This is a genomic window from Marinobacter sp. B-12, assembly GCF_056857915.1.
This window is the reverse complement of record NZ_JBSXOB010000064.1, coordinates 230,687-407,096: the sequence shown is the minus strand read 5'-3', so window position 1 is coordinate 407,096 and position 176,410 is coordinate 230,687. Positions and strand designations below refer to the sequence as shown.

The 176,410-nt window shown below is 58.2% G+C and carries 168 protein-coding genes (1 of these 168 only partly in view); 79 read left to right on the top strand and 89 right to left on the bottom strand.

Annotation, left to right across the window (positions count from 1 at the left end; translation table 11 throughout):
• The 16 genes from AC13D2_RS20665 to AC13D2_RS20590 form a co-directional block, all read right to left on the bottom strand.
• A partial coding sequence (locus AC13D2_RS20665; protein WP_482939099.1) for a contractile injection system protein, VgrG/Pvc8 family occupies positions 1–259 on the bottom strand: 259 nt, incomplete at its 3' end.
• An 81-nt stretch (positions 260–340) separates the two neighbouring features.
• The gene (tssM, locus tag AC13D2_RS20660) at positions 341–3,925 is read right to left on the bottom strand and encodes a type VI secretion system membrane subunit TssM (RefSeq protein ID WP_292049995.1); all 3,585 of its coding nucleotides are present in this window, start codon (positions 3,923–3,925) and stop codon (positions 341–343) included.
• A gap of 34 nt (positions 3,926–3,959) precedes the next feature.
• Complete coding sequence (gene tssA, locus AC13D2_RS20655; protein WP_300493997.1) at positions 3,960–5,396, bottom strand: type VI secretion system protein TssA; 1,437 nt, start codon at positions 5,394–5,396, stop codon at positions 3,960–3,962.
• A 50-nt stretch (positions 5,397–5,446) separates the two neighbouring features.
• The gene (gene vasI, locus AC13D2_RS20650; RefSeq protein ID WP_300493994.1) at positions 5,447–6,100 is read right to left on the bottom strand and encodes a type VI secretion system-associated protein VasI; all 654 of its coding nucleotides are present in this window, start codon (positions 6,098–6,100) and stop codon (positions 5,447–5,449) included.
• Positions 6,097–7,662 (bottom strand): sigma-54-dependent Fis family transcriptional regulator, encoded by a 1,566-nt coding sequence (locus tag AC13D2_RS20645; protein ID WP_292049997.1) that lies wholly within the window; start codon positions 7,660–7,662, stop codon positions 6,097–6,099. The genes vasI and AC13D2_RS20645 overlap by 4 nt, the downstream gene beginning before the upstream one ends.
• Before the next feature lie 250 nt (positions 7,663–7,912).
• Positions 7,913–10,555: a type VI secretion system ATPase TssH gene (gene tssH, locus AC13D2_RS20640; RefSeq protein ID WP_300493991.1), complete on the bottom strand. Its 2,643-nt coding sequence runs from the start codon at positions 10,553–10,555 to the stop codon at positions 7,913–7,915.
• 10 nt (positions 10,556–10,565) lie between these two features.
• Entirely contained in the window at positions 10,566–11,393 is an 828-nt protein-coding gene (gene icmH / locus AC13D2_RS20635) for a type IVB secretion system protein IcmH/DotU (protein ID WP_292049992.1), read from the bottom strand.
• Positions 11,394–11,396: 3 nt separating this feature from the next.
• On the bottom strand, positions 11,397–12,731 hold the full coding sequence (gene tssK, locus AC13D2_RS20630) for a type VI secretion system baseplate subunit TssK (protein WP_300493987.1): 1,335 nt from the start codon (positions 12,729–12,731) through the stop codon (positions 11,397–11,399).
• A complete protein-coding gene (tssJ, locus tag AC13D2_RS20625; protein WP_300493984.1) occupies positions 12,731–13,264 on the bottom strand; it encodes a type VI secretion system lipoprotein TssJ in 534 nt (177 codons plus the stop codon). Before tssJ ends, tssK begins: the two co-directional genes overlap by 1 nt.
• Positions 13,261–14,595 carry a type VI secretion system-associated FHA domain protein TagH gene (gene tagH / locus AC13D2_RS20620; protein WP_292049990.1) on the bottom strand — a complete coding sequence of 445 codons (1,335 nt, stop codon included), beginning with the start codon at positions 14,593–14,595 and terminating at the stop codon, positions 13,261–13,263. Before tagH ends, tssJ begins: the two co-directional genes overlap by 4 nt.
• Before the next feature lie 40 nt (positions 14,596–14,635).
• Entirely contained in the window at positions 14,636–15,652 is a 1,017-nt protein-coding gene (tssG, locus tag AC13D2_RS20615) for a type VI secretion system baseplate subunit TssG (protein WP_292049989.1), read from the bottom strand.
• Positions 15,616–17,388, bottom strand: coding sequence for a type VI secretion system baseplate subunit TssF (tssF, locus tag AC13D2_RS20610; RefSeq protein ID WP_300493981.1), 1,773 nt, complete (start codon positions 17,386–17,388; stop codon positions 15,616–15,618). The genes tssG and tssF overlap by 37 nt, the downstream gene beginning before the upstream one ends.
• A gap of 268 nt (positions 17,389–17,656) precedes the next feature.
• Positions 17,657–18,097 (bottom strand): type VI secretion system baseplate subunit TssE, encoded by a 441-nt coding sequence (tssE, locus tag AC13D2_RS20605; protein WP_036211248.1) that lies wholly within the window; start codon positions 18,095–18,097, stop codon positions 17,657–17,659.
• A gap of 3 nt (positions 18,098–18,100) precedes the next feature.
• Positions 18,101–19,582: a type VI secretion system contractile sheath large subunit gene (gene tssC / locus AC13D2_RS20600; RefSeq protein WP_300493977.1), complete on the bottom strand. Its 1,482-nt coding sequence runs from the start codon at positions 19,580–19,582 to the stop codon at positions 18,101–18,103.
• 77 nt (positions 19,583–19,659) lie between these two features.
• A complete protein-coding gene (gene tssB / locus AC13D2_RS20595) occupies positions 19,660–20,160 on the bottom strand; it encodes a type VI secretion system contractile sheath small subunit (protein ID WP_300493974.1) in 501 nt (166 codons plus the stop codon).
• A gap of 212 nt (positions 20,161–20,372) precedes the next feature.
• Entirely contained in the window at positions 20,373–20,864 is a 492-nt protein-coding gene (locus AC13D2_RS20590; RefSeq protein WP_041333055.1) for a DUF4442 domain-containing protein, read from the bottom strand.
• 151 nt (positions 20,865–21,015) lie between these two features.
• Between AC13D2_RS20590 and AC13D2_RS20585 the strand changes: the two genes are divergently transcribed.
• Positions 21,016–21,276 carry an acyl-CoA-binding protein gene (locus AC13D2_RS20585; RefSeq protein ID WP_300493971.1) on the top strand — a complete coding sequence of 87 codons (261 nt, stop codon included), beginning with the start codon at positions 21,016–21,018 and terminating at the stop codon, positions 21,274–21,276.
• Between the two features lie 143 nt (positions 21,277–21,419).
• Positions 21,420–21,731 carry a site-specific integrase gene (locus AC13D2_RS20580; protein WP_300493968.1) on the top strand — a complete coding sequence of 104 codons (312 nt, stop codon included), beginning with the start codon at positions 21,420–21,422 and terminating at the stop codon, positions 21,729–21,731.
• 18 nt (positions 21,732–21,749) lie between these two features.
• On the opposite strand, the gene AC13D2_RS20575 is transcribed toward AC13D2_RS20580, so the two are convergent.
• Both AC13D2_RS20575 and greB read right to left on the bottom strand, forming a co-directional pair.
• Positions 21,750–22,166, bottom strand: coding sequence for a hypothetical protein (locus AC13D2_RS20575; RefSeq protein WP_300493965.1), 417 nt, complete (start codon positions 22,164–22,166; stop codon positions 21,750–21,752).
• A 160-nt stretch (positions 22,167–22,326) separates the two neighbouring features.
• Positions 22,327–22,818 (bottom strand): transcription elongation factor GreB, encoded by a 492-nt coding sequence (gene greB / locus AC13D2_RS20570; RefSeq protein ID WP_300493963.1) that lies wholly within the window; start codon positions 22,816–22,818, stop codon positions 22,327–22,329.
• A 256-nt stretch (positions 22,819–23,074) separates the two neighbouring features.
• Here greB and AC13D2_RS20565 point away from each other — a divergent pair, with 256 nt between their 5' ends.
• Positions 23,075–23,329 carry a hypothetical protein gene (locus AC13D2_RS20565; RefSeq protein WP_300493962.1) on the top strand — a complete coding sequence of 85 codons (255 nt, stop codon included), beginning with the start codon at positions 23,075–23,077 and terminating at the stop codon, positions 23,327–23,329.
• Here AC13D2_RS20565 and AC13D2_RS20560 read toward each other — a convergent pair whose 3' ends face one another.
• The 7 genes from AC13D2_RS20560 to ftsY form a co-directional block, all read right to left on the bottom strand.
• On the bottom strand, positions 23,330–24,805 hold the full coding sequence (locus AC13D2_RS20560) for a sensor histidine kinase (RefSeq protein ID WP_482939098.1): 1,476 nt from the start codon (positions 24,803–24,805) through the stop codon (positions 23,330–23,332).
• Positions 24,792–25,472 carry a winged helix-turn-helix domain-containing protein gene (locus tag AC13D2_RS20555; RefSeq protein ID WP_292049979.1) on the bottom strand — a complete coding sequence of 227 codons (681 nt, stop codon included), beginning with the start codon at positions 25,470–25,472 and terminating at the stop codon, positions 24,792–24,794. The genes AC13D2_RS20560 and AC13D2_RS20555 overlap by 14 nt, the downstream gene beginning before the upstream one ends.
• 290 nt (positions 25,473–25,762) lie before the next feature.
• Positions 25,763–26,677 (bottom strand): NAD(P)-dependent oxidoreductase, encoded by a 915-nt coding sequence (locus AC13D2_RS20550; RefSeq protein WP_482939097.1) that lies wholly within the window; start codon positions 26,675–26,677, stop codon positions 25,763–25,765.
• A 238-nt stretch (positions 26,678–26,915) separates the two neighbouring features.
• Positions 26,916–27,785: an RNA polymerase sigma factor RpoH gene (rpoH, locus tag AC13D2_RS20545; RefSeq protein WP_317307567.1), complete on the bottom strand. Its 870-nt coding sequence runs from the start codon at positions 27,783–27,785 to the stop codon at positions 26,916–26,918.
• Positions 27,786–27,981: 196 nt separating this feature from the next.
• Positions 27,982–28,980 (bottom strand): permease-like cell division protein FtsX, encoded by a 999-nt coding sequence (ftsX, locus tag AC13D2_RS20540; protein ID WP_482939096.1) that lies wholly within the window; start codon positions 28,978–28,980, stop codon positions 27,982–27,984.
• Positions 28,973–29,656, bottom strand: coding sequence for a cell division ATP-binding protein FtsE (ftsE, locus tag AC13D2_RS20535; protein WP_292049975.1), 684 nt, complete (start codon positions 29,654–29,656; stop codon positions 28,973–28,975). The genes ftsX and ftsE overlap by 8 nt, the downstream gene beginning before the upstream one ends.
• Positions 29,657–29,662: 6 nt before the next feature.
• On the bottom strand, positions 29,663–30,883 hold the full coding sequence (ftsY, locus tag AC13D2_RS20530; protein ID WP_292049996.1) for a signal recognition particle-docking protein FtsY: 1,221 nt from the start codon (positions 30,881–30,883) through the stop codon (positions 29,663–29,665).
• Positions 30,884–31,048: 165 nt separating this feature from the next.
• Between ftsY and rsmD the strand changes: the two genes are divergently transcribed.
• Positions 31,049–31,654, top strand: coding sequence for a 16S rRNA (guanine(966)-N(2))-methyltransferase RsmD (rsmD, locus tag AC13D2_RS20525; RefSeq protein WP_292049974.1), 606 nt, complete (start codon positions 31,049–31,051; stop codon positions 31,652–31,654).
• Between the two features lie 153 nt (positions 31,655–31,807).
• Here the strand turns inward: rsmD and AC13D2_RS20520 are convergent, their stop codons facing one another.
• Positions 31,808–32,986: a DesA family fatty acid desaturase gene (locus tag AC13D2_RS20520; RefSeq protein WP_041333040.1), complete on the bottom strand. Its 1,179-nt coding sequence runs from the start codon at positions 32,984–32,986 to the stop codon at positions 31,808–31,810.
• 157 nt (positions 32,987–33,143) lie between these two features.
• Between AC13D2_RS20520 and mutM the strand changes: the two genes are divergently transcribed.
• The 6 genes from mutM (at position 33,144) to AC13D2_RS20490 (ending at position 38,330) form a co-directional block, all read left to right on the top strand.
• Positions 33,144–33,968: a bifunctional DNA-formamidopyrimidine glycosylase/DNA-(apurinic or apyrimidinic site) lyase gene (gene mutM, locus AC13D2_RS20515; RefSeq protein WP_292049973.1), complete on the top strand. Its 825-nt coding sequence runs from the start codon at positions 33,144–33,146 to the stop codon at positions 33,966–33,968.
• Between the two features lie 189 nt (positions 33,969–34,157).
• Positions 34,158–34,490 carry a hypothetical protein gene (locus tag AC13D2_RS20510; RefSeq protein ID WP_286811038.1) on the top strand — a complete coding sequence of 111 codons (333 nt, stop codon included), beginning with the start codon at positions 34,158–34,160 and terminating at the stop codon, positions 34,488–34,490.
• A gap of 77 nt (positions 34,491–34,567) precedes the next feature.
• The gene (yrfG, locus tag AC13D2_RS20505; protein ID WP_036211304.1) at positions 34,568–35,257 is read left to right on the top strand and encodes a GMP/IMP nucleotidase; all 690 of its coding nucleotides are present in this window, start codon (positions 34,568–34,570) and stop codon (positions 35,255–35,257) included.
• 41 nt (positions 35,258–35,298) lie between these two features.
• A complete protein-coding gene (hslR, locus tag AC13D2_RS20500) occupies positions 35,299–35,706 on the top strand; it encodes a ribosome-associated heat shock protein Hsp15 (protein WP_007154261.1) in 408 nt (135 codons plus the stop codon).
• Between the two features lie 61 nt (positions 35,707–35,767).
• Complete coding sequence (gene hslO / locus AC13D2_RS20495; RefSeq protein ID WP_286811037.1) at positions 35,768–36,622, top strand: Hsp33 family molecular chaperone HslO; 855 nt, start codon at positions 35,768–35,770, stop codon at positions 36,620–36,622.
• Between the two features lie 175 nt (positions 36,623–36,797).
• Positions 36,798–38,330: a phosphoenolpyruvate carboxykinase gene (locus AC13D2_RS20490; protein WP_286811036.1), complete on the top strand. Its 1,533-nt coding sequence runs from the start codon at positions 36,798–36,800 to the stop codon at positions 38,328–38,330.
• Positions 38,331–38,479: 149 nt separating this feature from the next.
• Here the strand turns inward: AC13D2_RS20490 and AC13D2_RS20485 are convergent, their stop codons facing one another.
• A complete protein-coding gene (locus tag AC13D2_RS20485; protein ID WP_482939095.1) occupies positions 38,480–40,903 on the bottom strand; it encodes a response regulator in 2,424 nt (807 codons plus the stop codon).
• A 360-nt stretch (positions 40,904–41,263) separates the two neighbouring features.
• Between AC13D2_RS20485 and AC13D2_RS20480 the strand changes: the two genes are divergently transcribed.
• From AC13D2_RS20480 to AC13D2_RS20465, 4 genes are read left to right on the top strand one after another with little or no spacing between them, the layout of a single operon-like run.
• Positions 41,264–41,641 (top strand): nuclear transport factor 2 family protein, encoded by a 378-nt coding sequence (locus AC13D2_RS20480; RefSeq protein ID WP_286811034.1) that lies wholly within the window; start codon positions 41,264–41,266, stop codon positions 41,639–41,641.
• Positions 41,642–41,662: 21 nt separating this feature from the next.
• Positions 41,663–42,022, top strand: a complete 360-nt coding sequence (locus AC13D2_RS20475; protein WP_286811033.1) for a VOC family protein — start codon at positions 41,663–41,665, stop codon at positions 42,020–42,022.
• A 20-nt stretch (positions 42,023–42,042) separates the two neighbouring features.
• Positions 42,043–42,528: a hypothetical protein gene (locus AC13D2_RS20470; RefSeq protein ID WP_420389845.1), complete on the top strand. Its 486-nt coding sequence runs from the start codon at positions 42,043–42,045 to the stop codon at positions 42,526–42,528.
• A gap of 32 nt (positions 42,529–42,560) precedes the next feature.
• Positions 42,561–43,241, top strand: a complete 681-nt coding sequence (locus tag AC13D2_RS20465; RefSeq protein WP_420389846.1) for a lipase family protein — start codon at positions 42,561–42,563, stop codon at positions 43,239–43,241.
• On the opposite strand, the gene AC13D2_RS20460 is transcribed toward AC13D2_RS20465, so the two are convergent.
• A complete protein-coding gene (locus tag AC13D2_RS20460; RefSeq protein WP_482939094.1) occupies positions 43,205–44,485 on the bottom strand; it encodes an MHYT domain-containing protein in 1,281 nt (426 codons plus the stop codon). The two genes, AC13D2_RS20465 and AC13D2_RS20460, sit on opposite strands and share 37 nt — an antisense overlap.
• 160 nt (positions 44,486–44,645) lie before the next feature.
• A complete protein-coding gene (locus AC13D2_RS20455; RefSeq protein ID WP_286811029.1) occupies positions 44,646–44,825 on the bottom strand; it encodes a DUF2897 family protein in 180 nt (59 codons plus the stop codon).
• Between the two features lie 82 nt (positions 44,826–44,907).
• Here AC13D2_RS20455 and AC13D2_RS20450 point away from each other — a divergent pair, with 82 nt between their 5' ends.
• On the top strand, positions 44,908–45,576 hold the full coding sequence (locus AC13D2_RS20450) for a DNA-3-methyladenine glycosylase I (protein WP_286811028.1): 669 nt from the start codon (positions 44,908–44,910) through the stop codon (positions 45,574–45,576).
• Between the two features lie 96 nt (positions 45,577–45,672).
• Positions 45,673–46,410, top strand: coding sequence for an oxygen-insensitive NADPH nitroreductase (gene nfsA, locus AC13D2_RS20445; RefSeq protein WP_286811027.1), 738 nt, complete (start codon positions 45,673–45,675; stop codon positions 46,408–46,410).
• An 18-nt stretch (positions 46,411–46,428) separates the two neighbouring features.
• Here the strand turns inward: nfsA and AC13D2_RS20440 are convergent, their stop codons facing one another.
• The 3 genes from AC13D2_RS20440 to AC13D2_RS20430 are packed head-to-tail and all read right to left on the bottom strand — an operon-like array spanning position 46,429 to position 52,200.
• Positions 46,429–47,823 (bottom strand): efflux transporter outer membrane subunit, encoded by a 1,395-nt coding sequence (locus AC13D2_RS20440; protein WP_482939093.1) that lies wholly within the window; start codon positions 47,821–47,823, stop codon positions 46,429–46,431.
• Positions 47,816–51,013, bottom strand: coding sequence for an efflux RND transporter permease subunit (locus AC13D2_RS20435; RefSeq protein WP_286811025.1), 3,198 nt, complete (start codon positions 51,011–51,013; stop codon positions 47,816–47,818). Before AC13D2_RS20435 ends, AC13D2_RS20440 begins: the two co-directional genes overlap by 8 nt.
• Positions 51,010–52,200, bottom strand: coding sequence for an efflux RND transporter periplasmic adaptor subunit (locus tag AC13D2_RS20430; RefSeq protein ID WP_482939092.1), 1,191 nt, complete (start codon positions 52,198–52,200; stop codon positions 51,010–51,012). The genes AC13D2_RS20435 and AC13D2_RS20430 overlap by 4 nt, the downstream gene beginning before the upstream one ends.
• Positions 52,201–52,615: 415 nt before the next feature.
• Between AC13D2_RS20430 and AC13D2_RS20425 the strand changes: the two genes are divergently transcribed.
• Positions 52,616–53,575, top strand: coding sequence for an AraC family transcriptional regulator (locus tag AC13D2_RS20425; protein ID WP_482939091.1), 960 nt, complete (start codon positions 52,616–52,618; stop codon positions 53,573–53,575).
• Between the two features lie 10 nt (positions 53,576–53,585).
• Here AC13D2_RS20425 and AC13D2_RS20420 read toward each other — a convergent pair whose 3' ends face one another.
• Together AC13D2_RS20420 and AC13D2_RS20415 are read right to left on the bottom strand one after the other, a co-directional pair.
• Positions 53,586–55,646 carry a TRAP transporter large permease subunit gene (locus AC13D2_RS20420; protein ID WP_482939090.1) on the bottom strand — a complete coding sequence of 687 codons (2,061 nt, stop codon included), beginning with the start codon at positions 55,644–55,646 and terminating at the stop codon, positions 53,586–53,588.
• A 25-nt stretch (positions 55,647–55,671) separates the two neighbouring features.
• Positions 55,672–56,736 (bottom strand): hypothetical protein, encoded by a 1,065-nt coding sequence (locus tag AC13D2_RS20415; protein ID WP_482939089.1) that lies wholly within the window; start codon positions 56,734–56,736, stop codon positions 55,672–55,674.
• Positions 56,737–57,026: 290 nt separating this feature from the next.
• On the opposite strand from AC13D2_RS20415, the gene AC13D2_RS20410 reads away from it, so the two are divergent.
• Positions 57,027–57,299 (top strand): HU family DNA-binding protein, encoded by a 273-nt coding sequence (locus AC13D2_RS20410; RefSeq protein WP_286811019.1) that lies wholly within the window; start codon positions 57,027–57,029, stop codon positions 57,297–57,299.
• A 41-nt stretch (positions 57,300–57,340) separates the two neighbouring features.
• Here AC13D2_RS20410 and AC13D2_RS20405 read toward each other — a convergent pair whose 3' ends face one another.
• The 8 genes from AC13D2_RS20405 to gshB all read right to left on the bottom strand — a co-directional run bounded on the left by AC13D2_RS20405 (position 57,341) and on the right by gshB (position 64,290).
• Positions 57,341–58,264: a putative solute-binding protein gene (locus tag AC13D2_RS20405; protein WP_286811039.1), complete on the bottom strand. Its 924-nt coding sequence runs from the start codon at positions 58,262–58,264 to the stop codon at positions 57,341–57,343.
• A gap of 321 nt (positions 58,265–58,585) precedes the next feature.
• Positions 58,586–59,857 carry a dihydroorotase gene (locus AC13D2_RS20400; RefSeq protein ID WP_482939088.1) on the bottom strand — a complete coding sequence of 424 codons (1,272 nt, stop codon included), beginning with the start codon at positions 59,855–59,857 and terminating at the stop codon, positions 58,586–58,588.
• Positions 59,854–60,867 (bottom strand): aspartate carbamoyltransferase catalytic subunit, encoded by a 1,014-nt coding sequence (locus tag AC13D2_RS20395; RefSeq protein WP_482939087.1) that lies wholly within the window; start codon positions 60,865–60,867, stop codon positions 59,854–59,856. Before AC13D2_RS20395 ends, AC13D2_RS20400 begins: the two co-directional genes overlap by 4 nt.
• A 31-nt stretch (positions 60,868–60,898) precedes the next feature.
• Positions 60,899–61,408, bottom strand: coding sequence for a bifunctional pyr operon transcriptional regulator/uracil phosphoribosyltransferase PyrR (pyrR, locus tag AC13D2_RS20390; protein ID WP_036211374.1), 510 nt, complete (start codon positions 61,406–61,408; stop codon positions 60,899–60,901).
• Positions 61,409–61,440: 32 nt separating this feature from the next.
• Positions 61,441–61,881 (bottom strand): Holliday junction resolvase RuvX, encoded by a 441-nt coding sequence (gene ruvX / locus AC13D2_RS20385; RefSeq protein WP_317307547.1) that lies wholly within the window; start codon positions 61,879–61,881, stop codon positions 61,441–61,443.
• Positions 61,874–62,440 carry a YqgE/AlgH family protein gene (locus AC13D2_RS20380; protein WP_286811014.1) on the bottom strand — a complete coding sequence of 189 codons (567 nt, stop codon included), beginning with the start codon at positions 62,438–62,440 and terminating at the stop codon, positions 61,874–61,876. The genes ruvX and AC13D2_RS20380 overlap by 8 nt, the downstream gene beginning before the upstream one ends.
• Positions 62,437–63,303, bottom strand: a complete 867-nt coding sequence (locus AC13D2_RS20375; RefSeq protein WP_421911593.1) for an energy transducer TonB — start codon at positions 63,301–63,303, stop codon at positions 62,437–62,439. The genes AC13D2_RS20380 and AC13D2_RS20375 overlap by 4 nt, the downstream gene beginning before the upstream one ends.
• Before the next feature lie 39 nt (positions 63,304–63,342).
• On the bottom strand, positions 63,343–64,290 hold the full coding sequence (gene gshB / locus AC13D2_RS20370; protein ID WP_482939086.1) for a glutathione synthase: 948 nt from the start codon (positions 64,288–64,290) through the stop codon (positions 63,343–63,345).
• Positions 64,291–64,585: 295 nt separating this feature from the next.
• On the opposite strand from gshB, the gene pilG reads away from it, so the two are divergent.
• The 12 genes from pilG (at position 64,586) to AC13D2_RS20310 (ending at position 81,358) form a co-directional block, all read left to right on the top strand.
• Positions 64,586–64,978 (top strand): twitching motility response regulator PilG, encoded by a 393-nt coding sequence (gene pilG / locus AC13D2_RS20365; protein WP_007154228.1) that lies wholly within the window; start codon positions 64,586–64,588, stop codon positions 64,976–64,978.
• A 32-nt stretch (positions 64,979–65,010) separates the two neighbouring features.
• Positions 65,011–65,373 carry a twitching motility response regulator PilH gene (pilH, locus tag AC13D2_RS20360; protein ID WP_286811011.1) on the top strand — a complete coding sequence of 121 codons (363 nt, stop codon included), beginning with the start codon at positions 65,011–65,013 and terminating at the stop codon, positions 65,371–65,373.
• 20 nt (positions 65,374–65,393) lie between these two features.
• The gene (locus AC13D2_RS20355; protein WP_286811010.1) at positions 65,394–65,939 is read left to right on the top strand and encodes a chemotaxis protein CheW; all 546 of its coding nucleotides are present in this window, start codon (positions 65,394–65,396) and stop codon (positions 65,937–65,939) included.
• Positions 65,940–66,030: 91 nt separating this feature from the next.
• Positions 66,031–68,106, top strand: coding sequence for a methyl-accepting chemotaxis protein (locus AC13D2_RS20350; protein WP_300493910.1), 2,076 nt, complete (start codon positions 66,031–66,033; stop codon positions 68,104–68,106).
• Positions 68,107–68,133: 27 nt separating this feature from the next.
• Complete coding sequence (locus AC13D2_RS20345) at positions 68,134–69,033, top strand: CheR family methyltransferase (RefSeq protein ID WP_482939085.1); 900 nt, start codon at positions 68,134–68,136, stop codon at positions 69,031–69,033.
• An 11-nt stretch (positions 69,034–69,044) separates the two neighbouring features.
• Positions 69,045–76,550, top strand: a complete 7,506-nt coding sequence (locus tag AC13D2_RS20340; RefSeq protein ID WP_482939084.1) for an Hpt domain-containing protein — start codon at positions 69,045–69,047, stop codon at positions 76,548–76,550.
• Positions 76,550–77,602, top strand: coding sequence for a chemotaxis protein CheB (locus AC13D2_RS20335; RefSeq protein WP_421911596.1), 1,053 nt, complete (start codon positions 76,550–76,552; stop codon positions 77,600–77,602). The genes AC13D2_RS20340 and AC13D2_RS20335 overlap by 1 nt, the downstream gene beginning before the upstream one ends.
• A gap of 11 nt (positions 77,603–77,613) precedes the next feature.
• Positions 77,614–78,075 (top strand): chemotaxis protein CheW, encoded by a 462-nt coding sequence (locus tag AC13D2_RS20330; protein ID WP_482939083.1) that lies wholly within the window; start codon positions 77,614–77,616, stop codon positions 78,073–78,075.
• Between the two features lie 86 nt (positions 78,076–78,161).
• Positions 78,162–78,653 (top strand): Fur family transcriptional regulator, encoded by a 492-nt coding sequence (locus AC13D2_RS20325; protein ID WP_482939082.1) that lies wholly within the window; start codon positions 78,162–78,164, stop codon positions 78,651–78,653.
• A complete protein-coding gene (gene znuC, locus AC13D2_RS20320; protein ID WP_041332995.1) occupies positions 78,646–79,422 on the top strand; it encodes a zinc ABC transporter ATP-binding protein ZnuC in 777 nt (258 codons plus the stop codon). The genes AC13D2_RS20325 and znuC overlap by 8 nt, the downstream gene beginning before the upstream one ends.
• Entirely contained in the window at positions 79,409–80,221 is an 813-nt protein-coding gene (locus AC13D2_RS20315) for an iron chelate uptake ABC transporter family permease subunit (protein ID WP_482939081.1), read from the top strand. The genes znuC and AC13D2_RS20315 overlap by 14 nt, the downstream gene beginning before the upstream one ends.
• 102 nt (positions 80,222–80,323) lie before the next feature.
• Positions 80,324–81,358, top strand: coding sequence for a PAS domain-containing protein (locus AC13D2_RS20310; protein WP_292049520.1), 1,035 nt, complete (start codon positions 80,324–80,326; stop codon positions 81,356–81,358).
• Here AC13D2_RS20310 and AC13D2_RS20305 read toward each other — a convergent pair.
• Both AC13D2_RS20305 and AC13D2_RS20300 read right to left on the bottom strand, forming a co-directional pair.
• Positions 81,346–81,603 carry a CDGSH iron-sulfur domain-containing protein gene (locus tag AC13D2_RS20305; RefSeq protein ID WP_292049522.1) on the bottom strand — a complete coding sequence of 86 codons (258 nt, stop codon included), beginning with the start codon at positions 81,601–81,603 and terminating at the stop codon, positions 81,346–81,348. The two genes, AC13D2_RS20310 and AC13D2_RS20305, sit on opposite strands and share 13 nt — an antisense overlap.
• Positions 81,604–81,672: 69 nt before the next feature.
• A complete protein-coding gene (locus AC13D2_RS20300) occupies positions 81,673–82,767 on the bottom strand; it encodes a patatin-like phospholipase family protein (protein ID WP_482939080.1) in 1,095 nt (364 codons plus the stop codon).
• A 175-nt stretch (positions 82,768–82,942) separates the two neighbouring features.
• On the opposite strand from AC13D2_RS20300, the gene AC13D2_RS20295 reads away from it, so the two are divergent.
• On the top strand, positions 82,943–84,013 hold the full coding sequence (locus tag AC13D2_RS20295; protein ID WP_482939079.1) for a GGDEF domain-containing protein: 1,071 nt from the start codon (positions 82,943–82,945) through the stop codon (positions 84,011–84,013).
• 11 nt (positions 84,014–84,024) lie between these two features.
• Here the strand turns inward: AC13D2_RS20295 and AC13D2_RS20290 are convergent, their stop codons facing one another.
• Positions 84,025–84,939, bottom strand: coding sequence for an alpha/beta fold hydrolase (locus AC13D2_RS20290; protein ID WP_300493880.1), 915 nt, complete (start codon positions 84,937–84,939; stop codon positions 84,025–84,027).
• 194 nt (positions 84,940–85,133) lie between these two features.
• Between AC13D2_RS20290 and folE the strand changes: the two genes are divergently transcribed.
• The 3 genes from folE to AC13D2_RS20275 are packed head-to-tail and all read left to right on the top strand — an operon-like array spanning position 85,134 to position 86,535.
• On the top strand, positions 85,134–85,700 hold the full coding sequence (gene folE / locus AC13D2_RS20285; RefSeq protein WP_482939078.1) for a GTP cyclohydrolase I FolE: 567 nt from the start codon (positions 85,134–85,136) through the stop codon (positions 85,698–85,700).
• Between the two features lie 26 nt (positions 85,701–85,726).
• Positions 85,727–86,107 (top strand): dihydroneopterin triphosphate 2'-epimerase, encoded by a 381-nt coding sequence (folX, locus tag AC13D2_RS20280; protein ID WP_036211420.1) that lies wholly within the window; start codon positions 85,727–85,729, stop codon positions 86,105–86,107.
• A gap of 14 nt (positions 86,108–86,121) precedes the next feature.
• Positions 86,122–86,535, top strand: a complete 414-nt coding sequence (locus AC13D2_RS20275) for a CoA-binding protein (RefSeq protein ID WP_292049529.1) — start codon at positions 86,122–86,124, stop codon at positions 86,533–86,535.
• A 33-nt stretch (positions 86,536–86,568) separates the two neighbouring features.
• Here the strand turns inward: AC13D2_RS20275 and AC13D2_RS20270 are convergent, their stop codons facing one another.
• The gene (locus tag AC13D2_RS20270) at positions 86,569–86,733 is read right to left on the bottom strand and encodes a hypothetical protein (protein ID WP_292049530.1); all 165 of its coding nucleotides are present in this window, start codon (positions 86,731–86,733) and stop codon (positions 86,569–86,571) included.
• Between the two features lie 193 nt (positions 86,734–86,926).
• On the opposite strand from AC13D2_RS20270, the gene AC13D2_RS20265 reads away from it, so the two are divergent.
• From AC13D2_RS20265 to AC13D2_RS20230, 8 genes are all read left to right on the top strand, one after another.
• Positions 86,927–89,188, top strand: a complete 2,262-nt coding sequence (locus AC13D2_RS20265; RefSeq protein ID WP_482939077.1) for a bifunctional diguanylate cyclase/phosphodiesterase — start codon at positions 86,927–86,929, stop codon at positions 89,186–89,188.
• 58 nt (positions 89,189–89,246) lie between these two features.
• Entirely contained in the window at positions 89,247–89,567 is a 321-nt protein-coding gene (locus AC13D2_RS20260) for a hypothetical protein (protein ID WP_292049533.1), read from the top strand.
• Between the two features lie 230 nt (positions 89,568–89,797).
• Positions 89,798–90,229, top strand: a complete 432-nt coding sequence (locus tag AC13D2_RS20255) for a MerR family transcriptional regulator (RefSeq protein ID WP_420389859.1) — start codon at positions 89,798–89,800, stop codon at positions 90,227–90,229.
• A gap of 6 nt (positions 90,230–90,235) precedes the next feature.
• Positions 90,236–92,815 carry a heavy metal translocating P-type ATPase gene (locus AC13D2_RS20250; protein ID WP_482939076.1) on the top strand — a complete coding sequence of 860 codons (2,580 nt, stop codon included), beginning with the start codon at positions 90,236–90,238 and terminating at the stop codon, positions 92,813–92,815.
• Positions 92,816–92,940: 125 nt separating this feature from the next.
• The gene (locus tag AC13D2_RS20245; RefSeq protein ID WP_300493867.1) at positions 92,941–93,390 is read left to right on the top strand and encodes a DUF411 domain-containing protein; all 450 of its coding nucleotides are present in this window, start codon (positions 92,941–92,943) and stop codon (positions 93,388–93,390) included.
• 74 nt (positions 93,391–93,464) lie between these two features.
• A complete protein-coding gene (locus tag AC13D2_RS20240) occupies positions 93,465–95,183 on the top strand; it encodes a sensor domain-containing diguanylate cyclase (protein ID WP_482939075.1) in 1,719 nt (572 codons plus the stop codon).
• Positions 95,184–95,258: 75 nt separating this feature from the next.
• Positions 95,259–97,247, top strand: a complete 1,989-nt coding sequence (locus tag AC13D2_RS20235; RefSeq protein ID WP_482939074.1) for a ribonuclease R family protein — start codon at positions 95,259–95,261, stop codon at positions 97,245–97,247.
• Positions 97,248–97,314: 67 nt separating this feature from the next.
• On the top strand, positions 97,315–97,521 hold the full coding sequence (locus AC13D2_RS20230) for a hypothetical protein (RefSeq protein ID WP_482939073.1): 207 nt from the start codon (positions 97,315–97,317) through the stop codon (positions 97,519–97,521).
• Here the strand turns inward: AC13D2_RS20230 and AC13D2_RS20225 are convergent.
• Positions 97,518–98,414, bottom strand: coding sequence for an acyltransferase (locus AC13D2_RS20225; RefSeq protein WP_482939072.1), 897 nt, complete (start codon positions 98,412–98,414; stop codon positions 97,518–97,520). The genes AC13D2_RS20230 and AC13D2_RS20225 overlap by 4 nt on opposite strands.
• A 182-nt stretch (positions 98,415–98,596) precedes the next feature.
• Here AC13D2_RS20225 and AC13D2_RS20220 point away from each other — a divergent pair, with 182 nt between their 5' ends.
• On the top strand, positions 98,597–99,748 hold the full coding sequence (locus tag AC13D2_RS20220) for an alpha/beta fold hydrolase (protein ID WP_482939071.1): 1,152 nt from the start codon (positions 98,597–98,599) through the stop codon (positions 99,746–99,748).
• A 173-nt stretch (positions 99,749–99,921) separates the two neighbouring features.
• On the opposite strand, the gene AC13D2_RS20215 is transcribed toward AC13D2_RS20220, so the two are convergent.
• Complete coding sequence (locus tag AC13D2_RS20215; protein WP_292049540.1) at positions 99,922–100,593, bottom strand: haloacid dehalogenase type II; 672 nt, start codon at positions 100,591–100,593, stop codon at positions 99,922–99,924.
• A 138-nt stretch (positions 100,594–100,731) separates the two neighbouring features.
• Between AC13D2_RS20215 and AC13D2_RS20210 the strand changes: the two genes are divergently transcribed.
• From AC13D2_RS20210 to AC13D2_RS20195, 4 genes are all read left to right on the top strand, one after another.
• Positions 100,732–101,643, top strand: coding sequence for a LysR family transcriptional regulator (locus AC13D2_RS20210; protein ID WP_292049541.1), 912 nt, complete (start codon positions 100,732–100,734; stop codon positions 101,641–101,643).
• Between the two features lie 223 nt (positions 101,644–101,866).
• A complete protein-coding gene (locus AC13D2_RS20205; RefSeq protein ID WP_482939070.1) occupies positions 101,867–103,072 on the top strand; it encodes a multidrug effflux MFS transporter in 1,206 nt (401 codons plus the stop codon).
• Between the two features lie 102 nt (positions 103,073–103,174).
• The gene (tpx, locus tag AC13D2_RS20200; protein ID WP_007155738.1) at positions 103,175–103,672 is read left to right on the top strand and encodes a thiol peroxidase; all 498 of its coding nucleotides are present in this window, start codon (positions 103,175–103,177) and stop codon (positions 103,670–103,672) included.
• Positions 103,673–103,940: 268 nt separating this feature from the next.
• Complete coding sequence (locus AC13D2_RS20195) at positions 103,941–105,215, top strand: MATE family efflux transporter (protein WP_292049545.1); 1,275 nt, start codon at positions 103,941–103,943, stop codon at positions 105,213–105,215.
• Positions 105,216–105,218: 3 nt separating this feature from the next.
• On the opposite strand, the gene AC13D2_RS20190 is transcribed toward AC13D2_RS20195, so the two are convergent.
• Positions 105,219–105,647 (bottom strand): thioesterase family protein, encoded by a 429-nt coding sequence (locus AC13D2_RS20190; RefSeq protein WP_292049543.1) that lies wholly within the window; start codon positions 105,645–105,647, stop codon positions 105,219–105,221.
• 283 nt (positions 105,648–105,930) lie between these two features.
• On the opposite strand from AC13D2_RS20190, the gene AC13D2_RS20185 reads away from it, so the two are divergent.
• Positions 105,931–107,568 (top strand): MBL fold metallo-hydrolase, encoded by a 1,638-nt coding sequence (locus tag AC13D2_RS20185; RefSeq protein ID WP_292049544.1) that lies wholly within the window; start codon positions 105,931–105,933, stop codon positions 107,566–107,568.
• A gap of 8 nt (positions 107,569–107,576) precedes the next feature.
• On the opposite strand, the gene AC13D2_RS20180 is transcribed toward AC13D2_RS20185, so the two are convergent.
• A complete protein-coding gene (locus AC13D2_RS20180) occupies positions 107,577–107,735 on the bottom strand; it encodes a YqaE/Pmp3 family membrane protein (protein ID WP_007155136.1) in 159 nt (52 codons plus the stop codon).
• Between the two features lie 221 nt (positions 107,736–107,956).
• On the opposite strand from AC13D2_RS20180, the gene AC13D2_RS20175 reads away from it, so the two are divergent.
• Positions 107,957–109,405 (top strand): succinylglutamate desuccinylase/aspartoacylase domain-containing protein, encoded by a 1,449-nt coding sequence (locus AC13D2_RS20175; protein WP_292048844.1) that lies wholly within the window; start codon positions 107,957–107,959, stop codon positions 109,403–109,405.
• A gap of 71 nt (positions 109,406–109,476) precedes the next feature.
• Here AC13D2_RS20175 and AC13D2_RS20170 read toward each other — a convergent pair whose 3' ends face one another.
• Entirely contained in the window at positions 109,477–110,100 is a 624-nt protein-coding gene (locus AC13D2_RS20170) for a PEP-CTERM sorting domain-containing protein (protein WP_292048845.1), read from the bottom strand.
• 233 nt (positions 110,101–110,333) lie between these two features.
• Here AC13D2_RS20170 and AC13D2_RS20165 point away from each other — a divergent pair, with 233 nt between their 5' ends.
• Positions 110,334–111,257, top strand: a complete 924-nt coding sequence (locus AC13D2_RS20165) for a DMT family transporter (protein WP_292048846.1) — start codon at positions 110,334–110,336, stop codon at positions 111,255–111,257.
• 47 nt (positions 111,258–111,304) lie between these two features.
• Complete coding sequence (locus AC13D2_RS20160) at positions 111,305–111,844, top strand: carbohydrate-binding protein (protein ID WP_292048847.1); 540 nt, start codon at positions 111,305–111,307, stop codon at positions 111,842–111,844.
• Positions 111,845–111,849: 5 nt separating this feature from the next.
• Here the strand turns inward: AC13D2_RS20160 and AC13D2_RS20155 are convergent, their stop codons facing one another.
• Entirely contained in the window at positions 111,850–113,022 is a 1,173-nt protein-coding gene (locus AC13D2_RS20155) for a MalY/PatB family protein (protein ID WP_292048848.1), read from the bottom strand.
• Positions 113,023–113,229: 207 nt separating this feature from the next.
• Between AC13D2_RS20155 and AC13D2_RS20150 the strand changes: the two genes are divergently transcribed.
• The 7 genes from AC13D2_RS20150 to AC13D2_RS20120 all read left to right on the top strand — a co-directional run bounded on the left by AC13D2_RS20150 (position 113,230) and on the right by AC13D2_RS20120 (position 121,616).
• Positions 113,230–114,117, top strand: coding sequence for an AEC family transporter (locus tag AC13D2_RS20150; protein ID WP_300493812.1), 888 nt, complete (start codon positions 113,230–113,232; stop codon positions 114,115–114,117).
• Positions 114,118–114,256: 139 nt separating this feature from the next.
• Entirely contained in the window at positions 114,257–116,764 is a 2,508-nt protein-coding gene (locus AC13D2_RS20145) for an acyl-CoA dehydrogenase (protein WP_292048849.1), read from the top strand.
• A gap of 206 nt (positions 116,765–116,970) precedes the next feature.
• The gene (locus AC13D2_RS20140) at positions 116,971–117,759 is read left to right on the top strand and encodes an ABC transporter ATP-binding protein (RefSeq protein ID WP_420389879.1); all 789 of its coding nucleotides are present in this window, start codon (positions 116,971–116,973) and stop codon (positions 117,757–117,759) included.
• The gene (locus tag AC13D2_RS20135; RefSeq protein WP_292048851.1) at positions 117,749–118,468 is read left to right on the top strand and encodes an ABC transporter ATP-binding protein; all 720 of its coding nucleotides are present in this window, start codon (positions 117,749–117,751) and stop codon (positions 118,466–118,468) included. The genes AC13D2_RS20140 and AC13D2_RS20135 overlap by 11 nt, the downstream gene beginning before the upstream one ends.
• A gap of 63 nt (positions 118,469–118,531) precedes the next feature.
• Entirely contained in the window at positions 118,532–119,749 is a 1,218-nt protein-coding gene (locus AC13D2_RS20130) for an ABC transporter substrate-binding protein (RefSeq protein WP_482939069.1), read from the top strand.
• A 45-nt stretch (positions 119,750–119,794) separates the two neighbouring features.
• On the top strand, positions 119,795–120,685 hold the full coding sequence (locus AC13D2_RS20125) for a branched-chain amino acid ABC transporter permease (protein ID WP_292048923.1): 891 nt from the start codon (positions 119,795–119,797) through the stop codon (positions 120,683–120,685).
• A gap of 4 nt (positions 120,686–120,689) precedes the next feature.
• A complete protein-coding gene (locus AC13D2_RS20120) occupies positions 120,690–121,616 on the top strand; it encodes a branched-chain amino acid ABC transporter permease (protein ID WP_292048852.1) in 927 nt (308 codons plus the stop codon).
• A 26-nt stretch (positions 121,617–121,642) separates the two neighbouring features.
• Here the strand turns inward: AC13D2_RS20120 and AC13D2_RS20115 are convergent, their stop codons facing one another.
• A complete protein-coding gene (locus AC13D2_RS20115) occupies positions 121,643–122,590 on the bottom strand; it encodes a LysR family transcriptional regulator (protein WP_292048853.1) in 948 nt (315 codons plus the stop codon).
• Between the two features lie 234 nt (positions 122,591–122,824).
• On the opposite strand from AC13D2_RS20115, the gene AC13D2_RS20110 reads away from it, so the two are divergent.
• Complete coding sequence (locus AC13D2_RS20110; protein WP_292048855.1) at positions 122,825–123,730, top strand: DMT family transporter; 906 nt, start codon at positions 122,825–122,827, stop codon at positions 123,728–123,730.
• Here the strand turns inward: AC13D2_RS20110 and AC13D2_RS20105 are convergent.
• The 5 genes from AC13D2_RS20105 to AC13D2_RS20085 all read right to left on the bottom strand — a co-directional run bounded on the left by AC13D2_RS20105 (position 123,703) and on the right by AC13D2_RS20085 (position 127,608).
• Entirely contained in the window at positions 123,703–124,143 is a 441-nt protein-coding gene (locus tag AC13D2_RS20105; protein ID WP_292048856.1) for a hypothetical protein, read from the bottom strand. The two genes, AC13D2_RS20110 and AC13D2_RS20105, sit on opposite strands and share 28 nt — an antisense overlap.
• Positions 124,144–124,327: 184 nt before the next feature.
• Positions 124,328–124,882, bottom strand: coding sequence for a gamma-glutamylcyclotransferase (locus AC13D2_RS20100; RefSeq protein WP_292048857.1), 555 nt, complete (start codon positions 124,880–124,882; stop codon positions 124,328–124,330).
• Complete coding sequence (locus AC13D2_RS20095; protein ID WP_292048858.1) at positions 124,882–125,514, bottom strand: MarC family protein; 633 nt, start codon at positions 125,512–125,514, stop codon at positions 124,882–124,884. Before AC13D2_RS20095 ends, AC13D2_RS20100 begins: the two co-directional genes overlap by 1 nt.
• Positions 125,515–125,593: 79 nt before the next feature.
• Positions 125,594–126,568 (bottom strand): 23S rRNA pseudouridine(2604) synthase RluF, encoded by a 975-nt coding sequence (gene rluF / locus AC13D2_RS20090; protein WP_292048859.1) that lies wholly within the window; start codon positions 126,566–126,568, stop codon positions 125,594–125,596.
• A gap of 35 nt (positions 126,569–126,603) precedes the next feature.
• Positions 126,604–127,608: a GlxA family transcriptional regulator gene (locus tag AC13D2_RS20085; protein WP_482939068.1), complete on the bottom strand. Its 1,005-nt coding sequence runs from the start codon at positions 127,606–127,608 to the stop codon at positions 126,604–126,606.
• Between the two features lie 110 nt (positions 127,609–127,718).
• On the opposite strand from AC13D2_RS20085, the gene AC13D2_RS20080 reads away from it, so the two are divergent.
• Together AC13D2_RS20080 and AC13D2_RS20075 are read left to right on the top strand one after the other, a co-directional pair.
• A complete protein-coding gene (locus AC13D2_RS20080) occupies positions 127,719–128,627 on the top strand; it encodes an alpha/beta hydrolase (RefSeq protein ID WP_482939067.1) in 909 nt (302 codons plus the stop codon).
• A 67-nt stretch (positions 128,628–128,694) separates the two neighbouring features.
• A complete protein-coding gene (locus AC13D2_RS20075) occupies positions 128,695–129,567 on the top strand; it encodes an alpha/beta fold hydrolase (RefSeq protein WP_482939066.1) in 873 nt (290 codons plus the stop codon).
• Between the two features lie 4 nt (positions 129,568–129,571).
• On the opposite strand, the gene AC13D2_RS20070 is transcribed toward AC13D2_RS20075, so the two are convergent.
• Positions 129,572–130,381, bottom strand: coding sequence for a hypothetical protein (locus AC13D2_RS20070; protein ID WP_482939065.1), 810 nt, complete (start codon positions 130,379–130,381; stop codon positions 129,572–129,574).
• A complete protein-coding gene (locus tag AC13D2_RS20065) occupies positions 130,371–130,991 on the bottom strand; it encodes a TetR/AcrR family transcriptional regulator (RefSeq protein WP_036211544.1) in 621 nt (206 codons plus the stop codon). The genes AC13D2_RS20070 and AC13D2_RS20065 overlap by 11 nt, the downstream gene beginning before the upstream one ends.
• 190 nt (positions 130,992–131,181) lie before the next feature.
• On the opposite strand from AC13D2_RS20065, the gene AC13D2_RS20060 reads away from it, so the two are divergent.
• From AC13D2_RS20060 to AC13D2_RS20040, 5 genes are all read left to right on the top strand, one after another.
• Positions 131,182–133,278 carry a 3-hydroxyacyl-CoA dehydrogenase NAD-binding domain-containing protein gene (locus AC13D2_RS20060; RefSeq protein WP_482939064.1) on the top strand — a complete coding sequence of 699 codons (2,097 nt, stop codon included), beginning with the start codon at positions 131,182–131,184 and terminating at the stop codon, positions 133,276–133,278.
• Positions 133,279–133,353: 75 nt separating this feature from the next.
• Entirely contained in the window at positions 133,354–134,535 is a 1,182-nt protein-coding gene (locus AC13D2_RS20055; RefSeq protein ID WP_292048866.1) for an acetyl-CoA C-acyltransferase, read from the top strand.
• 440 nt (positions 134,536–134,975) lie between these two features.
• Positions 134,976–136,163 carry an acyl-CoA dehydrogenase family protein gene (locus tag AC13D2_RS20050; protein ID WP_292048868.1) on the top strand — a complete coding sequence of 396 codons (1,188 nt, stop codon included), beginning with the start codon at positions 134,976–134,978 and terminating at the stop codon, positions 136,161–136,163.
• Positions 136,164–136,176: 13 nt separating this feature from the next.
• On the top strand, positions 136,177–137,325 hold the full coding sequence (locus tag AC13D2_RS20045; protein ID WP_300496098.1) for an acyl-CoA dehydrogenase family protein: 1,149 nt from the start codon (positions 136,177–136,179) through the stop codon (positions 137,323–137,325).
• A 28-nt stretch (positions 137,326–137,353) separates the two neighbouring features.
• Positions 137,354–138,127, top strand: coding sequence for an SDR family oxidoreductase (locus tag AC13D2_RS20040; protein ID WP_292048870.1), 774 nt, complete (start codon positions 137,354–137,356; stop codon positions 138,125–138,127).
• Here AC13D2_RS20040 and AC13D2_RS20035 read toward each other — a convergent pair.
• Complete coding sequence (locus AC13D2_RS20035) at positions 138,120–139,700, bottom strand: flavin-containing monooxygenase (protein ID WP_300496094.1); 1,581 nt, start codon at positions 139,698–139,700, stop codon at positions 138,120–138,122. The genes AC13D2_RS20040 and AC13D2_RS20035 overlap by 8 nt on opposite strands.
• Positions 139,701–140,019: 319 nt before the next feature.
• Between AC13D2_RS20035 and AC13D2_RS20030 the strand changes: the two genes are divergently transcribed.
• From AC13D2_RS20030 to pntB, 3 genes are all read left to right on the top strand, one after another.
• Positions 140,020–140,652, top strand: a complete 633-nt coding sequence (locus AC13D2_RS20030) for a TetR family transcriptional regulator (protein WP_300496091.1) — start codon at positions 140,020–140,022, stop codon at positions 140,650–140,652.
• A 144-nt stretch (positions 140,653–140,796) separates the two neighbouring features.
• Positions 140,797–142,374 (top strand): Re/Si-specific NAD(P)(+) transhydrogenase subunit alpha, encoded by a 1,578-nt coding sequence (locus AC13D2_RS20025; RefSeq protein ID WP_300496089.1) that lies wholly within the window; start codon positions 140,797–140,799, stop codon positions 142,372–142,374.
• 12 nt (positions 142,375–142,386) lie between these two features.
• Positions 142,387–143,778 carry a Re/Si-specific NAD(P)(+) transhydrogenase subunit beta gene (gene pntB / locus AC13D2_RS20020; protein WP_292048873.1) on the top strand — a complete coding sequence of 464 codons (1,392 nt, stop codon included), beginning with the start codon at positions 142,387–142,389 and terminating at the stop codon, positions 143,776–143,778.
• Here the strand turns inward: pntB and AC13D2_RS20015 are convergent.
• The 4 genes from AC13D2_RS20015 to AC13D2_RS20000 form a co-directional block, all read right to left on the bottom strand.
• Positions 143,767–144,918 (bottom strand): patatin-like phospholipase family protein, encoded by a 1,152-nt coding sequence (locus AC13D2_RS20015; RefSeq protein ID WP_421911670.1) that lies wholly within the window; start codon positions 144,916–144,918, stop codon positions 143,767–143,769. The two genes, pntB and AC13D2_RS20015, sit on opposite strands and share 12 nt — an antisense overlap.
• Before the next feature lie 31 nt (positions 144,919–144,949).
• The gene (locus tag AC13D2_RS20010) at positions 144,950–145,492 is read right to left on the bottom strand and encodes a hypothetical protein (RefSeq protein WP_482939063.1); all 543 of its coding nucleotides are present in this window, start codon (positions 145,490–145,492) and stop codon (positions 144,950–144,952) included.
• 128 nt (positions 145,493–145,620) lie between these two features.
• Positions 145,621–145,932, bottom strand: a complete 312-nt coding sequence (bamE, locus tag AC13D2_RS20005; protein ID WP_007153071.1) for an outer membrane protein assembly factor BamE domain-containing protein — start codon at positions 145,930–145,932, stop codon at positions 145,621–145,623.
• A gap of 129 nt (positions 145,933–146,061) precedes the next feature.
• Positions 146,062–147,174, bottom strand: coding sequence for an NADH:flavin oxidoreductase (locus tag AC13D2_RS20000; RefSeq protein WP_292048877.1), 1,113 nt, complete (start codon positions 147,172–147,174; stop codon positions 146,062–146,064).
• A gap of 90 nt (positions 147,175–147,264) precedes the next feature.
• Between AC13D2_RS20000 and AC13D2_RS19995 the strand changes: the two genes are divergently transcribed.
• A complete protein-coding gene (locus tag AC13D2_RS19995; RefSeq protein ID WP_482939062.1) occupies positions 147,265–147,729 on the top strand; it encodes a winged helix-turn-helix transcriptional regulator in 465 nt (154 codons plus the stop codon).
• A 45-nt stretch (positions 147,730–147,774) separates the two neighbouring features.
• A complete protein-coding gene (locus AC13D2_RS19990; RefSeq protein WP_482939061.1) occupies positions 147,775–148,482 on the top strand; it encodes an SGNH/GDSL hydrolase family protein in 708 nt (235 codons plus the stop codon).
• A 74-nt stretch (positions 148,483–148,556) separates the two neighbouring features.
• On the opposite strand, the gene AC13D2_RS19985 is transcribed toward AC13D2_RS19990, so the two are convergent.
• On the bottom strand, positions 148,557–148,733 hold the full coding sequence (locus AC13D2_RS19985) for an RSP_7527 family protein (protein ID WP_292048880.1): 177 nt from the start codon (positions 148,731–148,733) through the stop codon (positions 148,557–148,559).
• Positions 148,734–148,861: 128 nt separating this feature from the next.
• Here AC13D2_RS19985 and gcvA point away from each other — a divergent pair, with 128 nt between their 5' ends.
• Positions 148,862–149,788 (top strand): transcriptional regulator GcvA, encoded by a 927-nt coding sequence (gene gcvA / locus AC13D2_RS19980; protein ID WP_292048881.1) that lies wholly within the window; start codon positions 148,862–148,864, stop codon positions 149,786–149,788.
• A gap of 40 nt (positions 149,789–149,828) precedes the next feature.
• Here the strand turns inward: gcvA and AC13D2_RS19975 are convergent, their stop codons facing one another.
• From AC13D2_RS19975 to AC13D2_RS19960, 4 genes are all read right to left on the bottom strand, one after another.
• Positions 149,829–151,148 (bottom strand): DEAD/DEAH box helicase, encoded by a 1,320-nt coding sequence (locus AC13D2_RS19975; protein ID WP_292048882.1) that lies wholly within the window; start codon positions 151,146–151,148, stop codon positions 149,829–149,831.
• Positions 151,149–151,471: 323 nt separating this feature from the next.
• Complete coding sequence (locus AC13D2_RS19970) at positions 151,472–152,833, bottom strand: DUF1329 domain-containing protein (protein WP_421911675.1); 1,362 nt, start codon at positions 152,831–152,833, stop codon at positions 151,472–151,474.
• A 29-nt stretch (positions 152,834–152,862) separates the two neighbouring features.
• The gene (locus AC13D2_RS19965; RefSeq protein WP_300496077.1) at positions 152,863–154,752 is read right to left on the bottom strand and encodes a DUF1302 domain-containing protein; all 1,890 of its coding nucleotides are present in this window, start codon (positions 154,750–154,752) and stop codon (positions 152,863–152,865) included.
• A gap of 129 nt (positions 154,753–154,881) precedes the next feature.
• Positions 154,882–157,848, bottom strand: a complete 2,967-nt coding sequence (locus AC13D2_RS19960; protein WP_300496074.1) for a hypothetical protein — start codon at positions 157,846–157,848, stop codon at positions 154,882–154,884.
• A gap of 274 nt (positions 157,849–158,122) precedes the next feature.
• Here AC13D2_RS19960 and AC13D2_RS19955 point away from each other — a divergent pair, with 274 nt between their 5' ends.
• The 4 genes from AC13D2_RS19955 (at position 158,123) to AC13D2_RS19940 (ending at position 161,287) form a co-directional block, all read left to right on the top strand.
• The gene (locus AC13D2_RS19955; protein WP_367187222.1) at positions 158,123–158,707 is read left to right on the top strand and encodes an RNA polymerase sigma factor; all 585 of its coding nucleotides are present in this window, start codon (positions 158,123–158,125) and stop codon (positions 158,705–158,707) included.
• A gap of 13 nt (positions 158,708–158,720) precedes the next feature.
• Positions 158,721–159,404: an anti-sigma factor family protein gene (locus AC13D2_RS19950; RefSeq protein ID WP_300496072.1), complete on the top strand. Its 684-nt coding sequence runs from the start codon at positions 158,721–158,723 to the stop codon at positions 159,402–159,404.
• Positions 159,401–159,868, top strand: a complete 468-nt coding sequence (locus AC13D2_RS19945) for a hypothetical protein (protein ID WP_300496069.1) — start codon at positions 159,401–159,403, stop codon at positions 159,866–159,868. The genes AC13D2_RS19950 and AC13D2_RS19945 overlap by 4 nt, the downstream gene beginning before the upstream one ends.
• A 102-nt stretch (positions 159,869–159,970) precedes the next feature.
• Positions 159,971–161,287, top strand: a complete 1,317-nt coding sequence (locus AC13D2_RS19940; protein WP_482939060.1) for a tetratricopeptide repeat protein — start codon at positions 159,971–159,973, stop codon at positions 161,285–161,287.
• A 43-nt stretch (positions 161,288–161,330) separates the two neighbouring features.
• Here AC13D2_RS19940 and AC13D2_RS19935 read toward each other — a convergent pair whose 3' ends face one another.
• Positions 161,331–161,786: a DUF302 domain-containing protein gene (locus tag AC13D2_RS19935; protein ID WP_300496064.1), complete on the bottom strand. Its 456-nt coding sequence runs from the start codon at positions 161,784–161,786 to the stop codon at positions 161,331–161,333.
• 147 nt (positions 161,787–161,933) lie between these two features.
• Here AC13D2_RS19935 and mltF point away from each other — a divergent pair, with 147 nt between their 5' ends.
• On the top strand, positions 161,934–163,310 hold the full coding sequence (gene mltF, locus AC13D2_RS19930) for a membrane-bound lytic murein transglycosylase MltF (RefSeq protein WP_300496061.1): 1,377 nt from the start codon (positions 161,934–161,936) through the stop codon (positions 163,308–163,310).
• Between the two features lie 24 nt (positions 163,311–163,334).
• On the top strand, positions 163,335–164,402 hold the full coding sequence (locus AC13D2_RS19925) for a transporter substrate-binding domain-containing protein (RefSeq protein ID WP_300496059.1): 1,068 nt from the start codon (positions 163,335–163,337) through the stop codon (positions 164,400–164,402).
• Between the two features lie 21 nt (positions 164,403–164,423).
• Here the strand turns inward: AC13D2_RS19925 and AC13D2_RS19920 are convergent, their stop codons facing one another.
• The 11 genes from AC13D2_RS19920 to AC13D2_RS19870 all read right to left on the bottom strand — a co-directional run bounded on the left by AC13D2_RS19920 (position 164,424) and on the right by AC13D2_RS19870 (position 170,337).
• Entirely contained in the window at positions 164,424–165,344 is a 921-nt protein-coding gene (locus AC13D2_RS19920) for a lysophospholipid acyltransferase family protein (RefSeq protein WP_300496057.1), read from the bottom strand.
• Positions 165,345–165,437: 93 nt separating this feature from the next.
• The gene (locus tag AC13D2_RS19915; RefSeq protein ID WP_300496055.1) at positions 165,438–166,964 is read right to left on the bottom strand and encodes a flavin-containing monooxygenase; all 1,527 of its coding nucleotides are present in this window, start codon (positions 166,962–166,964) and stop codon (positions 165,438–165,440) included.
• A gap of 312 nt (positions 166,965–167,276) precedes the next feature.
• A complete protein-coding gene (locus tag AC13D2_RS19910; RefSeq protein WP_292048898.1) occupies positions 167,277–167,675 on the bottom strand; it encodes a hypothetical protein in 399 nt (132 codons plus the stop codon).
• 68 nt (positions 167,676–167,743) lie between these two features.
• Positions 167,744–168,046, bottom strand: coding sequence for a type II toxin-antitoxin system RelE/ParE family toxin (locus AC13D2_RS19905; protein WP_292048899.1), 303 nt, complete (start codon positions 168,044–168,046; stop codon positions 167,744–167,746).
• Positions 168,034–168,291: a type II toxin-antitoxin system Phd/YefM family antitoxin gene (locus AC13D2_RS19900; protein ID WP_095603088.1), complete on the bottom strand. Its 258-nt coding sequence runs from the start codon at positions 168,289–168,291 to the stop codon at positions 168,034–168,036. The genes AC13D2_RS19905 and AC13D2_RS19900 overlap by 13 nt, the downstream gene beginning before the upstream one ends.
• 115 nt (positions 168,292–168,406) lie before the next feature.
• Positions 168,407–168,670, bottom strand: coding sequence for a Txe/YoeB family addiction module toxin (locus AC13D2_RS19895; protein WP_292048900.1), 264 nt, complete (start codon positions 168,668–168,670; stop codon positions 168,407–168,409).
• Entirely contained in the window at positions 168,667–168,909 is a 243-nt protein-coding gene (locus tag AC13D2_RS19890) for a type II toxin-antitoxin system Phd/YefM family antitoxin (RefSeq protein ID WP_058092928.1), read from the bottom strand. The genes AC13D2_RS19895 and AC13D2_RS19890 overlap by 4 nt, the downstream gene beginning before the upstream one ends.
• 144 nt (positions 168,910–169,053) lie before the next feature.
• Positions 169,054–169,347 carry a type II toxin-antitoxin system RelE/ParE family toxin gene (locus AC13D2_RS19885; protein WP_300496047.1) on the bottom strand — a complete coding sequence of 98 codons (294 nt, stop codon included), beginning with the start codon at positions 169,345–169,347 and terminating at the stop codon, positions 169,054–169,056.
• Positions 169,344–169,568 carry an addiction module protein gene (locus AC13D2_RS19880; protein ID WP_292048901.1) on the bottom strand — a complete coding sequence of 75 codons (225 nt, stop codon included), beginning with the start codon at positions 169,566–169,568 and terminating at the stop codon, positions 169,344–169,346. The genes AC13D2_RS19885 and AC13D2_RS19880 overlap by 4 nt, the downstream gene beginning before the upstream one ends.
• 177 nt (positions 169,569–169,745) lie before the next feature.
• The gene (locus AC13D2_RS19875) at positions 169,746–170,033 is read right to left on the bottom strand and encodes a helix-turn-helix domain-containing protein (RefSeq protein WP_200205372.1); all 288 of its coding nucleotides are present in this window, start codon (positions 170,031–170,033) and stop codon (positions 169,746–169,748) included.
• Entirely contained in the window at positions 170,026–170,337 is a 312-nt protein-coding gene (locus AC13D2_RS19870; protein WP_200205373.1) for a type II toxin-antitoxin system RelE/ParE family toxin, read from the bottom strand. The genes AC13D2_RS19875 and AC13D2_RS19870 overlap by 8 nt, the downstream gene beginning before the upstream one ends.
• Before the next feature lie 266 nt (positions 170,338–170,603).
• On the opposite strand from AC13D2_RS19870, the gene AC13D2_RS19865 reads away from it, so the two are divergent.
• On the top strand, positions 170,604–170,873 hold the full coding sequence (locus tag AC13D2_RS19865; RefSeq protein ID WP_300496042.1) for a phage integrase N-terminal SAM-like domain-containing protein: 270 nt from the start codon (positions 170,604–170,606) through the stop codon (positions 170,871–170,873).
• A gap of 113 nt (positions 170,874–170,986) precedes the next feature.
• Here the strand turns inward: AC13D2_RS19865 and AC13D2_RS19860 are convergent, their stop codons facing one another.
• The 7 genes from AC13D2_RS19860 to urtC form a co-directional block, all read right to left on the bottom strand.
• A complete protein-coding gene (locus AC13D2_RS19860) occupies positions 170,987–171,340 on the bottom strand; it encodes a zinc ribbon domain-containing protein (protein WP_292048903.1) in 354 nt (117 codons plus the stop codon).
• A 5-nt stretch (positions 171,341–171,345) separates the two neighbouring features.
• Entirely contained in the window at positions 171,346–172,578 is a 1,233-nt protein-coding gene (gene fmdA, locus AC13D2_RS19855) for a formamidase (protein ID WP_300496039.1), read from the bottom strand.
• 101 nt (positions 172,579–172,679) lie between these two features.
• Complete coding sequence (locus AC13D2_RS19850) at positions 172,680–173,723, bottom strand: AAA family ATPase (RefSeq protein WP_300496036.1); 1,044 nt, start codon at positions 173,721–173,723, stop codon at positions 172,680–172,682.
• A gap of 15 nt (positions 173,724–173,738) precedes the next feature.
• Positions 173,739–174,785, bottom strand: a complete 1,047-nt coding sequence (locus AC13D2_RS19845) for an aliphatic amidase (protein ID WP_300496033.1) — start codon at positions 174,783–174,785, stop codon at positions 173,739–173,741.
• Positions 174,786–174,799: 14 nt separating this feature from the next.
• Positions 174,800–175,489, bottom strand: coding sequence for an urea ABC transporter ATP-binding subunit UrtE (gene urtE / locus AC13D2_RS19840; RefSeq protein ID WP_300496030.1), 690 nt, complete (start codon positions 175,487–175,489; stop codon positions 174,800–174,802).
• A gap of 2 nt (positions 175,490–175,491) precedes the next feature.
• A complete protein-coding gene (gene urtD, locus AC13D2_RS19835) occupies positions 175,492–176,250 on the bottom strand; it encodes an urea ABC transporter ATP-binding protein UrtD (protein ID WP_288076168.1) in 759 nt (252 codons plus the stop codon).
• Positions 176,250–176,410, bottom strand: the 3' end of a protein-coding gene (urtC, locus tag AC13D2_RS19830; protein WP_292048910.1) for an urea ABC transporter permease subunit UrtC. The gene runs 1,039 nt beyond the window's last position; the window shows 161 of its 1,200 coding nt (coding positions 1,040–1,200); the start codon falls outside the window, past its right edge; the stop codon is at positions 176,250–176,252. Before urtC ends, urtD begins: the two co-directional genes overlap by 1 nt.

Below are 176,410 nucleotides of genomic sequence, written 5' to 3'. Positions count from 1 at the left end.
GGCCGGAGTCGCCCCGGACGAATTCGTTGACCACGCCGGTGAAGCGCCGCAGCGGTACACCGTCCTGCCACATCACCAGGTCCACGGGTTGTTCGAGCACGTCTTCGGGGGCAATGTCGGGCGAGGTACTGGCCAGCTCCAACTTGCAGTAGCAGAGACTGGAAAGGTGCTCGGTCAGCTCGAAACGGGCGACCACGAACAGGTCTCTGGGGAGTTGGCCAAGGGTGGCCGTGAACTGCAGTCCGGTTGCCTGGGGCATGTCTTCGATCCTTGAAGCAGTATAATCCTGAACCGCCAATACGGAAAACGTCCTGTTTCCGTATTGGCTCTGGTGCGTAGTCTAATACAGACTGCGTGGTATCTGGTACCCCGCGAGCAACTGCTGTGTGAACGGGTTGGTATTACTGCCCGCATGCAGGCGATAACGCATCTCGCCGTCGTCCAGCGCAAACCGAACATCCACGGCACTGCTGCTCACACCGGTGATGTCGGCTTCGTCCAGCAGGCGGAACAACGCCCAGGGACCATTTTCTGAAACGCTGCGTGGCGAGCGGTTCACTTCGGTGGGCACCAGAGTTACCCGGCTTTCAACCGAATCCCGCAACGTATTGGGCCACACCAGCGGAATACTTTGGCTGGGGCCATGGCTGAATTCGACCAACTGTCCGTCCACGTTCATCACGCTGCGGCGTTTGTTGGAGGACAGGTGCAACGGCTCCATTGCGAACTCAACATCCAGTGATCCGCTTCGGGTGAAGAAAGCGCGGCGGATGTTTTCGGCTTTCTCAAGCGAGCCCAAGACATCACGACGAACCAGGCTGGCCCGCTTGGAACCGGCAATGTGCTCCGGATGGTCTTCCAGGAACAGTTTCAGGTTCTCTTTATAGAACTGGTCCAACACACCATCCGGCGCAAAGAAGCGCTCGAAATCCTGCAGTGCGGCGTCGCGACCGGCACCGGGATTAAACGGATAATGTCTGGCCAGGCTCTGCTGGAACGGCTGGTAGACTTCCTGGTACCACTGTCGTTCCAGCTGTGCCACGGCCTGGTCCAGCACCACACGCCAGCTTTCCGAGGCCAGCTTCTCAAGCATCCGGTCCAACGGTGCCGGCTGATTCGAGGCCACCCGTTGCAGGGTGAAGATCGGGTCAGCGCCTTGCAGGCCCATCCGGGCACGGGCGGCTGAAAGTGCCGCCTTGCCACGATCCGGTGCTTCCTGAATACCACGCAGATAGGTGTGCAGGTTTTGAACCACGTCCATCACCTGCTCCATATCACTGGGGTCATCACCCTGCTTCTCGATCAATGCATTCAGGTCGGTAAACTGTCGTTCAATCTCCTGAACCATCTGGAAGTGGGCGGACTGCTCCATCACCTTGCGAGCCGCCTCGGCTTCTTCGCTGCCTCCAGGAATCAGTCGGGTATTGGCCGTGACCTGTGCCAGCAACTGGTTCAGCGGCTCGTGACCGCTGGTCAGGCTTTCCAGAATACGTACACCATGGTTAAGGTCGCTGAAGCTCTGGATATCCAGCCGGCTCAGGGCCCGACGCCAGCTCGCCACATAGTTTTCCGCGTAAAGGGATTGCAGTTGCGCCTGCAACCTCGCTTCATCCGCCTTGCTGAAGTTCACATCATCGCGGCGGCCCAGCACCCAGGCGTCCACCAACGCCAGTTCCGTGACCGACCCGGATTTACGCAGGAACCAGGAATCCAGGCCTTCGCGGGTCAACAGTGATGGAATCACCACCGGGTCTTCCTGTTCAGTGTTCTCCTCATTAAGTGGTTCACCGAATTCATCCAGGTGCACGAACACGGTGCTGAAGGCCGGCCCAGACTCCCGGGCAAGATCCAGCGGTGAGCGGAAATTCTTCTCCGCTTCTCTCTCCAGATCCCGATAAACCCGGTCCGGAGTCGCAATGCGGCCGAGCTCGTGCTGGGCCCACTGGACACTGCTGCGAAAGGGGGCCAGTGCCATGTCGGCGGTCTTGTCACCCGCTTCCACCCGCTGGTTCAGGTCCGTATGCAGCATGGCGTAGTCGAGGTGGCTGAGCAGTCGTTGTTGCAGGTCCCGCTGCGCCGGGTAGGCCCGCTGCCAATAATCGCTCATGTAGCTGTGGACGATGTCCCGGCGGCGGCCACTGGCGTCATAGAGCATCCGCAGTACACGCAAGTGGTCGAGGCGCTCAGAGCTGGTATCCGGGGCATCGCTCATCTCTTCCATCACGCCCAGCATCAGCGCGGGCATAAACTGGTAAGCCAGCATGTCCAGATAGGATTCTTCCACTTCCGGACCAACCTTGTGGCCTTTGTATAGGCCCATATCCGCCACTACGGCTGGCTCTGCCCGGTAGTCCCCGAACGCCAGGGTGGCCTCTCGCAACTGGTCCAGAGGCTCCAGCAAATTGCGGCCAGTGGTGTCAGGTTCGTATCCGATGGGGCGCCAGTTATCGATAAAACTGCGTACCCGCTCCTCCACCGCGGTAGCGGCCTGTGCATTTTCGATAAAGTAGTGCTGCCATCCGGCGGTCATACCCAGGCCGGCGGCAACGGCCACGACGGCCGCGACAGCAATGCGGCGACGCCGACTACCAACCACTTTCTGGTTGTCACCGGCCAGGCCCGCTTCGCGATAGATAATGTTGGGAAACAGCTTTTCGGTGAACAGGCTTGAAGACTGCCCACCACGCTGAGCCGGCTGTATCGGGCTGGCAAGCCCATAATTCGCAGCGGCGGCAGAGACGAACGCATCTTCCGGCACGCCTTCCTGAACCACGGAGGTAAAGTAGGTGCCTCGCACCAGGGCCGGTGTTGAAAACGCATCCGCAGAAAGCAGGTCTGCCAGAAACTGTTCGAGCACCGGTTTCAGGCCGGCCAGTTGGCGGGTAAAGGAATAGGCAGCGGCACGCTCTTCGGCATCCCTTGTGGCAGATAGCACGTCCGGAAGCCGTTCACCGAGTTGCTCCGCGAGTTTGCTGAAGCTTTGGTCAAACTCGCCCAACCAGTCGTCGGCATCCAGTTGGCCGTCCAACTGGAAGGTGAAGCCCAAGGGCTGTTCACGCTCGGCTTTGGAGAGTGTGCGGGCAAACGGCGCAAACCCATAGAGCAGGTCCATTTTGGTAAAACTGATGTACACCGGCAACTGGGAACCCAGTTGCTCCATCAACTCCCGCAGCCGGGTACGAAGCAGGATGGCCTGGGCTTGGCGCTGCTGTTCGTTGCCGGTGCTCAGGCGGGCAAGATCCACCGCCAGCACAACGCCATTCAGGGGGCGCTGAGGGCGATTCTTTTCCAGCCAGGTGATGAAGTGGGTCCACAGCCGCTGCTGGATCTCGCTGCTGGCGCCTTCGCCGTTATTCTGGCTCAGCAGTTCGCCGTCCGGGTCAATCAGTACACCGTTGTCGCCCACCCACCATTCGAAACCGAACGGGTTACGCTCGGTGCGGGGATTGCGGGTGACGTTGGTGAGGGTGTATGTCTGCCCTGAACGCTGGATGAGGCTGGTTTTACCAGCGTCTTCCAGGCCCATCACCAGGTACCAGGGCAAACGATAGACACCCTTTCGGCCCGGCAGGTTGCTCTTGAGTTCCGTCAGGCGGCGATCAAGCAGGCGCTGCTGGCGCCGTTCCAGCGGCAGGATGGGATCTTCCTCTTCCTTCTGCTCTTCCGCCTTGGCGACGTTCACTTTGCGCAGCTTGCGCGCCAGCATCATGCCCCAGACCATGGCTACCAGCAGTACCACCACCAGCGTCACCAGGGCACGCATCTGCCAGGCCGCCAACGGGTATTCACCGCCAATTTCCAGGCGCGGGCCCAACCACCAGGTTGCGGCCAGCAGTACCACCACACCCAGCGCCAGGGTAATCGGCGCCGCACTGCGCACAAAGGGCAGTATCCGTCGTCCAATGAGTAGGGCTTGTCTCCACATGGTGTCCATTCCTGTCAATTTGATCCGTCAGTTGTTAGGCAAGTCTGTCCAGCCGGGCCACCAGGCCGGGCTCCCAGTCTTCAAGATTCATCCCGCGGGTCTGCTCACGCAGATCCTGCACCTGCTGTTTCGCCAGGCTTTTCATGCCGCTGTCTTTCATCAACTGGCTGCTCATCAGCCGCCAGTAGAATCGATCACGGGGCTCGCGCGCGGACTCCAGGCCTTCTTCCAGCAGCTTCATGGCCGGTGCCAGGCCCTTCTGGTCCATGACTGCCCGGGCATCCTCGTAGGCTTGTTCCCAGGCACTCGCGCCGCCTGCGGCGCCACCCTTCGCCGGGCCGCTGAGCATCCAGTCGGCGACCGCCTTGGGTAGAAAAGGAGTACCATCGTTAAAAGTCATATCCGCCAGTTCCGGCAGCCGTTCGACAAAGGCTTTAACCGCCGTACGGATGGCCTCGGCACAGGTCTCGTGCCCGAGTGCAGAGGCCACTTGCGCGCTCAACCAGTGACCTTCCAGCCAGAACGGGCTGACCGACAGGCTTTGCTCAATCCGCTGCCAAAGGGCCCCGTCCGGGGATTTGGCCAGGCTTTCGCGATAGTCAGCCACACGGTCCGCACTTACCGCTGCCAGGTCGCTCTTGATACCGTCTCGTGCTGGTGGAACCGAGGTGATGGTCTGCCAGATGGCGTAGCGGCGGAGCTGATAGCCCAGTGCGTCGGCGGGGGTGGTTTCAGTCAGCATATCCGCCACTTTAAGCAGGCTCTGACGGGTGGCCCGTTCGTTGGCGGGGTCCAGGGTCAGGCTGCCCAGAGAAGCGGAAGAAGTGCTGCTGACTTGTGACAGGGATGAGCCAGCCGATGATGTACCCGCGCTTTCGGTATTGTCGGTGGCTTCCGGCGGCCTGGGCGTATCAGAGGGTGATGGCAGCTTTTCCACGGCCCGGCGCAAGTCGACCAGGCCATCATCCGGCAGCTCCAGTGTGCTCGCCTGTTCCAGCAGTTTGCCGAGCGTGGTCAGGCAGAATTCCCGGCCATCACCCACGCCGCCGTCGAAGCTCAGTGCCGACACTTCCTTGAGAGCCCGTTGCAGAATCTGGGTCATCAGCATCTTGCGGGCGCGTTTGCCCTTGTCTCCCGGATAAGGCCAGGCTTCGTACCACCAACTGCCCAGTACCCGATGCAACAGGTACAGCGACAGCGCAAACCGTTCACCATTGCCACCACGTTGCAGGCACAGCAGAAGAAACCCCAGCACCTTGAGGTCTTTACTGGTGTCCGACAGCAAGCGAAGCGATTCACTCTCCACCTTGCCCCATTCAACACCGGTGTGGGCCAGCGATCCCACTTTCATGATTTCATTTTCGAGGTATTCCATGGTGGGGTCGTCCATCAGGTTCTCACCCGTGGCGCTCTCACCGGAAAGGCTGTTCAACACCTGTTCAACGTATGGATGCTGCTCTACTGCCTGCATGTCCAATCCCTGTCTTTGCAAATGGCGCTACACATTCTTGATAAAGATCATTACCAGCCACACGCTTCCCGCAGTGGCTTGAGAGTGTCCCGAAACCCGGTCAGGTCGAACATCAACCCGTCGACGACGCCGCTGGACGATGCCACCGTCACTTCGGACCCAGCCGCCATGTTCCGCACCGTTCGGATGGCGGGTAGCCCCCGACCGCCACTGATCACGAAACCGTCGTCCCGGACCCGCCAGATCTGACGGCCCTGGCCAAAATCGACGGTGACCCGCTCCTCTTTCACCGCCTCCGGCATCATCAATGTCAGTTCGGTGATGTTGTTATGACACTGCACCGCCAGCAACGGCCTCGGCGGCTTGACCCCAAGGGCGCTGAGCGTGAGCAGATGGCCTGCCAGCTCTGACGTGTTGCGATACAGCGGGCCGTCACCCGGGCGGCGGCGCTGCTCCTGGGCGAAGGCTTGGCGCCAGCGCTCAGGCTGGTTACCAACGATGGCGTCTTCAACCGCCACTGAAAACGGGGTACCAAACACCTCGTCAAAACACGCCAGCCGCTCCAGACGCTGACTCTCTTCGGTACACGTCATGGCCTCAGCCATCTGGGGATTGCCCTGCGCATTGGCGAACAAAGACATCGTCGTACCAAGGGCCCAGAGCATAAAGGCAAGGAGGCTGTTACTTCGAATATTTGGGTTCACGCTTCTGTCACCTGATACTTCAGACATTTATGGGCCAGGGTGCGCTTGGGCAGCCCCAGGCTTTCCGCTGCCTGGGCACGGTTGCCACCGTACTGACGCAGGCGTTCACGAATGATGGCCGCCTCGAACGCCTGGGCCGCGGCCCGGAGGTCGTCCACTTCATCCGCCTGTGGCAGCCCGGGGACGGCAGTAGCCTGAAAGTCGCTGGCAATACAGGTTTCCTGGTTTGGAAACAGATCATCCAGGCGCAGCACTTCCGGCTGAATATCGTCACCCACCGGGGTTTGCAGGCAGGCAAACTCGACAATGTTCCTCAGTTCCCGGGCATTACCGGGAAAGTTATATCCCGCCAGCATACCCAGGGCATGACTGCTGATACCCAGCGGGCCGGCCCCCTCTCGGGCGGTATATTCGCGGATAAAATGCCGGCACAGGGGCTCCAGGTCTTCCGGGCGTTCCCGCAACGGCTTGACCCGTAACGGGAACTGGCTGAGCCGGTAGAACAGGTCACGGCGAAACCGGCCTTCTTCGATACAGTCGCTCAAAGGTTGATGGGTGGCCGCCACGAGGCGGAAATCGGAGTGTTGTTCCTGCTGAGCACCGAGTGGGCGGAAGCGTCGGCTTTCCAGTACCCGCAGCAGTTTGGACTGCAGAGCCATGGGCATGTCGCCGATTTCGTCCAGGAACAGGGTGCCCCCGTCCGCTTGCGCCAGCAGACCTTCCTTGGCCCGGTCGGCACCGGAAAACGCACCCTTGGTATGGCCAAAAAGTTCGCTTTCCAGCAACGAGTCCGGGATGGCGGCGCAATTGACCACCACCAAGGGCCCTTCGGCCCGATCCGAAAACCGGTGAATGCCCTGGGCTACGAGATCCTTGCCGCAGCCGGTTTCACCCTGCACCAGAACCGAGAGCTGGCTGCCTGCGGCCCGGACAATTTGGGCGCGAAGGTCTGTCATGGCTTTGGAGTTGCCAACCAGAGTGGTCGCCAACTCTTCACAGCGCTGGCGTACGGCTTCTGCGTCGTGAAGGTGATCCAGGGAGCGTTTGAGCATGCGCCGCTGCCAGACCTGGTCGCTGGTCTTGAGCTGGCTGACCCATTGGTGAGACAGCAGGGTCAACAAACCGCGGTACAGTGGCTGGGCGGTGATGCCGTCCCATTCGGGTTCTTCATTGCACAGTACGAGGATGCCGAGGGTGCGGCCGTCTTCGCCTTTGATGGGCTCCAACCAGAATGAGCGGGGCCGGTTGCTGGCGTCGACCAGGGCCTGGAACCCTGGATGATCCAGACGGTAACCGGCGGCCCGTGACAGTTCCCTGGGTTTGCCCTGTTGCAGCAGGTGGGCAAAGGGGTGGCTGAAGTCGCCGCAGTCGAATTCGCCCTGCTCGCCCAGTGCCGCGCAATGAAGCGTGCGACCGCTGAGGTCGAGTTCCAGTGACCAGCAGCGGGTGAGGCCGAAGGTGTTTTCGAGTTGCCGTGAGGCGACTTTTAGCAGGGTTGGCAGGTTGTCCTGCCGGAGCAGTTCAACCGCCAGGTCTATGCCGGTGTGCAACTCCGTCTGCATCCGTCCCATTATTTTTCTTCCCTGTGTAGGTTGTTCGCCGACCGCGTACCCTGTGGTTCGGCTTTCCAAAACACGCTGTGAATACATCCCTGTACGCTCCGCTCTCGTTCGCCGCCCGCACTCCGTGTGGTTGAGCCTTCCAAAACACGCCGTGAATACGTCCCTGTAGGCTCCGCTCCGCCATCCATGGCTCCGCAGGGTTTTGGAAGGCTCAACCGCACGGAGCGCTACCATTCAGGGCGCCTGCACGTTAAGCGACTGTTCCTGTGAACTTGTTGTCTTCAACACCAAGCGTCACTTTGGTGACTGGCTCCCGGGCAGCCAGTTTCTCCAGCAACGCCAGCGAGACCGGCGGCAGCAGTTCACCTTCAATAATCGACTCCAGCATCCGCGCGCCGTTTTCACTGCGGGTGGCGCGGCTGCGGATGGCTTCTACCAGGCCGTCTTCCAGTTCCACGTTGGTGTGGTAACGGTCGCCGATCTGGGTGGCCAGGCGGTCGAGTTTGTCGCCAACGATGCGGTTGAGGGTGTCTTCGCCCAGCGGTAGGTAGGGCACGACTTCCATACGTGCCAGCAGTGCCGGTTTGAAGAAGTCGGCCAGTTCCGGGTAGAGCGCTTCCTCGATTTTTTCGGGCTCTTCCGCGTGTTTGACGATGGTCTGGTAGCCCAGGTTCGAGGTGAGGAAGAACACAACGTTCTTGCAGTCGATCAGGCGGCCTTCACCGTCAGCCAGTTCGCCTTTGTCGAAGGCCTGGTAGAACAGGTTGAGCACTTCCGGATGGGCTTTTTCGACTTCGTCGAGCAGCACGACCGAATAGGGCTTCTGGCGAATGGCTTCGGTGAGGATGCCGCCTTCGCCAAAGCCCACATAGCCCGGCGGTGAGCCGATCAGGCGGGAGACGGTGTGTTTCTCCTGGTATTCGGACATGTTGATGGTGGTGAGGAACTGGCGGCCGCCGTAGAGCAGTTCGGCCAGTTGCACCACGGTTTCGGTTTTACCCACACCGCTGGGGCCGGCCAGCAGGAAGGCGCCCATGGGGCGGCCGGGGCGACGCAGGTCGGCACGTGCGGTCAAAAGGTGCTGGTGCAACGCGCCGATGGCGGTGTCCTGGCCTTTGATGTGCGATTGCAGGTATTCCGGCAACCGAGTGATTTTTTCCAGCTCGTCGGCGGTCATGCGGTTGACCGGAATGCCAGTCCAGTCGGCGATAACTTCGGCCACCTGGCGGGCGTCGACACGTGCGTGTACCAGAGGCTCGTCGGCCTGCAGCTCTTCCAGTTCCTGCTCGATGGCGGCGGCTTCGCTTTTCAGGTCCGGGCGTTCTTCGTCGGTTTCGGGCGTGGCTTCGTTCGCCTCTGCGTTCGCTTCGGTTTCGGCAGTGTCCTCGCTAAGCAGTTGCTCGCGAATGTCCACGAGGCGCGCCACCAGTTCCCGCTGGTCGTTCCAGCGCTGTTCCAGTTCTTCTGCTTCCTTGCGCAGGGTTTCCAGGCGTTCCACCAGTTCACTTTCGCGCTGGTGGTCGATGGCCTGCCCGAGCGTCTGTTCGCGGGTCATCAGTTCCTGTTCCATGCCCAACTGGTGCAGTTCACTGCGCACGTGGCTGAGGCGGCGCGGAGGGGTGCTGAGGTTGAGGCTGACCCGGGCGCAAGCGGTGTCGAGCACGTCGATGGCCTTGTCCGGGAGTTGGCGGCCGGCCAGGTAACGGGCAGACATGTCGGCAGCGGCTTTCAGGGCGCTGTCAGCGATCAGTACCCGGTGGGCCTTTTCGTAGACGGTGCGCAGACCACGAAGGATATGCACCGCCTGGGCCGGGGTTGGTTCATCCAGTGCAACGGGCTGGAAGCGGCGGCTCAGGGCCGGGTCTTTCTCGAAGTATTTCTTGTATTCACGCCAGGTGGTGGCCGCGATGGTGCGCAGCTCGCCGCGGGCCAGGGCCGGCTTGAGCAGGTTGGCGGCGTCGGAGCCGCCTTCGCTGTTGCCGGCGCCGATCAGGGTATGAGCTTCGTCGATAAACAGAATAATCGGCGTCGCGGAGCTTTTCACCGCTTCAATCACGCCTTTCAGGCGCTTTTCGAACTCGCCCTTCACTGACGCGCCGGCTTGCAGTGCCCCCATATCCAGGGTCCACAGTTCCACGCCGGTCAGGCGCTCGGGCACATCGCCGTTGACGATGCGCAGGGCCAGGCCCTCAACAACGGCGCTTTTGCCCACGCCAGCATCGCCGACAACGATAGGGTTGTTCTTGCGACGGCGGCAGAGGATGTCGATCATCTGGTCGATATCAGTGTCACGGCACACCACCGGGTCCAGTTTCTTGTCCCTGGCCAGTTTGGTGAAGTCGGTGGCGTAGCGCTTGAGCGGATCCATGTCGACCTGCGCCTGATTAGCGGCACTGGGGGCATCCTCGGCGCGTGGCTGCTCAACCGAGCCCCGGGTCATGGAGTCGAACTGCCGGCGCAGCTGCTCACGATTGATGTCTTTCAGCCGCTGGCTGACCTGGGGCATCAGGTAGCGGTCTGCGTTCATCAGCAGCGCCAGCATGATGGCGCCCGAGCGCAGGTCGGTGTGGCCCAGTTCAGTGGAAGCGATCAGCCAGGCGTCCTGCAGCAGCTCGATCAGCAACGGCGAGAACGACGGGTACGGCTCAGCGGATTGGGTCTCACCGTTCAGGCTATCCCCCACCACCGGTTGCAGGGTGTGGTGGTCGATACCGGTGCTTTCCAGAATCTGGCGCACATCCGTAAACGGTGTTTCCAGCAGTTTGAACAACAGGTGAGCCGGAGTGATTTCCGCACCCTGGCGACTGATACACAGGGCCGCCGAGCTTTCCATTCCCTGGCGACAAATCTCGTTGAGGCGCTCAATCAGCGCCGGCAGTTCTACCCGAATCACAGTGATCTCCTTATTTCGGGAGTTGTTCCAGTACGCTGAGCACATCCCTGATGCGTTCATTCAGCGCTATGTTGTAAAGCGTGTACACCCCGGCCATGGCCGCCACAAACAGGCCACCAATGCCCCAGAGGGGCAGGCCTGTCCGCAGCCGGTTGCGGGCGGGGGTTACGTTGTCCAACGCGCTGGACAATGGTTGAAGTTCCTCGTCGCGGCGCAACCCGCGAATCTGTTCATACAGCCCGCGAATAATCTGTTCGTATTCGTCCCGGCCATTCGTCATTACCTTGTAGCGGCCTTCGAATCCCAGGCACAGGCACAGATAGATGAACTCCAGCATGTCGCGGTAACGTTCCGGTTCCTGCTCCATGCGGGCGGTGATGGCGAACACCTTCTCGCCACCCCAGGTTTCGTTGTGGAACCGGGACAGCAGCGAATGCTGGGACCACACGCTGTGGGCACCCCAGTCGGTACCCAGCACGGCTTCGTCGATAAAAGCGCAGAGTACGTAGCGATAGGCCACCACGGTCGGCCGTTCGTAGCCCTGCTCCACCAGTTCCCGGTCAATGGCGGCGACTTCGTCCACCACTTGCTGGTACAGATTCTCCACACCTTGGAAATCCGCCAGCCGGCGTACCCGGATTACCAGCCCCAACAGGGGCGTCGCGGCATCAATCAGCCGGTTATCCTCCAGGCCCCGCAGCTGGAACTGGTCATTACCAAAGCCCTGATCGCCCACGCGACCATCGCGGTTACTGTCCGCAAACATCAGGTCATCAAACGCACTGCCACCTGCTTCCGTGCTGCCATTGGGTGAATCCATCACCGGTGCATCTGCCATGATCTAGCTCCTGATTGCCCAGAACTGCATTTCCATTCCCGGGAAACTGCCGGCCACGTGGAACGCAAAACCGCTGGCGTTGTCGAGCATCTGCCAGGCCTGGCTCTGGTCATCCAACCGGAAGTACACGAACCCGGCGTGATACGGCAACTGACGGGGTGCCACCGGCAGGGCCGACAGCGGAATCCCCGGCAATTGCAGACTGATGAGATCGCGGATTTTCTCCACCGACGCCACCTTGCACTGCTGGATGAACTGCTTGCGCAGATCGTCCAGCGGCATGTCCGCCTTCACTGCCAGGATGAACTCGGCCTGGCCGATCAACTGTGCATCCTGGACCGGTGCCACCGTGAGACCGTACTGGCGTTGCTGCAGCTGGATAGCCAGCGCACGCGGTTCCAGCACCGTGCTCAGTGATTGCCTCAGCACCTGCATCAGCGGCGTGAAGGAATCCTCCGGCAGGTCGTGATCGTAGGCGGTGTATTCCTGGGGCAGGCGGTTTTCATCGGTGAAGGTCACCAGTTCGCCGCACAACTCCAGCAACGCCTCGTAGAGCCGTTCCGGGTGCAACTGACGCAAACGCGCCAGATGCAGGAAACGGGGATGAGCACGATTAAGCATCTGCAACAGCATGAAATCCGCCACGTCCGCGACACCACCCTGCCCCGGGGCACCCACGCGCTCGGCAATATTCTTGGCCCGTTCGCGCATCAGCCCGGCCATTTCCCCGACAAAACGCTGAAGCCGGGGCGCCGCCCGCACACTGAGCATGGTGGGGATGAAGTTCGGGTCCATCACCAGGCTGCCATCGGGACGCTTTTCCAGAATTCGGCCAATGGCCAGGGCCGCATAGGCGCTGCGATCGTCCCGTTCAAGCATCAGCTTCGGGGCCACTCGGGCCACGTCGATAGAGTGGGAATCGCCATCAATGGAATGCAGGTCCCGTACTTCCTCGCTCTGGGCCCGGAAGCGGCCAGCGATGGCGGCCTCCGGCCATTCCACTTCGGCCAGGCTCTCGCTGCCCAGCGGCAGGGCCAGGTACACCACCTGGTTGGCCACGGAAGCATCGGTGATTTCCAGGGGCTCTGGCATCACATCGTCCTGGGGCAGGCAGAAACGGGTGCCATCCGGAAACAGGCCGCTGGCCCGCACCAGGCCCACCCGACCAAAGCTCAGGTATTCCGCATTGAGCTCCAGATCGCTGAAACCGTAGAGGTAATCAGAAATCGCCAGGGCCCGTTCGTTGATCTGGTGTTCCAGGTAACGTTGTTGCTGCTGGAAGTGCTGGGGTTTGATGAACAGCCCATCACTCCAGACGACTCGATTGGTTGCAGACATCAGGACTCATCCGACCTTCTGAGTGTGACTTCGCGCTCGCGCAGATTGACCAGCAGGTGGTAGCGACCACCGATGGGGTCCACCTTCACCACCTTCTTCCACTGGGACAGGTTGGGATAGGCATAGAAGGCAATCACCCCGATAAAGCGCGTATCCTCGGCGATTTCGAACGGCTCTATGAACTTGAACTGCCCGGGCACCAGCGTGTAATCGCTATGGTCCACGTAGTTGCGGCCCAGGGACGGCTCCAGCTCGCCCAGCAACTGGTCGAAATCCGCCGCCATCAACCGCGAACTGTCCCGCATCTGGATGATCTGAAACGCGATGGGCGTGGGGGCCAGGGATTCGTTGGGGTTCACGTTCGGCTCCGCCAGCATGGTCAGATCCACCCGGCTTGGCAGCTCGTCCGGGTAACCCACAGGAATGTCCGGGTCCCACATCACCTTGGCGGTCTTGGTAACCGCGTTATAGGGGGTGCTACACCCCACCAAAACGAGAATGGCGACCAGCAAACTCCATTTGCAGTACTTCACGACAGGTTCTCCCTCTGTAATTGACGCAGTTGTTGATCGTAAGCCTGTTCAAACACCTCCTGAAAAAGGCGCTCGAATCCCTGCTGACGACTGGAACTCAGTTCCCGGTAATAGTGTTGGTACATCTCCCATGCCCAATTGCTCTCATCTTCGTCGGTTTTCAGGCCACGGCGATAACCATGGAACCGGCGCAGCAATGCCTCCGGTGAGAAGGCATGAAGAATGGCATCCAGCCCCTCGCGAATGGCGGTCTGGGTAGCGAGCTGATGATGATGAAGGCTTTGCAGGCTCTCACTGACCGCCGCCGGGGCGGACAGGTGAACCGGGCTGCGCTGGCTGGCGAACAGGGTCTGCACGGTTTCGCTGTAGTCTTCGCCCAGGCGCAACGGATTGTCCTCAATGGGCTGCAGGCGTGTGCGCAGAGCCTGGTGGCGGCTGTCCTCACCCTGGTGCAGGGCAAGCAGGCCTTCCACGGTGGCTTTGAGGGTCTGGCCGGCCTCTTCCAGGAACAGGCGCATTTCGTCGCTGTCGGCAAAGCCCAGATCGGTGTCCATACCGCGCAACAGCGGCGCACCGCTGATGTGCTGGCGGCTCTGGTCATTGGTCTCCCGGCGGCGGGCCGGCTTGGTGGTCTCGGACATCCTGTCACGCTCTCCTTGTTGCTTGGGTAGCCCCATCGCTACGTCGCGGTTCTCGCGGTACTCGTCGGTTACGGTGCCCTCGCTGGCATACCATTCTGGCTTGTCCGCCAGCAGGAACTCCCCGTCACGGTTCCCGGCCGCGTCAGCGGGTTCACTTTCGTCAAGGATGTCTGACCAGGCCTGAAGGGGATCGTCGCTGAAGGTTTCACCCGGTGCCGGCTGCAAACCGTGCAGCGGTTCGGCGCCAGCCGTTTCCAGTTCACGCTCCCCGGCACGCATCAGCTCGCCTTCATCGACATTGACCAGAGTGGCGTCCTCCGTTTCCTCCGGCAGAGCACCATCCTGACGCTGGCCACTAAGTACCTCTGCCTTGAGCTGATAGCGACCAATGGTGATGGTGTCGCCACTTTTCAGGCGGGCCCGACGGCCACGACCGACTGGCTGGGTGCCACTGTTAATATAGGTGCGGCCACTGCGATCAATGAGGCAAAACACGCCATCCATAAACCGCACTTCTGCATGGCCACCGACGGCACCGGTGCGGTGCGAAGACAACTGCCAGGTATCACTGCCAGCGCTTCCGATAGAGCCACCACGCACTCCGAATACATGCTCCCGGGCCAGGCCACTGGCAACCTGGGTGGGGTTACTAACCACCAGTTTCAGGCTATGGGTTGGTTGATGTTCCATATCCGGTTTCCTTTTTAACCTGCTAAGCAATCCATTGAGTTCAGCGGCGAATCTGCAGCCGCACCGCCGGCAGCTTCCGGGCTTTTCCCGGGGTGACAAACGAGTTCCAGCCCAGCCGCACATCCGCGCCTAATTGCATGGGCTTTACATCCCTCGGGCGCATCTGTAGTTCCAGGTCGTAAGCCAACTGCTCCCGGGTGACAAATTCCACCAGCTTCACCAGCCGGTCGTGGTCGTCGCCGTTGGGCAGAAAATCCGCAAATCGCTGTCGGTCGAGGTTGCGGATGCGCAGGATAAACTTGCCACTGCGATCACGAATGCCCGAGCCTACCAGCGTGTCCTCACCGAGGGCGGCGTTCGCCTGCCCCAGCCGTGTTTGCTGGTCCTTGGGGATCTCCACCCGACGCAACACCCACTGTTCAATGCCGACATCATCCAGATCAAAGCAATGGCCAATGATGCCGCTGACCACTTCCGGAGAGCGGCTACGGCCCGCCATCATCCCTGCGTAGGCCAGCATCTTGGACCAGTTAACCGGTGTCGCCGCCCTGACCTGCGGATCTCCCAGCCCCACCAGGGAGAAAATGTGTTCGGAAAAGCCGTCCGAAGCCTCCGGCTGAAACCGCACGTAATAGCGATACTTGCGCCACGCCCGATGAAACAGCGTCACCAGCCGGTGATTGAAAAAATCCAGGAAGTGGCGACGAATGCCCAGGTTCTGCCCCGCTTCCCAGGCCAGGTCCTCAAGGTAATAGCCCGGCAGGGGCGACTGGGAACCGTGCAAGCCCAGGAAACTGACTTCCAGCTGATAAGGCGCGTGCTCATGCTCCGGCGACACCGCCGATACCACATCACTGCCGGGGAAGCCAAGCCCGGCCGACGCCGAGAAGCGGATGCGTTCCCGCTGTGGCTGCTCGTCCTGGGATCGTTCCAGATCATCACCGTGGTGACGATGGATCAGGTCCACCAGTTGGAAAAAGCTGTAGCGCCGTGCATTGCCCAGAACGGGTTGCAGCTCGGCTACATCAGAGGCTGCTGCCCTTGTTGTAACGTCCATGTGTACCGTTCCTGATTGTCTGTATTCACCACTTCCAGTTGGTGAAAGGCGTTAATACTGGCGTAAAGTGCGAAAAACTGGCTGAGGACCGTACCGAACAGGTACAGATCGCCTTCCGAGGCAAACGACTGCTGCTCCAGCCGCATCACCGAGCGGATCCCCCGCACCGGCAAACCCCGCACCATCCGGTCCACCGGCGTGGTCTCGATGTCCAGGATGCCGGCCAGGCGCTTCTGGGATACCCTCTCCGCCTGGCGATCCACCAGGGCTCGAAAATCATAAACCCGCAGTACCGTGCGCAGGGCGTCCACGTCCAGCAGCGACAGATAATTCAGCGACAGGTTGGAGATCAGCGTCCACAACAGGCTGCCATCCAGTGTCGGCCTGAGAGTATGCGTCGGCCGGGTAATATTGCTGAACGAGGCGAATGCCGGCGTGGTTTCCGTCGCCATGCAGATCTCCCCCACCGCCAGCTGATGCGGTAACTGACGGTTGGTGCAGGTCAGAGTCAGTGATACCGCTTCCTGACGATTCAGGCACTCCGACTCGTCGCCACGCACGAAGGAAATGTAGTGGTCAAAGCCATCCCCGCGCACACTCTCACGGGCTTTCACCCGGTAGTACAGGGCGGTACGGCCACGATCCCGCTCCACCTCGTGCTGAAAGCTCTCAAACGCGGTGTACAGCCGCGGCTCCCCGCGCCCGGACCGGCCCTCCAGCCAGCCTTCCACCTGTTCAATGCTGAATACTTCGTAGTGCTCCGGCGAACGGCTGGACGGCGCAATCCGGTACTCCGTCTGCCGACCGTTCAGGTCCACCGGGTCGGCTTCGTGGGTAAACAGATTGATGGCCGGCGTGCAGTACAGCTGGAAATTCTCCGCACGAATCTTGGCATCTGGCGGCAGAATCCGGCTGAAGTGAAACCGCAGGCTGATCTCATCCGCCTGCACCGCTGGCAGCCGTGCTTTCAGGCCCTGAATATCCACAAACCGGAAGGCTTCCGGGAAACTCAGGAACTCCTGCAGGATCCGGTAGCCGGGATAGGCGTTCTTCGGATACGGCAACAGCGCCTCGTCGTTAGCGAACCCGACGGGCTTCAACTGGCTGGCCGGAATGGAAAATACCGAATCGCCTACCACCAGTTCCATACGCTGCAGGTAGTGGTTCAGCCACAGGTACAGCGTCTCGGAAATATGGCTCTCGCCGCCCAGGTAAAAACGCAGGTTATCGAGGCCCAGGGACGACAACGGTTGGTCGGTGTGCAACGCCAGGTCCACGGTCACCGATGACACTTCCCGCGAATGCTCGGCGTGGGCGCCCGCCACACTCACCGGAAAAACATCCACCGCCCGACAGGTCCGGAACCGGCACTGAGTCTGGCGCGTGGCGTCGCCCAGCGGGCGGCTCTTGATCTCGGTATGCCGATCCACCCGCTGGCGCTCACTGATGGCATGCAACTGCGGATCAAACCGCATGATGGTGCAACTGGGCACTGGCCGGAGATAGTTCGGCCACAGCATGTTCAGCAAGGAATGCGTCAGCTCGGGAAACTCGTCCTCGACCTTCTCACGGAGCTTCCCCGTCAGAAAGGCGAAACCTTCCAGCAGCCGTTCAACATCCGGGTCGGTACTCTGCTCAGAAAGAAACCGGGTCAACTGAGGATGCGCATCCGCAAACTCTCTGCCCTGCAGCCTGAGAAAACTCAGTTCGTCCCTGTAAAATCGATTCAACTTCATAACGACTACTACACCAAAGTTCGGCCGAGGGGATGGGGATACCTTTTCTTCTGGGAAAAAGGTGTCCGAGCAAAGCGAGTTCTTTTTCCCAGAAGAAAAGGTATCGCCATCGCCTCTGACTCCGAACAGGCAATGCAGGGGGCTGCCCAAAAGACGCTCAAGCCATCCGTGGGCGCTTGGGCTCCGCCATCCATGGCTCCGCACACTTTTGGGCAGCCCCCTGCATCACCTGTTCTCATCCGTGTCTGCTTGCTATTACCGGGTGATTTCAAATCACCCGGTAATAGCGCTTGTCATCCAATAACAAATCAATGGTCGTTTTATCGTCCTCCGAACCCACCTTCAGGTAGACCGTCACCTGGAACCGCAGTTGCAATGGATCCGGCCCCTGGGGCATCGCCATCACATCAACCCGGCTCACCCTGGGTTCGAATTTTTCAATACACTGCCGTATGGCACTACGAATACGAATGCTCAGGTCATGGGTACCGAGCGTGGCGTCGTTGAAATCCACCAGCCCCAGGTCCGGTACACTCTCGCTGTTGCCCGGATGGGCGTTCAGCAGGCGAACCAGGTGGCGCTTGATGGAGTCCACCACATGGGTCACTTCCCCCATACTTTGCCCGGCGGGTTCGGCAGCCTGTTCCAAACGCTCGAACAGACTGCCGCCCGAAGCCTGAACACCGTCAGCACCGGTGTTCCTGAACACGGATTAGTCCTTGTCCAGACGGCCGACGAGTGACAGTTCGAAGTTCGCACCCATGTACTTGAAGTGCGGACGAACCGCCAGGGATACCGAGTACCAGCCCGGATCGCCTTCCACATCGGAAACGGTCACCTTGGCGGCACGCAGTGGTCGACGGCTGCGAACATCCGCCGGCGGGTTTTCCTGGTCGGCCACGTACTGGCGAATCCAGGTATTCAGTTCCCGTTCCAGATCCTGGCGTTCCTTCCAGGAACCAATCTGCTCACGCTGCAGCACCTTGATGTAGTGCGCCAGGCGGTTAACGATCATCATGTAAGGCAGTTGCGTACCCAGCTTGTAGTTGGTTTCCGCTTCCTTGCCTTCCTTGGTGTTCGGGAACTGCTTGGGTTTCTGTACCGAGTTGGCGGAGAAGAACGCTGCGTTGTCGCTGCCCTTACGCATGGTCAGGGCGATGAAGCCTTCGTCAGCCATTTCGTATTCGCGACGGTCGGTGATCAGCACCTCGGTCGGAATCTTGGCTTCCAGCTGGCCGAACGATTCAAAGGTGTGAACCGGCAGATCTTCCACCGAACCACCGCTTTGCGGGCCGATGATGTTCGGGCACCAACGGTACTTGGCGAAGCTTTCGGTCAGGCGTGTCGCCAGCAGATAGGCAGTGTTACCCCACAGGTAGTGCTCGTGATCGCCGGACACGTCTTCCTTGTAGTTGAAGCTGCGCACCGGATTTTCGGTGGGGTCGTAAGGCACCCGCAGCAGGAAGCGTGGTGATGTCAGGCCCAGGTAGCGGGCGTCTTCCGACTCACGCAGGGAGCGCCACTTGGCGTATTTCGGGCCTTCGAAGACGGCCTTCAGTTCCTTGATGGCGGGCAGTTCCTGATAGCTGTCGACGCCAAAGAACGTTGGCGCAACCGAGGACAGGAACGGCGCATGGGCCATCGCTCCGACAGAAGACACGTACTGCAACAGTTTCATGTCTGGCGTGGAGGGTGTGAACGCGTAGTTACCCACCACGGCACCCACAGGCTCACCGCCAAACTGGCCGTATTCTGTTGAGTAGATGTGCTGGTAAAAACCAGTCTGGGTAACGTCCGGGGCGAACTCAAAGTCTTCCAGCAGTTCGGTTTTGGTGGCGTGAAGAATGTCCACCTTGATGTTCTCGCGGAAATCCGTGCGATCCACCATCAGTTTCAGGCCGCGCCAGGAAGACTCCAGCTCCTGCAACTTGGGCGCGTGCAGGATTTCATCCATCTGGGCACTGATCTTGCGATCCAGCTCGACCACCATCTGATCGACCAGCGCCTTGTTGACCGGCTGGCCTTTTTCTTCGCTTTTCAGCAAGTTGGAGATAAACGTTGCCACGCCGCGGCGCGCCACATCGTATCCTTCATCGGCAGGAGCCATGCGACTGTTGGCCATGACCTGGTCCAACAATGATCCTTCCGCGACAGCTTCGGAAGCAGCGGATTGCTGCTCAGCAGTATCAGACATACCACATCCCTTCAGTACGTTTTAAACACAAGATTGAGATCTGCCAGCACTGGCAGAATTCGGGTCACGAATCCGGATTATTCGCCGTTTTCGTCCGTGGCCAGCTCAAGCTCCTCGAGAAGCTTGTTGCGGGCTTCGTCGTTGTCCAGCATTTCCTGCAGCCTGGATCGGAACGATGGCACGTTACCCAGCGGGCCCTTGAGGGCAACCAGTGCTTCACGAAGCTCAATCAGCTTCTTCAGCTCAGGCACCTGGCGGGAAATGCTATCCGGGGAAAAGTCGTCCAACGTCTGGAATTCGAGGTTAACCGGCAGTTCTTCGGCTTCTTCGTCCAGCTTGTTGGTGACCGTGGTGGAGAGGGTGAGACCGGCTTCCGACATCACAGAACGGAAGTTGTTCTTGTCGACGGAAATCGCCTTACGGTCTTCGATCGGAGTTTCTTCGGCTTGCCCCTTGAAGTCACCAACGACAAACATCTTCAGCGGCAGTTCTGTTTCAGCCTGCTGATCACCGGTGGCGGGGACATACTTGATATTGATGCGCTCTTTCGGCGCGACGGAACCGTCTTTTGAAGACATGCGCTTGCTCCCTGTGGTCCATGTGCAAACTCAGTTGCGGTGTTACAGTCCATTGTGCGCGCCATCCTGGCACGCTACAGGCAGAACTCTACACAGGATAAATCGGGTACTCAAGCAAAAACTGGCCAGCTTCTGGCAAACTTTCGACCCTGGGCAAAGAATTGCCAACCATTCGACATCCCGGGGCCTTTCACAACAATGACCTGTCGTAACTAGCGGCGCTTTGGTGTCCAGGCCCAGATCATTTCAATCTCGATCGGCTGCTGGCCTTCACTATCGTGAATGGTCACCGGCACCGAGGTTTCTCCCTTCTCTTCGGTCAGCATACGCTCGCGCTGCTCAGCGGTGAGGTACGCCTCTACCTTCATATCGCCTTTGGCACGGCGGGTGTATTCGGCATGCGCGGTTTTGATCACGGGCACCTTGTCATCCGGCACGTTCAGACCGACCAGAAAGCCTGTGGCGGATTCCGCCAACAACAGGGAGGCCACGGCATGTACGCCCTTGATGTGATTCTGGACCCTGCGCTTGTTCTTCAGGGAGATCACGCAACGTTCCTGGTCCAGGGCTTCAATGCGAATGCCGGTGGTACCGGTGAACGGAACCGCCTTGCCGAAAAACAGCGACAAGGCCTTGGGCCGGGCAAATTCCGGCAACTGATTGATCTTGGCAACAATGCTAGCCAGTTTGTTGGCGGCAGCCATGGGGCATCTCCACTTATCTTAAAAGAAAGATGCGGACAATACCCCATTCGTCGAAGGATTGGAACGATCAGCCAATGACGGCCACACTGTCTCTGGATATACTCTTCCGCATCGTGAATATCGGACTCAACACCATAAAAGGAACCGCCATATGAGTGACCTGAAAGCCCGCTTTGATGAAGCCGTCAACTACATCCAGAACGCCGAGGGCGACTTTAAACCCTCCAACGAACTCAAGCTGGAGTTCTATGCCCTCTACAAGCAGGCCACCGAAGGTGATGTCAGCGGCAAACGTCCGGGCATGATGGATTTTGTCGGCCGCGCCAAGTACGACGCCTGGGAAAAGGTCAAGGGCACCTCGTCTGAGGAAGCCATGCAGAAGTACATCGACAAGCTGGAAGCACTGAAGTAAGTGGCGACCAGCTTTTTCGGGAAGCGACAACTATCGAGGCTGTTGCTCCCGATCAACTCTCCCCGCAAAAGTTTTGCGACGTTCAAACGATTGTCATAAGATGCGCGCACCATAAGAACAACAATCCACACGGAAGACGCATCATGGATATCACCGAGGCGCTGGAACAGTCGCAGCCCGGCCTTGTCAGTCGAGTGACTGGCGCCATCCGCAAACATCAGCTTAACCACCGCGCAGAGCAGACCTATCTCCACTGGATTTCCCGGTTCGTGCTTTTCCACGACCTGAAAAATCCGGAGGCGCTGCAACCCGGAGACCGACAATTATTCCTGGCTTACCTGAGCGAACGCCTGGAAGTATCACGGGCACGCCTCAATCAGGCCAAACAGGCGCTGACGTTCTTCTACGAAGATGTATTGGGCAGAACTGAGCCCGAGAGCATTGTTGCCGCCTGAACCCGCGCGGCAGGCGAATTATCGTTCCGTCGTTGTGGTATTGAACGCGCCGTAGTTGCGATTGGTCGGTGGGCGGATCATATAGTTGTCGCCGTGGGTTTGCCCGGGAATGGACTTGGGGTTGCTGAAGCGGAATTCCACCGGAATTTCGCTTCGCCCTAGATCCGTGCGTGGGTCACGGGGCTGAAGGGCAAGGGGGTCCAGGTAAAAATCCTCGTCCGTTCGCGGCTGCACGGGCACACCAGCCGCCGGCGCTTCCAGCCCGCCTTCGATCACGGTATTGGCCAGAGACTCTTCTTCCATGGAGTTAAACGGAATGGTTTCCAGCGTTGAACGCTCTTCATAGTTGAAGGCGCCACCCTCGACAGTTTCTTCCCCGGTTTGGGCCCACACCAGAGGTGACAATGCCACCACCAGCACGATCGCGCCGATCATAGTCCTTTTTGTATCGAATCCGCCCATAACGACTGCCTTTTTTATGTCATGTCGAGCCTGATTAATATTTGAACAAACACAGCTCAGGCTGACAATTTTTGATCAGTCTATCGCCAAAAACGACAAAAAACCCGGTCGGTCGCCAGTTTTGTGACACTCCTCACTTGTCGGGCGTCAGCGGCTCATAATGAATTTTGGTGATCACAACGTGATTCCAGCCATCCGGTGTACGCACCCCCACCTCGTCGTCAATCCGTTTGCCCAAAAGCGCGCGAGCCATGGGGGAGTCGATGCTCAGGTAGCCGCGAGACAGATCGAATTCATCCGGACCAACCAGCCGGTAGGTGCTTTCGTCGCCGTCTTCGCTTTCGATACTCACCCAGGCGCCGAAAAACACCTTGCCCCGGTCATCAGGCAGGCGATCCACCACCGTCAGCTCATCAAGCCGCTTGGTCAGGAAGCGCACGCGCCGGTCAATTTCTCGCAACTGCTTCTTGCCATAGATGTACTCGGCATTCTCTGAGCGATCACCCTGAGCGGCTGCTTCCCGCACCGCCTGCGTCACTTCAGGACGCTTCTCCTTCCAGAGGAAACGCAATTCCTCACGAAGAGCCTGCTCGCCCTCCGCGGTTATGTAGCGGGTTCTTGCCATTAGAAAAACCACCGTGTAGACATAAAAAAACCCCGTAAAAACGGGGTAAGGCTAGCGCTGTGCTGGAGGGAGAAGCAAGCGGAGTTTCCGCCGGCTTCCTTAGCTACAGCTCCTATTTTCCACAAAACAGGTTACACGGTGGTGGCGGCCAAATTACGTTTTGGTCAGAGCCAGATTAGGTTGCGCACTCTAGACGCAGGCGTTAGCGTTAAACTAACTGAATTTCCGATTTAACGTCCAAGCACGGGATACCAGAATGAACACCAAAAAACTCATCAACACCGCACTCAATGGTCTCGACAGCATTGGCTATCGGCTGGACCAATACGGCATCACCGGCAAGCTGAACCGTCATAACCTGGCGGCGTTTATCATGCTGGAACAGAAACACCTGGAAGGTGAGTGGGACAGCATCCAGGCCAAATTTGATCGTCGCCGCTCACAGGTAGACACGCTGCTGAAGCCAGTAATAAGCCGCGTGAATCAGCTCCGCGGCGCATCCAGCAACTGATCAAACGCCCCTGAGTTCGCCCGGGGAGCTCTGCTCTCCGGCTTCTGTAGCGGGCATGGCCTGAGTGTCTTTCAGACGTTTCCGGTTCGGCGAGTAAGCCGGCAATCGAATGGTGACCATCAGCCCCGGATAGTCTTCCCCAGGGTGATGATCACTCAGGGAGATAACGCCCTGGTGGATCTCCGCCACCGCACTGACAAGACTAAGCCCAAGGCCGTTGCCAGGTAGTGACCGGCTCTTGCCAACCCGATAGAAGCGCTGGAACACCTGGTCTTTCTCGTCATCGGGAATACCGATACCGCTATCCCCGACCTCGAAAATCGCGTCGCCGCTTTCCTTGCGTACGTTCACTCGAATCTGGCCCTCCTCCGGAGTGTACTTGATAGCGTTATCAATCAGGTTACTGACCATCTGGAACAGAAGATCCCGATCGCCCTCGATCACCACATGATCGTCCAGCGACTGCTGGAACTGCTGTTCCTTGTCTTCCGCCAACGCTTCATACAGCTCACACGCATCGCTGACCAGTTCCCCGAGGGGCACCTGCTGCATGTCCGCTGTATTGCCACGGGTTTCCAAACGAGCAATCCGAAGCAGCGCGTTAAAGGTGGCCAACAACTGGTCTGCCTCTGCCACGGCCTTGCCGGCCTGATCACGGGCCTCATCGTTGTCCACTGACATGAGGGTATTTTCCAGTTGATTGCGCAGTCGAGTCAGCGGGGTTCTTAAATCGTGGGCAATGCTGTCGGATACGTGCCGGATACCTTCCATCAGGTACACAATCCGGTCCAGCATCTGGTTCAGGTTTTCTGCCAACTGGTCGAAGTCGTCGTCGGTTCCTCGAGTTGGTATGCGTAGTGACAGATGGCCGTTCATGATGCGCCGGGAAGTGTTATTGATAACTTCAATGCGGCGGGTGGTACTTCGACTCATCAGAAAGCCGCCCAGCAGCGCCAGTGCCAGGGTAATGCCCATCCCCCAGTTAATGGCGGTTTCGATCACCCGCTTCAGGTTGGTGAGCTCGTCCACGTCGCGGCCCACCAAAAGGCGCAGACCGCCCTGCACTTCAAAAATGCGCGCCCGTGCGAGGCGCTCCGGGCCAGTCCAGCCCACTGACGGATTCAGGGTGAAATTGATCCAGCCGCTGTCGGAGCGAGAGCCCTTGGGCCAGTTTTCAACGTTACCGGCAAGCTTGACGAAGTCATCTGTCGTCAACAGATAGATGGACTTGGCATTGGGGTCGCGGGCAACACGCTCGCGTATGATGGAAATAAGGCCATTGATACCGCTGCCACGGTATTGCTCAGCGAGGCCGGCAATTTCAGCCTCGATGGTCTCATCGGTCTGCGCAGTCATAAACCCTGCTGTGCGCCAGTAGATAAACGCAAGCAACAGGAAAACCGAGGTGGCGAACACCACCATGTACAACAGGGCTAACTGGAACGATGAAGTTCTGAGCTGGCTAAGCAGTTTCACGCAACATGTACCCTGCACCCCGAATGGTCTGCAGTAAAGGGGTCTCGAACTCCTTGTCGATCTTCGCTCTCAGACGGCTGATATGCACGTCAATCACGTTGGTCTGGGGGTCGAAATGATAGTCCCATACTTTTTCGAGCAACATGGTGCGAGTAACCACCTGCCCGGCATTGCGCATGAGATATTCCAGCAGACGGAACTCCCGGGGCTGTACGTCGATATTATGCCCGGCCCGCTTGACGGTTCTGGCGAGCAGATCCATTTCCAGATCCGCCACCCTCAACACCGTCTCGGTTTCTGCAGACTGACGGTTGCGGCGAGCCAGAGATTCTATGCGGGCCAACAGTTCGGTGAAAGAAAAGGGTTTGGTCAGGTAGTCGTCTCCCCCGCCTCGAAGGCCTTCCACACGGTCGTCGACATCACCCAGGGCACTGAGAATCAACACAGGTACCTGATTACCCGTGGCACGTACCGTTTTGATGATTGACAGACCGTCCATGCCGGGCAGCATGCGATCCACAATCATAATGTCGTAGTCTTCGCTGGCGGCCATCATCATGCCTTCCTTGCCATCCGCCGCGTGATCCACGACAAAATCAGACTCTCTCAGCCCTTTAACAAGGTAGTTTGCCACGTCCTGATCGTCTTCAATTACCAGTGCTTTCACCGGTTATCCTCCCGATAGCGGATTACATTAACAGCTAGGGTACGAAGAACATCGGTTGCCGGCCAGTTACGATCTTGTAAGAGGGTGTCGCCAATGGCGACGGTCACGGCATTCCCCGGAACCAGCCTAGTCTCAACATCGTATCGCCCGCAAGGCGACATTCCATGCTCACCCAACCACCATAGCCCAGACGGTCAATCACTGCGAAAACATTCCGAAAGTTAATCTCGCCCACGCCCTGCTCATGCATTCCACCTCGGTAATACAGCATGCAGGGGTTCGCTGCGAGTCTACCTTTTGCGTTTGATGGCCGACGAAGAGCCTAGCAATGCCCCATTGAGATGCTCCAATTCCAGCAGCAAACCACTGTGATCCACATCGCTGTGCCCGTTGGCGATCAGGCTCTGATACTCATTATGCACCTGCTGCGACAGCGGCAGAGTCAGCCCCTCGGAACGGGCCTCATCCAGAATCATCCGCAGGTCCTTTAACTGAATCCGCGCCGGTGCACCGGGTGAAAAGTCTCGGTCAATCATCCGCTGCCCGTGCAACTCCAGAATCCGACTCCCCGCAAAACCGCCCATCAGCGCCTCCCGAACAGCGGCAGGATCAGCCCCACCCTTCGCCGCCAGCAACAACGCCTCAGACACCGCACCAATGGTAATCCCCACAATCGCCTGATTGGCCAGCTTCGCCAGTTGCCCCGCCCCTACCGGACCAATGGGCGTACATTTCCCCAGAGCCTCAAAAACCGGCCGCACCCGCTCAACGTCCGCGTCGGCGCCACCTGCCATAATACTCAGCGTTGCCTGCTCAGCGCCGACAGTACCGCCGGACACAGGTGCATCCACATACCCGACCCCCTGCTCCTGCGCCAAGGCCGCATGGCGTCGCGCCAGCGACGGCTGAACCGAACTCATATCAATATAGACCGCCCCGGCCTTGAGCGCCGCGATACCCCCTTGCGCCACCATCACGTCTTCCACTACATCGCCGTTCTCCAGCATGGTGATGACGATGTCGGCATCTCGAACCGCGTCTTCCGGTGTACCGGCAATGATAGCTTCATCGGCAAAAGGCTCGCACTTACTCCCCGTCCGATTCCACAACGTCATTGGATAACCCGCATCCAACAAATTCCGAACCATGGGCGCACCCATGAGGCCAACACCAAGGAAGGCTATATGAAACCGATTTTCAGTCATTTGTTCTTATCCTTACTCCGAAGCTGGAGAAGCGAGTGGGCAGGCTCTTCCAAAACCGTGCGGAGCCATGGATGGCGGAGCCGAGCGTACACGGACGTATTCACAGCGTGTTTTGGAAGAGCCTGCCCACTCGCGACCACCCCAAGGTTTGTGTTTGTTTTAAGGATTATACAAACAAAAACGCCACCAACCCCGCAAAGGGTGGTGGCGTTCTGACAAACCCCGGATTAACCAGGAGTTAAGCAGCCTCTTCTTCCGTCGTCATATGCAGACGGATCTTCTTCATGGCGTTCTTCTCCAACTGACGAATACGCTCAGCGGAAACGCCGTATCGGTCAGCCAGCTCATGCAGCGTCGACTTGCTATCTGACAACCAGCGCTCACGAAGGATATCCTGGCTACGCTCATCCAACTGCCCCAGCGCCGCCATCAGACGACCATTGGAATCGTCCGTCCAGTCTGATTGCTCCAGCTGCGTGGCCGGATTGCTGCGTTTGTCCTCCAGATAATACGCCGGCGCCTGATAGGCATTGTCGTCGTCATCGTCCTGGGGGCCGTCGAACGCCGTATCATGGGAGGCAAGACGGCCTTCCATCTCCCGCACAACCTTGGGCTCAACCCCAAGGTCACTGGCCACGGCATTGACCTCATCATGACTCAACCACGCCAGACGCTTCTTCTGGCTGCGCAGGTTAAAGAACAACTTACGCTGCGCCTTGGTAGTCGCCACTTTCACGATGCGCCAGTTGCGCAGGATAAACTCGTGAATCTCGGCCTTGATCCAGTGAACTGCGAAGGATACCAGACGCACACCATATTCCGGATTGAAACGCTTGACCGCCTTCATCAGGCCTACGTTGCCTTCCTGGATCAAATCCGACTGGGACAGCCCATAACCCGCGTAGCTGCGGGCAATGTGGATCACGAAGCGCAGATGCGAAAGAACCAACTCACGCGCAGCTTCCACATCACCGTCGTAATGCAGTCGTTCGGCGAGCTTGCGCTCTTCCTCGACAGACAACACCGGAATGCGGCTGGCCGCCTGGATATAAGACTCAAGGTTGGCGCCCGGAACCAGTCTGTCGATGATCTGTAAACTCGTACCCATGTCTTATCCTCCGAACATGACGACCGATAAATATAGCAACTCTAAATCAGCCCGCCAAGCATTCTGCAAATGACCCAAATTTTCACCCAAACCGTTTCAAATCAACAAGCTGAAAATCTGGCTGCTCTCGAATTCTATACTCAAACTACGCCGGAACCAGCAATGACTTCAATACGGCATTTCCGAGACCAGCGGATCACCCGCCGGCAATTTCTCCCGGCTCAATGTCATCCAGATGGCGCTTGACGGCAACCCAAGCGCCCAACCAGCCTAACAGCATGGCTGCAATTATCAACGCCAGCGCGCCATCGACGCTCAGCCCGCTCAGCGAAAACTCACTGCGGTACAACCCGGCCAACCGCTCCACCGGGCCACTGAGCCACCAGAGCGACACCTGGAGCAGGATAAAGGCCACAACCCCACCTCCCAGGCCAAACCAGGCCCCGGTATAGAGGAACGGCCGGCGCACGAAAGCGTCGGTGCCGCCCACCAACTTTGCCACCAGAATTTCGTCGCGGCGATTCTCAATCGCAAGGCGCACGGTATTGCCAATCACCAGTACCACGGCGGCTGCCAGCAACAGGGCCAGCGCCCAGACGGCACGGCCCAACAGGTCGGTCATGGCGTTCAGACGTTGTAACCAGCCGAGGTCCACCTGTACACGCTCAACGCCATCCAGCCCTTCAATTACCTTCAGCAGCATTTCCACGCCATCAGCGGTGCGGGAACCTTCACTGGGTGTGACCAGCAAAGTATGGGGAAGCGGATTTCCGTCCAGGTAATCAAGGGCATCTTCAAGGCCGGAAGAAGCGCGGAACTCTTCCAGCGCAGTCTCACGGTCGATCAGTTCGACTTCCGCCACCCGGCTGTCATCAGCCACCTCGGCTGTCAATGACCGGGCATCTTCAATAGAAACGGAGTCACTCAGATAGGCCGTCACCCTTGCCGAGCTTTCCCAGCCGGCACTGACGCCTTCCAGGCTGGCCAGCAACAACATGAGCGCCACTGGCAGCGCCAGCGCCACGCCCATCACCATCCAGGTCATCATACTGGCCACTGGTGAATGCCAAAGACGCTGCGCGCTGTCCCGGGCCACCTTGCGGTGATGGTTCAGGTAACTTTCGGCCTGCTGGCGCCAGGGTGAACGGGCACTTTTAGCGCCCCTGGCAGGTTGCCGTCGGGGATCGTTAGCCATGAAGCCCCCCCTTCACGCCAACACCTGTCACCAGCCGACCATGATCGAGAGTCAACGTACGGCGGCCAAGATCGTTAATCAGTGCAATGTCGTGGGTAGCAATCAACACCGTGACCCCCACCTGACTGAATTCCGCAAACAACCGCATGATATCGGCTGACAATTCCGGGTCCAGGTTACCGGTGGGCTCGTCCGCCAGCAGCACGGGAGGCTTGTTTACCACGGCACGGGCAATACCGACCCGCTGCTGCTCTCCGCCAGATAGCTGTAACGGGTTCATTTTTTCCTTGCTCAACAGCCCTACCTTGTCGAGAGCTGCCCGTACGCGGCGACCGATATCCCGGGCCGGGGTACCCATCACCTCCAAAGGCATGGCGACGTTGTCGAACACGGTGCGATCAAACAATAACTGGTGATTCTGGAACACCACACCTATGTGGCGGCGGATATAGGGTACCTGGCGACGCGGCAGGGTATTGAGCACCTGCCCGCCCACGATCACCTCGCCGGCACTGGGGCGCTCCATCACCATAATCAGCTTCAGCAGCGTACTCTTGCCAGCGCCGGAATGCCCAGTAAGAAACGCCAACTCACCACGCTCCAGGCCGAAATTGACCTGACGCAACGCGGTATGGTCGCTGTCATAACGTTTGGTGACCTGGCGGAACTCGATCATTGAAGGTTACTTATCCGGGCTTTCATCAAACAGCGCATCCACAAAGGTGCGGGCATCGAAGCTGCGCAGATCATCCACCTGCTCCCCCACACCAATGTAACGGATGGGTAGCTGCAACTGCCGGGCGATGGCGAACACAATACCACCCTTGGCCGTGCCGTCCAGCTTGGTCAGGGTAATGCCACTGACCCCCACTGCCTGCTGGAACACCTGGGCCTGACTCAGAGCATTCTGGCCAGTGCCGGCGTCCAGAACCAGCATGACTTCGTGGGGCGCGGACTCATCCAGTTTCTTCATGACCCGAACAACCTTCTCCAGTTCACTCATCAGGTTGTCTTTGTTCTGAAGACGACCGGCGGTGTCCGCAATCACCACGTCCACGCCACGGGATTGCGCGGACTGAACAGCATCAAAGATGACGGATGCGCTGTCGGCGCCGGTATGCTGGGCCACGACGGGAACGTTGTTACGCTCGCCCCACACCTGCAACTGCTCAACCGCCGCGGCACGGAAGGTATCCCCCGCCGCCAGCATCACCGACTTGCCGTCCCGCTGAAAGAGCTTGGTAAGCTTGCCAATCGTGGTGGTTTTACCAACACCGTTCACACCTACCATCAGGATGACGTAGGGCTTCTTGCCCGCATCAATTTCCAGGGGCTTTGTCACATCCGCCAGCAGGCCATGGAGCTCGTCCCTCAGTGCCTTGCGCAGGGCCTCGCCGTCCTTGAGCTGGTTGCGCTCCAGTTTACCGGTCAGCGACTCAATGATTTCCGACGTGGCAGTCACGCCCACATCCGCCATCAGCAACGTGGTCTCGATTTCCTCGAGCAGATCCTCGTCCACTTTCTTGCCGATCGAAAACAGATCCGCAAATCCGCCGGTCAGATTGGCACGGGTTTTACCCAAGCCCTTGCGGATACGCTCGAAAACACTGACCTGAGGCGCTTCCGGCTCTGGTTCAGGCTCCGGCGTTGTCGGGGTTTCAGCGGGTGCTTCCTCAACAACAGGCTTCTCAGGTGCTTCCGCAACCGGCGCGCTATCGGGCCTGGATTTAGGCTCCGCCTTCTCCTCCGACATGGATTTCGGGGTAGCACCTTCCGTAGCCTCCGGCTTCTTCTGGGGCACCGGCTTAGGCCGGGGTACACGCTGACGGTTTGCCGCCACATCCAGAACAAACACAAGGACAAGAAGGGCCAGAAGGCCGATAGCAATCCACTCTGCCGTCATAGTCATACCATTGGTCGTCGATTCGCGGGATACAAGAAAGGCGGTATTCTAGCAGACTGACCGGCCTAAGTGATGGCCGCAGGTGACTCGCCCCATAAACCTTCGTAACATGGCGCAACCTGCACCGGCAGGCGTACCAAACCACGCTCGAGAGGCCTTATCCCCATGGCGCGCACCCAGAAACCCAGGCCAGCCAGCAACGGCGGCGAACTCCGCATCATCGGCGGCGACTGGCGCAGCCGCAAACTGCGATTCCCCGACGCCGGCGGCGTACGCCCAACTCCAGCACGTACCCGCGAAACCCTTTTCAACTGGTTAACGCACCACCTCGCCGGCAGCCGCTGCCTCGACCTCTTCGCCGGCTCCGGCGCCCTGGGTCTTGAAGCTCTCTCCCGCGGTGCAGCCACAACCATCTTCGTCGACCATACCCCGGCACTCGCACAAGCCCTGCGCGGTAATTTGCGTTTATTGAAATCGGAACAAGGAGAAGTGGCCTGCCAGAACATCGAAACCTACCTGGCCCAGCCACCGGCCAAACCCGTCGACATCCTGTTCATGGACCCACCCTTCAGGCAGGGCTGGCTGGAAAAACTGTTCCCGATGATTGCGGACAATGGTTGGGTAAAACCCGGCGGCTGGATCTACGCAGAACATGAAAGCGACACGCCCACACCCCCAGCGCCATCCAACTGGACCCTGCACAGACAAAAAACAGCAGGCCAAGTGACCTACTGTTTGTTCCGAGTGAAGGAGTCAGAAGCAACCAATTGAGGAAACCACGCGGGGAGATTTCACCAAGGTCAAATCGGTCTCTGGGTGGGGGAGCCTTTTCTGCCGGGAAAAGGTGTCTGAGCAAAGCGAGTTCTTTTCCCAGAAGAAAAGGCTCCTCCACCCAGAGACCAGCCCACCAGAAAAAGCAGGCTACTAGGGCGAAGGTCTCAGAGAATAAGCCCGCAAGTGCGCCGCAAAGTCTTCCAGGTAGCGGATACCGCTGGCCTCCGCCTCCCGGCACCATTCCATCAGCGCATGCAACTTCTCCTGCGGCTTCAAACCACGGCGACGCCAAAGCTCCTGTAACTCGTTACTCTTCTCATAAATCTGCCGCAGCACCGCATTGCTCTCCAGAGCAATTTCCAAGTGCTCCTTCTCTTTCGGCTTGATCAACGTCACCTCACGGGACAGCAAACGCTTCAGGCTGCGATAACGCGGACGGATCTCCTCATCCATCACCGCCTTCTGCTGACGCAATACCGGCTCCATCACCCGCTTACGATACTGACGCATAATATCGAATCGGCTGTTGGTAATGGCCTGAACCGTCTCCACATCCACTTCCTGCTTACCAGGCACATAATGCGCGATCGGCTTGAAGCCCTTGGGATTCGCCAGCCGAAAGAACTGGAACAGGCGGATGTAACCCCAACCAATATCCACCTCGTACCAACGGCGAGACAGCTTGGAGGAATTGGGATAAGTGTGGTGATTATTGTGCAGCTCTTCGCCACCAATCAGGATGCCCCAAGGCGAAATATTGCGAGCATTGTCACTGCACTCGAAATTGCGATAACCCATAAAGTGCCCAATACCGTTGACCACGCCGGCCGCCCAGACCGGAATCCACATCATCTGCACCGCCCAGATCCAGATACCGTGAACACCGAACAGCAGCAGATCAATCACCGCCATCAGTTGAATGCCCAGCAGTTTGTAGCGGCTATACACGTTGTTCTCGACCCAGTCTTCCGGGGTGCGCTGGCCATAACGCTCCAGGGTTTCTGGCGTACCGGCTTCGTCGTACAGTTCGGCACCTTCAAGCAGCACCTTACGAATACCCAGGACCACCGGGCTGTGAGGGTCTTCCTCGGTTTCGCACTTGGCGTGATGTTTACGGTGAATCGCCGTCCACTGCTTGGTGTTCTGGGCCGTGGTCAGCCACAGCCAGAAGCGGAAAAAATGCGCCAGCACCGGATGAAGATCCAGCGAGTTGTGGGCAGAATGACGATGCAGGTAAAGGGTAACGCTGATAATCGTGATGTGGGTAAGCCCCAGCGCAACCAGAATCAGCTGCATCACCGAAAGGTCCAGAAGACCGTTGTACCACATAGAGTTTTCCTCGTTCGAAATCCGGGTCCGGCACTGCCCGACAACCGTATTGAGCCACTTTAGCGTACAGTTGTTAGCCCGAACAACCGCATTTGGATGCGAATTTGTTACCGATTACACTTATCCGTTACCGCCCGTGCCGCTGGAGTATATCCCATTGCCCGAATTGCCCGAAGTAGAAACCACCCGACGCGGCATCGCCCCCCATTGTGAAAATCGGACCATCACTCAGGTAACCGTGCGCGACGGCCGCCTGCGCTGGCCCGTGCCAGGCAATCTTGCGGAACTGATCGAAGGCTCGGTCATCCACACCGTGGACCGCCGGGCCAAATACCTGCTGATTGGCGTAAGTTCGGCCAACGTTGCCGGAACATTGATCGTACACCTGGGCATGTCCGGCAGCCTGCGGGTGATCACCGATCAGAGCGAACCCCTACTTCATGACCACGTGGAACTGACACTCGACGACGGCATCCGCCTGCGCTTCAACGACCCCCGCCGTTTTGGTTGCTGGCTCTGGTCCGAAACACCGGACCAGCATCCACTGATCGCCAGCCTGGGACCGGAACCCCTGGCACCGGAATTCAATGGGCGCCTGCTCTATCGACTCTCGCGTGGCAAGAAGACTCCGGTAAAATCCTTCATCATGGACAACCATGTGGTGGTGGGCGTGGGAAATATCTATGCAAACGAAGCCCTGTTCAAGGCCGGCATCCACCCCCGTCGCGCCGCTGGCCGCATCAGCCTGGACCGCTACAACCGCCTGGTGGAAGCCATTCGCGAAACCCTCAGCGCCGCTATTCTCATGGGTGGAACCACCCTGCGGGACTTTGTGAACAGCGACGGCAAACCGGGCTATTTTGCCCAGTCGCTGCTGGTGTATGGCCGTAATGGTGAGTTCTGCCGCGAATGCGGCCATCCGCTGAAGGAAATCCGAATGAACCAGCGCTCGACGGTTTACTGCGGAAAATGCCAGCGCTGAACGGTGGCCAGACAACTAATGAAACAGAAAAACCGTTTGAAAATACGCAAATATGATTCATAGTTAACAGAGTATCCATAATCGTAAGATACAATGTGCGGTATATGTATCGTCAGCCATTAAAGGCAGGGCGACCATCGGCCAGATCAGAATGCCGACAAGCTAAGGTAAGCTCAGGAGAAACAAGAAATGACCGGTAAGATTTCCCACATCGTTATTACAGCCGTAGCGGTTTGCCTGCTGGCTTTTTCCTCCGTCGGCCACGCCCAAGCCATTGACGAAGAGCCTACAGCGCTGGCAATGACAGGTGATGCGCTGTTTGTTCGCCCGGCCCTGTTTGCCACCACCATCGTGGGAAGCGTGGTTTACCTTGTGTCCCTGCCGTTCTCCGCACTGGGCGGTAACGCAGCGGAAGCCGGCGAGGTTCTGGTTGTTGGCCCGGCCAAAGCCACCTTTGTTCGCTGCCTCGGTTGTACTCGCACCGGCAGGAAACAACAGCCCATTGAACAAAGCAGTAACTGATCCGTAAAAACCCGCCTTGCCAATTTGTGCATTCTTCGGCAGCCTGACGTTTAACCAACTTCAGGCTGTTTTTGTTTATGGTGAACTGGCACTCCCTTGAGACGGTGTTCCTGGATATGGACGGAACACTGCTCGACCTGCATTTCGACAACCATTTCTGGCTTGAGCACCTGCCCAGGCGTTACGCCGAATACAACAACCTCAGCCCGGAAGAAGCCCGCGACACCATCATCCCGATGATCATGGCCGAGCGTGGTTCCCTGAACTGGTACTGCACCGACTACTGGAGCGACCGGCTGGATATGGACATCACCGGACTCAAGGCCGAAGTGGGAGAACGCATTGGCTACCGCCCGCATGTGACGGATTTTCTCGACGCTGTCCGTGATACCGGCCTGCGCTCGGTGATTGTCACTAACTGCCATCCCGACCCCCTCAGCCTGAAACTTCAGCGAACCGGCCTGGACAGCCGGGTGGACAACATCATCTCTAGCCACCAACTGGGCAAACCCAAGGAAGATCCCGCCTTCTGGCAGGACCTCGCCGGCCTTGAAGCCTATCAGGCTGCCGCCACATTAATGGTGGACGACAGCTTCCCGGTCCTGGAAAGCGCCCGCACCGCCGGCATCGCCCAATGTCTTGCCATTCTGGCACCAGACAGCAGGCAACCCGCCCGCGACCGGCACCCTGATATCCCCTCGATCCATCATTTTGATGAAATACTGCCGGCACTGCGTCAGCGCCAACCCCTGCCATCCGGCCAGTGAGCCAGCTATACTATGCGTATACGCTCATCAGGTGAGGAGAAATGACGGCAACCACCACTGACGACACCCGCGTAAGACTCGACAAATGGCTGTGGGCAGCACGTTTCTACAAAACCCGCAACCTCGCCAAGCAGGCCATCGAAGGGGGCAAGGTTCACTACAACAGCCAGCGAACCAAACCCGGAAAACTAGTGGAGCCAGGCGCCAAAGTTACCCTGCGGCTGGGCTGGCAGGAACGCATTGTGGTAGTGGACGACCTCAGTGACCGGCGCCGGGGCGCTCCCGAAGCCCAGAAGCTTTATCACGAAACCGACGACAGCGTGAAACGCCGGGAAGAACTCTCGTGGCAGCGCAAAACCATGCAGGCGGCGCAGCTACCCCCGGCCCGACGGCCTTCCAAGAAAGACCGACGGGACATACAGCGCTTCCGGGAACAGAACGGGCTCTAGCATTCCTGTTTTCCGCCCCAATGATCACCGTTTCCGACTTTAACGCTCAGGAGAAATACCAATGGCATCCCGGGACCAGTTCCAGCGATTTATTTTTGAAGACAGCCAGGTCCGGGGAGCCTGGGTGAAGCTGAACGACAGCTACAGCGAAATAGGCAACCAGGCCCCCTACCCCGCCTCCGTGCGGCGCATGCTGGGGGAATCCCTGGTGGCCAGCGTACTGATGAGCAGTACGCTCAAGTTCGAAGGCACCCTGTCCCTGCAAGCCCAGGGCGACGGCCCGTTGCGCACGCTGATGGCCGAGTGCAGCCATGACCGTTTCATCCGCGGCCTGGCCCGTTACGACGAACACGCCGTGACCGAGGACTCCCTCAATGCGCTGCTGGGCGAAGGCCGCATGGCGATCACCATCTCCCCGGACAAAGGCCAACGCTACCAGGGCGTGGTGCCCCGGGAAGAGGAAAATCTGGCCGGCTGCCTGGAAGAATACTTCGAACGCTCCGAGCAGATCCCCACCAGCTTCTTCCTGTTTGCCGATGAAAACTGCAGCGCCGGCCTGATGCTGCAGAAACTGCCCGGCAACACAGAAAAGGATTCCGACCTGTGGGATCGCCTTAACCACCTGGCCAGCACCGTCGAAGCCGAGGAGCTATTGACCCTCGACAGCGAAACCGTGCTCCATCGCCTGTTCCACGAAGAGACGGTTCGCCTGTTCGATGCCGAACCGGTCGCCTTCCGCTGCAGCTGTTCGCGGGAGCGAACCCTGGGCGCCCTGGAATCCATCGGCAAGGAGGAGTGCTACAGTATCCTCGACGAGCAGGGCTCCATCGAAATGGACTGCCAGTTCTGTCATCAACACTATCGCTTCGATAGAAACGATATTGATCACCTTTTCACCGGCCATACGTTACACTGAACACCCGGCTGAATGGCCCGGAAGCCAGTCGTAGAGCGGCTTCCGGGGCAGTCGTTTTTTACCGGCGTCTCTGGCATAATAGCGCGCCTGAATTGACCCGATTGCTCAGATTTCCGTCAATTTTTAGGGGGGACGGCCCGAGCAATCACGATCACATCCCGAGGGCGAGGTCGAAGTGAGTAACACTTATAATGATCTGAGTGCAGCACAACTGGTTGAGCAGGCACTGGAAAGACGCGAGGGCCAACTGGCCGCAAATGGTTCCCTGGTGGTCAAAACCGGTGAACGTACAGGCCGGTCCCCGAAAGACCGCTACATCGTCGAAGAGCCCAGCACCTCTGACGATATCCATTGGGGCCCCATCAACCGCCCGTTCGACGCGGACAAGTTTGATGCCCTCTGGGATCGCGTTGAAGCCTACATCGCCGAGAAAGACAGCTTTGTAAGCCAGGTACACGTCGGCTCCGACCCGGAACACTACCTGCCGGTACGCATGACCACCGAAACCGCCTGGCAAAACCTGTTCGGCCAGAATCTGTTCATTCGCCCGGATAGCTTCAACCCGGCCGACAAGCAGGAGTGGCAGATCCTCAACGCCGCCAATTTCGAGTGCGTGCCCGAGCGCGACGGCACCAACAGCAACGGCTGCGTGATCATCAACTTTGCCAAGCGCAAGGTACTGCTGGCAGGCATGCACTACGCCGGCGAAATGAAAAAGGCGATGTTCTCCGTACAGAACTTCCTGCTGCCGGAAAAAGACGTGCTGCCCATGCACTGCTCCGCCAACGTCGGCGAAGACGGCGAAACCTGCCTGTTCTTTGGCCTCTCCGGCACCGGCAAGACCACCCTCTCCGCCGACCCCGATCGCTTTCTGATCGGCGACGACGAGCACGGCTGGGGCCCAGGCACCGTCTTCAACATTGAAGGCGGCTGCTACGCCAAGTGCATCGACCTGAGCCAGAAAAACGAACCCATCATCTGGGACGCCATCCGCTTCGGTGCCATCGTTGAGAACGTCACTATCGACCCGGAAACCCGCGAACCGGACTATACCGACGTCTCCCTCACCGAAAACTCCCGCTGCGCCTACCCGCTGGAGCATGTTGAGAAGCGAGTCATTGAGAACCGCGCCGGCGAGCCGTCACACATCGTTTTCCTGACCTGCGACATGACCGGCGTACTGCCGCCCGTGTCCATCCTCAGCAAGGAAGCCGCGGCCTACCACTTCCTCAGTGGCTACACTGCGTTGGTGGGCTCCACGGAAATGGGCTCCTCTTCCAAGCTGAAAGCCACCTTTTCCACCTGCTTTGGCGCACCTTTCTTCCCGCGCCCGGCCGGCGTCTACGCCGAGCTGCTGATGAAGCGCATGGACGAATTTGGCAGCAAGGTCTTCCTGGTGAACACTGGCTGGACCGGCGGTCCTTACGGCGTGGGCGAACGCTTCAGCATCCCCACCACACGTGGCATCATCGCCGCCATCCAGAATGGCGACCTGGACGATGCCGAAACCGAGCACCTGCCCACCCTGAACGTGGACGTGCCAGTTGACGTACCGGGCGTGGACAACAACCTGCTAAACCCGCGCAACACCTGGGCCAGCAAGGAAGACTACGACGCCAAGGCCGCCGAACTGATTGGCCAGTTCGTGGAAAACTTCAAGAAGTTTGATGTTTCCGACGCCATTGTGGAGGCCGGGCCAAAAGTGTAAGCCCGCCTCTGCTGAAGAAAGCGCCCTGCTCTTTGAGTACGGCGCTTTTTTTGTATCTGAGTAGGCCCGTCACGTACGACAGCTACGAAAACTCAACCCCTCTCTCAGGGGTGGGAAAACCGTGCTCGGCGTTGCGCCAGTGACCACCCTCACAACTCGAAATTCATAACCACTTCTGGCGCCTGGATGAAATGCCCCTGGAAATAGCGAACGTTTCGCTCCCAGAACCAGGACACTGCCCTGGCATCCTCCACGCCCGTGGCCACAATCGGCAAGCTGGAACCAAAAATGGCGGTAAGCTGGCGGATCAGGTTTTCGAGCTCCGGTGTCTGTTCCACAGTCGAGCCATATTTTGGCCCAAGTTTCACGAAATCGACGGATTGCAGTTCTTTCAGCAAATCAATGGTCGCCTGACTGATATCGATGTGTTCGATAATCAGTCCGCAGTCCATATCCTGAAGCACCTTGAGCACCTGTCTGGCCTTCGCCACATCCGTAAACACGGTTGGACTGGATAGGGCAAGATAGATTCGGCGTTTACCCTTGATGCGCGCGTTGCGCATCTGGCTGGTGAGAAATGGAATCAACTTCGCCACGTCCGTCATTGGTGAGGCAAGCTTAATGGCCACAGAGTGGCTGGCAGCGGCTTTCCCCTCCAGCTTTGAGAGCCCCTCCAATGCGTGCTCCATAACCCAACGATCCAGATCATAGAGAGATCCATGACCGCCGTCTGCCAATTGAGGTAAAAACTGGCCGGGGAAATACACGGCGTTGTCCTCGTCCACCAATCGTACGAGTGCCTCAAACAGTATGTCTCCGGAATCCATATTCACGATCGGCTGATAGTGCAACTTGAAGGCTTTGGCATCCAGCAGTTCACGTATACGATCATCCAGATTACTGTGCTCAGAGCGCTCCGGCGGCTGGTGCCACATCAGGCATCCGCCTCCCGCTTGCATTGCCTCGCTACAGGCCTGCTCGACTTCCAGTAGCGCTTTGTCTTCATTCACCGCTTCGGTAAGGGGCAGCACACCGATGCTGAGGGTAATCGGGATGGGCGGCTCGCCCAGAGCCCACCCCTGACTGTTCAAACGCTGGTGAAAATGCTCAAGGTACGCGCCGACTTCTGTACCCGCGGGAATAATGACCTTGAACAGAAAGCTACCACCCCCCAAAGCACAGCCGGAATCACTCACACCCAACTGATTGGCAAAGTTCTGCTCCATGCGAGCAGTGAGACTCGCCATAGCGCGCGCTCCGTACTGAGCGCGCAGATACTCTTCCCGGTCAATGCCAACCTGCACCAAAAAACAGTCCTGACTGGCCGGCGTCGTTTCCAGGTAGGCAATCGAGGTAGCCAGTTCGGTCAGGAAATAGTCGTGGTTTTGCAGTCCCTGGCGTTCGTTGCGCTGGCTCACCAGGTTGATGCGCGCTGAAAGCAGCTGAGCCTGCGCGAGGTGATAATGAAGCGCGGCCAGAAACCGCTCGTTGTCCAGCGGTTTCTGAAAAAATTCGTTGCCCGTCATGCTGTACTTGCCAATCTGCTCCGAGACCGCTTGTGAGGCCGACACAAATAGAATGGGAATGGTCATGTACCGGGCATCCTGACGTAGCACCTGTGCCAATTCCAACCCCTGGACCCCGGGCATCTCGTGGTCAAGTACAATGGCGTCCGGCTCGAATTGTTCAATGCGATCAAGGATTCGCACCGGCTGAGACAGACCTTCAACCTCATAGCCTTGCCCAGCCAGCAGACTTTCGTAGTAGGCGAGTAAATCGCTGTCGTCTTCCACCCAAAGCACCCGCGGTCTTGAGCCCGCGTTGGCATTCAGCAATTGCTCGATCTGCTTCTCCAGGTCTCCCAGATCCAGGGGTTTGGTGAGATAGCTATCCGCCCCGGCCCGGAGCGCGCGCATTCGCGCGACCATATCGCTGCGAGCCGACATCATGATCACCGGTATACTGGCATCCCATCGGTATTTCAGTCGCTCAAGCCAAACGATCCCTTCCAGTGCGCCCTCGGGGAAACTGATGTCCAGCAGAATCAGGTGATGATTGTGGTCGTCCACTTTCCGGCTGTATGCCTCTGGCGTCTCGAAGCACTCCACTGTATAGCCCAACTGCTCCAGCCAACTCTGCAGAAAATCCGACTGATTACGATCATCTTCAATGACGGCAATGCGATGGTGGCTCTTTGTGGCCGCCCTAACCGCCGTTACCGCTTGGATTGGTGTGGCCGTATGGATTGCTTTCTCAATGGCTCCTACCAGATTGTCGAGAGACGTCTCGATTGCATGTCGCTCGTCCACCGTTACATCCGGTTTGTTCAGCACTTTCTGCAATTGATCTTCCAGAATCCGGGCTGAGTGGCTGATGTCTGGGAACTGAAAGGTCGCACCACTGCCATACAACTTGTGGGCACACTGCGTCATGGTAGTCAGCGATTTCGAGTCCCAACTGACGTGCTGCAGCCAATGCCAGGACGCATGGAGTTCTTCCAGACGCGCAGGAAGACGTTCAATATATCGCTGCCTCAGCTCTTGGCCCTTTGGCCCCAGGTCGACGCCTGCCATTGTTGAACCTCATCTACTATGCATGGATGATATGAGTATGAATCCGGTCTCACGTTGTAGCGATACGTTGGAGTAAACGAGAATCCGATAGCAATGGTTTCAAACATTTCTGAAACTGCCACACCTCGCCGTCAGGCACAATGGGCAGGGTGAGTAACTCTCGAACCTTAACCGGCCATTCAGGCCTGGATCGACGGTATGAAATCGCTACCGGGATACCTCCGGATGCCAGGGATTAAATAAGGTTGAAGACTCCACGGCGATAACAATAATCGCTATGCTTTGATCTGGGTGGTAGAACAATGCAATCTACTCATATCCAGGCATTTAAATCGTCCTGTCTTGGAATGGAGTCTGTACATGCAGCCAAAAGACGTCGTGGAGCAGTTCATCGCCGATACCCGGGCTCATCGCTTTGATGAGGCAAAAGCGTGGCTGGTTGCCGACGGGTTTGAATATGTGGGGCCGAACATGCATTTCCTCAGTCCGGATGACATGTTGTCCTATCAGTTCGGGATGGCCGCCATCCAGAAAGACCTCGTCCTCCGCCAGCTCAGTGCCGACGGGGAGCACGTATTCGCGATTCTGGATTACCGGACCAACTTTGAACCAATTGGGGATGTGCGACTGGCCGTCTGGTTCCGCGTGCGCAACGATAAGATCCAGACGGTTGAAGCCTTCTATAATGCCGCGGTGGTTGAGAACATGCTGGGAGGCAACCTGCCTTCGGCTAACTGACGCTGACGGGAACCAGAGGACATGAAAGAAACCGGAAAGATCAACTATGTTGAGCTCCCTTCGCGAGATCTTGACGTCACGAAGCGGTTCTTTGCCAGCGCGTTTGGCTGGTCGTTCATAGACTACGGGCCAGAATACGTTGCTATTGAAAATGCCGGGCTGGATGGTGGCTTCTTCAAATCCGATAAAGCCGCCACCACCAGTAACGGCAGTGCCCTGATTGTCCTCTACAGCACTGACCTGGATGCCACCCTCGACAAAGTAACGTCTTCGGGTGGCACCATCGTGCAGGGCATTTTTTCGTTTCCGGGCGGTCGCCGTTTTCATTTCTCGGACCCCAATGGCAATGAGTATGCCGTTTGGTCTGAGCCAGTGGTGTAAACCGACTTCAGGAGCCCAAAATGCCAAGGAAGACATTGCGCAATATCAGCTTACCAGCACTTCTCACCCTCCCTGCCTTGACGTTAGCCGGCCAGCCCACATCGGTTGACTACCTCGCCAGCAAGCCTTTGCTGCTGGAAATCCGCTACTGTGAGTGCCCGGCCACCACACCTGGTGGCGCCCCAGGCGATGTGTTGCCGGAGTTTCTGGATGAGTCGAGGGCTCTAAGGGTGGGAGCAGTCACAACCGAACACAGTAACTTTGTTGCTTCGCGGGCGCTCTCCATGGGATATGAGATCAGCCCGGTGGAAAAGCCCTCGGGTTCGTTCCAGATCACCTATGCCAGTGAATACACAACTCTTGATGGCAGCCTCTCAGGCCAGGGGACGCTGGTGCTGGAAGCAGGCCAATGGGTAAGTTTTCTCGGATCCAGCCTCCAAACTGAAGCCGGGGCGAAACATATCGGTGTTGCGCTTCGGCTGGTGGATCAAAGCGCCTCCCAATAGAAAGCACCTCCTAATAGAGAGAAACGCCGTCGATGATACGCATTCCTTTTCCCCAGGCACCGGACTACCCAGATGTTGAACCGGGTTTCGATGGGCCAAAGGTGGCGGCGATTCATGGCCTCATGGGCCATGACCTTATGCGGAAACACCTGCTTCGCATGATGAGGGAGACCGGTTACCGCGATGCAACGATGTACAGCCATTTGCATCCCACGAAAGCCATCGCGGACGATTTATGCGAAGCAGTTGGCGCCAACCGCAGGATAGCCATCGTCGGCTATAGTCAGGGCGGTTTCGAGGCGATCAAGGTGGCACGTGAACTCGCCCGGCGTGACATCACAGTCGACCTGGTTGTGACCATTGCGGCGGGTGGCTTGGGCCGAACGTTACCGGCCCAATGGGGGTTCAATCCCCGCGAAGTGCCGGCCAACGTATCCAGATGCCTGAATTTTTTCTCCGAGGGCGACCGGCTTGGCTCCGATCAAAAGCCTGAGCGCAATCTGGTGCAAGCCAGCCGCTCAGGCCAGTACGTTGAGAATATTGTCTTCCCGAAGGACGAACACATATCCCACGTTCGATTGGTCATCTGCTACCCGGAGTCACGAGTGCATCCTACCGTCAGAGCTCAGTTGCTGGACCGGCTGCAAACTGAACTGGCGACGTTGACCCGCCAGCATCATGTTTCCGGCAGTGCTGAACGCGCCTCAAAGTAATCCGCAGATTTTACCTCTTCCTTCAGGCTGGCGAGTCCCAGCTTTCGGAGCTCTGAGGTTTCCATCGCTTTTTTCATCAGCATCCGGCTATTACGCCCTGAATTGGGGAACACGCTCTGCCCGGCCCGAAGTTCGAGCGTAACGCCCCCATCCGTTTCTCTCGGAAGGTCACGAAGACGCTGGTACATGTCTTCGTACTTGTGGTGGGCAGGGTTCGTCACGATCAACACAAACGCACTGGTTGAATAACGTGACAGGTAAGTTCCGTCATCAACGGCTGTCGTCACAGCCTTGGCAAGAGCTGCTATTGCCTCCTCAGCCTGGTTGTCGGGAATGTCCCGATGGTTGGCAACCTCCAGGTAGAGCACCGCGAAGACGTGTCTGTCGGTTTCACTCCTTGCCAGCTCCCTGACCAGATGATTCGCCAGGCTGGCCCGGTTGGGCAGTCCTGTGGTCGAATCGTACAGCGCTTTGCGCTCGACACGCTGTGATTCCTCCAGCGCCTGTATTTCAGCGTTCCGGCGTTGCTTGACGTCATTGGCGGAGGCATAAAGAGCAATCAGGATTAACACAACACTGACCAGAGCCAGAGGAGCTCCCAGCCAATCACCCGATAGCAGGTTATCTGCGGCGGGCATGGCGTTTTCAGGATAGATCATGGCGGCCATGCCAGTGTAGTGCATACCGCAGATAGCTACGCCCATGGCCAGGGCGGCGCCGAGCTGGAGGGCGGTTCCTTTCAGGCCTTGTATTGACTGCAAACGGCGGCAAATGAACATGGCCACGCCCGAGGCTCCGACCGCAATAACAACGGAAGCACTGAATAAAACCGGGTCGTAACGCATCCCCGGCTCCATCTCCATGGCCGCCATGCCGACGTAATGCATGGAGGTAATGCCGCCGCCCATAAACAGGCTGCCGATGACGATCTGCAGCGCGCCCGCTCGGTCCTTGCCGATGATATGGAGGGCCAGCCCCGAGGCTCCCACAGCGGCAACCCAGGAAATCAGGGTAATGGTGAGGTCGTAGCTCATTTCCATCGGCATCACATAAGCCTGCATGCCTACGAAATGCATAACCCAGACCCCGGTCCCCATCGTCAGAGCCCCGAGCACCAGCCATAGTCTGGCTTTTGCCTGTTCGAGAGTTACAAGCTGTGCGCCGAAATAAAGCGCGCTGTACGACGCCAGAACCGCAACCACAAAGGATGCGGCAACCAGGGTGTAATCGTAATATCCCGTCATTCTGAAACCCGTTTTCTGGATGGATGCTGTTCACGATCAGTTTCGCCAGTGGCCAAACTGCCGTGAAATGAGAAATCCATCACACTTACGGGCTGTGTTGTTCTACCGTTTCAAAAACAATGTGAATTCTCGTGAAATGTACAATGGCGAAGTCGGCGGCTTACCACTGCTCCCGGTCTTCCGCGCTCTCCTCCGCCTCGACTTCGGCCTTGCGCTCCTGAATCTTTTTCATCTTTTCATCAGAAATCTTCATGCTGTTAGCATTGTCACGCAGCACCATCAGGCTGCCGACTATCAGGGCGAAAGCAACTAGGACAATAACCCATCCGATAAGAGGCATGGCTTGGCTCCTTCAATGAACCCGTTTACCTTATAGTGGACCACACGCCTTCAACCCGACAACCGGATTCGGAAGTTACTCCATGTCCTTCTCCAGAATTTATAATCAGGCGGCCGCCCGAAAAGGAGGCGAAGTCGCGCTACGTGCCATGCTGCCGCGGGTTGCAGAGCCCGGTGAGCTCGAAGCCATGGGTGACGACCGCTACCTGTCGGAAGTTACCCGCTGTGTCTTTAAAGCGGGTTTCGTGTGGCGGGTAATCGAGAACAAGTGGCCGGGGTTTGAAGATGCCTTCAAGGGATTCGTGCCGCTTTACTGGCAGCAGGTTCCGCCGGAAGTGCTGGAGGAACTGGCACAGGATGAGCGCATTGTGCGCAACATGCAGAAAATTCGCACGGTGCCTGACAACGCCCGGATGATTGTGGATGGCGCCCGTGAGCACGGTGGCTTTGGCGCTTTCCTGAGCCAGTGGCCTTCTCACGATCAGGTCGGCCTGCTGATGTGGTTCAAACGCCACGGTGCCCGCCTTGGCGGCAACACCGCCCAGAATTTCCTGCGCCGGGTAGGCTGGGATGGCTTTGTCCTGTCGTCGGATGTGGCTGCCGGGCTGCATCGCGAAGAACGGCTCGATGCCAGCCCCGGCAGCAAAAAGGCCCTGGTGCAGGCACAGCAGGCCTTCAACGACTGGCATAAGGAAACCGGCCTGCCCTACAGCCACCTGTCGCGAATTCTGTCTTACTCAGTGGGAGACTGACCGTTTCGGCCCTACGTCTTTATCCCGTGGGTATTTTGCTATCACTGTCCGCCAATGGCAGGATAAGCGCTTTCCGTTGTCATGCTGAAGGGCGCTATGAATCCCACCATTGAACTTCTTAAATCACACCGTTCGATCCGCAAGTTCCAGAACCGCAGGATTCCCCGCGAACTCTTCGAGGAACTGATCCGGGCCGGCCAGAGCGCCGCTACATCCAGCCACGTGCAGGCCTACTCCATTATCCATGTGGTCGATCCGAGGAACCGAGAGGCCCTGGCCGAGTTGAGTGGTGGCCAACGCTATGTGGCGGAAAGTTCAGATTTCCTGGTGTTCTGCGCGGATATGAAACGGGCCACGGATGCGGCGGAACGCGCGGGTGCCGAGGTGGTCCGCGGGATGACCGAGCAATTGTTGGTGGCCAGTATCGATACCGCCCTGGTGGCCCAGAACGTTGCCACAGCGGCGGAATCGGAGGGGCTGGGCCTGTGTTATATCGGTGGCATCCGCAACAACCCATCGGAGGTCAGCGAGTTACTACGCCTGCCAGAGCACGTGTATCCGGTATTCGGCATGTGCCTAGGGTATCCGGACCAGGCTCCAGAGGTGAAACCGCGACTGCCACTGGCGTCCATCCTGAAAGAGGATTACTACCAGAGCGAACGCGATGCGGAGCTGGTGGCAGAGTTCGACACTACCATGAACACCTATTACCAGGCCCGCACCGGGGGCACCAAGGACACCACCTGGTCGCAACAGCTGAAACCACTGTTTACATCCAAGTTGCGCCCCCACATGCGGGATTTCCTGCGTGGCAAGGGCTTCGAAATGAAGTAATGATGATCGCCGGGATACTTACCCCGGCGCACCTACCAGCGAGCGGTATACATCCACCATCGCCAGGGTCACCGCTGTGCGGCTACGCACAGCGGCATCCCGGGTAGCGGTGAACTCCTGTTCCGCCGTCAGCACCTCGAAATAGCCGATAAATCCCTCCTCATAGCGAGCCCGGGCCAGTTCCACGGCGTGCTCGGCGTTATTCATTGCCTGTTCCAGCCGCTCTTCCCGCTGTTGCGCCCGCTGATAACGCACCAGCCGCGTTTCGGCCTCTTCCAGGGCTTCCAGCACCGTTTGCTGGTAGCTGGCCAAGGCCGCGCGGCTATCGGCCCCTGCCGCCTCGATACGGGCCTTGACCCTGTCGTGGTCCAGGAAGGTCCAGTCGATACCGAGGGCAACGCGGCGGGTTTCCGCCGAGCCAGTGAACAGATCGCTGGTGTCGCCGGCAACGGAACCGATCAGTCCGCTCAGGGTAAAGCGAGGGAACAGGTCAGCGGTGGCCACCCCGATGCGGGCGGTGGAGGCCGCCAGACGTCGCTCAGCGGCGGCGATATCCGGGCGGCGGCGCAGAACCTCCCCTGGGCTATCCACGGGAATCGTCGGTAATGTTTCCGGCAATGCCCCACGAGGCGACAGGGTTTCGACAAGCGCCATCGGCGGCTGGCCAGTCAGCACAGCGATGCGGTGCATGGCCCCACGTATCCCGGCCTGCAGGGTGGGCAACTCGGCCCGGGTCCGTTCCAGTTGGGCGCGGGCACGCACCTGATCAAATTCGGTACCACGCCCGGCTTCCACCCGGGCTTCCACGATGTCCAGTGACTGCTGCTGCAAAGCCACACTCTGGCGGGCGACCTGATACTGTTCCTGAAGGCCTCGCAGCTCAAAATAACTGCTGGCCAACTGCCCCGCGATCGCCACCTGGACGGCACCGAGATCGGCACCGGCCGCCTCAAGTTCCGCCCTCTGGGCCTCGGTAGCACGACGCAGGCGTCCGAACAGATCCAGCTCCCAACTGGCGGCAACACCAGCCTGGTAACGCTGCACCCGCTCCGGACCGACACCCGGGGGAGACTGCTCAATATCCGCCAGATACTGTTCGGCGGCAGAGGCGCTGGCGGTGACGCTGGGCCACTGATCCCGCTCGGCGCCATACAGCAGCGCGGCCGCGCGCTCATAGCGAGCGACGGCGCCTTCCAGGCTGAGGTTGGCGGCCAGGGCATCATCGATCAGGCGTGCCAGCATAGGATCATCAAACCCCTGCCAGAAACGCTGCTGGTCGGCTCCACCGGCAACCATGGTTCGCCCTTCCGAAAACGCGTTCGGTTCCGGTGTCGCCGGGGCCTGGTAATCCGGGCCCACGGCACATCCCGTTAACAGGGCCATAGCCCCAGTCATGGTGATGACTTTAAGCATGGCTACCTCCTGGCAATGCGTCTTCGCCGTCATCGGAAGACAGTGTGGATGTATGATGGCTTTTCAGCGGGTGGCTTCCAGAGAGCTTGCGCAGCGCCACGTAGAACACCGGCGTCAGGAACAGGCCAAACAGGGTGACCCCGATCATGCCGGCAAACACGGCCGTGCCCAGAGCCTCACGTACCTCGGCGCCCGCACCGGTAGCCAGCACAAGGGGAACAACCGCTGCCGTGAAGGTGATGGAGGTCATGATGATGGGCCGCAGCCGCAACCGGCAGGCTTCCAGCGCCGCCTCTACAATGCTCCGCCCTTGCAGCTCGAGCTCGCGGGCGAATTCCACGATCAGGATGGCGTTCTTGCAGGCCAGGCCAATCAACACCACCAACCCCACCTGAACGAAGATGTTGTTGTCCCCGCCGCCAAACCACACGCCAATCAATGCCGAGAGCATACACATGGGCACAATGAGGATCACCGCCAACGGCAGAGTCCAACTCTCATAAAGCGCTGCCAATACCAGGAACACCAGCAGGATGGCCAGCGGGAACACCACCAGCGCGGCATTGCCCTGGGTGGCCTGCTGATAGCTCAGGTCGGTCCATTCAAACGCCATTCCGGCAGGCAGCACCTGGTCCGCCAGTGCGGTCAGCGTATCCATGGCCTGAGCCGACGACAGCACCCTTGGGTCCGCCTCCCCGGCAATGTCCGCAGCGGGGTAGCCGTTGTACCGCAATACCGGGTCCGGTCCGAAGCTCTGGCGGATGTTCACCATGGAGCCGATCGGCACCATCTCGCCCTGGTCGTTGCGGGTACGCAGGCGGGCAATGTCCTCCACGCTGTCGCGGTAGGGGGCGTCTGCCTGGGCGATGACCTGCCAGGTACGACCAAACCGGTTAAAGTCGTTGACGTAGGTGGACCCCAGGTAGGTCTGCAGGGTGTCGAACAGTTCGGTCAGGGGCACGCCCTGGGCCTTGGCCTTGAGCCGGTCCACTTCCGCATCCAGTTGCGGCACATTGGCCTGGTAACTGGTGATGGGATACCCCATGCCCGGTGTCTGGCTGATGGCCCCCTGGAACTGGTTCACCGCGTTCTGCAGGGCCCCGTAACCGAGATTCCCACGGTCCTCGATGAACAACTGATAGCCGGAGCCGTTGCCCAAGCCCAGGATCGGCGGAGGCATGAAGGCGAAGGCAAAGCCTTCTTTCAGCCCGCTGATTCGCTGGTTGATCTGAGCATTGATCTCCGCGGCACTGAGGTTGCGCTCGTCAAACGGTTTCAGAGGGAAGAACACCACACCGGTGTTGGAGGTATTGGTGAACTGCAGTGCGTTCAGGCCGGGAAACGCCACGGCGTTGGCCACACCCTCGGTCTCCATGGCGATGTCGGTGACTTTCTGGAGCAATTGATCGGTACGCTCCAGGGAGGCGCCCTCCGGCAGTTTCACACCGGCGATCAGGTACAGCTTGTCCTGGGTCGGGATAAAGCCTGGCGGTACCGCCTTGAACATCAGCCCGGTGCCGGTCAGCAACAGCGCATAGACCACAAACACAGCGCCACGCCGGCGCAGGGAACGGGACACTCCGCCCTGGTACTTCCCGGCGCTGGCGTTGAAGAAACGGTTGAAAGGCCGGAACACCCAGCCAAACAACGCATCAATCACTCTCTGCAACCGATCTTTGGGCGCGCTGTGGGGCTTTAGCAACATCGCCGCCAGAGCTGGAGAGAGTGTCAGCGAGTTGATGGTGGAAATCACCGTGGAAATGGCAATGGTCACCGCGAACTGCCGGTAGAACTGGCCGGTCACCCCGGAGAGGAACGCCATGGGAATGAACACGGCGCACAGCACCAGACCGATCGCAATGATGGGACCAGACACTTCCTTCATGGCCTGGTGAGCCGCCGCCAGCGGTTTCAGGCCTTCCTCGATGTTACGTTCGACGTTTTCCACCACCACGATCGCGTCGTCCACCACGATGCCAATAGCGAGCACCAGGCCGAACAGCGTCAGGGTATTGATGGAGTAGCCCAACAGGTATAGCGCGCCGAAGGTGCCAATGACCGACACCGGTACTGCCAGCAACGGGATAATCGACGCCCGCCAGGTCTGCAGGAACAGCGTGACCACCAATACCACCAGCAACACCGCCTCCAGAAGGGTGGCAATGACCGCCTTGATGGAGTCGCTGACGAAGATCGTAGTGTCGTAAACCGCTTCATATTCAACCCCTTGAGGGAAACGGGAAGCCAGTTCATCCATGGTTGCGATCACTTCGTCGCGGATTTCCAGAGCGTTGGCGCCCGGCGCCTGGAAAACACCCAGGGCCACCGCATCCTTACCATCCAGCTGCGAGCGCAAGGTGTAGTCACCGGCCCCCATTTCCAACCGGGCCACGTCTTCCAGGCGCAGAATCTCGCCGTTGTCGCCACGCTTGAGCACAATGTCACCAAACTCTTCCACCGTCTCCAGCCGGCCACGGGCGTTGATCAGTGTCAGGAAGTCGCTGTCCGGGACCGGCTCCGCGCCAATCTGACCGGCTGATACCTGCACATTCTGCTCACGCATGGCGCGGACCACATCGCTCGCCGTCAGACCACGGGCGGCAATACGGTCCGGGTCCAGCCAGGCGCGCATGGCGTAATCACCGCCACCAAAGATCTGCGCGTCGCCAACACCCTGGATACGGGCCAGCCGGTCACGCACATGCAACCGCGCGTAATTGCGCAGGTAGAGCGTGTCATAGGTGCCGCTCGGCGAGGTCAGGTGCACCACCATCAGGAACGTGGGCGACTGCTTCTGGGTCGTCACGCCCTGGCGCCGCACCTCCTCCGGCAGCCGGGCCTGGGCCTGGCTGACACGGTTTTGCACCCGCACGGTGGCTTCCTCGGCGTCGGTGCCTGGCCGGAAGGTGACAGTCATCTGAAGAACGCCGTCCGAGCCCGCCACGGACTTGAAGTACATCATGTCTTCAACGCCACTGATGGCTTCTTCCAGCGGCGTGGCCACGGTTTCTGCAATTTCCTTGGGATTGGCGCCGGGGTAGACGGTGCGCACGACAACCGACGGCGGCACCACTTCCGGGTACTCGCTGACCGGCAGGTTCGGAATGGAAATCAGCCCGATGGCAAAGATGATGATGGACAGCACTGCCGCGAATATCGGCCGGTCGACAAAAAATCGGGAGATATTCATTGCGCCAGCTCCTGAGCTACGACAACGGCGCCTTCTCCCCGGGCGGATTCTTTCATGGCAACCAGCTGCGGCTTGACTTGCATACCGGCGCCAAACACCTTCTGCACACCATTAATGATCACAAGGTCGCCATGGTTGAGGCCTTCACGGATCACCTGCAGATCATCCACCTGACGGCCAGTGGTGACCTGCCGGGGTGCAACCCGATTCTGTTCATCCACCACGTAGACAAAACGGCGGTCCTGGTCAGTCAACACCGCCTTGCGGCTTACCAGTAGTGCCTGGTCCAACTCGGCAACGGGCATTTCCACGCGGGCAAACTGGCCGGGTTTAATCAGACCGTCCAGGTTGTTAAGCACGGCACGGTACTGCAGGGTGCCGGTCCCCGGGTTCAGGTGGTTGTCGACGAAGTCCAGCTCGCCCTTGTACTGACGGCCGCCCTCGCCACCCAGCGAAATGCGCACACCCCTGGGCTGGCCATTGGCAAGTAACTGCTGGCTACTGAACGCGGATTGTTCGTCGGCTTCGAAGTACACGTGCACCGGATCCACCGAAACCACGGTGGTGAGCAGGCTCTGGTCGGCGTTCGCCAGGTTGCCCTGAGTCACCAGGGCCCTGCCGGTACGGCCGCTGACGGGTGCGGTTACACGGGTGTATTGCAGGTTCAGCTCGGCGGTATCCAGAGCGGCCTGGGCCGCCTGCACACGGGCCCGCGCGCTCATCAACGCGGTATTGCGCTGATCGTATTCCTCACGGGATATTGCCCGGCTTTCCAGCAGCGTCCTGGCCCGACCAGCTTCACTTCTGGCCAGATCAAGCTGGCTGTTGGCCAGCGCCAATTCAGCGCTGGCCGCCTGCTTTTGGGCTTCGTAGGGGCGTGGATCAATCTGGAACAGCAGATCCCCGGCTTTCACCAATTCCCCTTCTTCGAAGGCCACTTCATCGATGTAGCCACTGACGCGGGGCCGCAAGTCCACCGTTTCCGGCGATGCCACACGGCCAGTGAATGCTTCCCAGAGAGTGACAGGTTCCACGACCACTTCCGCCACATCCACTTCCGGCGGAGGCGGCATGCTCGCCGCTTCATCGCTTTGCGCCTCGCAGCCGGTCAATAAAACAGTTATCGCTACAGCCAGGCCCAGTAAACGGCCAGACCCTCTGAACGGTTTTGCAGTCAGACTTTCCATGGTTTCTCGCTCCGCTATCGGGGCCGCCTTGTGGGCGTTCCCGGTGTTGCCAAGTAATCGGTTGGATCACTTGTTAAGTCGCGTGGGGTATAACAAATTCGACACGAAGCCTATTTCCTCAAGCTAACTTGAGGTCAATGGCCCTGAATCGAAATGCTGGCTATGGGTGACATAGCGCTGGTTTATCGGATCGGGTAATGTTTACCCAACGGGAGCACAACAATATCCAGTGGAAGGAGAAAAGCGGTATCGGGTTACTGCGGGAAGCTTGCCCGATTCTGCCGGCATGATTTATGCCGGAGAGGCCGGGTTGCCGATTTCTGCGCGGTCATTGCCTGATCCTGCAGAAAGCGCATGAGACCCCGTACAGTTCAGGTTATGAAGGATTATACTGCCGCTAAAGGGAGACCCACCGATGACTGCCAACGTTCCTGAGATTTCCGGAAATCTCACGCTCAACCTGCAGCAACAGCTCGCTCGTGTCGCCCGTCAATGGACGACACACCAGGGTATTCAGGGTTCCGCCATTGATGGCCTGGAATTAATACGCTGCGACGAGCCTTCCAGCTGTGGGTCCAGTGTCTATGAACCTTCTTTATGCTTCGTGATTCAGGGCACCAAAATCATCCAACTGGGTGACCGCGAGATCACCTACCAGCCCCTTTCCTATCTCGCCAGTTCGGTACATCTTCCGGTACTGGGGCGAATTGTTGATGCTTCGGAGGAACACCCCTATCTGGCAGCAAAGCTCAAGGTAGACCCTCAGGAAGTGGCGGAGCTGGTGCTCGAACTGGGTGACAAGGCACCCCCGCTGCACCCGAACGAAGCCTGCCCAGAAGTGCAGTGTGGCCTGTGCATGTCGTCGATGGATGAGCGGATGCAGAGCGCGCTCTACCGGTTGCTCAGCCTGCTGGATTCTCCCGGTGATATTCCTATTCTGGCGCCTCTGGCTCGGCGGGAAATCATCTATCGCGCACTGATTGGCGAGATGGGGTCACGGATGCGCAAGTTTGCCGCCACCGATTCCCAGGCACACCGCATTTCCACGGTCATTTCGACGTTGAAGGACCACTACGCCGAACCGCTACGAATCAGTGAACTGGCGGAAGCGGCCAATATGAGCGAGTCCACCCTGTACCACAGTTTCAAGCAGGTGACCCGGATGTCGCCACTGCAGTTCCAGAAGAAACTGCGTCTGCATGAGGCCCGGCGCCTGATGCTGACCGAGGGGCTTGAGGCTGCCACCGCCAGCTATCGGGTGGGTTACGAAAGCCCTTCGCATTTCAGCCGCGAATACAGTCGCCTGTTCGGTGCACCGCCCAGGGCCGACGTTACTGTGCTGCGTGGCGAACACCGAGCTGCAGAGCCCGTTTGACCCCTGAAACTCAGGCGTAGAACAGCAGCGGCACAAACGCCACCAGTACCAGTGAAATGCCCATGGCAATCAGTGGCATGATGATACGCTCGTGGCGCTGGTAGAAGGTGCCCTCTTCCTGCTGTGCCGCCAGCACTTCCGCTTCCCCGACGACCTGTCGCGTCAGCAGGTGGTTCAGTGCCACCGGCGGGCTTAGATAACCCAGCTCAAAGGCGACCAGGGTTACCATCCAGAAGTGAATCGGATGTATGCCACTGCTGTAGGCGATGGTAGCCACGGTGGCGGTCACCAGGATAACGGCTCCGAAGGCGTCCATGATCATGCCCAACACCACCAGGATCAGCACCATCAGCAGCATGGCAGACCAGGCACTGTCGAATGCCTGAGGGAAGGTTTCCATAATGTGGGAGCGTTCGATCACCCCGCCGATACTGACCGAAAGACCCAATAGCAGTAACAGCGCGCCGATTTCCGCCGTGGTGTCGTTGGTGGCCGAGCGCAAGCTGCGTTCCAGGCCCTGGTGATTGATCTCGCCACTGGCCCGACCCTTACGGTTTTTCAGGCTGACATGTTCGTACAGCAGGATGGCCAGCATGATTACCGGCAACAACCGCGGGGCAGAGAATTCATCCATCTGCACATCCAGCGCAAAACGGTACAACAGAACCACCGCTGCGATCACCAGCGCATAGGGGATCAGATGCTTCAACGCTGACATCATCGGTGATAAGGCCGTGGAAGCCGGAGCCAGGTTAAACCAGCTCTGACGGTTCACCGTGAGGGCCACCACCGTGAACATGGTCGCGGTGAGCACGAACACCCATATACCCCAGCCAAACAACTCGTCCGTGGTGACTTCCCTGTTCAGGTAGGCAATGACCACCACTAGCAGGCAGGGCCGCACGACCACACCCATGGAACCGGACATGGCGGTTGCCGCCAGGGCCAGGTGACGGCGGGCACCGGCAGCACGTAGTTCGCTGTAAATAACCGCACCGGCCGCAATGACAAAGATCCCGGACGCGCCAGTGTAGGCAGTGGGCACCGCAGCCACCAGCACCGCTACGACAGCGAGCATTTCAGGCGGCATGCGCCAGGGCCGGAAGACGTTGAACACCAGGGTGGCCAGGCGCGTCTGCTTCAGCATCATGCCTACCCACACGTACAGTCCGACGTTCAGGAACATGTCGGAGAGCTCCATCATTTTGCCCAGATAGATACCAATACCAGAGGCGTGACCAATCAGCGCAAAATAGGTCCCCGATATAAGACACATGGCGGTATAGAGAGGCACCGCCAGGAAGGCCTTGTTCAGATCACCGCCTTCCCTCAGGTCATCCGGCACCCTGACGAGCCGGTACAGGCTGGTAAGCGTCAGTGCGGCAAAACCGGTAATCCACAGGTTATGGAGTAACAGTTCATCGGACGACATGGTGGTGTCGGCGCCAAAACTGGACTGGCGGAAGATCACGCTGGACCCCAGAAGCATGGCATTGGCGACGGTCTGCAGCGTGTGGGAAACCATGTAGTCCAGGCGGGTTTCCATGGCCCGCATGGCAATATGGTGGCGAGTCAGGGTGGCGGTCACCGCGCACAGCATGACCAGGATCACCAGTATGTAGCGCTGGGACTCCAGGCCGAGGGCGATCAGGTCGGCCACAAACAGCTCCACAGCCCGGTAGGCTTTTACGCCGGGAGTAAGCTTGTCCTTGAGATTCTCGTAACTCTGATAGCTCTGGCGGCAGTCCGCCACCGAACGTTCGATGGCCAGACGAACCTCATCCGGGTCTTTCTCGGACTCTCCCAGAAGGGCCGCCATGGGGTTGTCGGAGCCCTCTTTCGCCAACTCTTCCTGAACAGCGGCGTCGATGTCCACGTTCGGGTCACAGGTGGGTTGTACCGGGTCGATCCTCAGCTTGTAGTAGCCGCTCCACAATTGCTCGCCGCCGCGCAGCATCTGATTGTGGATGTCGCTACTGGTGGAAAACAGCACCACCGACAGCAGAAGCAGACAGGCCGGCAGAGAGGACAACCACTCCAACCCATTACGTCGAAAACCACCCTGGGACATAACAGTTTACTCTGGGAACATTGATTTACAGCAGATCGTCCAGATCCATGGTTTCGACCGCTTCCTTCTCGTCATCCCAGAAGGTACCCAGTTGCCCCATGGGCGTCCGGTGCCCGGTATTCTCCATCCACAGTCGATCGGAGATCGCCACAATCATGTCCGTGGCCATCGCATCGACAAAGGCCCACTCCTCGTTCGCTGGCGTTTCCTCGATGGCCTGAGCGTGGCTACGGATCACACCGCGAAGGCGTTCCTCGTCACCTTTGTTCTGGGCCGCGATGGCGTGGAACACATGGCTGATCCTGACACCAGCTTCCTCGCCCTGGGCGTCGGCAATTTCCAGCCGTTCGAAAGGGTCCTCGCCTTCTGGCAGTGCGCCAGGAATCATTGCCCAGACAGTCGCACGCAGTGCCATGGGAGCCCCCCACCATTTGTCGTTTTCCAGACAACGGGTCGCGCGCGAAACCGTAGAGCCAATGTTTTTGGGGACGCCGATGGACGAGGTGGACTTAATTTCAGCGTTCAGGGCCTGCAAGCCAGACAACAAGCCCGCCATGTAGATGAACTCGCCCAGGTCATCATCGAAACCAGGGCACTCACCCGCATCGGGTTTGCCATAGAAGGCGTTATGGTGCTTCCAGCCCCGGTGATAGCGTTTGGCGGCCAGGGAAAGTGCGCGCTTCTGGCGAATCATGGCGTCTTCCGCTTCTTCCGCATCCATCGCGCGCAGTGCCGCCAGGCCATCCAATTCGTGTTCCCGTGCCTGCTCCTCTGCACACCCGCCAGCCGACAGGTACAGCATTACCGCCAGTTGGTCAGGCTCACTGGTAACCCGACCGAAAGACATCAGCAGGGGCGCGGTGGCCTCACTCATGGCGCAACCCATGGCGAGATCCTCACTTTCCAGCAGATAGGGTACGGTGTGGTTGCGAGAAAAGCCCTGCATCACGTCGCCGGTGGTTTTGTAGATCATGTTGTTGACGACACCACAACCACTCAAAACCACACTGGCAAGTACAGCGGCCATTGCTCCACGGAAACGTGTATTGCCCCGTTGAGCCGGACTGGCGGGTTTCTGAAAACTCGTCATAACGTAATACCTTCCACTTTTCTGCGTTTTTGTTGTGCGGAGCATTTGTTCAGAACCGGAGTGTCGCCAGGCCGAGGCAGCACTCACAATCTGTTACGCTTTGTAACCAAAACGGTATTATCGCCGACAACTCCCTGTTTTTATGAGACACGTCCCGCAATTGGATACGGAGTTTCAAATGCATTCTGATTACCGGTTTGCACATTGGCCTGCAAACCGCTATAGATTTGATCAGCCGACGGTTTCGCATCCGCCGGCCAGTGACCAAAAACGACAAAAAGGAGTACCCGATGCGCAAACCTGAACTTGCCGCCGCCGTTGCGGATAAAACCGGACTGTCCCGGGACAAAGCCAGCGAAGTCATCACCGCTTTTACCGATCAGATCTCCTCAGCCGCTGCCCGTGGCGAAGATACCACTCTGATCGGCTTCGGTACTTTCAACATCCGCAGCCGTGAGGCTCGGGATGGCCGTAATCCTCAAACCGGTGCAACCATCAAGATACCCGCCAGCAAAACTGTCGGCTTCAAGGCAGGCAAGGCACTGAAAGACTCCATCCGTTAAGGCGCTAACCGGGGCCCGCCCGGGCCCCTTCCATTCTCGGCTCAGGAGGCGCACTCGGAACGGGAACCGTCCACCCGGCAACGAATCGCTTTCATCAGGCTGATCGCACGTGTGTCGTAGACACCATCCTCCAGCAACGACAACCGCACTTTGCGCAGCATCTTGTCGTACTCGGCCACATCTTCCTGTGGCGGATGCATCCAAACGTCGTCGGGAATACCAGCCTCGGCTTCGGCGATGATTTCATAGGCCTCGTCAATGCGTTTGATGGCCTGGTCACGCACCATCTGGCCAGCATCGTCCGGGAAGCGGTCGCGGTGGATAATCACCTGGAAGTTCATATAGGCCAACGCGTACTTGAACACCCCGCCGTTCGGATTCACGCCCTTGTAGAGTTCCAGGGGCGAGTATGCGACTGCCGGGGCGTAGGCCAGATCAACACTGCCGTTGTTGAATTTGCCGGCAAAATTGGCCGAGTTGGAGCCCACCACAGACGCCCCCACGTGGCGCACCATGCGCACGGACGCGGTGTCGAAATCCAGCGTGGCAATGCGTTTTCCCTGCAGTTTTTCCACCGAATCAATGGCCCGATCCCGGGTGTGGAGGTACACCGCGCCGCCGGGGAACACGCCAGCCACTTCGTAGTCACCGTCAATCAGGAACGGGCGTGCCTTTTCCTGGCTGAGGGTGTTGTACAGCAGCCGCATTTCCTCTTCACCGGGCACAGCGCCCATGGCTTCCAGGGTGCCGGTAAACTTGTTGAATTCGCGGGCACGGGTACCGGTCAATAGCACGGCATCACATTGGCCGGCCTTGAAGTCCTCGGCCGCGACTTTCTCGTCGGTATAGGCACGCAGGTCCAGCCTGATACCTTCCTTAAGGGCCACCGGCTGGAAGGTTTTGGTAATGGCAAACAGAGGGCCGTTGGCACCGACCGGATCAAACACACAGAAGCTTCGCTCCATGATGTCTGATTCCGCCTGGACGAACGGCGACAACACAAGAGTGGCACACAGAGCTGCCACCGCAGTGGCCTTTCGCGGGAGGTTGACTGATTTCACGGGGATGACTCCTGAATTATTATTGTAGGGCGACGGCACATCCACATGTGCACAGGTCACCGCATTCCTTCGCCGAGACTATGCCGGCGATGGTAAGAATACGTTGGCACGGGTGCCTGTCTTCAAGGGCTCTGGGGCAAAAAAGTAAGGAACTGTGACGGGCTCGACAGAGGCTACGCAACCTCTGCCACACTTTGCTGATATGAAGCGATCTGAAGACGGGAGCTACAGGTCAGATTGGGGCCAGGCCTGCCGCCCGTCGCACAGGGTCAGACGAACGAGGCCCGGAAGGGCCTTTCCTGGCAGCGGCACATGACGCCCAACGGAGTTGAGGCTGCTGTCGTTGGGAACCCAGGTGGCGTCGGGATCAAACACACACAGGTCTGCAACCGCACCCTGCCGGAGCTCGGCAGAACGGCCAATGACCTCCGCCGGGCCACCAGTCAGCGAGCGGATCAGGCTACCCATATCCAGATCGCCACGCTCGACCAGCAACAACCCCATCGACAGCGTGCTTTCGATGGTGGACAGCCCCGGTTCCGTCGCCGCCAGAGGCGCCTGCTTGGCAGCGGAATCGTGGGGCTGGTGTTGGCTTGTAATGGCGTCGATCACGCCATCCCGCACACCGCCCAGTAACGCCTGGCGGTCCTTTTCAGAGCGCAGTGGCGGTCGCACGTGATAGCGGCTGTCGAATCCCGACAGGGCGTCCTCGGTGAACATCAACTGGTGCATGGCCACATCGGCGGTTACTGCAATGCCTCGCTTGCGGGCATCGGCCAGCATTTCCACGCTGCGGGCACAGGAGAGCTGACCAAGGTGCAGTCGAACCCCGGTTTCCTCTGCCAGCAACAGCATTTCCATGACCGCGGCGGTTTCTGCCACCTCCGGGATGCCCAGCAGGCCCAGCCTGGAGGCCACAAGGCCATCGTGGGCGTAGCCGTCCGCCGCCAGCGCCTGGTTTTCGGGGCTGAACATCACCGTCAGGCCAAATGTTCGGGCGTAGGCCATACAGCGGCGCAACACCCTGGCGTTTTTCACCGGGCGGGCGCCGTTGCCCAGTGCAATACAGCCAGCACCGGCCAGGCCCGCCATGTCACTGAGCAGTTCGCCTTCCAGGCCACGGGTTATTGCGCCAACCGGCAATACCCGCACCGAAGAGCGCTTCGCGGCCACGTCCAGGATCAGGTTGGTTACCGCGCCTGAGTCATTGACCGGCGAGGTGTCCGGCGAGGCACACAGGGTTGTGAAGCCTCCATGCGCGGCGGCGAGACTTTCCGAAGCAATATTGCCTTTCTGGCCGTTGCCCGGCTCCCGCAGGTTGCAGCACAGATCCACAAATCCGGGTGTCAGGAGGCAGCCTGTGGCGTCGAAATCGTGGTCGGCGGGTTCCTTCCCGGCCGCTTCGCCCAGGGCGGCGATACGCCCGTTACGGACCAGAACAGTGGTTTCGGCATTGGTATCGGCCAGGCGGCCACCGATAATCTTAAGGCTGCTCATCCCTGGGCCCTCCCCGCCAGCTTGCGACTACGCTCGGCCATCTGGCCTCCCATGGCCATGGACATCACCGCCATACGAATGGCGATGCCATTGGTGACCTGATTCAGGATCACTGATTGCGGCCCATCGGCCACCGCAGACTCGATTTCCACGCCCCGGTTGATCGGCCCAGGGTGCATGACGATACACTCGGGATGGGCCAACGCCAACTTCTCCTGATTCAGGCCGTAGAGCCGGTAAAACTCGCGTTCGCTGGGCAGCAGTGCGCCCTCCATGCGCTCTTTCTGAAGGCGCAGCATGATCACCACATCCAGATCTTTCATACCCCGGGTCATGTCGTATTCCACGGTACACCCCAGGCTCTCAACGTCCCTTGGCAGCAGGGTGGCAGGCGCAATGACGCGTACTTCAGCGGCGCCCAATTCATTCAGGGCGCGAATCTGGGAACGGGCCACCCTCGAGTGCAGCACATCACCGACAATCGCCACCTTCAGGCCTTCGAATTCACCCTTGTGCTGGCGAATGGTGAGCATGTCCAGCATGGCCTGGGTTGGGTGGGCGTGGCGGCCGTCGCCCGCGTTAATAATGGCAACTCCAGGGGTAACGCTCTCGGCGATAAAATGGGGGGCACCACTCTGGGAATGGCGCACCACGAACATGTCGCTGGCCATGGCTTCCAGGTTCAACAGTGTGTCCGACAAGGATTCGCCCTTGGACGTTGCGGACGTGTTGATGTCCAGGTTGAGCACGTCGGCCGACAGCCGTTTGGCAGCGAGTTCGAAGGTGCTGCGGGTGCGGGTACTGGACTCGAAGAACAGGTTGACCACGGTGCGCCCCCGCAGCAGTGGCACCTTCTTGATGCTGCGCTCCCCCACTTCGATAAACGAATCCGCGGTGTCCAGGATTTCCGTCAGCAGAGCGCGGTTCAGACCGTCGAGGGTCAGGAAATGGCGTAACTGGCCATCCGCGGTCAGCTGCAGGGAGGTTTGTGAGGGATCGGTTGCCGTCATGGGTCGCCTGTTGATGTTTTGCGTTCGCTGATTAGTGGCCTGTTTCCTGGAGTTCTATGTGCAGTGGGTCCGGCCCCCGCAGTTTGACACGCTGATGCGACTGCAGGGCAAGCACCCGCCCGGTCACATCTGGCTGAACAGGCAACTCCCGAGCGCCCAGATCCACCAACGTGGCGAGGATGATACTCGCCGGCCGGCCATAATCGAAGATTTCGTTCATGGCCGCGCGAATGGTACGGCCGCTCATGATCACGTCATCGATCAGGATAATGTCACGGTCTTCGGTGCTGAACGGCAGGCTGGACGGCTTCACTTTCGGGTTCAGTCCAATGCGGCTGAAGTCGTCGCGATAGAAGGAAATATCCAGTTCCCCCCAGGGTTCCTGCAGGCCCAGGCGCTTACTCATGACATCCGCCAGCCAGACACCGCCGGTGCGAATGCCAATCAGCGCCGGGGAGGTTACGCCACGCTCTTCCAGCTTTTTGCGCAGGCCAGCTTCCAGGTCATCCAGCAGCCGGTCGATTTCAAGCAATGCAGTCATTTAAATCCCCATAGTCAGCAGCCCGGGCCCGGTCAGGACGAACGGGACTCCTGCTGGTGAAACCAGGTTTCCAGAATCAGCACGGCGGCGCGGTCATCGACGCCATCGCGGCCGAAATCACGGCTGCCACCGGACGCCATTACATCGCCCTTGGCCTCAAAGCTGGTGAGACGTTCGTCCACCATCTCAACCTCGACGTGAAAGCGACCGTGCAGGCGTTTGCCAAATTTCCGCGCCCGTGCACACATGTCATTTTCGGTGTCGTCCATGTTCAGGGGCAGGCCGACCAGCACACGGTCCGGCTGCCATTCTTTCAGCAGCCGACCAATCTGTTCCCAGTCGGGAACCCCATCACGGGCCGGCAGCATGGTCAGAGGCTTACCCGTGCCCAGCATTTCCTGACCACTGGCCACACCAATTCGGCGGGTGCCGAAATCAAACGCTATTACCCGCCGGTTTCCAGCCTCAGGCATGGCCCACAAACTCACTGAGCTGGTTGAGGTCAATGCCAATGAGCTTCAGCACGGCCTGATACCGCTCCTCCCAGGGTGTCCCGAACAGGATGTCGGCGGTGGCGGGACAGGTCAGCCAGGCGTTGCTGGAGAGCTCTTCTTCCAGCTGTCCCTCACTCCAGCCCGCATAGCCCAGGCACACCAGGTAATTCTTTGGCCCGCTGCCTGCGCCAATGTCAGACAGCACGTCACGGGAGGTGGTCAGCAAGACGTCGTCAGCCACCTGCGCCGTGTTTTGCCAGCCCGCGTCCGGGGAATGCAGCACAAACCCGCGCTCGGGCTGAACCGGGCCACCTCCGTATACCGGAACGTCGAGCTCGCCACCCTCCATGTCCAGCTGTTCCAGAATTTCCCCCAGGTGGATGTCCAGGGGGTGGTTCACCGTCAGCCCCAGGGCGCCTTCATCCGAATGCTCGCACAGATAGATCACTGCACCGTGGAAACGTGGGTCCTGCAAATAAGGAGACGCCACCAGAAACTGGTGCCGCAGGCTGTGTGGAGAGTGTTTTGATGCTGTCATCCCGATGTCAGCCCCCGCCGTTCGAATACCCAGGTGCGGATAATTTCCAGTTCGTCGACATTCTCGCGCATCTCATCCGGGAAAGGCGCGAAAGGCGCTGCCATTCTCACGATGCGTATGGCTGCATCATCAAGCACGCTACTGCCGGATGATTCGAGTATAGCCAGTTCCTTTATTGTGCCATCCTTCTTCATGGAAACCAGCATCCGCAGAGTGCCATAGATTCCGGCTCGCCTGGCCTCGGTAGGATAGTTGATATTGCCGACACGGGTTACCTTGCCGACCCAGTTCTGAACATACCAGGCGTTGGTTGATTTCAACGTCGAAGCCGCGGTAACACGCATGACCCGGGGTTTCTTGGCGTAGGCCCTGCGTTGCTGATCAAACCGCGCCTCCAGACTGGCAATCTCCAGACTGCGCTCCATCAGGCTTTTCTTTTCCTTCACCGGTAGCGGCTCATCCGATGCCGGCTCCGCCGCTGAAGGCTCCGACACCTGGCGTTCATTCTGGGCCTGCGTCTGCACTACCGGCTGTTCCTGCTCTTGCCTGGGCTCAACGCGGGACGGAGGCTCCGGCTGAACCTCAGCGACCTCCGGCTGGCTGACTTCGGAAGGCTGCGGGGTGGTCATTTCCACCGGCTCCTCCTCGGTACCACTGCCTTTCTGGCTGGTCTGGGCCAGAAAATCGGCTTCCTCCGGGTCAGTCTCGTCATCAAACTGGGAGAGCGTGATTTCCATGGTCTGGGCCGAGGAACGCGGGGGCTCGGGCGCAAAGGTAATACCCAGCACCACGATGGCGTGGAGCGCCAGCGCCATGAAGAGCGTGAACGAAAACCGATCGAAATCGCTGACCTGTACTGCCATTACTGCTATTTACCCTCGGTTAAACCTGGCTGGACACCATTACTTCAGACGGCGCTCGATGGCATCCAGCAACTGACTTGAAATATCAATGCCATAGGCGGCATCCAGTTCCCGGATGCAGGTGGGACTGGTGACATTGATTTCGGTGAGGTAGTCACCGATGACGTCGATACCGACAAAAATGAGTCCTTTTTCCTTGAGCACTGGCGCCACACGGTCACAGATTTCCCGATCACGTACCGTGAGTTCACGACCTTCCCCCCGCCCTCCGGCGGCCAGGTTTCCACGATTCTCACCCTGAGAGGGGATGCGCGCCAGCGCGTAGGGAACCGGCTCGCCATCGATCAACAGGATGCGTTTATCGCCCTGTTTGATCTCGGGTACGTATTTCTGCGCCATCGCCTGGTGGGCGCCATCGTTGGTCAGGGTTTCAATAATAACCCCAAGGTTATCGTCGTTTTCCTTGACCCGGAAGATGGAGCGCCCGCCCATGCCATCCACCGGTTTCATGATGACGTCACCATGCTCGGCGTAGAATTCCTTCAGTCGCTCGGCCGAACGGGTGACGATCAACGGCGGGGTGCAGTCTTCGAACTGGGCGGCAAACAACTTTTCGTTACAATCCCGCAGCGTAGACGCTGGATTGACCACCAGGGCACCCTGCTGCTCGGCGATTTCCAGAATAAACGTGGCCATCAGGAACTCCCGGTCCACCGGTGGATCCTGCCGCATCAGGATAACGTCGAGGTCCCCCAGAGCGCGGTCCTGGGCGCCACCGAAACCGAACCAGTCTTCCGGGTCCATGTGTACAGTCAAGTCACGGGTTCGGGCCCTCGCCTGCCCACCTTTCAGATACAGGTCTGGCAGCTCCATATACTCGATTTCCCAGCCCCGCTTCTGCGCTGCCAGCAACATGGCCAGTGAGCTGTCTTTCTTGAAATGGATCTTCTCTATGGGGTCCATCACGATACCAAGTCGGACTGTCATAATGCCTCGCCAGATAAAAGGTTGAAAACACGAACCGGTCTGCAGAGCGATCCTGGGAATAAATGCTATGCTGTGGACACAAATGGTATTGTACCCGAGCCGCGAATGCATCCGGAGAAATCCTGTATCAATTTCGTGACTTTCCAGGCAGAAGTACATTTGGTCACAAAGTTATACTTTTTATCCGGCCCCCAATACTCTATAAATGAGCGGGATTTATAGAACATCGTTAATGTTTGTGTTAAAAACCCCGGTTGAAAATAACGACAGTCGCTGAGCGCAAGGCAGTTGGACAATGGATGACAACTTCGAGAATCTGAAGATTATGGTGATCGACGACAGCAAGACCATTCGTCGCACCGCCGAAACCCTTCTTAAGAAAGTCGGTTGCGAAGTCATTACCGCAACAGATGGCTTTGACGCTCTGGCGAAAATTGCCGATTCCCAGCCCAATATCATTTTCGTCGATATCATGATGCCCCGGCTGGACGGCTACCAGACCTGCGCGCTGATCAAGAATAATTCCTCTTTCAAAAAGACGCCGGTCATCATGCTCTCCAGTAAAGACGGACTGTTCGACAAGGCCAAAGGCCGGATTGTCGGGTCAGACCAGTACCTGACCAAACCGTTCAGCAAGGACGAGCTTCTAAACACGATTCGCCAGTATGTTCCCCAGGCGGAACAGTAAAACTGCTGAAGCAAAGAACTATTGAGGACACCATGGCCCGCATTCTGATTGTTGATGATTCCCCGACAGAGGTTAAGAAAATCTCGACCATTCTGGAAAAGCACAAGCACGACGTGCTGACGGCCGACAACGGAGCCGACGGCGTTGCCAAGGCACGCGCCGAAACACCAGATCTGGTCCTGATGGACGTCGTTATGCCCGGCCTGAACGGCTTTCAGGCAACTCGTCAATTGACCCGCGCCCCGGAAACCGCTTCTATCCCGGTAGTGATTGTCACCACCAAGGATCAGGAAACAGACCGCGTGTGGGGAACACGTCAGGGTGCAAAGGGTTACCTCGTAAAACCCGTCGTTGAAGACGACCTGATCAAAACAATCAATAGCCTGATTGCCTGATCCCCAACCGTGGAGTAAGCATGTCCGCCCAGGCCGCCCCTTTTGCCGTTCTGACGGATATCGCCCGACGCAGCCGCGCCTTGGCTGCCGGTCTGCCGGAACAACAGGAAGCCGTTGAACTCTGGAACGGAATCGGCTTTGTTCTGGCGGGTGAGCGTTACGTAGCGCCCATGGGTGAAGTCACTGAAATTCTCCATGTTCCCCGCTATACCCATATACCCGGTGTTCATCCGTTTATGATGGGCGCCGCCAACGTACGTGGCCGCCTCCTGCCACTGGTCGACCTTGCCGGCTTTTTTGAAGTTCCCCGTTCTTCACGCAGCACTCGCGAACGCCGGGTACTGGTTGTCGAGCAGGGCGACGTATTCAGTGGCCTGGTGGTCGACAGCGTCTCAGGTATGCAGTATTTCGCAGTGGACAGCTTCGTGGCATCGCCACAGGATGTGCCTGCAAGCGTTCAGCCGTTTGTGAATGGCGGCTACGAGCGTAACGAGGAAGTCTGGAAAGTGTTTTCCGCCGCCGAGCTTCTCGGTGACGAACGCTTCCTGGATGTAGCGCAATGGTAAGGGTGGTGACATTGGCAGGAACATCTTCCCGCCTGCCCAACGCCCGCAGAAACAAACTTGCCACTATTACGAAGAGGCCGGGAGCCAGAAAATGAAAAATAGAGCCGGAAGACTCAGTATGGGACAGGGAGGCAACAAACTGGTTGCCGGCCTGATTGCCGCGCTGATCGCATTGACCGTCCTGCTCGTTGCGGTGCTGTTCATTATCAATCGGGACAGCCAGAACGATCAGGAATACATCGCTCACTCAGCCGAACTGAGGGTGCTGTCCCAGGAAATCGCGAAAAACGCGACGGAAGCCGCCGGTGGCACCGCTTCAGCGTTCGACGCACTGCGACGTTCCCGTGACGAGTTCGAACAGCTGTGGAGCTATGTAGTTGACGGCAATCCGGAAACCGGCCTGCCCCCGAGCGAGGTTGCACAGAACAGCAACGTGCAGGCAACCTGGGAGTCCGTTCGTGACAACGCCGACAGTATCCTGTCCACCCAGGACGCGGTACTCGGCCTTCACGAAGTGGCGCGGACGCTGAACGAAACCATCCCGCAGCTGCAGGTGGAATACGACGACATCGTTCAAATCCTGCTGGACAACGATGCGCCCGCCGAACAGATCGCACTGGCTCAGCGCCAGTCACTGCTGGCGGAGCGGATCGTTCGCTCGGTCAACAACGTTCTCTCCGGTGACGAAGACGCGGTTATCGCCGCCGACCGGTTCGGCCGCGACGCCAGCCTGTTTGGCCGGGTTCTTGACGGCCAGGTCAATGGCAACCCGGCCATGGGCATCTCCCAGGTAAACGATGAAGACGCCATCTATGGCCTGGAAGCCGTTGGCGAACTGTTCGAATTCGTTTCCCAGAACGTAGACGCCATCCTTGAAGCCTCTCCCGACCTCTTCAAGGTGCGTACTGCAGCCAGCGACATCTTCCAGAATTCACAGGTTCTGCTGGACGAACTGTCGGTTCTGTCCGAGAAATTCACCGGCCAGGCCGGATCCCGTTTCATCAGCCCCACGCTGGCGTTCATCATCCTGGCCGCGATGGTCGGTATCGTTGTGATGATCGGTGTGGTGCTCTACCGCGAAGCCCAGGAGCGCCTGGCAACAACCCAGGAACAGAACGAGCAGAACCAGAACGCAATCCTGCGACTGCTGGACGAACTGGCTGACCTGGCGGATGGTGACTTGACCACGGAGGCCACGGTTACCGAGGACTTCACCGGCGCCATCGCTGACTCCATCAACTACGCGATCGACCAGATGCGCGGACTGGTACAGGCGATTCGTGGCACTGCGGTACGGGTAGCGTCAGCCGCCCAGGAAACCCAGGCCACGGCCATGCACCTGGCGGATGCCTCCGAGCACCAGGCCCAGGAAATTGCCGGCGCCTCCGCCGCGGTGAACGAGATGGCGGTGTCCATCGACCAGGTATCTTCGAACGCGGCTGAATCCTCCGCGGTTGCGGAGCGGTCGGTTGCGATCGCGAAAAAAGGCGCGGAAGTGGTACAGAACACCATCCGCGGCATGGACAACATCCGTGAGCAGATTCAGGAAACCTCCAAACGGATCAAGCGTCTGGGTGAATCTTCCCAGGAAATCGGTGACATCGTATCCCTGATCAACGACATCGCCGACCAGACCAACATCCTCTCCCTGAACGCTGCGATCCAGGCCTCCATGGCAGGTGACGCAGGCCGGGGCTTCGCGGTAGTTGCGGACGAAGTTCAGCGACTGGCGGAACGTTCCTCTGCGGCAACCAAGCAGATTGAAGCGCTGGTTAAGACGATCCAGTCGGATACCAACGAAGCCGTTATCTCCATGGAACACACCACCGCCGAGGTGGTCCGTGGTGCCCGCCTGGCACAGGACGCGGGTATCGCCCTCGAGGAAATCGAGAACGTATCCATGTCTCTGGCGGAATTGATCCAGAACATCTCCAACGCAGCACGTCAGCAGTCGTCCTCTGCGGCGCACATTTCCAACACCATGAACGTCATCCAGGAAATTACCTCGCAGACGTCCTCCGGTACCAACGCGACTGCGAAGTCTATCGGTAACCTGGCAGAAATGGCGTCTGAACTGCGGTCCTCTGTTGCGGGCTTCACACTGCCCGAGGAAGAGTCGGCCGACCAGGAAGAAGAGGAAGACAGCGACGTACCGGTGGTGAGCTGACAACCGCTCCGAGGCTGCTGACAGTTTATGGCTGAAACACGCAACCATCTGTCACCCGCCGAAGGCGTCTGGTCACTGCGCCGACTTCCCGACATGGATGAGGCGCAGTTCAACCAGTGGCAGACACTGCTTGAGCATCGTACCGGCATCATCCTGTCTTCCGGGCGCAAATCGTTTCTCGAGACCAACCTCGGAATCCGCATGCGGGAGATTGGTTGCAGTAGCTATCAGGCCTACTACGAAATGATCGTATCCGGCCCGGACGCTGTTATTGAGTGGTCCACCCTGGTGGACCGGCTGACGGTTCAGGAAACCCGGTTCTTCCGGGATCCGGATGCTTTCCGGCTGGTGTCTGACTATGTGCTTACCCGGCCCCGGGAAACGCTGAAGAGGCGCCCTCTGGAGGCCTGGAGTGTGGGATGCTCGACTGGCGAGGAGCCTTACACGCTGGCCATGCTGTTGAACGAATGCATGGAAGGGTTGTCGCTTCAACCGTTGTTCGGTGTCACTGGCTCTGACATCAGCAAACCGGCTATCGACAAGGCCCAGTCCGGCCTGTTCAGTGCCCGCAAGCTGATGGGAATGAATGACGCCATGAAGGCCCGGTATTTCCGGCCGGCGGAGCGGAACAACGTCGAGATTGTAGAAAGCATCCGGGAGCGGGTGTGTTTTACCAGGCTGAATGTACTGGACTTGAAACACGCTCCGATGCACGGAATGAACATTATCTTCTGCCAGAATCTGCTGATTTATTTCCGGCGCTGGCGCCGGCGGGAAATCGTGAAAAGACTTGCGGAGCGGCTGGCGCCCGGGGGGTTGCTGGTCCTGGGTCAAGGGGAGTTGACCGACTGGCAGCCCCCTGGCTTACAGAGGGTACCCTCGGAACATGTGCTGGCGTGGATCAAGCGCCAGACTGACGAAGAATAACCGGAGTGGTTATGGGCAAACACCATGACAGCATCGCCCTGGACTGGGTTCGGGGCGAAATACAGGATACGTTGACCCAGGGTCAGCACGCACTGGAAGCGTATGTCGAGAATCGTGACGACACTGCGCGCCTGCGCTTCTGCCTGAACTATCTCCACCAGGTCCACGGTACCCTGCAGATGGTTGAGCTTTATGGCGCCGCCCTGCTGACCGAGGAAATGGAGAAACTGACCCAGGCGGTCCTGAATGAAACCGTCACCAGTGTGGACGATGCCGTCGATGTGCTGATGCAGGCCATCCTGCAACTGCCCCAGTATCTGGAGCATCTGACCAGTAGCAAAGACGATTTTCCGATGGTGCTGCTGCCATTGCTGAACGATCTCCGCGCTGCACGGGGCGAGTCTCTGCTGTCCGATACATCGCTGTTCAAGCCCGACCTGTCGCCCTCGCGGGCAACCGCTGCCGCTAATGTTTCCCAGCGTCTTCAAGATCCGAAGGTACTTGGACATATCCGCAAACTGCGCCAGATGTATCAGTTCGCCCTTGCTGGCGTGATCCGTGAGGCCGACCTGGACGCGCACTTTGACTACATGCAGAAGGTCATCCAGCGGCTGATCCGCCTGTGCCAGAAAACCCCCCGGGGCGAACTCTGGAAAGCGGCCGGAGCATTCGTGGAGACTCTCCAGCAGCATGCGAACCCCGCCAACACCGCAGTGAAGTCCCTGCTGCGCGAGCTGGACGCCGAGATCCGCCGCCTCACTGACGAACATGTTGATATCCTGCAACAGGCCGTTCCAGAAGCGCTGCTGAAACACCTGCTTTACTACGTGGCTCGTGCCCGCGACCTCGACACGCCCCACGTAAAGGAACTGCGCGACAGTTACCGGCTCGACCAGGCTTTACCCTCCGACGATGATGTGGACGCCGCCAAGAGCCGGGTTTCTGGCCCTGGCCGTGACGCGATCCATTCGGTGGTCAGCGCCCTCAATGAGGAATTGGCCAAGCTCAAGGACCAGCTCGATCTGTTTGTGCGCTCCGAGCTACGCCAGAACGATGAACTGGAAGAACTGCTTCCGGGCCTGCGCCAGGTCGCTAATACTCTGGCCGTATTGGGCCTTGGGATACCCCGCAAAGTCATTACCGAACAGATCGAACTGGTGGAAAAGCTCGCCAGCCAGTCCGACTCCGTGGATGACGGCACCCTGATGGATATTGCCGGCGCCCTGCTTTATGTCGAAGCCAGCCTGGCTGGCCTCGACGGTGACCGACAGTCGGAATCCGATGTCACTGGTGATGACACCCAAACAATCAACCTTGGTTCCCGCGAACTGGGTGAAGCCAGCAGCGCTCTGCTGCGGGAATCCCGCAATACGCTGGAGCAGGTAAAAACGGCCATCGTCAATTTCATCGCTTCTCAATGGGAAACCGGTGAAATCGAACACGTCCCCGGCCTGCTGCACAGCATCCGTGGTGGCCTGAGCCTGATTCCCCTTGATCGCGTGGCCGACATGCTCGCCTCGGCCGAACATTACATCTCCGACGTACTGTTGGGGGGCAAGCAGGTTCCCGACTGGAAACAGCTCGACACACTGGCTGACGCCATTACCAGTATTGAATACTATCTGGAGCGGCTTGCCGAGGGCATAAGCGACAACGAGAGTGTGCTCGGGGTTGCCGAGGCCAGCCTGAACTCCCTCGGCTTTCCGGTTGGCGAAGAGCCCACCTGGAAACATCCGACCGCCGACGAAGTACCGGTTGTTGGCGCGGAAGTACCCGTCGAGTCGGTGGAAGCCGAATCCAAGAGCTCTGATAAAGAGTTGTTGGATGACGAAATCCTCGGCATTTTTATCGAGGAAGCCGAAGAAGTTCTGGAAACCATCAACGAATTCTATCCTCGCCTGCGTCAGAACCACGATGATCGCGACGCACTGACTGAAGTCCGCCGCGCGTTCCACACTCTTAAGGGCAGTGGCCGGCTCGTGGGCGCCACTAGCATCGGTGAGCTGGCCTGGTCGGTGGAAAACCTGCTCAACCGGGTGATCGACCAGACACTCCGGCCTACCGATGACATGTTCGGTTTGATTGATGACGTCAACAGCCGAATTCCCTCGCTGATCAACGATTTCCGTGACGGACAGGCCGATGGCGAGGTTGCCGAGCTGATTGAGCGCGCTGAAGCTCTGTCTACCACGCGAAAAACCGACATCGACAGCGTATCGGAAGAAACCGGTGCAGCGGATGAAGAGCTACCCGTAATCGATGGTAGCAATGACGGCGAAGCCGCCAATGCCGGGCAACAGTCCATACCAGAGGCTGAGTTCGGGGATGACCTGATCGACGATGAAATCCTCGAAATTTTCATTGAAGAAGCCGGCGAGGTGCTGGACACCATTCGCGAATACCTTCCAATGCTCCTGCGTCAGCACGATGACCGCACGGCGCTCTCGGAAGTCCGGCGCGCTTTCCATACTCTGAAAGGAAGCGGTCGGATGGTTGGTGCGCTGGTTGTCGGCGAACTGGCCTGGTCTGTCGAGAACATGCTGAACCGCGTGATTGACGGCAGTATTTTCATGAATGACGACATCGCGGCGCTGCTGGACGACGTTACTGCAGCCCTGCCCGAGTTGGTTGACGATTTCGAGAAACGCCAGACCCCCTCCCGCGATACATCGAGCATGGAAGCACGAGCCAATGCCTTGGCAAACGGCGAAATTCCAGATACCAGCACCATGCCTCCGTCTGAGCCACAGTCAGAAACCGTGAGCGGCGAAACCGAGCCAGAATTGACAGCAGCAGAAGAGGATGCCGTCGATCCAGTGCTGCTGGATATTTTCGAGAGCGAGACCGAAACCCACCTGCAAACCCTGCAGGACTTCCTCGACGCCGCGGGCGACAAAGCGAGCGTTGCCTATACTGACGACCTGTCACGCGCGCTTCATACCCTTAAAGGCAGTGCGCACACCGCCGGTATCGCACCCATTGCAACAGTAATTACGCCTCTGGAACGCTTCGTCAAGGAAGCCCGGGCACGAAACAAACGGGCCGATCGCGACGTTATAAGCCTGATCGGCGATACCTGTCATTTCCTGACTCAGGGCCTTGGCCAGATCCGGGAGAATCCCCAGGCTGACCTACCGGGCACCGAAACCTTCCTGGCAAAACTGGAACAGGTCAGCAATGCCACCCTTCGTGGCGATGGCTCCCGGACCGACAAGCAGGAAGAGAGTGCCCGTCCGCAACTGGTTCAACTGTTCCTGAATGAAGGCCTGGATATCCTGCTGGATGCCGACCGGATTCTTGACGAATGGGCGGAAAACCCCAAAGCAACCTCCGCCCTGGAAACGCTGCGCAGGGAGTTGCACCAACTCACCGAAGGCGCACAGGACGCCGGGCTGGGCGACGTTGCCGAACTGTCGAGTGCCCTGAAACAGGTTTACGAGCGCGCCTCAAACCCCGATTTCGTTCCCGATTCACCTTTCTTCGATAGTGTACGCGCAGGCCATGAGCACCTGATCAACATGATGGATCAGGTAGCGGCCGGGCTTGCGACCGAGGCCAACGTCGATCTGATTGCCAACCTGGAAACATTGGCTCCCCAGACGCCCACAGACAATGGCCCGGATGCGTTTGAGCAGGAGTTCACCGGGGATCTGGAAGAGATCGATCGCAGCCTGGAGGTCGAGGCGGAAGATGCCCCGGAACCCAGTGGTGAGCTGCCGCCACTGGCGGAAACCGATGAAGATATGGATCAGGAACTGGCGGAGATCTTCCTTGAGGAAGCCCGTGACCTGATCGACAGCACCGCCGATGCCTTGCAGAGCTGGAGCGACAGCACCGAGAATCTGGATCTTTTACGCCTTTTACAACGGGACCTGCATACCCTCAAAGGCGGCGCTCGCCTGGCAGATATTCAGCCGGTGGGTGATCTTTCCCATGAGTTGGAGAACCTGTTTGAAGGACTGACCGAGCAACGGCTTGCCGTTACCGGGGAGCTTTCCGACCTGTTGTTCCGCTGTCATGACCGACTGGCTGGCATGGTCGATGCTCTCGAGCATCAGGAGCCACCGCGTCCGGCGCCGGACCTGATCAGTGAAATCCATGCCTACATGGACAGCGCCACAGGCTCCAGGCCCGTGACTGATGTCAGACAGCAGGACGCTGAGCCGGAAGAAGACGACGAGATTCCACTGGCTGAATTGGAAGAGGATGATACCGAAGAGCCAGAAATCACGGCCGAGGGACCTGAAGAGGAACACGCCACCGATCTGTCTCACCTGGACTCGGAACTGATCGGCATCTTCCTGGAAGAAGCCTACGACCTGATTAACTCGACCGGCAGCGCTTTGCATACCTGGAGCGAGGATTCCAACAACCGCGACGTGGCGGCCGAGCTTCAACGTGATGTGCACACCCTCAAAGGCGGTGCCCGCATGGCGGGCGTCGATGCCATTGGCGACCTGACCCATGTTCTTGAAGATTTGTTCGAGAAGGTCGCCGAAGGCCAGCTTGACGCCAGCAACGACATGAACGACCTGCTATTTGCCTGCCACGACCGGTTGGCACAAATGGTTGAACAGGTTGCCACCCAGAAACCCTGCCCGCCGGCAACGGAACTGGTGGCCAAGGTCGAAGCCATCCTCTCTGGCAAGCCATTACCATCCGCTGAATCTGAAGAACCTGCGGAAGAACCGGAACCCTTCGACGAGGCATCCACAGCCGACGAACAACCGGCATCCGTCACGGAAGCCATTGCAAAGGCCTCCGATGATGATCTGGTCGGCATCTTCCTCGACGAGGGTCTGGAGATTCACGAAGCCATCGGTGAATGCCTGGCCCAGTGGCGTGAAGAGCCCGAAGAATTGACTGGCGTTACCCAGCTACAACAGGAGCTGCATACGCTCAAAGGCGGTGCTCGCCTGTCCGACGTCGACCCGATTGCTGATCTGGCCGAGGCCTGGTCCGATGCCCTGGACCCCCTGATCGCTGGCTCCGGCAATCAGTCAACCCTGCTGGAACTCAGTGAAAAAGCACATGACACGCTGAAAACCATGCTCACCAGTCTGGAAGAGGGCAACAAGCCTAGCGCGGACGAAGTGTTGGTTGAGGCGCTGAACGACGCCCACAAAGTCTCCGGTGACGAGCTGTCAGGGTCCGTTGATCAGGCTGAGCCCTCTGCAGGCGGTGAAACCGTCGATGCCGAAGTCCTGGAGATTTTCCTGGAAGAGGCCGGCGAGATCCTCGACCAGTTGGAGCAGTTACTGGATGACTGGCGTAAGGACCCGGCTAACCACCACTTTAACCAGGAAGCCCAGCGCGCCCTCCACACCCTGAAAGGTGGCGCTCGGCTGTCGCAGCTTGTCGAGTTGGGCGACAAGGCCCATGCGCTGGAAACGCGGCTGATCGACCTGGGCGGTAATACCCCGGGCGACGAGGCCTGGCAGGCCATCACCAATGACCACGACGCGATTGTGGCGCTGGTGGGCGATATCCGTAAGCGGTTTGAAGACACAGGCGCTGTTCCAGAGCCCACCAAACCGGACGCAACAACAGAGGAATTGCCGAAGCCCCAGGAGCCGGGGGCGGAAGCGCCTGCCAAACCGGAAAAACCGGTCGCACCCGCGCCCAAACCCAACAAGGTTCCGTCCAAGACGCCCGCGAAAGCGGCTGCCGCCCAGCGCGCACCCCAGGAAACCATCCGGGTCTCCGCGCCGCTGCTGGACGAATTGGTTAACCTGGCCGGTGAAACCAGTATTACCCGTGGTCGACTGGAACAGCAGACCAGCGATTTCAGCCACAACCTGGACGAAATGGCCGCCACCATCGAGCGTCTGCGCGAGCAGCTGCGCCGAATGGAAATCGAGACCGAGACCCAGATTCTGTTCCGCGCTGAGAAAGAGCACGGCCCGGATTACGGCGACGACTTCGATCCACTGGAGATGGACCGCTATTCCGCCATCCAGCAGTTGTCGCGGGCCCTGACGGAGTCATCGTCTGACCTTGCGGACCTGAGGGAAACCCTGTCCGACCGGGTTCGGGATACCGAGACCCTGCTGGTGCAGCAATCGCGGATCAACACGGAACTTCAGGAAGGCCTGATGAAGACCCGGATGATTCCGTTTGCCTCCATGGTGCCCAGGCTGCGCCGGATTGTCCGCCAGATCAGCGGCGAGCTCAGCAAGAAAGTCGAGTTTGATGTCCGCAACCCGGAAGGGGAAATGGACCGTAACATCCTCGAGCGCATGATCGCGCCGCTGGAGCACATGCTGCGTAACGCGCTGGACCACGGCATCGAAAAGCCGTCTGACCGCAAGAAGGCCGGCAAACCGGAAACCGGCGAAGTCACCCTGTCGCTGACCCGCGAAGGGGGCGATGTGGTGTTGCGGATGATTGACGATGGTGCGGGTATCCCTGCCCAGGTCATTCGCGACAAGGCCATCAGCCAGGGCATGATGGCCAAGGACGAGGACCTGAGCGAGCGGGAAATCCTGCAGTTCATCCTGCAACCCGGTTTCTCCACCGCCCAGGCCGTTACCCAGATTTCCGGCCGTGGCGTGGGCATGGACGTGGTGGCCAGCGAGATCAAGCAGCTCGGCGGCAGCCTGGACATCGACTCCACCGTTGGCAAGGGCACGGTCTTTACGGTTCGACTGCCATTTACCGTATCAGTCAACCGGGCATTGATGGTGTCCACGGGCGAGGATTTCTACGCCATTCCGTTGAACACCATTGAGGGCATCGTTCGGGTCAGCACCTACGAGCTTGAGGAATACTACAAGCCCGACGCACCAATGTACGAATACGCTGGCCAGCAGTACCGCCTGCAGTATCTGGGTAGCCTGCTGAACAGTGATCACCATCCCAAGCTTCAGGGTCAGGCCCTGCCGTTGCCGGTCATCCTGGTGCGGGGCGCCGAACAGCCCATGGCCCTGCAGGTGGACAGCCTGATGGGCAGCCGCGAAATCGTGGTTAAGTCGCTCGGACCGCAGTTCAGTACGGTCCGGGGTGTGTCGGGCGCCACCATTCTGGGTGACGGTAACGTGGTGGTGATCCTTGATCTGCCGGCCATGATCCGTTCCGATATACTCTCGGAGCGCCAACGCCTGGCGAACCTCGAGAAGGCGAAAGAGGCCTCGCGCCGTGAGGAGCAGTCCACCGTGGTGATGGTGGTGGATGACTCGGTAACGGTGCGCAAGGTAACGTCTCGCCTGTTGGAGCGCAATGGCATGGAAGTGATCACGGCCAAAGACGGCCTCGATGCGGTCGCACAGCTGCAGGACCACAAGCCGGATATCATCCTGCTGGATATCGAAATGCCCCGCATGGACGGCTTCGAGGTGGCGAGCTTTGTACGCCATGATGACAATCTGCGAGACACACCGATCTGTATGATTACCTCCCGTACCGGTGAAAAACACCGCGAGAGGGCGCTGGCCATTGGTGTCAACGAATACCTCGGCAAGCCTTTCCAGGAGACCGAGCTGCTTGACACCATCACGCGGCTGACCAGGGATCAGTGATGGCCGGCCAGCCAGGACGGCCAGCGGTCGGTATCGTCTCGGATATTGTCTTGCAGCGCCACCGCCTGCAGGAAGCATCGTCCAGGTTTGGCCTGGACGTTTGCTTTTCCGGAGACCCGGATCGTCTGCAGAGCTATTCTGAATTCCCGGATGCCAGCCTGTGGTTGATTACCCTGGAAGACGAAGCCGATCACCCGGTGCTGTTTGACCATCTGCTAGAGAACACCGAAGCACCCGTTCTGTTTGGCCTCGACCCCGCTCCAAAACCGGGCACCACTGAGTATTTCCGCTGGGAACGCCGTTTGCTGGACAAGCTGGAGCAGTCCCTGGGTCACCTGGAAAAGCTGGATTCCGCGGCCGCTATTGAAGAGCTGGCCACGGAACAACCGCAACCGGCAAGCTCTCCCAAACTGCCTCACTGGATCCAGCCGGCCTCAGCGGAGCTGCCGGCGGACGAGGTCTGGATTCTGGGGGCATCGTTGGGCGGCCCCGCAGCGGTGAAAACCTTCCTGGACAACCTGCCGCCCGGGTTGCCAGTGGGGTTTGTCTACGCCCAACACATTGATGATAACTTCACCGAAGTGCTAACACGGGTTCTTGGCCGCCACGCCCACTACAAGCTGAGACGGGCGGAAACCGGGTATCGTGTTCACAATGGCGATGTGGTGCTGATGCCGGTCGAACGCGAATGGACTCTCGATGACAGTGGTGCACTCAAGGAACGGGAAACGCCCTGGCCGGGCCCCTATGGCCCTTCTATTGACCAGGTACTACTGAACATCGGTGATCATTACGGAGCCCGATGCCATGCCATCATCTTTTCCGGTATGGGCAACGATGGTGCCATTGCCGCGCCACTGCTGAAAGCCTATGGTAGCCGCATATGGGTCCAGGAGAGCGGCAGCTGCGGTAACAGTTCCATGCCGGATTCCGTGGCGGCAACCGGGTGTTCCGTATACTGTGGTACACCGGAACAGCTCGCCCGCGAACTCGTCAAAACGATTGAAGAATCCTGCCTGCTCAAGGGCCGGCAAAAAAGGGATTCCGCCTGAGGAAATGAGTGATGAACGACAACAGCCAAACCCTGCCCTGCGTCATGATACCGATGAGCGAGAAACAATTGCTGCTGCCCAACGTGTCGATTGCGGAAGTGGTGGACTTCGCCAGCTCCGACCCCGCCGCGCATTCGCCGGAGTGGCTGGTGGGCGAGCTTGATTGGCGAGGCCTGAATCTGCCGGTGATCTCCTACGATGCCGCGAATGGCGGCAAGCTGACCGTGCCCGGTGGCAGTCGGGGCCGAATCGTCATCCTGAACACCATCGGTGATCACCATAACTCGGTCCCCTTTATGGCATTGGTCACCCAGGGCATCCCCAGCCAGACGCGTCTGACCGAAGATCAGTTGAAGAAGATTGACGGCGACACCGGCCCTGCCGACCTGATGGCGGTTGAAGTTGAAGGCGAAACCGCCTTTATTCCCGACCTCGGCTACCTGGAGTCGTTGGCACTGGAAGCCTCCCGCTAGCGCCTACCGGAAATCAGCACACCTATCATACGTGGCACTGTTTTTTGCTAATGTTATAATATTGCAAATTCCACAGGACAGTGCCCATGTCACCCAGCGCTCTTCCCTATCGACCGCACAATCATGACGCCTGTGTCGCCCAGGCTCTGACAGAGGCCCGAACCATCTGTCAGCAGCACAATGCCCGCCTGACACCCACCCGAGAGCGAGTGTTGGAACTGATCTGGCAATCCCACAAGCCACTTGGCGCCTACGATGTGCTTGCCGTGCTGGCCGCGGATGGTCACAACGCCGCACCTCCCACGGTGTATCGCGCACTGGATTTTCTGCAGCAGCACGGGCTTGTTCACCGGATTGCGTCACTGAACGCATTCGTCGGCTGCACTCACCCGGGTAAAAACCACCAAGGGTTGTTCCTGATCTGCCGTTGTTGCGGCAACGTTCTGGAACTGACGGCGCCCGGCGTGTCCGATGCCGTCAAGAACGCCGCGGCGGACGAGGCTTTCCAGCCGGACAATATGACCATCGAAGTATCCGGCACTTGCCCCGGCTGCGCATCGGACACTGCCCATGACTGATACATTGGTAGAACTACACCAACTTACCGTCAACTTTGATGACCGCCCCGTGGTGGACCATGTAGACCTGCGGGTCCAGCGTGGGGATATCATCACCATTATCGGCCCTAATGGCGCCGGAAAGACCACACTGATCAAGGCGATACTGGGTATCCAGCCAGTTTCGGACGGCACCCTGACCATCGCCCCCAGGCTCACCATTGGTTACGTGCCTCAGCACCTGACACTGGAAACCACACTGCCACTCAGCGTAAGGCGGTTCATGCTGCTCAGTGGCCGGTCACACCAGGAGTGCGTGGAGGCACTGACCAAGACCGGTGTGGAACACCTGATCAACGCCTCGGTCCATCGATTGTCCGGAGGCGAAAAGCAGCGGTTGCTTCTCGCGAGGGCACTGGCTCGCAGGCCGGACCTGCTGGTTCTGGACGAGCCGGCCCAGGGCGTGGACATCAATGGCCAGGCCGCGCTCTATGAGCTGATCCGTAGCCTGCGGGACGAACTGAACTGCGGCGTGATCATGATCTCCCATGATCTGCACCTGGTCATGGCCGCCACCGACAAAGTTATCTGCCTGAACCAGCACATATGCTGCAGCGGGTATCCGGCAGATATTTCTCACGATCCCGCCTTTATCGAAACCTTCGGTCGTCCGGTGGCGGAAAGCCTCGCGGTATATCATCACCACCACAACCACAGCCACGATCTGCATGGCGATGTGGTTTCCGCCGACCACGACGACCACGCGGAGTGTTCCCATGCCCATCATTGATGCCGTGCTCGGCGACTTTTTCTGGCGGGCGCTGATGGGTGGTCTCGGTGTAGCCTTGATCGCCGGGCCGCTGGGCTGCTTCGTGGTGTGGCGGCGGATGGCCTATTTCGGTGACACACTAGCGCACTCGGCGCTGCTGGGCATCGCCCTGAGTTTTTTGATCAGTGTTCCACTCAATGTGGGCGTTATCGTGACCTGCGTGGTCCTGGCGATTGCCCTTGTGCTGTTTTCCCGCAGCAAGACCCTGGCCACCGATACCCTGCTGGGCATCCTTGCTCATAGTGCCCTGGCCATCGGCCTGGTCACGCTCAGCTTCATGCCCGACATTCGCGTGGATCTGACCGGCTTGTTGTTCGGGGACCTGCTGGCCATGAGCCGAAACGACCTGTTGTGGATATACGGCGGTGCCGTCCTGATTCTGGTGTTATTGACGGTGCTCTGGCGCGGACTGTTGATGAGCACCATTCACGAGGAACTGGCGCGGGTTGAGGGCATACCGGTTGAACGTCTTCGGCTGGTGCTGATGCTGATGTTTTCCATCGTGATAGCGGTGGCCATGAAGATAGTCGGAGTACTGCTGATTACCGCACTACTGATCATTCCGGCTGCCACCGCCAGACGATTGGCAGGCAACCCCGAACATATGGTTGTCCTGGCCATCCTGTTCGGTTTTATCGCCGTCAGTGGTGGGCTTACGATGTCCTGGCACCTGGACACACCTGCTGGCCCTTCAGTGGTGGTGACGGGGTTCGCCGTATTCCTGCTGGTGTACGGTTCGGCACGGCAGGTCCAGAGATGAAGTAGAGGATTCCAGAGTAAAGTTTTCCAGGGCGCGAGCAGTGGTCTAAAGTATAGGAACAGGAAGTTCCCCACACGTTCGCCACCGGTTATGGATCAACCTATGGAAAGCCCCCGATTGACAGGGACAGGACACGTTATTGCGTTGCCACACCTGTGGGCGCCCCTGCTGGTATTGTTCGCCGGCCTTGTTGTTACCGGCCTGACGGCGCAGGCGCTCGAAGAGCAATCGCGTTCACTCGCCGAGCAGGTATACCACAAGCAGCACAACACACTTGTCGCCCGCTTACGAGGGTATGACGAGCTTCCACCGCTATACCCGGATGGCGTTTCGTCAACCAGGACCATCAACCACACTACCCCGGCTGAGCTTTGGCTCACAACCGTATTCAAGGATTCGGTGCCCGGCACGCTCAATTTACGCGTGGATACTCTGGATAGACATACCAAAACCCCGCTGTTCCAGGCTACCCGCGCGGAAAACCCGGACCGTTCCCGATCCCTGCGCTCCGAAATCGCAATCGGAGAGCATCGATGGCTGGTGACGACGCTGCCGGATTCCAAGTTCCTGGCGCAACCCGCTCACCGTTCGTTCCGCTTCATCTGGCTCGCAGGGCTGGTGATCACGGTGCTGGCAACGGTGGTGGTGGTTTTCCTGTGCCTCCGCATCCGCCGGTGGCAAAGTCACTACCGGAACGCCGACAAAGCATCCCGCGGGTACGAATTGCAACTGAACAACATGCAGGTGGAAAAATCGATCCTGCGACAGGCACTGAACGACAGCGAACAACGCAGCCGGGACCTGGTCGCCCTTTCCGGCGCTACGATCTGCGAACTGGACGAACAGGCACTGACCGGGTACATCTCACCCCAGGTGGTGGACCTTCTGAAGAAGGCACCTGCGGACCTCGCCGGAACCCCATTCGAGCAATTGGTTGACCCCGCCTATCTGGAGAACTTCCTCAGGGCACTGAAGGCGTCCCGCCAGGAGCGGCAAATACAGCGTATCGACCTGAAGTTGCTTGATGCCGACGCTCGCCAAGTACCTGTTACACTGCGCGTACTGGCACTTCAGGATACGCTACACGGTTTCAGCGGTTACCGGCTAAGCCTCCAGCCTGGCATTCAGGCATCCTGATCCAGGGTTTTGTGGGTACCATCACACAAGGGCGGGTTGCCGGTGTGCTTGCACCCGCAGAACCAGACCCATTCTTGCTTTTCGGCCGTGTATTTAACCGGAGTAAACCCTGTTCCCTTGTGGGAGCCGTCGCAGAATGGCTGGCTGTTACTGCGGCCACAGGCGCACCAGAAGTAGTTCTTGCCGCCCTCGACCAGCACTGAACACGGCGTGGTTCTGGGAATTTTCGGCTTCTCATCAGTCATTGGTCAGCCCCTGCTTTATTCTTTTGTATCCAAGGGCAGTATAGTCAAAGTGGAGCTTATTGCCTGCGCTCAGCGCTTCCCATCCAAAGGCCGCATGACATCCTTCAGACGGCCGGATTCCACCAATTCCATAAACTCATCGCCCAACCGGTCGCTTTCGGCAATCGCCTTGCGCCAGGCGCGCTCGCGGCCAGCATCGTCTCCAATGTAGCGCTCGAAGTCCTTCCTGTCTGGCAGTTTCCTGTTTGGCAGAGATTCCAGATACTCCGGGGACGGTGACACCAACAGCACATCCTGCAGTCGGGTGGCATCGCCGCGACGCCAGGGCAGGGTTTTATCGAACCAACCTGGAACCACCTTATCAGTGAAGTGGGGATAGAGGATCACCCCGGGCTGTTCGTACGGCAGGTCAAGATGGTAATCCAGCAGGCCGCCGTCCCGATATAACCCATCAGGGGCGCCGGGAATATTACGGACGCCAGACATCACCAAGGGTATGGACGCAGACGCGAGCAGCGCTGGCATCAGGTTATCGCGGCTCAACGGCACCTCATGGCTGGGGAAATCCACCAGCTTGGCCAGGGGCGCTTTCACTCGCGCATCATGGATGATGCCCCGCTCCATAAACCGACCCAGATGTCGGCGGCTGACCATGTTGGCACTAATGGCGTTCATAAGGCCAAGGCTGAGGCGCCCTTTGGTATCGTGTACCAGCATGCCGCGACTGCGAACCACGACAACATTCAGGCGGTACCAGGGATGATTGAGAATATGGTTCTCATGACCCGCCAGCAGTTCTTCCAGGAACAACACACTCTTGCGGCTGACTTCCGCCATACTGACGCCTTTAGCGAAGCGCTGGGACGTATAGAGGTCCGCCAGCCGGGCCAGTTGCGCTTTAGGGTCGTCCGTCGAGGCCACCGCTGCAAATCGCCAACTGCCAATGGAAGAGCCAATCAGCGAGCGTTCCTGTGGCGCGCTGGGCAGAAAGTCCCCAAAGATGGCTTTATCCAGGCCGGAAATGCCCAACGCCTTGGGACCACCCGCAGCACCCGGGATGACGTGCACGTCGCCCGCCGCAAACGGTTGCTCCCGCAACCGCTCAAAAGCACGGCGACCGGCGCGGACGGTCAATGCGGGAGAACGGGTGTGTACTGCGCTCATAACGGCTCCTTGTTCCGAGCCCGCCAGTTTAGCGAACTGGGGGCCCGGCAGCCAGAGCGCGAGCGGCGCGCACTGAAAGGTGCAAATCCAACTACCTTCCCAGGAAGGCCGTGCTAGACTTTGAAAAAGCCCGGATCAAGGACTGCGGGCCCAACACAAACAGCAGGAGTGTGCTGTGAATCCTCTTGCCACTACAAACAACCTGGCCACCAATCCCACCCTTGCAGTGCTCGGCTTCAAACGTCAAATCGTATATCACCTGCATTTCTGGGCTTTTATTGCCGTCGCTCCACTGGTGATGGTGCAGTGGCAAAAGGGCAATGTTCTGTTGGCACTACTTCTGGTTCTGTTCTGTCTGAATGCGGTGGCCGTTATCGCTTTCCTTCGGTTCCGCAGCATCTATTTTCTCCAGGGGCGCCTGTTCCCAACGTTGGCGGTGGTCTGCGCGGTGTACTCCACCCTGATCAATGGCCACGCCGGGCTCTACTGGGCTTACCCCGCCGCTGCCGCACTGTTTTTCCTGCTTCCGTTGAAGGAAGCCACCGCCAGTAATATCGTGTTTGTAGTCAGTATGTCCGTCGTGTCTTTTATCAAGTTTCCGGAAGCGGATTTCTGGCGTATTACCTTTTCCCTCGGCCTGACCTGTCTGTTCGTGATGATCTTCGCCTGGCTAGTGGGCCGCCTGCAGGTCGAACTGACGCGCCTCGCCACCACCGATCCCCTGACTGGCTGTTTCAATCGTTCGCAATTGGCGGACATCCTCAATGGACAGATCCAGATGCGTGAACGGTATGAACGAGTGTCCAGTCTCATATTGCTGGACCTGGATTACTTCAAGATGATCAACGATCGTTGGGGCCATCTGGCCGGTGACAAGGTTTTGCAGGAGCTGACACAGCGGATCAGCAGGCGACTGAGAGAGAGCGACCGCCTGTTCCGTATTGGCGGAGAGGAATTCATGCTGGTGTTACCGGAAACCCGTCAGAAGGACGCTGACAAAGTCGCGCGGGAATTGCTGACGAGCATCAGTGCACGCCCATTCGTGGAAGGCATACAGATCACGGCCAGCGCGAGTGTGGCGGAAGTGGGCAAGGGTGAAACCTGGTCAGTCTGGTTGAACCGCGCGGATCAGGCACTATACGAAGCCAAAGCGAGAGGCCGCAACCAAGTGGTCAGCGCCGCCCGGAGGCTGCACGAAGGCCCTCCAGAGGACACTGACCACACGACGTTGGCCACCGACCTGTAACCACTGCAGGGTTACGCCTGCTGCTTGCAGAAGTCCCGCCACGCCCGATATACCTCGCCGGCCGTTTCAAAATGTGGATAGTGACCGACATTGCGGAGGCTCACCACATCTGCGTTCGGCACCATCTCCCGGTAACGCCTGGCCATGGCGGAACCGGACACCGGGTCCGCAATTCCTGAGATCAGCCTCATTGGCTGTTCTGCTTGCTGCAGGGCACCCACCCAGCGATTACGATGGCAACGGCGCTCTTCCATGAAATGGATCAGATTGTGCAGAATTCCCCGGCCATTGTTGTAGGTCAACAGGTACCAGAAATCATCCATATCTTTTCGCGACGGCGGGTTTTCCGGGCCGAACAGGCGTCGGAAGTTGCGTTCGAAGGTACGACGGGTGAGCCCGCGACTGATCAGGCCACCGAGAGGGCTGCCCAGGAGTTTCTGGATCAAAAGCGGGCTGTGAACTTCCGGAAACAGGGCCCCGTTAAGAAAGCCGACCCGGGCGATGGTGAAAGGCAAAAGCCCTTCCTGATCTCTGGCCAGCAGTTCCTGGGCCACACTGCAGCCATAATCGTGGGCGAACAGGCTAACGTTCTTCAGTCCCAGGCCGGCGATCCAACCTTCGAACATGTCAGCCTGATCTTCGATGCTGTAGTCGTAAAGTGCCGGCTTATCGGAAAAGCCGAAGCCCAGCATGTCGAGGGTGAATAAGGTGTGATGTTGCACCAGCATCGGCCACAGCCGGCTCCAGTCCCAGCTGGCCGTCGGAAAGCCATGCAGTAGTACCACGGGATCACCCTGGCCCGCCATTCTGCTGAAGATAGCGTGGCCGCCGTAGGAAAACCACTTACCTTCCTGTTGCCACCATTCCAGTGTCGCAGTCCCTGCGCCGGGGGCGGCACCCCGAACTCCCGGTATTACCTGTTCCATTGCGGTTTCCTGAAACCAGCTTGAAATTGAAACTTTAAATCAAACCAACCGCCCTCGCCAGATCTGGTCCGACAATTTGCGAACCAGAGCGTTCCGGGGTGGTCTTTTCACCCTGCGCAGTCGTAAGTCTGGAGGGCGTGAGAAAATTCCCTTAAGCTTTCGCCCTGAACTGACTCATTTAACCGGAAGCGACTATGACCAACAAGCTCGACGACCTGGCCAGCCATTTTCAGCAGATCATTGCAGGCCTGGGCGAAAACCCTGATCGCGAGGGACTTCAGGACACACCCATACGGGCAGCCAAGGCCATGCAGTTCCTGACACAGGGTTACAAGCAAAGCCTGGATACGTTGGTCAACAACGCGGTTTTCGAGTCCGCCATGGACGAAATGGTCGTGATTCAGGACATCGAGCTGTACAGCATGTGCGAGCATCACATGTTGCCGTTCATCGGAAAATGTCACATTGCCTACCTGCCCAATGGCAAGGTACTGGGCCTGTCCAAATTTGCCCGTATCGTCGACATGTACGCTCGCCGGTTGCAGATTCAGGAAAACCTGACCCGCGAGATCGCCGAGGCTATCGAGACGGTGACCGGCGCCAAGGGCGTGGCCGTGGTTATTGAAGCCCAACACATGTGCATGATGATGCGTGGCGTTGAAAAGCAGAACTCCCGCATGAAAACCTCAATGATGCTGGGCCAGTTCCGCAAGTCACAAGCCACGCGGACTGAGTTCCTGACGCTGATTCGGGATCGCTGAACATCCATTGTTGACCAGGAGACCAGATGACTGCAGTGACCGGAAATCACCAGGCAACCGTACGCATCAAGGATTTGCTACTGCGCGCGTATATCGGCATCAAGGAAGAAGAAATCAATAACCAGCAGGATGTTCTGATTAACGTCTGCCTGACCTACGATGCCGCGGCAGCCATCAACGAGAATGACATCCGCGCGGCACTGAACTACCGCACCATTACCAAGCAGATCATCGGCCACGTGGACGGCAACCGTTTTGCACTGCTGGAACGGCTGACCCACGAGGTGCTCAGTATTGTCATGGAGCACGAAGCGGTTCATTGGGCGGCGGTGGAAATCGACAAACCCCATGCGCTACGCTATGCCGAATCGGTGTCCGTTCGCCTTGAGGCGCACCGGGATTCCTGAAGAGTTGATATCGCATGCCCCAAAACAGCCCTCAACAATTGCGCGAAATTCTGGAAACCGTCCACACGATTGCGCTCGTGGGCGCCAGTGACAAACCCCACCGCCCCAGCCATGAAGTAATGGCCTACTTGCAGGGGCGTGGCTACCGGGTGATCCCTGTAAACCCGCGACTGGCTGGCAAGACGCTGTTAGGCGAAACCGTGTACGCCGATCTTGCGTCTGTTCCCGGGCCGGTCGACATGGCCGACCTGTTCCTCGCACCAAACCATACCGACCCGGTTATCGATACCGCCATCGAAAAGGGCATTCCGGTTATCTGGATGCAGATTGGTGTTATTAACGAAGACGGGGCTCGCAGAGCGGAGAATGCCGGGATGACGGTGGTCATGGACCGATGCCCCAAGCAGGAAATCCCCCGCCTGTTCTGAAGACAACACTTCTGCCATAATCGGGTCTGACAATCACAAGACTGGCAGAGCCATGTGGTTCCGACGTAAAACCAGCACACCCTCGCCATCGAACAGGGCAACGACCCGAACCTGCAGGATGCACCCCCGCCCGGTTATCCGGGAGTGCGTGGAAATCATCAAGGCCAACGCCAGTGCGATGTTTTGGATGAGCCGCATCAAGCACCGAGACGCCTATACCGCTGTACACTGCCTGCGGGAGTCGATTAACCCTCCGTTGCCGGATGGTGCTTTCGGAATTTCACGGACGGAAAGGGTTCCGCAATTGATAACAGATCATCGCGTTTATCCCTCATAATCGGGTGTATACGGCCGTTATGTTAGTCAGTTACCTCATCAACCGGAGCATTTTGTGGACAAATCTGCATCAGCGCTAACCCTGTTCGTGAGGGGACTGCTGAATCCGGCATTTCCAGCACTGATTTTTCTGGTGTTCCTGGGAATCGCCCTGGTTTTGCAGTACGGCATCGAAAAGCAGGACCACACTCGAATCCAGTCCAACCTCGGCAGCGAGGCCAGTTCCATGGCAAAGCGGCTGGAGCGGGAATTCGGCGTTCACGCCAACTCCATCAGCCGTATGGCGAAACGTTTTGAAGCCTTGCCGGACACGCCAAATGAGATCTGGGCACAGGACGCCCGCCAATATCTGTCGGATTTTGGTGTCTACCAGGCGATCGAGTGGATTGACCGTGATTATGTCATCCGCTGGATGGTACCGGTCGAAGGTAACAAAGACGCCATTGGTTTCAATGTGGCCTTCTCTCCGGAACGACGGGCATCACTGCTTGAGGCACAGACCACCGGGAACCTCGATATCTCCGGCATTGTGAACCTGAAACAGGGCGGCAAGGGTATGGTCATCTACGCGCCCATATTCACAGGTGAGGCCAACAACGGCTTTATCGCGGGCGTGTTCCGGATGGAGACCCTGGCCAACCACATGCTTTCCAACCGAGCCCTGACTTCCTTCCACATCGAAATCAGGGAAAAAGGCGAACCCGCCTACGAGCTTAATGGTTCAATGGAGACCGACTTCAGTTTCTCCCGTACTCTGGATGTTGACCTGCCAACACTCGACTGGACACTGGTGGTAACACCTTCCAGTTCGTGGGTTGAGGAACAACGCAGCCGCTGGCCATTTGTGACCTTTATTATCATGCTGTTCATGGGCCTGCTGACCAGCCTTACTGCACTTCTGGTGCAGCTGACTCTCAAGCGCAACCGGGCACTACTGAAAACCCGCCAGGAGCTGGATGCGGAAATCAGCCAACGCCAGGCTGTGCAAAAGGATCTTGCTCGCCTGGAAACCACAGACGCCCTGACCGGTCTGGCCAACCGCCGTTTTTTCATGGAAGACCTGGCGCACACGCTAAGCATCGCCGACCGTCAGATGCGCCAGGTAGCACTGGTAATGATCGACCTGGACCGTTTCCAGATGCTTAACGATTCTCTCGGCCATCAATTCGGCGACGAATTGCTCATCAAAGTCGCTGAGCGTTTGAATGCCCTCAGCGACGAGAAAGTCATGGTGGCTTATTCCGGTGGCGACGAGTTCATGGTGTGCCAACAGCATGTTGAAAACATTGACGATGTAATCAATCTTCTGGGCCAGATCAAGCAGTGCTTTGAAGAACCCTTTGCGGTGCAGAGCGAGGAACACGGCATTACCGCAACCATGGGTGTGGCTGTCTATCCCCAGAGCGGCCTGGATGCCGATACCCTGCTGCGCAATGCCGATGTGGCGCTCTACCGGGCCAAGGAACAGGGCCGCAACACCTACCAGTTTTACACCGAAGGCATGCAGGACCGGGAAGTCATGCGCCTGGAATTGGACAAGGACCTGAGCCACGCGCTGGCCAACGACGAGTTCGTGCTCTATTTCCAGCCCCAACTGGATCTAAACGAATCGTCGATCAACAGCGTAGAGGCTCTGATTCGCTGGCAGCATCCTCGCCGTGGCCTGTTGCCGCCGGTGGACTTTATTCCCCTGGCGGAGGAAAGCGGTCGTATTACCGACATCGGCCGCTGGGTGATAATGGCCGCCTGCCGGCAACTGGCGAAATGGCAAAAAGGTCCTTACTCACATCTGCGCATCGCGGTAAACCTCTCGGGCCGTGAACTGGATGACGAAAGCATTGTCGACCATATTCAGGAAGCGTTGGAAAACAACGGTGTTCCCGCGAGCCGGCTGGAAGTGGAGCTGACAGAAGAGATCTTCATCCAGAATATCGAGCACAACCTGAATCAGTTGACCAAGCTGCACAAGCTGGGCGTGCACCTGGCTATTGACGACTTTGGCGTGGGTTACTCGTCGCTGGGTTACCTGAGGGATTTCCCCGTAGATCTGCTGAAGATCGACCGTTCCTTCATTACCGAGGTTACCGAGCGCCACGACGACGCGGTGATTACTCGAGCGGTGATCAATCTTGCCCACAACCTGGGTATCCAGGTTGTGGCGGAGGGCGTGGAAACCCATGAGCAACTGACTTTCCTCAAAAATCACCGCTGTGATGTGATTCAGGGTTACCTGATTAGCCGCCCGATTCCGGCAGGCGAACTGGAACGGGCGCTGAGCGCCGGCTTGCTGGATATCGACACGCCGGTTGGTAGCTGATTGAAATGAGTGCCGCAATTCACCACTATTGCCGTATTCGTTTTCAAGGTGCGGCCTCATGAGTTCAAGATATCTGACGTCGGAACAGGATGTCCGTCTGCGAAGGTGGGAAGCCTGGAACAAGCGTTACTTTATTTTCGCTTTCTTCTCACTGGTCATTGTTCTGGTCTTCAGTAGCCAGCTCGGGCTGTCCAGTGGCGACAGCTGGGGGCCGCTAGGGCTTCTGATTGCTGCGCTGGTCACCCCCATTATCATTCTGCAACTGCGTCTTGCGTGTCCCGCCTGCGGGCAAAAGATTGGCTGGCAGGCCAAGCTGATGGCCCCGGACCAATGCAAGGCCTGTGGCACCTTCCTTAGGGCTAAAAGCACCTCTTCCTGAAAAAAACCTTTGACCTGTGAGTTACTCACAGGTTTTAGTCTACTCTTCATCCAAAACAGGGTGGCATCCGTGGCAGGGTGCCCATCGTGACTGGAAGGTATCTGTTTCCAAAACACGCTTTTTACGGCACATCCGTGTGACGCTTGGGCTCCGCCATCCATGGCTCCGCACAGTTTTGAAACAGATACCTTCCAGTCATTTGTTCGACATTCGGGATGGTCGTCTGAGCTATGAAAGTCAAAGAGATTGCTATTGGCGCCGGGGTTAACCCGGATACCGTCCGGTTCTACACCCGCGAAGGGTTACTGAAACCTACACGGAATCCGGATAACAATTACCAACAGTACGATTCTGAGGATTTGCGCCGGCTTCGGTTTGCCCGCAAAGCCCGGCAGCTCGGGTTTTCACTGCCGGAAATACGACAGATTCTGGAGCAGGCAGATGACCATCATTCGCCCTGCCCGATGGTTCGGGATGTATTCCAGCAGCGGCTTGTGGAAGTGGAACGTGAAATTGCCGAGCTACAACAACTGCGTAGTCGTATGACCGCCGCGCTGTCCGCCTGGCAGGACATGCCGGATGGTACGCCGGACGGACACACGATTTGCAGGCTGATTGAACATTGGGATGAATCCCAGCCAGACACCAGTGGCAAGGAGTAATGCTTGATGAACGAGAAAACCGCGTTATACCCCGCTTTATCGATATCCGGTGCCTCCTGCCAGGGTTGTGTTCGCAAGATTGGCAGTGCCCTGGAGCCACTGACCGGCGGTGCGGATCGGGTTGAGGTTAATCTGGACGAACAGACGGTCGCGTTGCCCGACGGCATCGACACCCGTGAAGCGGCACGCGTCGTAACGGAAGCCGGTTACCCGGCGTCGCCGCTGGAGACGGCTTCCGACGACGGCGCCGCCTCAGAGGAAAACCACTGTCACTCAGGTACACGCCAGAACCACTCTGGATCAGCGCACCGGCCTGAGCAGGAGCAAGCTGAGGCTGTGAGCAATGGTGATCAGATTTACCTCGCGATTACCGGCGCCACCTGTGCCTCCTGCGTGAACACCATCGAAAAGGCCCTGACGTCGGTGGACGGCATCACCGCAGCGCACATGAATCTTGCCGATAATACCGCCACGGCGACCGGGCGTGCAGACACTCAGGCGCTGATCAAGGCGGTGGAAAGCTCCGGATACGGCGCCAGCCTCATCGAAGATCCAGACGCGGCGGACGACCGCAAGCAGGAAGAGGATCGTAAGCAGTACAAGACCCTGCTGGTGAAGATGGCTGTCAGCCTGGGCCTTGGCCTGGGGCTGATGATATGGGGCATGGGCTTTGGTTCTATGGTGGTCACCAGTGACAATCAACTGACCTGGTTTACTCTTGGCGTTATCACCCTGGGTGTCATGACCCTCACCGGTGGTCACTTTTTCACCGGAGCGTGGAAAGCATTCCGGCACCACAATGCCAATATGGATACGCTGATTGCTTTGGGAACCGGCACCGCCTGGGTCTATTCCATGACCGTAGTCAGTATCCCGGAGGCACTGCCGGAAATGGCACGGCACGTGTATTTTGAAGCTTCGGCGATGATTATTGGCCTGATCAATCTGGGTCAGGCACTGGAACTTCGCGCCAAGGGAAAAACCTCCGAAGCGGTGCGTCGGCTGCTGGATCTGCGCGCCAAAACCGCCCGGGTGATCCGTGATGGGGAGGAGCAGGACCTGCCGGTGGAGCAGGTTCGGGCTGGTGATCATATCCGCGTTCGTCCGGGTGAGAAACTCCCGGTCGACGGGGAAATTACCGAAGGCAGCACCCGCGTAGACGAGAGCATGCTCACCGGTGAGCCCATGCCCGTCAGCAAGGGCGAAGGCGACGAGGTGTCCGCTGGCACCATCAATACCCATGGTTCCATTATCTACAAAGCCACCCGCGTGGGCAGCGAAACCGCCCTCGCTCAAATCATCCGCCTGGTGAAAAAGGCCCAGGGCTCAAAGCCCGCCATCGGCCGCCTGGCGGACAAGATTTCCTCGGTATTCGTACCGAGCGTGATGTTGATTGCCGTGGTGTCGGCACTGGTCTGGTACAACGTCGGACCGGAGCCGGCGGTGGTTCACATGATGGTGGCGGCCACCACGGTGCTGATCATTGCCTGCCCCTGTGCCCTGGGCCTGGCCACGCCCATGTCGGTGATGGTGGGCGTTGGCAAGGCCGCGGAATACGGCGCGCTGATTCGCCAGGGGGATGCCCTGCAGACTGCCGGCAAGCTGGATCTGGTGATTCTGGACAAGACTGGCACCATTACTGAAGGCCACCCGGCGGTCACCCGTTTCCATGCCGCCGACGACGATACCGGCAGATTACTGGCCCTGGCCGCTGGCCTGGAACAACACTCAGAACATCCGTTGGCCGAAGCCATTATGGCGAAAGCGAAGGAGAAAGGCGCCAATCCCGACACTGTCACTGGTTTCGAAGCCCTTAACGGCAAAGGCGTGCAAGGCGAGTTGGACGGTCAAATCGTACGCCTGGGCAACCGTCGCTGGCTGGAGAGCGAGAACATTGATCTGGCCGGACTGCAGGATGAGGCCGATGCCATCACCTCGGAGGCCGGTACACCACTTTTCCTGGCACTGGGCAATGAGGCCCTGGGTGTGATTGGAGTAGCCGATGCGATTAAACAGGATTCGGAAGCCGCCATCCGTCGGCTACACGATGCTGGTATACGTGTAATGATGGTGACTGGCGACGTCGACGCCACCGCCAAAGCCATCGCCGAAAAAGCCGGGATTGACAGTTACCGAGCTGAAGTCCTACCGCAAGACAAAGCCACCATCGTCAGCGAGATGCGGGGCAAAGGCTATACCGTGGCCATGGTGGGCGACGGCATCAACGATGCGCCTGCCCTTGCGGCGGCGGACGTTGGCTTCGCCATTGGCACCGGCACCGATGTCGCCATCGAAAGCGCCGGTATTACGCTGATGCGGGGCTCTCTTCACGGCGTTGCCGACGCCATCGAGATATCCCGGGCCACGGTACGCAACATTCACCAGAACCTGTTCGGCGCCTTTGTCTACAACTCGTTGGGCATACCCGTCGCGGCCGGGCTGCTTTACCCACTGTGGGGGGTTCTGATGAGCCCGATACTGGCCGGCGCCGCGATGTCGCTGTCCTCGGTCACGGTCGTCACCAACGCCAACCGGCTGCGACTGTTCAAAACCACCAGCAACGCAGGCAAGGGGGGGAACCAATGAGTACATTTCTGGTCAATGCCGGAGGATTGATCCTGATGGCCGCCATCGTCTGGTGGTTCTGGGTGTCACCTTCCAGCGGCGGCAAACCAAACCACGATCACAGCCATCATCATTGAGGTAACACCATGAAAAAACACGTGTTGGCCCTTGGCCTTGTCGCAACCTTCGGCTTGAATGGTCAGTTGCAGGCCGAAGACGAACTGAAAGACATTCATGTCTACAAGTCCCCGACCTGCGGCTGCTGCACGGATTGGGTGGACCATCTGAAGGAAAACGGCTTCAAGGTCGAGGTCACTGAAACCAATAACCTGAACCCGATAAAGATCGACGCCGGCCTGACACCGTCACTCGCCAGTTGCCACACCGCGTTTGTTGGCGACTACGTGATTGAAGGTCACGTGCCTGCCAATGACATTCACCGGTTGATTGCGGAGGCCCCGAAAGCAAAAGGCTTGTCAGTGCCCGGCATGCCGGCTGGCTCCCCCGGCATGGAAGTGGGGGGGCGCAAGGACCACTATCAGGTGTTGATGTTCAACGACAGCGGCCAGACCAAAGTCTTCGCAGAACACAACTAGTTTTCCTACACACTTTGCCATGCCTGCTCTATCATACCTTCCAGATAGATCCAGACTGTGCATAAGGAAAGCTTTTGAGCCTGAAAACCCGACTACTGGGCCTGGCAGCGGCTCTGATGATCATCGCCTCAGTCGCCTCCTGGCTCGCGTATCGGGAGCTTTCCGAGGACATCATCGAGCGCTGGGGGCAGCAGGTTGCCGAAATACAGGTGCGCTACGACAGCGCCCGCCTGCTGCAATCCCTGGAACGGGAAATCGGGCTCGCCCGCCAGATGGCCGACTCCTCCACGCTGGTCAACTGGGCTACCTCACCGGAAGATAAGGCGTTACAGCGCGACGCCATCCGCGAAATGGAAAGCTTCCGGAGCAATTTCCGCGACAACAGTTACTTCGTCGCCCTCCGTGATTCCCGCCGCTATTACTACAACAATGCCGACAACGAGTTTGCGGATGATCAGTTCCGCTACATCCTGGCCCCCGACAAACCCGAAGATGCCTGGTTCTTCCAACTGATTGAGGAAGGCCGCAATTTTCATCTGAACGTAAACCCCGATACCGAGCTCGGTGTGACCAAACTCTGGATCGACGTGCTGATGCGGGATGAGGAAGATCGCATCGTCGGCATGGTCGGTACCGGCCTGGACCTGGACGCGTTCCTGCAGGATATCGTGGATATTGACCAGGAGGGTATCACCACCCTGTTCGTGGACTACAACGGCGCGATACAGCTCTACCGCGACCGCAACTACATCGACTTTGCCAGCATCATCAAACCGGAAGGCCAGAAAAGCACCGTCGACCTGCTGTTTGATAACCCGGAAGACAAGCAGAAGGTGCTGGGCATGCTGCAGCTCCTGAAAAATCGGGGCGGCGCCACCGGTGCCGTGGAGAGCAGCTTCGTGACCGTGGACGGCCGAAAACACCTGGCTGGCGTGGCCTTCCTGCCTGCCATCGGCTGGTTCGAAATCACCCTGCTGGATCTTGAAGCGCTCCTGCCCCGCAGTTACCTATGGCCTTTGGTTGCCGTGTTCCTGACCAGCTTGCTGGTCACCCTGATTCTGTTCCATCTGATCATCCGTTCCCGCATCCTCAAACCCCTCGTCAGCCTTGAGAGCGCTGTTGAAAAGGTTCGGGGTGGCAGTTTTGCGCTCCCATACCTGGAAAAACCGGACAACGAGATCGGCAGGCTTGCCAGTCATTTCGAGACAATGACCGACACGCTCGAGCACTCGACCCGCGAACTGGAACGAAAGGTTGCGCAACGTACCGATGAGCTGAACAGGCTGGCGCGTATTGACGCCCTCACCGGGCTTAAAAACCGCCGTGGTCTGGACGAAGCCCTGGATGAAGAAATACAGCGGGCAAAACGACAGAACACGGGCTTTGGTCTGATCTGGCTGGACATTGACCACTTCAAGGCCGTCAACGACGAATTGGGCCATCAGACCGGTGACGACATTCTCTGCCGCGTGGCACTGTGGCTCAAGGCCGGCGTGCGGCCCTACGACCACCCCGGCCGCTGGGGCGGCGACGAGTTCGTGGTGGTGCTCTCGCCCTGCGATGAAGATACGCTGTGCCAGATTGCCGCGCGGATACGCGAAACCATCGAAAGGGACAGCATTCGCACCGGCACGCCGGTGACCGTTAGCGTGGGCGGGTATCTCTGCCAGCCCGGCGACAACGTTGATACCATTCTGCGACAGGCCGATCAGGCGCTCTACCGTGTGAAACAACAGGGGCGGAATAAAGTGCTTATCACGGATGGATCAGGCCAGGAAATTAACCCCGCGTAACATGGTCTGACTCATACCGCCATAACCGGTATACTCCGCAGCGACACTCAAATTTTATCCAGCCAGGTTCTGTTCATGCTCAATGCCGACGCCCTCAGCCAGTTGCGCCAGCTGAAAACCAATATCGAGGAAAACAAGGTTGTCTTTCCGGGTACCGTCAAAGCCACCAATGGGCGTTTCGGCTTTGTTGCGCTGGATGAGGGGCGAGACGTCTTCCTGCCACCGGAAGAAATGCAGAAAGTGCTGCCCGGTGACCGCGTCAAGATCACCGAGGAAGAGGGCGACAAGGGCAAGACCCAGGGCATGATCGACGAACTGCTGGACACCAGCCTGGACACCTTCGTTGGTCGCTATCTGGTGAAAGGTAAAGGCCACTTCGTGGTGCCGGAAACCCCCGGCATCAACCGCTGGATCTTCATACCGCCGAAGGAGCGCCAGGGTGCCGAGCCCGACGATTACATCTACTGCCAGATTCACAAGCATCCGATCAAGGATGGCAAAGGCCAGGCAAAGATCCTGAAGGTTATCGGCAAAGCCGGTGATACCGGCATCGAACGCGCGCTCACCGTTGCCACCTTCCACCTGCCAGACACCTGGTCCGACGCCGTGCAGAAACAGGCCAGTGCGCTGGACGAATCAACCGTCGAGGCAAAAAGCGAAGGCCGGGATGATCGCACCGACCAGCCCTATGTGACCATCGACAGCCCCGGCACCCAGGACATGGACGATGCCCTGCTGGCAGTGCCCAACGCCACCGGCTGGAAACTGTCCATTGCCATTGCCGACCCAACGGCTGTTATCGAGCCGGGCAGCCCTGCCGAGCAGGAGGCCTTCCGCCGCGCTACCGCCATCTATTTCCCCGGCGAACCGCTGCCCATGCTGCCGGATACCCTCAGTACCCGCCTGTGCTCGCTGATGCCGGACGTCAAGCGCCTGGCACTGGTCTGCGACCTTCAGGTGAACAATGATGGCAGTCTCGGCGACTACCAATTTCACCAGGCAGTGATTCGCTCCCATGGCAAACTCAGCTACGAACTGGTCTCCAACCTGATCGAAGGCCGGGAAGACGACGAAATCAAGGCGCTGCCGGATACCGTCTCCAACAGCCTCGACCAGCTCCACCAGATCGCCACCGCTCTGCGCAAATGGCGACATGAGCACGCACTGGTGAACGGCGACCGCCCCGAATTCCGCCTGCGTCTGGACGAGAATCGCCGCATACGGCTGATCGAACCCTCCGTTCAGAACGAGGCCCATCGTCTGGTGGAAGAATGCATGATTGCGGCCAACCGCTGCGCGGCCGACTTCCTGGGGCAACGTGACAAGGGACTGTTTATCCAGCATCCGGGTTTGCGGGACGACCGCTCCGATAACGTCCGCGCCCTGCTGGAGGGTTATGCTCCTGACTTGGCGGGTATTGATGCCACCAGTGCCGCAGGCTTTCGCGACCTGATGAAACAGACCGAGGGGCTGGCCGCAGAGGTTCCCGTCAAAGCGATTATTTCCCGCCAGCTTGCCCGCGCCGAGCTGTCGTTCACGCCGGCGCCCCATCAAGGCATGGGGCTTGCCGCCTACACCACGTTCACATCGCCGCTTCGCAAGTTCAGCGATTTCCACGTGCATCGGCTGATCAAGTCGATCCTGTGGCAGGAGTCGCTGAACGAGCTCAACGATGAGCAACTGACCGAACTGCAACAGACCCAGATCCGCGCCCGTCAGGCTGCCAACAGCCTTGAGAACTGGCTCAAGAGTGATTTTGCGAAAACCCTTGGTGAAAACGCGATGACCGGCGTGATCAGCCGCACAACGCCGGCAGGGTTCTTTGTACGGCTGGATGCTAACGGACTGGAAGGGTTCGTGAGCTGCAAAACACTTGAAGGTAAGTTCAGCTTCGATCCCGTTACGTTGCGCCTGGTTCACAACAAGAACGGCCGCACGTTCCAGTTGGAACAACCAGTGACCGTGACCTTCTCCGGCGTGGACAACGAACGCAAGCAGATCCAGTTCAATCTGGTGGACGCGCCGGCTGAAGGCCGTGAGCCCGCGAACACCATTGATGCTTGAAAATCCGGCTCCGGAGCGCCATCTTAATGGATAAACGGGCACTTATTCGTTACGGAGGTGAATCCGGATGCCGATCAGTCCAACCGAGTTCCTGAAGAAGTATGGCTTCGAAGAGGAAGAAGAGGAGCGCGACCATAGCCTGCGCCACAATGCGATGGAGCACGCAAAGCATTTGAAGCGCCCTCATGCTGGCACGCCCCATGACTGGGAAGAGTGGGAGCGTTACAAGAAAGAACACCCGGACGAGGTCGAAGACGACGAGGACAGCAATTAGTCCTGCCCAAGCATCCTCGACAAGCGTTCGTCTTTCGCCCGCCACTGTTCCGCCAGCCAGTTCTTCACGTTTTTTCGGTGCTCTGCATCGGTCGCATAATCCCGGCCTTTCAGGTGCGCCGGGATGGTAACTGTGTCGATCTCCATGCCGACTTTCCTCACCCTTCCGCACATGAAATCCCAGAACGTTGGAGCCCCCCCGGGATAGGCAATAGTGACATCCACCAGGGTTTCGATGGAGTCGCCCATGGCATCCAGCACGAAAGCCACACCGCCGGCCTTTGGTGTCAGCAGGTGGGTGTATTTTGATTTCTGCTTGTCGTGCTTGGCCTGGGTAAAGCGCGTGCCTTCAACGAAATTCATCACGCTTACCGGGGTGTAGCGGAACTTCTCACAAGCCGTGCGGGTCGCTTTAAGATCTTCACCACGCTTTTCCGGGTGTTTGATCAGGTACTCGCGGGTGTAGCGTTTCATGAACGGGAAATCCAACCCCCACCAGGCCAACCCTATGACCGGCACCCAGATCAGTTGTTGCTTGAGGAAGAACTTCAGAAACGGTGCACGGTGGTTGAACACCCGCTGCATGGCGAAGATGTCGACCCAGCTTTGATGGTTGCTCAACACCAGGTACCAGCTTTCCCGCTTGAGCTTTTCGTCGCCGTGGACGGTCCATTCCGTGCCCTGGGTGAGTTTCATCCAGCCGGTGTTGCAGGCAACCCAGGCTTCGGCGATCCAGATGATGACTTTGGTGCACAGCACCCGGAAACCGGTGTGGGGAATAATCAGCTTCAATATGGCCGGGATGTAGAGAAGCAGGCACCAGAACAGGGTATTCAGCCCCAGGAGGATGGAACTGATGACGCCGATAACGGGGGCTGGCAGGAAGCTGAGCATGGTTGTCCTGTTGTTGGTTTTTTAAGATGGCTGAATGATACCAATGGTGAGCAGCTTTGGGCAGTGGCCTGAAGTGACCGGTTTGCCAATGGTGATGGACGTTCTTGCCATAGTTCTGGCCTGTATAGGTAGTCTAGTCTTATTCCGAACCTGTTCTCGACATACACGTTATGGAAACCTTTATGCCCGATCCGCTCAGCTACGCTTTCAACAAAGCCTCGGGAATAACCCGCCAGACAGCGCTCTATGCCGGCAACGCCTTCGACCGCGTATTCCGGGCCGCCAGCCTGGTGCAGGCAGGGCAGACGCCGTTCGAGACGTTGTACACCGATGGGCTGGTGAGCTTGCGATACTACCCGCCGTTGGCGGAGGATTTTATCGAGTTAGACAGCGAGATGATTGATGTGGAGCGCACGCCCCACAAAACGCCCATCGTGATCGTGCCGCCCCTGGCGGTGAACATGCTGATCTACGACCTGTTTCCCCAACGCAGCCTGGTGCGGTTCCTGCGGGCCAAGGGGTTCGAGGTGTACCTGATCGACTGGGGCGTGCCCACGCGGCAGCACAGTCACTACAACCTTCACACCTACGTGGCGGAGTTGCTGCCGGCATACCTGAACCGGGTGCGGGAGCACAGCGGGGAGCAGGAGCTGTCGCTGCATGGCTGGAGCCTGGGGGGCATGTTCACGCTGTTCTACTCCGCCCTCAGCCGCGACCAGCAGATTCGCAACGCCATCGTGCTGGGCTCTCCCATCGACAGCCACGCGTCAGGGCTGATGGGGTTGATGTACCAGCGGGTCTCCGACGTGGCCGATTTTGTCCGCAAACGCACCGGTTTCCGCCTGCACGATGTAAAACCCCACTGGTTCCACACCCCCGGCTGGGCCAACACCATCGGCTTCAAGCTCACCAACCCCATCGGCAGCGTGATGGGCTACTGGGAACTCATCGTCCGCCTGGGCGACCGCGACTTCGTCGCCAGCCACGCCACCACCTCCGCCTTCCTCGACCGCATGGTCGCCTACCCCGGCGGCATCGTGCAGGATGCCGTGGTACGCCTGTGGATCGACAACGAACTCTCCAAAGGCCAGATCCAGATTGGCGAAGACGTCGCCCGGTTGGACAATGTAAACGCCAACTTACTCGCCATCGCTGGCGATACCGACACCCTGGCCACGCCCGGCGCGGTCAAACGCATAGAAGATCACGTCAGTTCAAAAGACGTTACTTTCCGGGTTACCCCCGGTGGTCACATGGGCATTCTGGCCGGCAGCAAAGCGCCGAAGGAAAGCTGGCTGGAGATGGCGGAGTGGTTGGCTGAAAGATCGAACTGAATCGACCTGGACGTCCGAGCAAAAGACAGCTATCACGAGAGTTGAACGCACGTCTCGGGAAGGGCTATCCAAAACTGTGCGGAGCCATGGATGGCGGAGCCCAAGCGCCACATGGATGTGCCGAAGGAGCGTGTTTTGGATAGCCCTTCCCGAGAGGTGCAGCCACCAGAAAGTCAGAGATTAGCCAAAGTCGCGGGCAACTCCGAAAGACTCCGAACCACCGCATTAGGCTCAATCCCCCAGTCTTCAAACACCTTCCCGGCATCCCTCTGCACCCAGATTGCCGTCAACCCCGCCGCCCGGGCACCAATCACATCCCACGCGTTGCTGGACACCAGGCACAGAGGCTTATCCATCGCCCCGGTCGCCCGTCGTGCATAGGCATACACCGCCGGGTCCGGCTTGAAGCTCTTGATGTCATCCACCGATACCAACCCATCAAACTGATTCAGCAAATTGTTATGCCCCAGCACCTTCTCCAACGCCGGATAGGTGCCATTGGAAAAGGCAAACATCCGATACTTCCCCTTAAGTGACTCCAGTGCTGGCAGCGAGTCGTCAAACGCAGGCAGGGACAGATAGGCCCCCATCAGCTCATCTTCCCGCTCTCCACTTAAGCTCAACCCATGGCTGGCCATCGCATACCTTAGCGCCTGCCGCGTACAGGCCCCGAAATCCTCGTACATTCGCATCAGTCCCTTTCGAAAGGAAAACTCCAACTGCTTTTCCCGCCACTGGGCACTCACGGATTCCGCCGCCTCGCCTGCGTCCGGCGCCAACAGTTCTGCCATTCCCATGGGGTCCACCAGGGTTCCGTATACATCGAACGCCAGGATCGGTTTCATAGAATGCTCCTTCATTTGTTCAGCCATTGTTACGCCATCGTAAACCAGTCGGCATCGTTTTTTGAATGTTTACTCAAACCGCCAACATCAAATTCTCCGGAATGGGCAACTTCACTTGCCTCGGGTACACTGCTATTCATGAACTCCATTGATACATTTAACCTCGATATTCGCTCCCTCAGTACCTTCATCGCAGTGCTGGACGAGGGGAGCGTTTCGAGGGCCGCTGTACGCCTGGGCGTGAGTCAGTCGGCTGTCAGCCACACTCTGGACCGACTACGCCAGGCCCTGGGCGACGCCCTATTCGTCAAATCCGGCCGTGGCATCGTCCCCACCCGGTACGCCCTCCAGGCCGGCCCACACATTCGCCAGATTCTGGACGACCTGCACTCCCTGTCCTCCGGGCCGCCCTTCACACCGGCCACCGCCGAGTTCACCTTCACCATCGCCGCCAATGATTACCAGCGCGACCTGTTGTTACCCGCCCTGTTGTCGGTGATCAGGCAGGAGGCTCCAGGCATCCGACTGCAGGTTGTCCCCTCAGGTATTCCGACCGCGGACATGTTACGCAAAGACCTGTGTGACCTGATTATTTCCCCTCACGCACCGGAAAGCACCGACATTATGCAGCGGGGCCTGATGGCGGATCAGATGGTGGTTTTCTACGATCCCGCCACCCGACAGCCCCCGGAATCCCTGGCGGATTACCTGAAGGCGGATCACATCGCCATCCTGTTTGGCACAGGCGAGAAAACGGCGTTCGAGGGTTCGTTGGCCGCCCAGGGCTTGACCCGGAAAACGGTCGTAACGGTCTCCAATTTCTCAGGCCTGCCAGGTTTCTTACGTGGAACCAACATGCTCGCTACAGCGCCAAAACGCATGAGTGAGGACTTGCTACGGAACTTTGCCTGGACCCCCCTCCCATTCGACTACAAGCCGTTCACGCTGCTGATGCTGTGGCACAAACGCAATCAGACCGACCCTGCCCATCGCTGGATCCGCAATCATGTAAACGGCGTGGCGGCGGCAATGAATGACCTCAATACCTGACCTATCTGTTTTATTCATACGTTGTATGAAATAGCCGGCCGTTATCTCAAGACACTGGAAGCGTAAACTCCCCAGATCAGACCAAGTGCGGGGCGAGAGCCGGCCTTCTGAAACCGTGCGGAGCCATGGATGGCGGAGCCGAGCGTACAGGGATGTATTCACAGCGTGTTTCAGAAGGCCGGCTCTCGCCCAGTGCGGTACTCCAAAGATTCCGGGATCAGCAATGCTTGCACTAACGAGTGTATGGACAACGATACTATTGGCAGCCGCCGTCGCCCTCGGGCCGCTGGCGATTGATATGTATCTGCCTGCCTTGCCCGCCATGGGAGAGGCGCTCTCAGCCGATACCGGACAGGTCCAGCTTACCCTGAGTATCTACATGGTCGGCTTTGCCCTGGCACAGCTGATCTGCGGCCCACTGGCCGACCGTTTCGGGCGCAAACCCATAATGATTGGCGGCTTCCTGCTTTTTGCGATAGCCAGTGTCGTTTGTGCGTTAGCCACAAACATCGAAACACTTATTTTGTGCCGCTTCCTGCAAGCATTGGGGGGGTCGGCCGGTCCAGTACTTGGCCGGGCAGCCGTACGGGATATTTATTCCCCGCGGGATGCCGCAAGAATCATGGCCATCCTGGCCAGCATCATGGCCCTGGCACCCGCTGTTGCACCCACTCTTGGCGGCTTTATGGTGGTCAGTCTGGGCTGGTCGTCAATTTTTCTGGCGCTGGGTGGCTACGCGCTGATCATGGCTGTGGTGGCTGCAGTGGGTATTCCGGAGCCGATGCGCCCGGAAAACCGGCAGTCTCTCCGGATTGGCAGCCTATGGAAGAACTACCGGGCAATTGCCTCGGACATTAGCTTCCTGGGCTACACCCTGACCAATTCCCTGACCTTTGCCGGCCTGTTTGCGTTCCTGTCGGGCTCTTCGTTCGTGCTGATCGATTTCCTGGGCGTGGAACCGCAATACTTCGGCCTTTTCTTTGCCTGCATCGTCACCGGCTACATTGGCGGTAACCTCACGGCCGTTGGACTGGGGCGCTCGTTGACGCCGGATCAGATACTGATCCGTGGCCTGATTGTGGCAGTGGCCGGCGGTTCTTTAATGGCTGCGCTGGCAACGGCCCATATTTACAACGTCTGGGCGGTCATTCTCCCCCAATCGCTGCTGATGGTGGGTGTGGGCATGGTTCTACCCCAGACCATGGCCGGAGCCCTGGCCAACTTCCCCAGCATGGCCGGCTCCGCGTCGGCGCTGTTCGGCTTCACCCAGATGGTGGTTGCTGCGACCGTGGGTGCGCTGGTGGGGCACTTCCACAACGGCACGTCACTGGTGATGGCGGGCATCATTGCCACCTGTGCCATTGGCGCTCTGGGCAGCTACCTGCTGCTGGTCCAGCGCCATCCGGCTCCCGGATTTGAGCCCGCCTGAAACCAACTTAACTCGACTCCCGGATGAAAAAGCATCCAAAATGGACTACACAGAGTAAGCTGTTAAACACAAATCCATTAAGCCAGTATCAGGGAGTTCCAAATGAGCAACGTCACACTCGGCGGTAATCCAATCACCGTGAGCGGCACCCTTCCGCAAACCGGCGACACCGCCCCCAACTTCACCCTCACGACCCAGGGCCTGGAAGACGTCACCCTCGACAACTGGGCTGGTAAGCGCAAAGTCCTGAACATCGTCCCCAGCGTGGACACCCCAACCTGCGCCACCTCCACCCGCAAGTTCAATGAAAAAGCCAGCAGCCTGGACAACACGGTGGTGCTGGTCATTTCTGCCGACCTGCCCTTCGCCGCCGGTCGATTCTGTGGTGCCGAAGGCCTGGAAAATGTCACTACCCTTTCCAGCTTCCGAAACTACAGCTTCCAGGAGGATTACGGTGTTGCCATTCAGGACGGGCCACTTGCTGGCCTGACTTCCCGAGCGGTGGTGGTTCTGGATGAGAACAACAAGGTTCTGCACAGTGAGTTGGTGGGTGAAATCAAGGAAGAACCGAATTACGAAGCCGCTCTTTCGGCGCTCTGATTTGCAGCACTCCGACTTACTGAAGGTAACTCCGTAATCGATGTGCGAAGGCCGGGGCGCCTTCCCCAGACCGTGCATTGCCAGGGATGGCAATGCCGAGCCCCCATGGATGGGTTCACGGCGTGTCTGGGGAAGGCGCCCCGGCCTTTGCACCCACTCACAAACCGATAACTGCTAAAATCGCCCACCAAGCAAAACACCTGGAACAGAAGCCACCAACGTGACGAACGCCACCCCACACGCCAGCCTGCCGCGCCAGTTGTTCACCATGACCTGGCCCATGCTCTTCGGCGTACTGTCACTGATGACCTTCCAACTCGTCGACAGCGCCTTCATTGGCCAGCTCGGCCGCGACCCGCTGGCGGCACTTGGCTTCACACTGCCCATGCAGCAGCTCATCATCGGCCTGCAGGTGGGCCTTGGCATCGCCACCACCGCCATCATTTCCAGAACCCTCGGCGCCGGCGACCAACTCCGCGCTGAACGCCTGGGCGGTCTCGTCGTCACCGTGGGCGCCACTCTGGTGATTATCCTGTGTATTGCCCTATGGCTGCTGCAAACCCAGATTATGGCTGGGCTGGGTGCCGAACAGAGCCTGCTGCCGCTGATCCGCAGTTACTGGATACCCTGGCTGCTCTCCGCCTGGACCGGCGCCATGCTCTACTTTGGTTACAGCGTGTGCCGCTCCCATGGCGATACCAAACTCCCTGGCTACATGATGGTCGCCACCAGCCTGGCGAACATTGCCCTGGACCCGCTGTATATCTTCGTCTTTGGCTGGGGCCTGCAGGGTGCTGCGCTGGCAACAGTGACCGCCTTCGGTATCGGTTGCCTGTTTATCTACCCCAAACTGCTGCGCTCTGGTTGGATACGCTTCGACCTTTCGCAACTGGCCCTCGGCCAGGCACTGAAACAACTGAATGGCATCATGGCTCCGGCCATGGTCAGCCAGCTGATGCCGCCAGCCTCGGCCATGTTCGCCACCGCCATGGTGGCGGGCTTTGGCTCCGCCGCCGTCGCTGCCTGGGGCCTGGGCACTCGCCTGGAGTTCTTCTCCATTGTGGTGGTGCTGGCACTGACCATGTCGATGCCGCCCATGATTGGCCGCATGCTTGGCGCCGGTGAGCTTGCACGGATTCGCGTTCTCGTGCGCCTGGCGGTCCGTTTTGTGGTGGTGTGGCAGCTGGCTATTGGATTAATCTGGCTCCTCGCCTCGGGATTGGTCTCAGAGCTTTTCACCAGTGATCGCGCCGTCAGCGATGTGCTGGGCAGTTATCTGGTTCGGGTGCCGCTGAGTTATACCGGCCTGGGTATCTGCATGCTGATGGTGTCGGTGTGCAATGCGCTGGGGCTGGCCATGCGGGCACTGCTGGTGTCGGTCCTGCGATTGTTCCTGTGCTTTTTACCGCTACTTTGGCTCGGCGCCCAGCTCAGCGGCATCAACGGCCTGATGAGCGGCGCGCTGGTTGGCAACCTGATGGCGGGAGCTATGGCCTACCTGTTCTACCGACAAGGCATCCGAAAGCTGGCACACCAGGACTAAGCACTAATCGCCGAAGCGTGCGCGGAAACTCTCCGGCATGGGCACAACCGATTTGCGCTGGTAATTGAAGAACACGAAGCCGTACTTTGCCAGTGCCACGGGCTGACCGCTCTCGGCTTTCGTTACCCGGAACACAAAATCCCCGCCGTATTTGTTGAAATCCATCAATCCAACTTCGAACCGGAGCATTTCCGGAAAGAACGATTCCGATTGGTACATGGTTGCCAGGTCGGTGACGATGATACCCACGCCGTTGTTGTCGGCTTCCTCGACACCATAGTTCACCAGGAACTGGGCCCTGGCTTCGGACAGCATGGAGATCAGGGCATCGTTACCCAGGTGGTTGGCACCATTGATATCGGTGATCCGAACCGGCATGTTGGTTTCAAAATAGAAAGCATCATCCGGGAAAGAAAGCTTGATACGGGCCAAGTCGGAGTTCCTGTGTGAGGGAATTTTCTGTGAACCCAATGATACTTGGTTGTAACCATGCCTACACCCCGAGACAGCCGACCGAACATTCGTTATCTTGGACTATTACAGGCAGCCTTCGCCGTTGCCCGATGAAAGAGGTTGGGAGGCTACTGTCAAAACTGTGCGGAGCCATGGATGGCGGAGCCCAAGCGCCACATGGATGTGCTTGAGCGTGTTTTGACAGTAGCCTCCCAACCTCTTTCCAGCACCAAAAGTCTGAACAACAAGATACGGACACTCTATGGATATTCGCCCTGCTGCCACACTGGTCCTGACCAAAGACACCGATGAAGGCCCGAAGATATTGCTACTGCAACGAACGTGGGACGCGGTGTTCATGCCCGGCTATTTTGTGTTTCCCGGAGGTGCCGTCGACGATCAGGAGAATAGCGGGCGAGCTCACGTTATCGGGAGGGCTGATACCGAAATCAGCCAGACAATGACCATGGACGAGGGCGGTGCGGATTTCATGTTGGCTGCGGTTCGGGAGTGTTTTGAGGAAGCGGGGGTTCTTCTCGCGCTGGACCAGGACGGGGCGGAGCTGACACAGGATCACCCGGTTCACGGTGATCGCGACGCGCTGTTCAAAGGCGAGTTGACACTGGCGGAGCTTTGTCGTCGCCATAACCTCACCATTCCCCTGGACCGTTTGGCGTACCTCGGGCACTGGGTGACACCGCCAGGACCGCCCCGGCGCTTCGACACCCGCTTTTTCATCACGGTGGCACCGGAAGGCCAACGGGCAAGCCATGACGGTGTGGAAACCATTGACCACGTCTGGCTGAGCCCGGCGGAAGCCCTGGAAGATCACCGCAGTGGTCGTCGCCTGCTTGGATTACCAACCATTGGGACGCTGCGGATACTGGCGGATTTCGATACCACCGAGGCGCTGATGCGTTATGTTCACGCCAACCCACCAGAGCCCTATCCCAACCAACCCTGGCCCGCCGTAAAGAAAGGCAAAGTCAAAATGCTGGAACCGGGAGCGCCGGCCTATGACGAGGCCGTCAAACTGGACCCGGAAGGGGAAGGAACAACGCACGCAGACATCGTTCCCGGTGAGCCTGTAGAGGTGGCGGCAGGTGTGGTGAGGCTGACGGCGCCGAACCCCGGGATGATGACCGGCCCGGGCACCAATACCTACGTGCTCGGCCACAAACGCTTTACGGTGCTGGATCCAGGGCCGGCCGACACAACGCACATTGAGCGGATTCTGGAAATCACGGGAGGGGCGATTGATCAGATTGTGGTGACCCACACCCACCAGGACCACTCTCCCGCTACGGCAGCGTTGAAAGCCAGAACCGGGTGCCGGGTTTACGGCCAGCCCGCGCCCGCTGGGCCTGCTCAGGATCAGACGTTTGCGCCGGACGAGGAACCGATCGACGGGGACCTGATTACTACAGAAGCCGGCACGTTAAAAGCTCTGCACACCCCCGGACATGCCTCCAACCATCTTTGTTATCTGCTCCTGGAGCAGGAACTGCTATTCTCAGGCGACCACATCATGCAGGGCTCCACCGTGGTCATCAATCCGCCAGACGGTGACATGAAGGCCTACCTGGAGTCGTTGTACGACCTGCTGGCGGAATCCGTGCGTTATATAGCCCCTGCCCACGGTTTCCTGATGGCGCGTCCCGAGGCAATGATCGACTACCTCATCACCCACCGTCTGGCCCGCGAACACAAGGTAGTCAGGGCTCTGAAACAATTGGCGCCTGCCAGCCTGAAGGATCTGACCGCAAAGGCCTACGACGATGTTCCCACCGCCATCCATGGTGTTGCGGCCCGGTCGGCCCTGGCTCACCTGCTAAAACTGGAAGCGGATGGCCGGGCGCGGCGAAAAAGCGAAATCTGGCACACTACACCGCACATCTGATGGCCAGCCTATTTCTTCGCGATTATCCAGACAGCGTGCACGATGCCCGGAATATAACCGAGAATCGTCAACAGGATGTTGATCCAGAAGTGCTTGCCAATCCCCACCTGTAAAAAGACGCCCAACGGCGGTAACAAAATCGCAACCAGAACTCGCAAAAGATCCATACAGTTTATTCTCCATCAAATGTATAACGGGTACAGAACGGCAATCCACACCCTGTAACCTACTTGAATAGGTCATTTTGCGGAAAGACACAAAGACTTCATGAAAATGGCATTAAACCTTTGTCACAGCCGTATTCATGAAACAATGGGATCTCTATCCTTGTACCGCTTTCATAGACCGGACAACGGGCCCCAAACTGGCTGAAGACCCGAGAGGAATTATGCTGTATCGCTGGCTGACACATCTGTTTCGCGCTGGCTTGATATTTACCCTGACTGGTAGCCTTGTCTCCATACCTGCCGTCTACGCAAATAAGTCCGATAACTCCGACAACACAGAGGTGCTCGTCGCTGAACTTGCCGAAGACGAAAGCGTTGAGGATGTCGAGCATTCGGAACCCTTGCGCTCGTCTGAACCGAAAGCCGGTAACGGTAAAGCGGACACCGCGCAGAGATCCAATGAGAAGTCAGCCTCACAGGATAAAACACCGGATTCCACCGCCGAACCGGCCGTGGAAGAAGTGGCACCCAATGTTGATTTAAAGGAGGTGGCGCCGCCTCCAAAGCCCGCCGAACCCGCGGAGTCGGAACCTTCGGAGCCCAAGGAAACGGCTGACCAGAGCAAACCCACTGCCCAGGAAGCCGACGCCGCAACCGCAACCGATGAAAGCGGCGTGGAAGAGGCTGCCAAGGTGACGGAACCCCAAAAGGCCACCAGCCTGAAAATGCTGGGCTCTGAGGTTCTGCCAGGAACCTCAACCCGTCTGGCCTGGTCACCGGCCATCCAGATTGCCGGCCTTTCGCAACCAACCCCGGTTCTGGTGGTCAACGGGTCCAAACCCGGCCCAAACCTGTGTCTAACCGGTGCCGTTCACGGTGATGAACTCAACGGCATCGAAATCATCCGCCGCACAATGTACGACCTGGAACCGAACAAACTCTCGGGCCGGGTGATCGGCATCCCGATCGTCAACCTGCCGGGTTTCCAGCAGGGCAGCCGTTACCTGCCCGACCGTCGTGACCTCAATCGTCACTTCCCTGGCAGCACCGATGGCAGCCTGGCGGACCGGATTGCCCACTCGCTGTTCGAGAATGTGATCCGTCATTGCGACATGTTGGTGGATATCCATACCGGTTCTCTCAAGCGCACCAACCTGCCTCAACTGCGTGCGGACATGAATAACCCGGATGTAGCAGAACTCACCCGGGGATTCGATCGCATGGCGGTGGTACACAGTACGGGTACCACCGGCATGCTTCGACACGCCGCCGTCGAAGCCGGCATCCGGTCCGTCACCATGGAGGCGGGCGAATCACTTCGAATCCAGGAGCACCAGATCAAGGCCGGGGTGAACAGCCTCACCAGCCTGATGGACAAGGAAGGCATGATTTCAAGGATGTTCGTCTGGGGAGACCCGGAGCCGGTTTACTACGATTCCGAGTGGATACGGGCCGAACACGGGGGCATCCTGTTCAGCGAGACCAAACTGGGCGCCAAGGTAACTGAGGGGGAAATCCTGGGCTATGTGTCAGACCCCATCACCAACGCACAACACCCCATTCGCGCCAGTAGCAACGGCCGGATTATCGGCATGGCGGTAGATCAGGTGGTCATGGCCGGCTTTGCCGCCTACCACGTTGGTACGGAGGCGGAAGTTCCCGGAGAATAATAAACGGGGCCAGAGAATGCTCTGGCCCCGTTCCGTTGTTCGACGGTCTGGATACTACGAATCGCAACCAATCAGGCTGAACAAAGGCGTGCACGCATTCCCATGCCAAAAAGACCGATGCCCAGCAGGGCCAGGGTGCTTGGCTCGGGCACTTCACTGGCTTCCTTGACCAGCTTAATCTCAGCTTGCACCTTCGCACCGTGATTGCCTAATCCCCAGAACGTCCCCTCGTTAAATTCGGTGTCAGAAAGGCTGACTTCCAGAAGACCGTCGCCAAGCGCCCCGAAGACGAGTTGTAAAGGCGAACCCCAGCTAAGAATACCTCCCTGGAAAAAACCATCAATTCCAAAAAGCGGGTCAGGTGCAGTATCACCCGAAGTACTACCACCTACAGAACCACTCATGGTCTCCGGCGACGTAAAGTTGAAATCAACCGAAATAGGCTGCGGCGCAAGATCATCGTCATTCACAGCACCTTCAGGCGTCCAGATCTTGAACAGGTTGAAAGTCACGCTATCCCCCTCGTTCAAATCAAAGGTAAATGGGTTAGCCTCAAGGTCTGCAGAATCAACAACCAGCCCCGGATCCGAATCGTTCAGGTTTACCTGATAGCTGGCCGAAATCAACGCTGCATTTGCGAGTGCTGGCAGGCACAATGAAACCAGTAATGCAATGGTAAGTCTGAGGTGTCGCATAGGTGCTCCAATAGATATTAGCTAAATGTCCATTTTGGCTTACTGCCAAGTTAGTAAAAGCATAAATTAGGCCTTTGTTATTTTTATTTATATATAACAACAATATAAAATATGTTGAATGGCACAAAAGCAAGGCTATCATGTAAGAAATATCGACATACCCGCCACGACTTCGGCATCACTTCACTGTATCCTGACACCATCCGGGAGCCTTCATTCAGACGGGAGCTGGCGTGTCTTCAGAAACATCTAAACCATTATGGCTGGCCTACACCGGCCTGGTCCTGACCCCGCTGTTCTGGGCCGGCAATGCCGTGGTGGCCAAAAGCGTGGTTGGCGAGATTCCTCCACTGTCCATGTCCTTCTGGCGCTGGGTGATCGCCCTGACAATACTCCTGCCCTTCGGGCTACCGGGGGTGTGGCGTCAGCGCCAGGTCATTCGCCAACATCGGCTGTCGATACTGGCACTGTCTACCTTTAGCGTGGCCGCCTTTAACTCGCTGCTTTATTTTGCCGCGGTGACCACCACGGCCACCAATATCGCGCTGATCAACGCCACCATCCCTATCATGGTGGCGCTATTGGCCTGGGTACTGCTTGGCGATCGCACACGCCCCATACAGGCTCTCGGAATCGCGCTGGCGGTACTGGGTATCCTGGCGGTTGTGGCAAGGGGGGACCTCTCGGTACTGACCGGTTTGCGGGCACAACCCGGTGATCTGATCATGGTACTGGCGGTATCCAGTTGGGGCCTGTTCTCAGTACTGCTTCGCCGCCAGGCGGTGCCATTGCCACCACTGACCTTCCTGACTGTCCAGATCGCCTGCGGTACCATGGTGATCTTGCCGTTTTTCCTGGTGGACCTGCTGTTCTTCTCGGGTGGATTCGAGCTGAACGCATCTACCGCCCTGCCCATGATGTATTTTGCGATTTTCCCCGGTATTCTGGCTTACGCGTTCTGGAATCATGGGGTGCTTCGGATCGGTCCTGCAAAAGCGGCCATCTTCATGTACCTCACTCCGGTTTTTGCGTCGGTGATGGCGGGCATTTTCCTCGGAGAACGCCTGGGCCTGTTCCATATCATTGGTGGTCTCCTGATTCTGGCCGGACTGTTCCTGGCAACTCGAACCACCGAACTTCGCCGCAAATACCGTTGAGCACCCAACAACAAATATCGACAAGGCAGACATTCATGGTCAATGGCATGACAAGGCCGTTCAAATGGGCCGGCGCACTGATATTATCGGCTTTCAGCACCACAACGTTTGCCGCTCCCTGCGACCCCGAGGAAAATACCTGGATGCCGAGCCGTTATTACCCGCCGGGACAGACGGTGTTTTACCAGGGCGACTGGTACCAATCCCGCGAACTCCACGAGGGTAAAACACCGGGTGCGGATTTCGAATGGAAAAGACGGGCGTCAGCGCCGGATTGCGACGTCAGTCGTGCTGACAGCAACGTCCCTGAGAGCAAATCGGAAGGTAGGGTGAACCGTCAGCCGCAGGCACCGACCGATTCCGGCCAATCGCCCGTAAAAGCGCCCAACGAGCACCGACAGACCTGCGAAGAAACCAGGCGATGGAGCTTTGGCGGCAGCTACACCGTGGGCCAGATGGCCGTGCACGAAGGGCAGACTTACCGCGCCATCCGCCCCAGCAACGGCCAGATGCCAGGCATGAGTCAGCCGCCTCACTGGCAGCCGGTGGACGATCCCTGCAACAACGACGCTAAAGACGCCAACTGATCCGGTTATTTATTCAGCGCCTGCCGGATCTGCTCCAGGGCCGTTTCCAGAACCCGACGCGGACAACCAATATTCATGCGCATGAACCCGCTACCGGGCTCACCGAAGGTGATGCCCGGGTTCATGCCAATACCCGCTTCCTGAACAAAGAACCGTTTCAGTTCCGCGTCTCCCATGCCCAATGCCCGGCAGTCCAGCCACAATAAATAAGTGCCCTCCGGCTCTGTTACCCGGATAGCCGGCAGATGTTGGCGGATATAATCCATCACCCTGTCACGATTGCCTTGCAGGTAGATCATGAGTTCGTCCAGCCACGGGCCACCATGGCGATACCCTGCCTCGAAGCCGGCGATACTGAACGGATTGCACTGGTTCATGTGCATGGCGTCAAAGACGTCTTTCAATAACTTGCGATGCTCCGCATTCCTCACCACCAGCGCCGACAGGCCCAGACCGGGCATATTGAAGGATTTACTGGGCGCTACGGTTGTGATCAGGGCATGTTCTTCATCGGCCAGCTTCGCCAGCACATGATGGGAAGGTTTGTCCGGGTAGGTGAGGTCACAATGAATCTCATCCGACAGCACCACCAGGTTGTGGCGCCTGGCGATGGCCAATACCGCCCTGAGTTCGTTTTCAGTCCACACCCTTCCCACCGGGTTGTGAGGCGAGCACAGCAGCAACACCCTGGCGTCGCCCCGTGCTGCACAGGCCTCAAGGTGCTCGAGATTCATCTGATAACGGCCATCCACCTGTTCCAGCGGGTTTTCAATCACCACACGTCCGGTTTTTTGAATGGCGCTGAAAAAAGGCGGGTAAACCGGAGGCTGTATAATCACCCCTTCGCCTTCGCCGGCAAACGCCAGTGCCGCAGCGTGCAGAGAAGGCACTACTCCCGGGGCCATCATTAGCCAGTCCCGCTCAATGACCCAGCCATGCCGATGTTCAAACCAGTCGATAACCGACCGGTACAGGCTTCCCGGAAACAGTGTATAGCCGTATACCGGATGCCTTGCCCGTTCTTCCAGAGCCTTGATCACCGCTTCCGGCGCAGGAAAGTCCATATCCGCCACCCACAGGGGAATAACGTCATCTCTGCCGAATACCGCTTTGCGGGCATCAAACTTCACTGAACAGGTGCGTTCCCGCTGGACAGGCTGGTCAAAGGTCTTGGGCACGAGTGGCTCTCCGCTGGAATGGTAAGTTGGGCAAGGTCATTCTGTGGCAGTCTTTGCAATTCGTGCAAGCCGGGCGCCGTTCCTCCGGCTCATTGGGGGGGGTTATCATTGGTCGCAGGGGCACAGGTTTTACTTGCCTGGAACCCAGGTATAATTGCGAACCTAACGAGTTATTTGCTTATCCTGATCGACCCTCGGAGCTCCTGAATGCTTGCCCAGATCCTGTCCACGATGTTGCCGGTCTTTCTGATCGCCGGTTGTGGTGCCCTTTACGGCCGATATCGCACTCCAGACATCAAAGGCTTGAACACCCTCAATATGGAGCTGTTCGTTCCCATGCTGGTGTTCGCGGTTCTGGCCGATCAACAGGCTCCGCTTCAGGATTACACCAGCCTGGCTCTGGCGGCAACCGTGGTCGTTCTGGGTTCCGGCATCGTCCTCTATCCGCTGGCCAGGATTCTGAACCTGAACCTTAAAACCTTCCTGCCGCCGATGATGTTCAACAATTCCGGCAACATGGGCATTCCCGTACTGGTATTTGCGTTCGGCGAGGCAGCCCTGCCCGCCGCCGTTGTCCTATTTGTCGTGGAAATGCTGCTGCACTTTACCGTGGGCATCTACATGCTGGACCCGCACACGTCGATCATCAGACGGCTTCGCATACCCGTTATTGCGGCAAGCATCGCCGGCCTTACCGTCAACTTCGGTGGCGTACCCATGCCACAATGGCTGCTGGAAACCCTGAATATGCTAGGCGGAGTGTGTATCCCGCTCATGCTCTTTACTCTCGGTGTCCGCATGCTGGACGTGGATTTCAGCGACTGGAAACTCGGGGTTCTGGGCGCTATTTCCGCGCCCGCATCCGGGTTGATTCTTGCCTGGCCAATGATAGCGATTCTGGATCTACCGGGCCTGCAGGTAGCTGCTTTGTGGGTCTTCGCCGCCATGCCCTCTGCTGTGTTGAACTACATGCTGGCGGAGCAGTATCAACAGGAACCTCACAAAGTAGCGTCACTGGTGCTTATGAGTAACCTCGGAAGCCTTGTGGTGATGCCGATTGTGCTCGGCCTGGTCTTTACAGCCGGCTATGTATGAACCGCTTCAGATAACGATCAATGTCGGAATCCTCGCCGATGCGTCAAGATCACTAACGCAAGCGCTTGCAACCTCTCTGGCTTTGGCCGAAGGTAAGAACGATTCAGGTTGAATTTCTTCTCGATATGGAGATCCGCCCATGAGTGTTCTGCTTCTGCTGATCAGTGCGCTGGTACTGATCTACCTTGGCATCGGCGGCACCACTGCCGCCGCCGTACTTGTGATTGCAACGGTCGTCGGGCTGTTTCAGGATGGCTGGCACATCCTCAGTATACTGTTTGGTGGCGGACTGCTTGCCCTCAGCCTGGTGCTGGTGCTGCCAGGTGACCTGCGGCGCGAGAAGCTCAGCGCTCCGCTACTGAGTTGGGTGCGTGGCCGGCTCCCGAAACTCTCGGATACCGAGGCCGAAGCACTGCGTTCGGGAACTGTAGACTGGGATGGCGAGCTTTTCTCCGGGCAACCCAAGTGGTCGAAACTGCTCGACGCCAAACCGGCCCACCTCTCCAGTGAAGAACAGGCGTTCCTCGACGGGCCCGTCGAAAAGCTTTGCGGCATGCTGGATGACTGGAAAATCACCCACGAAGACTACGATCTGCCCAACAAGGTCTGGAAATTCATTCGCGAGAACGGTTTCTTCGGGTTGATAATTCCCAAGGAGCAGGGCGGCAAAGGTTTTTCCCACACCGCTCACTCCGAAATCGTGATGAAGATTTCCACCCGCAGCGTATCCGCCGCCGTGACCGTGATGGTGCCCAACTCGCTTGGCCCGGGCGAATTGCTGATGGAATACGGCACCGATACCCAGAAGGAACATTACCTGCCGCGACTGGCCGGCGGCGAGGAAATCCCCTGCTTTGCACTGACGTCTCCGGTCGCCGGTTCCGACGCCGGAGCCATCCCGGACAAAGGCATCGTCTGCAAGGGTCAGTGGAATGGCGAGGAAGTTCTGGGCCTGAAAGTTACCTGGAACAAACGCTACATAACCCTGGCACCGGTGGCGACGCTGATTGGCCTGGCCATCAAGGTGTATGACCCGGACAAACTGTTGGGCGACTCTGACGACATCGGCGTTACCTGCGTGATGGTTCCACAGGACCTTGAAGGGGTTCACTCGGGCGCCCGTCACCTGCCAATGAACACCGTGTTCATGAACGGTCCGACCTGGGGTAATGACGTTTTTATCCCCATGGATCAGGTGATTGGCGGTCAGGACATGCTCGGCAAAGGCTGGAAAATGCTACTGGAATGCCTGTCCATTGGCCGCTCCATCTCCCTGCCCGCATTGGGCACTGGCGCTGGCAAAGTGGCCAGTATGGCGACAGGTTCCTATACCCTGACCCGGGAACAGTTCGGCCGCTCCATCAGCCAGTTTGAAGGGGTTCAGGAGGCGTTGGAGCCCATCGCCGGCTACACCTACATGATGGATGCCGCCCGGCTGCTGACTTCCGGCATGCTGGACCGGGGCGTGCGCCCCTCTGTGCCATCAGCGGTTCTCAAGTATCGCAATACCGACCTGATGCGCACGGTAATCAACCATGCCATGGACGTGGTTGCCGGCCGCGGTGTTATTACCGGCCCCCGCAATTTCCTGGCCAGGGCGTACCAGGCGGTGCCCATCGGCATCACGGTGGAAGGCGCAAACATCCTGACCCGCAGCCTGATGGTGTTCGGCCAGGGCGCCATCCGTTGCCACCCGTTTATTGTTGAAGAAATAGAAGCAGCGGACATGGACGATAAAAAGGCGGCGGTCGAGAAGTTCGACGGCAACTTTTACCGTCATATCGCTCATACCACCCGCAACGCGTTACGCTCGTTATTGCTGGCACTGAGCGGGGGCTTGCTGGAAACCGTGCCCCGCCAAGGCAAAATCCAGTCCAGCTATCGCCAGCTTGCCCGATTCTCGGCCGCGTTTGCCCTGATGACCGACGTTACCCTGCTCACGGTTGGTGGCGGCCTTAAGGCACGTCAGCGCCTGTCCGGCCGGATGGCGGACTGCCTCGTACATCTGTATTACGCCTCGGCGGTGATCAAGCAATGGCACGAGGAGGGCTATCCGGAAGACCAGCGCCCGCTGGTGGAATGGTGCCTTCAGACCAGCCTGCGCGACCTCAAGACATCCATGCGCGAGCTGATCATCAACTTCCCGGTGCCGCTGTTGCGTTGGCCGCTGCGGGTGCTGGTGTTCCCTCTGGGCGCCACCGGCCTGAACGGCCCGGACGACACCCTGGGCACAGAGGTGGCGGCCAGCATTGTGAACGATACGCCGCTGCGCCAGCGCATCAGCCGCGGCAGCTATATCAATACCGATCCGGATGATCCTTTGGGTCGTGTACTGAATGCGTACCGACTGGCCAATGAAACCAAGGACATGCGCGATCGCCTGCATGAGGCCCTGCGCAATCGTGACGAAGACGAGCTGGGCGGTATCGACCTGCTGATGGGGCACCAGCGTAAAGAACTGGTGGACTGGGCCTGCGAGCAGGGCGTTGTTCAGAAAGACGAATGCGACAAACTTCTGGAGGCACTGGAAGCACTCTACGACGTCATCCGCGTGGATGCCTTCGAAGCCGACGGGCTGAAAGCCCTGTCCCGGTGTGCCAAAGGTAAGCGCAAAGTGGTCGAACGCCCGCCACGGGACGAAGAATAACCGCTAAAGACACGCCCTGAACGGGGCGTGTCGCCCCCACTGTTCTCCTCTCCATTCTTGACAGAATCCACATTCGCCAACTATTACTGAATGTCGGTTCAAATAGCTGTATTTGCGACCTTTCAAAAAAAACGACTGTCACAACAACGAATAAAAAAACACGCGGCACCAGCGCCGCTCACCTGAATTGAAAGGGGTGTCTTTCCGTGGAAGAGCAGGCTGTAGGCGAGCAGACACAACCATCCTCAACCATCCTTGAAACCAGGAACCTGACCAAGGATTTCAAAGGCTTTACCGCCATCAGTGACGTCAGCATCAACGTCAGGACAGGCTCCATACATGCTTTGATAGGCCCGAACGGGGCCGGAAAAACGACCTTCTTCAACCTGTTGACCAAATTTCTCAAGCCCAGCGCCGGGCAGATTATCTACGCTGGCAAAGACATTACCAACGCGCGACCTGCAGGTATTGCCCAGCAGGGACTGATTCGCTCTTTTCAGATCTCGGCGGTATTTCCCCATCTTTCTGCCCGCGAGAATGTTCGAGTCGCTCTGCAACGCAAGCTAGGCATTTCCTACCATTTCTGGCGGCCGGTCCGAATTCTCGATCAACTGAATGAAGAGGCACAGGCCACCCTGGAACAGGTTGGCCTGGGGTCCTTTGCTGATACCAAAGCGGTGGAACTCGCCTACGGACAGAAACGGGCGCTGGAGATTGCCACTACCATTGCACTCAAACCCAGGCTCATGCTGCTTGATGAACCCACCCAGGGCATGAGCTCAGAGGACGTAGGCACGGTCACCGAGCTGATTCGCAAAGTGGTGGATGGCAGAACCATCGTGATGGTTGAGCACAACCTCAATGTGGTTTCCACGCTGGCCGACACCATCACCGTTCTGAACCGCGGGGAGGTGTTGGCTGAAGGCAACTACGACACCGTATCGACCAATCCCGCCGTCATGGAAGCCTACATGGGAACCACCGATGCAGCCTGATCAACGCCCGGAAATGCTCAAAATCGAGAACCTTCACGCCTGGTACGGCGAATCCCACATTCTCCATGGCCTCGATCTGACTCTGCGGGAAGGTGAGGTGATTACCCTGCTTGGCCGCAATGGGTCCGGGCGCACGACCACACTCAAGTCTATTCTGGGGCTGGTCAGCAAACGCACCGGCTCAATCAAGATCCACGGCACCGAAGTTATCAACATGCCGACCCACCGCATTGCTCACGTTGGCAAGCTGGGTTACTGCCCCGAAGAACGCGGAATCTATGCGTCTCTCAACGTGGACGAAAACCTGGAGCTGCCGCCGGTGGTCGCCGATGGCGGGATGTCCGCGGACGAGATTTACAGAATGTTCCCGAATCTCGAGGAGCGTCGCAAAAGCCAGGGGTCCAAACTCTCTGGTGGCGAGCAGCAGATGCTGGCCATTGCCCGCATCCTTCGCACTGGCGCCAATCTCCTGTTACTGGACGAAATAACCGAAGGGCTCGCGCCAGTCATCCTCAAATCCCTGGATGACGTCATCCGTAAGCTGCGTGACCGGGGATTCACCATCATTCTGGTTGAGCAGAACTTCCGCTTTGCCGCTCCGCTGGCCGACCGACATTATGTTATTGAACACGGACGGGTGGTTGAGCAAATAGAGGCGGCCGATCTCGAGGCCAAAAAAGAGCAGTTGAACAGGCACCTGAGTGTCTGAACCTGTGGGCCTGGGCCGCAGCAAGGGCCCGACCCTGAATCTAATAACAAAAGGAATCCCACTATGTTCAAGCACTGGAAACAAGGTCTGGCAGGCGCTGTAGCAGCGGCAACCCTGGCAATGCCACTCACCGCAGCCGCCGAGCTGTCTGAGGGCAAGGTAAAAATCGGCGTGCTCAGTGACATGTCCGGCGTTTACAAAGCCCTTGAAGGCCCAGGCGCGGTCACCGCCGCCAAGATGGCGGTCGAGGATTTTGGCGGCTCGGTGATGGGCAAGCCCATCGAGATCATTTCAGCGGATCACCAGAACAAGCCCGATATCGGCGCCAGCACAGCCCGGGAATGGATCGATGCGGACGAGGTCGACATGATCACCGCGCTCGACAACTCCTCCGTTGCCTTATCCGTTCAGGGGCTGGCCAACGACAAGAAGATCATCACCATGAACACCGGCGCAGGCACCACCGCACTGACAGAAGAACAGTGCACGCCATACGGCATTCACTACGTCTACGACACCCACGCGTTACCTGTTGGTACCGCAACGGCAATGGTCAAGAACGGCGGTGAAAGCTGGTTCTTCATTACCGCTGATTACGCCTTCGGGCACTCTCTGAGGGATAACACCGGCGCCGTGGTGGAAAGCCTCGGTGGCGAGGTGGTTGGCAACGTCAATGCGCCACTGTCCACCAACGATTTCTCTTCCTACCTGCTACAGGCCCAGTCTTCTGGAGCCGACGTCATTGGCTTGGCCAATGCCGGCCAGGACACGGTGAACGCCATCAAACAGGCCAACCAGTTCCGCATCGTGCAGGGCGGACAGAAACTGGCCGGCATGCTGGTGTTCATCACCGACGTCCACAGCATGGGACTGGATATCGCCCAGGGCCTGCAGTTCACCACAGCCTTCGTGTGGAATCAGAACGACGAGACCGAAGCCTGGTCCCGCCGTTTCTACGAGCGCCACAACGCCATGCCGACCATGGTTCATGCCGGTGTTTACTCAGCCGTCACCAACTACCTGGAAGCGGTCAAGGCCACCGGTTCTGACAACAGCGACACCGTACGGGCGAAGCTGGGCGAAATGACCCTCAACGACATGTTCGTGAAAGGCGGCAAGATTCTTCCCAACGGCTCCATGCTCCACGACATGTACCTGGTGGAAGTGAAGAAGCCGGACGAAGCCAGCGAGGAATGGGACCTGCTGCGGGTGGTCTCGAAGATCCCGGCCGACCAGGCCTACATCTCGCTGGAAGACTCCAAGTGTCCGCTGGTTAACTAACCATACCGATTAACCACTGTTTCAGGGGAGATAGCCAACGTGTCGATGCAGGTCATACTGGCCCAGGCGCTGCTTGGGCTGAATGTGGGTGTGTTCTACGCCATGTTGAGTCTCGGGCTTGCGGTGATATTCGGGCTACTGAATATCATCAACTTTGCTCACGGTGCCATGTACATGCTGGGTGCCTTCATCGCACTCATTGGCTACTCTCTGCTGGAGCAGTGGTTCGGAATCAGCCTTCAGATCGGATTCTGGGCGTCGCTGCTGGTGGCGCCCCTGATCGTCGGCATTCTGGGCGTGACCATTGAACGCTTCATGCTCAAGCGTCTTTATGACCTCGACCATATCTATGGCCTGCTGCTGACGTTCGGTATCACGCTGATCCTGCAGGGCCTGTTTGCCAACTACTTCAACGTCTCCGGCACCCCCTATCCCGGGCAACCGGAGAGCCTCAGCGGCGTGGTCAACCTCGGCTTCATGTACTTCCCGACCTACCGGCTGTTTGCCATCATTTTCTCCCTGGTGGTCTGTTTTGCCACCTGGTATGTCATCGAACACACCAAACTGGGTTCACGGCTGCGCGCCGGTGTCGAGAACCCGGACCTGACCCAGGCGTTTGGCCTGAATGTGCCACTGATGATTACCCTCACCTTTGCCTTCGGCGCCGGTCTCGCCGGCCTGGCGGGCGTACTCGCGGCCCCGATCTACTCGGTCAGCCCGCTAATGGGCGCAGATCTGATCATCGTCGTGTTTGCCGTGGTGGTGATCGGTGGCATGGGCTCCATTATGGGGGCCATCCTTTCGGGGCTGGCACTGGGCCTGATTGAAGGCCTTACCAAAGTGATTTACCCGCCCGCAGCCAGCACCGTGATTTTCTTCCTGATGGTACTCGTGCTGTTGTTCCGTCCTGCTGGCTTATTTGGTAAGGAGAAGTAAGGCCATGATCAACCGCGTTCTGTTTATCATCATGCTGGTCGCCGGCCTTGGCGCGCCCTTCTATGCCTACCCGGTGTTCGTGATGGACCTGCTGTGCTTCGCGCTCTTCGCCTGCGCCTTCAACCTGTTGCTCGGCTACGCCGGGTTGCTGTCGTTCGGGCACGCCGCCTTCTTCGGCGGTGCGGCGTACATTACCGGTTACGTGACCAAAGAATGGGGATTCGGACCAATTTTCGGCATTCTTGCCGGCACCGGGTTTGCCCTGATCCTCGGCACGATATTCGGCTTCCTCGCCATCCGCCGACAGGGCATCTACTTTGCCATGGTGACCCTGGCACTGGCGCAGATCATCTACTTCCTGGCGCTGCAGATGCCGTTCACCGGCGGCGAAAACGGCCTGCAAGGCATTCCCCGTGGCGAGCTTTTCGGCTTCATCAGCCTCAACAACGAAATCGCCATGTACTACTTTGTGTTTGCGGTGTTCCTGATTGGTTTCGCCATCATCCACCGAACCATCAACTCGCCCTTTGGCGAAGTCCTCCAGGCCATCCGGGAGAACGAATCCAGAGCACTTTCGCTCGGTTACGACGTCGACCATTTCAAGCTACTGGCGTTTATCATTTCCGCCACACTCGCCGGAACTGCCGGTGCCACAAAAGCGGTGATATTCCAGTTTGCGGCACTGACCAATGCTCACTGGCAGACCTCCGGGGAAGTCATCCTGATGACACTGGTGGGAGGCCTTGGCACCATTTTCGGGCCGGTACTGGGCGCGATTACCGTCGGCGCGCTGAGCCACGAACTGTCGGCGTTCGGCTCCTGGGTACAAGTGATCCTGGGGACTGTGTTTGTCGTCTGCGTGATGGTGTTCCGCCGTGGTATTGTCGGTGAAATACAGCACCGGCTGCTAAAAAAGAAAACAGACGAATAGAAAGGCCGGCCAACGTCGCGGCCCGCTCACTCACCCCGCAAGCCGCCGCGGATAGCCTCGTCCACCAGCCAGCGACGCAACACCTGCAACCCACGCTCGCGCCGCCGGCTGGTTTTCCAGGCGAAATAGAACTTGTCGCCGGTCATCACCGAGTGACAGGGTAAACGAACAAAATCGCCGGAGTCCTGCCGCGTACTCAACATGTAATCGTTGGTCAATGCGATGCCCTGATGAAAACGGGCCGCCTCCAGAGCCAGCAACATGTGGCTGAAGTGCTGTATCCGAGCCGTACCGGGAATTTTCTGATCCACTGCCCGGTACCAGACCTCCCAGTCACCGGCCGCCTTGTCGAAAATGCTGTGGGTGGACAACAGAGGAAAACGACTCACCTCCTCCGGCGACAACTCCGGCTCGTCACGCCCCTCAATCTCCGAATCCCGCCCCAACTCCCTGCGGATTCTCTGCCAGTAATCCTGGCTGCACACCGGAAACAGCCGCTCGGTATAAAGCAGTTCATAACTGAACGCGGCCGATGACGGCTTGATGGTAATAAAACAGTCCGCCACCCGGTCGGACAGCACCGGGGTCTCACTGCTCATCTCCAGAGACAGATCCAGTTGCGGGTACTCACGCTGCAAATCCGGCAAACGCGGCACCAGCCAGCGCACCGCGAACGAACTGAACACCGACAACCGCAACCGCGACTCCTCATGCCCGAGCAACTGCTCACTCACCCGCTCAATCTGCAACAACGCCGATCCCACACCATCCAGATACTGCCGGCCTTCGTCCGTCAGCGACAGCGTCCGGCCACTGCGCCAGAACAGTTTCTCACCGAGGTAGGTTTCCAACTGCTTGATTTGATGACTGACCGCACTCTGACTGACCGCCAGCTCCTCCGCCGCCAGCGAAAAACTGTTCAGCCGGGCAACGGCTTCGAAGACAGGTAGGGCTTTGAGAGGTGGAAGCTTCATTATCTAAATTTCTAATGATAAGTGATTAAAGATCATTTTATCGGATATTAATACACCAGTAGACTCACCATCACAAGTTCAGGGAGCCGAGCGGGTTGGCCTGTCCAAAACCGTGCGGAGCCATGGATGGCGGAGCCCGAGCCGAACAGGGACGTCTTGAGGCGTGTTTTGGACAGGCCAACCCGCTCGGCGAATGCTCCCAAACCGCAGGAAAGAAAGTAGGAGGTAAGTTCTATGTCAGGCAAAACCGTAAACAGTGCAATCCTTCTGCTGGTGATCGGCAACGCCATGGCATTGATCAGCGACGTCTTCATCAAGCTGCTGGAACCCGGCGCCCCCGTGTTCCAGTTTGCCTTCCTGCGCTGCGTTATCACCCTGTTGCTGCTACTGCCCCTGGCGGGCCAACTCAACCGGAAACACCTGTTTTCCGGCATCAAGGTCCACGCCGTGCGGGCCCACATACACCTGGCAGGCATCCTGTGCATGGTCGTTGCCCTCGGCAACCTGCCACTGGCCACCGCCAACGCCGTATTCTACGCCGCCCCCATCCTGGTCATGGTGCTGTCCGTCATCCTGTTCCGGGAAAAGCTGACCCCGCTCAGCGTCTTTGCCGTCTTCAGCGGATTTGGCGGCATTGTCGTCATCCTGCGGCCAGTAGAATTCAACTGGGCTGCGATCGCCGCACTGGCCTCCGCCTTTGCACTGGCCATCAACGCCGTAATGGTGCGTAAACTGCCGAAGCAGCAGTCCACCGTTCACAAGTTATTCCTCAACTACGCACTGATCATCCCGGCTGCCGGCGCACTGGCACTATGGGAAGGCGCTGCCTGGGACAGCTCCATACTCATCAGTGCCCTGGGTTCAGCGCTCTTTATCCTGGGCTACAACATCACCGTCTTGCTGGCTTACCAGCAGGTGGATGCCAACCAGGTCACCAGCGCCGAATACACTGGTCTGATCTGGGCAGTCGGCATTGGCTGGGTCTGGTTCTCCGAAGTGCCGGATCTCTGGTTCCTGGCTGGCAGTACCATGATCGTCGTGCCGCTGATCATGATTGGACTGAAGAGCCGGCGCCGTTCACAGGCGCCGGCGAGCGGCTTCAACCCCGACAATCAACGGGTTACGTCAATTAGTAGCTGAGCACCCTGCAGTACCTGATGTTCCATGGGATAGGCACTGTTGTTGTAATAGAACCGGAAACGGGTGCCATGGTCATCCCGGTAATGGTGACGATGTTTGTTCCAATGGCGTTTGGGGCCATATCCATGGTAACCATGCCTTTTCTGGTGGTATTGCTTATGCTGCCAACCGTGCTTGGGTCGGTTGTGCGCCTTGTTTTTCCCGCCATGCTTGCGATCCCGGTGCCTGTGGTGTGCATCCGCATCGCGGTGCCGGGATGACAGAAACTTCTTGTGGTGGGGAATACCCCTGTCGTGATCCACTTTCTGGTGGAACCCTGCCCTGTGGTTCTCCCGCCGGTCAGGCTCTGCCACAGCCTGGCTGGTAGCCATTATCAGGCCAACAAGACAACTGGTAATCAGAAATGCTTTCATCGCTCTTCTCCCGATCTTTTCAGATCCCGGATTAACATCCACGAATACTCAGTGGCTGCTCCCTAGTTTCAGAGTACGGAACTTCCGGGGAAAGTCAGGCGATTGGCGGCGGCTTTGCACTTCTTTTACGCAGGCGCGAACAGTCTTTACAGGCGCCGTGGCCGGCTGACCGTCAAACACCGAATCAAAGCAGATGGGATTCCAGCTCGAACACGTGGGGGTCATGATCCCCCAGTGCACGCAAAGCGTCCGCCAGTTTCAGCAGATACTCGCTGTTGGGGCCACTGGGGCCTGAGGAGCGCGCAATCTGGCTGGCAATGTCGAGCGTTGAGGCCGGCCCCAGAAAAGCGGCGTTGTCTTCGGTGGCAATGTAAACAAGGCCTTCCGCGTAACTGCCGTCGTCAAATGTCATGGTCGTGCTGAAGCGCAGATAGCCGTTCTTCTCACGCACATCCAGATGCTCAAACACGTCCGGTGATACCCGATAGGCCATGCCCTTGCATGTCGCACCGGGCTGGCTGACCAGTGTGACCACACGCCCGGGAGCCTCCGGAGTACCACGATGATCATGGGAGCCCTGCCAGAAACGCCGGGCCCAGTCCTCAATCGTGGCCGGCCGTCGTTCAAGAAACGGAAAGTCCACCTTGTAAATCAGCGAGCCATAGCCGAATAGCCACACGGAGGACACTCCGTCAAACTGCTGGCGACTGCGATTGTGCGCTACGGTATCGAAAGACATCAGGTGGCCGACATGGAGGCAATAAATCCAGCGATGCCCGTCAGTACAATTTCCGCCGCCATGGCGGACAGTATCAGACCGCTGATCTTGGAGAGTATGTTCAGCCCCGTCTTACCCAGAACCTTTTCAAGATAACCGGACAAGTTTAGCAATACCGCCAGAATGGCCAGCCCCGACACCAGCCCGAAAAGGCCTCCGGCGACTTCCGGCACAGTGTTCAGCTCGGCGCCGTAGACCAGGATGGCACCGATGGTGGCCGGGCCAATTATCACTGGGATGGCCAGCGGCACCACGGCAATGTCGTCCCGATCCTCATCGGGCAGCCCGGTGGCGTGGTTGCGGGTACCGCTGGTGACCAGACTGATGGCGGTCAGGAACAGCAGGCTGCCGGCACCGATCCGGAACGAGTTCAGGGTAATGCCGATTGCGCTGAACAACAGCGGCCCGGCAAAGAAAAGCACCAGCCCCAGGATCAGTGCTGATACGGTAGAACGACGGATAATCGAACGCTTTTCAGCCGCAGGCAGGCCGCGGGTGAGCGCCAGGAACATGGTTACTACAAAGAACGGCGCCAGCAGGAACAGGAAACGGATCGTGCTGCTGATGTAGGTACTGATAAACGCTTCAAACATTCGGAACATCCGGCCAGGAGTAAAAACGGTATAGCATAGCGACAGTGGCACCTTCGTGCCGTACGGAAGTGAACGTATCCTAGCGCTTAACGCTGCTCTGTCTGGGTTTGCGTGACTTTGCGGGTTTCCCGGGTTTCCCGGACTTTCCCGCCTTACTGGGTTTTCCCGGGCGCGGGGGCTTGCCGTGTTTCCCGGCAGGCTTTGCTGGCTTGCCAGGTTGGCCTGTCCTTGCCCCCTTCCCGTAGGAGCCCGACGGTGATGCCCCCGGCTTTTTGCCTGCCCGTTTGCCCGCCGGCGTCTTCGTTTCGCTACGGGTTTCGGGACTCACTTCCGAGGACGAGTCGCGGATCATGTCGAACAACCCCGCCAGCTCCTTCGGCCCCAAATCCCGCCACTCTCCGACCGGCAGTCCTTTGAGGCTGATGTTCATGATGCGCACACGCTCGAGCTTTGTTACCTCGTAATCAAAGAACTCGCACATGCGGCGGATCTGGCGGTTCAGGCCCTGAACCAACGTAATGCGGAACACGAAACGGGACACCTTTTCGACCTTGCAACGTTTGGTGACCGTACCCAGTATCGGTACCCCGGCACTCATACCCTGCACGAATTCTGTGGTCACTGGCTTGTTGACGGTGACCAGGTATTCTTTCTCGTGATTGTTCCCCGCACGTAAGATCTTGTTCACCAGATCGCCATTACTGGTCAGAAAAATCAGCCCCTGGGAGTCCTTGTCCAGTCGGCCAATGGGGAAGATCCGCTCACCGTGACCCACATGGTTAACGATGTTACGGCGTTCCGCCGGGTCGGTGGTGCTGACCACACCGACGGGCTTATTGAGGGCGATAAAGATCAGGTCCTCTTCGTCTCGCGGCTCAATCAACTGACCGTTCACCGTGACCTTGTCACCGGGCAGCACCTGATCGCCCACCTGGGCGGCCTTGCCGTTAATGGCAACGTTGCCGTTCTCGATATAGCGGTCAGCCTCCCGCCGGGAACACATGCCACTCTCGCTGATGTATTTGTTGAGGCGGGTGGAATTTTTGCCGGGCATGGGAGTCCTGTCTTCGGTCGGGGATCGTCGGGGTATCAGGCCGCTTTTGGAGATACATAGCTGAAACGCTTGCGGTATTGCTCCATGGTACAGCCTACCGTGCGTTTAAACAGCCTCCGGAACGAACTGGCGTCCTCGTAACCCACACTCCAGATGATGCGCGCAGTCTGTTCGCGGCTGGATTCCAGCAGGTGCTTGGCCGCCTCAATTCGCAGGTGCTGCAGGTAGCCGATGGGCGTCTCCCCGGTGGCTTCCTTGAAACGGCGCTTGAACGTGCGGGTGCCAAGGCCAGCCACGGCGGCCACTTCGTCGATGGTCAACGCATCGGCGTAGTGCTGTTCAAGCCAGGACTGCGCCTTGCGGATAGCATCATCCTGGTGGGCTTTCTGGCTGTAGAAGGCCATATAGGGCGTTTGCTCCGCCCGGCGACCGTCCAGCACCAGCATCTTGCTGCAGGCCAGGGCAACAGCCGGTGAGGCGAAACGCTCCACCAGGTAACTGCACAGGTCCACAAACGCTGTGGCACCGCCGGCACAGATGATGCGGCCGTTATCCACCAGCAACTGGTCTTCCTCCAGGCGCAGGTGCGGATAGCGGGCACGGAACAACGGCGCTGCCCGCCAGTGGGTGGTGGCCACCTGGTCGTCCAGCAAACCCGCCTCCGCCAGTACGAAACTGCCGGTGCAGACGCTCGCCAGCACGGCGCCCCTCTCCAACCCTTCCCGCAACCATCCGTACAGTGGTCTTGAGGGTGCGAGAGTCTTCTCCAGGCGTTCCGCGCCCACGGCAGCTTCCACCGAAGAACCCACCACGATCAGGTCCGGCTGGAAATCCCCACGCTTACAGGTTGGCGTCACCACCGCACCGCTGTACCCACGAACCGGCTGGTCGTCCACCGTCACCATCTGGCAGTTGAACAGCGGTTCGCTGTGGCCTGCCGGTGCGCGGCCGCAGAAATTGGCAACGGTGAAGAAATCCATGATGCCGTGCACTCCGGAGGCATGGCAGTTGGGAAAGGCAACAATGGCAACGTTGAACATGAAAATGGCCCTTTCAGCACTTTATATGTCAAATATGACACTCCTGCTGGCAACCCGCAAGTCCTAACCTGAACCTGTCATCCACTACCACTGGAAGAAGGACTTTCACCATGACCTCACAACTGAACACTCAATCAGTGATCTTCGAGCAGCCGACAACTCATAAGGTTGAAGGCCCGAAGGGGTTTTCGCCCATCCGCCTTGCACTTCAACTCTATGGTCGTATGTCCCCTGAGAAAGCCGGCCGGCTGGTTAACCGCATGGCGTTCAGGCCCTCACGCCTGCCCATGCCGTCCCGCTACGAATACCTGCTGGACAAGGCCGACAGCTATACCCAACTCCAGCACGGCAGCCGCACCATTCCGGTGTATTCCTGGGGCCAGGGACCTGTGATTCTGGGCGTTCACGGCTGGGCCGGTGCCGGCATCCAGTTCGGCGCCTGGGTCACCCCGCTGGTGGAAGCCGGCTATCGCGTGGTGCTGTTCGATGCCCCCGCCCACGGCCGCGCCCAGGGCGAGAGCACCGATCTGTTCGAAATGGCCGAAGTCGTTGCCAGGGTGGCCGCCAGTGTCGGGCGGGTTCACGGCATACTCGCTCATTCCATGGGCAGCATTGCCGTCGCCAGGACCATTGCTGACGGGCTTCAGGCCAGCTATCTGGTGATGCTGGCCCCGCCCGCAAGCCTGGCCAGTGTCATGGACAACCTCGGGCGCCAACTGGGATTGAGCCAAGAAGTGCTGTCGGTGCACCTGCGACTGATGGAAGAGCGTTTCGGCGAGTCCGTCTGGGAGAAACTGAACCTGGAAGCGCTATCGTCATCACTCACTCAGCGCGGCCTGATCGTGATCGATGACGACGACACGTCGATCTCGCCCGACGAAAGCGAGCGGGTTTCCAACAACTGGGACAACGCCAACGTATTACGCACCCGGGGCCTGGGACACCATCGCCTGTTGTGGAGCCCGATGGTGATTGAGACGGTTCTACGGGATCTTGGCCGGCCGGTGGACAGCGTCTGATTGCGCCTTTGGGCAGGTCCGTTTATGGTTTGCAAACACAACCCGCCCGCGATCACGGAGCCCTGTCATGCAACTGTCCAGGCCGAAACAACAGCAAACACCCCGGGGGCGCTTCGCCTGGCGAGAGGGCGGCGCACCCGGTGGCAAGGCGCTGGTGATGATCCACGGCTGGCCTGAAAGTTCCTACTGCTGGGAGCGTGTGGCGATGCACCTGAAGGCAGGGTTTCGCATCATTGCGCCAGACTTGCGAGGCCTGGGCGATAGTGAACGCACCCCGGACGTTTCGCATTACCACAAGCAGCAATTGGCTCAGGACGTAATCAGCCTGTTGGACCATCTTGGCATTGGAGAGTTTCAACTGGTGGGCCACGACTGGGGTGGCATCGTCGCCCAGGAAGTCGCACTGGCCATTCCCGACCGGGTGCAAAGGTTGGTGATCATGAACATCGCCATCATCAACAACCTCAAGGGCAATCAGGAAGTGATCGAGAAGGTCCGTGCCGGCAGTGGTGCTGCCTACTGGTATCAACACTTCATGCAGACGCCTAGCCTGCCTGAAGCAATGATTCCGGGTGCCGAAGAGGCCTGGCTGGGGCATTTTCTGCGCACCTGGAGCCGTGAACCGTTTCCACGGGACGCATTCGACGAATACGTGCGTACCTTCCGGATTCCGGGAACTCCCCGCAGCAGTTCCAACTATTACCGCACCTTCCATGAGGACGCCAAGCGCTGGGCCACCAAAGCTGATCACTGCTGGCCCATGCCTGCCCTGTATATCTATGGCAACAAGGACAAAGTGATTATTCCGGAATACCTGAATCACATCAGGGAATGCTTCGAAGACCTTCAGATTGAACAGGTGGAGGCCGGCCATTTCCTCCAGGAAGAGCAACCCGAAGCCGTCGCCGGATATCTCAACGAGTTCCTGGACTCCGCCTGAACCACTACCTAGACGGGCTGACGTAGACCCAGTTGGTGCCAACGTTGTCGCACACCACGATGTCAGCATTGATCACCGCACACAGGGACAAATCCTGTGGAAGCTCGTCGTGGTAACGGGCCTTGACCGCCAGATTCTTCTTATCCTGTTTGAGCAGAGTGAAGGTCCGTTCCATACGCCGGGCAAAGTCGACACCACCGTCTTCCATGGTATGGAAGGCGTTGTGGAATGCCGTGAAGCTCATGGTATTGGCGCCCAGGCCAATCTCCACCATCTTGAGAATATATCGATCATAGGCATCGGACAGGTAACGGCGGACCGCATCCTCATTGCTCCGGTCATCCGTGAACGAGCTGAGCCCGAGATGGTTCTCTGCCGCCAGAACGCCGTTTGCCAACTTGCGGTTGGGAAGATTCGAGATCAGGTCATAACGACCCTGCGGGCAGTTGATACGCGGCCCCTCAAGACGACAACGAGCCAGCTTTCCCCTGAATTGCCGAGTATCTACCTGCTTGGCATCGTCGGGGTCGTTTGCTGACTGTGGCTGCGGCGGTTTGGCCGATGATGCCGTCACTTCCGGCACGACCAGGCCCAAACGCCCGGCCGGACGGCGCAGGAGCAACGCCTGAACCTTCGGATCGTTGCGCCTGAAATCCGTCCAGGTAGGCAAACCCGCGCCCTGACCTTCGCTGACTACCTTGCAGTACAGTGTCTCCAGATCAGTTCTCGCGTTTTCCAGACACCCTTCACCGGTGGCGTTAAGGCTTCCGGCGAAGGCGCCCAATGTCAGCAAAAACAACCATCTAGCCGTCATCACGCTGCCCCAGCGCCACGCGCGCCATCAGGTCTTCCACCCGGCGTATGGTTTCAGCATCGCCCTTCTTCCCCGTAAGCACCACCTGGGAGCCGATGGTGGCTACGTACATCAGCAGCGACAGATCGCGAATGCGCTGGGGATCACTGCTCAGCCGTTCATACAGCTCGCAGTTCTGATTGATCCTTGCTTCGTCCACTTGTGTGACCAGATCCGCCGCGTAATCATTCCGCCGGGCAAAATCCCGCACCGCCAGTTCCACCTGCAGGCGCCGAATGTTGCGGGAGGCATCCGTAAGCAGCAGCTCCAGAATCTGCCGCAATTCGGTTTCGACATCCCCGCCCTTGGGTTTCCAGTACTGAAGCTCATGCAGGCGGCGGTCCCGCCAGCGGTTCAGGAAGCGAACCACCAGATCTTCATGGTCCTTGAAGTGCCAGTAGAAGCTGCCACGGGTCACACCGAGTTTTTTTGCCAGGGTCAGCACCCTGAGGTTGCTGAAGCCACCGGCTGCAACCTCACCAGCGGCCGCATCCAGCCAGTCGTCGCGGGTCAACTGCGCTTTTTCCGGCGTCTTGCGGCTGCGGCGTTTCTGAGGTTTGGCATCCGTCATGGTGGCATCTGGTCCTGCTACTGGCTGTTGGGTGTGAATTCTACATCAACGGCGGAGTCATGTTTGAAAGCGTTGACCCCACCCAAAACATACATTAGTGTATGGACAAACAATACACCAGTGTATGGATAATTCAACCGGTCTTCCGTACACCGCCTACTATCCAATGCCAGTATCAGGGAGCTGCCACATGAGTACTGCCCATTTCGATGTGAACGGCAACATCGCCGTCATTCGACTCGACAACCCGCCCGTCAATGGCCTGGGCCTTGACCTCCGCCGGGGTATTGTTAACGGTATCCAACAGGCAGAAGCCGATAATGCAGTGAAAGCCGTTGTACTGATCGGCTCCGACCGCGCCTTCTCCGGCGGCGCAGACATCAGCGAGTTCGGCTCTCCCAAAGCCTTTGCCGAACCCAACCTGAACACGGTAGTCAACTATGTAGAGAGCAGCCGCAAGCCAGTCATCGCCGCCATCAGCGGCGCCTGCATGGGCGGCGGTCTTGAACTGGCACTGGGCTGCCACTACCGCATCGCCAAGCCGGACGCACAGATCGCCCTCCCGGAAGTGAAGTTGGGCCTGCTGCCCGGCGCTGGTGGCACGCAACGCCTGCCGCGCGTCATCGGTGCCGAGCACGCGGTGAACATGATCGTCTCAGGCAGCGTGGTCCCGGCCAAGCAATTCAAGGGCAGCGCTTTGTTCGATGAGATTATCGACGGCGAATTACTGGACGCCGCCATCGCCTACGCCACCAAGGTGGTCAGCGAAGGTCTGCCGCTGAAAAAAGTCCGGGATCTGAAAGCCAAACACCCGAACCCCGAAGGCTTCTTCATGTTCACCAGCAACACCGTCGGCGCCATGGCCAAGAACTACCCGGCGCCGCTGAAATGCGTCGATGCCGTGAAAGCGGCCGTGACCATGCCATTCGACAAGGGCATGGAAGTCGAACGTGAGGCCTTCGTGAACCTGATGCAGACCCCGGAATCCCGCGCTCTGCGCCATGCGTTTTTCTCCGAGCGCCTGACCAGCAAGATCGCCGATGTACCGTCAGACACCCCGGTTCGCGATATCCAGTCTGTGGGCGTGATCGGTGGTGGCACCATGGGCACGGGCATCAGCATCAACTTCCTGAACGCCGGTATCCCGGTCACCCTGGTGGAAATGAAGCAGGAAGGCCTGGACCGGGGTGTCGCCGCCATCCAGAAAGTCTATGAAGGCCGGGTCAAGAAAGGCCGGATGAGTGAAGACGACGCCCGGGCCAAAATGGAATTGCTCACACCGTCGCTCACCTACGACGACCTGAGCAATGTCGATCTGGTGATCGAGGCGGTGTTCGAGGAAATGGGCGTCAAACAGTCCGTGTTCGAGAAGCTGGACGAAGTGTGCAAGCAAGGCGCCATTCTGGCCTCCAACACCTCGACGTTGGACCTGGACAAGATCGCCAGCTTCACCAAGCGCCCGGAAGACGTCATCGGCCTGCACTTCTTCAGCCCGGCCAACATTATGAAGCTGCTGGAAGTGGTGCGTGGCGAGAAAACTGCCAAAGACGTGCTGGCCACCGCCATGAAACTGGCCAAGGCGATCAAGAAGACCGCCGTGGTTTCTGGCGTCTGCGACGGTTTTATCGGCAACCGCATGATCAACCAGTACCAGCGCGAAGCCCTGCTGATGCTGGAAGAAGGCGCCAGCGTGCAGCAGATCGACAAGGCCATCGAGAAATTCGGCTTTGCCATGGGTCCGCTGCGCATGGCCGACCTGGCCGGCGGCGACATCGGCTGGGCCATCCGCAAGCGCCAGTACGAAGAGAACCCGGACATGGTGAAGATGGTCGTCGCCGATCGCCTGTGTGAAATGGGCCGCTACGGCCAGAAGACCGGCGCTGGCTTCTACCGTTACGAGCCGGGCAACCGCAACGCCCTGCACGACCCGGAAGTGGACAAGGTAGTGGATGAAGTGCGCGCCGAGCTGGGCATCACCCCGCGCAAGATCAGCAACCAGGAAATTGTCGAGCGTTGCGTGTACGCGTTGGTGAACGAAGGCGCCCAGATTCTCGACGAAGGCATCGCCCAGCGCGCCTCCGACATCGACATGGTCTACCTGACCGGTTACGGCTTCCCGGTATTCCGCGGTGGCCCCATGCACTACGCCGAAGAAGTCGGGCTGCCCAACGTGGTTCGCGCCATGCAGGCCTTCACCGAAGACCGCCACACCCAGCCTGGATTCTGGGAGCCCGCGGCCCTGCTGGCCAAGCGCGCTGAAGAAGGCAAGGGTTTCGACGCCAAATAACCGGTCCACCAATACCCTCGGGGCGCCCAATCCCTTTTTTAGACAGATCGGCGCTCCGAACCAAGGAGAATTGTTATGTCCAATGATGTTGTCATCGTATCCACCGCCCGCACGCCCCTGGCCAAATCCTGGCGCGGCGGCCTGAACATGACCCACGGCGCGACCCTTGCAGGCCACGCCATCCAGCACGCGGTCGAACGCTCCAAAGTCGACCCCAACGAAATCGAAGACGTGCTGATGGGCTGCGCCCTGCCCGAAGGCTCCACCGGCAACGATGTGGCCCGCATGGGTGCCATCCGCGCTGGTCTGCCGGTCACCGTTGGCGGCGCCACCATCAACCGCTTCTGCTCATCTGGCCTGCAGGCCATCGCCATGGCAGCGCACCATATCGCAGTCGATAAGGTGCCGGTGATGGTCGCCGGCGGCGTGGAATCCATCTCCACCGTGCAGGCTAACGTGAACCAGAACTACTTCATGGAACCCTGGCTGGCGAAGCACAAGCCTGAGCTCTACTGGTCCATGCTGGACACCGCTGAAACCGTCGCCAAGCGTTATGACATCAAGAAAGAAGACATGGACGAATACGGCGTACGCAGCCAGAACCTGGCCACCCAGGCCCGCGAAGACGGCAAGCTCGACGACGAAATCGTGCCCATCACCACCACCATGGGTGTGGCGGACAAAGCCACCGGCCAGCTCAGCAGCCAGGAAGTGACCATCAGCCAGGACGAAGGCATCCGCCCGGGCACCAACCTGGAAGGCGTCAGCAAGATCCGCTCGGCCATGGAAGGCGGTGTGGTCACCGCCGGCAACGCCAGTCAGTTCTCCGACGGCGCGTCTGCCTGCGTACTGATGGACAGCAAAATCGCCGAACAGCGCGGCGCGACGCCACTCGGCATCTTCCGTGGTTTCGCGGTGGCCGGCTGCGAACCCGACGAGATGGGCATCGGCCCTGTGTACGCCGTTCCCAAACTACTGAAGCGTGCCGGCCTGACCGTGGACGACATCGGCCTGTGGGAACTCAACGAAGCCTTCGCCGTGCAGGTTCTGTACTGCCAGCGCAAACTCGGCATCCCGATGGACCGCCTGAACGTCAACGGTGGCGCCATTGCGGTCGGTCACCCGTACGGCACCACCGGTTCACGCCTGGTCGGCCATGCGCTGATCGAAGGCAAACGCCGTGGCGTCAAATACGTCGTGGTCACCATGTGCGTGGGCACTGGCATGGGTGCCGCTGGGTTGTTTGAGGTTGCCTAAAGCTTCTTTTGCCTTCGACTAAGGGGGAAACGCCTGTCGGGTAGGGGCATCCAAAACTCGCTCCTTCGGCACGTCCATGTGACGCTCGAGCTCCGCCATCCATGGCTCCGCACGGTTTTGGATGCCCCTACCCGACAGCCGCCCATAGTTTTGTGCGGCGGCCGACAGGTGCTGCGATTCAAAAATTAACCTGACCGCCCAAAGCAATTTGTGGGAACAGGCACGAACAAACTCGAAGCGTCGGATGGGTATCCCCTTTCAAAACTGTACGGAGCCATGGATGGCGGAGTCCAAGCGCCCCAGGGATGGGCCGAAGGAGCGTGTTTTGAAAGGGGATACCCATTCGACGCCTCCAACGAAGTTTTAGACCCGGCGGTAGACGTTTCAGACAGCGCCAACAGACAAAACCATTTACCTCAGCCAACAGAAAGAGGTGCAACATGGATCTGAATTACACCCCCGAACAAGAGGCCTTCCGCGCCGACGTTCGCCAGTTCCTGGACGACAACCTCCCGGACGACATCCGCGAACGCGTCCAGAAACGCCTGCGCCACAGCAAAGACATGACCCAGCGCTGGCAGAAGATTCTGCACGAGAAAGGCTGGGGCGCCTCCACCTGGCCGGAAGAATTCGGCGGCACCGGCTGGAGCCCGATTGAACAGATCATCTTCGAAGAAGAGTGCGCCCTCGCCGGTGCTCCGCGCCAGCTCGACTTCGGCCTGCGCATGGTCGCGCCGGTAATCATGACCTTCGGCAACGACGAACAGAAAAAGCGCTTTCTACCAGGCATTCTCAGCGGTGAGGACTGGTGGTGCCAGGGGTATTCCGAACCCGGTTCCGGCTCCGATCTGGCATCACTGCGTTGTTCTGCCAAGCGCGAAGGCGACCACTACATCGTCAACGGCCAGAAAACCTGGACCACCCTCGGCCAGCACGCCGACTGGATCTTCTGCCTGGTGCGCACCAGCAACGACGGCAAGCCGCAGCAGGGCATCTCGTTCCTGCTGATCGACATGAATGACCCGGGCATCGATGTGAAGCCCATCATCATGCTGGACGGCGAGCACGAGATTAACGAAGTCTATTTCGACAACGTGAAAGTGCCCGCCGAAAACCTGATCGGCGAAGAGAATCAGGGCTGGACCTACGCCAAGTTCCTGCTCGGCCACGAGCGCACCGGTCTGGCGAACGTCGGGCAGTGGAAAGCGTTGATGAAGCGCCTGAAAGTCGTGGCCAACGAGGAACAGGACGGCCAGCGTCCGCTGATTGAGAACACCCGCTTCCGCGATCGCCTGGCGCAGCTGGACATCGAGCTGCGAGCACTGGAACTGACCGTGTTGCGCGTCCTGACCGACAAACGCGGCCCTGGCCCGCAAGCGTCGATTCTGAAAATCCGTGGCACCGAAATCGGCCAGAAGCTGTTTGAGTTGTTGATGGAAGCCACCGGACAGGACGCCATCGCGCACATTCCGGACGCACTGGAACTGGACTACAGCGGCCCCCGCGCAGGCTCCATTGACGCCACGCCGGCGGCCGGCGATTACTTCAACATGCGCAAGTTGTCGATCTTTGGCGGGTCCAACGAGATCCAGCGCAACATCATCGCCCAGCTCGTGCTTGGTCTTTAAAGGAGGCGGTCTTATGAATTTCGATCTTACCGACGAACAGCAAATGCTGAACGACTCGTTGCGCCGCTTCGTGACCAACGAGTACAGCTTTGAAAAGCGCAGCACCTTCATCGACGCCGGCAAAGGCTCCGATCCGCAGACCTGGTCTGCCCTGGCGGATATGGGCCTGCTGGCGTTCACCTTCCCCGAAGCCTTTGGCGGGCTGGACGGCAACGCCGTCGACACCATGGTGGTGATGGAAAACTTTGGCCGCGGCCTTGTGGTTGAGCCCTATCTGGCCACCGTCGTACTAGCCGGCGGCCTCATTCGTGATGTGGGCAACGATGCCCAGAAAGACGAGTACCTGACAGCGATCGCCTCCGGCGAGCGCAAAATGGCCTTTGCCCATTACGAACCCGGCGCCCGCTATAACCTGGGCCAGGTACAGACTACCGCCCGCAAGGACGGCGACCACTTCATGGTCAGCGGCCAGAAAACCGCCGTGATCCATGGCGGCCAGGCGGACCAGCTGGTGGTTTCCGCTCGCACCAGCGGCAACGCCAATGATGAGCGGGGTCTATCCCTGTTTGTCGTCGATGCCAGTGCCAAAGGCGTGAAAATAAACGACTACGCCGCCCATGACGGCTATCGCATCGCCGACATCAGCTTCTCCAACGTCGCGGTCAACGCCGACAACCTGCTGGGCGAGCTGGACCAGGCGTTCCCGCACATCGAGAAAACCATCGATCTGGGAATCGCTGCAGTCTGTGCCGAAGCCGTGGGGGCCATGGAAGCCATGAACGAAGCCACGCTTGACTACATCAAAACCCGCAAACAATTCGGTGTGCCCATCGGAAAATTCCAGGTGTTGCAGCACCGCATGGCGGATATGTTCATTCAGGCGGAACAGTCCAAGTCCATGGCGATCCTGGCTGCCAGTACCGCCGACTCGAACGAAAAGGCCGAGCGCCGCAACGCCCTGTCCATGACCAAGACACTGGTCGGCCAGGGAGCCCGCTACGTGGCCCAGGAAGGCGTGCAGCTACACGGCGGCATGGGCGTGACCGACGAAATGTTTGCCGCGCACCTGCACAAGCGGCTGACCACCATCAATTTGCTGTTTGGCGATGCAGACCATCATCTGGCCCAAGTCAGCGACGGCCTGCTGGCCGCCAGCGCCTGAACCACAGGATTCGATTAAGGAACATCTCATGAACGTAAAACAACTGCTGGACCTGACCGGCAAAGTGGCTTTCATCACCGGCGGCTCTCGCGGCCTGGGGCTTCAGATGGCCGAGGCATTGGGCGAGCTGGGCGCGAAAATCGCCATCAGCGCGCGCAAGCAGCATGAGCTGGATGCGGCAAAGGAACACTTGGAAGGTCAGGGTGTGGAAGTCATCACTATCGCCGCCGATCTGGGCAACCTTGAAGGTATTCCGAAGGTGGTCGATCAGGTGGTGCAACAACTCGGTGACATCGACATTCTGGTGAACAACGCCGGCGCCACCTGGGGCGCCCCGGCGGAAGACTATCCGCCGGAAGGCTGGATGAAAGTGATGAACCTGAACGTCAACGCCAGCTTCTTCCTGACCCAGACTGTGGGCAAGCGCTGTATGATCCCGCGCAAGACCGGCAAGGTCATCAACATTGCCTCCATCGCCGGGCTGTCCGGCAACCCGGAAGGCATGCAGACCATCGCCTACAACACCAGCAAAGGGGCCATGGTCAACTTCACCCGCGCGCTGGCGTCCGAATGGGGCCACTACAACATCAACGTGAACGCGCTCTGCCCGGGCTTCTTTCCGTCGAAGATGTCTCAGGGCTTGCTGGATGCACAGGGCGACAAAATGCTTGAGCGCATCCCGCTGAAACGCTTTGGTGGCGAAGAAGATCTTAAGGGTGCTGCAGTGCTATTGGCCTCGGAAGCGGGCCGGCACATTACCGGGCAATGCCTGGCAGTGGACGGTGGCACACTGGTCAGTTAAGCGCTGGCACTGCCTCACCCGCGCCTTCAGCTTCTGGCTCACACACATACTGCGCCGCATCAAACCGTTTCGTCTGCTGGCGGAATTGCCAGGTGAAGCCCGGCCACAGGGTGGTGTTCTTGCCGTTTTCGTTGACATACCAGCTCTTGCAGCCGGTCTGCCACACGGAGTCGCCGAGCCTGGCATGAATGGAGGCATTGTACTGGCTCTGGGCGTTTTCCCTCACTTCGACGCTCCTCCAGCCATGCTTGTCCATTTTTTTGAGAGCATCGAGCACGTACTGGATCTGGCTTTCGATCATGTACACCATGGAGCTGTGGCCGAGGCCGGTATTGGGGCCCATGAGCATGAAGAAGTTGGGGAAGCCCGCAATGGCGCTGCCCTTGTAGGCTTCGGCACCGCCTTTCCAGGCGTCCAGCAGGTCCTGTCCGCCCCGACCATGCACCATGCCCGCAGGTATCGGGTCCTGGGCCTTGAAGCCGGTGCCATAAATGATGCAGTCCACTTCTCTCTCATGGCCATTGTTATCCACGATGACATTGCCGCGCACCTCGCGGATGCCGTCGGTGAGCACGTCAACGTTGCCCTGGGCCAGGGCCGGGTAATAGTTGTTTGAAATCAGTACCCGCTTGCAGCCGAAGTGGAAATCCGGGGTCACCTTCTTACGCAGCTCCTTGTCCTTGATCTGGTTGCGGATATGGCGGCGTGCCTGCAATTCGCCGATCTTGAGGATTCGGGGATTGCCTACAAACCCCAACACCCGGGCTTCCAGCATCCAGTAGATGCTCTGGCGGAAGGCGTTCAGGGTTTGTGGGAACTTGCGAAACATCATCCTTTCCAGCGGGCGGATCTCCCGGTCCGGTTTGGGCACGATCCAGGGCGGAGTGCGCTGGTAGAGGTCGAGGTGAGCCGCATCTTTCGCTACTTCCGGGACGAACTGGATGGCCGAGGCGCCAGTACCGATCACGGCAACGCGTTTACCTTTGAAGTCATAGTCATGGTCCCAGTCCTGGGAGTGGAAGCTTTTGCCGGTGAAGGTGTCGATGCCCTTGATACTGGGGTACGCCGGTGTGCTAAGGCCGCCCATACCAGAGACGACAACATCGGCCTTGACGTTGTTGAATTCCGGCAGGCTTTTGTCTTTGCGATTGAGTTTGTCGCCGGGGTTCAGGCCCTCATTTTGCCTGTAGGCCCAGAGTTTGCGGCTGTCGCAGGTTTCGATGGTCCAGCTTTGGGTTTTCTCGTCAAAGCGGGCACCCGCCACATGGGTGTTCAGGCGCACGTGTTTCATCAGGTCGTATTTTTCGGCGCAGCTTCTCAGGTATGCCTGGATTTCTTTCTGCTGGGCGAACATGCGGGTCCAATTGGGGTTTTGTTCGAACGAGAAGGAGTAGAGGGCGGATTGGACGTCGCAGGCGCAACCGGGGTAGTGGTTTTCGTGCCAGGTGCCGCCGACGTCATCGCTTTTTTCCAGGATGACGAAGTTGTCGTATCCGGCTTCTTTGAGTTTGATGCCCATGCCCAGGCCGGAGAACCCGGTGCCGATGATGACGATTTTTGCTGTCTGACTCATGTTTTCCACCTCGTTGTTCGCTGGCCTTCTGGCCTTGCCTGTTGTTGTCTGTTTCACCATGATGATTGGCGGTAGACACATGTATACCCAACGAAGTAGACAGCTGTATACTTTTGATCTGCAGAATTTGACCGCTTGGCCTCGTTTGATAAGCAACTGTCCCTCATACCAAACTTTGGAGAAGGACAAGTTGGGGGAGGGGATTCCCGAAACACGCCTCAAGACATCCATGTGCGGCTTGAGCTCCGCCATCCATGGCTCCGCACAGTTTCGGGAATCCCCTCCCCCAACTCGTCCGCATACTTTAGGTGCATGCTCAATGAACATGATTACCGGTGGAAAACTGAAGCTGATTCAGGCGGCGCTCAGGTTAATTACCCAGAGCCGCAGCCTGACATCTCTCGGTCTCCGGGAACTGGCCCGTGAGGCCGGACTGAATCCCAATACCTTTTACCGGCACTTCAGGAACCTCGACGAGTTCGGTCTGCAGGTGCTTGGGTACATTGCCGAGGACATGAAATCTGGCGTGCGGGAGTTGCGGCGGATGGCGGAGTCGTCGGAGCAGGCGTCCCACGATACGGTGACGTTTGTTTACCATTACTTTCTGGCCAATCCGGCGGCAACCACCGTGGCGGTTCGGGAGCTTCACGGGCCGTCGGCTTTGTTGCGCGGGGCGCTTGAGGCGCAGTTGGACGCCAGCGCGCGGGAGATGGCAGAGGACATTATCGAGCGCCAGCTGGTCAGTTCCGTGCCGACGGCGACGATTCATGAGATTTCCCACATGACCATTCGTTACATCCTGTTCCGGGCCATGGATTACATCGAGAAGCCGGAACAGCGGGCATTGATCCAGCATGAAACCGAGCGGTTTATCAACCGTCAATTTCGGGGGGCGATGCTGGAGGGGATGGCCGAAAGTGATGTACAGGCGCTGTTAGAGAAGGACCTCTAACGGGCTTATTATTTTTTTCGTTTTACCTTTCCGTTTTTTCGCTTTGTTCGTTTTTAGGAAAACCTTTGTAAATCTGTTAGCGTCTACCTATAAGTAAAAACCGAGACTTTCAGTGAATCGGTCATTCCGGAGGACGTACTTACAATGAAGATCGGTATCCCCAGGGAAATTTTCGAGGATGAACGACGGGTAGCGGCAACGCCGCCCTCAGTGCATAAGTTGATAGGCCTTGGCTATGAGGTAATGGTTGAGGGCGGCGCGGGTGAAGCCGCGAATTACACGGACGATGCCTACGAAAAAGTGGGCGCCACCATTGCGGCGGACACCAAATCACTCTGGCAGGACGCGGATTTTATCCTCAAAGTCCGTGCACCGATGAAGAACCCTTCACTCAAGAAACACGAAGTGGACCTGATGAAGGACGGCGCGTTTCTGGTCAGCTACCTGTGGCCAGCGCAGAATCCCGAGCTGTTGGAAAAGCTGGCGGCCAAAAAGATTACCTCCTTTGCCATCGATAGCCTGCCCCGCATCAGTCGCGCCCAGAAGATGGATGCGTTGAGCGCTATGGCCAACATTGCCGGCTACCGCGCTGTCATTGAGGCCGCCAATAACTTCGGGCGTTTTTTCACTGGGCAAGTCACGGCAGCCGGCAAAGTGCCACCTGCAAAGATCATGGTGATTGGGGCCGGTGTCGCAGGCCTCGCCGCGATCGGCGCTGCGAACAGCATGGGCGCCATTGTGCGGGCGTTTGATACCCGTCTGGAAGTGAAAGAACAGGTTGAAAGCATGGGCGCCGAGTTCCTGGTGCTGGATTTCGACGACGAGGACGGCAGCGGTGGCGGCGGCTACGCCAAGCAGATGAGCGACGAGTTTATCAAGGCAGAGATGGCGCTGTTCGCGGAACAGGCCGAGGAGGTGGATATCATCATCACCACCGCCCTGATTCCCGGTAAACCCGCGCCCAAACTGATCACCGCCGATATGGTGAAATCCATGAAACCCGGCAGTGTGATTGTCGATCTTGCGTCGGAACGCGGCGGCAACTGCGAGCTGACAGAGCCCGGCAAGGTAGCCCACCACCATGGCGTGACGCTGATTGGCTACACCGACCTGCCCAGCCGTATGGCCAAGGTGGCCAGCGATCTGTATGCCACTAACCTGGTACACCTGATCACGGAACTGACACCTGAGAAAGACGGCCAACCCCAGGTCAACATGGAAGACGATGTGATCCGTGGCCTGACGGTGGTACGGGAGAATGACGTTACCTGGCCACCACCGCAACCGGAAGCGCCGGTCAGCCCCAAGCCGGCACCCGGCACTGAAGAACCCACGGCTGCCGACAAGGAAGCCGCGAGGCAAGACGCCAAACGCCGCAGCCAGTTTGGCAAGGGCGCGCTGCTGCTGGTGACGGCCCTGGCGCTCTACGGGGTTGGTGCCCACGCGCCGGAAAGCTTCCTGCAGCACTTCACGGTGTTTGTGCTGTCCTGCTTTATCGGCTGGCAGGTCATCTGGAACGTGACCCCTTCCCTGCATACGCCTCTGATGAGTGTGACCAACGCCATCAGCGGCATCATTGTGATCGGTGCCATTCTCCACCTGGCCCAGGCAGAGAATCTGGCCGTTGGCATCATGGCCTTTGTCGCGGTGCTGATTGCCAGCATCAACGTAGGGGGCGGCTTTCGGGTCACCCATCGCATGCTCAAAATGTTTCGCAAGTAGGAGGCGCCCGATATGAGCACAGGATTGGTGAGCGTGGCCTACGTGGTCGCAAGTATCTGTTTTATCCTCAGCCTGGGTGGCCTTAGCCATCAGGAATCCGCCCGGCGCGGTAACCTTTATGGCGTCGCGGGCATCATCATCGCCGTTGGCGCCACCCTTGCCAGCGTGGACGGCGGTGTTATCGCCATTGTGATTGCAGTGCTGCTAGGCGCTGGCATTGGCATCCCCATCGCCAACAAGGTGGAGATGACCCAGATGCCACAGCTGGTGGCCCTGCTGCACAGTTTCGTGGGTCTGGCGGCGGTGCTGGTCGGCTTCTCAGGCTATATAGAGCCACTGGTAGCCACCACGGGTGCCGAACACACCATCAAACTGGTGGAAGTGTTTGTCGGTATCTTTATCGGCGCGGTGACCTTCACCGGGTCGCTGGTGGCGTGCGGCAAGCTGGATGGCCGCATCGACAGCAAGGCACTGACCCTGCCAGGCCGACACCTGATGAACCTGGTGGCCATTATCGCCTGCGTATTGCTGGGCGCCTGGTTCCTCGGTACCGACAGCATGGCGCTGGGGCTGATTTCCCTTGTCATCATGACGGCCATCGCGTCGGTGCTCGGCATTCACCTGATCATGGCCATCGGTGGTGCCGACATGCCGGTGGTGGTGTCCATGCTCAACAGCTACTCAGGTTGGGCGGCGGCTTCCATCGGGTTCATGCTGGGTAATGACCTGCTGATTGTGGTGGGTGCCCTGGTGGGTAGCAGCGGTGCCATCCTCAGCTACATCATGTGCAAGGCCATGAACCGGTCGTTTATCAGTGTCATCCTGGGTGGCTTCGGCCAGACCAGCAGCAGCTCAAGTGCCGCCGATACCGACCAGTCGGTCTATGAGTCCTCCGCGGATGATGTGTGCGAGGAACTGCGCAATGCCGATTCCGTGATCATCGTGCCTGGTTACGGCATGGCTGTGGCGCAAGCCCAGAACGGCGTCAGCGAAATGACGAAAATCCTGCGGGACCGTGGCGTCAACGTACGTTTCGGCATTCACCCCGTGGCCGGTCGCCTGCCCGGACACATGAATGTGCTGCTCGCCGAGGCCCACGTACCCTATGACATCGTGCTTGAAATGGACGAAATCAACGACGATTTCCCAAGTACCGATGTGGTTCTGGTTATCGGTGCCAATGACACCGTAAACCCGGCCGCCGCCGAAGATCCGGGCAGCCCGATTGCCGGTATGCCGGTTCTGGAAGTGTGGAAAGCGCGCCAGGTGGTTGTCCTCAAGCGGGGCATGGCCACGGGTTATTCCGGCGTGGAAAACCCGCTGTTCTTCAAAGACAACACCCGCATGCTGTTTGGCGATGCCAAGGAAAGCATCGACAAGCTGGTTGGTGGGTTAAGGGGCTGATTCTTCAGCCCCGGATTCCTTCGCAAAAAACCGCTCAATCTGCCGGGACTGGCTCTGGCCGTCCCGGTAGCCCAGCTCAATCAGATCGCGACAGAAGCATTTGTCGAACAGCAGGAAACTGGCGAGGTTAGCGCTGGAAAAAGGCGCGTTGTCTGAAGCACCGGTCAACCGTCGCAACACCAGCGGCATGGCATCAATGTATTTCATGGCGATTTCGTTGATGGGCTCGGAAGGGGAAATTTCCAGAATATCCACCGGGCTCAGGTCGAGCCCGGATTCCTTCAGTTTCTTCTCGGGGATCAGTTCCAGCAACTGGTTGATCAACCGCGAGCGATCGATGTCGTAATCCAGCGTATCCAGAAACATACCGTTAAACACGTGGGCCAGTACCTGGGTCAGCGTTGGCATACCGGGTTTTTCCGGACGCCTGGACGGGCACATGGCATTGGCACTAACCCCGATCACCAGCACCTTGCGTGCACCCAGCCGCAATGCCGGACTAATGTGAGCCATCTGGCGGGTCACGCCGTCACCGAAGTACTCGCGGTTGATCTTCACCGGCGCAAACAGGGTGGGAATAGCCGCAGACGCCATGATGTGGTCCACTGCCAGCTCTGTACGGGTGCCGCCACGCTGTCCGACCGACCAGCCTTGCAACCCTTCAACCCCTTCAAAGAAACACACATTCTGTCCAGTCGCGTAACCGCAGGCATTCAGGCCCACAGCGTCGACGTGTCCCTCCTGGATCGTTTGCCGAATGCTCTGCAGGTCGATCTCCCGCTCCAGCAATTCCCGCAGTGGCGAATTATCCAAAAAGGAAACCGGTCCGCTCTCAATAGGGCGACTGATCATCTTGCGGGCGATGGCGCTGAAGCTGCGCACCAGACTAAAGGTATCCGCCCGGAATACCCGGTCCATGGTCAGTTCCGACCAGACTTTATCGAGATGATCAATACTGTGGCGAAACAGCCCCCGGTTACCGGCAAGAGCCATGGCATTGATCGCCCCGGCCGAGGTACCGATAATGACATTGAACGGGTGGTTCCAGTCCGGATACATGTCAGCGATAGCGCGAAGCACGCCGACCTGATACGCCGCCCGCGCGCCACCTCCGGTGAGAATGACACCGTTCTTTGTCATGAAGCCATTCCGTTATGAACAGTGCCTCGCATCAGGCCTGTTTGATCTTATGCCGACGCCGGCCGGCAAACGGATTGTTAATACTGGAATCCTTGCCCTGCAACTTGGCCTCGGGGTGGTTTTTAGCCATCAATTCCTTGACCTTGGGAATGTGGTCCTTCGGGGCATCTACCATGATCAGATACTTCCCTGCCTCAATGTCGTGATGGAACGGCTCGATACGGTAGTTTTCATTCTGGATACCACCAAAGCCACCGACCCAGGCGCCCGCTACCACTACGAAGATGAACAAGGCAATCCAGGCTGCCGCTGGCATGTTCAGAACTTCCAGCAAGGCCAGGGGAACAAGGAAGGCAAGCGCCAGCACAAAACCGGCTATAGCGCCGCGCTCCACGTACCTGGGCAGATCCGTTCGGTCCAGGATGGACGCAGAGTGTAGCTGGTGGGTGTAGAGGCCGGCCTCGTCCTTGCTGACAATGTGGAAGCGCCAGTCAGTGACGTCATGCTCGTGAAGGTCGTCGGAGATTTCTTTTGCACTGTCAATTGAAGATACCAGATAGAATAAACGTATCATGGCGTTTCTCCTCTTTCGCCTGTGAATGAGGCGTTCTTCTACTGACAATCTAGCTCAAATTTCACGATTTTACGTAGTATGACTCTCTTCCCGGTGCTTCCATTGAGGTTTATTTGCTGAGCCGAGCTTTACTCGGTGGTGTTGTAGACGTAGGAAGACACCGTGCCGTCTTCATTGAAGCGCACCACCAGATCCGTTGTTTCAGCTTCGCCAAAGGCCGACCAGCGATATTTACCGTAGGTCCAGGTGCGCTTGCCATCTTCGATACCGGTGCGCCAGGGCTCGCCAAACATCTCCTGGATGTCCGAGCGGGTGGTGTCACCGATCTCGATCTGGTCAACGTTGTGGGTGGCAAAGTCCTGGCCGACCGTGGCACAACCGGCCATAACCATGGTCAATGCAAGTACAACAACGGCGGATAGTGAGGTAACAGACTTCATGGTGTAACCCTTCTGTTGTGAATCAGTACATCAATCATACGGGTTTTGGCAGAAGGTTAAATTACAGACCGGACAGACACAAAAAAGCCCCGGTGTGTCGCCGGGGCCTATCGTCAACGCCAGATCTGATCAGTAGAGCTTTGTCAGCGATTTTTTCGCGAACGGCTCGACCTCGCCAATACGGCCGTCCTTCACTTTCACCAGCCACTCCGGATCCTGCAGCAGCGCACGGCCCACGGCGATCAACTCGAACTCGCTGTTGTTCATGCGCTCAACCAACTCGTCGATGCCGGATTGTTCCACCGCTTCCTTCTTGCTGGCGAAGGTGCCACTGATGAAATCCTCGGTCAGTCCCACGCTACCAACCGACATCGTCGGCTTTCCGGAGAGTTTCTGCGTCCAGCCCGCCAGATTTAGGTTCGAGCCCTCGAATTCCGGCTCCCAGAAGCGACGCGTAGAGGCGTGGAAGATATCCACGCCGGCGTCGACCAGCGGTTTCAGGAACTGCTCCAGCTCTTCCGGAGTGCTCACCAGCTTCGCTTCGTAGTCCTGCTGCTTCCACTGAGAGAAACGCAGCATGATGGGAAAGTCCGGGCCTACGCGGTGGCGGACCGCTTCAACGATCTCAACGACGAAACGCAGACGGTTTTCCATACTGCCACCGTACTCGTCATCACGCTGGTTGGTGCCTTCCCAAAGGAACTGATCCAGCAAATAGCCGTGGGCGCCGTGAATCTCCACGCCGTCAAAGCCCAACGCCTTCGCATCCTGGGCGGCGTCGGCAAATGCCGTGATGACGTCGTCGATATCGTCCTTGCTCATCGCCTTGCCGTTGGGCTTGCCCGGTGAAAACAGGCCGGACGGGCTGTAACCGGGTACGGATGGGTCAGGCTCTGTGCCTTCCTTACGTACGGCACCTACGTGCCACAGCTGGGGGAAAATGGCACCGCCAGCCTCGTGGACCGCATCGACCACTTCCTTCCAGCCGGCGAGGGCTGTGTCCCCATGAAAAAACGGCACGTTCGGATAACCGTTGGCGCCGGGGTGGTTGACTGTGGTGCCCTCGGTAATCAGCAAGCCAACACCGCCTTCAGCGCGGCGGCGATAATAGTCCACCACATCCTGGCCCGGGGCATTACCCGGCGAGAAGTTGCGGGTCATCGGAGCCATCGCCACGCGGTTGCGCAGGGTCAGGTTGTGGAGTTCAAAGGGTTCAAACAAAGGGCCAAGATTCATGCTCATGGTAGATCGCAACCTCACTAATCTGGTTTCTTTAAGCAACCATATTGAATCTGGTTTTAAAATGCAACCCTATTAGGTACACTCCTTACCATGGCCAGAAAACGTTTTGATGACTCCAATTGCTCCGTCGCCCGCGCCCTTAATGAGGTGGGTGACTGGTGGTCCCTGCTGGTGGTGCTGCACGCGATGTATGGCACCCGCCGCTTTGTGGATTTCCAACAAGAGCTGGGTATTGCCCGCAACATTCTTTGCGATCGACTCAGCCGGCTGGTGGACAATCAGGTGCTGAAAAAGGTCGAGGTGGGTGAGCACGGCTCTCGCTGCGAATACCGCCTGACCGAGAAGGGGCGCGACCTATTCCCGATTGTGGTGGCGTTACGCCAATGGGGCGACAAATGGAACCCATCACCAGAACAGACACCGCTGGACCTTCGCGACCGCGAAACCGGCAAGCCCATCCGACAGATCGAAGTGCAAAGCATTGACGGACAGCCTCTGTCGGTCCGGGATGTGTTCGTAAAAGAATCTGTGCCCAAAACAAAAAAAGCGGTGTAATCGCCCTCTGAAGCCCATAGGCCGTATTACGCGGAGTCTATCTCCATGCACCTGCCATTTTGGCTGACAACCGCCCTGCTCTTTCCAATCCTGCTCTATCAGGGCAAGAAAACCCGCCATACAACGCCCAGGCTGCCAGAAGCCGGGGGCTCGTTGAGTGGTCAATATGGCGAAGGTACTCCGGCCAGAAGCGTTCTGGTGATTGGCGAGTCAACGGCGGCGGGCGTTGGCATTGCTACCCATGATCAGGGTCTGGCAAGCCAGATAGCCAGACAGATTCATCAGCGCACCGGACAGACGATTGCCTGGCATACGTTTGGGGTTAAAGGCATTCGGTTGGGGGCGTTGATTCAGATGCTGGAAGAGATTGAACTGCCAAGGGCAGAACTGGTGCTACTAAGCATGGGCGTGAACGACACCACTGGGTTTACCCCTCGCAGCCGTTTCCGTAGACAACTCACCGAACTGAGCAAACTGCTCATACCACGGCATGCCGGACCCCTGAATCTTATCAGCGTACCGCCGATGCACCTGTTTACGGCGTTACCTTCTCCGCTTAGACACATCATGGGCTGGCGCGCCAGGCAACTGGATAGGATCTATCGCCGCCTCGCCAAAGAACACCCAGAAAACTTCCGGCATCTGGATTATCCAACAGTCACTGATCCGGATTTACTCGCCAGCGACGGGTACCATCCGGGCAGAAAAGGTTATCGCTACATTGCTGAAGCTCTGGGCTCCAGGCTTATCTGAACTTTGCTAATGTCGCCGCCCGGGGTGAATCCGGAAATGGTGCCCGGGAACCCTGGCGGTTATTACGGCGGTGCTTAGTGACTGGGAGAGAATTTCCCGACCGGCGCTGACTGAAACAGGGATTTAACTTTGGCGAAAAGGGCCGCCGTTTTCTCCGCAATGTATTCAGAGCGCTGCTCGTGCGCCAATCTCATGTAGTACTCAACATCAACTCTACCAGTCGCGTCTAATTTGACGTTTTGCTTATTCATAATCGTGTGTCCTTGTTTCGGAAGTTAGAACTGTTTACAGGATTAATGTTAAGGAACTCACAGCTGTTGAAAAAGCGATCATTTCTAACCAGAATGCTGAATATATTTCATGCTTAGTAGAAACCGAGATGCGACACCTTCCTCCTCTGAAAGCCTTGCGGGTTTTCGAATCATCCGCCAGAAACAGTAGCTTTGCGGCTGCCTCTGAAGAGCTCTTTGTGACTGCTTCGGCGGTAAGTCACCAGGTTAAGACGCTTGAGAATTTTTTAGGAGTTGCCCTATTCAATCGCACCGGACGAAAGGTGGAACTGACACCTTCGGGAGAGCGGTACCTTGCGTCCGTAAAACATGCTTTCGACGAGATAGAGATGGCAACCCAGCGCCTCACGGCGACCCACGAGCCCAACGTGGTGAAGATCAGCGTGGCCCCCAACTTCCTGACCCGCTGGCTGATGCCTCGCATGTCACGCTTTCGCGATCTCTATCCGGATATCGAACTGCAGATCAATGCCTCTATGGGCCTGTTGGATTTCAACCAGACCAACACCGATATGGCGGTCTATTATGGCAACGGAGATTGGGACGACATTGAAGTGCATTTCCTGCGCAAAGTAATGCTGGTACCGGTGTGCAGCCCGCGACTTATGAGCAACGGACCGCCATTAGAAAAGCCGGAAGACCTGGAGCAACATACGCTGATCTACGTGAGTAAGCGCCAGTGGGAATGGGAGAACTGGCTGCACAAGGCGGGCGTCGATTTCATTCAACCCAAGGGCAGCCTGCAACTGTCCAGTGGGCAGCTAACTACGGCGGCTGCGCAGGAGAGCCTGGGAGTAGCCCTGGCCGACCGTACACTCACATCGAGGGAGATCAACAACGGGCAACTCGTCGTGCCGTTTGATATTCGACTGGATACCCACAAGGCCTTTTACCTTGTCTTTCAAAAGCATCGTCCTTTGAACGCGGGTATGAAAGCCTTTAAAGAATGGTTGATGAACGAGATGCAGGTTTCAGATCCAGAGGAGGCATCAACCACGCCCCCTCTGGAGAAATAACCCTGAAGCGGTGTAAACACCGCCTGGTTCTTCTAGCCAATCAGGCTGAACGTCGCGCCTGGCCCTGTCCGCCATTCGAATTCCGACCGCGCCCGCCACTGCGGCCACCGGGCTTGGCACTGTAACCACCAGGACGGCCATTGCCACCACCTGGCCCCCGGCCACCGTTACCATTTCGGTTCCGTGCCCGGCTGGGGTCGGCTTTCGCCTTTGGCTTCAACGGCAGGTTGTTCTTGGGTTCAAAGCCTTCCACTTCCTTGCGGGGAAGCTGCTTCTTGATCAGCCTTTCAATGCCCGCCAGCATCTTGCCTTCGTCAGCACTGACCAGTGATAGCGCATGTCCGCTCTCACCGGCACGACCGGTACGCCCAATACGGTGCACATAGTCTTCCGGCACGTTCGGCAGCTCGAAATTCACCACCTGTGGCAACTGCTTGATATCCAGGCCACGGGCCGCGATGTCGGTTGCGACCAGCACGCGCACTTCACCCTGTTTGAAATCGGCCAGTGCTCGGGTACGAGCACCCTGTGACTTGTTGCCATGGATAGCCGCAGCGGTAATGCCGTCACGCTCCAGCTTCTGGGTCAGGCGGTTGGCGCCGTGCTTGGTGCGGGTGAACACCAGCACCTGCTCCCAGCCATTGTCCCGCACCAATTTGCTCAACAGGGCGGTTTTCTGGCTCTGGTCTACCGGGTAGACAGACTGCTTGATGCTTTCCGCAGCGGTGTTCCGGGCTGCCACTTCTACCTGCACCGGGTTATCCAGCAGGCCTTCGGCCAGGCCGCGGATCTCGTTGGAGAAGGTGGCGGAGAACAACAGGTTCTGGCGCTTGGCGGGCAACAACGCAAGAATCTTGCGAATGTCGCGGATAAAGCCCATGTCCAGCATGCGGTCGGCTTCGTCCAGCACCAGGATTTCCACTTCGTTGAAACGAACCGCATTCTGCTGGTACAGGTCCATCAGCCGGCCAGGGGTGGCCACCAGCACGTCCAGACCCTTGCGCAGCTTCATCATCTGCGGATTAATTTTTACGCCACCAAAAACTACGGCGGACTTGGTCGGCATGTATCGGCTGTACAGCGCGACACTGTCGTGAACCTGGGCCGCCAACTCGCGGGTGGGCGCCAGGATCAGTACACGCGGGCCTTTGCCAGTGCGGGGATTTTCCGCAAGGCGTTGCAGCAATGGCAGGGTAAACCCTGCGGTTTTACCGGTGCCCGTCTGGGCAGCCGCCATCACGTCCCTGCCGGATAAAACAGCGGGAATGGCCTTGGCCTGGATGGGGGATGGTGTTTCGTAACCCTGGTCGGCTGTGGCACGGACCAGTTGCTCGGACAAACCGAGTGAAGAAAAACTCATAGTGGATCAACTCTTGATTAGTCTGCCTCCACGAACACCGTTCTCGGCGAATGCGGGCAGATGCCATGAAGATTCATGGAGTAAAAGACGACTACGGCCACACACCGCTAACGGGGTGACGTCCTCTGACAGGTCGTATGGATGGTTCGCACGGGCTTGAAGCCTTGAATTGCGGAAATCCCTAGAGGCAGGATGCTGGGCACACTAACAGAGTGATCCGGGAATAGCTATAAGGAACTTTCCCGGGCAGGAGTCTTTAACGCGGCTCCCGGTCGGGGATAACCCTGCCGGCTCAGGCAGGGTTATCGGTCCGTCGTTAACGATTAACGCACACCGTCCCGGCGCAACGCAGCCGGCGTGTATTCGCGGGAGCGACGTTCGGTGCCGTACTGGTATGGCTCGTCTTCCTCGTTGGTCAGCCCCATCACCAGATAGCGCCCTGACAACAGGTCATACAGGGTTTCAAAGGCATAGGCTGGAATGTTGGCATCGTAGATCTGCATCGCGTGCGCTTCGGCAACACGCCACAGGTTGCCACGTCCGTCGTAGTGGTCCACTGCTGCGATCTGCCAGGTATCCTCATCAAGGTAGAAGTCCCGTTTGCCGTACACGTGCCGCTCACCGTCCTTGAGTGTCGCAGTGACATGCCAGACCCGGTGCAGCTCGTAACGTGTGAGGCCCTGGTCGACATGGCCGGGCTTTATGATGTCGCCATAGCTCAGGTTCTCGTCGGTCAAACGATAGGAATTGTACGGGATGTACAGTTCTTTCTTGCCTTTGAGCTCCCAGTTGTAGCGGTCTGGTGCGCCATTGTAGAGGTCCAGGTTGTCCGACGTGCGCTGACCATCCGCTGCGGTACCCGGCCCGTCGTATGCCACATTGGGTGCGCGGCGAACACGACGCTGCCCGGAGTTGTACAGCCACGCGCGACGGGGCTCCTTAACCTGGTTGATGGTCTCATGCACCAGCAGCACGTTGCCGGCAAGGCGCGACGGTGCAGTGATGGCCTGCTTGAAATAGAACATCACGTTGGGATCTTCGCTCGGATCGAAATCTTCCAGCGCCACCCGCTCCGTAAACGATTCGGTGAACCTGACCGGGCTGAAATCCCCATTTGGCTGCGGTGTCACCTGTGCCACATTGCGGGTAAAGGAACCGCCGCGGTAGCGGGTAATATGGTTGAAGATCACCTCAAGACCATTTTGGGGGACCGGAAACGGGGTCGCTGTCTTGTAGTTCTTGAGACCGTTGCCGCTTTCCACCAACTCCACTTCAGTGGCGTTGGCCTTGGTTTTCTCCAGCACGTCGGCAGGATAGGTCGCCGTTCTACGGGTCTGGTAGACCGGCATGAAATAATTGTCGTACGTCTTGATCATCGCAATCTGGCCAGGCGTCAGGTTGTCCGCGTACTGGTCAACGTTGCTCTGATCGATACGAAACAGCTCTTGATCGTTGGGGAACGGGTCCACGTATCGGCCATCGCCCTGGTACGCCCCCGGCGCCTGAAGCAGGCCCCCGTCCCAGGCAGGAATTTCATCGCCGTTACCGGACTTCTCGGCGCCCATCGGCGTGAGCGTATCTCCCAGTTTGGCGGCCTCCTGGGCCGACACCGCTGCGCCGGCTGATGCGGAATACAGCATCGAGCACGCTAATGCACTGTAAAGCAGGTTTTTTCGGTTAATCATGGATTACTCCTCGGTTTTCAGACAATGATTCAAAATGAATAAGACACGGAGGCCGACACGAAATCCCGGTCATTGATGACGTTGTAATCACCCCCGAAATAGTTGGTGTAACTCAGGTTGGCTTTGTAGGCGTTTTGATAGGTGGCTTCGACGGCCAGGCCCAGTGATTTGTTACCTTCCTGGAAGTTGCCACCGGGATCAGGTGCGTAGCCCTTGACGTCGTGAGAGAAAAACAGCCGGGGGCGCAAGTTGACGCCAGCGACGGCATCCGGATAGTCCCAGACAAACAGCGTGCGATAGCCCCAGGAGAAGGACGTGGTAAACCCACCACCTCCACAGTTGCTGGGGTTGATGTTCAAACGCGGGTCACTGTCTGTGCCCTGGCTGCAGTAGTCACCGGTAAAGTTGTCACCCTCCAGCGGCACCGGCCCCACACCGTAGATGCCCGACCGCCCGTAGCGGGCTTCCGAGGTGCTGGGCAGATCGTGGATATAGGTGGCACCAACCTCACCGACAATAATGAAGCGGGCCGCACCCATTACCCGGTCGATAAAGTGAATAAAGGTCGCCTGGGCCTGGGAAACGTTGTAACGGTCGTAGCCGTCAACTGCTTTGCCGGCATAATTGAAGTCGGGGTCCTTCTCGCGCTGGCGTTGCTCCAGCTTGCTCACCACCTGTCCATCCGGACCACGCTGTTGCAGGCCTCCGTATATCAGCTCAAACGTGTTCCACTGGATGGGAAGGTTTGGCCGGAAGCTGTATTCCGCCCCCAACGAAGTGCCTGTTGGCAGTGTGGTGTTGATACTGATGCCATAAAGATCAATGTCTTCCGGGTACTCGATGAAATAGCTGGGAAACCGGGAGTTGGGGAGGTTGGGATCGCTTTTCTGGTTTGCAGATGGGTCCGATGGGTTGTTGACCACACCGCTGATGTACGGAAGACGGCTGTGATAACGGGTGTAGTAGAACCCCAGCTCAGCCCCCAGGTCGGTCAGGTACCAGCGCAGAGCGGCGCCGAATTGGTCCTTGTCTCCGGGCTCGCGGTCGCCCAGGCGCGGCGACACAAATCCCTCTTCCAGCGCCTGGGAATCAGGTACCTGGCCCGCCAGCAATACCGGGCCACAGCCATCGGCCGCCACATCCGCAGAGGAAAAATAGGTTCCGCAGTCGTCAATTCTGAAACTTTCCCAGTCGGTCTGAACAAACGCTTCCATGGTAATTTCAGACGTCAGGCCAACTGACGTATACAACATCTCGACGGGCAGGAGTACGTCTTTCAGTTCCGCACCCGGTGCCCGAAACGCGGGAACGTCGATGGGATTGACCGCGTTGATACCACCCAGGATGAACGTGCTTTCGCCCCAGTTCACCACCTGACGGCCGTAACGGATCGACACCGGCGTATCGCCGAAGTACCAGTCCGTAAACACGTAGGCGTCGAGAAGATCCACACCGGAGGCGTTATCTTTGGCCTCATCATTCAATTCACGTCGCTGGCCAACCGGGTCCTTGGCGCGACGGTTATCCTTCAGTTCGTGGTCGTAATAATAGGTGCCTCGCACCAGCGCCCCGACCCGCGTCAGTGTGTCACTGTCGGGGGCGTAGTCCAGGAACAGTTCACTACGGCCACGCAGGATCTGGGAATACGGCTCGTTCTTTTCAAAGTTCAGGTTGCCGTCGTCGAAGTTATTGGACGATGCGCCCGTGTTACTGAATGCGAATTCCGGCCCCAGGTTGCCCTGGGAAATCAGATCTTTGTCCTGATCTTCCAGCCGATAGGCGATCCCCGCCGTCAGGGTCGTTGAGAGCGAGGCGTCGATCTCATAAATGTCAAAATCGAATGCCATCGCCGGGGCTGTGGATACGATTGCGCCGATAGCCAGCGCCAGGCGTTTACGGTCTCGGTTTGTTGTTGTCATTGGTCTGTAGCTCCAGTTTTCAGGCAAAGCTTCCCCATTGATGGAGAGAATCGCCATCGACATACACGTGTTTATCGGGATCGGGCGCCCCGGGATATCCGGAGCGCGGGTTGTCTGGCCGTCGGGTTTCTAGATCAGGCCGCCACCAATCAAGCCGCCACCACCTTCACCATCTCCGCCGCTGTCCGGCTCGCTGCCGGGATCGGTGCTGCCCTCGGCAGAGCAGTCCGTACCTGAGGTATCGGCATCCTTTACGACACAGGGGTTACTGACAGAAACGGTGCCATCGCTGAACAGTTCCAGCATCTGCGCGATCATCTCGTCGAAAACCGCACGTGAAGAAAAGGCATCCGCCGCTTTCTGACCAGCGGAAACAGGGTTTCCATGCGACCCTTCCAGGTAACGGGTTATGGCTGGAAGGCCACTTGCCAGCGGCGTCGACTCAGCGCCCATACCCGCCGCCAGGGGATCCGTGCCCGCCAGGGGTGCGCGCTCACTACTGATCACGAAACCGGTTTCCGGAACCGTGGTTTCAAGGGGCCCCATGGCGTAAAGCAGATCATCGGCAGCATTGGGAATCGTGTCGTCGGTTGGGCGCTCGGGATCACCATCAACACCGGCAATTTCAGTCAGCAACGTGTTGGTGTTCTGATAAAAGCCGGCATAGGCGACAGGATCTGCCGAATCCAGCAGCGACTGGAACACATTGAAGTAGATGTTGAGCTCCGTACGTCCCTGCGCCAGCACGCCATCAGAGGCGGAGTCCAGTACAGGCAGAAGCTGTGGCGCCAGTGACTGGGAGTTTTCGAACAGGCGGGTGAACTGACCGCCGGTGTTCAGCAGGTTCGAGGCCAGAACCGGGCTGAGATTGGCATTTCCCGCCGCACTGGCCGCATTGTTAACCGGTGGGAAGGCTGCGCCTCCCATGCCACTGAGCGAATGGCTCAGAAAATAGACACGGCTCGGATCAATGCTCAGGCCCTGGGCGCAATCGCCGGCGGCCTGACATGCATTGATGGCGTCCTCGATCGCCTGCAACGAGGCGTTCACGTTTAGTAGGTCGAGGGCGCCCTGGCGCATGTTGTCACGGGTGTTGGCATAGTTGGTGAAGTTCAGGTACAGACTTCCCGATTCGGGCTCCTGCAGTTCGCCCGCCAGTACCGGGTTCAGATCCGCGTCAGCGGCGAAGCCAAAGTGACGCTCGACGGCGTCCGCCGAAGCGCCATCCTGAGAGGTGATAGGATTAAGGCCAACCACACCTTCTCCGAAAATACCGTGCAGCGGCTGGTCGATACCGATGGTGACGAAGCAGTCAAAGGTATTGCCAGGATCCGCGCAGGATAATCCGGCGGCTGTCGCCAGAGGAAGGATCGCCGAACGGTCGGTGGTCACGGCATGCTGATAGATAATCACCGGAAAGCCATTTGCCGGGGTCTGCGGGGCAATCAGCGTCTGGTTAGTGTCGGGCGCCGCGACGACAATGGGAACCGTTGTTTCACCCGACTTTTCAACAAACGGGAAACGGTAGGTCACGCGATTTGAGGGCGCCTGATCGAGTGACTCGTCAGCACTGAAGTCCGCCGGGAGCCAACTGGCTGAGCGTATGGCTGAGCCATCGGTCTCTTCCGGCACGCCCTGGAAATACGGCAGGGTAATCTCGCCCTCGTAGACATGGATGTTAAGAGGAGTGCCCTGAACTTCCTGAGCCAATGCCGGATTTATCTCACCACCGTCGCGCTGGTTGAACATCCGTACCGTTCGCGGCTTGGGAGCATCAACAATGCTGTCAGCGGCGGTTGCAAGCGCCTGCGCCTCACCCTCGTTGTCGTCAACAGTGTCGACGGCCAATGCTGTGGCGGCCTGCAGAACATAGGCGACTCGGCGGTCCTCCTGATCATTGCTGACAAGGTCCTGATACTGGACGACCATACCGGCATCCCGGGCATCCGTGAGCAGGCCGGCGAGCTCGGCGTCGTAGAGGCGGAAACTCGTGTCCGTCAGCGTTGTATAGATTTCATCGTTGATGTTCTGCTGTTCCGCTGTCGCGGCTCCCTCCAGCGGTTGTTGGGACAGGTTGTAGAATCCGGAGATCAACTGCCGGAGCCCTTCCTGTCGGGAAGCAATACCCAGGCTGTTGCGAAAGAACGTCACCGGGGCTGTGTTCGCCAGCAGTACGTCGTCTACCGCCGTTGTTGTGATCGTTGAGGAAAACACAACGTCGTCAAACGTTTTTGGGAATCCATCGACGGAAAACGCCTGCTTGAACTCAAAATAATCGGAGGCGATTCGGCGGGCAGGCAGCAACGCCTCACGGAACGGCTCGAACGCAGCATTGGAAAGCACCGCTTCCGGGTCCGCCACCGTCTGGTAGGTCGGCGCACCCACAAGCGGGTCGCCGTTGGTGTCCACAATGTCATCGGTAATGGCCAGGGCGTACCGGGTTTTCTCAGCCAATGGCTTGGCCGGCAAAATCCGGATCATATTGTTCTGGCCACCATCGATATCCAGCAGCTCAACCCTGAGCCTGTCCTCAACCAGGGCATCGAAAATCGCATCCGCTTCGGCGGTACTACCGCTTTCCTCAAGTGCCAGTGCCCGCCGGTACTGAATCGCCGATGAAATTCCGGCGACCTCTCCGGAGGCCTGACGGAGGCTGTCGCCACCGGCATATTCCAGGGGAATCAGGAACACATTCTGATCCGGGTTGGGGACAACCTCGCCCTCCACGGAGACAAAGTCACGTGCATCAAGTGTCTGCTGGCTGTCCAGGCTGCCACTGATCTTGATATCAATGGGGGCCAGTACTGAATTTCCATCGAGAAAACCAATACCCGTCGTCACTGGGTTGGCCGGATCACTGCCGTTCAGCATAGTGCCGTCGTCAACGTCACTGAGATAGAAAAGGGAATCGCTTGGAATCGGGAACTGGGTCGTCAGCGGATCGAATAACGGATGGGTTCCCCGCTCCACTCGTGGGTTGGTAATCGTGTAATCCGGGTCCGCGTTTTTTGTTGTCTGGCTGCTGCTTTCGAAACAACCCGTCAGGCTGACCGACAAAATGACCAGCGACATCAGTCGCGTTTGGCGCAAGAACATACTTGTTTACCTCTGTACGTTTTTTTGTAGTTCGAGACTCGTCCTGTGTCTTTCGGCCTAACACGGAAGTCTAATTGCGGTGGTTCCAAAAAAATTTCCCGAATAGGCGAGAAATCGCAAAAGAAAGGCCTAACTGGTTCTTGTAGCGAGAAATTTGTCTCGAACAAAAGGCAACAATGATGGTATGTTCAGAATCTGACATCCGAACACCTACAAGAATGGCCTGAGGACGGCACCCGCCAAACTGTGCCAACCACAGACCGAGGGAATCAGATTGGCTTTGCTCCCATTTCGTTCGTCGTCGTCAAAGCGATTTGACCGGCTGATTCTGCCTTACATGAAAGGCATGTATATTTTCGCCTACCGCCTGACTGGCCAGAAACAGGACGCAGAGGATCTGGTGCAGGATGTCGTGGTCAAGTTGTACCCCCGCATGGACGAACTGGAGAACGTGCAACAACCCCAGCCCTGGCTTAACCGTGTGTTGTACCGACACTTTGTTGACCTCACTCGAAAACAGTCCAGCCATAGAGAAATCAGCGTCAGTACGCTGGTTGCTGCGGAAAGCCAGACCGCCTTTATGGAATCCCTCGGCGAGGCAAGCCCGGATGCGTCCGCCGGTATTGACCAAACGCGCGTAGACGACACCGTCAAGCGATTACTGAGCACCCTGCCACCAGACCAACGTACCCTGTTACTGCTTCACGACGCGGATGGCTGGCGCCAGGAGGACATCGCGATGGTTCTGGATGTGCCTGTCGGTACGATAAAATCACGCCTGCATCGCAGCAGGGCGTTTATGCGCGAACGGCTGAAAAAACAAATGGAACCTTTCGAAAAGCAACAACGTGAAGGGTGAAGAGGTGAATGCCATGACGTGTCGTCAGTTCCATCGGGAGGTCGACAGCCTGGTTCGCGGCGATCTTCCGCTGCATGAACAGGAAGCTCTCCAAGCTCACGCATCCGCGTGTGCCAGTTGCTCAGAACTCTGGGAGGATGAACAGCGCCTGCAAGAAGGCATCATGGCCCAGGTAGTTCCAGAACCCGACGACGATTTCGAATCCCGGGTCCGTGCAATCGCACTGGCCGGCGAGACATCTCAGAGTTCCACGTTACGCAAGACGTCCCTCTGGGCTTCATCAATTGCCGCCGTACTGGCACTCGGCATCTTTATCGGTATGCAGGTTGGTCCAGCAGATACCGGAATGTCCGGCAACGACATTGCGGACGCTACCGGGCAGACTGCAACAGAATCCGCTTCCGAACCCGGAACTGGAACGGCACTGAAAACCGTCAGGCTGGCGTTCAATTCCCGCCGGGCGATGGAGAACGTAACCCTGACCCTGGAACTACCGCCCAACGCAGAACTGGCACCCTTTCCGGGGCGCCAGACCATCAGCTGGACGGTGGACCTCAAGCAAGGTGACAACGTACTGGCATTGCCCATCAACGTGTTGTTCCCCGGGTCAGGCAAACTGGTCGCGCACCTGGACGATGGAACCCGGCGCAAAACGTTCAGCACCGCCATTCCAGGAAACACGGAGCCTTCATCATGATCAGAAATATCCGCATCCACTGGCTCGCTCCAGCCATCATCGGCCTTCTGCTTGCCGCACCCACACCGTCCTGGGCTCAAGACGATCTCGATGTGACCATGAGAATGGTTGCAGACGACCAGGAACTGGATGATGCCTTTGTGCAACAACTTGAGCTTCCGGAGTCCGTAGACGCGCCCGCGGGAGCAAACGGATTCGGCGATATGCAGACGGATTCAGACGACTTCGCTTCCGATACCCGGGAAGACATGCTGGATATTGAAAGCACTCTCTCCGAACAGTCGCGGGAATCTCGTGATGCGCTCAGTGTCGAACTGCCTGGCGAGATGATCATCGAAGACGAACCAGAATTGGACCTGCCGGGTATCGAGGACCCTGAACTGGAGCTGCCAGGCACCGGCGATACGGATCTGGATCTGTTGAACGACAATGGCCTGAATCTGGAGAAGGCCGGACAGCAGTAGATTAGATACAGGCGTCACACCGGATCCCTTCGGGACTGGCGTTCGCCCGTCCAATGGCTGTTATACTCTGAGTCCGAGTTCAGACTATTCCGGAGAGAGTATTTGCGCCGTCTTCTGACCATCGCACTGGTGTTGTGTCTAGCGCTGTCAACTGCCCATGCTCAGGAGAGGACATCCGAGGCCAAGGCGTTCTTCCGTACAGGCATCCAGGCTTTCAACGCCGGTAATTTGGATAAAGCTCGCCGCTTACTCGAGTCTGCCGCCTCGAAGGGGTTGAGCTCTCGCTCACTCAATTACAACCTGGGCGTTGTGTATTACAAACTCGGGCTTTACGAGGAAGCGGAGCAAACCTTCCGGACCCTCATCCCCACCCGACAGAAAGCGCTTGCCTACTACAACATCGGACTGACCGCGCTCGCCCGTGAAAACCGGGACTCCGCAACAAACGCGTTCCAGAACGTGCTTGCTTCCGATGCCGATGACAACCTGGTGTCACTCGCCACCCGTCAACTTGAGCGCCTCGAACCAGCACTGTACACGGCCGCCCCCCAGAAACGCTGGGCAGGCCTGATTTCCGTGGGTGGGGGGTATGAGGACAACGTTGCATTGTTTCCAGATACCGCGCCCAAAAAGCTCGACAGTGGCTTTGTGGAAACCCTGGCGGCTGCCTCCTATTACCTCTATGGCAATTCTTCAGCGGGACTGCGTTCGGATATCAAGTTTTTTTCACGCCAGTACCCTTCCGAACACACATTTGACCTGCAGGTGATTCAGGCGGGTGCAAAATGGGTTCAGAAAACGGCACCGGGAACGATCAGCGTCGGCCTTGGCGGCGACTATATCTGGCGGGATCAACGATCAAGAGAACGCCGCGCTCGCCTGATGGCTGGCATAACCACCCTCGACTGCCCAGGCCCCGGCGCGCGATGTCTGGTCAGAGCAGAGGCCACTCAGATCTTTCCGTTGCCTGGATTCGATGCCTATCGGGGCCAGATGTACCGGCTTGATGCCCATTACCGTCTCCGGCCCGGGAACTGGACAGCGGAACTCAAGTACCGGGCTGACTACAATGACCGGGACAATCTGGATACCGGAGACGAGTTCTTCAGTGTGTCGCCCGAACGACATGGCCTTGATGCGGGCATTGAGTACGATCTCACCGACCACCTGAGTATTGAAGCCGAGGCCGGCTTTCGCTTCAGTTACTATCGCACACCACACCAGCTGATTGTTCCCGAGGGCAGACAAACAATACGTCGTGAAGACAAGCGACATACTATGTCCGTTGGCACCACCTATCGTTTCTCTCGTCGTACGTCTCTCAGCCTGGAGCTGGACCGTACCGACAACGACAGCAATATCGATCGCTACAGCTACGATCGCCACACCGTTACCGCCAGCCTCGCCGTCGGATTCTGACACCAGCCCAAAAGCACACGTGAAATACGGGAATCCGTATGCGTTATTCCGTTGCCGCTTTTGCAAAACCGGCCAGCGCCCCTTCTATTTTTTCGATGACCTGCTCACAGCCTTCTATGCTATGACGCTGTTTCAGATACTCCGGGTCGTTGTAGCCCAACCAGACCGTCCCCTCGCTGTCCTCCCAGATCAGCGCCTTTTGCGGCAAATCGATGGCCACACTCTGGGCACATTGCATCAGCGGTGTCCCCACCTTCGGGTTGCCAAAAATCACAACCTCGGTTGGGCGCAATTCCAGCCCCACCTTGCTGGCACCCTCAGTGTGGTTAATGCGGTTCATCACCGTCATACCCTTGCTCTTAAGGGTCGAGACCAGCTTGTCTGCCGTCATCGCAACGCTGTGATTGCTTTGCGTCGTCACCATTCCATCGGCACCGACCGCGGCCAGTGGCAGACTCAGCAGGGCTGCAAGAATCGGAATTCTGGTCCAGACTTTCATTACGCATCTCCTTGGAATATCGAACCACTCCAGCATAGGCCAGTTAACTCCGGCCTGCACGGGCCACGCAAAATCAAAGTGATACGTTTCCACACAGAGTACGTAGAAACCCCTATAATTTCATAAATCCAAAATAACGAGGTCTTAATGACTCACGCGCTGAAGGGAGCCCTGCTTCCACTTATTGTTATTATGGCTGGCTGTAGCCAGGGTGAATCAGAATCCACATCCATCAGTAAAACGGCCGAACAACTCGCGCCGCCGCAAGAAACCGGCGTACTGGAAGTGGCGACTCGCAACGGTGCCACCACCTACTATCTCGACCGCCACCAGAACCCCATTGGCCCAGAGTTCAGCCTGGTTTCACGTTTCGCCGAAAGCAAAGGCTGGACTGTAAACTGGACCATGTACGATTCAACCGCTGAGGTTCTGCAGGCACTGGAAGCCGGCAACACGCATCTGGCGGCCGCCGGGCTGACCCACCTGCCATCACGTACAGAAAGGTTCACACGCGGCCCTGCCCACACTGAAATCACCGAGCAACTGGTCTGTCATCGTGACATGCGGCCGATGCCCAGGAAACCGGAAAGCATGCCTGAAGTCAGCATTGCGGTAACCGCCGATTCCAGCTACGTGGAAACGCTGAACAAGCTAGCCAGCGAACACGAAGGCATCACGTTCGCCGAAGATGACAGCAGAACGACCGAAGTTTTGCTGTCTGAGGTCGCCGAAAAAGACATTGACTGCACCGTGGCTGACTCCAACATTGTTCAAGTCATGCGCCGCCACTTTCCGCACCTGGAAGTGGCCATGAACCTCACTCAAGGCAACAACCTGGGCTGGTACCTGCCAGCGGGTTCCGACGACCTGGCGGGAACCACACGGGAGTGGATGAACAGCACCGACGGTGACGAAGCCATCGGCTACATCGAGAGCCGCTACTACGCCTACATCGGCGAATTCGATTTCGTCGACCTGCGCGCCCTGAACCGCCGAATAAATGATCGGCTTCCCGACTTTATCGACCGCTTCGCAGAAGCCGAAACCACAACCGGGATGCCGGCTGACTTGCTGGCGGCGCTGTCGTACCAGGAATCCCACTGGGACCCGGCCGCTGTGTCACCCACCGGCGTTCGGGGCATCATGATGCTGACCCGAAACACGGCCGAATCCCTTGGTGTGATGGACCGTCTGGACCCCGTAGCGGCCATTGATGGCGGCGCCCGCTACCTGGCGGATCGCCATCGCCGGCTACCGGATACCATTCCTGAGCCAGACCGCACCTTTCTCGCCCTCGCCAGCTACAACATCGGCCGCGGCCATCTGCTGGACGCCAGACAGCTCGCCAGGGATCTGGGGAAGAACCCCGATTCCTGGGATGATATGAAAGAAGTCCTGCCGCTGAAAGCCGACAAGCGCTACTACCCGAGTACCCGCTACGGCTACGCCCGTGGCTACGAACCGGTACACTACGTGCAGCGCATCCGGAACTACCGTGATGTGATCAGCTCAGCGTTTGACTAACTTTCTGACAAAACGGACTGACCCATGAAACGATGGATCTCACTGTTTGCCCTGCCCCTGGTACTACTAATTGCCGGCCAGGCGGCAGGGCAATCGGAGCCGATCAAAGTCGGCATCACCACTGTCCCGCCCTTTGTCATGGAAACCGACAATGGCGAATGGGAAGGCATCAGTATCGATCTGTGGCGCCAGGTGGCCGAAGGGCTTGACCAGGAATACACCCTCGTCCCCCTCCCGTTCAGCGACCTTCTCGCGCAGGTCGAAAGCGGGCAAGTCGACGTGGCGGTGGGTGCTCTCACCATGACCGCCGAACGGGAAGCGGCGTTCGACTTCACCCATCCTTTTTACCAAACAGGTCTGTCCATCGCGGTGCCTCCGGCACCAGAGCAGGGGCTGCTCGCCAGCCTTCGCGCGCTGATCAGTTGGCAGTTTGTGAGCGTGATCATCGCTCTGGGCGGCTTGCTGCTGGCCGTGGGATTTGTATTGTGGCTGTTTGAACGGCGGCGCAATCCGGAGCAGTTTGGCGGCACCGCCGCACAGGGGATAGGATCAAGCTTCTGGTGGGCGGCTGTCACCATGACCACCGTCGGCTATGGCGACAAGGCTCCAGTGTCGCTGGCAGGTCGAATCATTGCTTTGGTGTGGATGTTTGCCGGACTGATCATGGTAGCGAGCTTTACCGCAGCGATTACCTCATCGCTCACGGTCAGCAACCTGCAATATCAGATTCAGGGCCCCGACGACCTCAACCGCGCCAATGTAGCGACCATCGCTAACACCGCCAGCGAGCAGTATCTGCAAGATCAGCGCATTCGGCACCAACTCTACCCTGACCTGACCAGCGCCATGCTCTCAGTCACCAATGGTGAAACCGATGCCGTGGTGTACGACAGGGCTCTGCTGCAATACCGCAACCTGCAACTGGGGAATCAAAGGTTGACGCTGTTGCCCGGTATTTTCCAGCAACAGCTCTATGGGTTGGCCCTGCCTTCGGGAAGCTCACTGCGTGGGCCGGTGTCCGAGCAGATACTGGGGGTCACGGAGTCGTCGGGCTGGAAGGACATTACCCAGCGCTACCTGGGCCGCGAATAGTCCTGAAAACGGCCCGAGGCATCAATAGACCTTGGCGCACCCCTCGGGCCGGGTTTTAAAGCGTTTATGCAGCCACAGGTACTGGTCCGGCTGTTCGCGAATGGTGTCTTCGATGTAGCGGCTCCAGGCTTCGCTATCGCTCTGCTTACACGCGCCGAATCCCTCCTGGATTGGCGAGAAAATCACCCGATAGCGACCGTCAGGCATACGCAGATGGCTCACACAGATGACCGAGGCACCGGACACTCGAGCAATGTAGCTGGGCGAGGTAATACATCCGGCCTCGGTGCCGAAAAACGGCACAAACAGTTCGGTTTTCTTGCCAAAATCCTGATCGCAGGCAAACCAGACTTCCCCGCCCTTTTTGAGAAACGACACCAGCGGCCTCAACTCACGCTTGGTGAAAGGACGGATACCGAAGTGACGTCGGCGCCCGTTCTCAATCATCCGGTCAATCACCGGATTATTGTTGGGGCGGTACATATACCCCGGCTTTTTCAAATGACAGGCAATCAGCGGAAGGGCAAAATCGAAAATACTGTAGTGCCCGCCAATTAACAGCACACCTTTATTCCTAGCCTGGGCTTCTCGCAGGTGCTCCAGCCCCTGCACCTCGGCGCCCTCGCAAAAACCCGACATATCCCGCCACCAGGCGTGGATACTCTCCAGGAAACCACGGGTACAGGCCACAAAGTTATCCTGCACCAGTTGCTCACGGGCGGCGTTATCAAGCTCCGGAAAACAGGTCGCAATATTGGTATTGGCCACCTTGGCCCTGGATCTCAGCTTGCCTTCCAGAAAACAGCCCAGCCGCCGGCCAAAACGCTGTTTGGTCGACATTGGCAGCAGTGCAAGCAGATAAAGCGTGAAGACCAGCACCCACGAAGGCCAGAAAACCGGATGCCACAGCGGCACATTCTTCTTGTTCTTACGGCCGGACATACATCATTGCCTGTTCTAAACGGACAATGAGACTGCCATATTTTGCAGCAGATTTGTAGTTGCATTCATCAATGATCGGGTTGTATCACACCCTCAAGAGCCAAACAGCGCTGAACGTAATGGCCTCATGAACCCATGTTTCGGCTTGGATTCCTGAACCGGAAGGTGACCATCAATCTCCAGGTAACCATCCTCAATAGGATCAAACCTGAGGGTTTTCACATCCTCCAGGTAGTTCTGGCTGACCTTCCAGGGCCCATGGGTTCCCTGCCTCGGCAACTTGTCGTCTGCCCGGCGGATATAACCGGAATCCAGGCCGCCCATTATGGTGTCTTCGGCGCGGCTGTCTCCTGTGTCCCGGGGCACGCAGACCTTCTGCCCCTGCCTGTCCATATGGTTGAACAAACGGCACAGGTATTCAGCCGCGATATCGGCTTTGAGAGTCCAGGAGATGTTGGTGTAGCCAAAAATCATGCCGGCGTTGGGCACGCCCTCCACCATCACGTTCTTGTAGATCACTTTGTTCCGTAGCGCGACCGGCTGACCGTCCACCACCAGCTCCATTCCGCCCAGCATCTGGATGTCCAGCCCAGTCGCCGGAATGATGATGTCGGCCTCCAGTTCCTTGCCAGACTTCAACAGGATACCGTTCTTGGTGAAGCGTTCGATGTGATCCGTCTCCATCGACGCCTTGCCAGCCTTGATCGACTTGAACAGATCGCCATCCTTCACCACACACAGGCGCTGATCCCAGGGGTTGTAGCTGGGTGAGAAGTGGCGCATATCGACCTTTCCATTCAGTTGCCGGCGCACCATCGCCAGGAACAGTCGTCGCATGGCCTTCGGGTTCTTGCGGGAACGATTGAACAGTAACCGTGCAATGCTGACGTTACGGGCACGGGTCAACCGATAGGCAACGTTGGCGGGCAGAACCTTCTGAAGGCCCAGCGCCACCGCATCCCGGGATGGCAACGGCATCAGATAGGTGGGCGAGCGCTGCAGCAAGGTAATGTGCGCGGTTTCGCCCGCCATCGTCGGCACCAGGGTGATCGCCGTAGCACCACTGCCAATCACCACCACGCGTTTGCCGGTGTAGTCCAGGTTTTCCGGCCAGTGCTGCGGGTGCACAATCTGCCCGCCAAAATCGGCCTCACCAGGGAAGTCAGGCTTATAGCCGGCATCGTAGTTGTAATACCCTGTGCAGCCCACCAGAAAGTTGGCGGTAAAGGTAACGGTCTCGCCGGTGGCTTCCTTGCGGGCCGTCAGTGTCCAGCACTTGTCTGTGCCTGACCACTCAGCGGAGACAACCGCCAGGCCATACCGGATATGCCGTTCAACGTTGTTTTCCCTGGCCGTGTCGTGAACGTACTGCTTGATCGACGGGCCATCCGCCAACACCTTGCCCCCCGTCCACGGACGAAAGTTGTAGCCAAAGGTGTACATGTCGGAATCGGAACGGATGCCCGGGTAGCGGAACAGATCCCAGGTGCCTCCAAGGGACTCACGGCGCTCAATGATGGTAAAAGACTTGCCCGGGCACCCTCGTTTGAGGTGACAGGCCATGCCAATGCCGGATACCCCGGCGCCGACAATCAGTACGTCTACATGCTGTTCGCTCATAACCACCCTGGCGGCATCTGCCGTTGTTTTATCAACATTTCAGCGCGGATCGCCACGCCAACAGGGTGAGAATAGCCCAGGAAGGAAAATGCCGAAATTGGCCCGATGCCAGCAAGCCAGCGCCGTTTCGGTCAGTGTTGAAGCCGGATTTGACCTGTTATAACGCCTTGTTAATCCGAACGCGACACATTGAGATGCTACCCAGCGTCCCGTTGTAGCTTGGGTTAACTGACGCCGGAGCGCACAACGCGGAGGGAACCTGAACCAGGTAACGGATCAGACGTCAGGTTCAATAAATTGTCAGCTTCCAGGCTACAGGTAAGGATCTGACTGTAAAACAAGGCCTTCTTCCCGCATTTTCCGAATGAATCCCCGGGCATCGCCAGTGAGATGGCTGCCATCTTCACGCTCCCGCCCGTCATTTGGGGCCGCAGTAAATAGCCCTCCGAAGGATTCATTATGAAATTTCAGGGCCTGGCGTCCAATACCACACCTTTTGAATGCGCCCCCATCCTGATCAAGGTACATCCACATCAAGTAGTAGTGATCAGACTCAGTGTGTTGCAACTCGATGGAGCCAAGTTTCGGGCCATTAACCGCCGTAACGGTTATTTCCAGGCCGGAATCATCAATTTCGATATCAACTAGCCGGCCATCCGACAACCTGCAACGCTGTGTCAGTTCATCTGATGAGATCACTTGCAGTGACATTTCGCCTCCATAGGGCGTGATCTTGACGTAGCGAAGCGGAGACAAGGGCATCCGAGTGACGCGCCTGGTTAGCTGCTCTCAAGCATGTACGCACGAAGCAGCCGTTCCTCTCGCATGACATAGAGGACAAGAACCCGCTTCTCATCCTCACGGTAAAAAATGCGACACGGTGGAACCACTACTTCCCTATATACCGCATTTGGGAGCTCTGGGGGAATCCGTCCGGATTCGGGGAACTCTTCCAAGCGGTCGGTCTTATCAAAAACTTCCAGAACCAATTGACGTGCGGCAGCAGGATTATCGAGGGCAATATACTCAGCGATGGCATCCAGTTCTTGAAGGGCGGACTCCGTCCAGATTACTTCAGCCATTTACTCATTTTTTCCCTGGCCTCACTTTGACTGTACGTTCTTCCCTCAAGTACAGCGCGCTCTCCTCGTGAGAGCCCCTCAAGCAGCTCAAGCCGACGCTGCATGAACTCGTAATCCTGCACATCAACAAGATAAGCCGATGGCTTACCATGTTCCGTGATCAATACCGGCTCTTTCGACAGATGAAGGTCTGCCAAGATTTTCGTGGCTTGGCGCTTAAGGTTGGTAACAAGCTCAACTTTCATGGGCTCATCCTGAATCAGATTGACAGTATCACTATAGTGTCACTTATCGGGTGAGGCAATCGCAGCTAACCGCGAAGCGGCGGGAAATTGTCCGGCAACAGCGGCTGGTTATGCATTATTCGTAGTGGCTCCAGAGCCTGAGGACTTTCACCACTTGCTCGTCCTCTAGCACTTGACAGACCAGACGATGCCGAATATTGATGCGGCGTGAATAGGCTCCCGCAAGATCACCAATCAGCCTCTCAAACGGAGGCCGCTTGCAGTACGGATCTTCCGCTATCAGCGCCAACAGTTCCTGGGCTTTTAGTTTGAGGCCACTGGAGGCCAACTTCTTTGCATCTTTCTGGGCTTGCTTGGTGTAAACCAACTTCCATGTCACCAGTCCAGCTCCTCATCGCATTCATCCACGGGGGTATCCATCCCCTCACGAATAGACTCCCGCATACCGGGTACGGAGAGCAGGTAAAGTGTTTCCTGAATTGCAGACCAGTCTTCCTCGGATACCAGGACAGCTTTGTTCCGTTTACCCATGATAACGATTGGCTGGTGGGACTCCGCAGTTTCATCAATCAACCGATAGAGGTTGCTGCGCGCCTCAGTTGCTGTGATTCCGGTCATGACGCACCTCTTGCGTGTTCAACTTTTAACCAAGTGTACGCCTTTGAGTACGTACGTAAAGACGAACGTTTTGCATAACGCCCGGCTCACGCGCCGGTTTGGAGCCGTGAAGCGGCGGAAAATCGGTCGCTGTGCAGCCGATTGTTAAAGCCTGCCAAGCCAGTACTGCGGACGTCGCCGGTCATGGGCAACCGCCAGAACTTGAAAACCGTCAGGTTTCTCTCGGTAAACGATGGATAGCGGAAATCTGTGAAGGGGCGCTCTGCGAATATCTGGCTGCAATTCAACTTGCCAGGCTTTTGGTGACTCGCCAACTAAAATGGCCAGGGCCTCAAATTCCTCTATGAAGGCACCACCCAATCCCGGAACTTCTGATTCGTAATAACCAACTGACTCCAGGAACTCGGCTTCCGCTGCCGGGTGAAAAGAATAGTTCATTTGATCAGTGCTTTAGCCTTCCTCATGACATCCTCACCAGACACAGCCTGAACGGTGCCATTGTCGAGCTCTTCGCCTCTGCATCGGGCCTCAAGCAACCAATCGGATTTGAGCTCCTCTTCTGACGGAGACTCCAGGCTCAATACCAGTCGCTGGATCAATTGCGCTCGCTCTTCTTTGGGCAGATGGAGCGCCTCATCTTCAATTTTCTGGAGATTCATGGAAGAAACCTCTCGTTCGCGTATCACTCAATTTTGACACGAATGGGTACCTGGTGCCACGAATCGGCTTTCCAGCTTTAACGCTTAGGTAACCGGCACCGGAGCGCCAGCGAAGGGAACCAAAAGCAGAAAGCTTTTGGTGTCCGGTTGACCGTCTGGTTACACCTTGCGACTTACTCAGTGCAGTTGGCTAAAAACTTCCGGATGTTGTTCTGCGATGCGCAACAGTGCAACTGCTGGGCCTTGTGGTTCTCTACGCCCTTGCTCCCAATCCTGTAGAGTGCGCACACTGACCCCCATGAGACCCGCAAAGGCAGACTGAGACATTTTTAGTTTCAGCCGAATAACCTGCGGCGCTGAGGGCTCAGACAACTCTTGAGTTCGCAGCGCCAGATTGCCCTTTTTGAACTGTTTGATTTCATCAAGCCCAGCAAGGATTTCCGCACCAAGATTTCTATCACTCATTTTTGATGGCCTCCGCTATCTGCTTGAGCATGTGCCCAGGAATCGAGGCACGCTCAGATTTACTGTACAACGTCAGCATCCATACTTCGTGGTCAGACTTCTTCCAATAATAAATTGCTCGAATGCCGCCACTCTTGCCCGATCCGACTGGCGCCCAGCGAACCTTGCGAACACCACCAGACCCTTTGATGAGATCGCCTGCATCAGGCTTCTGCAAAAGGTATGTTTGGAGCCCACGATATTCTTCGTCCGTGAGGTAGCTCGGCAACAACTTGGTGAATGTTGAGGTTTCAATGAATAGCATAGCCAAAATATACGGCAATGCCGTACAAATCTCAAGATTAGGTTAGCGAGGTGTAACAGCAGTTAGATCGATGTCTCAGTGATTGCGAAAATTTGACCGCTTCATGATTACGGCTCTTCAAACACCAATGCTCGATCCCGAAATTTGTAAATCAACAGCTTAGCCCACTACATACACCCATGCTATGTAATCATTTGACATCTGTGGTCTACGCCACCAATAATACTGTTTAAATATACAGCTATTTTTGGCAAGGAGCCTCTCGAATGCAAGGAAAGCAGCCCCGACTACGTGACCAGGTCCGTGCGGTCATTCGGGTGAATCACTACAGCATCCGCACTGAAAAGACGTACTGGTACTGGATCCGCTATTTCATTCGCTTCCACAAAATGAAACATCCCCGGGAAATGGGGGCGCGGGAGGTTAATGAGTTTCTAACTTGGCTAGCGGTGCATCGCAATGTTGCTGAGGCTACACAACGTCAGGCCCTGAATTTCCTGGTTTTTTGTATAACAAGGTTCTGGATAAGCCGTTAGGCGATGTCGGCCAGGGGTTCGCCGGAATTCGCAGTCCACTGGGTTGAACGGGTATAAAAAAGCCCCCGAAGTGGGGGCAAACACGTGACAGTGTCTTTCGGTTTGGTACAGCCTTAGTGGCTGATCATCCAGGGCCGCATGGAGGGGAACATTTTCTTCCCGTCAGCGGTGTAGAACAGCATCGACTTTCCGGGTTTTGGCGAGCCACAGCCGCAGTTGCGGCTATGCTCAGGGTCGCGCTCCCGGCGATCGGCGGTTGAGAACACCGGTTCGTGGCGAGACTTTTCGTTGCGGGCCTGGGCGGCGCGCTTGGCCGGGTCCATGTTTGCAATTTCCGGCGGTAATACAATCACTCGGGGCGATAGCGCCTGGCACGTTGGGCATGCCACTGGTTTGGCGCTGTCTTCCATAGTAGCCAGAGTGTTAAACAGGCCGTGTTCACGGCACTTGTAGTCGTAAACGGGCATGGGGCTTACTCCTTGTCTTTCGACAGAGGTACGTCCATTCCGCCACTGGTCATTTTCTTCGGTCCGTCTGCGGATGGGTTGATGTCGAAATCAAAGATCTCAGTGGGCAGCCAGAGCGTGGCACAGGCGTTCGGCACGTCAACCACACCGCTGATGTGCCCCTCCACCGGCGCACAACCCAATAATGCGTAGCTCTGGGCAGGGGTATAACCAAACTTGCCAAGGTATTCAATGGCGTTCAGACAGGCCTGGCGATAGGCCACATGCACATCGAGGTAATGCTGCTTGCCCTGCTCATCTACCGAAATGCCTTCGAAGATCACGTAATCCTCGTAGCGTGGCTTGATCGTGCTGGGTTTGAATACCGGGTTTTTAATGCCGTATTTAGACACACCATCCTTGATCACGTTCACCCGGAGATGGATCCAGCCGGCCATTTCGATGGCACCGCAGAAGGTGATTTCACCGTCGCCCTGGCTGAAGTGAAGGTCACCTACCGAGAGGCCGCCACCTTTCACATAAACCGGAAAATAAACCTTGGAGCCGCGAGACAGATCCTTGATGTCACAGTTGCCGCCGTGCTCACGGGGCGGAACGGTGCGGGCCGCTTCAGCCGCGGCGCCTTTGGCGGCGTCGCCGGCCAGTTTGCCCAGATGGGCGGTATCAGAGTACGGCAGATTGGCCAGTCCAGGCACACGGTCTGGCTCGGTGTCGTAGAGTTCTTTCTCGCGCCTGTTCCACTCATCCAGCATTTCCTTGGATGGCAGGCAACCGATCAAACCCGGGTGGACCATACCGGCAAATTCCACATTCGGAATGTGACGGGATTTGGTGAACATACCGTTGAAATCCCAAATGGATTTCTGCGCGTCCGGAAAATGCTCAGTCAGGAAGCCGCCGCCATTCTGCTTGGAGAAAAAGCCATTGAACCCCCACTGCTGATCCTTGAAGGCTCCGATATCGAGGATATCCACCTCCAGCAGGTCGCCAGGTTCAGCGCCTTCAACCCCAACCGGGCCAGACAGGAAATGGACTTGGGTAAGGTCGACGTCCCGGACGTCGTCCGCGCTGTCGTTGTTTTCGATCTGGCCACCGGTCCAGTCATAACACTCAAGGACAAAGTCATCACCGGGCTTGACGGTGACCGCCATGGGGATATCCGGGTGCCAGCGGTTGTGGATATTTTCGTTCTCGTAAGCAGATTTGCTCAAATCGACTTTGATGAGGGTTTCAGCCATAACGGGTGCTCCTTGGTGTTGGCGTGTACGATTCGGTAACGGCTTTACTATCCGAGATCCCGCGCCTCGGAGGTATTCGCAAAATGCCCCCCGTACCTACGTCATTCGACGTATTGGCGCACGGTAACGGCTATGTCCTTTACGTCAGCTTCAAAACGACGGCACTCCGGATACGCCAACAACGCACGGGCTACCGCTGGCTCCAGTCGTTGGCGAAAGGCTCTCAGCATTTCCCGGGCGCCATAGCGGGCATCGTAACCACGGCACAGTTCGGTCCGTAGCTCGGTCGATAGGGACAACGCTGCGTGCTTTTTGGTCAACCGATGATTAAGGCCTGCGAGTTCAATATCCAGAAGTGCCTCGAGCCAGTTGTCAGTAAGGCGGTTGAAGGTATGAATCTGGTCGATACGGTTCAGGAATTCGGGATCAAAATACTGGCGCAGGGCGGTGTCACGCAGGGAATCAGTCTTGCTGGATGATAACCCAAGCCAGTGGCGCCAACCCCGCTGGTATCGCTGTTCGTGTGCTTCTGCCTCCAGGGCACCGGCGTTGCTGGTCATGAAAATCAAGGTGTTGTGGAAATCAATCTCCCGATTACCGGAAGGGAACACTAGCCGGCCGGTATCCAGCACGTTCAACAGGGTCCGGACCACCTCCTTGCTGGCCTTCTCGATTTCGTCGAACAGCACAATGCCGGGCTTGCTGAACGAGCCTTGCACCTTGTCCAGATCAAACAGGCTGTGGCCTTCCTTGCTGCCTACATAGCCCGGAGGTGCTCCGGTAAGTGCGGCGGCATAATGCTCCTGGGCCAGGGTATTCATGTCGATGCGGCACAGGCCATCCCGGTTGCCGTGGATGGCTTCGGCGATCAACCTTACGGTTTCAGTCTTACCCACCCCGGTAGGACCAAGAAACAGGTGCACCGCCAGCGGCCGGTTTTCCTCACCGATGTCGGCTTTCACCCGCACCAGCATGGATTCCATGGCAACCAGGGCATCGTCCTGGCCAACGATGTTTTTCCGCAGGCGGGACATAACGGCGTCGGGCTCAAAGCGAAACCGGGAAGCACGAACCGGGCCTGAAGCGGCCCGGTTCTGTTCTATGGATTCCCGATTGGCTTCCAGCCGTTCGTTAATAAACGGCATCAGCGACTCCCGGCTTTAAGCGCCTGCAGATTTTTCCTTGCCATCGAACGGCAAGGTTCCCACCGGGCATTCGGCGGTGCCCACGGTCTTACGTGTCATCGCCTCCACGTTCTCCTGAGCCTTCTGAGCGTCCAGAACCCAGGTGCGGTAGAACTCGAATGGGCAGTCGGCCACGCCCTTGTCGCCGTCGCCGGAGTTGTGAACACCGGTGTAGCCCCGGTGCAGCAGCTTGAACAGGTGGTTCTGTGACTGGTCGTTCTGGCGGGCATCGCGAATCTGGCTGATAGAAAGCTGGGCATACTGGATACCCATGTCTTCCTCACCACACTCACCCAGCGTGCGGCCATCAAAGCCAATGATGGCGGAGTGGCCGAAGTAGGAGTACACGCCATCAAAGCCGGAGGCGTTGGCCACAGCCACATAGCAGTTGTTGGCCCAGGCCATGCTCTTGGACATCATCACCTGTTGTTCCTTGGCCGGGTACATATAGCCCTGGCAGCGAACGATCAGCTCCGCACCCTTCATGGCACAGTCCCGCCAGATTTCCGGGTAGTTGCCGTCATCGCAAACGATCAGGCTGATCTTCATACCCTTGGGGCCTTCGCTGACGTAGGTGGTATCACCCGGATACCAGCCTTCAATCGGGCACCAGGGCACACACTTACGGTACTTCTGAACAATCTCACCGTCATTATTGATGAGAATCAGTGTGTTGTAGGGCGCCTTGTTAGGATGATCCTCATGCCGCTCCCCGGTCAGTGAGAAGATGCCCCAGGTATTGGCTTCACGGCAGGCGGCAGAGAAGATGGCGGTTTCGTCGCCGGGAATGGTGGCGGCTGTTTCCATCATCTCGTCATTGTCGTACATGATGCCCATGGTGCTGTATTCCGGAAACACCACCAGGTCCATGCCGGGCAGGCCCACTTTCATACCCTTGATCATGTCGGCAATCTTGCGGGCGTTGCCCAACACCTCGGCTTTGGTATGCAACCGGGGCATCTTGTAGTTCACCACCGCCACACCGACGGTGTCGTTACTGCTGGAAATATCGCCGTGTCTCATTAATCCGCTCCTCGTTAAACCGCCAGGTAACTGGCAATCTTTTCCTGGTCTGCGTCAGCCCTGCTCTCTTCGTGCACGATGGCTCCCTTCTCGATCACCAGAATCCGGTCCGCCGCGTCCATCACAAAGCTCAGCACCTGTTCAGAAACAACAATCGACAAACCGCGCTCATCGCGAATACGCCGTAGGGTCTGCGCAATTTCTTTGATGATATTGGGCTGAATGCCTTCGGTGGGTTCGTCGAGCAACAGCACCTTGGGCTGCGTAGCCAGTGCGCGGGCAATGGCGAGCTGTTGCTGCTGGCCGCCAGACAGGTTACCGCCGCGCCTGTTCTGCATTTCCTTCAGTACCGGAAACATCTCGTACAGATCCTCCGGCACCTTCTTTTCACCCACGGCGGACAGAGCCGTTTCAATGTTTTCCCTTACCGTAAGGGTTGGGAAAATCATCCGGCCCTGAGGCACAAAGCCGATGCCGGCCCTTACCCGTTGGAAGCTTTTCAGGTTGGAAAGGTTGGTGCCATCCAGGCTGACCTCACCGCCTTTGGTGGGTGTCATGCCCACCAGGGACTTCATCAGCGTGGTCTTACCCATGCCATTGCGGCCCACCACGGCCACAATCTCGTTTTTTCCCACCTCAAGGTTCAGGTCCCCGATGATGGTGCTTTGGCCATAGGCCACCGAATGATGTTTGACGCTTAGCATGTTCAGTGCCCCAGATAGACTTCGATGACTTTCGGGTCCGACTTCACGTGCTCAATGGACCCTTCCGAAAGAACCTTGCCCTGATGCATCACGGTCACCCGGTCGGCGATGTCACCAACGAACTGCATGTCATGCTCGATCACCAGTACCGTGTGGTCCTTGGTAATCACCCGGAGCAGTTCGGCGGTTTTCTTGCGCTCTGCCACCGACATTCCGGCCACCGGCTCATCCAGCATCAGCAGGTCCGGCTTCTGGATCAGCAGCATGCCGATCTCCAGCCACTGCTTCTGGCCATGGCTGAGCGAGGCCGCCGGTTCGTTCAGGGCGTCCATCAGAAAGATGGTTTCTGCCACCTCTTCCACGGCTTCGATCACCGCCGTGTCCCGCTTGAAGGCCATCGCCCCCATCACGCTATGGCCCTGTGGATAGGACACCTCGAGGTTTTCAAACACGGTCAGATCCTCGAACACCGACGGTGTCTGGAACTTCCGGCCCACGCCCGAATGAACGATCTGGTGTTCCTTGAGTCTGGTCAGCTCCTTGCCGGCAAATTTGATAGACCCGGCGGTAGCCTTGGTCTTGCCGCAGATCAGATCGAGAACGGTGGTTTTGCCGGCGCCATTGGGGCCGATAATGACCCGGATTTCCTTGGGATCGAGGTAGAAAGACAGGTCATCCACGGCCTTGAAGCCGTCGAATGATACGGTCAGGCCCTCAACCGCCAACAGGAAATCCGTGCCTTTGCTTTTGGCTGCACTCATCACGATTTCTCCGGGCTGTAGGTAGTGATCATCGGATCGTAATCGTCGGCTTTTTCCGCACTCGGCTTGGTGGCCGCAGGCGCGGAGGCGGTTTTGGGCTCAGGCTTACTGCGCTTGAAAAGGCGGTCTTCCAGGGGCATGACGTAGCTGCGGTAGAGCC

Excerpts from the sequence above, each read along its gene's own strand:
- AC13D2_RS20075 (WP_482939066.1), top strand. The coding sequence starts at position 128,695 with ATGCAACTGTCCAGGCCGAAACAACAGCAAACACCCCGGGGGCGCTTC.
- AC13D2_RS20455 (WP_286811029.1), bottom strand. The coding sequence starts at position 44,825 with ATGCCTCTTATCGGATGGGTTATTGTCCTAGTTGCTTTCGCCCTGATA.
- folE (WP_482939078.1), top strand. The coding sequence starts at position 85,134 with ATGACCAACAAGCTCGACGACCTGGCCAGCCATTTTCAGCAGATCATT.
- AC13D2_RS19900 (WP_095603088.1), bottom strand. The coding sequence starts at position 168,291 with ATGAAAGTTGAGCTTGTTACCAACCTTAAGCGCCAAGCCACGAAAATC.
- AC13D2_RS20315 (WP_482939081.1), top strand. The coding sequence starts at position 79,409 with ATGCCCATCATTGATGCCGTGCTCGGCGACTTTTTCTGGCGGGCGCTG.
- AC13D2_RS20260 (WP_292049533.1), top strand. The coding sequence starts at position 89,247 with ATGAGTTCAAGATATCTGACGTCGGAACAGGATGTCCGTCTGCGAAGG.
- AC13D2_RS20245 (WP_300493867.1), top strand. The coding sequence starts at position 92,941 with ATGAAAAAACACGTGTTGGCCCTTGGCCTTGTCGCAACCTTCGGCTTG.
- AC13D2_RS20235 (WP_482939074.1), top strand. The coding sequence starts at position 95,259 with ATGCTCAATGCCGACGCCCTCAGCCAGTTGCGCCAGCTGAAAACCAAT.
- AC13D2_RS19970 (WP_421911675.1), bottom strand. The coding sequence starts at position 152,833 with ATGATTAACCGAAAAAACCTGCTTTACAGTGCATTAGCGTGCTCGATG.
- AC13D2_RS19925 (WP_300496059.1), top strand. The coding sequence starts at position 163,335 with ATGAAACGATGGATCTCACTGTTTGCCCTGCCCCTGGTACTACTAATT.
- tssF (WP_300493981.1), bottom strand. The coding sequence starts at position 17,388 with ATGAAGTTGAATCGATTTTACAGGGACGAACTGAGTTTTCTCAGGCTG.
- AC13D2_RS19920 (WP_300496057.1), bottom strand. The coding sequence starts at position 165,344 with ATGTCCGGCCGTAAGAACAAGAAGAATGTGCCGCTGTGGCATCCGGTT.
- bamE (WP_007153071.1), bottom strand. The coding sequence starts at position 145,932 with ATGAAGTCTGTTACCTCACTATCCGCCGTTGTTGTACTTGCATTGACC.
- AC13D2_RS19945 (WP_300496069.1), top strand. The coding sequence starts at position 159,401 with ATGATCAGAAATATCCGCATCCACTGGCTCGCTCCAGCCATCATCGGC.
- AC13D2_RS20145 (WP_292048849.1), top strand. The coding sequence starts at position 114,257 with ATGAGTGTTCTGCTTCTGCTGATCAGTGCGCTGGTACTGATCTACCTT.
- AC13D2_RS20590 (WP_041333055.1), bottom strand. The coding sequence starts at position 20,864 with ATGGCTGCCGCCAACAAACTGGCTAGCATTGTTGCCAAGATCAATCAG.
- AC13D2_RS20185 (WP_292049544.1), top strand. The coding sequence starts at position 105,931 with ATGGATATTCGCCCTGCTGCCACACTGGTCCTGACCAAAGACACCGAT.
- fmdA (WP_300496039.1), bottom strand. The coding sequence starts at position 172,578 with ATGGCTGAAACCCTCATCAAAGTCGATTTGAGCAAATCTGCTTACGAG.
- AC13D2_RS20580 (WP_300493968.1), top strand. The coding sequence starts at position 21,420 with ATGGATATCACCGAGGCGCTGGAACAGTCGCAGCCCGGCCTTGTCAGT.
- AC13D2_RS20340 (WP_482939084.1), top strand. The coding sequence starts at position 69,045 with ATGGGCAAACACCATGACAGCATCGCCCTGGACTGGGTTCGGGGCGAA.
- rpoH (WP_317307567.1), bottom strand. The coding sequence starts at position 27,785 with ATGGGTACGAGTTTACAGATCATCGACAGACTGGTTCCGGGCGCCAAC.
- AC13D2_RS20195 (WP_292049545.1), top strand. The coding sequence starts at position 103,941 with ATGACCTGGCCCATGCTCTTCGGCGTACTGTCACTGATGACCTTCCAA.
- AC13D2_RS20565 (WP_300493962.1), top strand. The coding sequence starts at position 23,075 with ATGAACACCAAAAAACTCATCAACACCGCACTCAATGGTCTCGACAGC.
- tssA (WP_300493997.1), bottom strand. The coding sequence starts at position 5,396 with ATGCAGGCAGTAGAGCAGCATCCATACGTTGAACAGGTGTTGAACAGC.
- icmH (WP_292049992.1), bottom strand. The coding sequence starts at position 11,393 with ATGGCAGATGCACCGGTGATGGATTCACCCAATGGCAGCACGGAAGCA.
- AC13D2_RS19875 (WP_200205372.1), bottom strand. The coding sequence starts at position 170,033 with ATGAGTGATAGAAATCTTGGTGCGGAAATCCTTGCTGGGCTTGATGAA.
- tssK (WP_300493987.1), bottom strand. The coding sequence starts at position 12,731 with ATGTCTGCAACCAATCGAGTCGTCTGGAGTGATGGGCTGTTCATCAAA.
- greB (WP_300493963.1), bottom strand. The coding sequence starts at position 22,818 with ATGGCAAGAACCCGCTACATAACCGCGGAGGGCGAGCAGGCTCTTCGT.
- AC13D2_RS20310 (WP_292049520.1), top strand. The coding sequence starts at position 80,324 with ATGGAAAGCCCCCGATTGACAGGGACAGGACACGTTATTGCGTTGCCA.
- AC13D2_RS20105 (WP_292048856.1), bottom strand. The coding sequence starts at position 124,143 with ATGAAAGCATTTCTGATTACCAGTTGTCTTGTTGGCCTGATAATGGCT.
- AC13D2_RS20440 (WP_482939093.1), bottom strand. The coding sequence starts at position 47,823 with ATGCTTAAAGTCATCACCATGACTGGGGCTATGGCCCTGTTAACGGGA.
- AC13D2_RS20225 (WP_482939072.1), bottom strand. The coding sequence starts at position 98,414 with ATGCTCAGCTTCCTGCCAGCCCCCGTTATCGGCGTCATCAGTTCCATC.
- AC13D2_RS19950 (WP_300496072.1), top strand. The coding sequence starts at position 158,721 with ATGACGTGTCGTCAGTTCCATCGGGAGGTCGACAGCCTGGTTCGCGGC.
- tssM (WP_292049995.1), bottom strand. The coding sequence starts at position 3,925 with ATGTGGAGACAAGCCCTACTCATTGGACGACGGATACTGCCCTTTGTG.
- AC13D2_RS19975 (WP_292048882.1), bottom strand. The coding sequence starts at position 151,148 with ATGAGTTTTTCTTCACTCGGTTTGTCCGAGCAACTGGTCCGTGCCACA.
- hslO (WP_286811037.1), top strand. The coding sequence starts at position 35,768 with ATGGCATCCCGGGACCAGTTCCAGCGATTTATTTTTGAAGACAGCCAG.
- AC13D2_RS20040 (WP_292048870.1), top strand. The coding sequence starts at position 137,354 with ATGAACGTAAAACAACTGCTGGACCTGACCGGCAAAGTGGCTTTCATC.
- AC13D2_RS19960 (WP_300496074.1), bottom strand. The coding sequence starts at position 157,848 with ATGTTCTTGCGCCAAACGCGACTGATGTCGCTGGTCATTTTGTCGGTC.
- tssG (WP_292049989.1), bottom strand. The coding sequence starts at position 15,652 with ATGGACGTTACAACAAGGGCAGCAGCCTCTGATGTAGCCGAGCTGCAA.
- AC13D2_RS20330 (WP_482939083.1), top strand. The coding sequence starts at position 77,614 with ATGAACGACAACAGCCAAACCCTGCCCTGCGTCATGATACCGATGAGC.
- AC13D2_RS19880 (WP_292048901.1), bottom strand. The coding sequence starts at position 169,568 with ATGAATCTCCAGAAAATTGAAGATGAGGCGCTCCATCTGCCCAAAGAA.
- ftsX (WP_482939096.1), bottom strand. The coding sequence starts at position 28,980 with ATGGCTAACGATCCCCGACGGCAACCTGCCAGGGGCGCTAAAAGTGCC.
- AC13D2_RS20345 (WP_482939085.1), top strand. The coding sequence starts at position 68,134 with ATGGCTGAAACACGCAACCATCTGTCACCCGCCGAAGGCGTCTGGTCA.
- AC13D2_RS20060 (WP_482939064.1), top strand. The coding sequence starts at position 131,182 with ATGAGTACTGCCCATTTCGATGTGAACGGCAACATCGCCGTCATTCGA.
- AC13D2_RS20645 (WP_292049997.1), bottom strand. The coding sequence starts at position 7,662 with ATGCAGACGGAGTTGCACACCGGCATAGACCTGGCGGTTGAACTGCTC.
- rsmD (WP_292049974.1), top strand. The coding sequence starts at position 31,049 with ATGGCGCGCACCCAGAAACCCAGGCCAGCCAGCAACGGCGGCGAACTC.
- AC13D2_RS20510 (WP_286811038.1), top strand. The coding sequence starts at position 34,158 with ATGACCGGTAAGATTTCCCACATCGTTATTACAGCCGTAGCGGTTTGC.
- AC13D2_RS20435 (WP_286811025.1), bottom strand. The coding sequence starts at position 51,013 with ATGAATATCTCCCGATTTTTTGTCGACCGGCCGATATTCGCGGCAGTG.
- AC13D2_RS20035 (WP_300496094.1), bottom strand. The coding sequence starts at position 139,700 with ATGAGTCAGACAGCAAAAATCGTCATCATCGGCACCGGGTTCTCCGGC.
- AC13D2_RS19845 (WP_300496033.1), bottom strand. The coding sequence starts at position 174,785 with ATGAGACACGGCGATATTTCCAGCAGTAACGACACCGTCGGTGTGGCG.
- AC13D2_RS20095 (WP_292048858.1), bottom strand. The coding sequence starts at position 125,514 with ATGTTTGAAGCGTTTATCAGTACCTACATCAGCAGCACGATCCGTTTC.
- AC13D2_RS20430 (WP_482939092.1), bottom strand. The coding sequence starts at position 52,200 with ATGGAAAGTCTGACTGCAAAACCGTTCAGAGGGTCTGGCCGTTTACTG.
- AC13D2_RS20015 (WP_421911670.1), bottom strand. The coding sequence starts at position 144,918 with ATGACAAAGAACGGTGTCATTCTCACCGGAGGTGGCGCGCGGGCGGCG.
- AC13D2_RS20180 (WP_007155136.1), bottom strand. The coding sequence starts at position 107,735 with ATGGATCTTTTGCGAGTTCTGGTTGCGATTTTGTTACCGCCGTTGGGC.
- AC13D2_RS20290 (WP_300493880.1), bottom strand. The coding sequence starts at position 84,939 with ATGGAACAGGTAATACCGGGAGTTCGGGGTGCCGCCCCCGGCGCAGGG.
- AC13D2_RS20375 (WP_421911593.1), bottom strand. The coding sequence starts at position 63,303 with ATGGCAGTACAGGTCAGCGATTTCGATCGGTTTTCGTTCACGCTCTTC.
- AC13D2_RS20135 (WP_292048851.1), top strand. The coding sequence starts at position 117,749 with ATGCAGCCTGATCAACGCCCGGAAATGCTCAAAATCGAGAACCTTCAC.
- tagH (WP_292049990.1), bottom strand. The coding sequence starts at position 14,595 with ATGGAACATCAACCAACCCATAGCCTGAAACTGGTGGTTAGTAACCCC.
- AC13D2_RS20460 (WP_482939094.1), bottom strand. The coding sequence starts at position 44,485 with ATGACGGGATATTACGATTACACCCTGGTTGCCGCATCCTTTGTGGTT.
- AC13D2_RS19860 (WP_292048903.1), bottom strand. The coding sequence starts at position 171,340 with ATGCCCGTTTACGACTACAAGTGCCGTGAACACGGCCTGTTTAACACT.
- AC13D2_RS19870 (WP_200205373.1), bottom strand. The coding sequence starts at position 170,337 with ATGCTATTCATTGAAACCTCAACATTCACCAAGTTGTTGCCGAGCTAC.
- AC13D2_RS20480 (WP_286811034.1), top strand. The coding sequence starts at position 41,264 with ATGCAGCCAAAAGACGTCGTGGAGCAGTTCATCGCCGATACCCGGGCT.
- AC13D2_RS20050 (WP_292048868.1), top strand. The coding sequence starts at position 134,976 with ATGGATCTGAATTACACCCCCGAACAAGAGGCCTTCCGCGCCGACGTT.
- AC13D2_RS20355 (WP_286811010.1), top strand. The coding sequence starts at position 65,394 with ATGTCCGCCCAGGCCGCCCCTTTTGCCGTTCTGACGGATATCGCCCGA.
- AC13D2_RS20575 (WP_300493965.1), bottom strand. The coding sequence starts at position 22,166 with ATGATCGGCGCGATCGTGCTGGTGGTGGCATTGTCACCTCTGGTGTGG.
- tssC (WP_300493977.1), bottom strand. The coding sequence starts at position 19,582 with ATGTCTGATACTGCTGAGCAGCAATCCGCTGCTTCCGAAGCTGTCGCG.
- AC13D2_RS19890 (WP_058092928.1), bottom strand. The coding sequence starts at position 168,909 with ATGACCGGAATCACAGCAACTGAGGCGCGCAGCAACCTCTATCGGTTG.
- AC13D2_RS19885 (WP_300496047.1), bottom strand. The coding sequence starts at position 169,347 with ATGAACTATTCTTTTCACCCGGCAGCGGAAGCCGAGTTCCTGGAGTCA.
- AC13D2_RS20120 (WP_292048852.1), top strand. The coding sequence starts at position 120,690 with ATGATCAACCGCGTTCTGTTTATCATCATGCTGGTCGCCGGCCTTGGC.
- ftsE (WP_292049975.1), bottom strand. The coding sequence starts at position 29,656 with ATGATCGAGTTCCGCCAGGTCACCAAACGTTATGACAGCGACCATACC.
- tpx (WP_007155738.1), top strand. The coding sequence starts at position 103,175 with ATGAGCAACGTCACACTCGGCGGTAATCCAATCACCGTGAGCGGCACC.
- AC13D2_RS20025 (WP_300496089.1), top strand. The coding sequence starts at position 140,797 with ATGAAGATCGGTATCCCCAGGGAAATTTTCGAGGATGAACGACGGGTA.
- AC13D2_RS20425 (WP_482939091.1), top strand. The coding sequence starts at position 52,616 with ATGACTGCCAACGTTCCTGAGATTTCCGGAAATCTCACGCTCAACCTG.
- AC13D2_RS20010 (WP_482939063.1), bottom strand. The coding sequence starts at position 145,492 with ATGATACGTTTATTCTATCTGGTATCTTCAATTGACAGTGCAAAAGAA.
- AC13D2_RS20400 (WP_482939088.1), bottom strand. The coding sequence starts at position 59,857 with ATGAGCAGCCTTAAGATTATCGGTGGCCGCCTGGCCGATACCAATGCC.
- AC13D2_RS20380 (WP_286811014.1), bottom strand. The coding sequence starts at position 62,440 with ATGACAGCATCAAAACACTCTCCACACAGCCTGCGGCACCAGTTTCTG.
- AC13D2_RS20055 (WP_292048866.1), top strand. The coding sequence starts at position 133,354 with ATGTCCAATGATGTTGTCATCGTATCCACCGCCCGCACGCCCCTGGCC.
- AC13D2_RS20420 (WP_482939090.1), bottom strand. The coding sequence starts at position 55,646 with ATGTCCCAGGGTGGTTTTCGACGTAATGGGTTGGAGTGGTTGTCCTCT.
- AC13D2_RS20465 (WP_420389846.1), top strand. The coding sequence starts at position 42,561 with ATGATACGCATTCCTTTTCCCCAGGCACCGGACTACCCAGATGTTGAA.
- nfsA (WP_286811027.1), top strand. The coding sequence starts at position 45,673 with ATGAATCCCACCATTGAACTTCTTAAATCACACCGTTCGATCCGCAAG.
- AC13D2_RS20215 (WP_292049540.1), bottom strand. The coding sequence starts at position 100,593 with ATGAAACCGATCCTGGCGTTCGATGTATACGGAACCCTGGTGGACCCC.
- AC13D2_RS20205 (WP_482939070.1), top strand. The coding sequence starts at position 101,867 with ATGCTTGCACTAACGAGTGTATGGACAACGATACTATTGGCAGCCGCC.
- AC13D2_RS19965 (WP_300496077.1), bottom strand. The coding sequence starts at position 154,752 with ATGACAACAACAAACCGAGACCGTAAACGCCTGGCGCTGGCTATCGGC.
- AC13D2_RS20410 (WP_286811019.1), top strand. The coding sequence starts at position 57,027 with ATGCGCAAACCTGAACTTGCCGCCGCCGTTGCGGATAAAACCGGACTG.
- pyrR (WP_036211374.1), bottom strand. The coding sequence starts at position 61,408 with ATGACTGCATTGCTTGAAATCGACCGGCTGCTGGATGACCTGGAAGCT.
- AC13D2_RS19985 (WP_292048880.1), bottom strand. The coding sequence starts at position 148,733 with ATGAATAAGCAAAACGTCAAATTAGACGCGACTGGTAGAGTTGATGTT.
- AC13D2_RS20030 (WP_300496091.1), top strand. The coding sequence starts at position 140,020 with ATGAACATGATTACCGGTGGAAAACTGAAGCTGATTCAGGCGGCGCTC.
- AC13D2_RS20305 (WP_292049522.1), bottom strand. The coding sequence starts at position 81,603 with ATGACTGATGAGAAGCCGAAAATTCCCAGAACCACGCCGTGTTCAGTG.
- AC13D2_RS20085 (WP_482939068.1), bottom strand. The coding sequence starts at position 127,608 with ATGTTCAACGTTGCCATTGTTGCCTTTCCCAACTGCCATGCCTCCGGA.
- AC13D2_RS19990 (WP_482939061.1), top strand. The coding sequence starts at position 147,775 with ATGCACCTGCCATTTTGGCTGACAACCGCCCTGCTCTTTCCAATCCTG.
- pntB (WP_292048873.1), top strand. The coding sequence starts at position 142,387 with ATGAGCACAGGATTGGTGAGCGTGGCCTACGTGGTCGCAAGTATCTGT.
- AC13D2_RS19995 (WP_482939062.1), top strand. The coding sequence starts at position 147,265 with ATGGCCAGAAAACGTTTTGATGACTCCAATTGCTCCGTCGCCCGCGCC.
- AC13D2_RS20175 (WP_292048844.1), top strand. The coding sequence starts at position 107,957 with ATGCTGTATCGCTGGCTGACACATCTGTTTCGCGCTGGCTTGATATTT.
- AC13D2_RS20115 (WP_292048853.1), bottom strand. The coding sequence starts at position 122,590 with ATGAAGCTTCCACCTCTCAAAGCCCTACCTGTCTTCGAAGCCGTTGCC.
- AC13D2_RS20100 (WP_292048857.1), bottom strand. The coding sequence starts at position 124,882 with ATGTCTTTCGATACCGTAGCGCACAATCGCAGTCGCCAGCAGTTTGAC.
- AC13D2_RS19905 (WP_292048899.1), bottom strand. The coding sequence starts at position 168,046 with ATGGCTGAAGTAATCTGGACGGAGTCCGCCCTTCAAGAACTGGATGCC.
- tssB (WP_300493974.1), bottom strand. The coding sequence starts at position 20,160 with ATGTCTTCAAAAGACGGTTCCGTCGCGCCGAAAGAGCGCATCAATATC.
- AC13D2_RS20160 (WP_292048847.1), top strand. The coding sequence starts at position 111,305 with ATGACAAGGCCGTTCAAATGGGCCGGCGCACTGATATTATCGGCTTTC.
- AC13D2_RS20080 (WP_482939067.1), top strand. The coding sequence starts at position 127,719 with ATGACCTCACAACTGAACACTCAATCAGTGATCTTCGAGCAGCCGACA.
- AC13D2_RS20070 (WP_482939065.1), bottom strand. The coding sequence starts at position 130,381 with ATGACGGCTAGATGGTTGTTTTTGCTGACATTGGGCGCCTTCGCCGGA.
- AC13D2_RS20300 (WP_482939080.1), bottom strand. The coding sequence starts at position 82,767 with ATGAGCGCAGTACACACCCGTTCTCCCGCATTGACCGTCCGCGCCGGT.
- ruvX (WP_317307547.1), bottom strand. The coding sequence starts at position 61,881 with ATGCCTGAGGCTGGAAACCGGCGGGTAATAGCGTTTGATTTCGGCACC.
- mltF (WP_300496061.1), top strand. The coding sequence starts at position 161,934 with ATGACTCACGCGCTGAAGGGAGCCCTGCTTCCACTTATTGTTATTATG.
- AC13D2_RS20000 (WP_292048877.1), bottom strand. The coding sequence starts at position 147,174 with ATGAGCATGAATCTTGGCCCTTTGTTTGAACCCTTTGAACTCCACAAC.
- AC13D2_RS19865 (WP_300496042.1), top strand. The coding sequence starts at position 170,604 with ATGCAAGGAAAGCAGCCCCGACTACGTGACCAGGTCCGTGCGGTCATT.
- AC13D2_RS20065 (WP_036211544.1), bottom strand. The coding sequence starts at position 130,991 with ATGACGGATGCCAAACCTCAGAAACGCCGCAGCCGCAAGACGCCGGAA.
- AC13D2_RS19935 (WP_300496064.1), bottom strand. The coding sequence starts at position 161,786 with ATGAAAGTCTGGACCAGAATTCCGATTCTTGCAGCCCTGCTGAGTCTG.
- AC13D2_RS20335 (WP_421911596.1), top strand. The coding sequence starts at position 76,550 with ATGGCCGGCCAGCCAGGACGGCCAGCGGTCGGTATCGTCTCGGATATT.
- ftsY (WP_292049996.1), bottom strand. The coding sequence starts at position 30,883 with ATGACGGCAGAGTGGATTGCTATCGGCCTTCTGGCCCTTCTTGTCCTT.
- AC13D2_RS20450 (WP_286811028.1), top strand. The coding sequence starts at position 44,908 with ATGTCCTTCTCCAGAATTTATAATCAGGCGGCCGCCCGAAAAGGAGGC.
- urtD (WP_288076168.1), bottom strand. The coding sequence starts at position 176,250 with ATGAGTGCAGCCAAAAGCAAAGGCACGGATTTCCTGTTGGCGGTTGAG.
- AC13D2_RS20325 (WP_482939082.1), top strand. The coding sequence starts at position 78,162 with ATGTCACCCAGCGCTCTTCCCTATCGACCGCACAATCATGACGCCTGT.
- AC13D2_RS20255 (WP_420389859.1), top strand. The coding sequence starts at position 89,798 with ATGAAAGTCAAAGAGATTGCTATTGGCGCCGGGGTTAACCCGGATACC.
- AC13D2_RS20125 (WP_292048923.1), top strand. The coding sequence starts at position 119,795 with ATGCAGGTCATACTGGCCCAGGCGCTGCTTGGGCTGAATGTGGGTGTG.
- AC13D2_RS20350 (WP_300493910.1), top strand. The coding sequence starts at position 66,031 with ATGAAAAATAGAGCCGGAAGACTCAGTATGGGACAGGGAGGCAACAAA.
- AC13D2_RS20405 (WP_286811039.1), bottom strand. The coding sequence starts at position 58,264 with ATGGAGCGAAGCTTCTGTGTGTTTGATCCGGTCGGTGCCAACGGCCCT.
- AC13D2_RS20550 (WP_482939097.1), bottom strand. The coding sequence starts at position 26,677 with ATGACTGAAAATCGGTTTCATATAGCCTTCCTTGGTGTTGGCCTCATG.
- AC13D2_RS20250 (WP_482939076.1), top strand. The coding sequence starts at position 90,236 with ATGAACGAGAAAACCGCGTTATACCCCGCTTTATCGATATCCGGTGCC.
- AC13D2_RS19915 (WP_300496055.1), bottom strand. The coding sequence starts at position 166,964 with ATGAGCGAACAGCATGTAGACGTACTGATTGTCGGCGCCGGGGTATCC.
- AC13D2_RS20210 (WP_292049541.1), top strand. The coding sequence starts at position 100,732 with ATGAACTCCATTGATACATTTAACCTCGATATTCGCTCCCTCAGTACC.
- AC13D2_RS20585 (WP_300493971.1), top strand. The coding sequence starts at position 21,016 with ATGAGTGACCTGAAAGCCCGCTTTGATGAAGCCGTCAACTACATCCAG.
- AC13D2_RS20110 (WP_292048855.1), top strand. The coding sequence starts at position 122,825 with ATGTCAGGCAAAACCGTAAACAGTGCAATCCTTCTGCTGGTGATCGGC.
- gshB (WP_482939086.1), bottom strand. The coding sequence starts at position 64,290 with ATGACAGTCCGACTTGGTATCGTGATGGACCCCATAGAGAAGATCCAT.
- AC13D2_RS20470 (WP_420389845.1), top strand. The coding sequence starts at position 42,043 with ATGCCAAGGAAGACATTGCGCAATATCAGCTTACCAGCACTTCTCACC.
- folX (WP_036211420.1), top strand. The coding sequence starts at position 85,727 with ATGACTGCAGTGACCGGAAATCACCAGGCAACCGTACGCATCAAGGAT.
- AC13D2_RS20395 (WP_482939087.1), bottom strand. The coding sequence starts at position 60,867 with ATGACGGCAACCGATCCCTCACAAACCTCCCTGCAGCTGACCGCGGAT.
- urtE (WP_300496030.1), bottom strand. The coding sequence starts at position 175,489 with ATGCTAAGCGTCAAACATCATTCGGTGGCCTATGGCCAAAGCACCATC.
- AC13D2_RS20485 (WP_482939095.1), bottom strand. The coding sequence starts at position 40,903 with ATGGCAGGCGTCGACCTGGGGCCAAAGGGCCAAGAGCTGAGGCAGCGA.
- AC13D2_RS20150 (WP_300493812.1), top strand. The coding sequence starts at position 113,230 with ATGCTTGCCCAGATCCTGTCCACGATGTTGCCGGTCTTTCTGATCGCC.
- AC13D2_RS20415 (WP_482939089.1), bottom strand. The coding sequence starts at position 56,736 with ATGACGAGTTTTCAGAAACCCGCCAGTCCGGCTCAACGGGGCAATACA.
- gcvA (WP_292048881.1), top strand. The coding sequence starts at position 148,862 with ATGCGACACCTTCCTCCTCTGAAAGCCTTGCGGGTTTTCGAATCATCC.
- AC13D2_RS20170 (WP_292048845.1), bottom strand. The coding sequence starts at position 110,100 with ATGCGACACCTCAGACTTACCATTGCATTACTGGTTTCATTGTGCCTG.
- hslR (WP_007154261.1), top strand. The coding sequence starts at position 35,299 with ATGACGGCAACCACCACTGACGACACCCGCGTAAGACTCGACAAATGG.
- AC13D2_RS19910 (WP_292048898.1), bottom strand. The coding sequence starts at position 167,675 with ATGTCACTGCAAGTGATCTCATCAGATGAACTGACACAGCGTTGCAGG.
- AC13D2_RS20045 (WP_300496098.1), top strand. The coding sequence starts at position 136,177 with ATGAATTTCGATCTTACCGACGAACAGCAAATGCTGAACGACTCGTTG.
- AC13D2_RS20520 (WP_041333040.1), bottom strand. The coding sequence starts at position 32,986 with ATGTGGTACAACGGTCTTCTGGACCTTTCGGTGATGCAGCTGATTCTG.
- rluF (WP_292048859.1), bottom strand. The coding sequence starts at position 126,568 with ATGCCCGGCAAAAATTCCACCCGCCTCAACAAATACATCAGCGAGAGT.
- AC13D2_RS20275 (WP_292049529.1), top strand. The coding sequence starts at position 86,122 with ATGCCCCAAAACAGCCCTCAACAATTGCGCGAAATTCTGGAAACCGTC.
- pilH (WP_286811011.1), top strand. The coding sequence starts at position 65,011 with ATGGCCCGCATTCTGATTGTTGATGATTCCCCGACAGAGGTTAAGAAA.
- AC13D2_RS20130 (WP_482939069.1), top strand. The coding sequence starts at position 118,532 with ATGTTCAAGCACTGGAAACAAGGTCTGGCAGGCGCTGTAGCAGCGGCA.
- AC13D2_RS20220 (WP_482939071.1), top strand. The coding sequence starts at position 98,597 with ATGCCCGATCCGCTCAGCTACGCTTTCAACAAAGCCTCGGGAATAACC.
- AC13D2_RS20475 (WP_286811033.1), top strand. The coding sequence starts at position 41,663 with ATGAAAGAAACCGGAAAGATCAACTATGTTGAGCTCCCTTCGCGAGAT.
- pilG (WP_007154228.1), top strand. The coding sequence starts at position 64,586 with ATGGATGACAACTTCGAGAATCTGAAGATTATGGTGATCGACGACAGC.
- AC13D2_RS20270 (WP_292049530.1), bottom strand. The coding sequence starts at position 86,733 with ATGCGGCTCATCCAAAACATCGCACTGGCGTTGGCCTTGATGATTTCC.
- AC13D2_RS20230 (WP_482939073.1), top strand. The coding sequence starts at position 97,315 with ATGCCGATCAGTCCAACCGAGTTCCTGAAGAAGTATGGCTTCGAAGAG.
- znuC (WP_041332995.1), top strand. The coding sequence starts at position 78,646 with ATGACTGATACATTGGTAGAACTACACCAACTTACCGTCAACTTTGAT.
- AC13D2_RS19850 (WP_300496036.1), bottom strand. The coding sequence starts at position 173,723 with ATGCCGTTTATTAACGAACGGCTGGAAGCCAATCGGGAATCCATAGAA.
- yrfG (WP_036211304.1), top strand. The coding sequence starts at position 34,568 with ATGGTGAACTGGCACTCCCTTGAGACGGTGTTCCTGGATATGGACGGA.